This is a genomic window from Vibrio sp. JZG120 (genome assembly GCF_053890955.1).
This window is the reverse complement of sequence record NZ_JBSRRK010000001.1, coordinates 692055-922740: the sequence shown is the minus strand read 5'-3', so window position 1 is coordinate 922740 and position 230686 is coordinate 692055. Positions and strand designations below refer to the sequence as shown.

General features: G+C 44.1%; 204 protein-coding genes and 6 tRNA genes (2 of these 210 only partly in view). 107 read left to right on the top strand and 103 right to left on the bottom strand.

From position 1 onward, the window contains the following. From viaA to dld, 5 genes are all read left to right on the top strand, one after another. A protein-coding gene (gene viaA, locus ACWPOD_RS03975) for an ATPase RavA stimulator ViaA (protein WP_012842207.1) crosses the window boundary here: on the top strand, positions 1-181 show its final stretch. 1274 nt of this gene lie to the left of the window's left edge; the window shows 181 of its 1455 coding nt (coding positions 1275-1455); the start codon falls outside the window, past its left edge; its stop codon occupies positions 179-181. A 206-nt stretch (positions 182-387) separates the two neighbouring features. Then, positions 388-461: transfer RNA gene (locus tag ACWPOD_RS03970), tRNA-Cys, on the top strand. Between the two features lie 36 nt (positions 462-497). Then, positions 498-573, top strand: a tRNA-Gly gene (locus ACWPOD_RS03965). Between the two features lie 236 nt (positions 574-809). Beyond that, positions 810-1712, top strand: coding sequence for a LysR family transcriptional regulator (locus ACWPOD_RS03960; protein WP_167427548.1), 903 nt, complete (start codon positions 810-812; stop codon positions 1710-1712). 383 nt (positions 1713-2095) lie between these two features. After that, positions 2096-3802 carry a D-lactate dehydrogenase gene (gene dld / locus ACWPOD_RS03955; RefSeq protein WP_167427547.1) on the top strand — a complete coding sequence of 569 codons (1707 nt, stop codon included), beginning with the start codon at positions 2096-2098 and terminating at the stop codon, positions 3800-3802. 60 nt (positions 3803-3862) lie between these two features. On the opposite strand, the gene ACWPOD_RS03950 is transcribed toward dld, so the two are convergent. Genes ACWPOD_RS03950 through ACWPOD_RS03940 form a run of 3 tightly spaced genes read right to left on the bottom strand, consistent with a single transcriptional unit; the run spans position 3863 to position 6406 of the window. After that, the gene (locus ACWPOD_RS03950) at positions 3863-4336 is read right to left on the bottom strand and encodes a GNAT family N-acetyltransferase (RefSeq protein ID WP_167427546.1); all 474 of its coding nucleotides are present in this window, start codon (positions 4334-4336) and stop codon (positions 3863-3865) included. Then, positions 4329-5252, bottom strand: a complete 924-nt coding sequence (locus tag ACWPOD_RS03945; protein ID WP_167427545.1) for an ornithine cyclodeaminase family protein — start codon at positions 5250-5252, stop codon at positions 4329-4331. The genes ACWPOD_RS03950 and ACWPOD_RS03945 overlap by 8 nt, the downstream gene beginning before the upstream one ends. 2 nt (positions 5253-5254) lie before the next feature. Next, positions 5255-6406, bottom strand: coding sequence for an alanine racemase (locus ACWPOD_RS03940; protein ID WP_167427544.1), 1152 nt, complete (start codon positions 6404-6406; stop codon positions 5255-5257). A 112-nt stretch (positions 6407-6518) separates the two neighbouring features. Between ACWPOD_RS03940 and ACWPOD_RS03935 the strand changes: the two genes are divergently transcribed. Then, complete coding sequence (locus ACWPOD_RS03935; RefSeq protein WP_167427543.1) at positions 6519-7430, top strand: LysR family transcriptional regulator; 912 nt, start codon at positions 6519-6521, stop codon at positions 7428-7430. 87 nt (positions 7431-7517) lie between these two features. Here the strand turns inward: ACWPOD_RS03935 and ACWPOD_RS03930 are convergent, their stop codons facing one another. From ACWPOD_RS03930 to ACWPOD_RS03915, 4 genes are all read right to left on the bottom strand, one after another. Continuing rightward, the gene (locus tag ACWPOD_RS03930) at positions 7518-7826 is read right to left on the bottom strand and encodes an AzlD family protein (RefSeq protein WP_005396412.1); all 309 of its coding nucleotides are present in this window, start codon (positions 7824-7826) and stop codon (positions 7518-7520) included. Then, positions 7823-8554: an AzlC family ABC transporter permease gene (locus ACWPOD_RS03925; protein WP_167427542.1), complete on the bottom strand. Its 732-nt coding sequence runs from the start codon at positions 8552-8554 to the stop codon at positions 7823-7825. The genes ACWPOD_RS03930 and ACWPOD_RS03925 overlap by 4 nt, the downstream gene beginning before the upstream one ends. A gap of 316 nt (positions 8555-8870) precedes the next feature. Then, complete coding sequence (gene alr / locus ACWPOD_RS03920) at positions 8871-10100, bottom strand: alanine racemase (protein ID WP_167427541.1); 1230 nt, start codon at positions 10098-10100, stop codon at positions 8871-8873. A 199-nt stretch (positions 10101-10299) separates the two neighbouring features. Continuing rightward, positions 10300-11931: a methyl-accepting chemotaxis protein gene (locus ACWPOD_RS03915; protein WP_395207917.1), complete on the bottom strand. Its 1632-nt coding sequence runs from the start codon at positions 11929-11931 to the stop codon at positions 10300-10302. Between the two features lie 552 nt (positions 11932-12483). Between ACWPOD_RS03915 and ACWPOD_RS03910 the strand changes: the two genes are divergently transcribed. From ACWPOD_RS03910 to ACWPOD_RS03895, 4 genes are all read left to right on the top strand, one after another. Beyond that, a tRNA-Leu gene (locus ACWPOD_RS03910) sits at positions 12484-12570 on the top strand. Between the two features lie 36 nt (positions 12571-12606). Further along, positions 12607-12680, top strand: a tRNA-Cys gene (locus ACWPOD_RS03905). Positions 12681-12988: 308 nt separating this feature from the next. Continuing rightward, the gene (amyS, locus tag ACWPOD_RS03900) at positions 12989-14512 is read left to right on the top strand and encodes an alpha-amylase (RefSeq protein ID WP_053808368.1); all 1524 of its coding nucleotides are present in this window, start codon (positions 12989-12991) and stop codon (positions 14510-14512) included. A gap of 130 nt (positions 14513-14642) precedes the next feature. After that, a complete protein-coding gene (locus ACWPOD_RS03895) occupies positions 14643-14897 on the top strand; it encodes a nitrite reductase (RefSeq protein WP_456231576.1) in 255 nt (84 codons plus the stop codon). A 74-nt stretch (positions 14898-14971) separates the two neighbouring features. On the opposite strand, the gene ACWPOD_RS03890 is transcribed toward ACWPOD_RS03895, so the two are convergent. After that, positions 14972-15760, bottom strand: coding sequence for a lipase family protein (locus ACWPOD_RS03890; RefSeq protein WP_134645705.1), 789 nt, complete (start codon positions 15758-15760; stop codon positions 14972-14974). Positions 15761-15828: 68 nt separating this feature from the next. After that, on the bottom strand, positions 15829-16758 hold the full coding sequence (locus ACWPOD_RS03885; protein ID WP_167427539.1) for a CHAD domain-containing protein: 930 nt from the start codon (positions 16756-16758) through the stop codon (positions 15829-15831). 301 nt (positions 16759-17059) lie between these two features. Here ACWPOD_RS03885 and ACWPOD_RS03880 point away from each other — a divergent pair. The 3 genes from ACWPOD_RS03880 (at position 17060) to ACWPOD_RS03870 (ending at position 19921) form a co-directional block, all read left to right on the top strand. Then, positions 17060-17146 (top strand) — tRNA-Leu (locus tag ACWPOD_RS03880). A 36-nt stretch (positions 17147-17182) separates the two neighbouring features. Continuing rightward, positions 17183-17256 (top strand) — tRNA-Cys (locus ACWPOD_RS03875). A gap of 982 nt (positions 17257-18238) precedes the next feature. Further along, on the top strand, positions 18239-19921 hold the full coding sequence (locus ACWPOD_RS03870) for an Ig-like domain-containing protein (protein ID WP_167427868.1): 1683 nt from the start codon (positions 18239-18241) through the stop codon (positions 19919-19921). A gap of 72 nt (positions 19922-19993) precedes the next feature. Here the strand turns inward: ACWPOD_RS03870 and ACWPOD_RS03865 are convergent, their stop codons facing one another. Continuing rightward, entirely contained in the window at positions 19994-21280 is a 1287-nt protein-coding gene (locus tag ACWPOD_RS03865) for a DUF11 domain-containing protein (RefSeq protein ID WP_225461124.1), read from the bottom strand. Positions 21281-21960: 680 nt separating this feature from the next. Here ACWPOD_RS03865 and ACWPOD_RS03860 point away from each other — a divergent pair. Then, the gene (locus ACWPOD_RS03860; protein WP_167427538.1) at positions 21961-23556 is read left to right on the top strand and encodes a DUF11 domain-containing protein; all 1596 of its coding nucleotides are present in this window, start codon (positions 21961-21963) and stop codon (positions 23554-23556) included. A 64-nt stretch (positions 23557-23620) separates the two neighbouring features. Here ACWPOD_RS03860 and ACWPOD_RS03855 read toward each other — a convergent pair whose 3' ends face one another. The 3 genes from ACWPOD_RS03855 to rnk all read right to left on the bottom strand — a co-directional run bounded on the left by ACWPOD_RS03855 (position 23621) and on the right by rnk (position 27484). After that, positions 23621-25405 (bottom strand): Ig-like domain-containing protein, encoded by a 1785-nt coding sequence (locus ACWPOD_RS03855; protein ID WP_167427537.1) that lies wholly within the window; start codon positions 25403-25405, stop codon positions 23621-23623. Between the two features lie 479 nt (positions 25406-25884). Continuing rightward, entirely contained in the window at positions 25885-26838 is a 954-nt protein-coding gene (locus ACWPOD_RS03850; RefSeq protein ID WP_046875474.1) for a GGDEF domain-containing protein, read from the bottom strand. Between the two features lie 238 nt (positions 26839-27076). Beyond that, complete coding sequence (rnk, locus tag ACWPOD_RS03845) at positions 27077-27484, bottom strand: nucleoside diphosphate kinase regulator (RefSeq protein WP_005394604.1); 408 nt, start codon at positions 27482-27484, stop codon at positions 27077-27079. A 529-nt stretch (positions 27485-28013) separates the two neighbouring features. On the opposite strand from rnk, the gene nirB reads away from it, so the two are divergent. From nirB to cobA, 4 genes are all read left to right on the top strand, one after another. Beyond that, a complete protein-coding gene (gene nirB / locus ACWPOD_RS03840; RefSeq protein WP_167427536.1) occupies positions 28014-30578 on the top strand; it encodes a nitrite reductase large subunit NirB in 2565 nt (854 codons plus the stop codon). Between the two features lie 13 nt (positions 30579-30591). Further along, the gene (nirD, locus tag ACWPOD_RS03835) at positions 30592-30915 is read left to right on the top strand and encodes a nitrite reductase small subunit NirD (RefSeq protein WP_054867640.1); all 324 of its coding nucleotides are present in this window, start codon (positions 30592-30594) and stop codon (positions 30913-30915) included. 204 nt (positions 30916-31119) lie between these two features. Then, the gene (locus ACWPOD_RS03830) at positions 31120-31968 is read left to right on the top strand and encodes a formate/nitrite transporter family protein (protein WP_167427534.1); all 849 of its coding nucleotides are present in this window, start codon (positions 31120-31122) and stop codon (positions 31966-31968) included. 173 nt (positions 31969-32141) lie between these two features. Next, on the top strand, positions 32142-32900 hold the full coding sequence (gene cobA / locus ACWPOD_RS03825; RefSeq protein WP_167427533.1) for a uroporphyrinogen-III C-methyltransferase: 759 nt from the start codon (positions 32142-32144) through the stop codon (positions 32898-32900). Between the two features lie 13 nt (positions 32901-32913). Here the strand turns inward: cobA and ACWPOD_RS03820 are convergent, their stop codons facing one another. After that, positions 32914-33354 carry a DUF4174 domain-containing protein gene (locus tag ACWPOD_RS03820; RefSeq protein WP_012842228.1) on the bottom strand — a complete coding sequence of 147 codons (441 nt, stop codon included), beginning with the start codon at positions 33352-33354 and terminating at the stop codon, positions 32914-32916. Between the two features lie 118 nt (positions 33355-33472). Here ACWPOD_RS03820 and ACWPOD_RS03815 point away from each other — a divergent pair, with 118 nt between their 5' ends. Further along, complete coding sequence (locus tag ACWPOD_RS03815; protein ID WP_167427532.1) at positions 33473-33961, top strand: LabA-like NYN domain-containing protein; 489 nt, start codon at positions 33473-33475, stop codon at positions 33959-33961. Between the two features lie 88 nt (positions 33962-34049). On the opposite strand, the gene ACWPOD_RS03810 is transcribed toward ACWPOD_RS03815, so the two are convergent. Beyond that, positions 34050-35381, bottom strand: a complete 1332-nt coding sequence (locus ACWPOD_RS03810; RefSeq protein WP_005394592.1) for an anaerobic C4-dicarboxylate transporter — start codon at positions 35379-35381, stop codon at positions 34050-34052. Positions 35382-35801: 420 nt separating this feature from the next. Between ACWPOD_RS03810 and ACWPOD_RS03805 the strand changes: the two genes are divergently transcribed. Together ACWPOD_RS03805 and ACWPOD_RS03800 are read left to right on the top strand one after the other, a co-directional pair. Then, positions 35802-36539 carry a siderophore ferric iron reductase gene (locus ACWPOD_RS03805; RefSeq protein ID WP_167427531.1) on the top strand — a complete coding sequence of 246 codons (738 nt, stop codon included), beginning with the start codon at positions 35802-35804 and terminating at the stop codon, positions 36537-36539. Positions 36540-36628: 89 nt separating this feature from the next. Next, positions 36629-38800, top strand: a complete 2172-nt coding sequence (locus ACWPOD_RS03800) for a TonB-dependent receptor (RefSeq protein WP_048625083.1) — start codon at positions 36629-36631, stop codon at positions 38798-38800. Positions 38801-38854: 54 nt separating this feature from the next. Here the strand turns inward: ACWPOD_RS03800 and ACWPOD_RS03795 are convergent, their stop codons facing one another. Continuing rightward, complete coding sequence (locus ACWPOD_RS03795) at positions 38855-39046, bottom strand: DUF2986 domain-containing protein (protein WP_012842232.1); 192 nt, start codon at positions 39044-39046, stop codon at positions 38855-38857. A 136-nt stretch (positions 39047-39182) separates the two neighbouring features. Here ACWPOD_RS03795 and ACWPOD_RS03790 point away from each other — a divergent pair, with 136 nt between their 5' ends. Both ACWPOD_RS03790 and ACWPOD_RS03785 read left to right on the top strand, forming a co-directional pair. Next, the gene (locus tag ACWPOD_RS03790; RefSeq protein ID WP_053808379.1) at positions 39183-39692 is read left to right on the top strand and encodes a GNAT family N-acetyltransferase; all 510 of its coding nucleotides are present in this window, start codon (positions 39183-39185) and stop codon (positions 39690-39692) included. A gap of 13 nt (positions 39693-39705) precedes the next feature. Then, positions 39706-40095, top strand: coding sequence for a nitrous oxide-stimulated promoter family protein (locus tag ACWPOD_RS03785; RefSeq protein WP_048625082.1), 390 nt, complete (start codon positions 39706-39708; stop codon positions 40093-40095). 48 nt (positions 40096-40143) lie between these two features. On the opposite strand, the gene ACWPOD_RS03780 is transcribed toward ACWPOD_RS03785, so the two are convergent. Beyond that, entirely contained in the window at positions 40144-41304 is a 1161-nt protein-coding gene (locus ACWPOD_RS03780) for an MFS transporter (protein ID WP_167427529.1), read from the bottom strand. Between the two features lie 176 nt (positions 41305-41480). Then, positions 41481-41915, bottom strand: a complete 435-nt coding sequence (trxC, locus tag ACWPOD_RS03775; protein WP_005394579.1) for a thioredoxin TrxC — start codon at positions 41913-41915, stop codon at positions 41481-41483. A 162-nt stretch (positions 41916-42077) separates the two neighbouring features. On the opposite strand from trxC, the gene ACWPOD_RS03770 reads away from it, so the two are divergent. Beyond that, entirely contained in the window at positions 42078-43172 is a 1095-nt protein-coding gene (locus tag ACWPOD_RS03770) for a beta-ketoacyl-ACP synthase 3 (RefSeq protein ID WP_456231575.1), read from the top strand. Positions 43173-43258: 86 nt separating this feature from the next. Here ACWPOD_RS03770 and ACWPOD_RS03765 read toward each other — a convergent pair whose 3' ends face one another. From ACWPOD_RS03765 to ACWPOD_RS03720, 10 genes are all read right to left on the bottom strand, one after another. Further along, complete coding sequence (locus ACWPOD_RS03765; RefSeq protein WP_456231574.1) at positions 43259-44584, bottom strand: DUF1501 domain-containing protein; 1326 nt, start codon at positions 44582-44584, stop codon at positions 43259-43261. Between the two features lie 9 nt (positions 44585-44593). Further along, positions 44594-46162 carry a DUF1800 domain-containing protein gene (locus ACWPOD_RS03760; RefSeq protein ID WP_456231573.1) on the bottom strand — a complete coding sequence of 523 codons (1569 nt, stop codon included), beginning with the start codon at positions 46160-46162 and terminating at the stop codon, positions 44594-44596. Positions 46163-46568: 406 nt separating this feature from the next. Next, the gene (locus ACWPOD_RS03755) at positions 46569-47831 is read right to left on the bottom strand and encodes a hydroxymethylglutaryl-CoA reductase (RefSeq protein ID WP_167427527.1); all 1263 of its coding nucleotides are present in this window, start codon (positions 47829-47831) and stop codon (positions 46569-46571) included. 352 nt (positions 47832-48183) lie between these two features. Next, complete coding sequence (gene manA / locus ACWPOD_RS03750; RefSeq protein ID WP_167427526.1) at positions 48184-49419, bottom strand: mannose-6-phosphate isomerase, class I; 1236 nt, start codon at positions 49417-49419, stop codon at positions 48184-48186. Between the two features lie 124 nt (positions 49420-49543). Next, entirely contained in the window at positions 49544-50884 is a 1341-nt protein-coding gene (gene uhpC / locus ACWPOD_RS03745) for an MFS transporter (protein WP_005394568.1), read from the bottom strand. 6 nt (positions 50885-50890) lie between these two features. Continuing rightward, positions 50891-52393 carry a signal transduction histidine-protein kinase/phosphatase UhpB gene (uhpB, locus tag ACWPOD_RS03740; protein WP_167427525.1) on the bottom strand — a complete coding sequence of 501 codons (1503 nt, stop codon included), beginning with the start codon at positions 52391-52393 and terminating at the stop codon, positions 50891-50893. Beyond that, entirely contained in the window at positions 52393-53001 is a 609-nt protein-coding gene (gene uhpA, locus ACWPOD_RS03735) for a transcriptional regulator UhpA (protein WP_167427524.1), read from the bottom strand. The genes uhpB and uhpA overlap by 1 nt, the downstream gene beginning before the upstream one ends. A 138-nt stretch (positions 53002-53139) precedes the next feature. Continuing rightward, entirely contained in the window at positions 53140-54534 is a 1395-nt protein-coding gene (gene uhpT, locus ACWPOD_RS03730; RefSeq protein WP_167427523.1) for a hexose-6-phosphate:phosphate antiporter, read from the bottom strand. 406 nt (positions 54535-54940) lie between these two features. Beyond that, the gene (fdhD, locus tag ACWPOD_RS03725; RefSeq protein ID WP_017447522.1) at positions 54941-55771 is read right to left on the bottom strand and encodes a formate dehydrogenase accessory sulfurtransferase FdhD; all 831 of its coding nucleotides are present in this window, start codon (positions 55769-55771) and stop codon (positions 54941-54943) included. 53 nt (positions 55772-55824) lie between these two features. Then, positions 55825-56709 (bottom strand): LysR family transcriptional regulator, encoded by an 885-nt coding sequence (locus ACWPOD_RS03720; RefSeq protein ID WP_005460961.1) that lies wholly within the window; start codon positions 56707-56709, stop codon positions 55825-55827. 668 nt (positions 56710-57377) lie between these two features. On the opposite strand from ACWPOD_RS03720, the gene ACWPOD_RS03715 reads away from it, so the two are divergent. From ACWPOD_RS03715 to ACWPOD_RS03700, 4 genes are all read left to right on the top strand, one after another. Next, positions 57378-59702, top strand: coding sequence for an FdhF/YdeP family oxidoreductase (locus ACWPOD_RS03715; RefSeq protein WP_167427522.1), 2325 nt, complete (start codon positions 57378-57380; stop codon positions 59700-59702). Positions 59703-59999: 297 nt separating this feature from the next. Continuing rightward, entirely contained in the window at positions 60000-60476 is a 477-nt protein-coding gene (locus ACWPOD_RS03710) for a DM13 domain-containing protein (RefSeq protein ID WP_167427521.1), read from the top strand. A 141-nt stretch (positions 60477-60617) separates the two neighbouring features. Further along, the gene (locus ACWPOD_RS03705; protein ID WP_167427520.1) at positions 60618-61418 is read left to right on the top strand and encodes a PhzF family phenazine biosynthesis protein; all 801 of its coding nucleotides are present in this window, start codon (positions 60618-60620) and stop codon (positions 61416-61418) included. 144 nt (positions 61419-61562) lie between these two features. After that, a complete protein-coding gene (locus tag ACWPOD_RS03700; protein ID WP_012842248.1) occupies positions 61563-62258 on the top strand; it encodes an aspartate/glutamate racemase family protein in 696 nt (231 codons plus the stop codon). A gap of 76 nt (positions 62259-62334) precedes the next feature. Here ACWPOD_RS03700 and ACWPOD_RS03695 read toward each other — a convergent pair whose 3' ends face one another. Together ACWPOD_RS03695 and ACWPOD_RS03690 are read right to left on the bottom strand one after the other, a co-directional pair. Beyond that, a complete protein-coding gene (locus ACWPOD_RS03695) occupies positions 62335-64038 on the bottom strand; it encodes an FAD-dependent oxidoreductase (protein ID WP_167427519.1) in 1704 nt (567 codons plus the stop codon). A 71-nt stretch (positions 64039-64109) separates the two neighbouring features. Beyond that, positions 64110-64295: a YgaP family membrane protein gene (locus ACWPOD_RS03690; RefSeq protein WP_012842250.1), complete on the bottom strand. Its 186-nt coding sequence runs from the start codon at positions 64293-64295 to the stop codon at positions 64110-64112. Between the two features lie 178 nt (positions 64296-64473). On the opposite strand from ACWPOD_RS03690, the gene ACWPOD_RS03685 reads away from it, so the two are divergent. The 5 genes from ACWPOD_RS03685 to ACWPOD_RS03665 are packed head-to-tail and all read left to right on the top strand — an operon-like array spanning position 64474 to position 70088. Further along, positions 64474-64782, top strand: a complete 309-nt coding sequence (locus ACWPOD_RS03685; protein ID WP_012842251.1) for an ArsR/SmtB family transcription factor — start codon at positions 64474-64476, stop codon at positions 64780-64782. A gap of 28 nt (positions 64783-64810) precedes the next feature. After that, positions 64811-65230: a YeeE/YedE family protein gene (locus ACWPOD_RS03680; protein ID WP_046875442.1), complete on the top strand. Its 420-nt coding sequence runs from the start codon at positions 64811-64813 to the stop codon at positions 65228-65230. A 10-nt stretch (positions 65231-65240) separates the two neighbouring features. Next, entirely contained in the window at positions 65241-65699 is a 459-nt protein-coding gene (locus tag ACWPOD_RS03675) for a YeeE/YedE family protein (protein WP_046875443.1), read from the top strand. A 28-nt stretch (positions 65700-65727) separates the two neighbouring features. Beyond that, the gene (locus ACWPOD_RS03670) at positions 65728-69036 is read left to right on the top strand and encodes an efflux RND transporter permease subunit (RefSeq protein ID WP_456231572.1); all 3309 of its coding nucleotides are present in this window, start codon (positions 65728-65730) and stop codon (positions 69034-69036) included. Continuing rightward, positions 69033-70088, top strand: coding sequence for an efflux RND transporter periplasmic adaptor subunit (locus ACWPOD_RS03665; protein ID WP_005460933.1), 1056 nt, complete (start codon positions 69033-69035; stop codon positions 70086-70088). The genes ACWPOD_RS03670 and ACWPOD_RS03665 overlap by 4 nt, the downstream gene beginning before the upstream one ends. Before the next feature lie 88 nt (positions 70089-70176). Here the strand turns inward: ACWPOD_RS03665 and ACWPOD_RS03660 are convergent, their stop codons facing one another. After that, the gene (locus ACWPOD_RS03660) at positions 70177-71043 is read right to left on the bottom strand and encodes an endonuclease/exonuclease/phosphatase family protein (protein WP_167427517.1); all 867 of its coding nucleotides are present in this window, start codon (positions 71041-71043) and stop codon (positions 70177-70179) included. Positions 71044-71352: 309 nt separating this feature from the next. Here ACWPOD_RS03660 and nrdD point away from each other — a divergent pair, with 309 nt between their 5' ends. Further along, positions 71353-73473, top strand: coding sequence for an anaerobic ribonucleoside-triphosphate reductase (gene nrdD / locus ACWPOD_RS03655; protein WP_161442232.1), 2121 nt, complete (start codon positions 71353-71355; stop codon positions 73471-73473). A gap of 84 nt (positions 73474-73557) precedes the next feature. After that, positions 73558-74028: an anaerobic ribonucleoside-triphosphate reductase-activating protein gene (gene nrdG / locus ACWPOD_RS03650; protein ID WP_005394529.1), complete on the top strand. Its 471-nt coding sequence runs from the start codon at positions 73558-73560 to the stop codon at positions 74026-74028. Between the two features lie 84 nt (positions 74029-74112). Here nrdG and ACWPOD_RS03645 read toward each other — a convergent pair whose 3' ends face one another. Next, on the bottom strand, positions 74113-75498 hold the full coding sequence (locus ACWPOD_RS03645) for an MATE family efflux transporter (protein ID WP_167427516.1): 1386 nt from the start codon (positions 75496-75498) through the stop codon (positions 74113-74115). Positions 75499-75618: 120 nt separating this feature from the next. Here ACWPOD_RS03645 and ACWPOD_RS03640 point away from each other — a divergent pair, with 120 nt between their 5' ends. The 3 genes from ACWPOD_RS03640 (at position 75619) to ACWPOD_RS03630 (ending at position 78514) form a co-directional block, all read left to right on the top strand. Then, entirely contained in the window at positions 75619-76476 is an 858-nt protein-coding gene (locus ACWPOD_RS03640) for an AraC family transcriptional regulator (protein ID WP_053808398.1), read from the top strand. A gap of 155 nt (positions 76477-76631) precedes the next feature. Then, positions 76632-77819 (top strand): amino acid aminotransferase, encoded by a 1188-nt coding sequence (locus tag ACWPOD_RS03635; protein WP_191907357.1) that lies wholly within the window; start codon positions 76632-76634, stop codon positions 77817-77819. A gap of 11 nt (positions 77820-77830) precedes the next feature. Continuing rightward, positions 77831-78514 carry an ATP-dependent zinc protease family protein gene (locus ACWPOD_RS03630; protein WP_456231571.1) on the top strand — a complete coding sequence of 228 codons (684 nt, stop codon included), beginning with the start codon at positions 77831-77833 and terminating at the stop codon, positions 78512-78514. 113 nt (positions 78515-78627) lie between these two features. On the opposite strand, the gene ACWPOD_RS03625 is transcribed toward ACWPOD_RS03630, so the two are convergent. Beyond that, the gene (locus ACWPOD_RS03625; RefSeq protein WP_005394515.1) at positions 78628-79164 is read right to left on the bottom strand and encodes a hypothetical protein; all 537 of its coding nucleotides are present in this window, start codon (positions 79162-79164) and stop codon (positions 78628-78630) included. Positions 79165-79317: 153 nt separating this feature from the next. Next, complete coding sequence (locus ACWPOD_RS03620; protein WP_456231570.1) at positions 79318-79692, bottom strand: YgiW/YdeI family stress tolerance OB fold protein; 375 nt, start codon at positions 79690-79692, stop codon at positions 79318-79320. Positions 79693-79847: 155 nt separating this feature from the next. On the opposite strand from ACWPOD_RS03620, the gene ACWPOD_RS03615 reads away from it, so the two are divergent. From ACWPOD_RS03615 to modC, 4 genes are all read left to right on the top strand, one after another. Next, positions 79848-81299: a cobyric acid synthase gene (locus tag ACWPOD_RS03615; protein ID WP_343429093.1), complete on the top strand. Its 1452-nt coding sequence runs from the start codon at positions 79848-79850 to the stop codon at positions 81297-81299. A gap of 69 nt (positions 81300-81368) precedes the next feature. After that, entirely contained in the window at positions 81369-82124 is a 756-nt protein-coding gene (modA, locus tag ACWPOD_RS03610; RefSeq protein ID WP_258677037.1) for a molybdate ABC transporter substrate-binding protein, read from the top strand. Positions 82125-82151: 27 nt separating this feature from the next. Beyond that, a complete protein-coding gene (gene modB, locus ACWPOD_RS03605) occupies positions 82152-82838 on the top strand; it encodes a molybdate ABC transporter permease subunit (protein WP_005394498.1) in 687 nt (228 codons plus the stop codon). Further along, positions 82838-83944, top strand: coding sequence for a molybdenum ABC transporter ATP-binding protein ModC (modC, locus tag ACWPOD_RS03600; RefSeq protein WP_456231666.1), 1107 nt, complete (start codon positions 82838-82840; stop codon positions 83942-83944). The genes modB and modC overlap by 1 nt, the downstream gene beginning before the upstream one ends. Positions 83945-84015: 71 nt before the next feature. Here the strand turns inward: modC and ACWPOD_RS03595 are convergent, their stop codons facing one another. Beyond that, on the bottom strand, positions 84016-84453 hold the full coding sequence (locus ACWPOD_RS03595) for a DUF3069 domain-containing protein (RefSeq protein ID WP_005394495.1): 438 nt from the start codon (positions 84451-84453) through the stop codon (positions 84016-84018). Between the two features lie 273 nt (positions 84454-84726). On the opposite strand from ACWPOD_RS03595, the gene ACWPOD_RS03590 reads away from it, so the two are divergent. Continuing rightward, positions 84727-85686, top strand: a complete 960-nt coding sequence (locus ACWPOD_RS03590; RefSeq protein WP_012842266.1) for a GGDEF domain-containing response regulator — start codon at positions 84727-84729, stop codon at positions 85684-85686. After that, positions 85683-86675, top strand: a complete 993-nt coding sequence (locus ACWPOD_RS03585; protein WP_456231569.1) for a Solitary outer membrane autotransporter beta-barrel domain — start codon at positions 85683-85685, stop codon at positions 86673-86675. The genes ACWPOD_RS03590 and ACWPOD_RS03585 overlap by 4 nt, the downstream gene beginning before the upstream one ends. Positions 86676-86699: 24 nt before the next feature. On the opposite strand, the gene ACWPOD_RS03580 is transcribed toward ACWPOD_RS03585, so the two are convergent. Then, positions 86700-87938: a GGDEF domain-containing protein gene (locus ACWPOD_RS03580; RefSeq protein ID WP_053808401.1), complete on the bottom strand. Its 1239-nt coding sequence runs from the start codon at positions 87936-87938 to the stop codon at positions 86700-86702. A 254-nt stretch (positions 87939-88192) separates the two neighbouring features. Here ACWPOD_RS03580 and ACWPOD_RS03575 point away from each other — a divergent pair, with 254 nt between their 5' ends. The 10 genes from ACWPOD_RS03575 (at position 88193) to ACWPOD_RS03530 (ending at position 98102) form a co-directional block, all read left to right on the top strand. Then, the gene (locus ACWPOD_RS03575; protein ID WP_048625058.1) at positions 88193-88561 is read left to right on the top strand and encodes a late competence development ComFB family protein; all 369 of its coding nucleotides are present in this window, start codon (positions 88193-88195) and stop codon (positions 88559-88561) included. A gap of 41 nt (positions 88562-88602) precedes the next feature. Beyond that, complete coding sequence (locus ACWPOD_RS03570; RefSeq protein WP_104972608.1) at positions 88603-88884, top strand: HlyU family transcriptional regulator; 282 nt, start codon at positions 88603-88605, stop codon at positions 88882-88884. A gap of 435 nt (positions 88885-89319) precedes the next feature. After that, positions 89320-90876: a Re/Si-specific NAD(P)(+) transhydrogenase subunit alpha gene (locus tag ACWPOD_RS03565; RefSeq protein ID WP_005394487.1), complete on the top strand. Its 1557-nt coding sequence runs from the start codon at positions 89320-89322 to the stop codon at positions 90874-90876. An 8-nt stretch (positions 90877-90884) separates the two neighbouring features. Beyond that, entirely contained in the window at positions 90885-92261 is a 1377-nt protein-coding gene (gene pntB, locus ACWPOD_RS03560) for a Re/Si-specific NAD(P)(+) transhydrogenase subunit beta (RefSeq protein WP_005394484.1), read from the top strand. 155 nt (positions 92262-92416) lie between these two features. Further along, the gene (gene vxrA / locus ACWPOD_RS03555) at positions 92417-93871 is read left to right on the top strand and encodes a sensor histidine kinase VxrA (RefSeq protein ID WP_282150155.1); all 1455 of its coding nucleotides are present in this window, start codon (positions 92417-92419) and stop codon (positions 93869-93871) included. Beyond that, the gene (gene vxrB / locus ACWPOD_RS03550) at positions 93846-94508 is read left to right on the top strand and encodes a response regulator transcription factor VxrB (protein WP_456231568.1); all 663 of its coding nucleotides are present in this window, start codon (positions 93846-93848) and stop codon (positions 94506-94508) included. Before vxrA ends, vxrB begins: the two co-directional genes overlap by 26 nt. 6 nt (positions 94509-94514) lie before the next feature. Beyond that, the gene (locus ACWPOD_RS03545) at positions 94515-95396 is read left to right on the top strand and encodes a DUF2861 family protein (RefSeq protein WP_005394478.1); all 882 of its coding nucleotides are present in this window, start codon (positions 94515-94517) and stop codon (positions 95394-95396) included. A 60-nt stretch (positions 95397-95456) separates the two neighbouring features. After that, positions 95457-96578, top strand: coding sequence for a conjugal transfer protein TraF (locus tag ACWPOD_RS03540; protein ID WP_046875459.1), 1122 nt, complete (start codon positions 95457-95459; stop codon positions 96576-96578). A gap of 42 nt (positions 96579-96620) precedes the next feature. Next, on the top strand, positions 96621-96782 hold the full coding sequence (locus tag ACWPOD_RS03535; protein WP_005394474.1) for a YoaH family protein: 162 nt from the start codon (positions 96621-96623) through the stop codon (positions 96780-96782). Positions 96783-97712: 930 nt separating this feature from the next. Beyond that, positions 97713-98102: a universal stress protein gene (locus ACWPOD_RS03530; RefSeq protein WP_012842271.1), complete on the top strand. Its 390-nt coding sequence runs from the start codon at positions 97713-97715 to the stop codon at positions 98100-98102. Positions 98103-98204: 102 nt separating this feature from the next. On the opposite strand, the gene ACWPOD_RS03525 is transcribed toward ACWPOD_RS03530, so the two are convergent. Next, positions 98205-98417 (bottom strand): hypothetical protein, encoded by a 213-nt coding sequence (locus ACWPOD_RS03525; protein ID WP_012842272.1) that lies wholly within the window; start codon positions 98415-98417, stop codon positions 98205-98207. Between the two features lie 306 nt (positions 98418-98723). After that, entirely contained in the window at positions 98724-99563 is an 840-nt protein-coding gene (locus ACWPOD_RS03520; protein ID WP_456231567.1) for a LysR family transcriptional regulator, read from the bottom strand. An 81-nt stretch (positions 99564-99644) separates the two neighbouring features. Here ACWPOD_RS03520 and ACWPOD_RS03515 point away from each other — a divergent pair, with 81 nt between their 5' ends. Next, on the top strand, positions 99645-100001 hold the full coding sequence (locus ACWPOD_RS03515; RefSeq protein WP_203342491.1) for a hypothetical protein: 357 nt from the start codon (positions 99645-99647) through the stop codon (positions 99999-100001). A 452-nt stretch (positions 100002-100453) separates the two neighbouring features. Then, a complete protein-coding gene (locus tag ACWPOD_RS03510; protein WP_456231566.1) occupies positions 100454-100714 on the top strand; it encodes a hypothetical protein in 261 nt (86 codons plus the stop codon). A 261-nt stretch (positions 100715-100975) separates the two neighbouring features. On the opposite strand, the gene yciH is transcribed toward ACWPOD_RS03510, so the two are convergent. From yciH to ACWPOD_RS03490, 4 genes are all read right to left on the bottom strand, one after another. Beyond that, on the bottom strand, positions 100976-101287 hold the full coding sequence (gene yciH / locus ACWPOD_RS03505; RefSeq protein WP_167427499.1) for a stress response translation initiation inhibitor YciH: 312 nt from the start codon (positions 101285-101287) through the stop codon (positions 100976-100978). A 1-nt stretch (position 101288) separates the two neighbouring features. Further along, on the bottom strand, positions 101289-101675 hold the full coding sequence (locus ACWPOD_RS03500) for a DUF3319 domain-containing protein (RefSeq protein ID WP_005395460.1): 387 nt from the start codon (positions 101673-101675) through the stop codon (positions 101289-101291). Between the two features lie 128 nt (positions 101676-101803). After that, positions 101804-102793: a D-alanine--D-alanine ligase gene (locus tag ACWPOD_RS03495; protein ID WP_012842287.1), complete on the bottom strand. Its 990-nt coding sequence runs from the start codon at positions 102791-102793 to the stop codon at positions 101804-101806. 149 nt (positions 102794-102942) lie between these two features. Further along, a complete protein-coding gene (locus tag ACWPOD_RS03490; RefSeq protein WP_005390018.1) occupies positions 102943-103512 on the bottom strand; it encodes an SPOR domain-containing protein in 570 nt (189 codons plus the stop codon). Between the two features lie 236 nt (positions 103513-103748). Between ACWPOD_RS03490 and ACWPOD_RS03485 the strand changes: the two genes are divergently transcribed. Next, positions 103749-106382 (top strand): bifunctional acetate--CoA ligase family protein/GNAT family N-acetyltransferase, encoded by a 2634-nt coding sequence (locus ACWPOD_RS03485; RefSeq protein ID WP_167427498.1) that lies wholly within the window; start codon positions 103749-103751, stop codon positions 106380-106382. Positions 106383-106458: 76 nt separating this feature from the next. Here the strand turns inward: ACWPOD_RS03485 and ACWPOD_RS03480 are convergent, their stop codons facing one another. Then, the gene (locus ACWPOD_RS03480) at positions 106459-107346 is read right to left on the bottom strand and encodes a LysR family transcriptional regulator (protein WP_005395465.1); all 888 of its coding nucleotides are present in this window, start codon (positions 107344-107346) and stop codon (positions 106459-106461) included. A 232-nt stretch (positions 107347-107578) separates the two neighbouring features. Here ACWPOD_RS03480 and ACWPOD_RS03475 point away from each other — a divergent pair, with 232 nt between their 5' ends. Beyond that, positions 107579-109660, top strand: a complete 2082-nt coding sequence (locus tag ACWPOD_RS03475) for a TonB-dependent hemoglobin/transferrin/lactoferrin family receptor (RefSeq protein ID WP_167427497.1) — start codon at positions 107579-107581, stop codon at positions 109658-109660. Positions 109661-109996: 336 nt separating this feature from the next. On the opposite strand, the gene galE is transcribed toward ACWPOD_RS03475, so the two are convergent. Continuing rightward, on the bottom strand, positions 109997-111013 hold the full coding sequence (gene galE / locus ACWPOD_RS03470) for a UDP-glucose 4-epimerase GalE (protein WP_053808414.1): 1017 nt from the start codon (positions 111011-111013) through the stop codon (positions 109997-109999). A 54-nt stretch (positions 111014-111067) separates the two neighbouring features. Further along, positions 111068-113026 carry a diguanylate cyclase domain-containing protein gene (locus tag ACWPOD_RS03465; RefSeq protein WP_167427496.1) on the bottom strand — a complete coding sequence of 653 codons (1959 nt, stop codon included), beginning with the start codon at positions 113024-113026 and terminating at the stop codon, positions 111068-111070. A 319-nt stretch (positions 113027-113345) separates the two neighbouring features. Between ACWPOD_RS03465 and ACWPOD_RS03460 the strand changes: the two genes are divergently transcribed. The 3 genes from ACWPOD_RS03460 to ACWPOD_RS03450 are packed head-to-tail and all read left to right on the top strand — an operon-like array spanning position 113346 to position 115716. Continuing rightward, entirely contained in the window at positions 113346-114101 is a 756-nt protein-coding gene (locus tag ACWPOD_RS03460; RefSeq protein ID WP_167427495.1) for a 5-oxoprolinase subunit PxpA, read from the top strand. Beyond that, positions 114101-114784: a 5-oxoprolinase subunit B family protein gene (locus ACWPOD_RS03455; RefSeq protein ID WP_046876111.1), complete on the top strand. Its 684-nt coding sequence runs from the start codon at positions 114101-114103 to the stop codon at positions 114782-114784. Before ACWPOD_RS03460 ends, ACWPOD_RS03455 begins: the two co-directional genes overlap by 1 nt. Next, positions 114781-115716, top strand: a complete 936-nt coding sequence (locus ACWPOD_RS03450; protein ID WP_046876110.1) for a 5-oxoprolinase subunit C family protein — start codon at positions 114781-114783, stop codon at positions 115714-115716. Before ACWPOD_RS03455 ends, ACWPOD_RS03450 begins: the two co-directional genes overlap by 4 nt. 27 nt (positions 115717-115743) lie before the next feature. Here ACWPOD_RS03450 and ACWPOD_RS03445 read toward each other — a convergent pair whose 3' ends face one another. From ACWPOD_RS03445 to ACWPOD_RS03435, 3 genes are all read right to left on the bottom strand, one after another. Continuing rightward, positions 115744-117183 carry an FAD-dependent oxidoreductase gene (locus ACWPOD_RS03445; protein ID WP_152814685.1) on the bottom strand — a complete coding sequence of 480 codons (1440 nt, stop codon included), beginning with the start codon at positions 117181-117183 and terminating at the stop codon, positions 115744-115746. Between the two features lie 353 nt (positions 117184-117536). Beyond that, positions 117537-119993 (bottom strand): ABC transporter permease, encoded by a 2457-nt coding sequence (locus tag ACWPOD_RS03440; RefSeq protein WP_258657067.1) that lies wholly within the window; start codon positions 119991-119993, stop codon positions 117537-117539. After that, entirely contained in the window at positions 119993-120685 is a 693-nt protein-coding gene (locus ACWPOD_RS03435) for an ABC transporter ATP-binding protein (protein ID WP_005395482.1), read from the bottom strand. The genes ACWPOD_RS03440 and ACWPOD_RS03435 overlap by 1 nt, the downstream gene beginning before the upstream one ends. Between ACWPOD_RS03435 and tesA the strand changes: the two genes are divergently transcribed. From tesA to ACWPOD_RS03415, 4 genes are all read left to right on the top strand, one after another. Continuing rightward, positions 120684-121286, top strand: coding sequence for a multifunctional acyl-CoA thioesterase I/protease I/lysophospholipase L1 (gene tesA, locus ACWPOD_RS03430; protein WP_005395483.1), 603 nt, complete (start codon positions 120684-120686; stop codon positions 121284-121286). The genes ACWPOD_RS03435 and tesA overlap by 2 nt on opposite strands. 82 nt (positions 121287-121368) lie before the next feature. Next, a complete protein-coding gene (gene fabV / locus ACWPOD_RS03425; RefSeq protein ID WP_258657068.1) occupies positions 121369-122568 on the top strand; it encodes an enoyl-ACP reductase FabV in 1200 nt (399 codons plus the stop codon). Positions 122569-122748: 180 nt separating this feature from the next. Then, positions 122749-124659: a bifunctional diguanylate cyclase/phosphodiesterase gene (locus ACWPOD_RS03420; RefSeq protein ID WP_456231565.1), complete on the top strand. Its 1911-nt coding sequence runs from the start codon at positions 122749-122751 to the stop codon at positions 124657-124659. 71 nt (positions 124660-124730) lie between these two features. After that, on the top strand, positions 124731-126386 hold the full coding sequence (locus ACWPOD_RS03415) for a P-loop domain-containing protein (protein WP_456231564.1): 1656 nt from the start codon (positions 124731-124733) through the stop codon (positions 126384-126386). Positions 126387-126468: 82 nt separating this feature from the next. Here ACWPOD_RS03415 and ACWPOD_RS03410 read toward each other — a convergent pair whose 3' ends face one another. Both ACWPOD_RS03410 and ACWPOD_RS03405 read right to left on the bottom strand, forming a co-directional pair. Continuing rightward, a complete protein-coding gene (locus ACWPOD_RS03410) occupies positions 126469-127089 on the bottom strand; it encodes a DNA-J related domain-containing protein (RefSeq protein WP_012842300.1) in 621 nt (206 codons plus the stop codon). Positions 127090-127290: 201 nt separating this feature from the next. Further along, positions 127291-128130 (bottom strand): isopenicillin N synthase family dioxygenase, encoded by an 840-nt coding sequence (locus ACWPOD_RS03405; protein WP_005376329.1) that lies wholly within the window; start codon positions 128128-128130, stop codon positions 127291-127293. A gap of 242 nt (positions 128131-128372) precedes the next feature. On the opposite strand from ACWPOD_RS03405, the gene ACWPOD_RS03400 reads away from it, so the two are divergent. Continuing rightward, a complete protein-coding gene (locus ACWPOD_RS03400; protein WP_456231563.1) occupies positions 128373-128969 on the top strand; it encodes a DUF2238 domain-containing protein in 597 nt (198 codons plus the stop codon). Here ACWPOD_RS03400 and cutA read toward each other — a convergent pair. From cutA to ACWPOD_RS03375, 5 genes are all read right to left on the bottom strand, one after another. Then, positions 128931-129263 (bottom strand): divalent-cation tolerance protein CutA, encoded by a 333-nt coding sequence (gene cutA, locus ACWPOD_RS03395; protein WP_395192543.1) that lies wholly within the window; start codon positions 129261-129263, stop codon positions 128931-128933. The genes ACWPOD_RS03400 and cutA overlap by 39 nt on opposite strands. A 14-nt stretch (positions 129264-129277) precedes the next feature. After that, entirely contained in the window at positions 129278-129529 is a 252-nt protein-coding gene (locus ACWPOD_RS03390; protein WP_053349877.1) for a hypothetical protein, read from the bottom strand. Continuing rightward, complete coding sequence (locus ACWPOD_RS03385) at positions 129513-131222, bottom strand: SgrR family transcriptional regulator (protein WP_456231562.1); 1710 nt, start codon at positions 131220-131222, stop codon at positions 129513-129515. The genes ACWPOD_RS03390 and ACWPOD_RS03385 overlap by 17 nt, the downstream gene beginning before the upstream one ends. 79 nt (positions 131223-131301) lie before the next feature. Next, positions 131302-131535: a DUF3389 domain-containing protein gene (locus ACWPOD_RS03380; protein WP_005395503.1), complete on the bottom strand. Its 234-nt coding sequence runs from the start codon at positions 131533-131535 to the stop codon at positions 131302-131304. A gap of 6 nt (positions 131536-131541) precedes the next feature. Then, on the bottom strand, positions 131542-131976 hold the full coding sequence (locus tag ACWPOD_RS03375; RefSeq protein ID WP_012842307.1) for a hotdog fold thioesterase: 435 nt from the start codon (positions 131974-131976) through the stop codon (positions 131542-131544). Between the two features lie 203 nt (positions 131977-132179). Here ACWPOD_RS03375 and ACWPOD_RS03370 point away from each other — a divergent pair, with 203 nt between their 5' ends. Further along, positions 132180-132968, top strand: a complete 789-nt coding sequence (locus ACWPOD_RS03370) for a M48 family metallopeptidase (RefSeq protein WP_012842308.1) — start codon at positions 132180-132182, stop codon at positions 132966-132968. 73 nt (positions 132969-133041) lie between these two features. On the opposite strand, the gene ACWPOD_RS03365 is transcribed toward ACWPOD_RS03370, so the two are convergent. Next, positions 133042-134070, bottom strand: coding sequence for a site-2 protease family protein (locus tag ACWPOD_RS03365; protein ID WP_456231665.1), 1029 nt, complete (start codon positions 134068-134070; stop codon positions 133042-133044). A 423-nt stretch (positions 134071-134493) separates the two neighbouring features. Here ACWPOD_RS03365 and ACWPOD_RS03360 point away from each other — a divergent pair, with 423 nt between their 5' ends. The 4 genes from ACWPOD_RS03360 to ACWPOD_RS03345 all read left to right on the top strand — a co-directional run bounded on the left by ACWPOD_RS03360 (position 134494) and on the right by ACWPOD_RS03345 (position 139359). After that, a complete protein-coding gene (locus ACWPOD_RS03360) occupies positions 134494-135738 on the top strand; it encodes an outer membrane protein transport protein (protein WP_012842310.1) in 1245 nt (414 codons plus the stop codon). 20 nt (positions 135739-135758) lie between these two features. Continuing rightward, on the top strand, positions 135759-138167 hold the full coding sequence (locus ACWPOD_RS03355) for a VolA/Pla-1 family phospholipase (protein ID WP_167427489.1): 2409 nt from the start codon (positions 135759-135761) through the stop codon (positions 138165-138167). A 135-nt stretch (positions 138168-138302) separates the two neighbouring features. Then, positions 138303-138512 (top strand): YgdI/YgdR family lipoprotein, encoded by a 210-nt coding sequence (locus tag ACWPOD_RS03350; RefSeq protein WP_167427488.1) that lies wholly within the window; start codon positions 138303-138305, stop codon positions 138510-138512. 289 nt (positions 138513-138801) lie between these two features. Further along, entirely contained in the window at positions 138802-139359 is a 558-nt protein-coding gene (locus ACWPOD_RS03345; protein ID WP_005395511.1) for a PhnA domain-containing protein, read from the top strand. 191 nt (positions 139360-139550) lie between these two features. Here the strand turns inward: ACWPOD_RS03345 and ACWPOD_RS03340 are convergent, their stop codons facing one another. The 3 genes from ACWPOD_RS03340 to ACWPOD_RS03330 form a co-directional block, all read right to left on the bottom strand. After that, the gene (locus ACWPOD_RS03340; RefSeq protein ID WP_005376351.1) at positions 139551-139742 is read right to left on the bottom strand and encodes a hypothetical protein; all 192 of its coding nucleotides are present in this window, start codon (positions 139740-139742) and stop codon (positions 139551-139553) included. A 278-nt stretch (positions 139743-140020) separates the two neighbouring features. After that, positions 140021-141040, bottom strand: a complete 1020-nt coding sequence (locus ACWPOD_RS03335) for a TerC family protein (RefSeq protein WP_167427487.1) — start codon at positions 141038-141040, stop codon at positions 140021-140023. A gap of 626 nt (positions 141041-141666) precedes the next feature. Beyond that, complete coding sequence (locus ACWPOD_RS03330) at positions 141667-143409, bottom strand: bifunctional metallophosphatase/5'-nucleotidase (protein WP_167427486.1); 1743 nt, start codon at positions 143407-143409, stop codon at positions 141667-141669. A 271-nt stretch (positions 143410-143680) separates the two neighbouring features. Here ACWPOD_RS03330 and ACWPOD_RS03325 point away from each other — a divergent pair, with 271 nt between their 5' ends. Beyond that, a complete protein-coding gene (locus ACWPOD_RS03325; protein ID WP_012842315.1) occupies positions 143681-145315 on the top strand; it encodes an ATP-dependent endonuclease in 1635 nt (544 codons plus the stop codon). 151 nt (positions 145316-145466) lie between these two features. Here the strand turns inward: ACWPOD_RS03325 and ACWPOD_RS03320 are convergent, their stop codons facing one another. Both ACWPOD_RS03320 and ACWPOD_RS03315 read right to left on the bottom strand, forming a co-directional pair. Further along, positions 145467-145949, bottom strand: coding sequence for a DUF1097 domain-containing protein (locus tag ACWPOD_RS03320; protein WP_005395520.1), 483 nt, complete (start codon positions 145947-145949; stop codon positions 145467-145469). A gap of 442 nt (positions 145950-146391) precedes the next feature. Then, positions 146392-147297: a LysR substrate-binding domain-containing protein gene (locus tag ACWPOD_RS03315; RefSeq protein WP_456231561.1), complete on the bottom strand. Its 906-nt coding sequence runs from the start codon at positions 147295-147297 to the stop codon at positions 146392-146394. A 304-nt stretch (positions 147298-147601) separates the two neighbouring features. Between ACWPOD_RS03315 and focA the strand changes: the two genes are divergently transcribed. Continuing rightward, a complete protein-coding gene (gene focA / locus ACWPOD_RS03310; RefSeq protein WP_012842317.1) occupies positions 147602-149053 on the top strand; it encodes a formate transporter FocA in 1452 nt (483 codons plus the stop codon). Positions 149054-149191: 138 nt separating this feature from the next. Here the strand turns inward: focA and ACWPOD_RS03305 are convergent, their stop codons facing one another. The 3 genes from ACWPOD_RS03305 to ACWPOD_RS03295 all read right to left on the bottom strand — a co-directional run bounded on the left by ACWPOD_RS03305 (position 149192) and on the right by ACWPOD_RS03295 (position 150714). Continuing rightward, positions 149192-149761, bottom strand: a complete 570-nt coding sequence (locus ACWPOD_RS03305; RefSeq protein WP_005395526.1) for a YceI family protein — start codon at positions 149759-149761, stop codon at positions 149192-149194. Further along, positions 149758-150297: a cytochrome b gene (locus tag ACWPOD_RS03300; protein WP_012842319.1), complete on the bottom strand. Its 540-nt coding sequence runs from the start codon at positions 150295-150297 to the stop codon at positions 149758-149760. The genes ACWPOD_RS03305 and ACWPOD_RS03300 overlap by 4 nt, the downstream gene beginning before the upstream one ends. 174 nt (positions 150298-150471) lie before the next feature. Further along, positions 150472-150714: a DUF2164 domain-containing protein gene (locus tag ACWPOD_RS03295; protein ID WP_005395529.1), complete on the bottom strand. Its 243-nt coding sequence runs from the start codon at positions 150712-150714 to the stop codon at positions 150472-150474. 186 nt (positions 150715-150900) lie between these two features. Between ACWPOD_RS03295 and ACWPOD_RS03290 the strand changes: the two genes are divergently transcribed. Then, positions 150901-151533 carry a hypothetical protein gene (locus ACWPOD_RS03290; RefSeq protein ID WP_256951957.1) on the top strand — a complete coding sequence of 211 codons (633 nt, stop codon included), beginning with the start codon at positions 150901-150903 and terminating at the stop codon, positions 151531-151533. Between the two features lie 186 nt (positions 151534-151719). Continuing rightward, positions 151720-152508 (top strand): EAL domain-containing protein, encoded by a 789-nt coding sequence (locus ACWPOD_RS03285; RefSeq protein WP_456231560.1) that lies wholly within the window; start codon positions 151720-151722, stop codon positions 152506-152508. A 27-nt stretch (positions 152509-152535) separates the two neighbouring features. Here the strand turns inward: ACWPOD_RS03285 and ACWPOD_RS03280 are convergent, their stop codons facing one another. Both ACWPOD_RS03280 and ACWPOD_RS03275 read right to left on the bottom strand, forming a co-directional pair. Next, on the bottom strand, positions 152536-153795 hold the full coding sequence (locus ACWPOD_RS03280) for a DEAD/DEAH box helicase (protein WP_301645209.1): 1260 nt from the start codon (positions 153793-153795) through the stop codon (positions 152536-152538). A gap of 67 nt (positions 153796-153862) precedes the next feature. Next, complete coding sequence (locus tag ACWPOD_RS03275; RefSeq protein WP_170892703.1) at positions 153863-154465, bottom strand: acyl carrier protein phosphodiesterase; 603 nt, start codon at positions 154463-154465, stop codon at positions 153863-153865. A gap of 568 nt (positions 154466-155033) precedes the next feature. Between ACWPOD_RS03275 and ACWPOD_RS03270 the strand changes: the two genes are divergently transcribed. Continuing rightward, positions 155034-156464 (top strand): methyl-accepting chemotaxis protein, encoded by a 1431-nt coding sequence (locus tag ACWPOD_RS03270; RefSeq protein ID WP_456231559.1) that lies wholly within the window; start codon positions 155034-155036, stop codon positions 156462-156464. 429 nt (positions 156465-156893) lie between these two features. Here the strand turns inward: ACWPOD_RS03270 and ACWPOD_RS03265 are convergent, their stop codons facing one another. Then, positions 156894-157562 (bottom strand): HAD-IA family hydrolase, encoded by a 669-nt coding sequence (locus tag ACWPOD_RS03265; protein WP_046876077.1) that lies wholly within the window; start codon positions 157560-157562, stop codon positions 156894-156896. Positions 157563-157756: 194 nt separating this feature from the next. Beyond that, positions 157757-158266: a flavodoxin gene (locus ACWPOD_RS03260; RefSeq protein WP_167427482.1), complete on the bottom strand. Its 510-nt coding sequence runs from the start codon at positions 158264-158266 to the stop codon at positions 157757-157759. A 262-nt stretch (positions 158267-158528) separates the two neighbouring features. Between ACWPOD_RS03260 and ACWPOD_RS03255 the strand changes: the two genes are divergently transcribed. From ACWPOD_RS03255 to glgC, 4 genes are all read left to right on the top strand, one after another. After that, positions 158529-158999: a CreA family protein gene (locus tag ACWPOD_RS03255; protein ID WP_005397614.1), complete on the top strand. Its 471-nt coding sequence runs from the start codon at positions 158529-158531 to the stop codon at positions 158997-158999. Positions 159000-159231: 232 nt separating this feature from the next. Continuing rightward, entirely contained in the window at positions 159232-160536 is a 1305-nt protein-coding gene (locus tag ACWPOD_RS03250; protein ID WP_258660152.1) for an inosine/guanosine kinase, read from the top strand. 236 nt (positions 160537-160772) lie between these two features. Continuing rightward, positions 160773-162521: a formate--tetrahydrofolate ligase gene (locus ACWPOD_RS03245; RefSeq protein WP_446571459.1), complete on the top strand. Its 1749-nt coding sequence runs from the start codon at positions 160773-160775 to the stop codon at positions 162519-162521. 411 nt (positions 162522-162932) lie between these two features. After that, positions 162933-164150, top strand: a complete 1218-nt coding sequence (glgC, locus tag ACWPOD_RS03240; RefSeq protein ID WP_065646271.1) for a glucose-1-phosphate adenylyltransferase — start codon at positions 162933-162935, stop codon at positions 164148-164150. Positions 164151-164240: 90 nt separating this feature from the next. Here the strand turns inward: glgC and ACWPOD_RS03235 are convergent, their stop codons facing one another. Beyond that, complete coding sequence (locus ACWPOD_RS03235) at positions 164241-167405, bottom strand: chitinase C-terminal domain-containing protein (RefSeq protein ID WP_456231558.1); 3165 nt, start codon at positions 167403-167405, stop codon at positions 164241-164243. Between the two features lie 277 nt (positions 167406-167682). Continuing rightward, positions 167683-168564 (bottom strand): AraC family transcriptional regulator, encoded by an 882-nt coding sequence (locus ACWPOD_RS03230; RefSeq protein WP_164665609.1) that lies wholly within the window; start codon positions 168562-168564, stop codon positions 167683-167685. A gap of 206 nt (positions 168565-168770) precedes the next feature. On the opposite strand from ACWPOD_RS03230, the gene ACWPOD_RS03225 reads away from it, so the two are divergent. The 7 genes from ACWPOD_RS03225 to ACWPOD_RS03195 all read left to right on the top strand — a co-directional run bounded on the left by ACWPOD_RS03225 (position 168771) and on the right by ACWPOD_RS03195 (position 175307). Then, a complete protein-coding gene (locus ACWPOD_RS03225; protein ID WP_262656088.1) occupies positions 168771-169919 on the top strand; it encodes an iron-containing alcohol dehydrogenase in 1149 nt (382 codons plus the stop codon). 297 nt (positions 169920-170216) lie between these two features. Then, entirely contained in the window at positions 170217-170864 is a 648-nt protein-coding gene (locus tag ACWPOD_RS03220) for a lysoplasmalogenase (protein WP_048625012.1), read from the top strand. 170 nt (positions 170865-171034) lie between these two features. Beyond that, on the top strand, positions 171035-171769 hold the full coding sequence (locus tag ACWPOD_RS03215; RefSeq protein WP_020835258.1) for an amino acid ABC transporter ATP-binding protein: 735 nt from the start codon (positions 171035-171037) through the stop codon (positions 171767-171769). Further along, positions 171769-172566, top strand: a complete 798-nt coding sequence (locus ACWPOD_RS03210) for an amino acid ABC transporter permease (protein WP_046876071.1) — start codon at positions 171769-171771, stop codon at positions 172564-172566. The genes ACWPOD_RS03215 and ACWPOD_RS03210 overlap by 1 nt, the downstream gene beginning before the upstream one ends. Positions 172567-172575: 9 nt before the next feature. Beyond that, positions 172576-173394, top strand: a complete 819-nt coding sequence (locus ACWPOD_RS03205; protein ID WP_456231557.1) for a transporter substrate-binding domain-containing protein — start codon at positions 172576-172578, stop codon at positions 173392-173394. An 81-nt stretch (positions 173395-173475) separates the two neighbouring features. Then, positions 173476-174396, top strand: a complete 921-nt coding sequence (locus ACWPOD_RS03200; RefSeq protein WP_456231556.1) for an amino acid ABC transporter permease — start codon at positions 173476-173478, stop codon at positions 174394-174396. 92 nt (positions 174397-174488) lie between these two features. Next, positions 174489-175307, top strand: a complete 819-nt coding sequence (locus ACWPOD_RS03195; protein WP_005397994.1) for an EAL domain-containing protein — start codon at positions 174489-174491, stop codon at positions 175305-175307. Between the two features lie 103 nt (positions 175308-175410). On the opposite strand, the gene ACWPOD_RS03190 is transcribed toward ACWPOD_RS03195, so the two are convergent. Further along, positions 175411-175944, bottom strand: coding sequence for an RNA-binding S4 domain-containing protein (locus ACWPOD_RS03190; RefSeq protein WP_054867581.1), 534 nt, complete (start codon positions 175942-175944; stop codon positions 175411-175413). Positions 175945-176170: 226 nt separating this feature from the next. On the opposite strand from ACWPOD_RS03190, the gene ACWPOD_RS03185 reads away from it, so the two are divergent. Next, positions 176171-177124 (top strand): endonuclease/exonuclease/phosphatase family protein, encoded by a 954-nt coding sequence (locus ACWPOD_RS03185; RefSeq protein ID WP_456231555.1) that lies wholly within the window; start codon positions 176171-176173, stop codon positions 177122-177124. Between the two features lie 17 nt (positions 177125-177141). On the opposite strand, the gene cra is transcribed toward ACWPOD_RS03185, so the two are convergent. Further along, the gene (cra, locus tag ACWPOD_RS03180) at positions 177142-178122 is read right to left on the bottom strand and encodes a catabolite repressor/activator (protein WP_456231554.1); all 981 of its coding nucleotides are present in this window, start codon (positions 178120-178122) and stop codon (positions 177142-177144) included. A gap of 374 nt (positions 178123-178496) precedes the next feature. Between cra and fruB the strand changes: the two genes are divergently transcribed. From fruB to fruA, 3 genes are read left to right on the top strand one after another with little or no spacing between them, the layout of a single operon-like run. Continuing rightward, the gene (fruB, locus tag ACWPOD_RS03175; protein WP_006742266.1) at positions 178497-179630 is read left to right on the top strand and encodes a fused PTS fructose transporter subunit IIA/HPr protein; all 1134 of its coding nucleotides are present in this window, start codon (positions 178497-178499) and stop codon (positions 179628-179630) included. 9 nt (positions 179631-179639) lie between these two features. Continuing rightward, positions 179640-180611 (top strand): 1-phosphofructokinase, encoded by a 972-nt coding sequence (pfkB, locus tag ACWPOD_RS03170; RefSeq protein ID WP_456231553.1) that lies wholly within the window; start codon positions 179640-179642, stop codon positions 180609-180611. Between the two features lie 18 nt (positions 180612-180629). Continuing rightward, positions 180630-182369 carry a PTS fructose transporter subunit IIBC gene (fruA, locus tag ACWPOD_RS03165; protein ID WP_048625003.1) on the top strand — a complete coding sequence of 580 codons (1740 nt, stop codon included), beginning with the start codon at positions 180630-180632 and terminating at the stop codon, positions 182367-182369. Between the two features lie 82 nt (positions 182370-182451). On the opposite strand, the gene ACWPOD_RS03160 is transcribed toward fruA, so the two are convergent. From ACWPOD_RS03160 to ACWPOD_RS03145, 4 genes are all read right to left on the bottom strand, one after another. After that, the gene (locus ACWPOD_RS03160; protein ID WP_456231664.1) at positions 182452-183165 is read right to left on the bottom strand and encodes a hypothetical protein; all 714 of its coding nucleotides are present in this window, start codon (positions 183163-183165) and stop codon (positions 182452-182454) included. Positions 183166-183340: 175 nt separating this feature from the next. Next, positions 183341-186400: an efflux RND transporter permease subunit gene (locus ACWPOD_RS03155; RefSeq protein ID WP_167427469.1), complete on the bottom strand. Its 3060-nt coding sequence runs from the start codon at positions 186398-186400 to the stop codon at positions 183341-183343. Further along, positions 186400-187461 (bottom strand): efflux RND transporter periplasmic adaptor subunit, encoded by a 1062-nt coding sequence (locus ACWPOD_RS03150; RefSeq protein WP_167427468.1) that lies wholly within the window; start codon positions 187459-187461, stop codon positions 186400-186402. The genes ACWPOD_RS03155 and ACWPOD_RS03150 overlap by 1 nt, the downstream gene beginning before the upstream one ends. Continuing rightward, on the bottom strand, positions 187461-188534 hold the full coding sequence (locus ACWPOD_RS03145) for an efflux RND transporter periplasmic adaptor subunit (RefSeq protein WP_456231552.1): 1074 nt from the start codon (positions 188532-188534) through the stop codon (positions 187461-187463). The genes ACWPOD_RS03150 and ACWPOD_RS03145 overlap by 1 nt, the downstream gene beginning before the upstream one ends. A 161-nt stretch (positions 188535-188695) precedes the next feature. On the opposite strand from ACWPOD_RS03145, the gene vdeR reads away from it, so the two are divergent. Beyond that, on the top strand, positions 188696-189424 hold the full coding sequence (gene vdeR / locus ACWPOD_RS03140; RefSeq protein ID WP_006742273.1) for an efflux transporter transcriptional repressor VdeR: 729 nt from the start codon (positions 188696-188698) through the stop codon (positions 189422-189424). 133 nt (positions 189425-189557) lie between these two features. Here vdeR and gcvT read toward each other — a convergent pair whose 3' ends face one another. Both gcvT and ACWPOD_RS03130 read right to left on the bottom strand, forming a co-directional pair. Further along, entirely contained in the window at positions 189558-190676 is a 1119-nt protein-coding gene (gene gcvT, locus ACWPOD_RS03135) for a glycine cleavage system aminomethyltransferase GcvT (protein ID WP_395197453.1), read from the bottom strand. Positions 190677-190936: 260 nt separating this feature from the next. Next, a complete protein-coding gene (locus tag ACWPOD_RS03130; protein WP_005395176.1) occupies positions 190937-191560 on the bottom strand; it encodes a helix-turn-helix domain-containing protein in 624 nt (207 codons plus the stop codon). Between the two features lie 377 nt (positions 191561-191937). Here ACWPOD_RS03130 and ACWPOD_RS03125 point away from each other — a divergent pair, with 377 nt between their 5' ends. The 3 genes from ACWPOD_RS03125 (at position 191938) to gcvP (ending at position 196660) form a co-directional block, all read left to right on the top strand. After that, positions 191938-193233 (top strand): serine hydroxymethyltransferase, encoded by a 1296-nt coding sequence (locus tag ACWPOD_RS03125; RefSeq protein ID WP_456231551.1) that lies wholly within the window; start codon positions 191938-191940, stop codon positions 193231-193233. Positions 193234-193286: 53 nt separating this feature from the next. After that, positions 193287-193667: a glycine cleavage system protein GcvH gene (gene gcvH / locus ACWPOD_RS03120; RefSeq protein WP_046876056.1), complete on the top strand. Its 381-nt coding sequence runs from the start codon at positions 193287-193289 to the stop codon at positions 193665-193667. A 128-nt stretch (positions 193668-193795) separates the two neighbouring features. Then, a complete protein-coding gene (gene gcvP / locus ACWPOD_RS03115; protein ID WP_456231550.1) occupies positions 193796-196660 on the top strand; it encodes an aminomethyl-transferring glycine dehydrogenase in 2865 nt (954 codons plus the stop codon). Positions 196661-196903: 243 nt separating this feature from the next. On the opposite strand, the gene ACWPOD_RS03110 is transcribed toward gcvP, so the two are convergent. Continuing rightward, positions 196904-197305 carry a VOC family protein gene (locus tag ACWPOD_RS03110; RefSeq protein ID WP_139061003.1) on the bottom strand — a complete coding sequence of 134 codons (402 nt, stop codon included), beginning with the start codon at positions 197303-197305 and terminating at the stop codon, positions 196904-196906. A 243-nt stretch (positions 197306-197548) separates the two neighbouring features. Between ACWPOD_RS03110 and ACWPOD_RS03105 the strand changes: the two genes are divergently transcribed. Next, positions 197549-198010, top strand: coding sequence for a carboxymuconolactone decarboxylase family protein (locus ACWPOD_RS03105; RefSeq protein WP_167427463.1), 462 nt, complete (start codon positions 197549-197551; stop codon positions 198008-198010). Between the two features lie 104 nt (positions 198011-198114). Beyond that, positions 198115-198855: a helix-turn-helix domain-containing protein gene (locus ACWPOD_RS03100; protein ID WP_174856110.1), complete on the top strand. Its 741-nt coding sequence runs from the start codon at positions 198115-198117 to the stop codon at positions 198853-198855. A 119-nt stretch (positions 198856-198974) separates the two neighbouring features. On the opposite strand, the gene ACWPOD_RS03095 is transcribed toward ACWPOD_RS03100, so the two are convergent. The 3 genes from ACWPOD_RS03095 to ACWPOD_RS03085 form a co-directional block, all read right to left on the bottom strand. Beyond that, positions 198975-199469: a YcxB family protein gene (locus ACWPOD_RS03095; protein ID WP_167427461.1), complete on the bottom strand. Its 495-nt coding sequence runs from the start codon at positions 199467-199469 to the stop codon at positions 198975-198977. A gap of 223 nt (positions 199470-199692) precedes the next feature. After that, positions 199693-199953, bottom strand: coding sequence for a DUF5062 family protein (locus ACWPOD_RS03090; protein ID WP_005376453.1), 261 nt, complete (start codon positions 199951-199953; stop codon positions 199693-199695). Between the two features lie 196 nt (positions 199954-200149). Beyond that, positions 200150-201010 (bottom strand): immunity 49 family protein, encoded by an 861-nt coding sequence (locus ACWPOD_RS03085; RefSeq protein WP_167427460.1) that lies wholly within the window; start codon positions 201008-201010, stop codon positions 200150-200152. A 356-nt stretch (positions 201011-201366) separates the two neighbouring features. Between ACWPOD_RS03085 and ACWPOD_RS03080 the strand changes: the two genes are divergently transcribed. From ACWPOD_RS03080 to ACWPOD_RS03070, 3 genes are all read left to right on the top strand, one after another. Then, positions 201367-201981 (top strand): 3'-5' exonuclease, encoded by a 615-nt coding sequence (locus ACWPOD_RS03080; protein WP_167427459.1) that lies wholly within the window; start codon positions 201367-201369, stop codon positions 201979-201981. Positions 201982-202148: 167 nt separating this feature from the next. Then, positions 202149-203909 (top strand): ABC transporter ATP-binding protein/permease, encoded by a 1761-nt coding sequence (locus ACWPOD_RS03075; protein WP_167427458.1) that lies wholly within the window; start codon positions 202149-202151, stop codon positions 203907-203909. Between the two features lie 504 nt (positions 203910-204413). Next, complete coding sequence (locus tag ACWPOD_RS03070) at positions 204414-204806, top strand: hypothetical protein (protein WP_047008310.1); 393 nt, start codon at positions 204414-204416, stop codon at positions 204804-204806. Between the two features lie 41 nt (positions 204807-204847). Here the strand turns inward: ACWPOD_RS03070 and ACWPOD_RS03065 are convergent, their stop codons facing one another. The 4 genes from ACWPOD_RS03065 to ACWPOD_RS03050 form a co-directional block, all read right to left on the bottom strand. Further along, the gene (locus ACWPOD_RS03065) at positions 204848-205852 is read right to left on the bottom strand and encodes a metal-dependent hydrolase (protein WP_167427457.1); all 1005 of its coding nucleotides are present in this window, start codon (positions 205850-205852) and stop codon (positions 204848-204850) included. Positions 205853-206185: 333 nt separating this feature from the next. Next, entirely contained in the window at positions 206186-206644 is a 459-nt protein-coding gene (locus ACWPOD_RS03060; RefSeq protein WP_005395188.1) for a hypothetical protein, read from the bottom strand. A gap of 94 nt (positions 206645-206738) precedes the next feature. Then, a complete protein-coding gene (locus ACWPOD_RS03055) occupies positions 206739-207767 on the bottom strand; it encodes a phospholipase A (protein ID WP_006742284.1) in 1029 nt (342 codons plus the stop codon). Between the two features lie 232 nt (positions 207768-207999). Continuing rightward, positions 208000-208503: a DUF2938 domain-containing protein gene (locus ACWPOD_RS03050; RefSeq protein ID WP_456231549.1), complete on the bottom strand. Its 504-nt coding sequence runs from the start codon at positions 208501-208503 to the stop codon at positions 208000-208002. A gap of 84 nt (positions 208504-208587) precedes the next feature. Here ACWPOD_RS03050 and ACWPOD_RS03045 point away from each other — a divergent pair, with 84 nt between their 5' ends. After that, the gene (locus ACWPOD_RS03045; protein ID WP_167427455.1) at positions 208588-208986 is read left to right on the top strand and encodes a helix-turn-helix domain-containing protein; all 399 of its coding nucleotides are present in this window, start codon (positions 208588-208590) and stop codon (positions 208984-208986) included. Positions 208987-209050: 64 nt separating this feature from the next. On the opposite strand, the gene def is transcribed toward ACWPOD_RS03045, so the two are convergent. The 7 genes from def to ACWPOD_RS03010 form a co-directional block, all read right to left on the bottom strand. Next, positions 209051-209557 (bottom strand): peptide deformylase, encoded by a 507-nt coding sequence (gene def / locus ACWPOD_RS03040; protein ID WP_005388756.1) that lies wholly within the window; start codon positions 209555-209557, stop codon positions 209051-209053. A 220-nt stretch (positions 209558-209777) separates the two neighbouring features. Continuing rightward, positions 209778-210236 carry an ABZJ_00895 family protein gene (locus ACWPOD_RS03035; RefSeq protein WP_054867394.1) on the bottom strand — a complete coding sequence of 153 codons (459 nt, stop codon included), beginning with the start codon at positions 210234-210236 and terminating at the stop codon, positions 209778-209780. 31 nt (positions 210237-210267) lie between these two features. After that, positions 210268-210597 (bottom strand): YceK/YidQ family lipoprotein, encoded by a 330-nt coding sequence (locus ACWPOD_RS03030; protein WP_080253353.1) that lies wholly within the window; start codon positions 210595-210597, stop codon positions 210268-210270. Positions 210598-210913: 316 nt separating this feature from the next. Beyond that, positions 210914-211165 carry a DUF2999 family protein gene (locus ACWPOD_RS03025; protein ID WP_005395194.1) on the bottom strand — a complete coding sequence of 84 codons (252 nt, stop codon included), beginning with the start codon at positions 211163-211165 and terminating at the stop codon, positions 210914-210916. A gap of 100 nt (positions 211166-211265) precedes the next feature. Then, positions 211266-212711: an AGE family epimerase/isomerase gene (locus tag ACWPOD_RS03020; protein ID WP_167427454.1), complete on the bottom strand. Its 1446-nt coding sequence runs from the start codon at positions 212709-212711 to the stop codon at positions 211266-211268. 113 nt (positions 212712-212824) lie between these two features. Next, positions 212825-213361 (bottom strand): AAA family ATPase, encoded by a 537-nt coding sequence (locus ACWPOD_RS03015; RefSeq protein ID WP_167427453.1) that lies wholly within the window; start codon positions 213359-213361, stop codon positions 212825-212827. Positions 213362-213654: 293 nt separating this feature from the next. After that, a complete protein-coding gene (locus tag ACWPOD_RS03010; RefSeq protein ID WP_167427452.1) occupies positions 213655-215001 on the bottom strand; it encodes a magnesium transporter in 1347 nt (448 codons plus the stop codon). A 212-nt stretch (positions 215002-215213) separates the two neighbouring features. Between ACWPOD_RS03010 and ACWPOD_RS03005 the strand changes: the two genes are divergently transcribed. Further along, positions 215214-216089, top strand: coding sequence for a universal stress protein (locus ACWPOD_RS03005; protein ID WP_167427451.1), 876 nt, complete (start codon positions 215214-215216; stop codon positions 216087-216089). 45 nt (positions 216090-216134) lie between these two features. On the opposite strand, the gene ACWPOD_RS03000 is transcribed toward ACWPOD_RS03005, so the two are convergent. Further along, positions 216135-216524 (bottom strand): MazG nucleotide pyrophosphohydrolase domain-containing protein, encoded by a 390-nt coding sequence (locus ACWPOD_RS03000; RefSeq protein ID WP_167427450.1) that lies wholly within the window; start codon positions 216522-216524, stop codon positions 216135-216137. 26 nt (positions 216525-216550) lie between these two features. Further along, the gene (locus tag ACWPOD_RS02995) at positions 216551-216979 is read right to left on the bottom strand and encodes a PaaI family thioesterase (protein ID WP_045627353.1); all 429 of its coding nucleotides are present in this window, start codon (positions 216977-216979) and stop codon (positions 216551-216553) included. Positions 216980-217189: 210 nt separating this feature from the next. On the opposite strand from ACWPOD_RS02995, the gene gloA reads away from it, so the two are divergent. Together gloA and ACWPOD_RS02985 are read left to right on the top strand one after the other, a co-directional pair. Continuing rightward, entirely contained in the window at positions 217190-217576 is a 387-nt protein-coding gene (gloA, locus tag ACWPOD_RS02990) for a lactoylglutathione lyase (protein WP_167427449.1), read from the top strand. Between the two features lie 11 nt (positions 217577-217587). Continuing rightward, positions 217588-218688, top strand: coding sequence for an alkene reductase (locus ACWPOD_RS02985; protein ID WP_167427448.1), 1101 nt, complete (start codon positions 217588-217590; stop codon positions 218686-218688). A gap of 119 nt (positions 218689-218807) precedes the next feature. Here the strand turns inward: ACWPOD_RS02985 and ACWPOD_RS02980 are convergent, their stop codons facing one another. Then, the gene (locus tag ACWPOD_RS02980; RefSeq protein ID WP_005498697.1) at positions 218808-219083 is read right to left on the bottom strand and encodes a nitrogenase-stabilizing/protective protein NifW; all 276 of its coding nucleotides are present in this window, start codon (positions 219081-219083) and stop codon (positions 218808-218810) included. Between the two features lie 239 nt (positions 219084-219322). Here ACWPOD_RS02980 and ACWPOD_RS02975 point away from each other — a divergent pair, with 239 nt between their 5' ends. Further along, positions 219323-221173, top strand: coding sequence for an acyltransferase family protein (locus tag ACWPOD_RS02975; protein WP_167427447.1), 1851 nt, complete (start codon positions 219323-219325; stop codon positions 221171-221173). A gap of 80 nt (positions 221174-221253) precedes the next feature. Here ACWPOD_RS02975 and ACWPOD_RS02970 read toward each other — a convergent pair whose 3' ends face one another. The 4 genes from ACWPOD_RS02970 to ACWPOD_RS02955 all read right to left on the bottom strand — a co-directional run bounded on the left by ACWPOD_RS02970 (position 221254) and on the right by ACWPOD_RS02955 (position 226254). Further along, on the bottom strand, positions 221254-221724 hold the full coding sequence (locus ACWPOD_RS02970; RefSeq protein WP_005376497.1) for an RES family NAD+ phosphorylase: 471 nt from the start codon (positions 221722-221724) through the stop codon (positions 221254-221256). Position 221725: 1 nt separating this feature from the next. Beyond that, complete coding sequence (gene parS, locus ACWPOD_RS02965; protein ID WP_006742299.1) at positions 221726-222178, bottom strand: type II RES/Xre toxin-antitoxin system antitoxin; 453 nt, start codon at positions 222176-222178, stop codon at positions 221726-221728. A gap of 177 nt (positions 222179-222355) precedes the next feature. After that, a complete protein-coding gene (gene katG, locus ACWPOD_RS02960; RefSeq protein ID WP_456231548.1) occupies positions 222356-224527 on the bottom strand; it encodes a catalase/peroxidase HPI in 2172 nt (723 codons plus the stop codon). 185 nt (positions 224528-224712) lie between these two features. Further along, positions 224713-226254: a glutamate synthase-related protein gene (locus ACWPOD_RS02955; protein ID WP_167427445.1), complete on the bottom strand. Its 1542-nt coding sequence runs from the start codon at positions 226252-226254 to the stop codon at positions 224713-224715. Positions 226255-226411: 157 nt separating this feature from the next. On the opposite strand from ACWPOD_RS02955, the gene ACWPOD_RS02950 reads away from it, so the two are divergent. Further along, the gene (locus ACWPOD_RS02950) at positions 226412-226891 is read left to right on the top strand and encodes an aminoacyl-tRNA deacylase (RefSeq protein WP_006742302.1); all 480 of its coding nucleotides are present in this window, start codon (positions 226412-226414) and stop codon (positions 226889-226891) included. Positions 226892-227060: 169 nt separating this feature from the next. On the opposite strand, the gene ACWPOD_RS02945 is transcribed toward ACWPOD_RS02950, so the two are convergent. From ACWPOD_RS02945 to ACWPOD_RS02935, 3 genes are all read right to left on the bottom strand, one after another. Then, the gene (locus ACWPOD_RS02945) at positions 227061-228473 is read right to left on the bottom strand and encodes a coniferyl aldehyde dehydrogenase (RefSeq protein WP_124007837.1); all 1413 of its coding nucleotides are present in this window, start codon (positions 228471-228473) and stop codon (positions 227061-227063) included. A 125-nt stretch (positions 228474-228598) separates the two neighbouring features. Continuing rightward, on the bottom strand, positions 228599-229171 hold the full coding sequence (locus tag ACWPOD_RS02940) for a GNAT family N-acetyltransferase (RefSeq protein ID WP_167427444.1): 573 nt from the start codon (positions 229169-229171) through the stop codon (positions 228599-228601). 114 nt (positions 229172-229285) lie between these two features. Continuing rightward, positions 229286-229744 (bottom strand): NUDIX hydrolase, encoded by a 459-nt coding sequence (locus tag ACWPOD_RS02935; protein ID WP_167427443.1) that lies wholly within the window; start codon positions 229742-229744, stop codon positions 229286-229288. A gap of 184 nt (positions 229745-229928) precedes the next feature. Between ACWPOD_RS02935 and ACWPOD_RS02930 the strand changes: the two genes are divergently transcribed. Continuing rightward, positions 229929-230686, top strand: the 5' portion of a protein-coding gene (locus tag ACWPOD_RS02930) for a DMT family transporter (protein WP_167427442.1). The gene runs 148 nt beyond the window's last position; only the first 758 of its 906 coding nucleotides appear in the window; the start codon lies at positions 229929-229931; its stop codon lies off the right edge, out of view.

Here is a 230686-nt window from a genome sequence, read left to right as displayed (position 1 = left end):
GCCAAAACAACAAGACGAGTTGCTTGCCAAAGTGGATGCGCTTAAAGCGAAGAAAAACCGTTTTCACGCGATCAGCCTATCTAAATACGGAAACCCGGCATTGATGTCGATGTTTGATCACACGTGGTCTTATCATCCTAATGTTGTGGGCAGGTTGCTTAAACGGGTCGGTAATTACTAAGTGACATTGAAATTCTATTGAGTAAAACGTACAGAAAGCTAGATTTATATTGCTTCGTTTTAAGCCGATAAGATCGAACTTTGGTCTAATTGGCTTAAAAGAAATCAAACAAACAGAAAATGAAAGATTTTTGTTTGACTATCTTCTCTCAATCCGTAAAGTAGCCACCAACGCAACGGGGAAGAGCCCTGAAGCGAAGTAAAAAAGGCGCCTTGGCAGAGTGGCTATGCAGCGGATTGCAAATCCGTGGACCTCGGTTCGACTCCGGGAGGCGCCTCCATTATTCTTTGAGAGTGAATGGCTTTCGAGAATCAATGCGACACTAGCTCAGTTGGTAGAGCGCAACCTTGCCAAGGTTGAGGCCACGAGTTCGAACCTCGTGTGTCGCTCCAAATTATTCAGATATGGCAATTGCGGTATCTCGATGCCAAGTGCATCAACTTAAAACCAGCGAAAGCTGGTTTTTTTGTATCTGAATATTGATAAATTTACGCCATCCCAATTTCTTGAACTGTGGGTATAACACTTGTTTCTGTCACCAGTTATGCTGTTAAGTGTGACCCGATATTTCGCAGATTGACCAATATCAGTTTAAAATGTCGGTCTCCAAAGGATTTGACGAAGACGCATGAGAAATACCGACGATTACATCATTTTCTATCACCTGATCGAGCAAGGCTCATTCAGTGCTGCAGCAAGACACATGTCATTGACCAAATCGGTTGTCAGTAAACGCATCGCGAAGCTTGAGCAAGAGCTTGGTGTACAGCTTCTTTACCGAACAACGCGAACGTTAACGTTGACGGAGGCAGGGCGAGCGTTCTTTACTCATGCAAAAGCCGTTTATCAAGCGGTGGCAACGGCAGAAGAATCCATTGTGGGGTTAGGTAAGAATTTATCTGGAAACATTAAAGTTTCTGTACCCACTATCTCTGGTGAGTTAATTCTTCCTCAAGTGATCAGTGAGTTTAATCAGAAATACCCTGACATCAATATCGACATGGATCTTGATAATCGTTTTGTCGATATTGTGAATGAACGCTTTGATTTGGCCATTCGAACGGGAGTGTTGCCAGATTCTAGCCTGATCGCAAGAAAGCTGGTGGATGCCAATTGGATTGTTTGTGCGTCACCTCAATACCTTGCTAAACATGGCATTCCTAAGCAACCTCAAGCCTTGGATAAGCACAATTGTTTGGTTTATTCCTACCAAGAAACCGGGGCGCGTGAGTGGGCGTTTAAAGAGGGAGACGAGGTGTATCAAATTACAGTCGACGGTAACCTCTGTACCAACAACTCTTCGGTATTGAGAAACGTCGCACTGTTGGGGCAGGGAATCATCTATGTGCCACGTGTCTTAGTTTATGAAGACTTAAAGCAAGGCCGCCTGATTCAATTGTTCAAAGACGAAACCGCCAAATGTTTGGGTATTTATGCGGTGTATCCTTACACTCGTCAACAACCAGAAAAAATTAAGATCTTCATTGATCATCTATACACCAGCTTTCAAAGTCAAAATCATCGATTTTAAGACAATAACTCACACCAATCGTTATGTTGGTGTTGAGTTATTGTTTCCATCTTCATTTCTAATAATTCTTATAAATTTAGAAGCTTAAGCTTTCTCCTTGTTTTATCACTAATATTGATAACAAGATGCTGCGCACAACTGTTAACAAATGGTTTTGCTATTGTTTCTTTTAAGAAACGGTCTGTTTCTTGCGTTAAATTTTCCGAATGTGAAAGATAAGTGACAGAAAAATAAAAGAATTATTTTGTTTGTTGTCTATTGGTTAAGTGTTGCTCGCCTGCCTGACATAGACGCCGAGAAATGGACTGCTTATAGTGGCTCAAACGCCCATTACCGTCACTAAACGGTGATGTGAGCGAAGTACAATAACTAGAGATACGGATATGAAACAAAAGCAGCTGATTGACGAATTTAAAACTATCGTTGGGGAAGAAAATGTCCTAACCGACGAGGTTAAAACAAAATACTACCGCTCGGGTTTTCGCTCAGGTAGTGGCACTGCGCTTGCTATCGTGTTTCCTAATACTCTTGTAGAACAATGGAAGATCATTAAACAGTGCGTTGAAGCAAACTGCATTATTATTATGCAGGCTGCCAAAACAGGTTTAACAGAAGGCTCAGCTCCAAGTGGTAATGATTATGACCGTGATGTGGTTGTGATCAATATTACCAAAATCAAGAAGATTCACTTATTAGATGGCGGTAAGCAGGCGGTATGCTTGCCTGGTGCAAGTTTGCACTCATTGGAAAAAGAATTGAAGGCGGTGAACCGAGCGCCGCACTCTATCATCGGTTCTTCATCATTAGGTGCCACTGTGGTTGGTGGTATCGCCAATAACTCAGGCGGTGCGTTAGTCAAGCGTGGTCCTGCTTACACGGAGTTGGCGATTTATGCGCAGGTCGATAAGCAAGGCCAGTTACACCTGGTTAATCACCTTGGTATTGAAGGTTTAGGTGAAACGCCAGAAGAAATTCTGACAAACCTGCAAGAAGGAAACTTTGGCCCAGCGAAGATCATTCATGACGAGCGAATGGCATCAGACAAAGAATACGATGAACGTGTTCGAGACGTGACTTCTGACATTCCTTCTCGCTTTAATGCCGATGAACGTCGTTTATTTGAAGCCAGTGGCTGCGCTGGTAAATTGGGTGTTTTCGCCGTTCGAGTTGATAGCTACCCAGTACCCGAAAAAGAGCAGGTTTTTTACCTTGGCACCAATGATCCTGCGAAACTGACGAAGCTGCGAAAAGATTTCTTATCTACGTTTGAGAACTTGCCTGAGATGGGAGAATACTTGCATCGAGATATCTTCAACATGGCAGAGAAGTACGGCAAAGACGTCTTTTTATCCATCGACTTGCTAGGCACAGATAAGCTGCCAAAAATGTTTGCACTTAAAGCTAAAGTAGAAAATGTCTTAGAGCGCGTCCCGTTTGTTAGTAAATACCTGCCAGACACCATTTTGTACTACGCGAGTAAGTTGTTCCCACAACATTTACCAGAACGAATGCTGGATTTCCGCGACAAGTATGAGCATCACCTGGTATTAAAAATGAGTGATAGTGGTATTGCTGAGGCACAAAAATACCTCAAAGAAGTTTGGGCTGTTGAAGATGACTGTGATTTCTTCGAGTGTACGCCGGAAGAGGGTAAAAAAGCTTATTTACATCGCTTTGCAGCAGCAGGTGCAGCAATTCGTTACGAGACGATTCACCGAAAAGACGTAGAAGACATCGTTGCACTTGATATCGCTTTGCGACGTAATGATGAAGAGTGGCTAGAAACTTTACCGGAAGCGGTGAGTAAGAACCTTGTTCAAGCGCTCTATTATGGTCACTTTATGTGTTATGTATTCCATCAAGATTACATTTTCAAAAAAGGGACCGACACGAAGTTGATGAAAAAGCTGATGTTAGAACACCTCAATAGCCGTGGTGCTAAATACCCAGCAGAACATAATGTGGGTCACTTGTACGAAGCTGAAAATTCGCTGCAGAAGTTTTACCACGAGCTAGATCCAACCAACACCTTTAACCCTGGTATTGGCAAAATGGACAAATATAAGCGCAATTGTAACTGCTGTGCATAAGCATTGAATATTCATCAAGTCAACCTGGTGGAACACTATATGGCCGACCAGGTTGGCTTTTTACTCTTTGACGCTAAAAATCAACTCAATTTCATCATCAAGTCTTCTTCCTGTTGGGGTAAAACCAAGCTTTTGGTAAATATGGAGAGCATTCCCTTCCTCTTTATCCATTGTGGTCAGGGACACGCCTCGTAAACCGATAATGGAAGCGTATCGCTTACTAAAGCTAATCGCTTGATTTCCCAATCCCTTTCCTTGAAAACGATGGTCAATCATGACGCGCCACACGTACAAATGATCCTTTTGAAAGTGATCATCGAACTTGTCGAGTAGTCTTGGATCGATAAGAGAGATGAGCCCTGCTGGCTTGTCGTCTAAATAAATGCCGTAACTGACGCTATCGTCGTTGAAACTCGCCTCTGCAAGCCATTCTGCGTTATTAGCAATGAGGTGTTTTTGGGACACTTCCACGGAGAGGTCGATAATGTCATCGATGGTGTTACCGTTTATTTTTAAAAAGCTAACGTTATTCATGGTAATCTTCCTTGGATAGGTATTTATCTAAAACCATTTGCGCAACATAAAGATCTTGATAGGCAATTCCTGAGCTATCAAAAATAGTAATGTCGTTTTTGTTCCTTTCTTTTAATTGAAGCTTGTCACCGATCTGATAGATCTCTTTATCTGGCGCATGCTGGAACTCACCAATCGTTTTGGACTGAGATAAATAATCACAGTAGAGGGTGGTGTTCTCAAATAGCGATGGTGGAAGTTCCTGTTTTCCTATTTTATCTGCTCCCATTGCAGAAATATGAGTTCCAGGTTTTACCCATGAAGATTCAAACAAAGGAGCGGTGGACGCTGTAACGGTAACAATAATATCTGCGCTTTCACAGGCTTCTTGAGCGGATTTGATGTCTGTTGTTAACCCTTCTTTGCTTAGCTCTTGCGCTAGTTGGTTGGCGTTAGTCTGATTTCTACCAACAATCAGGACTTTAGATAGATTCCTAACTTTTGCAATGGCAAGCGCTTCGTATTTAGCTTGATGACCTGTGCCAAATAACGCAAGTACAGATGAATCTTGTCTCGCCAGTAGATCAACAGCGATGGCATCAGCTGCTGCAGTTCGGTAGGCATTGACCAAACTTGCTGACAAAATGGCTTTCATTTCCCCCGTATCCGGTGAAAGAAGAAAGATATGAGTGCCATGGTTTGGTCGCCCAAACTGGTTGTTGTTTGGCCAATAGCTTCCCATTTTCCAACCAAGTAATTGGTTTGTGCATGCTGATTTGAGTGAAAACATTGAGCCTTCGACCGGGCCTGATGCGTTAACGACCGGAAATATTGATGAGTGCTGATCTTGTACTGAAGAAAATGCAGCTTTGACCGCTTTGTATGCCAGTTCGTGAGAAATTAACGCTGCTGTCGTTTTTTCATCTAGATAAATCATGTTTACCACCCTGAAATACGTTGCCATTGCTCAATTTGACCCTCTACCAAGTCAAAGACATGGTATTTACTGTGCATCGCGCTTGTAGAGCATGCATGATTTGGGACGATGTGTACTCTAGAACCAATGGGAAAACATTCGAAGTCGATCTCGCTCCCAGAAGCCGCTTCGAGTATGCCGTGCTCTTGATTTACCTGCACGACTTTCAGTAGTTGATTCTCTTGGCCATTCGGTTGGAGAACCACGCCATAACATTGTTCGTCATGGCCTTTATCTAAAGAAAGAGCCATCCAACCAGCATCAACAAATATTTGCCCCCTCGATTTGTTGTGTCCAATAACACTACTTACTACTGAGATTGCGATATCGTTTAAGGTACACACTCCAAGTCGATGCATCACTAAGTCAAACAATGAATAGACGCCAGCTCTGACTTCTGTGATTCCACTTGTGTTTGTGTATGAACATGCCGTCGGGGTAGACCCCACGCTGACTATTTCGCAGTAAATCCCAACCGACTCGAGGCGTTTCGCTGCAAGTTGTGCAGTCGCTACTTCATTACTGGCGGATTGGTTTAATGCTTCTCGAGACTTACTGTGGTAAGACTCACCTGCGTGGAGCATCACCCCTTTAAAATCGGCCAAACCCTTATCTAAGCTCTTAGACATTGCGATTAGGGCTTCGGAATCTGCACTTACACCACCTCGGTGTCCGTCGCAATCAATCTCTATCAGGCAGCTAATGACACACCCACGTTCTTGACAGTAGGTGTTAACGAAATCGACTTGTTCCATGCTATCAAGTAAAACCACAATACTCATACCGCGTTTCAGTAGCAGTTCGACTCGCAATAGCTTTTCTTTTGATATGCCAACAGCATAGAGAATGTTTTTACAACCATAACTGGCAAGCTGTTCTGCTTCTTCAAGGGTGGATACAGTGATTGGGTCCTCTATAGAGTCAATTAAGTAAGGAAGCGCATCTAACGATTTTACTGTCTTAAAGTGGGGCCTTAGTGGTGTGCCTAGTTTCGACATATGGCTGCGCATTTGAGTAAGGTTGCTCAAAAATTTTTGTTTGTCCAAATAGAGAAATGGTGTGCCAATAGCATTGTATTGTTTTTCTAAATTAGGGTGTTCTGTATGCTTAATCATTTCTTTTACCTAAGCTTGCAAAGTGAAATTAACTATTGATGAAATGATTATGAAGTAGGAAGAAGTTGAATTATATTAACAAAAATCTACTTATACATTAGGTTGGAAGTTAATGTTAACGACAGAAGATATTCGATTTCTTGTGGTAGTTTCTAACCATAGAACATTGGCAGATGCGGCTCGTGCGCTCAATATAACGCCTCCATCAGTCACTCAGCGTATTCAACATATCGAAAAGAAGCTATCGCTTAAGTTACTTCAACGGCCTTCGCGCATAGTTAGCTTAACAGAAGAAGGGCGCGTTTTAGTCGATACAGGTAGTTCTATCCTTGAGGATTTGGATGAACTCACCGATAAACTCAATGAAAGCAGAGGGGATGTCAGTGGTCGTCTAAGAGTATTGGCGCCCCTTGGCTTTGGCAACGATGTGATAGCCCCTTTATTAGGTGAGTATAAAAAAGCTCATCCGCGCCTAGAAGTGGAGCTAGAGTTATCAGATAAGCCAAACTGGGCCAACCATCATAAATGGGACATTATCATCTACATTGGTCACCTGGCGGATTCCAGCCTTAAGATGGTGAGTTTAGCCCCAAACAAGCGCTTTGTTTGCGCTTCGCCGGAGTATTTATCACGTTATGGACAGCCTGAAACTCCGCAAGATCTTAAGAATCATCAATGTATTGCGTTGAGAGAAAATAATGAAGATGTCACGTTGTGGAGCTTTACTCATACAGTCTCAGGAGCCATAGAAAATGTTCGAATTCGTCCTTCACTTGCAAGTAATGAGGGCAGAGTGATTAAAGACTGGGCCTTAAGAGACTTAGGGATCATCATGCGATCTGAATGGGATATTCAGTCACAGGTTGATAGTGGTAAATTAGTGCGATTATTACCAGATTACGAGCTTCCAAATGCCGATATTGTTGCCCTCGTGAGTTCTGCTGCGCATGAGAGGTCAGCGCGAGTCACTGGCTTTTTATCTCTACTAAAAGAGCAATGCCAAAAAGCACCGTGGTTAAGTTGAGACTAAGTTGTTATGGTTAGTTTATAAGGCTCGGTTAAGCTCACAATCGAAGAATGTGAGCTTAAGTAATTATCTAGCTGAGGACGGTTAAATAGCGCGTACCGCGGCGGCTGCGATGATGCCAGCTGCAATTGCGGGCAGAGGCTTTTTCACGATGAACATGACGACAGCAGTAGAAAAAAGTGCTGCTCTAGCACCGTAATCACCTTCAACCGCTAGTGGGGCTAAAAGGGCAACTAATACGGAACCTGACATCGCAGTGATGAAACGTTGAACCCGTTCGCTAATTGGAATAAATGACATAACATACACTCCGCCCCAGCGGGTTATGAGCGTGACTAACGCCATAGCGATGATGATAAGCAGTGTGCCACCTACGCTCGTTTCGATGTTCATGCTTTTTTCTCCTTCCAACAAGCACCTAAGACTCCACCAGTAATGGCGCCAACCACTACGTGGCTATTCTCTGGTAAATACCAATACGCCAACATAGAAGAGGCTGCTGCTGTGGCCCAAATCGCAAAGATCCTTAAGTCTTTCGGCCCTGCCACCACCATAGACAGCAGGAAGCACCCCATAACCATATCGAGTCCGAGGCTCACCGGATCTTTGATTGCGTTACCAAAATAAATGCCGATCCAGGTGCCAACAATCCAAAACGACCACATCGCTAAGCCGCCACCAACAAGCAAACCAAAACCTGGTTCTTTTCTACCAAATGCATTGAGTGCCATTGCCCAGTTTGCGTCTGATGCTACCAGCATTACGCCGTAACGTTTTGTCGGTGGGAGTTGTCGTAACCATGGATAAAGCGTAGCGCCCATCAAGAGGTGACGAGCATTAATAGCAAATACAGTAATAAGCACTGGAATCAGAGGTACTTCTGCTCCCCACATTTCTAGCGTGGCAAATTGTGAAGCACCGGCGAAGACCAGTGTGCTCATCAACATAGTGGGAAATACATCTAGTCCAGTTTGTACGGCGGCAACACCGAATGCGAGGCCAAATATGACCACAAACATGGACAGAGGTAAAAGTTGGGTGAAACCGTTCCACACGTCGATCCGAGTAAATTCGTGCAACTCAGATGAGGAACGCTGAAGATGTTGAGTATTTTCTGTCATAGAGATACCTAGCCAGCAGGCAAAAAGGGCAGTGCCATATGAATGCGTTTGTTATTCTTTTGTAAACTTCATGTTTAACATCAATTGAAAGGGCTTTCAAACACTAAGTGCTATATAAAAAACAAGTATACCTGAACGATTTTAAGATGAAGGGTTTAGAGGGTTTGTCATTTGCTAGGGCTCAAGGAAAGTAACGCAACGCAAATAGCAAGCTCTGTTCAATTGAGAAGAGCACGGATTGTTACAGATTAGTATATGAGTAGGAAAGCGAGCACGAGGCTCGCTTTTTCGTTCTGTTACGAACAACTGAAAGGGTTTATTTTACGTAGACACGAGGGTTCGCAGCACCCCAAACCGTGTATAGTTCTGGGAAGATGACCTCTGCATGTTTTTCCATTTCTGCTGCCGAAATCGTTTTGCCTTGCTGAGAGCCAAACAGTACAACTTCAGAACCAGGCTCAACATCTTTGATACCTGTAATATCAACCATAGTGGTGTTCATTGAAGCAACACCTGCCACTTTTGCTCGTTGGCCATTGATCAGTACTTCTGCCGTATTGCCCATTTTTCGTGGGTAGCCATCAGAGTAACCAACAGGAATGTTCGCCATTAGGCTTTCTTTGCTCGTTTTGTAGCTGCTGTCGTAACCGACAGTGCTATTTTTTGGCAGATGGTGAACGGATGCCACGCGTGTTTTGAAAGACACGATAGAAGGGTACTCAGGGTTGGTTGGCAGATCACCGTATAAAACGCCACCAGGACGAACCATATCAAGCTGTGCTTCAGGGACATTAAGTGCAGTGTAAGAGTTGGCCACGTGCAGCAAAATATCTTCGCGTTTTAGGCCCGCTTCTTTAATCAGCCATGCAGAGCTGTCTTTGAACGAAGATAACTTTTGACGAACTTCGTCTGCATTGTAGTTAGGGAAATGAGTCATGATGCCAACAATATTAACGCCAGCTTGTTGAGCGATTTCTAGCGCTTCTTGCTTGCCCGCTTTTGTTGTCATATCAACGCCATTACGTCCCATACCACCGTCGTTAAGAGCAAGGTGAACTTTGATTTCTTTATCCGCTTTCTCTGCTAGCTTAGACAGTGCTTTGGCTTGCTCTGCAGTGCCAATCAGCTCTTCAATATTTAAGTCGATTGCGGCTTCGATCTCGCCAATATCCGCCGAGCGTACACGCATAAGTTGACCTTTAAAGCCACTGTCGCGAACGGTCTGTGCTTCGGCGTTACTTGCAACGGCAACGCAAGGGATTTGTTGTTCGATAATAGTTGGCATCAGGCCCGCGATGCCATTACCGTATGCGTCGGCTTTCATCACGGCGCAGATTTTCGTTTTGCCATCCATGTGCGACTTGAACTGCTCAATATTATCGCGGAATTGACCTAAGTTTATTTCCAGCCAAGCGTTAGCGCCTTGAACTTGCTCTGCTTTTACTACAGTGTTGCTAATTTGAAGGGGGGCAGCAGTAGCTTGCATCGCAGGAGCAACGGTTGCAGCAGCGATAGTCAGTGATAGTAAGGTTTTATTTAAGCGCATAAAGTCTCCGTACGCGTTTTTTGTATTGGTTATGTTATTGAGTACTTGGGGAAAGTACCTGACGAAGTAAAACGCTCCAAGTAGTGCTTTGGAGCGTTTTTGAAGATCATGATTCAATATACCTAAATATATCTCAGTGATTGCACTCAATTTGCGCAAATCGAGGTTGATTCAATATCAACTAAGGTATCCACTGAGTTTAACTCAGTTTAAAGCGGCTCATTACATCTTTAAGAGAAATTGACAGCTGGCTTAGCTCACGACAAGCCTGTGCGGTTTGCTCTGAGCCCTGTGATACTTCTTGAGATGCCAAGTGTATGTTTTCAATGCTGCGGTTAAGCTCTTCTGCAACAGAGTCTTGCTGGTTACAAGCCGTGGCGATTTGGGTGCCCATGTCTGAGATATCAGAAATCGAGTGTTCTATGTCGCTCATCAGCTGTTTTGATTGAATGCCTTGCTCTGCACATTCTGAGATACTGGTTCTAGAAAGTTCTGTTGCAGATTTCGCGTCTTTTGCAAGCGATTGTAGCTGCTCAATGATCGACGTAATTTCGCTGGTTGAATCTTGCGTACGGCCTGCAAGCGTTCGAACCTCGTCCGCAACCACGGCAAAACCGCGACCAGACTCACCAGCACGCGCAGCTTCAATGGCTGCATTAAGAGCAAGTAGGTTGGTTTGATCGGCAATGTCACGGATAACATCAACAATAACGTTAATTTTATTCGATTGCTGTTCAAGCTCTGCCACAGTATCGCCCGCAGCACCAATTACGTTTGAAACTTCATGAATCGCGTCAACCATGCCTTGCGTTTCACGAACACCGTGTTGTGTACGACGGTTTGCTTCGTTAGCTTGGTTCGCTGAATCTTCAGTATTACGTGCAACATCGGCTACTGCTGCTTTCATTTCTGTCATTGCCGTAGCAATGTGTGTAATTTGCAGTTGTTGATCTTTCATACCAGATGCAGAAATATCGGAGATTTGATTCATCTCTTCTACTGCACTGCTTAACTGTGTGACCGCAGCAATCACGTTGTCGATAACTTGGCGCAAGTCATCTTGCATCTTAGTGGTCGCATCTGCCAGCTCACCTAGCTCGTCATTGCCGATGGCTTTACGATCGATGTCGTTTGATAGGTCACCTGTTGCGATGGCATTTGCTTGCTCGACAACAAGTTTTAGTGGGCCACAAATAAGGCGTGTCAGCACGTACGTCATGCCTACCATGATAAGCAGAATAATCACGTTGCTTGCAATTGACGAGTTACTCAATCCATTTACAGAAGAAAGAATATGAGTTTTGTTACTGTCCATAGCATTTTTAAGTAGACGGATCAGTTCACCGAGCTCAGAGTCAACCGCTTCGAAAGCAGGTAAAGAGTTCGCCAAAATAGGGTGGGCTTTGCTTTTGTCGTTGGCTCGCATCGCTTCGTTGTACTGATCCATAGTAACCAAGTACTTTTTCCACTGACGCATAAGGCGCTGGTAAGTTTGTTGCTCTTCACCTGGCCAAATCGTTTCACCGTAAGAATCGAGCTCTTTGCTGATCTTTTCACGTTCGCGAATGTTGCTGGCAATTTTGTTTCTGATTTGGTCTGCGTCTTCATAAGTGTATGTCGCAAACTGAGCACGGCGCCAGCGAGACAAGTGATCTCGGATCGAATCTACTCTTTCCATAGCAGGAAGCGTATCATCGGTATAGTTTAAAAGCTCAGATTTAATGCTTTTGAGCTCTGTAGATAAAAACACGCCAAACGCAATGTTGACGATGGCAATGAGTAAAAACGATAGCGATATCTTTTTCGCTATAGAAAGATTCTTGATAGACATTAGTGATATACCTTGTTTTTCTTATGGTGTGTCGCCAAAGTAAACCACGTCCTTATATGTGATATATGTCCATTAAATTACTGCAACGAGTGTAAGCTATCATTATTTATTGATATTTTCGATAATGAATTGAGCTTTTTTTGAAAATAAAAAATGTCAATGATTTTATAAAGGTACGACCACATTCGATGAAAAGTTATCGGTAACAAAATATGATATTTCGTGTGAAACAGTGCCAAGAGTAGGGGCTCCAATTGTTACAGATGTTACAGAGCTGAAGAGAGTGGTGACTACGATCCGCGTTAGTCAGGCGTTTACAAGCTAAGCAGTTACGGGCATCAACATGTGTGTGACTTAGAGTTGATGAAAGCTAACGAGTGTTTCTTGGCCTAATTGAATGCCAATTGTACCGTCTGGATCGCTTTTTAAGCACTTAAATCAAAAAGATAAAATTTATTGTTGACCAGATAAATTAATCCGTTAAAGTACGCCTCGTTCTCACGGCAAAGGTCGCTGAGACAGATGGTGTCTAACCCATCGCATGATTGCGTTGCCCTGGTGGTGGAATTGGTAGACACAAGGGATTTAAAATCCCTCGGCGTTCGCGCTGTGCCGGTTCAAGTCCGGCCCGGGGCACCATCAAAATCTTTGGTAACAGAGATACAAAATCAGAAAGGCGCCTTGGCAGAGTGGCTATGCAGCGGATTGCAAATCCGTGGACCTCGGTTCGACTCCGGGAGGCGCCTCCACTATTTCGAAAGCCAGTCTTAAATGACTGGCTTTCTTCGTTTTAAATCCATCAATCTATACTCGTTCACGCTTCTCTAAATTCCTCCCATGTTTTGATCACCATTCAATATTTTCAATGCACTAGCCATTGATTTTATAAATGTTAAATAACTCAATAATTGTATAGGGTGATTGGTGCTAATTTCTCTTCGATTGTAATCCGAACTTTTTGTATCACAGGCAGCAACTTGGCTAGCGTGACCGTTGGCAATGCTTGGTGTGTATGAGCAGAAAGGAGGATTTTAGTCCTTAACGTGAGAGAAAAATAATGAAAACATTTAAATTAAAACGCACTATTTTACCTTTAACCTTGTTGCTAAGTTCATCTGCATTGGCTGCTGAGAATGGCACAATGATGCAGTATTTCCATTGGTATGTGCCTAACGATGGCACACTGTGGACTCAAGTGGAAAATAACGCTCCAACGCTAGCAGAAAACGGATTCACAGCGCTCTGGCTACCACCTGCATACAAAGGAGCGGGTGGCAGTAATGATGTCGGCTACGGCGTTTATGACATGTACGACTTGGGGGAGTTTGATCAAAAAGGATCAGTGCGCACCAAATACGGCACGAAAGATCAGTACCTTAGTGCTATCAATGCCGCTCACAATAACAATATCCAGGTTTATGGTGACGTGGTGTTTAACCACCGTGGTGGTGCGGATGGGAAATCTTGGGTTGATACTAAGCGGGTAGATTGGAACAACCGCAACATTGAACTTGGCGATAAATGGATTGAAGCGTGGGTGGAGTTTGATTTCCCTGGACGCAACGACAAGTACTCTAACTTCCATTGGACTTGGTACCATTTTGATGGCGTGGACTGGGACGATGCAGGTAAAGAAAAAGCCATTTTTAAATTCAAAGGTGAAGGTAAGGCATGGGATTGGGAAGTCAGTTCTGAAAAGGGGAATTACGACTACCTTATGTATGCTGACTTAGACATGGATCATCCTGAAGTTAAACAAGAACTGAAAGATTGGGGTGAGTGGTACATCAACATGACTGGTGTTGATGGCTTTAGAATGGATGCGGTGAAGCACATCAAATACCAATATCTTCAAGAATGGATTGATCACCTACGTTGGAAAACAGGGAAAGAGCTATTCACGGTCGGAGAGTACTGGAACTACGATGTGAATCAGCTGCATAACTTTATCACCAAAACTTCTGGCAGCATGTCTCTATTCGACGCACCGTTACATATGAACTTCTACAATGCGTCTAAATCGGGTGGTAGCTACGATATGCGTCAAATCATGGATGGTACGCTGATGAAGGACAATCCAGTCAAAGCGGTAACCTTAGTAGAAAACCATGATACTCAACCTTTGCAGGCGTTGGAGTCGACGGTTGATTGGTGGTTTAAGCCGCTCGCTTACGCGTTTATCTTATTGCGTGAAGAAGGTTATCCATCTGTGTTTTATGCAGATTACTACGGCGCGCAGTACAGTGATAAAGGGCATGACATCAATATGGTCAAAGTGCCTTACATCGAAGAGCTCGTAACACTGCGTAAAGACTATGCGTATGGTAAACAACATTCTTATCTCGACCATTGGGATGTAATTGGCTGGACTCGCGAGGGCGATGCAGAACATCCACATTCAATGGCAGTGATCATGAGCGATGGACCAGGTGGCTCGAAGTGGATGTATACGGGCAAGCCAAGTACACGCTATGTCGACAAGTTGGGCATCCGAACTGAAGACATTTGGACAGATGCGAACGGGTGGGCTGAGTTCCCTGTAAATGGTGGATCTGTCTCGGTTTGGGTTAGCGTTGAGTAAGTCATTCTTGTGATTTTGATACAGAACAGGCAAATTTTGATGAAACTTTGCAGTGAATCAATACGTTATTTGATATTCATATAACAAATGAGTAACTTATATTTGAGCATTATCTAGAGGAAGATGAAGAATGGAATCTATTGCTGATGTATTGGTTGTGGCTATTGTGTTCGGTGCCATATTTGGGGGCGGGATAATTAAGTTAATCTTGAATCATCGTAAAGAAGTAAGAGCTTTGGAGATATCTGAACGTAATACGATGAGCCAAGAAGAACAAGCTAACCTTAACAAGCAAATTGGTGATTTGAAGCGACGCGTTGAAGTGTTAGAGCGCATAGTCACAGATAGCAAATATCAACTTGAAAAAGAAATTGCCTCTCTGTAATTCACCACAAAAACGTAAAGCCGGCTGAGTCCGGCTTTTTAGTGCCTGTACATCATAGTTTTAGGGTACTTAGCTCAGCGTTCGTCAAAGAAGTCTTTATCGCGGATGTACTTACTCATAAAGTGATAAGAGAATGGTCGCATCAACCAACTAAATAGAGAACGTCCAAGTCGAATGAACGTTGGCGTATTCTCGTATATTTTCCCATTATACAACCATAGCATTTTGCCTACATGCCAATAGAGAAAAGGCACTGGCGGCATGAATGTCACGATGTCGATATCGCAACAAATCCGGTAAGTTTTGTGCCCCAAACGATAGCGTTTTTTGAAGGTCCAATCTCCAACTGCGGGCTGACCGAAAGTCACAACGCGTTTAATGCTCTTTGGGTATTTTTTCTCTATATAATCGGCAAAAACACTGCCAATCGCGCCACCTGAAGAGTGACCAGTAATGGTGATTCTTTTTCCCTTAAGAATGAGCGGTACAACGATACCTTCGAGGCGCTCGATCACGGTCAACCCCAACCGATCTTCATTTCGGCTCGGTAAACTTTCTTGAAACAGAAGATGATAGAAACCCGCGTGAATGCGGTAATTCAGTCCCAACCTTCGACAGCTTCTCGTCCACATCGCGAAGTTTAACAACCAATCACTGATACTGTGTGAGCCTTTAATCACTACGACCACTTCACTCTGTTTTTTACTCCAGAGCACACGAATCATAATCTTACCGTGTTCATTTCTAATGACTCGTTGCCCATTAGGATCGAATCCGTATTGAGTTTGTCTGAAGACGCGAGGATAGGCGAGATTACAGAGTACGGCATAGCGCTCATATTGGTATCGTTTTAATGGTTTCACGTTATCTTTCTTTATGGAGCCTAACGACTGACTGTAATTAATGAATATTAAAAATACGTGAACCTAGGTTAGTGCTGGTAGAGACTTTGTGTGTTGGTATCGTGGATGAAAGCCTCAAATTGGTCTAAGTGCGTTAAGATGGTCTGGCGCGAAGTATCGTGATGTTCATTAAGCACGTTAAGCAGCTTTTTCAGGGTCTTACGATCTTGTTTATTGAGGTTTACTGCCTCTTTGATCTGTGTGAAAAATTCAATTTGACTTGAAGTGTCGTTAAAATCACCGAGCTTGTCTTGCAATAATTTTAATTGTTTCACGTTGTTTTTGTGCTGTGGGGAAGGGTAGAGTGCGGAAAACCCTTCTAGCAAATAACGCAGCGCTTTGCACTTTATCCTCATCGAGTGAATCACGCTGTCACGACTTTTGTCCGAGATCTTGCGCCGTGCTTTGTCGACCTTTTTAAATTGTTCGGAGACTTTTTGGCTTGCGAAGAGTAACGCAGGTACGTTGTTATCCACTCGTGCGTGCTTTGTACTTCGCAGCAGACTATTCCTGACCAAAGTGCAGTGCATAGTGTATTCTTGTGTCGCTAGCCAACGCGCAACTTTTGCCTGTTCGTAAGCACGTTCGGATTCTATAAAGCCAAAAAGCTGCTCAAGAGAGGGTTTGTGGTTTGGGAGCATTTCAATGTATTGGCTTTTGTCCAAGATAAATACGTCCAAATCACGCAGCTTATTTGTTTTCTTCATCATTATTTTTAAATGAGGTTTCAAAATACGCTGTTCAAAAGGAGGTATCAGTTCGCGAAGTAGCACGCATAGTGAGCGTATGCGCCTCAGTGTGACGCGATACTGGTGTGTATATTCAGGGTCCAAGTCATGGACGATCCCCTGTTCCAGAGAGCGTGCATAATCAAATTCAGTAAGTAAGAAGTAGGGCACTACGAAGTCGAGTTCGGAATCAGTATGTAGCGGTAATTGAAATGATGACTTTCGAAACATGATGAGCACTTATTTGTCCCCTGCAGTACGAATTAAGTTTATACCCATACTGTCAATTTGTGCGACTTGTCGATTCCTCGTTGACATTAAGTGATGAAGCAAAGTAAACGAGAGCAAAACAAGCTGATGTTCTTGTGAGCAAAATGATCGCCCTTTGTTCGTTTGAGTTGGCTTTTTAACCATTTGAATAAAAAAGACTAATTTTTTGTTGACCAGATAAATTAATCCGTTAAAGTACGCCTCGTTCTCACGGCAAAGGCCGCTGAGACAGATGGTGTCTAACCCATCGCATGATTGCGTTGCCCTGGTGGTGGAATTGGTAGACACAAGGGATTTAAAATCCCTCGGCGTTCGCGCTGTGCCGGTTCAAGTCCGGCCCGGGGCACCATCAAAATCTTTGGTGACAGAGATACAAAATCAGAAAGGCGCCTTGGCAGAGTGGCTATGCAGCGGATTGCAAATCCGTGGACCTCGGTTCGACTCCGGGAGGCGCCTCCACTATTTCTAAAAACCGGCCTAGTGTCGGTTTTTTAGTATCTGGTATTGTCAAACTATTCTAATACACACTTTTTAATTGAATAATTAATTTTTGTACAAATACCAACCTCAATTATCAGTTAATCATTCTTTAACTAGTTTTCCCGAATTGCTATCTATAGCGTCATATTGTCACGTGATTTTAGTTCAATACTGAAAATAAAGTTGCACATATATCCTGCTTGTTTCTCTATATGTCTCTAGTTGATATTGCACTGTATCGCTCAGTCTGTCTTTTAATCGAGTATAAAACTAGGTGAGCAAAAAACTTTTCACTACTTTAATTTAACGTAAATTTAACAATTAAAGATGGATAATATTACTCAAGAGTTGTTGAGGTATATTATTCGAATGACTCGTTATTAAGTTAATGAATTTAAAGGTTATAATTTCATGCGATGAAATTGAGGTTGTTTTAGTTCAATTTCTACTTGTTTGATTTTTAATGATTTAAATTGGCTGTAGTGCAAGTGATTTATTAAAGTCATTGTTGAATACAAAGTTTGTTCATATAAAACAATCATAAGGTTATTTTAAGTAACTGACAAAAATGGACAAATTTATTATTACACAAACTTAACCTAAATTACTTATCGCTCTGGTTGAATTTTGACCGGTTGCTTTGCTATGATTCCGGCTCTTATATTTTTGGTGGTTATCCTTTTATAACCATGTTGATGTATATAGGAACATATTTGGCTTTATAGGCTAGGGCATTTTATTGCCTAAAATTTATATTATTTTACCCTACCATTTCTGCTTATATTGGCGGGAAGGTGAACTAGTTATTAATTTAAAATTAGGTGAAGCAGTGATAAAAAATATTAAAATAAATAGAACAATCCTAAATAAAGGGTTGTCATTTTTATTAGTAATATTCGCTTGTTTACAGAGCATCCATTACGCCAGTGCAGCAGGAAGTACGACGGGACAGCAAAATACATTGGTTATCCTGCTGAACTTCAAAGAAAACCCAAATGAGCAGCCATTAACTTTGTCAGAGGCAAATAATCTAATCTTTGGCACAGTAAATGACTTCTACCGTGAAAGCTCTTTTGAGCAAATGTGGCTATCTGGGAAAGTCGTGGGTTGGTTTAATTTGCCGTTGTCTAATCAGGTTTGTGATTTTACCGCTGTTCAAGATGCAGCGGATCAAGAAGCCATCGCAGCGGGAGTGAAGCTTGAAGAGTACGATCGTATTGTTTACTTGATGACAAAAACGGCATGTGGTGTCGCTGGATCGGCAACTATTGATGGCATGCCTTCACGCGCGCACATCAATGGTGATTTTTCTCCGATGAACATCGCTCATGAGCTTGGACATAACTTTGGTTTGCATCACTCTCGTGCTCTTGATTGTGGCGAGCATACGCTTTCAGACAACTGTACGTTGCGTGAGTACGGTGATACCTATGATGTAATGGGTGGTCCAGACATCGGCTATTTGAATACTTTCCAGCGCGAGCGACTAGGATGGCTAGAGGGAGAGCACGCTTCAAAGACACTGGAAGTTACTCAAAATGGTACTTACTCCATCGCGAATTACGAGACGACTAGTGATCAGCCAGTTACGATAAAAGTACCTCGTGGTACTGATCCTTCTACAGGTGCAAAAAAATGGTTTTACATTGAATACCGCCAGTCTATTGGGTTTGACGACTTTTTAGATGCTCGTTCTTACTCGTTCTATCGTGGGGACGTTACGGATGGCATCATCATTCGAAGCGCTGTAGAAGGCGATGGGCGCAGCAGTAATCTGCTTCACTTTAAAACTGATTCTGAATATCGTGCGGTTTTTGGCCGAAATGACTGGTTTGACCCATCTATGCCGGTCGGTGGTAGCTATACTGACCCAGACTCAGGTGTAACATTGAGTTTGGTGAGTGCAGCGAACGGCATCGCCGAAGTAAGCGTTGTCTTTGACGGCTCTGACAACGGTAATATCGGGACTTGTACTGTTAATGCTCCATCAGTAACTGCGAAAGCTGCAACAAACAACTCGGTTGCAGCCGGCGATGAGGTTCAATATCAGGTCACTATTACTAACAAAGATAGTGCAGATTGTTCTGCGAGCAGTTTTTCTGTAAACGCGTCAGTGCCAACTGGTTGGAAAGCAAGCAGCAATGCAATCACGCTAGCAGCAGGTGAAACCGGACAAGTAATGATATCAGTCGTATCTTCGGTGGACGCTAGTGATAAAGACTATGCTTTGAATATGATCGTGACGCACGGCGAGGACTCAAGTCTGCAAACCGCAGCATCCGTAAATTACTCTGTAACCACTGAAATCTCGCCATCACCAGAGCTCGTTGCTGTTGATGATCAGGTGACTATGTCTTCGAAACAGTCGGTGATTATCGATGTGATGGCAAACGATGTTGTTGGAGAGCAAAACTCTGCAAGCGTGGTTTCTTTTACTAGACCAAGTAAGGGGCGACTAGAGCTGTTATCAGATGGCACCCTGCGTTACACACCTGAGAAGAAATTCAAAAATAACGACAGCTTTACCTATACCATAGGTGATGGTCAAAGCAGCTCGACCGCTCAGGTCTCAGTGAAGTTAGAGTCCTCATCTGGTGGCGATTCTGGCAACTCTGGTAACAATGGGAAAGGTAAGAATAAATAGAACGATATAGTTCGAAAGAAAACGCCTGACGAGTTAACGTCAGGCGTTGTTTTATTAAGTTGTAAGTAGACCTTATTCAGGGCAGTTAACAGGCTCTGGACAAGTTGGACATAGCGTACATTCTGCAGACGCTGTTATCGCTTCTACGACAACATTACCGAAGATAGTTTCACCACTCGCATCCACAGTATCTGTAAACGCTCTGACTTCTTCACCCGGTAATGGAAGGCCTTCACCATCTCCTGGGATTGGCTCGTAGTTACCAGTAAAGTCGTAACACTCAGCAGGCGCAAGCATACCAACCTGGATTGGATTCGAGTCTTTGTTGTCGATTACGACAATGCCGTCAATGGTGACATTGGAGGTATTACATACACTACCACTGTAATTGACTTGAAGACCGTATTCATTAATACCAGTATCTTCAAATCGATTCACGACGACGACACTACAGTCTTTCTCTAGAGACAATGAACCAGGGATGTTTTGGCTTGGGCATTCCCAATCTGCGTTGTCAGAAACCGCAACACCACCACCAGTTTCAAGTGCTGCGCTTACTTCTGCGTAGTTAGTGATACCGTTTTGGTCAATAATAAACGAACCATTAAACTCTTGCGTTTGTCCAACGGCGAGCATCGCTAAATTGAACACATGGTCACCAGCAGCCATATCGTTGTCAACGGCTGTAGTGTCTGTTGCCACAACATCATACAATGCAAAGTCACCGGTGTTTTCTACAGTGAGTTTATAGTTGTATTTCAAAGTGTTACCATTGACAACATCACCAAATGTACAAGTTTTAGTGATTTTAATGTCTGGTACGCCTGGTGTGTAACAGAATGAAATATGACTTAAGCCATAGTATCTACCATTGTTACCCACAGGTGCATGTAGTAAGGCATCATCTTGATACAATAATCCATCTGTAAAGTAGTTATATAGGTTTCCGTCAGGACCACCTTTTACGAAGATAGCTTGCATAATCACAGGGCTATCACCTTGATCCCAACTGAAGGTTTTTGCCCCAGGTTGTTGATCAATAACCACTTCAAGCATGCCATCACCGAAAGTGCCGTCTGTAACTGGCTCAAGCTTGTATTCTATCAAACCATCGATCCCTGGAAGTAATTGTTGACAGGTGTTATTCCCTTCAACAAATATTGGTTGCACGCCTCGGCTTGAAGGGTCGCCAGCGGATGCGTAAACAATTTGAGAGCTCAGCACTAAGCTAACCGCTATGACCCAAGTAAACAGCTTAAACATGCTGCTGATATTGATCGCTGTAAGTATATTCTGGCTACATAAAGTGGAACAACGGTAACTCTTATTGCCCCACCAAGAGTTAAATATGGTTTTCATAAAACCTCCTTGTGTAAGTGGGCTCGCTACGTCCTTGAGCCCACATACGTGATAGTTTTCTCACAGAGTTAAACTGCGCCAGTTGACTAGCATAGAGTGTTCCATATTTAACCTTTTGTATTTGTTGATTATTTTTTATTTTTGTACAGAGGGGTGAACAGTTTGTTTATATTTTCATAAATGGTTGAGCTAAAACTTATTCGCTAAACGACTGAATATGTTTTAGTTAAATGAGTATTCAATTAGATGTGTAAAGGATGTAACACTATGCAAACAGGTGTTACACATCACCTTCACATTATTGGGAGTAGGTGAGTAAGCGTCTATTTCATATTCATAGTGGACAGTTTCAATACCGTCGCTTTTGCGCATCTGTCACAGGTGTAAACAATAAAGTGTCAATCTGTAACATTATCCTAGAACACGTATATATCTTTGTTATCGTAGGTTTTTTTGTCTCTTTTGTTTTCTTTCTCTTTCTTTAAAATTGAACACTCTGTTCATTCTCTTCGCTGTTGAAAATATTTAGTTTAATAAAATCATAACCTTAAGTAGTGGCATGCTCTATGCGTTATACGAGCTCGAAACGAAAGTTGTATCTCGCTTTCACTCTTTCTTAAAAGGCAATTAATGACATAGGGACCTTCGTCTAGCTTTAGAAGCGTTCTAAGGAGTAGGTTATGAATTCTTGTAAGTCAGGTATCTGGCATACGATGAAGAGCTTTCTTTATGCAATATTTACAAGTTTGCTAATAGGTAGCTCTGCATTTGCAACACCAACAGATGGCGTATTTGAGTTAGAAGCAAATGCTAATGCGATAGATGACTCTGGAGTAGGTGCTCCAGATGACTGGTCAACGCCGCCAAACAGTGGTGGAGCATTAGTATTTAGCTTTGAGAATGACACGGCAACACCGGATACAATATTTACTGGTGGTAATAAAGACATCAAAGACATACCGGAACTTGGTTGGAAGACTGGTACGGTACTTGATAAAGGGGACATTCTTCATGCGTATGCAGCGGCATACAACATTAATAATGACCTTGTACTCACCTTTGGTGCAGACCGTTTTGGTAACAGCGGTGATGCCTTCTTAGGTTTTTGGTTTTATCAAGACTCGGTCAGTACAAACCCAGACGGTACATTCACTGGTCAACATATTGCTGGCGACCTTTTGATTCAGGTGAATTATTTGCAAGGGGCAAATGAGGGGCCAGAAATTTTGGTTCTTGAATGGGACACAACTTGTGCGAAAGCTGATAACAATAATCCACAAGATGGTCAGTGTGCTGCGACAAACTTACGTTTGAAAGTTAAGACAAATGCACTGTGTTCACCAGGCGCGCAAGATGTGTGTGCTTCAACCAATACAACTGACTCACCTGCACCATGGGCGTATACGCCAAAAAGTGGTGTCGAAAATGTCTTCCCTCCAGAAACCTTCTTTGAAGGTGGTGTAAACCTTACTGAACTTCTACAAACAGACACCTGTTTTAGCTCATTTGCAGCCGAAACAAGAGCATCAAGCAGTATTACCGCTCAGTTGAAAGACTTCGTGGTTGGTGACTTTGAGTTGTGTAGTGTTGATATCACCAAAACATGTAATCAAGCGGTCGTGAATGATACAGAAGATGGTTACGTTTACTCATACAGCGGCGACGTGATTAATGATGGTGTTGGTACGCTATACGATGTTGTTGTAGAGGATTTAGAAGCAGGTACTACACATAGCTTAGGTGCCATTGCTTCAGGTGATAGTGCTTCATACAGCGGCAGTTTTGAAAGTACAAGCAATGGTCTAACTAATACGGTGAAAGTCACAGCAGCTGCGACTCCGGGTGGCCAAGCGACCATTACTGATACCGCAAGTGATCCATGTGAGTCATTGAGCTTGTCTCCAATGATTAGTGTAACGAAGTCATGTGAAAGCGGCTTCAAGCTTACTGAAAATGGTATCATTGCTGAAGTGAGCTTCTCGGGAATGGTATGTAACACAACGCCTGGACTTACTTTAGTGAATGTTTCTGTTGTGGATGACTCAGGTACGCCTGAGGATGCTTCTGATGACGTGACAGTAGTGGATAATATCGAACTCGCTTCGGATCAATGTCAGTCTTATACTGGTAGTTATATCCCAACGGCATTTAGCAATGCAGAAACACAATCTTTCCGTGATACTGTGACGGCGGTTGGTTTCTTGAAAATCGATAATACTCAAGCGACGAATACAGCTTCTGCAGACTGTGATATTTGTCCTGCACCAAGCAACTAATTGACGTCTTGTGAATAAAAAGCCTGGAGTATTCTCCAGGCTTTTTCATATTGAATTGCTTGATTTAGTTCGGTTTCCCTTTACCGTTTCCACCACCATTCCCACCAGAAGTCGATTGTAAGGTGATACTAATCGTCGCGGTTGAAGAAGATTGACCGTCACTGATCGTATAAGTAAATGAATCATTATTCTTAAACTTCTTCGAAGGTGTGTATTCAATGGAGCCATCACTCAGTACACGGGCGCTGCCTTTGTTTGGCTTAGCGACCGTAATCGCAAGAGAGGTCGATTGTTCAAACGAGTCATTATTTAACTGCTCGATGCGAACGACGGATTTATCACTGATCGTTACGCTATCATTCACCGCCTCAAGTGGTGACGTCGACTCAGACAACACTGTGTAAGATAGCTCGGTTTCGGCTGATTGTTCATTTTCAGCATCTATAACGTCAACGGTTATGCTGTAAGAGTTCGGCTGAGCATCGCTGTTTGACGTAACCATGACCGTCGTTTCTGCACTCATGCCGGAAGGAACCGTCAAGGCGCTTGCGTCATAATTCCATCCGTCAGGAACGCTTAAAGCCGTTGTATAGGTCGCGTCTGCACATTCTGTATTATTCTGGTTCGTCACTTTAAGATTATACGCTAACGTTTCTCCAGCATTTGCATCAGAACCTGATAGTGGGGTTAGAGAGAGTAGAGGCGATGTCGCAACGCATTGCCCGGATTCACCACCAAATATGACACTGACCTGTGCGTTTTGACCATTAGCACTTTCCAAAGTAATCGACACGCCTGTTTTTGGATCGGTGAACGTTCCACCAATTGGAAGAGCAGGGTCTTCCCAGTCATTACTCCCAAATAATTGTTTGAAAGTGGAGTCAGGCTTCATGTGTAGCAAGCGGCTACTTTTAAGATCACCGTCTGTCGCTAGGCGCACAACCACACCTTCTGTCACATCTTGGCGGTATACGATGTACGAACGGTCACGTAAAAAGCTGTCGTAGCCAAGAGCTTGTCGATATTCAACGTAAAACCATTGGCGCTGACCTGTAATTGGATCGGTACCTCTTGGGATTTTTAAAACTTTTGATGAAGTACTTTCAAAGTCTTCATAGGCATCAATAGAGTAAACACCATCACTAGAAATGATTTGAGCAGGGGAGGTCTGCCACCCTAAGTTTTCCAATTGGAAGGCGCTAAAGTAACCCATGTCGTAGTTACCCATTGTATCGTAGCTATCACCGTACTCTATGACACGGCAATCACCAGCTAACGTACCGTCTTTACAGTCGAGTGCGGAAGCGTGATGCAATCCAAAATTATGTCCTAATTCATGGGCGATAACTCGAGGCTCGAAAACCGCATTTATTGACGCTCTAGAGGGAGTTACTCCTTGGCTACCAGAGCCTTCTGATGCACATCCAGTTTTGGTTGTTAAGTAGATAAAACGGTCATAGTTTGATAGTTGATATCCCGCAGTTTCAGCCATTTTGTTGGCTTCCGCTGCTACAGCATCATCATCGCAAATTTGGTTTGATATCGGTAAGGTGAATGTTCCAGCAACATCACCAGATAGCCAAAGTTGCCCCTGGGACATTTGCGAATAGAAGTCGCTAACGGTATTAAAAACAACATGATGGGCGTCTTCTTTAGAGATCGGGATCTCTTGAGGGTTTTCTTGGAAATTGACGAGTACAACTAATGTTTTTTGTTCACCACTAGCCACTTGCTCAGCATAAGCCTCTGATGAAAAAGAATATGCTGACACGAGGGTTACAAAGCCAAGAGCTAGCAAGCGTAAATTTGACGCAACAAAGCCCAATTGAGGGAGGATGACCTTCTTCAATTTATATACCTACTTAATATTTTGATATTAAATGAAATTACAAATTCATAATGTTTTAAATAAAATAAATACCGAGCTCTACCCAAATAGAACCAGTAATTATCAAGTGTGCATTATGTTTTATAAAGTTTGTTTTATATTTGTGTGTGTTTATTACTTTTAAACACGAGGCGAGATATTAGCAGAAGGGGTGGTTAAAATTCAACCATGTATTTCGGTTTTTATAAGTTCATGAATTATAATGTTTAACTACTTTTTACTGGTGGTTTTTATAAAAATAATAAGAAATAATATTGTATGCAACAAAAGTAGTTACAAAGACAGTAGTAATATTACACCGTGTAGTATGCAACACTCTTAATTGTTTGTTATTTCTTTTGTTTCCTATATAAATTACTTATTAAAAATAAGACGCTATCAATCCCATGGAGAAAATTGTCAAATTAAAGAAATATTAATTTCAAAAAACAAGAGACTTATTATATCTGGATATAGGCAACGCCATTTTTGCCATTTTTCTTTATCTCATACATTGCATGATCGGCTTTTTGATAAACTTCATTAAACTGTTGTTTTCCTTTATCAAATAGACAAACACCGATGCTCATTCCAATCGTTACTTTATTTAAGTCCTGATTTATCGCAGGAATGATGGAACTTAAGAGTCGATCACAAAGTTGAGATATTTCTTCTTGATTTGAATAAGAGCTTAAAACGACAAACTCATCTCCTCCTATGCGTCCGACTTGAGACTTGCTTGGCGCAAGCTCTGTTAAGCTATTGGCGATATTAATGAGGAGAGTATCACCAGTATGATGGCCTAGCTGGTCGTTAACTGCTTTAAAATTATCTATATCAACAAACACTAAGGCAGACTGCTGAGACGGCTTGGTTTGAGGTTGATGATTAAAGTTTTCCTCAATTGCTTTTCTATTTAACAGTCCGGTCAATGGATCACTCGAAGCTAACTTAGCCAGTTGCTGCTCATATCGCTTTTCTTTTGTAATATCGATATGAGTGCCCATCATGCGTAGTGGTTCGCCATCAGAACCATACTCGACGATGCGCCCTCGATCGTAGACCCAACTATCACTGCCGTCTTTATGAATCATGCGATGAACTACCTCATAAAGGTCGGTTTTGCCAGCTAGGTGATCTTCAAATGCACCCACCGCAAGATCATAATCTTCAGGGTGGAGATTGTTTTTCCACGTTTCAACCGTCGCGGTTAACTCATGGGGCTGATAACCTAGCATTTTGCCCCACTGCATATTGAATATCGTCAAAGTACCTGAAGGAATATGCTGCTCCCACAAACACAGTCCATTACTGTCGAGTGCAGCATTCAACTTTTCTTGTAGTCGCGCATTCTTCCGCTTCAGCTCTTCATTTTCTTTTTCTAAGCAGGCAATTCGAGTTAGATATTCTTCCATTTTGCGCATAATTTACGTCGTTTTCGGAGCGACAATATACGAAAAATACTTTGCAATTTCTATGATTGAGCTTGGAGATATAAGTATTGAATATGCGGTAAATAATAAAGAATCGGTGATGTTACTTAAGAGCAGCAAAGTAAATGCTTGGAAAAACAAAGAAGGAAATAGGGGATAAGCGAGGGGCTCTCCTGGTGCAAAGTCATAAATGAGGCCTTTGCACCGGGACTACTGAGGGTTAGCGGTTTAGTGCACCACAACGCTCAGGCTGGTAGGTGATATCGACAATTTCAATTGTCTTCACTTGATTATTTGGCATTGGCCATTCAAGTTTTTGACCAACAGACAAACCGATCAGTGCGCTGCCTACGGGCGCAAAAATGGAAATATCATCACTGCTTTTCAGCTCAGATGGATAAACCAGTGTCTTTGTCATGGTTCTATCTTCACCTGCAAATTTAAACTCTACAGTTGAGTTCATCGTGACCACATTATCTGGCATTTGTTCTGGCTCAAGAACCGTCGCACGGTCTAGCTCTGCTTCTAGCTCAACAAGCTCCGCCGCGATGTTTGGCATTTTATCCAACAAAGCCGTGATTCGGTTCATATCTAAGCTTGAAATGTAGATAGAATTGTTTTCTGACATTTTATGACTCCCAAATAAAAGGCCGCCTCACAAACATGGGACGGCACTCTATATGTCAATTACGGTATCAATCATATGGATTTTATTCCATATGAACTAAATCAGATTCTAGTCTTTATAGTGCGACTTAGCTAGTAAAAGATTTTTGTTGTGAGACTTGATTTTTCTAAAACTTTCAGTCACTTCAGTTGTTCATCTTTAATAGCCTTGAAACGGCTAGGTTAAAACGAATGCTTTGTTTTTAAACAAAGCTGGGTTTATCGTTAGCGTGGTTTAACTCGACAATCATTGCCATTCTGTAAAAGCCAAAACTGTATAGCCCTTTGTGAGCATGACTGCGGTTATCTCATTTTGTAAAAACTACCAACATCCGTTAATAAATTACCTTTTATTCTTCAATATCAAGATAAAAACGTTCATCTACCCCTTTAGGGTAGTTTGAAATTGTAATTGATTTACATCATGTATTAATTTTCTTTCACAATTAACAATGAGCTCAGTGATAAGAACCTAACCCTTAGGAATTATAATGAGCAAGTTGAAGCTAGTAGTCATCGGTAACGGTATGGTAGGGCACCGTTATATTGAAGACTTAGTCGAGAAAGCTGATATCTCTAATATGGAGATTACCGTTTTCTGTGAAGAACCTCGTGTCGCATACGACCGTGTGCACCTTTCCTCTTACTTTTCTCACCATACTGCAGATGAACTTTCTTTAGTAAAAGAAGGCTTCTACGAGAAACACGGTATTAATATGCTGATCGGCGAACGCGCGATTAACATCAACCGTGAAAACCGCATTGTTTACTCAAGCACTGGCCGTGAAGTTCAATACGACAAGCTGATTCTTGCTACAGGCTCATTCCCATTTGTCCCGCCTATCAAAGGTCATGAAAGCAAAGACTGTTTTGTTTACCGCACGATCGAAGATCTAAAAGCGATTGAAGCGTGTGCGAAAAACAGCAAATCAGGCGTGGTTATCGGTGGTGGTCTTCTAGGTCTTGAAGCGGCAGGCGCACTAAAAGCATTGGGTGTAGAAACACACGTTGTTGAGTTCGCACCAAAGCTGATGGCTGAGCAACTTGACCTTGCTGGTGGTAACCAACTTCGTCAAAAGATCGAGCGTATGGGCGTGAACGTTCACACCAGCAAAAACACGCTTGAGATTGCGGCAGAAGGCACAAACGCACGCAATGTTATGCGTTTTGCTGACGGCACTGAGCTAGAAACAGACTTCATCGTATTCTCTGCAGGTATTCGTCCACAAGACAAACTAGCTCGTCAAATGGAGCTAGAAGTTGGCCCTCGTGGTGGTGTTGCCATCAACGACCACTGCCAGACTTCTGATGAGAACATCTACGCGATTGGTGAATGTGCGTCTTGGAACGACATGTTCTACGGCCTTGTTGCTCCTGGCTACAAGATGGCGACGGTTGCCGTTGATCACCTACTAGGTAACACAGAAAGCAAATTCGAAGGCGCTGACATGTCTGCGAAGCTGAAACTTCTTGGTGTAAAAGTAGGTTCAATCGGTGACGCGAATGGTCGTACTGAAGGCTGTAAGAGCTACGTTTATCAAAACGAAGAGCAAGAAGTTTACAAACGTCTTATCGTTTCTGAAGACAACAAGAAACTGCTCGGTGCGGTATTGGTGGGTGATACATCTGACTACGGCGATCTGCTTCAATTGATGTTGAACGAAATCGACCTACCAGAGCATCCAGATGCCTTGATCCTTCCTGCACACGCAGGTGCTGAGAAACCAGCACTCGGTGCGGATGCACTACCAGAAAGCGCAGTGATCTGTTCATGTTTCGACGTAACCAAAGGCAAGATCGCTCAAGCGGTTGCTGATGGTCACCATACATTGGGCGACATCAAAGCAGTGACTGGCGCAGGTACAGGCTGTGGTGGTTGTATTCCTCTAGTGACCTCTGTTCTAAATGCAGAGCTTGCTAAATCTGGCATCGAAGTGAAGAACGACGTGTGTGAACACTTTGCATACTCACGCCAAGAGTTGTTCCACCTAATCCGCATTGAAGAGATCAAAACGTTTGATGAGCTTCTAGAGAAATATGGTAAAGGTTACGGTTGTGAAGTTTGTAAACCATTGGCTGGTTCTATCTTAGCTTCTTGCTGGGGTGAGCACATCCTTAAGCCACAACTGGTTAAGCTTCACGACACGAACGATAACTTCCTAGGTAACATCCAAAAAGACGGTACTTACTCTGTTATCCCACGTATGGCGGGTGGTGAAGTTACACCTCAAGCACTGGGTGCACTAGCGAACGTTGCTGCAGAATACAACCTATACACCAAAGTAACCGGTGCTCAACGTATTGGTCTGTTCGGTGCTCAAAAAGACGATCTTCCAGAGATCTGGCGCAAGCTTATCGACGCTGGTTTCGAAACAGGTCAAGCGTACGCAAAAGCACTTCGTATGGCGAAGACATGTGTTGGCTCAACTTGGTGTCGTTACGGTGTTCAAGATTCTGTTGGTCTAGGTTCTTACATCGAGAACCGTTACAAAGGCATTCGTACGCCTCATAAGATGAAGTTCGGTGTTTCTGGCTGTACTCGTGAGTGTGCGGAAGCACAAGGTAAAGACCTTGGTATTATCGCGACTGACGCAGGTTGGAATATGTACGTTTGTGGTAACGGCGGCATGAAACCTCGTCACGCAGACCTACTAGCCAGCGACCTAGATAAAGAAACGCTAATCAAGTACATCGATCGCTTCATGATGTTCTACATCCGCACAGCTGCGCCATTACAACGCACATCCGTTTGGATAGAAAACATGGAAGGTGGCGTTGACTACCTACGCGAAGTGATTGTTGAAGACAAACTTGGCATTAACGCTCAACTAGAAGCAGACGTAGCGAAGCTTGTAGATGAGTACGAATGTGAGTGGACTGCAACCATCAATGACGAATCACAACTGACTCGTTTCGCACACTTCATCAACTCTGACAAGCGCGATGACAATGTTGTGTTTGTTCAAGAGCGCGAACAGCACCGCCCAGCAACCTTCACGGAAAAACACCCTGAAGCGAAAGGCGACATCCTACACGTAGCGATCACTGAAGCATAAGGGAAGGTTGATTATGTCATTTGAAAAGATTTGCCAAATCAGCGACATCGTACCGGGCACGGGTGTTTGTGCACTGGTTGATGGTCAGCAAGTTGCGGTATTCCGCCCAACACAAGCAGAAGAAGTGCTGGCGATCAGCAACACAGACCCGTTCTTCCAATCAAACGTGCTTTCTCGCGGTTTGATTTGTGAGCACCAAGGCGAACTTTGGGTAGCAAGCCCACTTAAAAAGCAACGCTTTAACCTGGCAACAGGTGCGTGCATGGAAGACGAGCGTTTTAACGTGAAAGCGTACAAAACGCGCGTAACCAACGGTGAAGTAGAAATTTCTGCATAAGCTTGGTTTGCATTCCCTCCTCCTTAAGGGGAGGGAATGCACCGAGTACTTAGATTCAATAGACAAAGGCTTTCCAAGCGTCATCTTGGGGGAACAGGGAAGCGAGATGATGTCGACAGCAGTGGGTGTCAACTGGAAGCCTTTCTCTATTCAATCTTTAACTTTTTAACTTTTTAACTTTCAATTTTGAATAAGGACACATTCATGTCTACAGACTTTAAACCTGCTGAATTCGTGCAAACCATGATCAACGTGGGTGAAGCGAAAATTAATACCAGCACTCGAGATCTTCTGCTTCGCGGCACGATGGCAGGCGTTATTCTGTCTCTTGCAGTGGTGGTTGCTATTACCGCGATTGTACAAACAGGCATTGGCCTTGTGGGGGCGCTTGTTTTCCCTGTGGGCTTTGTGATTCTCAGTGTGATGGGTTACGACCTTGTCACAGGTGTTTTTGGTCTTGCGCCTTTGGCTAAGTTTGCTAACCGTCCGGGTATCACTTGGGCTCGTATTTTCCGTTGCTGGGGATTGGTAGGTTTGGGTAACCTGATTGGTTCTCTAATAGTGGCTTACCTAGTGGCTATCTCTCTAACCGGTAACTTCTCTCTAGAATTGAACGCGGTAGCGAAGAAGTTTGTCGCTGTATCGACTGCCCGTAGCCTTGGTTTCGAAAACATGGGCATGGACGGATGGATCACGTGTTTTGTTCGCGCTATCTTTTGTAACCTAATGGTGTGCCTAGGCGTGATCGGCAACATGACGGCACGTTCAGTATCTGGTCGTGTAGCGATGATGTGGTTCCCAATCTTCATCTTCTTCGCACTCGTATTTGAGCACACTGTGGTAAACATGTTCCTATTCCCACTAGGTATGATTTTAGGTGCGGACTTTGGTATCGCGACTTGGTTGAACTTCAACTTAATCCCAACCATTCTAGGTAACATCATCGGTGGTCTTGTCATGACTTGTCTACCACTGTACCTAACTCATGCGAAAACAGCGCCTTCTCTAAGTGTTGAAGAGGACGTTATTGCAGAACCTGCAATCGCAAAATAAACCGCTTTATTTGGCCCTACCTTTGGTGGGTAGGGCTATTCAACTCATTTAACTTTCGATAGATATTGTATTGATTTAGCTATAAAAAATAATAACTCCTTGGGGTAGTTTGAACCCTAAGCCAATTAAGTGAGTGTTACTCTTTATATCCCAATTTTCCGATAGGCGTTGATATGACTACTGCGAACTCATCTTTAAACAGCGGCTTTGTTTCTCTTGTTGGTGCTGGGCCTGGCGATCCGGATTTACTGACGGTCAAAGGTTTGAAAGCGATTCAAGCGGCTGAAGTTGTGGTGTATGACCGTTTGGTATCGAAAGATATTCTTGAGTTGGCGCATGCATCAGCAGAGATGATTTATGTTGGGAAAAAGCTCGATTTTCACTGTGTGCCTCAAGATCAAATCAACCAAATCTTGGTGCAGAAAGCGCAAGAAGGTAAACGCGTTGTGCGCCTAAAAGGTGGGGACTCATTTATCTTTGGCCGTGGTGGTGAAGAGCTAGAAGAACTAGCCGAATTTGGCATCAAATACGAAGTGGTTCCGGGTATTACGGCGGCGGCGGGCGCGACGGCTTATGCTGGTATTCCATTAACACACCGCGACCATGCACAAAGCGTTCAATTTATCACTGGTCATGTACAAAAAGATGGTCGTGAGATTGAATGGCATTCACTAGCGCAATCCAACAACACACTTGTGTTCTATATGGGGTTGAAGCAAAGCGGCCATATTATGGATAAGCTGATCACTCATGGGTTAGATCCTGAGATGTCATGCGCCATTATTGAAAACGGTACGCGCCCAGAGCAGCGCGTGTTCCAAGGAAAACTGAACGAACTTTCTGAAATGGCTGAGAAGGCGATCAGTCCAGCGTTGATCGTCGTTGGCAGCGTGACTCAGTTGCACAACAAACTAGACTGGTTTAGAAAATAAGTTCGTCTAATGGTTAGATTTTGCAGGGGCTGTGACGTCTCTGCATTTCTTGCTTACGCATTGGCATTTGATCAATCAAATTGTTGATAAATGGCCAATCTGTTTCTGCGCCCCATCGGTATTTCTCTTGACCATCTTTACCAAGTAAAATTGCGGTATGTGAGCCTTTTTCAATTTCATACAGCTTGGCAAGCATTTTCAAATCAAACTCTTCTTTGAGCCAAGCTGGAGACGTATAGCCTTGTTCTGTAATGACTAATGTGACCACATCTCTGTCTTCCAACTCGCACTCATTCATGAGTGTTTCTAGTAAGAATTGTTTAACGTATTCATCGTTTTCTGGAGCGAAGTAAAGCACACTCCGATGCGGCCAGTACTTTGAATGTGCTGGATAACCGAATGCTGTCGATGACAAGATACAAGAAAGTAGTATCACTAGTAACTTTCCGCCCATGACAGTTCCCCTAGAAACCCAAATACCGTTTATACGTTAAGTTTAGTGGAATTGGCTCATTGTGCTTTTACCAAAACTGACTTAGGGTAGGCAGCAAATAAATCAAGCGTAGAAACAGATGAATTCGGAAAGAAAACAAAAGATCGCCATTTTGGTTGATGTACAGAATGTGTATTACACCTGTCGCGAAGCGTATCGCAGTAATTTTGATTACAACCAGTTTTGGTATGTTGCGACGCAAGGGAAAGAGGTGGTGAGTGCTCGTGCTTATGCCATCGCGAGTAACGATCCAAAACAGCGTCAGTTTCATCACATTTTACGCGGTGTTGGGTTCGAGGTAATGCTTAAACCCTATATTCAGCGTCGTGACGGCAGCTCGAAAGGCGACTGGGATGTCGGTATTACTCTTGATGCGATTGAAATTGCCCCTGAAGTTGAGGAAGTGATTCTCGTTTCTGGAGATGGGGACTTTAGTCTTCTGGTGGAACGAATTCAGCAGCGCTTCAATAAAACGGTGACTGTTTATGGTGTGCCTAAGCTAACATCCCAAACTCTGATTGATTGTGCCGATAACTTTGTCGCGGTTGATGATGACTTCTTATTGTAATCACTAACGTGACAAAGAAAAGGCGAGTCATTCAGGCTGTACGCTAACGTACAATGACTCGCCTCTAATTTATTGTTGATTTGGCTAATTATGAAGGAATGATCATTTGTCCTAACAAGTAGCCCAGACAGCAAGCACCAATCACACCAATCAAACCTACCGACATAAATGAGTGGTTGAAGTACCACTTACCAATCTTAGTGGTACCTGACGTATCGAAGTTCACTGTCGCGATATCTGAAGGGTAGTTCGGAATAAAGAAGTAACCGTATACCGCAGGCATTAGGCCGATAAGCAGTGCAGGATCCAGACCCAAGCCAAGACCAACAGGCAGCATCATACGAGCCGTTGCTGCTTGAGAGTTCACCACAACCGATACAATGAACAACGCAAGCGCGAACGTCCAAGGGTAGTTGGTTACCATCTCAACGATGCCAGATTTGAACTGAGGCATTGCGTATTGGAAGTAAGTATCTGACATCCAGGCGATACCGAAGATCGCAATGGCAGCCACCATACCTGATTTGAATACTACGCCGTTTGGTACGTCACGTGGGTCAGTTTTGGTTGCAAGCAAAATGATACCGCCGAAGCAGAGCATCATCATTTGAATCACAACGGCCATGCTGATTGGTTTCGCGCCATCCACGATGGTACGAATGTCCGGCCACATCGCGATAACGACGATAACCAAGATAGACGCGATGAACAGCAACACAGAGTTACGAGCACTTGTTGGTAGCACTTCATCAAGAGACGTTGCAGTGGTGTTGAGGATCTTTTCACGCCACACCGGATCTTTTAAACGCTCTTGGTATTCTTCATCGTCTTCCAGTTCTTTACCGCGTTTTAGGCTGTAAAGTGACATCAGCAACGTACCGAATAGCGTTGCAGGTACAGTAACGAGCAGAATAGAAAGCAGAGTGATCTCGTGCTGAATATCAGAGAGTTGTGCCAAGTAGTAAACGACTGCCGCTGAAATTGGAGAGGCCGTAATCGCGATTTGCGAAGCGACGGAAGCGGCTGCCATTGGACGTTCCGGACGAATGCCGTTTTTCAGTGCAACGTCGCCAATGATTGGCATGATGGAGTAAACCGCGTGACCTGTGCCGAGCAAGAAGGTCATAAAGTAAGTAACAAAAGGAGCGATGAGGGTGACGCGTTTTGGGTTTTTACGAAGCACACGTTCGGCAACTTGCAGCATGTATTTCAAACCACCAGCCGCTTCAAGAATGGATGCACATGTTACCACTGCCAAGATTATCAACATAACGGTGACAGGAGGGGAGGTTGGCGGCATCTTAAAGATGAAGACTTCAATCACCAAACCAATACCAGATACGACCCCAAGGCCTATACCACCATAACGTGAGCCGATATACAGCATCACGAGCAAAAATAGAAACTCAAGATACAACATGTGGATTTCCTTATTCAAAACAGGGGGCTATATAGCCAAATTACTTAATTACATTGTCCCGATATTCAGAAAGAAAATACTTCATGTTGTTCACACTCCTTTGGATAAGAAACAGCAATATTCAATTATTGGCAATAACTCACGCTAAACAGGGAAACTGTTAACACAGTTTTATCAGGGTGTTTTTATGCTGTGTATTTTTGCGATCATGTCAGCGCTAAATGCGAAGAGGTTTAAGAGTTTGTTGCTATTCATCGCATACGTAAGCAGACCTTACGGGCGCAAAGAGCTTGAAAATAGAGACAGAGACCACAGATGAGAATAGGCTTTTGTTATGTGAACACAAAAGATAATAGTTTGCATTGCGATTAGTGCTTGGGTATAAAGGTGTCAGAATGACTACACCAACAATAAACCATCATGTCTGAGCAATTTTTCCCGCAACTATTTCAAACTTCGAGTGAGATTACGCCTTACCTGCACGGTGATATTGGCGAAATAGGGCAAGAAGTTATTCATATCGAAAATGATATCAATCCGATCATTCAAGGCCTTTACCAACAGTTGTCTGAGGCTCATCCGGAAGCGGGAAAAGCGTATTGGTTGACGAGAACGTGGGATTTGTTGTGTTGGCAGCCTGTTTATGTTGCGTTCATTTCTATTTACGGTTTCCACACGTTGCCAAACATTCGTGAGATGGCGCAGCACCTCAAGCCTTGTTTTGTGTCTGGATATCGATTCGCTGACGAAACACATATACATGGTAAGCCAGAAGAATTAATAAAAGAGGCAGGACGTCAAATTCGAGAGTTGTTCGATTTCTACCAACAAGAAATGAGTCAATGGACGCGCATTCGCCCAGGTTTCACTCATCAATTGATGTCGGATGGGATCATGGCTTGTTTGATTCGTCTTCAACAGCGTTTTCCGCAAATGACCAACACGACATTGCGTGAGCATGCCATCTTGTGGTTACAGGCATTGGGTTTAGATGCCAACAGTAGTCATTCACTTTATGAGACGTCACTGGATCAGCCGCTAAAATTGGTCAGAAAAAGCTGTTGTTTAGTCTATAAGTGTGAAGGCAGAAAGCTTTGTGAAGATTGTCCTCGTTTAGAAAAAAATCGACAGCTTATGAGCAAGCGTAATTCTAATTAACATTTGGTTAACTTATGTAACAGTGCTCGATTTGAGAGTGAGAATAAGTATCATTGCATGCTCTTGTTGACAACAAAAAGATAAATACAATGATAAAAAGGACGTTTTCTCTTAATCTCATCGTACTTGCGATGAGCAGTGGATACGCAGTTAGCTCAATAGCTGCGGAAGAACTTCAACAAACATCAACACCAAGTGATGAACAAATGGTGGTCGTGGGCAGTGTGATGCCGAAATCGATCTCTGATATTCCAGGAACGGTTTGGTTTGTAGGGCAAGAGGAAATTGCTCAGCAATATCGCGCGGGCAAGACACTTGGTGACATTCTTTCTGCAACCATCCCTTCTCTAGACGTTGGTACGGGTGGTCGAACTAACTACGGCCAGAACCTGCGTGGCAGAGCGATGTTGGTGATGATTGATGGAGTCTCACTGCAGTCTTCTCGCCCAATTAGTCGTCAGCTTGATGCAATTGACCCATTCAACATCGAGCGAATTGAAGTACTATCTGGTGCAACCTCCATTTATGGGGCTGGCGCTACAGGTGGTGTTATCAACATTATCACCAAGAAAGCTTACTCCGATGACTTGTCGTTTGAATCCTACGTGAGTGGCACTACAGGTTTTAACAGCAGCGATGACTTTGATTACAAACTAGCGCAGTCTATTTCCGGTGGTAACGATCGAGTTGCCGCTAGAGGTTCGGTTGTGTACACCGAGACACAAGGTGCATTTGACGCAAATGGCGACATTGTCACGCCAGATATTTCCCAAGGTTCTCTGCAATACAACTCGACGCTTGATGTGATGGGATCGACAGAGATTCAAATCTCCGATGCCAGCAAGTTAAACCTTGTCGCACAATACTATGACAGCCAGCAAGATTCGCCATACGGCTTGTACATTGTTAACAATAAATTTGTTGATGTACGAGAGGGATTCGATTCCGATCGTGAACACGGTACAGAGCGAGTTCTCTTAAGTGCGAACTACGCTCACGACAGCGTATTCGGCCATCAACTGATTGGCGAGTTGTCTTACCGAAGTGAAGACCAAACGTTTACTCCTTATTACCAAGGTGCTTCTCAGCAAAAGACAGAGGTTTTTGCTGGACGTTTGGCACTGGCAAAAAACTGGGAATCATTCAACCTTGTTTATGGTGTTGATGCGTATTTAGACCGTTTTGAGAGCAATCAAGCTCTATTCGATCCAAGCATTGCAAACAACTCTGGAAACTTGATTAATAAAACGTACGCCGAAGTTGGTCGTTACCCAGGTGTAGATGTAACGTCTTACGCAATGTTTGTTCAAGGTGACTATCAAATTAATCAAGATTGGTCCGTTCAAGCAGGCTACCGCTATCAATACATGGACAACAAGATTGATGACTTTGTTGCCTATAGCGTACAAAAGAAGATTGCCTCGGGTAAGGGGGTGTCAGCGGATGCGGTACCAGGTGGTAGCACCGACTACTCTGTAAGTCTGTTTAATTTGGGCACCATTTATCAGCTTAATGATGAATCTCAACTTTGGGCAAATTTCTCCCAAGGTTTCGAACTTGCTGACCCTGCGAAGTACTATGGTCAAGGCAGCTATGACGCTGTGGATGCAAACGGGCACTATGCGTTGAACAACAGCATTAATGTATCTGACTCAAAAATGTCAGGTATTAAAACGGACAGCTATGAGATCGGTTACCGTCTTGATACCAACTCTCTTGCGCTTCAGGCGGCAGGCTACTACTCGCTTTCCGACAACTCCATCAAGTATGATAGAAAAACGTTGTTGATTACGAATGTTGACGACGAGCAGCGTGTTTACGGTGCAGAAGCAAACATCAATTACTGGGTGACCCGCGATATCCTGTTAGGGGCATCAGGACACTACGTAGTTTCTGAGCTGAAAACCGATGGTAAATGGGAAGATTTGAGCGCAGGTAAAGCCAGTACGTCTAAGGCTAATGCATGGGCTGCATACTACCAAGATTCGTACTCAATTCGTCTACAAAGTCAGACGATGTTTGATTACGAAGATGACGCCAACAATAAGTTGGAGGGCTACACCACGTTTGATCTTCTGGGTAATGTAACACTACCTGTTGGGCAGTTAGGCTTTGGTATTCAAAACCTATTTGACGAAGACTACACAACCGCTTGGGGTCAACGTGCGCAGATTCTTTATGCGGCACACTACGATGCAGCAGCTTACGACTACAAAGGAAGAGGTCGCACATTCACACTGAACTACAGTGTTGAATATTAAAGTCAATTCTCTCCGTACAATAAACAAAAAAAGCCGCATAAAGCGGCTTTTCTTTTAGGCTTGATCTGTCGGCACTGTGTCTACAACATTTTCCGTGCTTTCCGAGGCTTGGTTTTGCTCTTCAGCTTCCATTTTTGCACGTTCAGCTTTGGAGATATAACGCGGCTTATTGCTCTTATGTAGCTTAGCGTTGTGCTTCTTCTGCTTCGCTTTTAAGATCTGATTGATTTTCTTCTTGCGGTTCATGGTGGTGGTCCTTTAATTTAGCGGGGCAGGATAGTTATTTTTTTATCAAGTTACAACTAAATAAGCCATTACGTCGGTCGCAAGATTCAAGTACGTTTCTATGCCCAATCATCTCTCGCGTTTTAATGGAGTCAAAATGAAAACACTGATCACTGAACGTTTGATATTACGTCTTGTGAGTGTAGATGATGCACCATTCATATTAGAACTTTATAACCACCCAGACTTTTACCGTTTTGTCGGAGATAAACAAATTCGTACTGAATATGAAGCGGCGCGTTATATAAAAGAAAACATGCTACGCATGCAAAAAGTTAAAGGCGTGAGTTTACTCGTAGTAGAGAAAAAAGACGATGGACAACCGATCGGTATTTGTGGGCTAGTTAAACGTGACACATTGCAACACTACGATCTTGGGTATGGTTTTTTACCTTCTGCTTATGGTTGCGGCTACGGAGTCGAGTCGGCAACCGCGGTGCTGGAATATGCTCGAGGGGAAATGAAACTCGATAAGTTGGCTGCCATCACCAACAATGACAATATTCGTAGTATAAGTTTGCTCAAAAAACTGGGCTTTGAGTTTGAACGAGTTGAGCAGCAATACGATAATGGTCGAACGTTAGAACTTTACACAATGACGTTGTGATTTTTGGAAGCTCATGAGCGATATTTTACTTGGCAAGCTCGCCACTGAATTTAAGACGGTAAAAGCCATGGTAGAGGTTTACTGTCACGATCACCATGGAACAAAAAGTGACTTGTGCTCAGAATGTCGTGAGCTGCTTGAATACGCAGAAGTTCGTCTTGACCGCTGTCCTTATGGAGAGAATAAACCTACGTGTAACAAGTGTCCGATTCACTGTTATAAACCGGACCCGAAAGAGCAAATGCGTTTGGTGATGCGTTACTCTGGCCCCAGAATGCTACTGAAACATCCCATCTTGGCGGTTCGTCATTTACTTCATGAAAAGCGCACGGTACCGGAAAAACCTGCAGCGAACGCGTCAAACCGTCACAAACGTTTATCTAAACAAAAACGCGAAGAATAAAAAACGAGGGCGACATGCCCTCGTTTTCGTTGAGTAGAAGTTGCGTGGTTAGAGGCCAGCGGCCATACGCTGCTTAGTTTTGCTCGCTGCAAGTAGCATGTATACGCCAGTCGCAACTAAAGCGGCAAACAAGTAGCCTAGTAAGCCATGTTCTTGGCCCATAAATTTATCAGCCACAACCGGGCCAGCAACAGAGCCAATGCTGTAGCTGAACAGCATGACTTGTGTAGCAGAGACAATAAAGCGCTCATCAAGTCCTTCACAACCTAAGTTGATCGCAATTGGGTACAAGGCAAAAGTAGCTGCACCTAAAAAGAATAAAGCAGCAGCTAATACCACGGCTGACGATGAAATAAAGGTCAAACCGATCGAAAAAATACCCAAAATACAGAAGAACGCCATTAGCACTGTGCGGCTCATGTATTTGTTCAATGTGGTCACCATTGGTTGAACCAACATGCCACCTAGGATCACTAATGCCATCAATGTACCAATGTCTTGATGGTTGATTTTACGGTTAGTGAGCTCAACAGGCATTAATCCGTAGATCGCGCCTAAGGTCAAACCTGATACAACACAACCAATAATTGCAGCATGGTTTAGCTTGGCAATTTGCTTAAATGACAAAGCGGTTGATTCATGGCTCTTTGGTTGTTCACACTCAATAAACATCAGCACCAACATCGCCATTAGGATCAGCGTTGTGATTGCAATGAACGGAACACCGCCACTTACGCCAAGTACACCAATGCCAAATTGGCCTAATGCAGAACCGCCATAAAGCGATAGCATGTACAAGCTCAAACGTTTTGCACGTGATGCTTCGTCGCCAGACATTAGCCAAGATTCAACAATGACAAAAACGCCCGCAACGGCAATACCTGCGATAAAACGAGCAGCAAGCCACACTAACCCATTAGCAAAAACGGGTAGCGTGACAATCGTTAGCGAGAATGCCGCTAAGCAGCCAATAAACGCTTTACGGTGACCCACTTGACGCACGACACGTTCAATAAACATCGCGCCGACCAATAAGCCGCCATAAAAAACACTCGCCAACCAACTCGCATAATCTGCTGAGATGTTGTATTCACCGAGCATGAGAGGGATCAAGCTCATTAAATAGCCCGAAGCCACCGCATAAAGAGACAGTGCGACGACTGGAACTGTAACTCGTGGTGATGCTGCAGGAACGACTGTGTTTTCCACTGTTTTGCGCCTATAAGTTAAATGAAATCTATGGGTTATTCGGCGCGAATATGAGGCTAATAGTTAGGCAAGTAAAATGATTAATTTAAGTCGTTTCGACAAATAATATTTGTTAAATAGATAGGTCGATAAGTTGCATAAAAACGCCAACCTACCAGTGAGGTTGGCGTGGAGAATTACTTATTAAGTGCTTGATTTAACCATTGATCAAACTGACTTTTCGGTAGCGCACCATTGATCATATCAACGCGTTGACCGTTCTTGAAAACCATGATGGTAGGAATGCTTCGAATGCCAAATTGTGCAGCGAGCGCTTGTTGTGCTTCTGTATCAATCTTTACAAAACGAGCCGTTCCTGCTTGTTCATGAGCGACATCCGAGAAAACAGGGGCAAAACCGACGCACGGATTACACCAAGGGGCCCAAAAGTCGACGACAACAGGCGTATCACTTTGTAATAGGGCAGAAAAGTTATCTTGCGTTCCTTCGATAGGCGCGCCATCAAAAAGTGCACTTTTACATTTACCGCAAGTTGCAGACTCTGCAACACGCTCATTAGGGACACGATTCAGACCGCCGCATGAAGGGCAGCGAGTTTTAAACGATGACATGACTTCTTCCTTTATTACGTATTGATGAAAACATGACTTACCAGTCAGCCTCATTATTTGTATACTTATTTTTTAACCTGCCGAAATAACGCAGAGCAGGTTTGTATTTGAGCCTAAGGTTCTAAGAAATTTTATTAAAATACAACAATAAATAGGTCTGCGATGACAAATTACTACGCTGAAATTACAGGTTGGGGGAAATGTGTTCCTCCTGCCGTGCTCTCTAACGATGATCTTAGCACTTTCCTTGATACTTCAGATGAGTGGATTCGTACCCGCACCGGTATCGAAAACCGCCGTATTAGCCATGTAAATACTTCAGACATGGCAACCGTTGCTGCCAAACACGCATTGGCGCGCGCGGGCGTTGACGCCAGCGACGTTGATTTAATCATTGTGGCGACTTGTTCTCCGGATTCACTTATTCCAAACATCACATCTAAAATACAGCAGAACTTGGGCATTCGCTCTGCGGCGGCCTTTGATTTAAATGCCGCATGTACGGGATTTGTCTACGGCCTTGAAACGGGCACACGTTTGATTCAATCAGGTAACTATCGCAACGCGATCATTATTGGCGCGGAAAGATTGTCTTTCTACATCGATTGGGCCATGCGAGATACCGCTGTTCTATTTGGTGATGGCGCGGGCGCCGTTGTGTTATCAAGAACAGAAAAAGAAACGGGTCTACTGCAATCTCAAATTGGTTGTGACGCTAAAGGTCGCGATATTCTTTCCGTACCAAAGTTTGGTACTTGTATGGACCGTTTTGCGGAAGACAACGGTTACTGGGATTTCAACTTTGTAGGACAAGAAATTTTCAAACGTGCGGTAAAAGGCATGGGGCTAGCTGCGAAAACCGTGCTTAAAGCATCACAGTTAACTACCGATCAAATCGACGTTGTTATTCCTCATCAAGCGAATATTCGTATTATTCAAACCTTGTGTGACCTGTCTGGGATCCCACACGACAAAGCGTTTGTGAACATCCAAAACTACGGCAATACTTCTGCAGCGACGGTGCCAATTGCATTGTGTGAAGCGGTAGAGCAAGGCCGAGTTAACCCAGGTGATAACATGCTTCTTGCTGCATTTGGTGCAGGTTTGACATGGGGTGCGGCAGTATTGAAATGGGGTGACCGCGTAACGCCAATTGGTGAAAGTGATGCGGCTCTGCCTGAATGTGAGCAATCCGCGCTAGAATTGCTTGAGCGTGCCATTAAGCTGTGTAACGAGCGCCGTCGCGACGAGGCGTAACGGACACTCAGCGGAAATGATATTGAGAAGGGAGCGTAAATGCTCCCTTTTTCATGACATGTTAATTAAGAGCTTATTAAAGCAGCTTAAGACATAAAACCAAGGTTTGAATTAGCGAAGTTGCGGATATTCGGGAACACGTATTCCAGTGCCGCGTTATCACTCACGCCCATCCATTGCGCGAGGGTTGAGCCCACTTGATCCGCTGCAATTTGGGGTATGAGTCGACCTTGAGAATAGTCATCGTTTCCACCCAATACTAGTTCAGGCCATGTGCCGATAGGTCGCTGACCATTCACCGCGCCTCCAATCAATAGTTGATGACCACCCCAACCGTGATCGGTGCCGTTACCGTTGCTTGTCATCCGTCGACCAAAGTCAGACATTGTAAAAGAGGTGACTTGCTTGTTTAGCCCCAACCGCGCAATCGCACGATACATTGCTAAGAGGTTAGTTGCTAGATCTTCGAGTAGTACGGGGTGTCGAACTAATTGAGAATCGTGTAGGTCGTAGCCAGAGTGTTTAACGAAGAAGACTTGTCGTTGTTGCTTTAACACATCTTGGCTTGCGATCAATTTATAGACGGTTTGCATCTGCTTGCCGAGTGTTGATGAGGTGAACAGCGGCGCGTCATCAATATGATTGAGTTGCTCGCTTAGCACACGGCTCATCATCATCGACTCATCAACCATCAAATTAAAGTGACCACTAAACGGATTCTCTGTTTGATGAGAAAGCAGTTGGTCATAGATCCCCTTGTATAGCGGGTTATCAACCGCGGTAAGCTGAACCGCACGGTCTTTTTTCAGCACGGTTTGGCGGTGTTCCATCGCGCGTAACCAAAGCGAGTTCCCGTGCACACTGTATAGTGGGGTTATTTCTGATTCAGAAGTTAATACGTCCAACATTCTGCCCGCCCAACCCAAGTTGCTAGATTCTTGCATACCACCAAGTAACCAAGCGTCAGTTTGTGAATTGTGGGAAAACAGTTGCTCGGGAAGTGACGCTTCACCTAGCTCAATCGCTTGTTTTGTAACGGGATGGTTGAGAATGCCGCTATTGAGCACGATATTGGCATCGCCTTGTTCGAAAATTGAAGACAGCGCCTTTAGTTTGGGGTGTAAGCCAAGTTCTACCAGATTATCCGAGCTATCGGCGGTACGCAAATTGATAGGGAGTATGTCGTCTTTAGCGACAGAAAGAGCACCTCTGACTTTGGCATATTGGTTATAGTGCGCGTCAGACAACGGCAGTACAGTGTTGAACGCATCGTTTCCACCTGCTAAATAAACACATATCAATGCTCGAAAGTCATTGGATGGCGCCGCGAGAGAATAACCCGGTAGACCAAGCGAAGCTAAAGCGCCCATCGATGCAGTGCTTTTTATAAAATGTCGTCGTGAAATATCCATAATCCACTCCTAATCCTGAATATAGAATTCATCGCCGGAAATGGCGGTAAAAATCACCAAAGCGAGCTTTGTTGTTGGCACATAGTCCTCACGATATTCATCTAACACGGTGAGCATGAGTTTTTTTAATTCCGCCGAGGCCGTTCCAGCGAAGAAGCGTTCGTTAACCAGCTCGACTAAGGCATCGTGATCATCCAAAAGAAGATAGAACTCGCCGAGATCGAGTGTGTAGGAATCACCGCCGCCTCTGCGAGAGCTGGTCAACATATAGTTGACCAAATCGGTATAAACGGACCAGTTCAGTAGCTCATACTCCGGAGAGCTAATACCAGACTCCGTAAACTCGTTAGATGGTTGGTAGTCAGGAGAGTAAAAATTAAATACGGAAGGAGAACGAAGAGGTCCTTGATTGGCGATATTCATCATCGTAGTAGCGTCTTCGTAACGTGTAGATTTGATTGTAAAACCCGCTGCTCGATGAAAATTAGTTAGGACCAGTATTGGCTCTTTCACTTTTATTGGCGGGGTATCTGTCATGCCTAGAGCCTCAGAATCGAGCAAGATGGCATGAATGACCGCGTTTAAATCTCCTTTTTCTCCTTCGCCATTGTTATTGAATACCGAAGCAACACGTGCGATGTACTCCGGACTTGGATTCGAAGTTACAAAACGTTGGATAAGTAGCTTAGAAACAAACGGCGCCATGTTTGGATGAGACATCAAAATATCGATCACTTTTGAAAGCTCTTCTTGCGCAGTTAAACCAGCAGGAATTGTGTTACCAAGCAATCGTTTCTCGCCACCATCGTGTCGGTGGTTGATGACTCGCATCGGTTCGACAAACGCTAAATCGGCATTTTTCCACCCAGTTAATGCTCGAGCGAGCTCTTGAATATCCGTTTGGGTATATGTGGGGATAGGCTTACCCGTTGTACGATCAAGCTTTTTACTGCCATCAATATTCAGTTCATACAAGCCTAGGGTGAACAGCTGCATCAACTCTCGAGCGAAGTTCTCATCAGGTAATGCACCCGTCGTGTTGTTCTCTTTTGCGCTACCGAGCATGGACAAATAGCTGCCCATAACAGGATGAATGGAAACGTCATATAATAAATCTCGGTAGTTGCCAAAAGCGTTAGCAATCAATACATCATAGTAGTCGACTAGACCAGTGGGCTTACTGGAAAGAACACCGCCATAGCGAGAGACCACTAAGATCTGGCTTAATGCATACGCCATGCGCTGTCTGAGTTGATCATCAGCAGTAATAACAATTTGATACCAAGCGTTTTCTCGATTGGATTGTGCGCCTTTGGAAAAAGGTGTCCGATAGAGCGGTTGATGATAGGTGGCAGGAAGGTAGATTTGTTGAGATATCCAACTTTCCATCCCGACTTCTTCTACCTCATCAATTAATGTTGGTGTTGGCCCAAAAGTGCTCTGATAGAGGAAACGCGCAACGGTTTGATCGGAGGGCGTTAGTTCCATTTCTGCTAGTACTGAAGGGACGTAACTTAGTAATAAGATAATCAACCCTAGTACCCAACAAGAGATTTCATTTTGTTTCTGACGTCTCATAGTTAACTCGCTTACCCGAGGGAACGACTTAAATCCATTTAACGGGAGTGATTAAGCTCATTTGAGCTAAATAATAAATTTAGAAAAATCAAGCAGCTGCAGGAATGAGTATAGTCTCTATAAGTGACTAACAAAAAACTCAATCTATGAATTTGGTACTTTAGTGCTAGATGTTTTTGATATTTATTTAGGTAACGTACTGATATTTAATATCGCGTGAGAATAGGGTCAAACAGTGATATAGCGAGGAATGTGTGGTGATACTGCAATAATGCGGTCAACGTGAGAGTGATGCAATTATTAAGTCTGCCATATAACTTAAACCAATTTATGAGCTAATAAATAAAGAAACTTTATTGGCACAAGAGAAAACCGCATGGGTGTTCTCTTGTACAAAGTAAAAGGATTATTTTCTAGCAAGTTTATGGTGAGCACGGGAGAAGTGATCGGCACAAAATGCGCCAACAATCGAGAGTTCGCCAGCCAGACAAAGCGCAGCTGCGACTTCGGCTAAGGCTTTCGCTTTGCCGTTGCCGTGCAAACCTAAAATATCCAAACATGCTTTTTGCGTAGGAAGGCCAGTGCCCCCGCCAACCGTTCCCACCATGATGTTTGGCAAGGTTACGCACGCGTACAAGTTGCCTTGAGCGTCCACATCCATACGAGTGATACCAATGGCAGACTCTGCAACACAAGCGGCATCTTGACCGCAAGCAATGTACAGCGCGGCAAGAGCGTTTGCGTAATGCGCGTTGACGCCAATTGTCCCGCTGAGTAAACCGCCCACCGTGGTCATTTTGCCAAATTGAACCATAGACTCCGGCGTTGTATGTAGATATTTTTCCACCAACTCTGCTGGAATGGTCACTTCGGCGGATACTTTCTTACCGCGTACCGAGCGCAGCGTGTGCGCGTTTGGTTTTTTGTCGCCTGATAAGTTGCCATCCAAGAATGCTTGAGTTGGTTTGATTGGGCTGGTCGCCAAAATATGATGGAACACTTCGTTTGTTGCGATGGTCACCATGTTTTGTCCGGAAGCGTCACCGGTCACGTATTCAAAGACCAAATAAACGTGGTTTCCTTCGATATTTACATTGATGTCTTTGAGTTTGCCATGTGAGGTGGTGGATTCCGCAATTTGACGAAATACTTCAAACTGGGTAACAACCCAACTGACGAACTGGCCAGCGCTTGCAAGGTTATTAAAGGCGAACACTGGTGTTCGGCTCACCCCTTCACTCAGCAACAATGCGCTCGCGCCACCAGCGGCGGTAATAAGACTTGCGCCACGGTTGTAGGAAGCGACTAACGCGGCTTCTGTCGTTGCGAGCGGAACCAAAAAGTCATCGTTCGCATACAATCCATTGACGCGCAAAGGGCCTGCGATGCCGACCGGCACATTGACAGTACCAATGAAGTGCTCGATGTTGTTGGAGTAAGCGTCGCAATGTGACTGCGTGAAAGGATCAAGAAGATGATCTTTATTGGTCACGTGTTCCAATACTTGCCAACGGCGCGCCAAATGCTTATCCGATAGACCAGGGCTTAAGCAGAGACGTTTCTCTGGCTTGTGAAACTTCGGTTCTAATGCCGATTGAATCTTACTGCTGGTTTCGATATCGGAAAGGGCGGAGCTTTGAACAGGGTTATCTTGGTTTAACTTCGGCATACAAACGTTAACTGAAAAATCGAACCAGAGATTGTAGTGATTGAGGCTTTGATTACAACGTTGATTATACGTTTTGCAACAAATACCACTGTGTGAGCGCCTTTGTTATCCAAGTAATTTGATATTGGAGCGGAGGATTTACCAGAAATAAATTGGTTTTGACAATGAGTGCTGTAGTGACAGAAGAATCGGGGGGGTTAGAGAACTTAGATGGTTTAGGCCGCTGCGGATTTGAGTCGAAAAAATGTAAGCATGAGTGCCTTAAAAGCGGACTGGCTCAATCTATGAAAGGAATCAATTGTCTAACCCAGTCCCTTGGGTCAGACGCTAGTTTGAATCAGTTGTTCAAAAACTAGTTGAAGGCGCGAGCCACACGTCCCGCACTTTGAATGCGATAATGGCCAACGTAAGCAGGAACAAATACAGATTGTCCTTTCGCGGCGGTTAACGTCTCACCGTTATCACTGATGAGTGTCAGTTCGGCATCAATCGCCATCAAAATCTCTGCGCTGTTTGCCTCAACCACGTCGTGATTCGGTTGGTTAAGAATGCTGAAACTAAAGTCTGCGACTGGAACGGGGTAAAGGCTCTGGCAACCATTGGCATTGGGTTCTAAAACAAGGCTGTCAAAAGGCTTAGGCACAAAATCTGTGCATTTAACCAGTTCTTCAACATCCATATGTTTCGGCGTGAGTCCTGCACGCAAAACGTTATCTGAGTTCGCCATGATCTCTAATCCCGTACCTTTAATGTAAGCGTGTGGCGTTCTTGCGCTCAGGAACATCGCTTCGCCAGGCTGCAGCGTGATGACATTCAACAGTAATGGCGCAAACAAGCCGACATCGCCGGGATATTGAGTGGATAGATCCAAGATGAGCTGGAAAACGTTGCTGTCAGTGCCTTGCTCCGAGTCAGTGCCTTGTTCCGATTGACGTGAAGCGTGGGCAAGAAGCTGTTTCAGTGCTCGCTCTTTTGTTTCTCCCTCCATGGTCAGAATGTGCACAAAGAAATCTCGTAAACCTTGTGAGTTGATTTCGCGTTTGAATGTGTCAAGAGGCGCGCGTAGCTCATCGATATCGCAAAGGCTAAATGCCTCAATAATCTCGGCATACGAGCGAAAACCGTTCATGGCTTGGTAACTTGTCAGCGCGTACACCAACTCAGGTTTGTGGTTTGGATCTTTGTAGTTACGATGGCTCGCGTTTAGTGGGATGCCAGCACTTTGCTCTTTTTCGAAACCTACCTCGGCATCTTGTTTGCTCGGGTGAACTTGAATCGACAGCGCGTGTTCGGCCGCTAAGATCTTAAACAGAAAGGGCAGGTCGCCAAATTTCGCTGCGGTTTCTGCTGATAAGTAAGCGGGTTGGTTTTGTTTGATCAGTTCAGACAAAGGCAGCGTGTTTTGCTCAATCTGAACTTCAGAGCAGCCGTTTGGGTGAGTACCCATCCATACTTCTGCTTGAGGCTCATTCGTTTCGTTAGAAAAGCCAAACAAATCGTGAATAGAAGAGGTGCTTCCCCAAGCGTAGTTTTGGATTTTGTTGTTCATTTGAAAGAAGCTATGCGATGAAATAGTGTTCAAATTCATGAATTTTTCCCATAGTTAACCCTCCGAACTGAATCGGAAGAAAAATTGAGCAGAGATACGTTAAATAAGGATGGCGAGCTCGGTTAGGTCACTCGCCAATTTGCCCGAAGGGCGATAAGTCGATTTACAATCGAGGTTTTGGTTCGAGTGGTTTTCGTGATGGTTGCGCTTGCAAAAATGGCAACAACAAAAGGCCAATGACGGCTGCACAAACTGAAATGGTGATGAAGAAACCCGTCCAATGATATTCTTCAAGAATTAACGCCAGTGGATAGCCAGACAATGCTGCGCCCATGTAGGCGAACAAGCCCACGAATCCTGTTGCCGCGCCGGCAGAATCTTTGTGAGAGCACTCCGCCGCCGCCATACCGATCAGCATTTGTGGCCCAAAGACAAAGAAACCGATGGAGAACAATCCCGCCGCTTGGAATGCAAAGTTGGTCAGAGGCATCAGCCAAAGCGCAGAGACAGATAAGAAAATCCCAATCGCGAACAGCAAGTTCATTGGCCCACGGTTACCGCCAAAGAGTTTGTCTGAGCCCCAACCCGCAACCAATGAACCAACAAAACCGCCGATTTCAAACATCGACAGAGCAGCGTTGGCGTTAATCAGGCTATAGTGATGCTGCTCGGTTAAGTACAGGTTTCCCCAGTCATTGATTGCGGTTCGGACGATGTAAACCAACACATAACTGAACGCGAGCAGCCAGATGTATTTGTTGTTAAATACGTACGATTTCAGAATTTCGCGGTAGGTGAGGCCACGTCCGTAATTTTCTTGCGCAAGTTCTAGTGCGTCGTTGCGCCATTGTCCGACACTTGGTAAGCCCATTGTTGTGGGTTTGTCGCGTAACCGCCAACAAACGAATAGACCGAGCAATACCCCGATGATGCCGGGTAGAATAAAGCCTTCACGCCAGCTGTAGTGCAACGTTAAATAGCCCACCCAAATAGGGATCAGCGCGCCACCAACGTTGTGTGCGGTGTTCCAAATCGCCCATAAGAAGCCACGCTCGGAGCGTGAATACCAAGTGGTTAACAGCTTGGAGCATGAAGGCCAGCCCCAGCCTTGGAACCAGGCGTTTAAGATCCACAGAGTAATGAAAGCCGCGAGTGAGCTAGAAAAACCGAACGCGATATTGACCAGACCTGTCGCAATCAATCCTAATCCCATGAAATAACGAGGGTTAGAGCGATCTGAGATCGTACCGGAAATAAACTTCGAGCAGCCGTAGGTAATGTAGAAAAGCGTGCCTATAAGACCCAAATCGCCTTTATCTAAGCCAAGATCGGTAATCATAGCTGGTGCGGCGTAGTTAAAGGTCTTACGGGTAAAGTAGAAACCTGCGTAGCCGATGTACATCCCCAACATAATGTGCAAACGCCAATGGCGGTAACGCTGGTCGATTTGCTCGTTGCTTAGACTCGGTTGAGTAAATTTAGGTGAACGTAAAAATCCAAACATCTTGAGTTACACCTTAGGTAAAGTAATGCTGATTTGAGTGCCGATCACTTGATCGCTGGTGGAGTAGATAACCATTTTCCCACCCAATGCGTGCACACGCTCTTGCATGCCGCGAACGCCCATGCCTTTCATGCTGTCCTGAACTTTGAAACCGACACCATCATCGTGAACCCTCAGTGACACCGCCGTTTCTCCAATTGTCAGTTCAATATTGATCAACTGCGCTTCTGCGTACTTGGCTGCGTTATTTAATGACTCTTGGCATAAACGGAATAGGGTGACTTTGAGTGTGTCACTCAGGCTGGTGTAATCGCCCTGCCAGTTCAGTTGAACGTTGGTTCCGTGATTGGCGAACTCCATTTCTCGCGTTAGTTGCTCGACGGATTCTTTTAAGTCCAAATCATCCAGCATTTTTGGTCTTAGCTTGCTTAACAGTCGCTTAGTGGTGTCGTACACGTTGAGGGAAAGCCCTTCGATCATGTCGGCGCAACCCACGCTTGTTTCTGCGTTATTTACCCGCTTAATGATGTTGGCTTGTGTGCGGATCGCCGTGATGTTCTGGCCGATTTCGTCATGTAGCTCGCGCGCAATATCGCGTCTTACGGATTCTTCCGCTTTGATAAGCTGGCGAGACAAATTCTGATTGCGTGCAAGTTCGCCGCGCAGTTTGTGATTGAGGTCTTTTTGTTTCTGAACCCCTAAGCCGAGCATAATGCCAGTGATGGTTTGCGCTGAGAGAGATAATAACAAATCGGTTATTTCTAGATTCGATACGCCGCTACGAGCCGCAATCAGCGCAATGCTGTTGAGCATGGTGGCGAGCAGGGCACCTTGCCAGCCGTAACGCAGAGCAAGCACGATGATTGGAATCGCCATACAAAATGGCGCAAATCGTTTTAGCTCTTCAGGCAAACTGGTTTGCACCAAAATACTGCCGATCAAAAGCAGCGCATAAAGCACGATATGACGCACCTGAAATACAACGGTATTACTAAGTAGGAGAGAGCTAAGCGGAGACCAACGACTTTGGAACAAATAACTCCATAACAAGTAGCACATAGGCACCACGAGCAAGCCTCCAGAAATGCTAGCCAGCCATACCATGTAAACCGAAGGAACGTGAAAACCAACGGCCATCACATTAATAAACGCGCTAATGATAATGACTGCGCTCATCACGGCTAAATGGCGGTTTTGGTCTCCGTAGTAGTATTTTTTCGCAATCAGAGTGACCGGGATACTGGCAATGCTCGCAATCAGCACGGTAAGCCACTGCGGTTGACCCAGTAACATCGCAAGTGCGATGGAAAGCCCCCACTCTGAAAGATAAATCGTTGGCCAATAAGCGGTGCGAGTGTGTAGGGCGACACCTAATCGTAAAGCGAAAGGAAACAATAAGATCGCCAGCTCGGGATCATTGACAAAGTAATAGGCAATCACCCACAAGCAAAACCAAGCGCAAGCCATAACAAATAGTCCGCAAATGGTAGTAACAGCGTAAGCTCGCATTAAAAGGACTCTTGAGAAAATAGTTTGGCGAGCTCAACGTTGTTTTTCACGCCGAGTTTGTCGATGGCATTCGCACGATGCACATGCACAGTCTTGTGGCTCAAGCCAAGCTCTGCCGCGACAGACTTTACATCCAACCCGGTCGCAAGTAGCTGACATACCTCGTTTTCACGTTTTGTCAGTTGGCATAGAGAGGTGGTGTTGTCGCTAGGCGTTGCAAGTTTAAGTGCAATATCTGATGTGAGGTAACAGCCACCAGAAGCACTGGTTCTCACGGCTTGAATAAGTTCGTCTGGGCTACAGCGTTTACTAAGATAGCCTTTTGCACCTAGCTTTAGTGATTTTTCCACCATCGCAGGGGAGTCATGCACGCTAAGCATCACGCAGGCAATGCCAGTTGGTATTTCGCTAAGAAAGTTTAAGCCGCTTTCATCTGGCATGGAAATATCTAGGATGACGACGTGTGGGTGTACCGCAGGCAACCCTGTGCGTGCTTCTGAGACAGAGCCGAATTCACCAACAACGGTAATATCACTTTCTAAATTTAATAATTGTGCGAAACCCGAACGCACGATGACGTGATCATCAACTAGAGCAACATGAATCATTATTACAACCAAATAGAGCAGACGACTAACAACAATAAGCTCCAACAGGAGCCAATAGAAAAATCTTTAATGATACTGAATTGAACCATGCTTTTTAATGATCTTGCGCGCTTTACCGAAGTAAAGCGCGCAGAGAAGTTAGGCTTGGTTTTGTGCAAGTTGAAGCTTCTTCGCGTGTCGAATCTTCTTCTCTTCCGCGATAGCGACGAAAGCAAGCAAAACAATACAAATCATGGCGGAGGTATCTAGGGCTGCGAAGGTACCTTTCCAACCTGTTAAGCCGAAGATAGGTGTACCGTCTGCAATCATACCCAAGCCTAGTTTTGCAAAGCTATCGCCGATTAGGTAAGCGAAAGTACCTTTTACGCCGTCAGCCACACTGATTGCTTTTTTAGGGACAAAACCAACCGCGGCAACACCGATAAGAAGTTGCGGACCAAACACCAAGAAGCCCAATACAAATAGTGAGGCCAAGTACATGAACTCGCTAGTGGCGTGCTGGTAGAACTCAAGCGATACGATGATCAAGCTAAGAGATACACAAGCAACCAATGCGCGGCGACCGTTTGCTAGGTCAGAGAGGTAACCCCACATCAAAGTACCCACAAGCGCACCGACTTCGAACAGAGTAAAGCCAGAGATTGCCGTTTCTTTTGACAGACCAAGCTCTTGGTACGCGTATACCGTTGACCATTGGTCGATACCGATACGAACGATGTAAAGGAAGATGTTAGCAAAGCAAAGTAGCCAGATAACTTTGTTTTTAAGAACGTATTCAACAAAGATTTCTTTTTTGGTCATCTGGTTTTCTTCAGCGGCGGTGTCTTCTTCACTCACTGCTTCATCGAAAAGTTCTTCTACTTTACCTAGACCGTAAGCTTCTGGAGAGTCGCTACCAAAGCGCATACCGATAAAGCCAACGATGATCGCGATGATAGAAGGGAACACGAACATACCGATTACGTGGCCGTCGAATAGGTAGTTAGCACCGAAAAGAGCAACACCCGCTGCGCCTGCACCACCAACGTTGTGTGACATGTTCCACAAGCCTAAGTAAGAGCCGCGTTTGTTACGAGGTGTCCATTTTGTAATGGTTGAATAACTAGAAGGGCCACCAGTACTTTGGAAGAAACCACTCAGAGCGTAGAAAGCCACCATCAAGAACAGGCTTGCACTACCGCCGCCCATGCTGAAGCTGAAACCAAGCATTGCAAGACCAGAAAGGATCAGCATAAAAGGGAGGAATTGCTTGGTGTTCTTACCGTCAGCGTAGTAAGACACAACGGTTTTACCGATACCGTATGTGATGGAGAAGCCAAGGCCAATAAGACCTAGGTCTGTCATGCTCAAACCGTAAGTTGAGATCATGTCGTTTTGCGCGACATTGAAGTTCTTACGAATCAAGTACATGGTTAGGTAGCCGATGAATACGACCAAGTAAGATTGGATGAACGGTTTAAACCACATCTTTCTTCTAACTTCGACAGGAAGATCGAGGGTCGGCTTCCGCACCTGTTCGAGGAATTTTAACATGATGAACTCTCTTGTAATTGTTTTAGAAACACAACGGCGACCGTTGTGCACTCTTGTTACCTTTGACTGAGCGGAATTCTAGAGAGTGGTTTTGTGAGGCACATGAGATGGTTGCCTAGATCGGCTAGGAAGAATTCCTAGAAATGCCTAGGAAGGCGGAAAAGCGTGAAAAGAGTCACACAAAATCCTTACTAATTTATGGGTTTTTGACTGGGTTCTTATCGGATTGGAAAGCGTTCAAATGCAAGCGGATTAATATGCGTAAGCTTAGTGGTGACAAGGGGTGAGCACGTTTGGTTGGAGAGAATAGTGGCTTGTCGCTAAGTATCAATTAGGAATGAGAAGCAAACAACAGAAACCCGGAGGTCTCTGTTAGAAATATTAGGAATTCGGCTAGGTTGACGTGTTAAGGCGCAGGGCTGTATAGACGCGGCGAGCCGTGTTTTGGCAAGTGAATTAGGTTCAAATGGTTTCTTCTTGCCCATTCGACGGTTAACGCTGTAGGTGCAGATAAGCAAACCAGAGTGGGGATACGCGCTCGAACGGCTTTGTGGATCAACTCTAAGCTGCAACGGCTTGTCATGATAGCGAAGCCACTTTGAGGCTCGATGTGATTGTTGGCCAATGCACCAATCAACTTATCTAGCGCGTTGTGACGGCCGATGTCCTCTCGGCACAACTTGATGTTGCCTTGTAAATCTGCAAATAAAGCGGCGTGTAACGCGCCAGATTCACGTGCGGCTTCTTGATGCAGTGCGACTTTGTCTCGCAGTCCTTCGAATACATCGGAGCGCGGAGGAAGAGACGGTGTCAGCGGTGCTAAATCAGGCAAAGCTTGTTCCAGAGCCTCGACACCACAAATGCCGCATCCGGTTGTGCCGGCAAGATTTCGGCGCTGTGTTTTTAACGCCCAGAAAGCGCGGTTGCTGATTTCCACTTCCGCATAGTGAGATTCGTGATCGCCACCAATTTCAATGTCTTTGATCTCTTTGAAGTCGTGGACGATGCCTGTGCTTAAGCTAAACCCTTTCACGAAGTCTTCCAGATGGCCTGGCGTCACCATCATGACCGCTTGGCTAATGCCGTTGTAGCTGATAGCTAAAGCGGACTCGCTCGCCAACGACATTTGTTGCACTGGGCGGCCATCAATCAATTCTCGGTAATTGAACGCACTTGGTTGAGGTGGTGCTTGATTGAAATCGGACAGTTCAAAATAAGATTGAGTAGTACATCTCATGAAATCACCTCATAAGCCGTTGTGTATGCCAAACATTGACGTGTGGATTCTTGTTATCGATTGAATATGTTTTTTGCTTCTGCGAAGCACTGATCGGTGAGCGCGGAGAAGGGTTCTTGTTTTCGCTTTAACAAACCTAGTGGGGCGTGAACGGCGGCTTCTTCGATAGGGATAATGCGAAGCGTATCGTTCAGCTCTTCTAATCCACAATTCAGCGGCATAATGGCGCAACAAAGGCCACTGGTTACTGCTTGGATCAAGTGAAAGGTGGAGTTACTTTCAATGACGGTTTGCGGAACTAGCCCTTTACTCACAAAGCTAAGATCAATCGAGTGGCGATAGTGCATGCCCTTCGAAAGTAGCCCTAGCGGAATGTTATTGAGAGACTCCCACAACACTTCAGATTCGGCAAAATCAAAATGACGCTCATCGAATAAAACGCCAAGTTTGGTCGAATCTAGCTCGATAACATCGAAGTACGCGGTGTTGACTTGATCGACATAACACATCCCCAAATCAAGTTGATTGCGATTGAGTTGGTCTATGATCTGTTCGGTCGTCATGGAGAGTATTTGAAAGCGTAACTCAGGGAACTGTTGAGCTAATGGTTTGAGCAATTGCATCGGGTTTTGGCTGGCGAGTGGCACCATTCCAAGCCGAAGTGAACCGACCAACTGACCACGGCAGTTGGCGGCTTCGGCTTGCAATCCATCATGAGCGGCTAAGACGGTTTTTGCCCAAGCTAAAATGCGTTCTCCGGCTTCAGTAAATCCTTCAAATCGTTGACTTCTCTGGATTAGTTCGAGGTCGAGTTCTTCCTCTAAGCTTCGGATTCTCATGGACAAGGTAGGCTGCGTAATGTGGCACAATGCGGCGGCTTGACCAAAGTGTTTGGTCTGTTCAAGTGCGATGAGATATTTCAGTTGTTTGATATCCATAATGGATTGTTCACCTTGCGTTGTGAGTCACATATACGGGGAAACTCCCTAAAAAAGGGGCACAGCACTACCGTACTTTTTAAGCGCTGGAGCGTTTTAACTGGGGAATGGAAAACCAAAACCAAGTCAAGAATAAAACCACACTCAAAATTGATCTGAATCAAGGCTATTCCTGATATTAATTAGGGTCAAATTTAAAGTATCTATAGTGTGATAGATACTATCTATTATCAAGAATGCCGATTTTATTGAGTTCGTTAAGCGAACTAGGTGGAATCGAATGGGAAAACGATTAACCTCATAAACTGTATTGATTAAAAATGTGATGACCGTCAGTGGAAAAATTCGTCATAGATTTTGTTTATCACTCGGTCAGGATTATCAATTGGACGCATATTGAATAACGACTTAATCTTTGATTTAGATCAAGGCGCAACAATGCAAATTGAATCTAACAGTCTTAGAAACAGTAGGCGGGTATCCGATATCAAGAATCTGGATAAGTAAACGCTCGGACAAGCGAGAGCATGTTGAGTGGTTACTTATTTGGATTAAAAAATACATGGATTAGAAACTAAGCCCTTCAATACTTCCGCATTATCTCAATAAATAACGCGCTTGTTTTCACGGGCACCCTGCTTGCTGGTATATCTGCGAGGAGTAAAGTCGTGAGCCAAAAAGAACAAATAAAAGCATACAAAGGTCCAGCTGGTGGTTGGGGGGCATTGAAAGCCGTAACCAGAAGTTGGTGGGGCAGTGAAAATGCAGTGAAGAACATTCGCACTATGCTCAAAACCAACCAAAATGGCGGTTTCGACTGCCCGGGATGTGCATGGGGTGAGTCGCCAGATAGTGGTAAAGTCAATTTCTGTGAGAATGGCGCGAAAGCAGTAAACTGGGAAGCGACCAATCGTCTGGTTGATCCTGAGTTTTTTGCCAATCACAGCGTTTCATCTCTCTCAACTCAAACCGATTACTGGTTGGAATACCAAGGCCGTATCACGCACCCAATGCGATACGATGCCGAGTCCGACCACTATGTACCTGTCTCTTGGGATGAGGCTTTTTCTCTTGTGGCTAAACATCTCAACCAATTGGATTCACCACACCAAGCTGAGTTTTATACCTCTGGCCGTGCAAGCAACGAAGCGGCGTTTTTATATCAGCTATTTGTCCGCGCATTCGGTACCAACAACTTCCCAGATTGTTCCAACATGTGTCACGAAGCCAGTGCAATAGGGATGAAAGACACCATTGGCGTTGGTAAAGGCACAGTGATCTTTGATGATTTTGAAGAAGCAGATGCGATTTTCGTGATTGGTCAAAACCCGGGCACGAACCACCCACGAATGCTTGAACCTTTGCGCGAAGCGGTAAAACGTGGTGCACAGGTTATCTGTCTAAACCCGCTGAAAGAGCGCGGATTAGAGCGTTTCCAAAACCCACAAATGCCGATTGAGATGTTGAGTAACGGCTCAGAGCCTACCAACACCGCGTACCTGCGTCCTGCTTTAGGTGGAGACATGGCAGTGTTTCGTGGCATCGCGAAGTTCTTGCTGCAATGGGAACGCGAGGCATTGCAAAACGGTGGCAAAGCGGTATTTGACCGTGAGTTCATCAAGCAACACACGATAGGTATTGATGAGTATTTGGCTGAAGTGGACGCAACCTCTTGGGAACACATCGCGGAACAATCGGGTCTTGATTTAAGTGAAATCGAAATGGTGGCGAGCATGTATCGACGTGCAGAACGTGTGATCATGTGTTGGGCGATGGGGTTGACTCAGCATCGTCACTCTGTGCCAACCATTAAAGAAGTCGCAAACGTGCAAATGTTACGAGGTAACGTTGGTAAGCCGGGCGCGGGTCTTTCACCAGTGCGTGGTCATAGTAACGTTCAGGGCGACCGTACGATGGGCATTGATGAAAAACCTTCAGATCTGTTGTTGGATCGCATTGAAAGTCGATTTAACTTTGCCGTCCCACGTGGTGAAGGCCACAACACTGTGCAAGCCATTAAAGCGATGGAAGAAGGGCAAGCGAAAGTATTTATCGGTTTGGGCGGTAACTTTGCACAAGCAACGCCAGATACAGAACGTACGCACAACGCGATGCGAAACTGTAATTTAACCGTACACATTTCGACGAAGTTAAATCGTTCTCACCTTGTCACAGGTAAAGATGCGCTTATTCTTCCATGCTTAGGTCGTACTGAGATTGATCAGCAAGCGACTGGCCCACAAGGCGTGACGGTTGAAGATACCTTCAGCATGGTGCATATCTCATTTGGTCAGCTAAAACCGCGTTCGGAGCATTTGCGTTCAGAACCAGCGATTATTGCCGGTATTGCCAATGCTACACTTGGGGCAAAACCAATTGATTGGCTGTGGGCAATTGAAGATTACGACCGTATTCGCGATTTGATTGCCGATACCATTCCGGGCTTTACCGACTTTAACCATAAGCTTAAACACCCGGGTGGATTCCACTTGGTAAACCCAGCAGCCGAGCGTCGATGGAATACACCAAGCGGCAAAGCACAGTTCAGCTCTAGCGAGTTGCCGAAGCAGTTGATCAGCGAAGCGATACTCGAAAAAGGCCAAAAGCCAGATTTGATTTTGCAAACCATGCGCTCACACGACCAATACAATACGACACTTTACGGCTTGAATGACCGTTATCGTGGAGTATTTGGCATGCGCGAAGTGCTGTTTATCAATGAAGCGGATATTCGTAAACTCGGATTTGAACCGGGCGATAAAGTGGACATGGTGTCATTGTGGGAAGATGGCGTTGAGCGCCGTGTGAGCGGATTTACGCTTGTTGCCTATGACGTACCAGCAGGTCAGGCGGCGGCTTACTATCCAGAAACGAACCCATTGGTTCCTTTAGATAGTTATGGGGATAGAACGTTTACGCCAACCTCTAAGTTTATTGCGATCAAATTGGAAAAATCGACATCCGATAAGATCGCTTTGGTGGAAGCAGAATAGTTCCCAAACCAGCACAACGACATTCCCGATAAGCAGACGGCTGATATCAATTATCAGCCGTTTTTAATTGCTCACTTTGCATTTAGATCATTTCGTCGAAGGCGTGTAGGGGGCTGAATTAAAATAGTTATTTTCGTTAATAACGGGGTTATTGGATAGCACTCTAAAAGGCAGCAATTAAGGCGCATTGGTCCAGCTTGTGTATAATATTAATGAAATTAGGCTATTAGACGTATAACCTGATGGATGTCTGTATTTGATCCGAAATCTAAGCTGATGAAACTAACAAGAAGATAGATGACCTTGAAAAGTATAATTAAATTAACGTTAAGCCACTTAGTGGCTGTTGCGATTGGTATTGCGATAGGTATCTATACTTTACCGATTCTTATTGCACCGCCTGCGCCGACCGATGAGCAAGTTTCTGAGCGCATGCAAGGTGCAGAATACAGTGCAGTTGTCACGAGGGACCTCAAAGATAGCGACGCTTTTCATTGGGGAGAAGGTGAAATTCATTTGAGTTCCCAAGCTATTACGCTGGTAGGAAAACTCGCTCCCGGGCCTGACTATAAACTCTATTTATCTCCTAAATTTGTCGAGACTGAACAAGCGTTTAATGACCTTAAATCTGAGATGAGCTTGGTTGGTGATGTCAAAACGTTCAATAACTTCGTTGTTGAGATTCCTCAAGGGATTTCCATTTCTGAATACAATACTGTTGTTGTTTGGTGTGAAACATTCGGTGAGTTCATTACTTCGGCAAAATACCAATAAATCCCATCAGGAGAAAAAGTGGTTTCTTCTTAGTTAATAAAGGTTTACTGCTCAAATAGCTGGTGCAATACATTACGTGGTACAAATGCACTAAGTGCTGCTAATGGTTCTACAGTGGTTGATAGAACTTAAGGATATTTTGTGGAAGTTAAAATTTTTCAGGTCGACTCGTTTACATCAGATGTGTTCAAAGGCAATCCTGCAGGTGTGTGTATCACAGAATCAAGCCTTGATGAGGAAATGATGTTGGCCATAGCGGCAGAGATGTCACTATCTGAAACCGCGTTTCTGTCATTAAACACAATGCAACTTCGTTGGTTTACACCTGAAACGGAAGTCGCTTTGTGTGGACATGGCACATTGGCCACGGCGCACGTGCTGAGAGAGCAAGGGTTATATAATACTGGTGATACCATTGAGTTTGCTACGCTATCCGGCGTTTTAACTGCACAACTTGATCATGACGACATTCATTTGGTGTTTCCTGCTCCTATTTTAGATATGCGAGCAAGTATTAACACAGATTTGCTTCACGGCTTAGGGCTCGATGTGGCTGATGTAATTGCTTATGGTCAGTTTGATAATAAGCAGTTGATCGTCATCAATGATGAGTCTTTGATAGAGCAACTCGAACCTGATTTTAGTGCGTTACTTAAACAAAAAGGTCGTGGAGTTGTTATCACTGCTCAATCAAGCACTGACGCTGATTTTGTCTCTCGCTATTTTGCCCCTTGGGTGGGTGTTGATGAGGATCCAGTGACAGGTTCTGCTCATTGCGCTTTATGTGTTTACTGGGCTAAAGAGCTCGGTAAAGCGCAATTAAAAGGCTTTCAAGCATCCAAGAGAAGTGGAGTTGTTTATACAGAATTATTGAATCCGGAATGCGTTAAGCTTTCTGGAAGTGCGGTAACAATGTTGCGAGGAGATATGAGAATTGCGTAGTCGTCCTTTTTGGTTCTCGTTTTTCTGATTGCAGGTTTATCCAGTTCTCACTAGTGACAAAGCTAGAAGGCTGTCTATTCACGTGGTTGATTTTGTTTGTAAAAACACCCCTGCCATGGTGGTGTATAACGATTGGAGAGTTATATGAAAACTATCGGTCTTCTAGGCGGCATGAGTTGGGAGTCGACGCTTAGTTATTACAAATTGATCAACGAAGGAGTCAAAGAGGCGTTAGGCGGCCTAAATTCCGCAAAAATTTGTATGTATAGCGTGAATTTTTCAGAGATAGAGAAACTTCAACACCAAGGTAAATGGGAAGAAACGGCAAGTATTCTATCTGATGCTGCATCTTCAATAGAAAAAGGGGGCGCTGATTTTATTCTTATTTGTACGAACACAATGCACAAAGTTGCTCCTCAAATTGAAGCCAGCATTAATATCCCCATACTACATATCGCAGATGCGACTGCTGAGTTACTTCGTGAGAAAGGGGTTCAAAAGGTCGGACTCCTTGGTACTCAATTCACAATGGAGCAAGACTTTTACAAAGGACGGCTTTCCGACCTCTATGGGCTGGATGTCATAACTCCTGCTCAAGATGATCGCTCTATAGTGCATAACATTATTTATAAAGAGTTATGCCAAGGTGAAATCAAAGAGGAATCGAGAACGATATACCTGCAAATTATTGAAAAACTAAAAGAGCAGGGAGCTGAAGCTGTGATTCTCGGGTGCACTGAAATTGCCTTACTTGTAAACCAAAGTCACACAGATGTTACGCTACTTGATACCACTTCTATCCATGCTCAAGCAGCAGTCCGTTTGGCGATAGAAGGTTAATGAGTTAGATTTGAGTCCATGTAAATAAACAAAAGAGAAAACCAATTCCTCGGTTTTCTCTGTTTTTATTATCCCGTTATAAGCGCGAGAATTTGAGTGTTCTGTATCCACCAATCAAGTTACGAGCTTTGTAACCATTGTTGACCAGTTGACGGTATGCCACGTTACCGCGCAAGCCTACTTGACAGTAAATCACAATCTCTTTGTCTTTTGGTAGTTCACCCATACGATGGCGTAACTGGTCAACCGGAATGTTGATTGCCCCTTCAAGATAACCAACAGACTCCAATTCACCCGGGTTACGGACGTCGAGGAGAATTTGATCTTCAGTCAGGTTGTCGATTTCATCGTAATGAATCGCCGCTGCGTCACCTTTGATGATGTTATTTGCCACAAACGCCGCTTGGTTGATCACATCTTTTGCACTGCCGTAAGGTGGCGCGTAAGTCAGTTCAAGATGCTGCAGTTGTTCAACCGTCATGCCAGCACGTTGTGCAACAGCCATAACGTCAATACGTTTGTCGATACCGTCTTTACCAACTGCTTGAGCACCTAAAATCTTGCCTGATTTTGGATCGAACAACATTTTGAACGACACCACTTCTGCACCAGGGTAGTAGCTCGCGTGGCTTGCGGTATGCACGTACACTTTGTCGTATTCGATACCAGCGCGTTTTAGTTGCTTCTCGTTTTTACCGGTTGAAGCCACAGCAAGGTCGAAGATCTTACAAATCGCTGTCCCTTGTGTGCCTTGGTAGGTTTCTTTGCGGCCAAGCATGTTGTCTGCTGCCATACGACCTTGACGGTTTGCCGGGCCTGCAAGTGGCACTATAGTTTGCTCGCCTGTCACGAAGTCTTTCTCTTCTATCGCGTCGCCGACAGCGTAGATAGATGGGTCGCTGGTTTGCATGTATTCGTTCGTGTAAATACCGCCTAGCGCGCCAATTTGAAGACCGGCTTCTTGCGCCAGTTTTGTCTCAGGACGTACACCGATTGCCATGATCAGAATATCGGTAGTGAGTTTTTCACCGTTGTTCAGTGTTAACTCCAATTCACCTTCTAGGTGTTGGTGTTTCTCACTCTCACCAGAGTCGAAACTTGCAACGTGCTCGTTAGGTAGGAATTTCACAGATTCAAGCGCGACGCCAAGTTTGAGGTCGACACCTTTGTCACGAATTTCTGCATGAGCAAAGCCTGCCATTTCACGGTCTACTGGCGTCATGACTTGGTCTGCCATTTCGATCAGAGAGGTTTTAATGCCAAGTTGGTGGAAGGCTTCCATCATTTCTAAACCGATGAAACCGCCGCCAACAACCGTCGCATGCTCTGGCTTGTTCATTTGGATCGTTTCGATGATGCGATCCATATCTGGAATGTTACGTAGCGAGTGGGTGAGCGGGTTATCGAGACCTGGAATTGGCGGAACAATAGGGCCGGCACCTGGGCTAAGCAGTAGGAAGTCGTATGATTCTACGTATTCAGACTCATCCAACAGGTTTTTGATCGTAACGGTTTTGTCCTGTCGGTTAATAGAAACTACTTCATTCATCACGCGAACATCAACGTTAAAACGTGCTAAAAAGCTTTCTGGCGTTTGTAGTAGTAACTTACTGCGTTCTTGGATATCGCCGCCGATGTGATAAGGCAAGCCACAGTTGGCAAATGAAACGAATGGGCCACGTTCAAACATGATGATTTCGGCATCTTCGCTCAGACGACGAGCACGCGCCGCCGCAGATGCACCACCTGCAACACCACCGACGATTAAGATCTTAGTCATTTTTAACTCCAAGTTTTAGGGCGAACTGACCTTTCACGAATAGCCAGTGTGAAAGGTCACTACGCTCTAGATTATCTAAAACCAAATTTCTTTAAAAAATAAGCAGCAGGGCAGATTCCCGTGTAAGCACTTTGAATAAGATTAACGCCGATAAACACGGTGAACCAAATGAAGTTACTGTGAACGAACACGGTTAGTATGACCGAGATCAATACCATCGTGCCTGCAAAAATTCGTACTGCATTTTCTAACGTCATAACTCTTCTCCTTCGTACTCTCAAACTGAGAACGCCATCCTTTGATATTCATCACTATAATTATCTAAATTAGAAATGTCTAATGTTAATTTATCTAAATTCACCATTGCTAATTTAGTGTTGACTAAATATATTGCTTTAGTAATATCTAATTTAGTTTTTAATATAGAGGTGAGTCATGAGCTATACAGATATGGATGTAGCAGCAATGAAAGGCAATGCCAATGAAGCTGCTGATCTCCTAAAAGTAATGGCACATCCGGAAAGGCTAATGGTGTTGTGCCAACTGACCCAAGGTGAGGTTGGTGTTGGGGAGCTGCAAAAGAACTCGTTCCTTAGCCAATCCGCCTTTTCACAGCACTTGACGGTGCTTCGCAAACACAAATTGATCAAGGCTCGTAAGGCATCACAGCAAGTGTTTTATTCGTTGTCAGAACCGAGAGTTGAGTCATTAATCAAGGCGCTTCATAGCGTTTTCTGTAACTAATTCGTAGCTAAGATTTTAGAGGTAAATAATGTTAAACGTTATTCCATGGGAATCGTTGTTTGGTGGCATTTTGTTAGGGTTCTCCGCCACTATATTGTTGTTGGTTAACGGGAAAATTGCCGGAATCAGTGGAATTATGAATGGCATTATGTCACCGAAAAAAGGCGATTATTCGTGGCGATTGCTTTTTGCGGTTGGAATGATAGCTGGTGGCTTGATTAGCGTTCTGATGTTGGGCGTTGCGGTTCCTAGTACCGCGAACCTTTCTTTAGGGATGGTGATTGCCGCTGGTTTATTGGTAGGAATCGGAACCAGACTGGGTAACGGATGTACTAGTGGGCACGGCATTTGTGGCATGGGCCGTTTGTCTAAGCGCTCTATTGTGGCGACCTGTGTATTTATGGCTGTCGCTGGCCTAACGGTATTCGTTCGACTTCACCTAGTTTAAGAGAGATTCCATGAACAAGACTATTTTTCGTTTTTCTGCTCTTTTGAGCGGTGTGTTATTCGGTATGGGCATGGCGGTGTCTGGTATGATCGACCCAGCTAAAGTCATTGGATTTTTAGATATTTCTGGCAGTTGGGATCCAAGTTTGGCTTTTGTGATGGGCGGCGCACTCGCGGTATTCATGCCAAGCTATTTTTTAATCATCAAGCCGAGAAAACAATCAGTTAGCGGTGAAGCGTTTTGCACACCAACCAATAAGAACATCGACGGACGTTTGTTATCTGGTGCGGCCATCTTTGGTTTAGGTTGGGGTTTGGCAGGTATTTGCCCTGGCCCTGCGGTTGCGAGTCTGGCATTAGGCAACGTGAGCATTGTGGTGTTCTTCCTTGCGATGTTAGTTGGATCTCTGTTCGCGAAGGCGATCATTACTTACCGTAACGCGAAGAAGATGAAAACCGCGAACGCGTAAACAATCAATCTGATATGGAGGGGAAAGGATGCCCGACAAACTAAAGCGAAGTTTTGTTCAGTCCGTGATGAACAGCTTTTTCCCTCCGATCATGATTTTACTCGCGCTTATGGTCGGTGCCGCGGCTTTGTGGCTGACCCCGAAAGAGGAAGACCCGCAAATCGTTGTGCCGATGGCGGATGTATTGGTTTCGGCTCCCGGACTAAGCGCTTCTCAAGTCGAAAATCAAATCACTGAACCATTAGAAAAGCTTGTTAGCCAAATTGACGGTGTGGAATACGTTTATTCTTCGTCAATGGAAGGTGCTGCGCAAGTCATCGTTCGTTTCTATGTCGGCGAAAACCGCGAAGATGCTCTGGTTAAGCTTTACAACAAACTCTACTCCAACCAAGACAAAGTTCCTCCTTCTGTCACTAACTGGCTTGTAAAGCCTGTTGAAATCGATGATGTACCCATTGTTCTTGCCGCAATTTATTCCACCGATCCAGACATTCTCGATCGCCATCAGTTGAGACGTATTGCAGACCAAGCCACGTTAGGCATTAAATCATTGGATGCCACCAACAAGGTGGAAGTGATTGGCGGTGAGCCGAGAAAAATCCAGATAGAGCTTGATTCCGTTGCGATGGCAAACTTCAAAGTAACCATCGATGACCTCGAACAGGCCATTCAGCTCAGTAATAGCAAAACCCAAGGCAAGAACGTTCGCGTAAACGGGCAAAATTACACATTGGAGTCGGGACGGTTTCTGACTAACGCCGAAGAGGTTGGCGATCTTGTTATCGCGGTGCTCAATGGCAAACCCGTTTATTTGAAAGATGTCGCGCGTATTTACGACGGTGAAGGTGAGGCAACATCCGATACTTGGTATCGCGATAAAAACCACGATGAAGCATACCCATCGGTGTTCATTTCTGTCGCTAAACAAAAAGGCTCGAACGCGGTTAACGTCGCTCAGTCTGTTCGGGATAAACTGGCGGCGCTTCAATCCGAGCAGTTTCCTCCACAAGTTCAAGTTGCAGTCATTCGTGACTATGGCGAAACGGCGAATGCGAAAGTAAACAACTTGGTATCAAGCCTTGGCATCTCTATTCTAACGGTCGTGGTGTTTGTCGGTTTGTTTTTGAACTGGCGAAGCGCATTGGTGGTTGGTATCGCGATTCCGATTAGCTATGGTGCCGCGCTCGGGATGGACTTGGCATTTGGCTATTCCATCAACCGAGTCACGCTCTTTGCATTGATTTTGGCGCTAGGTTTGATCGTGGACGATCCGATCGCGAGTATCGACAACATTGAACGCTACCTCAAACGCAAAAATCTAACACGAACCAACGCGATTGTTCTCGCCATGGCAGAAATTCGTAGCGCCTTGTTAATGTCGACGGTCGCAATCGTGATCGTGTTTACGCCGATGTTTTTTATCACTGGGATGATGGGGCCTTACATGGCGCCACTGGCGTTCAACGTTCCGATCAGCGTTATCTTTAGTACCGTTGTCGCGTTTATGATCACGCCTTGGCTTGCCAAGAAGCTACTCAAAGGTGCTGAGAAAAACGGCCACTATGACATCCAATCGTCGCCGATGTATCGTTTGTATCGTGGTGTGTTGATTCCGCTACTTGAAAGCCGCAAGAAAGCATGGCTTTTCCTTGGTTTGGTTGCCTTGTTGTTCGTCTTGGCAGCATTGTTGCCAGCACTTCGCTTAGTTCCACTCAAGTTGCTGCCTTATGACAATAAAAATGAGTTCCAATTGGTATTAAACATGCCAGAGTCTTCAAGCTTTGTGGATACCTCCAACGCGCTGTCGAACTTTACGGACTATTTAATGACGGTGCCGGAAGTGACAAGTGTGTCGGGCTTTGCAGGTACCGCTTCCCCAATGGATTTCAACGGCATGGTGCGCCACTACTTTATGCGTAGCGAACCATACCAAGGCGAGCTTCGAGTCGTTCTTGCAGAGAAGAATCGCCGCGCAATGCAATCACACGAACTGGTGACACGACTCAGGGCGGATTTAGAGCAGATTGCAGATAAGTTTGACGCTGACGTGCAGCTAGTCGAAGTGCCACCAGGCCCGCCTGTTATCGCCACCATTACGGCAGAAGTTTACGGTGATGAAGCGACATCTTATGAAGATCTGATGATCCAAGCAGAGAAAGTCGCGGATAGGCTTCGCAAAGAACAGTTGGTTTCTGAGGTGGATACCAGCATCCAAGGTGATTTAGAAACGTGGCAATTCATCGTTGATCAAGAAAAAGCGGCGCTGTCCGGTGTTTCTGTTGCTGATATCAATAACACGCTTATTACCGCCGCGAACGCCAAAGTGCTCGGTTATATCGCCGATCCAAGAGAAGTGGATCCACTACCTATCGAAGTGCAGCTCCGACGCGAAGACAGAGATAACCTGAATCAACTAGAGCAGCTTTATGTGCGAGGCCGTCCGGGGATTGCAAAAGTAGAATCCAATGGGGCTGTTGTGGATGCTCCTCAGCCTATCGTGCAGTTGTCTGAAGTCGGTCATTTTGTGAAACGCGCAGCGGACAAACCGATTTTCCATAAAAACCTCAAGCCTGTTGTGTATGTTTACGCCGAGGTCGTTGGGCGTGTTCCGGGTGAAGTGATTGCCGATGTGATGGCTGACCAAGATACAACTCACGCGGAAGATGTGCATCGTCACTGGCAAGATCGCACGTACTTGAGCAATGGCGCTGGTGTCACTTGGAGCGTGCCAGGCAACATCGAAGTGGTTTGGAGTGGTGAGGGGGAATGGAAAATCACAGTGGACGTATTCCGCGATTTAGGCATTGCTTATGGCGCTGCGCTGCTTGGCGTATTTGTAGTGATGTTGATTCAAACTGGTTTACCTGCGGTATCGGGCATCATCATGCTGGCGATACCTCTGACCGTGATTGGGATTATGCCGGGGTTCTGGATTTTGAATGTGTTAAGCAGTGACATCGGTAATTACCCCAACCCAGCTCTGTTCACGGCGACCGCGATGATCGGCATGATTGCGCTGGCAGGGATTGTGGTGCGTAACTCACTCGTTTTGATTGAATTTGTTCAGCAATCGCTGGCTGAAGGTCGTAGTTTACATGATGCGTTGATTGAATCTGGTGTTGTTCGTATGCGGCCAATATTACTGACCGCGGGTACAACGTTACTGGGTAATGTCGTGATTACGTTAGACCCAATTTTTAACGGTTTGGCTTGGGCAATCATATTCGGAATTACCGCCTCGACCATCTTTACGTTGCTTGTGGTTCCGGTGGTTTACAACCTTGCATACCAAAACACTAAAGGACATGGATTACCTCAGATGGAGGAAGAGCAATGAAATTAGATACCAAATGGTTAGGCGTGATTCTGTTTGCCATACTCGCGCTTCTTTTTCTCTATATGGCTGGATTTTTTACAGAAAAGTTGCCGACCGAACATGACGCGAAAACCAATCAGATTGATGTAAATAACGCAGAGACACATCAACTGATGTTAACCAGCGAACCGGTTGTTCGAGAATTTCCGGGCGTCGTCGTTGCAGAGCAGCACGCCGATATCGCGGCACGGTTAACGGCATCGGTGATGGAGGTATTGGTGAAGGTTGGCGATAGAGTGAAGCAAGGAGACGTGTTGGCGCGGCTAGAAAGCGATGATCTCGACGCGCGAGTTCGTCAAAGTGAGCAGGCTTTATCCTCTGCACAAGCGCAGCTCAATGCGGCGAGAAAGGAGTTTTCTCGTGTCAGAGCGCTTTTAAACAAAAAGCTGATCCCTCAATCGCAATTTGACCAAGCGGAAAGTGCGTTGCAAACCGCACAAGCCAACTTTAATAAAGCGCAGGCGGCGGTCTCTGAGGCGGAAACGACCTTTGGCTACAGCATTATTACTGCGCCGTTTGATGGCTTGATCACGCAAAAGCCCATCAACAAAGGTGATACCGCGACGCCGGGGGCTTTGCTTTTATCAATGTACAATCCAAACTCGTTGGAAATAGAGGTGAACTTCGCTGAGTCTGTCATGCCTTATGTGACTTACGATAAAGAAGTGGACGTTGTTTTCCCGTCTTACAACCTCAATGCGCAAGCGGCTGTAAAAGAAGTGACGCCGTCGGCAGATGCCAACTCGCGCAGTTATACCGTAAAGCTTCAATTTGAGCCGCCAACGGCTATCTATCCAGGTACATACGCCAAAGTCGCGTTGACCTTGACCGACGATGTTGTACTTCGCGTGCCAAAAGAGGCAGTTTACCAAGTTGGCCAATTGGACTACGTAAAAGTGGTGCAAGACAGCGGTGAGGTAGAAACTCGGCTTATTCAGCTTGGAGAGTTGGGGAGAGTGCGAACGGGGTTGAAGCAGGGTGACGTCGTGCTGCTGAATCCAAGAGCGCTTTGATAGAACGGTTTCTTTTGTTAACTAGTTAAACGTCTATCTAACAAACAACATAAAACAGCCCAGCATGATGCTGGGCTGTTTTGTTCGTTCAGTTAAGCGTTAACGTTGCGTTTACAGGACAATGGTCACTCAGTTTGTAATCTAAAACATCTTGTGAGCTAAACAGCGTTTGATGCGCGTTTTTCGCTTTTATTTGCGGGCTAACAATAATGTGATCAATCAAAGAGCGGAATTGGTGTGTTTTTCTTGGGTTCTTATTTGAGCGAACCTTGCAATCCGCTTTGGTATCTCGCGTTACCAATTGTGCATCGTTACCAAGCGTCATGATCGCCCACAGCCAATCACGTTGATACGACAAGTTGTGATTGAAATCGCCCATTACGGCGTACTGCTGCTTTTTCTTTTCTCTCTCGCTCATCCATTTCGCAAGTGCTTCTCCTTGTTGGCTCAGTGTTTGGCAATTGCGGTTGTTTTTGTATGCTCCGCTGCATCCTGCTTTTAGATGCACAGAGAGCAGGTGAAGCTCGTCCTTTTGGTTTGGGTTAACGACGATGTAGCTGGCAAAGCGCAACTTGCTATTACCACGCGTGATTGAGAAGTCTGCTGGGTCAGACACTTCAATGTCTTTACGCACAGCAAAACCGGTGTACTGGTTGGTATCAGAAAACTGAAGGTGCTTATTGTTTGATTGAGCTCGATCAGAGAGGTAAATCGCGTAGCCATTTCCTACGGCTTTTTGAACGGCGGCTTTGGAGTCGACCTCTTGAAAGGCGATGATGTCGGCTTGAGTTTTATCCACATATTGGTTGAGTTTGACGAAATCGTCACTGGTTCTCGAAATCTTACCTCCATTTATAGACAGCCATTCTATATTCCAACTGGTTAAGTTGATGGAGTTTTGAGCAAGTGACGTTGAACTAAAAATTAATAAGGCAGTAACAAATAGTGATCGCATATTGGCTTGTTTCACTCCTGGATTTTAGCGTATTCCTTTCCAACCTTTATTCTATAAGACATCCCAAAAAAGCAAGTAGATTTAGTTCCAATTTTGCAATTTTCACGGTTTTCTTCGCAACTGAGATCAGTACCAATAAGATCGATTTGTTCTTGTCCGCTAGCCGATCTTTATTGATCAAAATCAATGTTTTCAAGTGGTGCTTTTCGTTAAATACGCCACAATATATTGTGTTAGCAGAATAAAAAATAACCCCATATAGTGTGTTTGTGGATAACTCTGTGAGTATGCTGGGGTAAGGAGAAGAAAGTGAAACCAATCGTAATCAAGCGTGACGGCTCAAGAGCTCCGTTCAACAGGGATCGTATCCAAGCAGCAGTTGAAGCAGCAGCGGAAAACAAAGATAAAGATGTCGCCATTTATGCTCTTAATGTCGCTCTTGCTGTCGAGTTACAGCTAAAAGATCACGATGAAGTTCACATCCATGAGATTCAAGACTTAGTCGAGAATGAGCTCATGCAAGGCCCTTACAAAGCCCTAGCACGTTCTTACATTGAATACCGCCATGACCGCGACATCGCTCGTGAAAAGCAAAGTGCACTAACTCGTGAAATCGAGGGTTTGATTGAAGAAAGTAACCTTGATTTGATCAACGAAAACGCGAACAAAGACGGCAAAGTTATCCCAACTCAGCGTGACTTGTTGGCTGGGATTGTGGCGAAGCACTACGCGAAAACGCACATCCTGCCTCGTGATGTGGTTCAAGCACACGAAGTGGGTGACATTCACTACCACGATCTGGATTACGCCCCATTCTTCCCGATGTTTAACTGTATGCTTATCGATTTGAAAGGCATGCTAACGCACGGCTTCAAAATGGGTAATGCAGAAATCGATACGCCTAAATCGATTTCAACTGCGACTGCCGTAACGGCGCAAATTATTGCTCAAGTGGCTAGCCATATTTATGGCGGTACAACTATCAACCGTATTGACGAAGTGTTAGAACCTTACGTCATCACGAGCTATGAAAAGCATTTAGAAATCGCGAAAGAGTGGAACATTGCTGAGCCAGAAGAGTTTGCTAAAGCGCGCACAGAGAAAGAGTGTTACGACGCATTCCAATCTCTGGAATACGAAGTAAACACATTGCACACGGCGAACGGGCAAACCCCATTCGTAACGTTTGGTTTTGGTCTTGGTACAAGCTGGGCGTCTCGTCTTATTCAGCAATCGATTTTGAAAAACCGTATCGCTGGTCTTGGCAAAAACCGTAAAACCGCCGTATTCCCTAAATTGGTGTTCGGTATTAAAGACGGTCTAAACCACAAATCAGAAGATCCAAACTACGACATCAAGCAACTTGCGCTTGAGTGCGCGTCTAAGCGTATGTACCCAGACATTCTTAACTACGACAAAGTAGTGGAAGTAACTGGTTCATTCAAAACACCGATGGGTTGTCGTAGCTTCCTAGGTACTTACGAAGAGAATGGTGAACTTATCCATGAAGGTCGTAACAACCTTGGTGTAGTTAGCTTGAACTTGCCACGTATCGCGCTTCGCGCAAAAGGCAGCGAAGCGAAGTTCTATGAACTGCTTGATGATCGTCTACGTCTTGCTCGTAAAGCACTAGAAACACGTATTTCTCGTCTAGAGAACGTAAAAGCGCGCGTTGCACCAATTCTATATATGGAAGGTGCATGTGGTGTGCGCTTGAAAGCGGACGATTCGATTGCAGAAATCTTCAAAAACGGCCGTGCATCAATTTCTCTAGGTTACATTGGCGTGCATGAAACTATCAACGCGTTGTTTGGTACTGAAGCGCACGTTTACGATGATGCCGTATTGCGTGAAAAAGCGGTCGCGATCATCAAACATCTAAAAGATGCGGTGAATCAATGGGCTGACGAAACTGGCTATGGCTTTAGCTTGTACGCAACACCAAGTGAAAACCTATGTAGTCGTTTCTGCCGCATCGACACCAAAGAGTTTGGTTTGATTGAAGGCGTAACAGACAAAGGTTACTACACCAACAGCTTCCACTTGGATGTTGAGAAGAAGGTTAACCCTTACGACAAGATCGACTTCGAGATGCCTTACCCAGAAATCTCAAGCGGTGGCTTCATCTGTTACGGTGAATTCCCGAACATGCAACGTAACGTAGAAGCGCTAGAAAACGTGTGGGACTACAGTTACACCCGCGTTCCTTACTACGGAACCAACACTCCGATTGATGAGTGTTACGAATGTGGTTACACCGGCGAGTTTGAATGTACAAGCAAAGGCTTTACTTGCCCAAGTTGTGGCAACCACGATTCAACCAAAGTATCGGTGACACGTCGCGTATGTGGCTACTTGGGCAGCCCAGATGCACGTCCGTTTAACTTCGGCAAACAAGAAGAAGTTAAACGTCGAGTGAAACACCTATAAGGTTAATTACCACTCGATTCAACACTTTGAAAATCAACCTGCTTTAGGTTGATTTTCTTTTTCGCGATAACAAAGAGACGCATTATGAACTACCACCAATATTATCCAATTGACGTTGTTAACGGACCGGGTACGCGCTGCACATTGTTTGTGTCGGGCTGTGTACATCAGTGTCGTGGCTGTTATAACCAGTCGACGCAACGCTTGGATTCGGGAGTGTTGTTCACGCAAGAAGCGGAAGACAAGATCATCAATGACTTGAATGACACGCGCATTAAGCGTCGCGGTTTGTCGTTGTCGGGCGGAGATCCGCTTCATCCTGCTAATGTACCTCATATTTTAAAGATCGTGAAAAGGGTGAGAGAAGAGTGTCCCGGTAAAGACATCTGGGTTTGGACAGGCTACACACTGGCTGAACTGGATGACGCGCAAAGAGAAGTGGTGCAATACATCGATGTTTTGATTGATGGTAAGTTTGAACAAGACAAGAAAGATCTCAATCTCGAATGGCGTGGCAGTTCAAACCAAATCATTCATCGCTTTACGGATATTTAATCAAGTATTCTCCAAACATAAAAAGGGCTCACACGTGCATAACGTGTGAGCCCTTTTGGTGTGAGTTCGTTAGTGTATTTCCAGTTACGCTGTCACCGCTTGGTCATCCTCGACTATATTATTTATCCAACGTTTAGATTGGATACGATAAGTCGTAAGTACGCCTTTCACAAATTCTTCAGCTAGCAGAGACATCAAGACAAAATGCAAAGGCAACCCGAGTACCATACCAGTGTAATAGGTAAGGGGAATACCAATAGCCCACTGACCAAACGTATCAATGAAAATACTGTAGCGAATATCTGCGCCGCTCTTTAGTACGCCGCCAATCCCTACCATGTTAAAAACTCTCAAAATCATACCCAGCGCCATGACTAAGCATACGTTGAGTGCCATTTCTGCATCGGTTAATGGGCTCAGTACCAATAGATGATGAATCAGAGGCGAGCTCAACCACACTAGGAAAAACAATAAGGTGGCTAAGATTGCGCTGGTTAACACATACCACCACGCCGTTTTCTCGACCCGATCATAATGTTTTGCGCCAATATCATTCCCAAGAAGAACGGATGCAGCGACCGCAAATCCCATAAAGGTTGAAATCAGTACGCCTTCAATCGGGGATAAGAATGAGATGATCGCAAGTTCTGAAACGCCCAATTGACCATAGATGATGCTGTAAACGATCAGCCCACCAGTCCAGAGCGCATCGTGGACCAACATGGGTAGAGAAACCTTAAAGTATTTTTGACGATACTGCTTTAAACGGCCTTTCGCCCAATCGAACTTGGTCGGAATAAGGTATGCGTAGCGTTTACAGAAAAAGTAAATCAACACTGCCGTTTGGAAAAATCGAGAAACAAAGCTGCCAACGGCTGCACCAAATACGCCCCATTGAGGGAAGCCGAATAAACCGAAAATCAAAACATAATTAAGCACGACGTTCACGACAATCGCGGAGACACTGACGTTGGTTGCCAGTTTGGTTTGGCCTACGGCGCGCAATACCGCTTCTATTGGCACCACTATCGCGGTTGCAATGAGGCTAAAGCCCGTAATCACAAGATAATCACGCGCATAAGCGACGTATTCAGGAGCGTCTGACATGAAAGAGACGATCTCTTTATCAAAAATCGCGTAGAGAATAATAAACGGCAGCGTCACTAAAATGGAAATACACCAAGATTGCGCCAATGTTCTGCGGATTCCTGCCAGGTTCCCTGAACCGTAATATTGAGAAGCCAGCACTGTTACTGCACCGCAAAGACCGAAAATGACTGCAAGGTTAAAGAAAAAAATGCGATTTCCGACTCCAACGGCTGCAGTGGCGGATTCGCCGAGTTGGCTCACCATGAAAATATCCACGACGCCGAGTAACGCAAAAAGCATGGATTGAAGTGAAACAGGAAGGCCAATCGAAATCAGCTTTTGCCAAAATGCTTTATCGATGTATTCGCGTGTTAAGAGCATCGCATTTCTCCTTAAAGATTAATGCGAGTAGTTTATCCCTATGATTTGGCGGTGTATTTTTCAAAGGCATCCAAAACCTTTGTAAAACTCTCCACTAGTGTATATGTGAGCCAATAAATCATGGAAGATAAACAAGAACGCTACGCGATTTCAGAAAAAACCTATCAAGAGTTTATTGATCACAGTCGAGTACTGGCATTGGAGGAGAGAGGCATTGTGCAGTGCGGAATTGCAACCTGTCGTGACTTCTTCTCTGTTTATCGTAAAAACCAAAAAAAACACATGCTGCTTTACACCGTGCGCGGTAAAGGTTGGTTAGAAAGTGGGGCGTGTCGATATGATTTGGAGCCTGGCTCGTTGATCACGGTGCCTGCAGGTGTTGAAAACGGTTTTGGTATGGAAGAGGAACCCTGGCAGATCGCATGGCTTTTTCTTACTCCTGATAGAGCATGGCCAATGATAGAGAGTAATATTAGTTACCAGCTCACATCTGCACCTGAGGTGATGTATGCGTGTATCCAAACGTTGTTACGCAGTATTAATCTTCCTATTGATTATGGTGGTGCGGTTGGTGCACATAGCGTGGCTCAGTTAGAGCTGATGTTAAACATGCCGCCCTCAGAGTCGATATCACGCAGCCAATTGAGGCTTCGGCGCGTATTCGATCTTGTCCAGCGTCAGCTCCATAAGGATTGGAGTGTCGAGCAAGTGGCAGCTTTATATCCATGTTCGGAGCCACATTTGCACCGTCTGACTCAAAAGCAGTTTGGTCGAAGCCCGATGGCACATTTAACACGTATGCGCATGGAATACGCTGCTAGGTTACTTCGTTCAACAGAATGGCCGATTCAACATATTGGAGAGATAGTCGGATATCCAACTAGTGCCAACTTTAGTACACGTTTTAAAGCGTGGTCGAGCATGACGCCAAGAGAATTTAGGAAAAACGGAAGAGTGGATTGGTATATTGAGGAGTGAATCGTTCTTTTTATAACCGATAGAGCGCACAAAACTTATCGTAACCCAGAATTTTGTTCTCTAATTGATGAAATAAGTGAAAAATCATTTCGCCATTTTTTGCGATGGTGTTAACGTGAGGTTCGGTACTTGAATTTCAAAGGGTTATGACTTTCATGTTTTCTAATCTCCCAACTCCCGTATTAGATCCTATTTTATCTCTATCCGTTGCATACCGTAACGATGACCGTCCAAACAAGGTTGACCTTGGTATTGGCGTCTATAAGAACAGCGCAGGCGAAACGCCGATCATGAAAGCCATTCAAATGGCGCAGGATGTCGTTGTTGAAACTCAAAAAACCAAATCTTATGTTGGTCTTGCGGGTTGCGAAGAATTTAATAAAAGCATGATCGATTTGCTACTGACGGGAACGTCAGCAATGGATCGTGTTGCTGCCATTCAAACACCAGGTGCAAGTGGTGCGCTGCGTATGTTAGGTGACCTAATGAAGGTCGCACAGCCAGATACGACGGTTTGGATTTCAAACCCTAGCTACGTAAACCATAAACCAGTGATGGAAGCGGCAGGTCTTAAAGTTAAGTTCTACCATTACTTTTCTCCAGAAACGAAACAAGTAGACACAGCAAAAATGATGGATGATCTTGCGAAGGCAGGGCCTTCCGATGTTGTATTGCTGCATGGTTGCTGTCACAACCCAACAGGCGCAGATATCGATTTTTCTGCTTGGCAAGCCATTACGGAATTGTCACAGAAGAACGGTTTCACCCCATTTGTTGATATTGCCTACCAAGGCTTTGGTGATGGCCTAGAGGAAGACGCAAAAGGGCTTCGCTTCATGGCAGATAACGTTGAAGAGATGTTAATAACGACGTCATGTTCGAAGAACTTTGGCCTATATCGCGAGCGCACAGGTGCGGCGATTGTCGTTGGTAAGAACATGCAAGACGTGACGAATGCAAAAGGCAAGTTACTGACGTTAGCGCGTTCTACTTACACGATGCCACCCGATCATGGAGCGGCTTTGGTTAAGACGATTCTTCAAGATGACAACCTGACTTCCGTTTGGAAGCAAGAGTTGAGTGAAATGCAACATCGTTTGGTTAGTCTTCGTCAAAGTTTGTGTAACGAATTGAGAAACAACCATAATACCGATCAATTTGACTTCATTGAGGGTCACAAAGGCATGTTTACTGTGCTAGGCTTTAGTGAAAACCAAATGGCGCAACTGCGTGAAGATTATGGCATTTATGGTGTTGGCGATGGTCGAATTAACATCGCTGGACTTACCGAAACTCATATTCCATACGTAGCGGACGCAATTAAGAAAGTATCTCAAGCTTAATTGGAGTGTGGATGAAAAACTGGAAACTGATTCTGCCGCTTATGATGAGCGGCAGTTTAATTGCTTGTACGTCAACTCAAACGACGCCGGAACCTGCTGAGCCTGAGTCGCCGAAGGTCGAAGAACCTGTCAAAGTAGAGCCAGAAGTGAAACCAGAGGTTGATCCAACGCCTGAGGTGGAGCCTAAGCCTGAAGTAAAACCTGAGAAAAAGCCCGAGCCAAAACCGACAAAACCAGCCAAAGTGACAAAGACACCAGACGGCATGTTGATTCTTGGTTCTGAAGAGTGGGTTTACGTTCCTGAAATTGATCAAACCTTCAAAGCTAGGGTTGATACAGGGGCGACAACATCATCAATTAGCGCGACAGACATTGTTCCGTTTGAGCGTGATGGTAAAGATTGGGTTCAGTTTAAGATCGACTTGGGCGATAAAGAAACTAAAGAGTTTAAAGTACCTGTAGAGCGCTGGGCTAAAATCAAGCAGTCATCATCAGAAGAGGTGGATAAACGAGCGGTAGTAAAAGCGTATATTACCGTCGGTGACCACAAAGAAAAGACTGAGTTTACGTTAGCTGAGCGTGGGCATATGAAGTTTCCAATTTTACTTGGTCGAAGCTTTTTTAGAGATATCGCCGTTGTGGATGTATCGAAAAAGTATGTCCAAGATAAACCTAAACAATCCGGCAAAAATTAATGCCTTATTACTAGTTCCGGCTAACAATCGGTACTTAACAAAAATGGCCTCCGAAACCGGAGGCCATTTTTATTGAATCACACACTTATTAATGCAACTGCTTAGTTACTTAATTAAAATGCAAAACGAGCAGACATCACAATTTGTTGGCCATAGACACCATTATTTTTGAAATCCGCGCCAAGTGATAGTTGCTGAGTAGAGTGGAATCTTGCGCCAAAATTATAAACGGTATTGGAATCGTCGTTATCCATTATTTGACCGATACGGGCATGTAGCTCAACATTTTGCATGAACCAAATACGAGTACCAATATTCACCTCAGTGCGCCACTCGTCACCCACTTTATCACTGCCGTTTTCTTTAATGTTGTGTACCAACATTTGGCCATAAATATCCGCAAATTGACCCGCAGGGCCATTAAAGCCAATACCACCAGCAATGTCCCAGTCTCCGCTGAATTCACTGTCTGCGCGAGCAATGAAGTGGGTGTTTTCCGTAAAGTAGGTATTGAACTCGCCACCAAATGTACCAGGGCTAGTGCCCATGCGAAATTCCATCGTGTTGTAGTTGAAATTATTTGCATGTGCGGAAAGTGGCAAAACAGCGCACAAACCAAAGGCTGCAACCTTTAGAGCTTTACCTAGCATGGTGTCTCCGGGCAAGATGATTAAAATGAACAAAAAAATGGTCTGCAAAAAGCAGACCAAGATTGATAAAGCTATCATTTTAAGTGCTTGCCGTCACCATTTAGCTATAATGCTCACCACATCATGCTGATATCCAAAGCAATCGGGGGTGTTTTACATGATCACCAGTTGCTCGACTTCAATTTCTGGCTTATTTCCGCCTTCAAATTCGCCAAACAGACGGACTTTAGTCGTGTGATCAATCGGAGAGTTTAGTCGGATATCGTCATCCAGTTCGACCATGACTTCACCGGAACCATCGCTAAAGACAAACTTATCCGCGCGAACTTGACGTAATAAGTTACCTTCAACGACTACATCTTTTTCAGTAAACATATTGGAGTCGTTTAGCAAGGCGTCCAATTTTTCCACAGTGACAGGACCATTAAACTGCAAGTTTGATTGGTTTTGAGCGTGATCTTTCGCGAACGCGATAGAAGGAGAAATAACTAAGGCGGCGATTGTTGCGATAATTGTATTCTTTTTCATGTTACATCCTCATCGGTTTGTTTTGATGGGTTCATTAAAACAGAGCTTGTTTGAACCAATGATGATTTCAACATTCATATTCTATTCATTTGCTTGAGTAAGTGGGGACGATGACGTTATGATTGTTCATCTTCCTCTATTCCTTACAAATGTTCATGAAATCAGCGATCCCATCTTTAATGGTTCAAGGCACCACTTCGGATGCCGGAAAAAGTGTCCTTGTGGCAGGTTTATGCCGTGTATTAGCGAGAAGAGGGATAAATGTTGCCCCATTTAAGCCACAAAACATGGCACTAAATAGTGCGGTAACCAGAGATGGCGGTGAAATAGGTCGAGCTCAGGCAGTTCAGGCACAGGCGTGTAATATTGAGCCAACCGTGCATATGAATCCGGTTTTGATTAAACCTAACAGTGATACAGGTGCTCAGATCATTTTGCAGGGCAAGGCGCTTTCCAATATGGATGCGGCTGGCTTTCATGATTACAAGAAAGTTGCGATGGATACGGTGTTAGATTCCTTCTCCCGTCTGACTCAAGAATTTGATTCGATCATGATCGAGGGCGCAGGGAGTCCTGCTGAAATCAATTTAAGAGAAGGCGATATTGCGAACATGGGTTTTGCGGAGGCCGCTGATGTTCCGGTGATCATTGTTGCTGATATTGATCGTGGTGGTGTGTTTGCACATTTGTACGGAACACTCGCGTTACTTTCTGAATCTGAACAAGCGCGAGTAAAAGGATTTGTTATCAACCGTTTTCGAGGTGATATTCGTTTATTGCAATCGGGCCTCGACTGGCTAGAAGAAAAAACAGGCAAACCTGTACTCGGCGTGCTTCCTTTTCTTCATGGTTTGAATTTAGAAGCAGAAGACGCGATCACCGCGCAGCAAGAGTTGCACTCTGAGGTAAAACTGAATGTCGTTGTGCCTGTTTTAACCCGGATTAGTAATCATACTGATTTTGATGTGTTGCGATTGAATCCCGACATCAATCTACGTTATGTAGGCAAAGGCGAGAAAATAGATAAAGCCGATCTTGTTATTTTACCTGGGACCAAATCAGTTAGAGACGACTTAGAGTATCTAAGAAGCCAAGGGTGGGATAAAGATATCTTACGTCATATTCGTCTTGGTGGAAAAGTGATTGGTATCTGCGGTGGCTACCAGATGCTTGGAAACTTGATTGATGACCCAAATGGCGTCGAAGGCCAGCCGGGTCAAAGCGAAGGGCTTGGCTTACTAGACATCACCACGACGCTAACTAACAGCAAACAGCTTACAAATACACAAGCACAGCTTTCTCTTAATGGCAAAACAGCCAATGTAAAGGGTTATGAAATCCACGTAGGACAAAGTGAAGTGCAGGGCGTTCAACCTCTTACATTGAGTTCCGGTGAAGCTGAGGGGGCTATCAGCAAGTGTGGCCAAATCATGGGTACCTACCTTCACGGGTTCTTTGATGAGGCAGATGTCTTAAGCCTGGTGTCAGAGTGGGTAAACGGCACTCAAATCAAACAACAAGACTTTGAAGAGTTAAAGGAGCAAGGAATTAATCGTATTGCAGATGCGATAGAACAACATATGAACCTTGATTTTTTGTTTAAATAGCACATTAACTGATTGAACTTTATACCCAAATAACCAGTTCTTTCGCTTGCCTTGTATTGGAGTTTCTCTATGAAAGCATGGAAAACGCATGCTTGCCTCGCGGCAATATTAAGCATTTCATTTTCAGCTAACGCAGCTACGAACCTCAAAGTGTATGCGGCGTCTTCGATGACGAATGCGATCGACGAAATCACACAAAACTTTGAAGAAAAGTATGACGTTTCTATCACTCCCGTTTATGGTGGTTCTTCTTCTATCGCTCGACAAATTATCAACGGCGCACCAGCGGATATATTTATTTCTGCGAATACAAAATGGATGGATTATTTGGTCGATAAAGACGTTATTTCTCGTGACAATGTCACAAGCTTGGTGCGCAATAGCTTAGTGTTGATTGCGCCTCAGTCTTCAGAATTAACCTCATTTAACTTCTCTGATGCAACAGCATGGGAAAAGGCATTGCATGGAAATCGCCTTGCGTTAGGCAATCCGACGTCAGTGCCTGCTGGTATGTACGCGAAAGAATCACTGACTACACTGGGTGTATGGAAAGAGATTCAAAATCAAATCGCACCAGCAAAGAATGTGCGCCTAGCTTTGGCGTTGGTTGAACGTGGGGAAGCACCTTTAGGCGTGGTCTACAAAACCGATGCGCAGTTAACCGACAAAGTCAAAATTGTCGGTGAATTTACGAGTGATACGCATGCGGCTATTGTTTATCCGGCTGCGGTTGTGAATGATTCTACTGAGTCTGAGCAGTTCTTCCAGTACCTAAAATCGGACGAAGCCGCACGCGTTTTTGCTCAATATGGCTTTCAGCAATAAACCGGCTTTCAATCATAGGGACGAAGCGTGACAGAACTGGAATACCAAGCCTTAATGTTAAGCCTCAAAGTGGGCGCGTACGCAGTACTTTGGCTCATTCCTCTCGGCGTTTTTCTTGCTTGGCTACTTTCTCGAAAAACGTTCTTCGGTAAATCGATTCTAGATAGCTTAATTCATTTACCACTGGTATTGCCGCCGGTGGTTATCGGCTATTTGTTGTTGATTTCTCTTGGGCGGCAAGGGTTTCTTGGCAAGTGGCTCTATGAACATGTAGGGCTAGTCTTTAGCTTTAATTGGAAAGGAGCAGTAGTCGCTTGTATTGTGGTGGCCTTGCCTTTGATGGTTCGGTCTGTGCGGTTAAGTTTAGAGAACGTTGACCCTAAACTGGAACATGCCGCGTCAACGTTAGGCGCTTCTCCTTTAAAAGTTTTTCTCACCATTACGTTACCACTGACCATTCCCGGAATTATTACTGGGACGATGCTGTCCTTTGCTCGTAGTCTTGGTGAATTCGGGGCGACGATCAGTTTCGTCTCTAACATTCCGGGAGAAACCCAAACGATTCCACTGGCAATGTACAACTTTATTGAAACGCCAGGCGCGGAAATGCAGGCGGCTCGCCTATGTATCATTTCTATCGCGCTAGCTTTGTCTACATTAATGATCTCTGAATGGCTAAATCGCAAAGCGGCAAGTCGGTTGGGTGCAAAGTAATGACGATTAAAGTTCAATTTAAACAAATGCTTGGTGATACTGATTTCGATATCAAACTTGAGTTACCTTGTAACGGAATTAGCGCTTTGTTTGGGCGATCTGGTGCGGGAAAAACCACGTTAATTAATATTATCAGCGGATTAGTTGCACCAAAGCAGGGACATGTTGCGATTGGCGATCACGTTTTGTTTGATAGTGAACAGGGGATCAACTTACCAACACATAAGCGCGGTATTGGTTACGTGTTTCAGGATTCGCGTTTATTTCCTCACTATTCGGTTCAAGGCAACTTATTGTATGGTGTCAAAGAAAAAGATGACGAGTACTTTGATGCAGTCACCGAACTCTTGTCTATCAAACCGTTACTAAAGCGCTTCCCGATCTCACTGTCTGGTGGTGAAAAGCAACGTGTTGCGATTGCACGAGCATTACTATCAAAACCCAACTTGCTTTTGATGGATGAACCACTTGCGTCGCTTGATATGCCGAGAAAACGTGAGGTGATGCCATTTCTGGAGGAATTATCGGAGAAGGTAAATATTCCGATTATCTATGTCACGCACAGTCTCCAGGAAATTATAAGGCTTGCTCAGCACCTTACAATTATTGACCAAGGTAAAATTACGAGTTCAGGTAAGCTTGAAGACGTGTGGGCTTCTCATGCGATGCGTCCATGGCAGTCTTTCTCGGAGCAAAGCAGCTTATTTGAAGGCCGAATTGCTGAACATCATGAGCGTTATGCGCTGACTTGTGTCAGCCTTGCACCTAATGCATCACTATGGGTGCAAAAGATTGATGGTGAGCCAGAGACGCCAATTCGCTTACAAGTGCGTGCCAACGACGTTTCTATTACGCTAGAGCAACCTAAGGCGACTTCTATTCGAAATATCCTGCCTGCGACGGTCGATTCAATCGAGGTGTTTAACGCGGCTGATGATAAACAGAGTATTAATGTATCGCTAAAGCTAGATGAGGGATGTTATTTGTGGGCAACGATAACACCTTGGGCGCTTGATGATCTCGACTTAAAGGCCGGTGATAGTGTATTCGCACAAATTAAAGGTGTCAGTGTCACGCAAAAAGACGTGGCATTAGCGCCGCATTAATCATTTATAGCTACGCACGCTTAATGATCAAAAAAGGCCGCAAACGCGGCCTTTATTTTGTCGGAAAAACGTTATTTTGCGAACACTTCTTTGAATTCGCGTTTAAGAAGTGGGTCGCGACGTGCTTTCTTAAGTTGCTTAACCATGTCTTTCACGCAGTTGTGAAGCACATTATCAAGTAATTGAGCGCGGTATTCTTCTTTATCTTCATCTGTCATGTTTTCTGGCAGATTAAGAGTAGGGAATTCTTCCATCACGTTGATACCAGCAAATGCTTGGCCAACAGAAACTAGAGCATGAAATTGCTCGAAGTTATCTAGAATGTTCTGAGCACTTGCAGGCATTTCGTCCCAAGACTCACGCACTGCTTCTTCAGACACTTCATGGATAGAGGTAACCATTTCGAACATTTGCTCTGGAACTTCGTCAAACTCAATAACTTTACGTAGTTCAGGAGAAATGGTTGCTAGATCGATTTTTTTGCTTTCGCTGTTAGTTGCTTCTGACATGGTGTGTCTCTCATTACAAAAAGGCGGGAATATTAATACCAAATGCATCAAATAGCTATACCCATGTGTCCGCAAGATGACCAGAACACGTGAGTTTGTTGAACTAACGTTCGTTGGTCATGTTTTGGTAGGGCAATCCTCAGTGTAATCGTTATAGACAATTGATTCCGTGATATTTAAACAAAAATATAGCACTTAATTATGAGTCGAATGCAACAACTCTATGAGTATGGTATATGTTTAATAAAGACAAAATAAGAAATGGAACGCGTTATGCAACCGACAGGGACATCAATGCGAATCCTCCTGGTTGACGATGTTCAGCTAGATAGGATGCAGTTGGCTATTCGTCTTAAGCAACTTGGACATATTGTAAAAGCGGTGGGTAGTGGGCTAGAAGCACTAAACACCTACGAGAGTTTTGATCCTGAACTGGTATTACTCGATATATCGATGCCAGATATGAACGGTTTTGAAGTCTCTCTTCATATCAGAGAAACCTTTCCCGACTGGATCCCAATAATTTTCCTGAGCAGTCACGAAGAGCCAGAAATGATTGCAAAAGCCATAGAGGCCGGCGGTGATGATTATTTAATTAAACCCGTAGATAAACTCGTACTGAACTCTAAGCTTATCGCAATGCAGCGTATTGCCCATATGAGACGAGAGCTTAAACAAGCGACAGCTCAATTGGAGAAAGTGAATCAACTTTTGACCCAGCAAGCGAATGAAGATGGCTTAACCAAACTCTATAACCGTCGTTATATCGATCATAAGTTAGAATCGATGGTTGCATGGCATGGCCGTCACAACATGCCAATGGCTTTGATTTTATTGGACGTCGATTTTTTCAAACCCTTTAATGATAATTACGGTCATATAGAAGGAGATCGTTGCTTGCAAGCCATTGCGAACCAACTTAAAGCAACATTTTGTCGCTCTGGCGAATACGTAGGGCGTTATGGTGGAGAAGAGTTTGTGGTGTTACTGGGTTGCACAGACGCCCAAACCGCAGAGAGAGAAGCAGAACGTATACAAGAGGCCATGTATTTTCTGGATTACCCACATGAGTATTCTAGCGTGTCCAATAGGGTGACAGTGTCACAGGGTGTTTTTGTTTTTCAACCAACGGGAAAAGAGCAGCAGTCTGATTTGTATGCGACGGTGGATAGAGCGTTGTATACCTCAAAATCTTTAGGAAGAAATACGCATACGGTGGTAAATGCAAGTTGAAACAAGCTGTTATCAATAGTTATGCCTTGGCTACACTGTCACTTTTTTCATTATGTTCTAAGGCTAATTCGATTCAAGATCAGATACAAAAAGAGTATGAAAGGAACTTTGCTATTGGGATCGTTCTGTCAGATAGCGATGTCTTTACGGTAGGATTTCATGATTTCGATCCGAACGAATACTTCAACATAGATAACGAAGACATTGGTACTCAAGATTCGGTTGATCTCAGAAAGAAGATCGCAGTATCAACGCTACCATTTAGTTTTGATTTGTTTGAACAAGAGGGAATACAAACTCACTACCTATTAAATGGCCGAGTTTATGCCTTAAGTACAGAGCAAGATGTGTATGTAGACCAAAAAGGACAGATTCCAGATAAAAGTAAAGAGTTAGTCATGGGCGGATATATTGAGTTTGCTGGAGAAAAACACCTCACTGATAAGCTAACGCTTAGTGGCGCAATCGGCTCACACTTAATGTACTATCAAAACGATTATAGTTATCGTAGTAATGCACTGAATGACCTAAAACCATTTCTAGAAGGTGTATACCTAAACACCAGTGCTTGGGCCGTTGTCGGAGAAGTCAATACAAAGCTTAAATACCTAGAGCATGAATCGTGGGGGAAATGGTACCTCTGGTCGGCTCCTCACTATTTTTATGGCACTGGCTGGGGTAAAGCAAATAATGGTGATATTGGCAATCCGGAAGGCTGGTATTGGGTCAATGGAATAAAGGTGTTTTATGATTTTACCCCCATTGGAGATACTGTGCAGTCAGTGTATTCGAGCTTCAATCGAGTTGATATTGGTGGTGATACAAGAAAACCCATGAATACTGTGCACTACTACGAAGCCAGTGTTGGATGGTTAATGACACCACCATTTGACTCCGATTGGATAGATAATATCGGGATCGGATTAACGATCAATTATGGCAGTGCGTTAAAAGGAGGAAGCTTAGTCTTGTTCTTTAATCAAGATTAGTCAGCTAACTTTCGCTCTGGGGGATTAATGAAGCCTCACGCAATTGCGTCCAGCTTTTTTCGCTTTGTAAAGCGCTTCGTCCGCTAACTTAATCACGTCCTGAGGTGCTTGCCCGTTTTTACTGTCGGCCGCTCCGAAACTTGCGGTAACAAAGACCGACTTTCTCCTCGAACTGTCGTTACCACGCTTTTTTTGACCTTGTTTATGGTTATCTGGGCGGGATTCTTCATCACGTAAAATCATCTCATACTCTGCAATGGATTTACGTGCTTCTTCTAAAAACTCTTTACACTCATCTGCGTACTTGCCTTTAAAGACGATGGTAAATTCTTCTCCGCCAAACCGGTATACTTTTGCGCCACCGGGAGTTTTAGTTAGACGCGAAGCGACCATTTTTAATACGTCATCACCCGTATCGTGACCGTAGGTATCGTTAAACTTTTTAAAGTGGTCAACATCAAGCATTGCGATCGTGAACTTTTTGCCCATGTGTTTTAAGTCAAGGTCGAGTGCGCGTCTACTCGGGATCCGCGTTAAGCTATCTGTGAAAGCCAACTGATGGCTGGCAGAGGCTGCATAAATAATGATAAGCAACCCCGTTAGCGTAAACATGGTGCTAGATATGTATTGCACATCAAAGAAAATGAACGTCGCGGACGCCAGCACCATTGCAGAGTAGGTCATCGCATGGATGATTTCATTCTTCTTTAAAACAAGAATTCCGAGGAAGCAGACAATACCCACACAATATAAAACTAGAATAAAAGGTAGTTTAGAAACCGTAGGTACGATAAATAAAATGCCGCTTGTCCATTGTTCAAACCCACCTTCAACGTAATACGCTAACGTAAGGTAAGACCAAAGAACGAACATCGTTAACATCAAGAGGTAAGTAAACATGGCTCTTGAGTCGAAACCGTCTTTACTAAACAAAAATACCGCAAGAAAAGAAACAGGAAGTAGCGTGGCTAAAATGGTCAGCTCAAGTAAGGCTGTACCACTTTGAAGTGGAACTTGTAGCCTGTGCTGTATCACGAAATAGGCCAGTAACGTCGCTAAACACACCATTGACTCCCGACCTTGCTTAAATGAATAGCAAAGGAGCAGTGCACAGCCTAACAGTATGTACGGCAAATTTGCGGCAATACCCCAGTTTGACTGAGTCATCTGAATGATGTTGTTCATGCTCGAACTCACTAATCCCAACAACATAAATGGGAAAAGGAATCGAAAGCCTGATGAAGTCATTGATGATGAGGACATCTATTACAAATTGCCTGAAAATAGTTGATTATATAATTGGTTAGGTTAAGCGTTTCATCAATATAGATATTAATCTGCTATCGATTTTCATGCTTCGAGAACTAGCAAGAATACGTCTATTTGCTCATTTTCCCAAGTATTTTGGGAGACATTACGACAAAAAGAGAGAGATTGATTAAATTAAGAGCAATCAATAAGTTGTTATAAACAAGTCGTTGCTATACTTGTTTTCATAGAACAAGGGAGATTTGCCAATGCAGATAAGTTCAGATGTGCATAACTACATGGAAACACTTGTTGGACAAGTGCTCAGTTTGCCTCAGTTTGTAGAGCAGTATAACAACGAGCAGCTCGCAGATATTGCGTGCCTTGCACTTATTCAGCTTAAACCTGTCTATATTCGTCATGATATTGATTTTCTATCTTCGCTTCCGGAACAAAAGCTCACCCAATTTAAGCAAAGTGCAGATATCGCGGTGAAAAACGCGGCAGAAATGGTGAAAGAAGACCGGCGTAAAAACCGAGATCATGATGTACCTGTAATTTTTACCCATACCAGTTATGATGAAGACAAAGAATTGGACTGGTATGAAAAACCAATCCTCAATGTCAATATTAAGTGATACAAGCTTAATCTATCGATGAGCTTACCCAAGGAGGAACCGTGGGATTTTTTTCGCGTTTGTTTGGTGGTAGTGAAAAGACTGCTGAAGTAAAAACTGTGGAACCAGTTGAGTACAAAGGTTTCTTTATTTATCAAGAGAGCCTTTCAGAGGGTGGGCAATACCGCATTGCTGGTCGAATAGAAAAGCAATACGACGATGAAGTGAAAACGCATCGATTTATTCGTTCAGATTTGCTCGGCTCGGAACAAGATGCCAATGAACTTATGTTGAAGAAATCTCAAATGTTTATCGATCAAATGGGCGATAAAATCTTCGACTAACAATTCACCGCAACTTGATTCCAATCATCTTAAAAAGAGCCATTAGTGTATATGCTGATGGCTCTTTCTTTTTTAGAGCTTAAATGTTTGTTAAGTCAGCATTTAATTATGATCTGGTTAGACCTCAGTCTAGTAAGGCATGGCGTTGTTATTTTTCGTGCTCAGAGCGACAATCATTCATTACTTAGCGTTATATGTAATGAAATTTAGTATTTAAATTACAAAACACTTGAAGTAATGAGACGCGTTCGATACAAACAGAATAATAACAGGGCTGTTAGTCAAGGTGTTATTGTGCAAATGGGTGGCCCCAAACACCATCTTTCGTTTGCAATTGTCTTGCGTGGTAAACAGATAGAAATAAAAAAGAGTTAGAGTAGAGCGACGCTCTGTTTTGGGACTAATTTATTGATATGTATACAAGGAGTATGCGTTTTGCAAATCGGTGTACCTAAAGAGATACTTGCGGGTGAATCGCGAGTAGCTGCATCGCCGAAGTCGGTTGAGCAGTTGATAAAGTTGGGATTCGATATCGCGATTGAATCCCAAGCGGGGGTGCTTGCGAGTTTCGATGATGCTGCTTATGAAGCTGCTGGTGCGAAAATCGTTTCTAGTGAAGAAGTTTGGGCATCTGGTCTTATTCTAAAAGTTAATGCGCCAATCGTAGATGAAGAACAAGGCATTGACGAAATCGCACTACTACAAGATGGTGCAACGCTTGTTAGCTTTATTTGGCCTGCTCAAAACGCAGAGTTGATGGAACAACTTTCAAGTAAGAACATTAACGTTCTTGCCATGGATTCCGTTCCTCGTATCTCTCGTGCACAAGCCTTAGACGCGCTCTCTTCGATGGCTAACATCGCTGGGTATCGTGCGGTTGTTGAAGCAGCTCATGAGTTTGGTCGTTTCTTTACAGGTCAAATCACGGCTGCCGGTAAAGTACCACCAGCGAAAGTATTGGTCGCTGGTGCGGGTGTGGCTGGTTTGGCTGCAATCGGTGCTGCGGGTAGCTTAGGAGCTATTGTTCGTGCATTTGACGTTCGCCCAGAAGTAAAAGAACAAGTTGAGTCCATGGGAGCAGAGTTCCTGACCGTGGATTTCCAAGAAGACTCTGGTTCTGGTGACGGCTACGCAAAAGAAATGTCCGATGACTTCAACAAAAAAGCGGCAGAGTTATACGCAGAGCAAGCTAAAGATGTTGATATCATCATTACAACGGCACTAATCCCTGGCAAACCTGCTCCGAAGCTGATCACCAAGGAAATGGTCGACAGTATGAAAGCGGGCAGTGTTATTGTTGACTTGGCAGCTGCTAATGGCGGTAACTGTGAATACACAGTGAAAGACCAAGTTATCATGACAGATAATGGCGTAAAAATTGTTGGTTACACTGACATGGTCGGCCGTTTGCCAACGCAATCTTCTCAACTTTACGCGACAAACCTTGTTAACCTTCTAAAACTGCTGTGTAAAGAAAAAGACGGTAACATCAATATTGATTTCGAAGATGTTGTTATCCGTGGTGTCACCGTGGTTAAAGAAGGTGAAATTACATGGCCTGCACCACCAATTCAGGTTTCCGCTCAGCCGCAAGTGAAACAAGAGCAACCTGCGAAACCAGAGCCTAAAGTAGAAGAACCTACCTCTCCAACTAAGAAAATTATTGGTGTAGCCGCGGCAGTAGGTGCTTTTGCTTGGATTGCATCGGTTGCGCCGGCAGCGTTCCTTTCTCACTTTACTGTATTTGTTTTAGCTTGTGTTGTCGGCTACTACGTGGTTTGGAATGTTACCCATGCACTTCATACTCCGCTTATGTCGGTAACGAATGCTATCTCCGGCATTATTGTGGTTGGTGCATTACTGCAAATTGGGCAAGGTAATGGGGTCGTTTCATTCCTATCCTTTATTGCTGTATTGATCGCCAGCATCAATATCTTCGGTGGTTTCACCGTCACCAAGCGTATGCTTGAAATGTTCCGCAAAGATAAATAGGAGTTACAATGTCTGCAGGATTAGTACAAGCAGCTTACATTGTTGCTGCATTATTTTTCATCATGAGTTTGGCGGGGCTTTCAAAGCAAGAGTCCGCTCGTAATGGTAACTACTATGGTATCGCAGGTATGACGATCGCGCTGATCGCGACGATCTTCAGCCCTGATGCTCAAGGCTTTGGGTGGATCATTATTGCGATGGCGATAGGTGGGGCGATCGGTATTTTCTATGCGAAGAAAGTAGAAATGACCGAAATGCCAGAACTGGTTGCGATACTGCACAGCTTTGTAGGTTTAGCTGCGGTTTTAGTTGGTTACAACAGTTACCTTGATGCGCCAGAAGCAGCAACTCATGCTGAACATGTTATCCACCTTGTAGAAGTATTTTTGGGTGTCTTCATTGGTGCCGTAACATTCACGGGTTCAATTGTTGCATTTGGTAAGTTACGTGGTGTGATTTCTTCTTCGCCGCTTAACCTTCCCCACAAGCACAAAATGAACCTTGCAGCGGTTGTGATTTCTACGCTTCTTATGATCTACTTCGTAAAAGCAGATGGCAGCATGTTCGCTCTGATTGTGATGACACTGATTGCGTTCGCGTTCGGTTACCACTTAGTTGCTTCAATTGGTGGTGCTGATATGCCAGTTGTCGTTTCAATGCTGAACTCATATTCAGGTTGGGCAGCAGCAGCAGCAGGTTTCATGCTCGCAAATGATCTATTAATCGTAACAGGTGCGTTGGTTGGTTCTTCAGGTGCGATTCTTTCTTACATCATGTGTAAAGCCATGAACCGTTCGTTTATCAGTGTTATTGCTGGTGGCTTTGGTCAAGAGATTGTAATTTCAGGTGACGAAGAGCAGGGCGAACATCGCGAAACAACGGCAGAAGAAGTCGCTGAAATGCTGAAGAACTCAAAATCAGTAATCATCACTCCAGGATACGGTATGGCTGTAGCGCAAGCGCAGTATCCAGTGCATGAAATTACTGACGTACTTCGTTCAAAAGGTATTGAGGTTCGCTTTGGTATTCACCCAGTAGCAGGTCGTCTTCCGGGACATATGAACGTGTTACTTGCTGAAGCGAAAGTACCGTATGATATCGTTCTTGAAATGGATGAAATCAATGATGACTTCGCTGAAACCGATACCGTACTGGTTATCGGCGCTAACGATACGGTAAACCCAGCAGCTCTTGAAGATCCGAACAGCCCGATTGCTGGTATGCCTGTACTGGAGGTTTGGAACGCGAAAAATGTAGTGGTATTCAAGCGTTCAATGAATACTGGTTACGCAGGTGTACAGAACCCACTGTTCTTCAAAGAAAATACATCAATGCTATTTGGTGATGCGAAGGAAAGTGTTGAGTCTATTTTTAAAGCACTCTAACCATTCTTGATTTAAAACTATACAGGGTCAGCAATCGCTGGCCCTTTTTTGTTCCGTTTCAATGTTATAGTAATGCAAATCCTTCTGTTAGCAGATGTCAATTGCTTGTAGATTGATGTATAGTTTTGGCTAATGTAACAAGTGACGGTAACAGTTTGATTAAAAAGTTTTTGCTCGGTTTTGCAACTGTATTGCCGCTTTTTTCGGCACCTGCATTTTCCGATTCACTACCAGAAAGAATAGATACGTTTACAGAGCTATTTAATTATGAAGTAGCTCTTAAATCGTATGATATTCGTATTCTGCAATCAAATTATCCTACCAAGTTACTTGCGCCAGATTCGCTTCTGCCGCAAACGTCTGACTATCCGTTAAAAGATATACAACAGCTTTACAGCTTAGCGAATACTTGTCGTGGTAAATTGCCACTAAGTCCTTTAATTACTGAGCCGTTAGTATTTACAAGAGCTATCTGTAAAGGGACGCAATTGACACCACGTTGGTTCTCGCGTAGTGGCCTCATTCACCCTGGTGGTGGGACTTATGCTGCACGCTATGTGGATAAGTATCCAGAACTCAAACCCAAGCTTGCTCAATACATGCATATTAAAGAGCGTGACAATGAGGAAGGGGATGAGTTGTTAGAAAGCTTGAAAAACATGGACGACGACGCCATTAATGCTTTGATTGCAGGCGCGAGCATGTTTATCGAAGGTAACGAACTTTGGTTACGACGTGGTGACCGTTACTTTGTTTTCGAGAAAGATATCTGGGAAGAAAACGTCGCTAATGCGGGTTTGTCGTACGCTCTAGCGTCTCAAAGCAAAAGTTGCTTTGTTAAACGAGGCAATATTTGTTGGGATGTAGAAGATCACTCACAAGTTTTGCGGATCAGTATGATCATACTGGTAATCGCAAATATTCTTCTAGTGATTGGTTGGGCTGTATACCGCTGGAATAGTAAGCGAGAAGAGCTCCGTAGTAGAATGCTTGTGTTGCAAATTTTAACGCATGAGCTCAGAACACCGATTGCATCTCTATCACTGACGGTTGAGGGCTTTCGCCGAGAGTTCGAGCATCTACCTGAAAGCGTGTATGACGAGTTTCGCAGATTGTGTGAAGATACACGTCGTTTGCGTCAATTGGCAGAAGCGAGTAAAGATTATTTGCAATCTGATAACCAAATGCTTGCAACAGACTGGGTTCCGTCTGTCGCAGACTGGTTAGAATTTAAGATCGAAGAAGAATTTGATAGTGCCGTGCTTTTCAACATCAATGAAGATGTGGCTGCTAAAGTTAATGTGTACTGGTTAGGAACTTGTATCGATAACTTGCTTCGTAATGCACTTAAGTACGGTATTACACCAGTTGAATTGGATGTTTCAACTAGTGAAGAAAAAATAGTATTCCAAGTCCGAGATGCTGGTGGCCTAACGGCTAAAGATTGGGCAAATTTGAAGAAACCGTTCGTCAGTAAGAGCGGGTTAGGACTTGGGTTAACAATCGTTGAATCTATGGTAGGCCGCATGGGCGGAAAAATGTCCCTGATGGGACCACCTACAACCTTTATATTGGAGATACCTTGTGAAACAGACACTGCTTCTCGTTGAGGACGATAAAAACTTGGCTGATGGCCTGTTAGTAAGCCTGGAACAAGCAGGATATGAGTGTTTACATGTGGAACGTATTGCAGACGTAGAACCACAATGGAAAAAAGCTGACTTGGTTATTCTCGATCGCCAACTCCCAGATGGTGACTCTGTACAATGTCTCCCAGAATGGAAACAGGTTAAAGACGTACCAGTTATCTTGCTAACGGCACTTGTTACCGTAAAAGATAAAGTTGCAGGCCTTGATTCCGGCGCGAACGACTACTTAACGAAGCCTTTTGCTGAAGCGGAACTCTTTGCGAGAATCCGTGCACAGCTACGAGCACCGGATTCAGCAGAGCAAAGCAGCGCTGATAAAGTGATCACAAAAGACTTAGAAATTGATCGTTCAACTCGTGAAGTTACCTATAAAGATGAGCTAATTACGTTAACTCGTACAGAGTTTGATCTACTGCTATTTTTAGCGTCGAACTTAGGTCGCGTGTTTACTCGTGATGAGCTACTTGACCACGTTTGGGGTTACAATCACTTCCCAACGACACGTACTGTGGATACGCACGTATTGCAGCTTCGTCAAAAACTGCCAGGACTGGAAATTGAAACACTTCGCGGTGTTGGCTACAAGATGAAAGCATAAGTCATAATGAAAACACTACTCCCCGTAGTTCTCTCATTAGCGTTAGTGAAACCAGTCCATGCAATGGACTGGTTTCAAACCAACACGCCTTTAACGCAGGCACATCAACACTTACTTGAAGATGATCTTGCCGGTATGTTCAACTCTCTTGTTGAACTGTGGCAAACGGAACCAAGTAAAGATTTGACTCCTCATCTCAATGACCTTCTTGGTCAGTCTCTATCTAAAAACTGTGGCAAGTCTCTCACTGGTGTAACGCTGCCTGAATGGATAAGTGGCGTGAACGTTATTCGTCAGACCATCCAAAGCCCTGGGCGAGATACATTTAGATTAGTGATCAAGCTAAGAGCTACAACTGACATCGAAAATATTTCATTTAATCGATGGGTGGATGATTCTATATCCGCAGACAGTTCATTCAGTTATGAAGAACAGCCGAGCGGTACGGAATTAGCCAATGAGCGTAGTTATTCGAAACGCTATAACCTCACGGGTAAGCTTGAAGCTGGCTTGTATCACTTAACTATTGTTTCTAAAGATAAACAAGAGTATCGAACTTGGGTAATATTAGGAGATTCCAATTCTTCGCAATATGTTCGTTGGACATCTAAAGAGAATTGGAAAGTAGAAAAGAGCGCACTTCGTAATCCCCATTGTCCATTACCGCAACTTGAAGTTGGTTTATATGACTACATTGATGGTCAATACGAGCAAATGTGGAAAAAGACTTACGAGTCTAACTATCCCAATTCACTAGAGCTTGCGGGTGTCCCAAATGATAGATACGTGCTAGCAGTGAGTATCAACAGTCGTCGTTGGCAGGGCGATATAATTGTTGAGCAAGCTCAAACTATTAGCCGAACCTATGATCTTTCCCAAGAAGAATAGTTAAAGAAATACCATTTGTGCCGATAAAGGTTCAGGAAGAACCAAAATCACAAGTGTAGTATGAAAACCAAATATAAAATTCTAGCCACCTCTGTTGCCACCACACTTTTCGCAAACGTTGCTTCGGCTGCCACTTATGCGATAGAAGCTCGTAGCGATGCGATGGGTGGCGTTGGTACGGTATCAGCAACTTATCTGACTGCTCCTTTTTTCAACCCCGCACTTACTGCAATTTATCGCCGAAACGATGATGCAGGAATGATCGTGCCAAGTTTTGGTGGTAACTACGATGATCAATATGATCTTGTCGATGAAATCGAACGCATCAGCAAATTGACTGATGTCGATGAAATCAAAAAATCGATGAATGCCATAGATGGAAAAAAAACTGACTTTGATCTTGGTGGCGTTGTCGCTATAGGTATTCCTAATAAATTTTTATCTGCAACTGCATACGGTAAGTTATACACTGAATCATTCGTGCAACCAAAAGTAGATACGTCAGGTACTAATCCGTTAGACGATAGCTACGTACAAGGTGTTTCTATTGGTGTTGCTGAAGCAGGTGTATCACTTGCTAAATACACCAACTTTATGAATCAACACCTTTCATTTGGTGTTACGCCTAAACTTCAGCGTATTTATACGTACTCTTACGCCACGAGTTTTCAGAATTTCGATACCAAAGACTTACGTGAACATGAGACAGCGGAAACGATGTTTAACTTGGATGCGGGCGCGCTTTGGTTCTTTGGCCCATATCGTGTCGGTATTTCAGCAAAAAACTTGATCGGAAGAGACGTTAAAACAAAATCGTTCATGTATGGCAGTGATACGATAAAATCATACGAATACAGCATGCGTCCCGTATATACGGTCGGGGCAGGGGTTGTTGCCGATTACTTTACTATGAGTGTCGACTACGATCTTAATGAAGAAAAACGTTTTTCATCCTTCGATGATAATACGCAAATGATTCGAGCTGGTATTGAATTTGATATCTTGCGTCAAATGGCGTTGCGAGCGGGTTATATGAAAAACTTAGCTCGAAGTAGCGACGAAGGTACCATTACTGCGGGTATTGGACTGTCTCCACTTAAGTTGATCGAATTAGATATTGCTGCTCAGTACACGAACGAGAACGCAATGGGGGCATCCATTAATTTCCTTGCGACCTATTAATTGAATCGTTATAGTCTGCTCCTCAAAATGAGGAGCTTTTTTATGTTTGACGATTTACCCCCTCTATCTCACCAAGAGCAACAACAAGCTGTAGAGAAAATTCAAGAATTGATGGCGAAGGGCACAAGTACAGCAGAAGCCATCAAAATTGTTGCCGAACAGATTCGATCCGAGTACGCAGAAAAACAACAGCAACAAAACTAATTAATTCATATCAGGGCTTTGGCCCTGTTTTTTTGGTCCTCATATTTATCCTCAAATATTTTCATACCTTAACGTAGTTACGTCGTAACGTTATTTCTATACTTTTCAATTTATTCAACTTCCTCTATTCTGTACTAAGCAGTTAGTAAAATTTTACTTGTTTAAGTTAACCTTGATGCGTTCTGGCTTGAACGAATATGGGGTGAAATGCTATTTTTTTAAATTAAAATTAATAAAATCAGTAACTTGTGGTGGTTTTTTTGTCTTGTAGTTATGTTTCGATCATCTTTTTGTGTAATTAAATTACAAGATGATGATTGGGTATGCTTTCAAGTAGAGGATTATGCTGTGAAGATAAAAAAGACACGTTGTAACAGAAAAATAAAATCTGAATATAGTTATATAGTTGACGTTATATAGACAGTAAGTGCTCGCAGACGTATGTCGGTTTTAGGTTGAACATAGGAGTGTTGGACTCTGTTTTAACTCTAAATCTTGTCTTTAATTCAGTGTTGTCTATGAAATAACTCTTAATCTTGATCGATGGATTACACGAAAAAATTACTTATTGCCAAGTGGTTTTACTAAACTAGGCGACGTTGTAATTAGGAATATAAAACAAGCTGCAATAGAAATTGACAGGGTTTAGAAGCGTAGTAACAGCGTAACGTGGGTTTGTTTGCGTTAGTTACATAGTTATGTACATCTTAAGGAGGGAGAACAAAATGGGCCACATATCAATAACTGGTTCCTAAGTCACTAGTTGACTTCACGAGCCTTCAATGGCTATTAGATAGCTGCTCGCTCGGCTGTTTCCACATTCTTATATCAAACTCCCATATTTTCATGAAATATGAGTTTAGACATTGCATTCGCTCTTAGTGAACTAGACTTACTATAAGCACATGAAAACTAACTAGGAGAGAAAGAATGAGTTACAAGCACGTTTTAGTCGCTGTTGATTTATCTCAATCTAGCCAAGTCGTTATCGAAAAAGCAATAACTCAAGCAAAGAACTCGAACGCCAAACTTTCATTCGTTTATGTGGATGTTGATCGTGTGATCATGGAGCCGAAAGAAGAACAAAAGTTGCAAAAGGAGCTACAAGAACTCGCTGATAAATGCCTATATCCAGTACACGAGACGATGGCAGTTATCGGTGACCTTCATATCAAATTGTCGGGAATCGTAAAAAAAGAGGGAATAGACCTAGTAGTCTGCGGTCATCATCATAATTTATTGAGCCGTTTCTTTTCATCGGTACCAAGGGTAGCGAATGAGGTTGAAGCAGATTTATTGATTGTTTACTTGGATGAGTGACAGTAACGCAGGTTTGTGCCACATCTTTTGTAATCCCGTTTTTCGCATATTAAAAAGCCGAACGTTTGCGTTCGGCTTTGCGTATGATTGACAACAAAATAACTAACCAGGAATGGCAGATGCCTCTTGGGATAAAATAGATGCAGACTCTGCGTTTGACTGCAAATCAAAATGCACGTTAACTTGCACACCTTCTCGCTCAAAAGTGACATCATCAAAATCGGTCATAGCAATTTTGAATCCATTTCTAGCAAAAAAGCCAGTCACCATAGTTCGCTGCTTAATTTCTAGTGCAGACGCGAGTAGCTTATCCATGGCATTCTCCTTGGTTATTGTGGGGATATGGGTAGAAGATACACGCAGAACGGTATGAAATCAATTTAATATAAAGCTGCTTTCGATTAAATTTTTAATGTAAGTCAATCTATCGTTTCACCCACGTGATTTATTCCACGCAAAGCCTTGATAATGAAACGGTATAGCATCTCATGTTGTGATAACAAGCATAAAGATGGGGATTTTCATAAATGCCTAACGAGGCTCTTTGAAACAATACGTTACAAAGCTTCTCGCTAGACCTCATGAGTTATCAAAGGAAAATTATAAACCTGAAAAGCCATCCTAAAGTGATTCATTTTTCAATATTTTTGATAACTCAGACCTAATAAAAGTAGATATTTCAGCTAGCTTTCTTGGTAAAGGGTTTTGATAAGGGTAGGCGATATACATGGAGCGTTCTATATCAAAATTTTGTGAAATTTGGATATTTTTGTCTATATGGTTACCTTTTACAAGGTAATTTGGAATGACGCCAACCCCAACCCCCTCAGAGACAAAGTTTATTAAAATAGAGGTGTTATCAACTTCGATAACGTCAGTGTACTGCTTTTTAATTGATTCCTTATTCGAGTGATTATTGTAGATTAATAGCGTGTTGTTATTGGCATTGTTAACTGTAGATATTAAAACATCGTTATAATCACCGATTTTATGTGCAATCAGAGTGTCATCAATAATATTATTAAGCCTAATCGCTAAATCTACGTTGCTTTCTAATAAATTCTCAACATTGTTACTTGATGATATTTCAAAGTTCACTGCTGGATATCGCTCTTGTAAGCCTTTAAGAACAGAGCCAAAAATAGAAGAGGCTATAGAGTTGGGCATTGTAATTTTAAACTTTCCATTAATGCATTCACTCAACGAGCTAGCTCTGTAATTTAACTCCTGCAAGCTCTCTAACGTTTTGATGGCAAGCTCTCTAATGCTTTCACCATGATCAGTTAAAACGAGTTTTCTTGTTGTCCTGTGGACGAGTGTTACACCAAGTTGTTTTTCTAATGCCGCTAACTGCCTGCTGACTTGAGCTTTCGACTTTCCAAGTTCTTTTGATGCCTCTGTAAGAGAGAGGTGTTTACAAATGGCTGCAAAGCAGACCAGCTCATTGTTCATCAATTCCATGATTGTTACCTTTTTGCAACTCTGAGTCACGTTGTCTTTTAACGGGAGGGAAAGTATAACTTGCATCAACGGAGGGGGACAATGATATTTAAAAGCCGTCATGAAATAATGGCAGACTACTATCTTAATAAAACCATATTGGATATTAAGTTAAACAAATATCCTGAAGAAATTAACTCAATCGACTTAAATAACGAAACGGAAAATTTAAAAATAAAAATTCTCTCTCGTGAAATTACTAAGTTAGATTCAGGTGATTTAATTGTCGATTGCGCATCATTGATAATGACTCATTCAAAATCGACAAAAGCAATAATAAAGATCGAACTTGAAAATAATTCTTTAAATTATAAAGTTAAAAATGTGAGAATATTTAAATATGAAGACTGCAATACAAAATTCGAAAAGATCTGTTTATCAGAAAGGTACATTGTATAGAATAATAAATAATATTAGTGCTTTGTATACAAAATCGTTAGTAAAATTATTTGGTGAAGAGTTGAGAATCCATCATTGCAAACATAAAATTAATGTAAGAACCACTAGCGAGTTGAGTGAACATATGAAGAAAGATCTAGGTATAGATTGAAAAGTAGAGAGTTTACATCTAATGGATGCCTTGTTCCTGTAAAGCTAATGTAATACTTACACTTTTGGGATGAACAATATGTGGCCATAAGTGAGAACATTGAATTTTCTCGTCCTTTCGATAACTTAAAACATAAGTTATCGAAAGGATATAATTAGATTTGAAGACAAAGGCTTTAAGCAATCGTTAGGTTGCTTATCTGATATAACTTAAACACTAGCTCATGACCAGCAGAGTTAGTATCAGAACTTCAAGAACGCCAGCAAAAGATCTTGTTAACTCAGAAAGTTGCAGAGAAATAATGGAATATCCAATCCAACTGTTCGTCTACTTGAATGAGCTAGATACAGAACAAACGCGTATAGTGTCGAACGTAACCCAAGATACAGTGCAGGAACTTAATCTGCTAAACGGTTTTAAAGTTGATGACTGGTTCTTATCAAGTGGCCGCTGCGGTGAAATCGAAGTTCATGGCCCATACAATACAGCCGATGAAGCTTGCAAGGCCGCAAAAGCCAAATTCGGTGTAACTAAGCTGACATCGCCACTGCTAATCTTCTAACTCTAAAGTGCGTATTATGTATATTATGTTAAATTAGATGTGCTCGTACGCCAAATGTCGCCAATGAGCACTCCTATTCCCCTGTGGATTTGAAATTTAAGGTCTCCATCATAACCATTAAACATAATGACTATTTACCATAAAATAGCTAATATCGATCTATCAATCTGCGATTGCTTGTTCTTCAATTAGCGTATTACTTACTAAAATAAAAAATGGCGTCTATTTTTAGACACCATTCTGAGTTTTCCTGAATGCAAATTAGCCACCGGCTAATTTGACTGTCATGCCTTTCTTTTCAAGATGCGTTTTGATCTTGTCTCTAGCATCACCTTGAATTTCGATATTGCCATCTTTTACCGAGCCACCACAGCCGCAGACTTTTTTGAGTTCTGCAGCTAATAATTTTAAAGGTGCATCATCCAAGTCTAAACCTGTAACGATGCATACACCTTTACCTTTACGTCCTTTCGTTTGGCGCTGAATTCGTACAATACCGTCGCCTTTGGGGCGAGATGTTTTCTCTTCTTCCGGCTTAATTCGACCGGTTTCTGTTGAATATACCAGAGTCATTCTATTGTTTCTTTTGTTGTTGAGCTTGCATCGCTTTTTGCTTTGCAACTAAATAAGCTTCGATATGACGTTGAATAGCAGTTTTACTACCCTTAATCAGTTTACCATTAAACATACAGTACCAAGAGTTGGGCTGACCTGTATCATTTTGAATAGTATAACCGTTAAAGACTTCTGATTTTGCACCACCAACTTGCTGCGCTCTTTGTCCAAGCGCAGCAAACTCTTTGGGATCAATAATTGATGCTGTATCGCACCACCAATCAATGCTTTTCTTTACCGCCGTCAAACTACCTTGTAAGACGTGGTTTTTGATTTTAACCTTCCAAATACTGCCATCTGGTCCGCCTGACTGCAGGTTAAAACCTCTATAGTTTGAAATCGCCATACCACTGAGTCATCTGTTTAATGCGTTGATATAATCATAATTGCTACTGAGCAATATTCAAATACGGCTTGAATAAACCTTGCTCTAGAAAACAATTTCTATCATAAAACGCGCCTCGATAACGTTAATCACTTGGCACTGTTTATACAATCTTCCAAGAACTCATGGAATTTGTGCCCGTTATTTTGAAGCATTTTAGGGAACATCGAGATCGGAGTCATACCTGGGAATGTGTTTACTTCGTTTAAGTAAATCTCATCATCTTCCGTTAAGAAAAAGTCGATACGAGACAAATGGCGAAGATTCATTTGCTTAAATACCCTCTCAGATGCGTGCTGAATTGCATCTAATTGCGCTTGGGTTAGATTCTTCGCTTCAACTTCGGTGAGCGAGTGACTTGAACTGCTGTACTTTTCATCGTACGAGTAAAAAGCACCGTCAGGTGCAATAACCTCGCCTGGCTTCGTTATGTGCAGCTGGCCATTCATCTCATATGCAGCAACTTCAAGCTCTCGTGGTTTTACTGATTTTTCAACCAACACTTGGTCAGAAAACCCAAACGCATCATTTACTGCATTGGAAAGTTTATCTTTTTCTGTGACGCTGTAACATCCAACAGATGACCCTTGACGAGCGGCTTTGACAAAGACTTTTCCCCATTTTTCAAATGCTTTATGAGCTTGAGTATGAGCTTCTTCATCGTTGCGCGTTAAGAATAAGTATGGCGTATTGGGAATGCCGATAGCGTCGTACCAAAGCTTAGATGTGATTTTATTGAAGCTATTGCTACTTGCTTCTGGCCCGCAACCCAGGTAAGGAATGCCTGCGATTTCAAACAGAGATTGAATATCACCTGTCTCGCCTGGAAAACCATGTATACAAGGCACAATGAAATCGATGGTTTGATTGGATTCACTTGAGCACAACTGCTTGGTATTGAGATCCAAGTAAACCAACTCACCTTGGTTGGTCATCCAACCTTCGTTTTTAATTTCTACGCGTGTAACGTGAACGTCTTCAATAAGATTTAATTGTTGTTCGACAAAGTTTGCAGACAATAATGAAATCTCGTGCTCAGAAGAGCCGCCGCCGCATAGTAGAAGAATATTTTTAATCATGAATCAATCTTTCCGTGACCTACAAAAGATACTATTTATTATGATAAACCTTTGAAGTGTGACGTACAGTAATTTTAGTGTGAGGAATTTTGTTCGAGTAGGATTTGAACAAATAAATAAGGGAGCTATTCGCTCCCTTATTTGATGTGTTAGTTTAATTTGTTAAGCGTCGGATAAGCTGAGTTTTTAATGGCGTCAATGCTTTTAACAAATGGTCTTAACTGCTGAAATTGAGCAGGCAAAGTCGAAATCGCTTGCTTGGCTTCCGCGCTTGTTGCGTAGTCTCCGTATAAAACTGAGAACCACTTAGTACCGTTGACGACTTTGTAGTTTTCCCAAATTGGCTGACCGTTCTGTGGCAGCTTATTTGCAAACTGATCGACTTTCGCTTGGCTACCCACAGCCGCGACTTGAATGGTATAGCCGAATCGTTGAATACCTGCTTGCTTTTTACTCGGTGGTACGATCTTAACTGGCTTCGCCTGCTCTTTTGGCGTTAGCTTGACTACTTTTTTCTCTTCAGGCTTTGCCGTCATTTTCACAACAGTTGGTTGTACGTCTTTTTCTACTACAGCGTTTTCAGACGCCATAATTGGCTTAGAGATACGATCTGATTTGTAGTCCTCTCGATAACTTTCAGAAGTTACGTCTGTGATGTAAGTTTCAGATGCACAAGCAGAAAGCAGGACTGACAAGCCGATGATTGCGATTTTTTTCATGAAGTAACAAATGCTCTGGATAAATATTACGATAAATCATGCCGATAGCAGGGCCGTTTATCAAGCATCAAATACAATAATCTGTGATTTTGATGTGATGAATAACACAAACTCCATAAGCATCGCCCACATTTTATGCAATGTCTGGTCTGAAGGCGTTTTATCAATAAATTATTCGTTTATGATTGATATGAAACCGATAGGCAAACGTTACTTGCAAACGGCTAGGAGTCAGCATGAATAAACTACATAAACTCTTTAAACCCAACTCTGTGGCCGTTATTGGTGCATCTCAAAAAGCATTGCGAGCAGGGCATGTCGTTATGCGTAACCTTCTACAAAGTGGATTTGGTGGCGCGATTATGCCAGTAACGCCGCGATACAAAGCGGTATCCGGAGTTATAGCCTACCCGGATGTGGCTTCCCTACCCTATACGCCAGATATTGCGATTTTATGTACGAACGTTTCACGCAACGAGCAACTGCTTAAAGAGTTAGATGAGAGAGGCACGCCGTTTGCGATTGTTATCTCTGATGACGCTCAGCCTTTAAATATTTCATCATTGAATATTCGAGTTTTAGGACCGAACAGCTTAGGTATTATCTTGCCTTGGCACAAATTTAACTGCACGTTTTCTCCTGTTGCGGCTAAGCCCGGAAAAATTGCGTTCATCTCACAATCTGCGGCGGTTTGTACCACAGTGTTAGACTGGGCAAATGATAAGAATATTGGCTTTTCTTCGTTCATTTCGATTGGACGCGGACAGGATATCGATTTTGCAGATTTGCTTGATTACTTAAGTATGGATGGGAATACGGAAGCTATTCTGCTTTATGTGGATAACATCCAGGATGCTCGACGATTTATGTCTGCTGCGCGAGCTGCTTCACGTAACCGCCGTATATTGGTATTAAAAGCGGGTCGCTCTAAAGAGATGAATACTTTCGAACAGCAAGATGGTGATACGCTTGATGTAATTTACGATTCTGCCATCCGTCGAACTGGTATGTTACGAGTCAGCAATACGCATGAGCTCTTTGCTGCGGTAGAAACACTCACGCATTCTGTGCCACTTCGTGGGGAGCGTTTAGCGATCATCACCAATGGCGGCGGCCCTGCAGTTATGTCCGTTGATACTTTGATTGAACGTGGTGGCCAGCTCGCAACACTTGATGACGCTGCCATTGAACAATTACAAACAGTACTCCCGTCCAACTGGCGCACTCGAAATCCGATTGATCTGTCTGGTGACGCAACAAAAAAACGCTACATTGATACCATTAACGCACTGATGAATAACGACTGTGCAGATGCGATCTTGATAATGCATAGTCCTTCTGCGGTTTCCGACCCTCTTGAAACTGCTCAAGCTGTTATTGAGGCGATCAAGGCTCACCCTCGGCATAAGCATTTTAATATCTTGACCAACTGGTCAGGTGAACAAACGTCGAGAGAGGCACGACTGGCATTTACTCAAGCTGGCATTCCAACCTATCGAACGCCGGAAAGTGCGGTCGTTGCATACATGCACTTGGTTGAGTATCGACGAAACCAGAAGCAATTAATGGAAACGCCAACGACGGCTGAGCCATTGCACTCTGGAAGTGTGAGTTCTGCAAAAGAATGGGTAAATGAACGACTACTGGATAAAAATACAGTCACCTTGGATACGCATCAAACCAGCCCATTATTTAAGCTGTTCGGGTTTAATGTTCTGCCAACATGGATTGCATCTGACGAAATTGAAGCCGTGCATATGGCAGAAAATATCGGATACCCTGTTGCGGTTAAGTTGCGATCTCCAGACATTCCTCATAAATCGGATGTACACGGTGTCGCCCTGAATTTAAGAAACAGTCGAGAAGTTTCCAACGCAGCGCTATCCATTCTAGATACCGTAAAGCTCAGTTACCCTTCTGCCAATGTACACGGTCTGTTGGTACAAGGTATGGCAAAGCTCGGCAGCGCTGAAGAGCTACGGATTAGTATTGCAGTAGATAAGGTCTTTGGACCTGTGATCTTGCTTGGTCAAGGCGGCTCGGAGTGGAATATCGCCCAAGATGCCGTCGCTGCACTTCCTCCTTTGAACATGACGCTTGCACGCTACCTTGTCGTTGTTGCTTTAAAGTCTGGAAAGATTCGCCTGCAGAAACACAAAGATGCGCTCGATATTAGTGAGTTGTCGAAATTCTTAGTTCGTATCTCCCAAATGGCGGTTGAGTTGCCAGAAATACAAAGACTGGATATACATCCAGTATTAGTGTCGGGAAGCGATTTAACTATCCTCGATGCGGACATCACACTGTGTAAATACGAGGGAGATGCGCAAAAACGTCTGGCGATTCGCCCTTTCCCGGCAGAGTTTGTCGAAACTGTAACGCTTCGAGATGGCCAACCTATCCTGCTTCGCCCTATCCTGCCTGAAGATGAGCCGCTGCATGCTCAATTCATTAATAGCGTATCGAAAGAAGATCTCTATAAGCGTTTCTTTTCTGAGGTTGGTGAGTTCAACCATGAGGCTTTGGCAAACTTCACTCAAATCGACTATGACCGCGAAATGGCGTTTGTTGCGGTAGCGTTTAATACCGACGGACCGTCTATCATAGGCGTAGCCCGCGCATTGATTACCCCAGATAATAGTGATGCTGAGTTTGCTATTTTGGTTCGTTCAGATTTGAAAGGAAAAGGCTTAGGTAAAGTGCTGATGCAGAAAATTATCAGCTATTGCAAGATTAAAGGCACAAAGCAAATGTCTGGAATGACCATGCCTACAAACAGAGGGATGTTGATGTTAGCTCAAAATCTGGGATTTGAAGTCGATGTTCAGTTTGCCGATGGTACGGCAGATATGGTGCTCCCTTTAAATTGAAAAATAAAGCATTAGCGATAACTTTACTTCTTAGATTCGATAAGCAATGGGAACCTAAGAAGTAAAAGTTACGTTGTTACTTTAGTTTCCAATTCTTTTTCAAGTATTGAATACACCAGGATTTCGCCTCACCCATGGTATTTCGGCGCCATGCTAAGATAATATCCATCGGCTGCTCTTCTGTACCTTCGATTCGCTTCAATACGCCACTATCAATCAAAGGTTGTGCAATTTGGCTTGGTAACGTACCAATGCCTAAACCTGCAGTGAGCGCATCTACTTTTGCCGTAAAGTTGGTGACGGTCAAGCGAGGCTGTTTTTGAATGATATTAATTGAGAGCGCAGGTTGTTCACGTGCAGTGTCTGCAATGGCAATGATTCGGTACTTTTCTCGCGCCGCCTCATCAAACTTACCACTACGCTTGTGAACATAGTGATCAGCAGCCGCTACCCAAAACATGCTCATTTTACCAATTTTTTCTGATTTGACTTCTTGAGGAAGTGTATCCAGTGATGGGCAAATCAGTAAATCCGCTCTACCTGTATTCAGCGATTCCCAGCTACCAGCCAAGATCTCTTCTTGCAGTCTGACTCGTGTTGAGCTTACTTCAGCCAATGCATCAACCATAGGGAAGAAATTGGATATAGGAATAATGCCATCAAAGGCAATGGTAATATCCAGTTCCCAGCCATTCGCCAATAACGTTGCATCATTCACTAACTTTTCACTGGCTTGTAAAATGGCTCGTCCTCTTTCAAGGATGAGCTTTCCTGCTTCAGTAAAATGGGCTTTGTGACCAGAGCGATCGAAGATAATGATGTCTAAGTCTTGCTCGAGTTTCTGGATCTGATAACTCAGTGATGACGGGGCTCTATCTAACTCATTCGCAGCAGCTGCAAAACTCCCTCTTCGGTCAATGGCATCCAGAATATGGAGCGCTTCTAACGTAATTGGACTCTGCACATGGCCTCTCTTAATGTGACTTTTGTCACATTGATTGTATTTGGATGATCTTACCAAGAACTAACGTTAAACAATATAACACACTGATAACTAAAGACTAGAAATGCTCATAACCTAAGAGTTCTACTCAAGATAAAACTACAAATGACAATGGTAATGATAGTAATTATTATTTAGATCCATTAATATCCCGTTTGTTGTTACCTATTATGGATCTAAGGTATTGAAGCCAATGTATAAAAAAACAATTTTGTCAGCCTCTATTCTGATTGCACTATCCCAAGGTGCCTACGCTGAAGATCATTCAACCTTCAATGAAGTGGTCGTGACTGCGACTCGTACTAATAGCCAAATCGAAGACACTGCTGCTTCTGTTGCGGTCGTTACTGATAAGAACATCGAAGAAAGCATGGTCACTGGCTTAGATGACCTCTTTGAGTACACGCCAGGAGTCACGGTTAAGACAAACTCTCGCCAAGGTGTCCAGAGTATCAATATCCGTGGTATCGAAGGCAATCGAATTAAAGTTCTTGTGGACGGCGTATCTCAAGGTAACCAGTTCGAATCAGGGAATACGTTCATTAACTCTGCTCGCGTTAACGTGGATACCGACCTAATAAAAGCGGTTGAAATTGTAAAAGGTGCAGCATCGTCTCTACATGGTTCTGACGCAATTGGTGGCATTGTTGCATTTGAAACTAAAGATCCGGCTGATTTCCTTAAGGGTCGTAACTTTGGTGGCCATGCGAAGTTCAACTACTCTTCCGAAGACAATACATTCAGTGAATCTGTGGCATTAGCGCACAAAATTGGTGATTTGGAATCTTTACTTGCTTATACGCGTCGTGACGGCAATGAACTGGATAACTTTGGAGATCTAGCAGATGCAGATACAGAAGCGAACAACTTACTGGTTAAACTTCAGTACCAACTCAATGATGCACATCGTATTGAGTTCAATGGGAATTATATTCGCAACAAAGGCAACGGAAAGCAGTCTTACAACGGTTATACTAATGCAACAAGTGAGGATGTAACAGAACAATATCAAGTTGGTATAAAACATATCTGGGAGATGCAAACGGCCGTAGCGGACTCCCTTACCTGGCAACTAGATTGGCTTAGCAAAGAAGAAAACGGCATTACTGATCGTGTTAAAGGTCAGAATAACCAACGTAAAGACTACATATACGAGGATGAAGGTTACCAGTTTGATTCTCAGTTCGACAAATATCTCATGCTTGGTAGTACAGAGCATTACTTTGTGTACGGTGCATCCTTTAGTGATAAAGACATTAAGAACGTCAACAAAGAGTACAACAGTGCAAGCGCAAACAAAGAAATTTTCTATATCCCTTCTGCGAGCGAGCGTCGTTACGGGCTCTTTTTACAAGACGAAATTACGGTAGGTAACTTTACGATTACCCCAGGCGTACGGTGGGATGCATTTGAAACCGATCCAGGTGACACAAGCAGCAACCCAAGTGGTAACGCGGCTAGCGACTACAAAAAGTTTTCTGATTCTGCATTTACAGGCCGCTTAGGTTCTGTTTATAAGCTTAATGAACAACATCGTTTATTCGCGCAAATCAGCCAAGGTTTCCGTGCTCCAGATTTCCAAGAGTTGTACTACTCCTTCGGCAACCCAATGCATGGCTACATTTTTAAGCCAAATCCTGATTTAAAAGCAGAAGACAGCATTTCGTACGAATTTGGTTGGCGACATAATAATGACATTTCTAGCAGTGAAGTGTCAGTTTTCTACAGCGATTACGACAACTTCATCGAGAGTAAAACCGTCTCTGGCACTTGGACACCAGTGACTGACCCTGCGATTCTGCAGTACGTAAATATTGGCAAAGCGACAATTAAAGGTATTGAGTTTTCAAACCAACTTTCGTGGAACAAGTTCATGCCAATCGAAGGCTTTAGCTCTCGTGTAGCAGCGGCATATACGGAAGGTGAAGATGGAAACAATAATCCACTAAACAGTGTTAACCCTTGGAACCTTGTTGCTGGTTTAAATTACGATTCAGAACAAAACTGGGGAACCAAGTTAACCATTAACTACACCGCTTCTAAAGATAAAAGCGACATAAATGACGATAAAGTATTGCCTATCTCCGCAGCTACGGTCGTAGATGTCACCGCGTACTACAAACCTATTAAAGACCTTACGTTGCGAGCAGGTCTGTTCAACGTGACAGATGAAGAGTACTACAATTGGAATGATGTGCGTGACCTTCAGACAGAAAACAAAGATCTGACTCAAGCTGGGCGGAACTGGTCAATTACAGCTAAATACGAGTTCTAAAGCCTCCGAAAACACAAAAGCCAGCTTAATGCTGGCTTTTTTTATGGCTTTCATTTCAAAAATGTAAAGAAAAGTATGAAAAATGAAAGTTTACTGTTTTGCCATCTCTTTTTTCACCATTACTGCTGCTGCAATGATAAAAGTGATGATCAGACCGAGTTCCATGAACTACCCCAATAGCTATGAGAAAATTTATAACCCAAATTAAGAGTCGGACATAGTTTAACAGCTCTATATAGACTTGCTACCTTTTAACCAGTAATTTACGATTTTTTCCGATTTGGATCAAAAAAGACGCAATTATGCGTCTTTTTGTTATTATTGTGTAAATCAAAATTAGACGTCTGGGTAACCTTGAGGGTTGTTAGATTGCCAACGCCATGTATCACCAGTCATTTCTTCTAGAGTGCGAGACGCTTTCCAACCTAACTCATTCATTGCTTTTGATGGATCAGCCCAACACTCCGCAATATCGCCTGGACGACGTTCAACAAGTTGGTATGGAACATCTTTACCACTTGCGGCTTCAAATGCTTTCACCATTTCAAGCACACTGTAGCCATTGCCAGTGCCAAGGTTATAGACATGAAGGCCAGCTTTGTTGCCTACTTTTTCCAAAGCAGCGACGTGACCATCGGATAAGTCCATCACATGAATGTAGTCACGCACGCCGGTGCCATCTTTCGTTGGGTAGTCGCTACCGAATACAGAGAGGAACTCTCGGCGGCCCACTGCAACTTGAGAAACAAACGGCATTAGGTTATTTGGAATACCTTGAGGATCTTCACCTAACTCACCAGTTGGATGTGAACCTACAGGGTTAAAGTAACGAAGAAGTGTGATGCTCCAATCTGGATTCGCTTTTTGGAAGTCCGTTAAACATTCTTCCACCATTAATTTACTGCGTCCATAAGGGTTAGTTGCGCTAGTTGGAAAGTCTTCTGTGATTGGAACAGATGCAGGATCGCCATAGACAGTTGCTGAGGAGCTAAATACCAACGATTTAACTCCAGCTTCGCGCATTGCATCAACCAATACCAAAGTGCCATTCACATTGTTGTCATAATACTCTAGGGGTTTTGCTACGGACTCACCGACGGCCTTTAAACCTGCAAAATGGATAACCGCTTCGATATCGTGCGATTTTAGAACCTCTACCATTGTCGATTTATCTCTGATATCGGCTTGAATGAAGGTTGGCTTTACGCCACATACCTTTTCAATGCGATCTAAGACCGTAGACTTACTGTTGTACAGGTTATCTAGAATCACTGGCGTCATACCAGCTTCGATCATTTGAATACATGTATGGCTACCAATATAGCCCATACCACCCGTAACAAGTACTTTCATTTTATCATTCCTTCTGACGCGAATGGGTTTAGTTTAAAGCTTTGACGTTACGATTTAAACTGTCTCCTGCAATTCGCATCCCATTAATATTGCTTGGCCTTTTCCGGCTTTTTTAGCTTGATACATTGCAGTATCTGCACTTTTTAACACTCGAGTGGCATCTCGCTCATTAACACCGACCAATTTTACGCCGATGCTAACGCCAACCTTGAGCGAGTTACCTTTGTACTCGATTGGTGTGCATACGCTTTCGAGCAGTTGTTCTGCAATTCGGGTGACGACTTTTTGGTTGGCAGGATTAACCAACATGACAAATTCATCACCCGAAAGTCTTGCGATTAAATCACTATGTCGAGTCGCAGATGTTAGACGCTCGGCTACTTTTTTCAGAACTTCATCACCTGCGTCATGGCCATAGGTATCATTAACCTCTTTAAAACCATCGAGATCGAGGTAAAGCACCGCAAATTCGTCACGTAAGTATCCCGACCGTTGTACTAATTCTTCCAACTCTAAATGGAACTTGGAGCGATTCGCTAACCCCGTTAGTGCATCGTGATGAGCTAAGTACTCAAGTCGTTCCATCTCTTTTGCACCAGAAAGATCGGTAAGAACAATGACTAGGTCGTAGAACCCATTGTCTTCACACTTAACGATACGATTAACCCTTGCAAACATCGGCACAAACTGGCCAAGATGGTTCTGTTCAATAACTTCCCCTTGCCATACCCCGTAGTTTTCTATCGATTCAATGATGCTAGGCATCATTTCCTGCAACTTGCGCCACTTAAGTGTTTGGATAAATGACCTCCCAATAAGCTGATCCATCTCTAGTCCAACTAACTTAGTGACCGCAGGGTTAGCCATTGTGATAACACCTCGATGATTAAGAACGATGAGGCCATCTTGGCTGCTCTCAAAAACACGCCCCGCAACACGCTGCCTGCTCATGGCCTCTTCAATTTCGGTGATATCTTGAATCGAAAACAATAAGTGTCCATGTGTGGACAAACGACGACTGGTTAAACTCAACTGCTGTTCTTTGTCTGCATTTTTGAGGTGAATGTCATCGCATTCTAGCCCCCTACTTAGGATTTGGCTCAGCTCATTCGGTGTTTTCGTTTTAATTAGATCACGGATATTGGCATGCTCAAGTTCCTCTGACTTTTTTTGAAATATCTGCCGAGTCGCAGTATTACAGTAAATAACACGCCCGAAGTTGTCGGTAATAACTAATGCGTGTTGAACAGATTCAATGACTTCTTCTGAAAACGCCCGCTTTTGTTCTAACATTTCTAATGAGTGTTGCCGCTGTTTCTCGCGTGTTGTTAACTTGTTCATCATTTGATTGAAGGAATGTGCGAGTTCTCCAATTTCATCCTTGGAGTAATAGCGAACTTGAGTATCCGTATTTTGTCCGTGTGTCACGCTCTCTATCGTATGTCTCAGCTCTATAACAGGTTTGAGAACAAGCCTATCGATACTTATGTAAAAGATAGTGCCACCAGCGAACAGCAACAGAAGAAGTACAGCACCATCTCGAAGTAAAGATTGTTGGGCTTCTATGATTGGACGATGGGAAAGCGTAACCCTCATACTGCCAATGACACGACCATCGTGAATAATTGGCTCTAGAACATAAAGAAATTTGGCTGATAAGGCATAACCTAGCGCGTGTAACTTGCTTCTTTCAGTTTGATTAGGGACGGGAGCTGATACCCCACTTCCTTCAAGAACAACGAAAGGCTGATCATCTTGGTCGTAAAGTTTAACCCGCGTAACATTCGGCTGGTTTAAAAAGTTGATGAGAGTAGTTTGAGCTTTTTGCTTGTTCTTTGTCGTTAGCGCATCTTTAATTGAGAAAGAAACATTGTTAATCAACTTTCTCGTTTGTTCGACCAACTCATGCTTAGACGATTGGTATGCAGTATACGAGGTATAACCTTTTGAGATAACAAAGATAGCCGTTATAAAGACCAAAATTGGCCAAATAAGCTTTGCTCGTAATGACATATGTATTCCTGTCGCAGACAACCACTAAAAATGACAGAAGCGTTGTTATGCAATCTATTACCCATTAAGGGCGACAAGATTAACACGATGCCAATGCAAAATAACCTTAAACTCTCAATAATTGGATGGAAAAGGAACGAAATACCTTAAAATTCGGATCAACTCAAATAACGGCAACATCTTTATGGACTAAAGTGATCTTTTTCGTCAGCCATCAGATCATAAACCTCGCTTTCATGATAGAAGAATGAAGTGAGTCACTGAACCTAGATGCATTTTCCTGCATCGTGAACCCATTGCTTGTGTAGAAATAAAACGTATGACATTGAATAAACAGCAACTTACATTGAACTGTGACATGGGTGAGAGCTTTGGCTCTTGGATTATGGGGGCAGACGAAGATGTTATGCCTCATGTTGATATGGCAAACATCGCGTGCGGTTTTCATGCTTCCGATCCTAATGTCATGCACGACACTATCACTCTCGCCAACGACAACGATGTTGATATTGGAGCACACCCGGGCTACGCCGACCTCCAAGGCTTCGGCAGGCGCAGTATAAACATGACGGGTGATGAAATTACTAACATGGTTATATACCAAGTAGGCGCTTTACAGGCACTTTGTCGGGCTCAATACACAGATATCAGCTATATAAAGCCTCATGGCGCGTTATACAACGACATGATGAAAAGTGATGCGATACTTAGAGCAGTCGTAAAGGCGGCAGCTTTGTTCAAAGTACCGTTAATGATTTTAGCGTCACAGGAAAACGAAAAATACTTAGAAATCGCAGATGATTATGACGTTCCCTTGCTGTTTGAAGCATTTGCAGACCGTTTGTATCAAGATGACGGATTACTTACACCTAGGACACAGCCTAATGCCGTGTTAAAGAATGAGCATGCGATACTTGAGCAAGTCCGTACGTTAGCAGACTCTGGGCGTGTCAAAACCGCTTCTGGCGGCTACATTTTACTGGAAGCCGATACGATTTGTGTTCATGGTGACAATGAAGAGTCGATCGCGCTGATCCAAAAGATCCGTCAAAGCCTATACGCGGGAGGAAATTAATGCATAAAGAGAAATTTAGTATCTCTTTGATCTCTGAGTGCAGTATTTTCATTAAGTTTGACGAGAATATCTCTGAAAATGCGGTCGGAGAACTTGCTCGAAACATCAAAGACACTCTAGCGTCAATCATTATGAACGTAGTCCCCTCCTATCAGACCATCCTGATTGATTACTTGCCTTTTCGAATCAATGAAAAAGATTTAGTGCATAAACTGCATCAAATGATCCGTCAGTTTGATACTCAATCGCTCAGCCTTGTTCAACCTAACCACATCACTATTCCCGTATACTACTCCGAAGAAACCGCGCTAGATTTGCCCCGCTTTCAAGATCGTGGACTATCATTAGACGCGCTCATTTCTTTACATACTCAGGCCGAGTATGCGGTTTCAGCGATTGGTTTTGCTCCAGGTTTTGCATTCCTCTCCGATGTCGATACTCAATTACATATGCCAAGGTTAGCTACACCAAGAACGCGAGTACCAGCCGGAAGCGTGGGAATCGCAGACTCTAAAACGGCCGTCTATCCATCAGATAGTCCTGGCGGATGGAACATTATCGGTAGAAGCCCGCTTCCCCTTTTCTCTGATACGCCACCTTTTATACCGTTTGAAGTAGGTGACAAGGTCACGTTTAATGCCATTTCCAAACAAAAGTTTATCGAGTTAGGAGGTGTTCTATGAGTTACGCTGGATTGCTGGTGGAAAAGTCAGGGCCACTTTCTTTGATTCAAGACTTTGGCCGTTTTGGCTTAGCGCATATTGGCGTGACTCAAGGTGGCCCCGTAGATGATTACGCCTACAGTTGGGCAAACCATTTACTTGGTAACGTAGTCAATTGTGCTGCGATTGAAATTACTTTGGGTAACGCTTGCTTTGTCGCACTACATAACTGCCATCTTGCAATATGTGGTGGTGATTTGAATGCAAAAGTAGATGGTGAGCCTATCTCAAATTGGTCTGACTTTACATTGAAGAAGGGGCAGAAGCTGCAGTTCGGAGTCGCAAAAAATGGACTTCGATCCTATCTTGCGGTTAAAGGTGGGTTCGATATTGCTCAGCACTTAGGAAGTGCCTCTACCGTCACGAGAGAATCTCTTGGTGGTTATGACTCAAATGGTGGCGCTTTAAAAGCAGGCGATATTCTTCCCTTTTTTCCTCATAACTTACCGAAACACAAACCAAGGCTGATGACGTTTCGCTTTAAGCCGGATTACAACTTACCTATCAAGCTGAGAGTGATTGAAGGCTATCAAAATGAGGACTTTGATGAAGACGCTCGCCAAGCCTTTTATAGCAACGCATTCACCATATCCCCTGATTCAAATCGTATGGGCTATCGTCTTGAGGGAAACAAAATCAAACCGCCCTACGAAGGCGTACTGTCGGAAGGAATTGCGCTAGGATCGATTCAAGTTCCTAACGATGGTAATCCCATTGTGTTGCTCAACGATCATCAAACCATCGGTGGCTATCCTAAGTTTGGCTGTGTAGCACGTATTGACCTGCCAAGGCTGGCACAGGCGAAACCCGGGCAAAAAGTGAATTTTGTGAAAGGAGATAGACAAGGCTTGCAAGAAGTATGGTGCCAATGGGCTCAGTTTTTTGGATATTAATACAACCTCTGAGCCCATACGTAACTATTATGCCGGCATCCCATAACGCTCTGCTAACGCTTGCGGATAGTCTCGCTCTTGCGTGAGTTTAATCGCGTACTGCTCAATTTCTTGCTCAGACCAATGCACAGCGACTGGATGTTGTGATTCCACGTTTTGGTTAGGTTCGATATCAAACCAGAACTGAAGCATTTTTTGCGCTGCGAGTAGTGTTGATGACGCTTTTACCACTTCTATTCGTGCGTAATGGTTGTCTTCAAAGGTCACATCGGCTGCCCTGAGTACCGGATCCGTTCCAGGAATTTGCTGGGCACCAAACAGGGCTTTTCCCCCTTTGATAGCAGAATGATAGTCGGGAATGAACTGCGCCATGTGTTTAATAGCATTATTGGTTCGTTCTTCTAAGACTTCTTCTCGCCAACCGTTACGTATCTTTGAGAGTAAAGGTACTGGCAGTTCAGGCTGAGCAGAAGACGGCGTACTCTCAACTAAGCCATCTTCAAATAGCGTAATTCCTTTCGTCATGCCGTGAAGCTGAAAATAACCATTACCATAGGGGGTCAGTTGAGCCATTCCTTTATCAGTTCCACGCGGTCCATGGAAAATAACTTCTGGCCACAGTTGTTGACAGTCTGCCCACTTGGTTACGTAAGCGGCTTTAAACTCAACTAACCTATCACGCTTGGCACCGATGGTATTGTCAATGGATCCTGTTTCAAAACCACATGCATTGACCAAGTAGTCACATGTCATAAGATAATCAATGCCATCTCGTTCGTAACCAAGTTGCCAGTGATTACCCATCCAGTCCGCTTGTTTGAGCGTTGCTTGTGTGCATACTGAGGCGTTTGGCAGAGCGTTCAACGTTAAGTTGGCAATTGCGGCAAGGCGAAAAACACTCCAGCCATATTCCTGAACCGCCACAACTGGGTACTTTAGCGCTTCTAGATCAGCATGTTGAGCAAAAGGAATACACCACTCATCAAAGGTTGCAGGGTGACTTGGTTGAGTGCGTTGTGCGAGTGCTTCTAGATCCTCTTTTGAATACAATTTGTAGTATTCACTTGGTTCACCAAGCACTTTGTTGCTTTGATCTTTATCAACGAGCGTTTTATACGCATTTTTCACCACCTCTAGTCGAGGAATAAGTGCGGATGGGTCTCCACCATCAGAATAAGGAACTGCAATGATCGTCGGGCGAATATTCAGTGAAAGCGGATATAGGCGAACGGTATCAATGGATTGTGCTAACAAATCTAAACATTGTTGCTCAGAAATCTCTCGATATAAGTTGCCACCTGCATGTAAATGGCAAATGGGCGGACCATTTACCAGTGATACGCCCTTCTCTATTACGGAAACTTTAAAACCCAGCTCCGCAAAATGAATTGCTGCTGTTGCACCTGCGACACCGCCACCAACAACAGCGATGTGCTTATCTTTGTAATTTGGAAACTCAGACTTCATTGCTTCACTAAAAATTTTATAAGGAAAATTCTTTACTAACGGTGGATTCTACTCGTGTTTGGGCTTGATTAAAATCACAAAAAGTTCATGGGTTTGCGAAATATCCAACTGCGCCTTTATGGTGCGTTAAAGTAGAAAAAAATTGCAAAAAAAGTACTTGACGACATGGTTAGGAAGACACTTTTTTATACCTATGTGAATAACAATTTCACTGTAAGACCCATGGCGCAAAGCCTGCAGAAACACCCCACTTTTTACCCCATTTAGTTATCCCAAAAGTTATCCACTGTTTTTGTGGATAACTAAAATAAAAGTGTCATGGAGTGTTCCACATTTAATAACATTTGCAGTGATTAAGTGTTTACTGGCGTTAACAATCTTTTCAACAAACTCATTACGACAAGTGCCAACGTAACAAATGTTGCCAGTGGTAAAGCTATCCACAATTCGGGGTGAATTTGTGCGTTCAGATCGAAGCCATATGTCATTACCGCGGCCACACAAACTTCCGCAGCGAATACCGCAACACCGCTAGCTATCAACGCCATAATGCCGTATTCGGCCCACAGAGTCGTATTGATCCGTTTTTTACTTGAGCCTAATGTGCGATACAAACGAATCTCCTGCTGACGTTGGGATAAGCTTAATCTCAATAGCGTGAAGATAAGTAGCAATCCCGCAACCACGCCTAAAAGAGCAAGAATAGTGATTGCCGATACGATTTGTTGAATCAAATCCTGGATTTTTTCGCCCATGGTACGAATGTCTAAAACAGATACCGTTGGGTGAGATCGAGACATAGACGTTAATAGTGCTTCGTTCCCTTCATCAATTCTATAACTGATGAGGTAAGAACCCGGTAGATTAGCCATAACGTCGGATGAGAAAATAAAGTAAAAGTTAGGCTTCATATCACGCCATTCAACATAACGAATGGTATCTACTACCGCATCGTAGTTCTGGCTATTAATAACAAAGCGCAGTTTGTCACCAAGTTCGATGTCCAAGTCATTTGCTACATCGGCTTCTACGGAGACACTCCCCTTATTTGTCCATTCACCCGCAAGCACATCATTATACTCTGGCAGGCTGTCTCCCCACGTAAGGTTCAATTCACGACGTATTGCGTCAGAGCCTTCTCCTTCGTATTCAATCTCTTTGACGTTTTGACCATTAATCTCTGTCAATCGACCACGAATAATTGGATAAGCTTGTGACCGTGTAACCCCATTTTTATCTAAGGTTTCTAGGTAGCTATCGAGTTCGTAATCACCAATATTTAATGCGAAGACATTTGGCGCGTCTGCAGGCAAGGTTCTCTCCCAATCCGCGAGAATATCGCTGCGCACAAGCCAGATAATAGATAGCAGCATCAAAGACAACGCCAAAGCACCAAACTGCAGGCCACTGGTTACTGGCGTGCGGTTGATACGACTCAACGCAAGCTTCATGGCAGGTTGTGTTGAAATACGCGCAAACAATTTTGTGAGTGCGACGCTCACTGCAGCAAGCACAACAAAAAGTACTGCAATACCAATAAGAACAATCCAAACTAAGGTATTATCAGCATAAAGCAAAAGTAATGGAACAACGGGGACTAGAACGAGCAACATTCGCTTCCAAGAACGTTGTGCTTTGCCCTGCTGTAGCACTTCTAAGGCTGGAGTTTTAATCAAGCCTAACAATGGTATGCCAAGGGCAGGAACGGTGATCAGGACCGCTGAGATAAACGACACTAGATATGGGGTGACACCGTAACTAGGTAGAGGCTCGGGTAATAAGTCTTTGAGTGGAATGCGCAATAAGTACTCCAGCCCACTCCCCAACAATAACCCAACGACACTGGCGCTAATGAGCAGGATTGTGACTTGAATAAACAGCCATTTTTCAATCCATCGTCGACTTGCGCCAAGGCTTTTTAGCATCGCAATGGTTTGTGTTCGACTATTCACATAGTTTTGGCAAGTAAGAACCAATGTTGTCGCTGCCATAATGATGACAATCGCAACCGTTAGAGACAAATACTGCGTCGTTCGTTCAAAGACCTCATTGCTACGACTGGCAGTATCTTGCGTGCGCCAGCGATCACTAGGAGAAAGAACAGTATCTTCTTGCAGGCCTTTTAGCGTTTTATCATCGGCTTGTAGAAACAGACGGTATTGAACTCGACTCCCGACTTGAATCGCTCCTGTTTTCTCAACGTCTTTTTGATGAATGTATGCAGAAGGCATTTGTTGAAATGGGTTAAAGCTTAACCCAGGTTCCATCAGCACTGCACCTGAAACCGTAAAATCGGCATCGCCTATAGTGACGCTGTCACCCGACTTGACGTCTAGTTGAGCCATAATCCGCTCATCAAGCCAGAGTTGGTTCTCTTTAACGCTACCGGATGGGTTGTTGTCTAGTACCAATTCTCCCATTAAAGGGTAATTGTCGTCCACTGCCCTTACGGAAATCAACTGCATACCATTGTCGCTAAATGCCATCGTGGCAAATCGTGTCATCGTCGAACGCTCTAGGTTTTCAGTCGAGGATAACAACGTGTCAGGTATAGGATTAGCAGACACAAACACCGCATCCGCTGTCAATGCATCCTTCCCCTGTTTGACGATCACCTGCTCCATTCGCTCCGCTAATGCAGAAAGCGCAAAGATGCTCGCAATCACAAGAATAAGAGCAACGCTAATAGGCCAAAGGTTCCCCTGTCTTATTTCGCCGAAACTCCAACGTATTAGGCTTTTGTTTGACGAGTGTTTTATTGTACTGCTTCTTTCTGTCGATGTTGCTTCGCTTGATGATACTGCAGACATTACACCTCCTCCTTAAGCTCACCCGCCTCCATACGATAAATACGGTCACATCGACTTGCTAGATGACCATCGTGTGTAACTAATATCAGCGTTGTTCCATGCTGCTCATTAAGATCGAATAAAAGCTCAATCACTTTGTCTGCGGTTTGATGGTCAAGATTGCCGGTAGGCTCGTCTGCGAACAACAGTTCAGGCTGTGTCATAAAGGCACGTGCTAGCGCGACACGTTGTTGTTCACCACCAGATAATTGACTTGGAAGATGATCGACACGTTTTTCCAATCCAACAGCGGTTAATAATTCGGCTGCTCTTGCTTCATCTTCGGCTTCACCACGTAAAAGACAAGGAAGCGTGACATTGCGTAATGCACTCAAGCTCGGGATTAATAAGAAACTTTGGAAAACAAAACCTAGAGAGTCAGCTCGAATTTTTGCGCGAGCTTCATCGTCAAGTTTTGATAACTCATGACCTAACAAGGTAATTTCACCTGATGTTGGTGTATCAAGGCCAGCTAACAACGTCATCAACGTTGACTTACCCGCACCGGAAGTACCGACGATGGCGATTTTTTCTCCTTTCCTGATGTCAACATTTACATCTTTGAGGATTGTTAATTGCTCTTGATTAGTAGAGACTTGTTTAGAAACCAAATTGGCTTGAACAATAGGTGCATTAAGTACAGGTGTTTGCATGATTCGTATACTTTCCTTAGTTCTATTTTTTTGTTTTTCCGCTACTGCACATGCGAGCGAAAAGCTACTTGTCTTAGGTGATAGCCTGAGCGCGGGCTATCAGATGCCGATCGAAAAGAGTTGGCCTAGCTTACTCCCTGATGCGTTGTCAGAACATGGTCAAGATGTAACAGTTATTAATGCCAGCATTTCTGGCGATACCACAGGCAACGGCTTAGCTCGATTACCACAGCTGCTAACCCAACACAGCCCTGATATGGTGCTCATCGAGTTAGGTGCCAACGATGGCCTAAGAGGTTTCCCTCCTAAACTTATTACGTCGAATCTCTCAAAAATGATTACCATGATAAAAGATTCAGGTGCGGACGTTGTCATGATGCAAATTCGAGTGCCACCTAATTATGGTAAGCGCTATAGCGATATGTTTTACGATATCTACCCTAAGCTTGCACAACATCAACAAGTTACCTTGATGCCATTCTTCTTGGAGCATGTGGTCATCAAACCCGAGTGGATGATGGATGATGGCCTTCACCCAAAGCCTGATGCACAGCCTTGGATTGCTGACTTTGTTGCTCAAGAATTAATTAAACATCTCTAATTTTAATGGTCTAGCTCAATAAGTTTTACTTAACTTTACGTTAATCTATTTTCAATTCCACTCATCGAGGATAGATAACAACATGCGAATAGACCCTTTAATTCAAGGTGTTGTTGCTCGCTCTGCTCACCCATACGGGTGTCATGCATCCATTAAAGAGCAAATTGAATACGTAAAACACGCCCCGCAGATCAAAAGCGGTCCAAAACGGGTTTTGATTATTGGTGCTTCCTCTGGTTTCGGGTTAGCGGCTCGTATTGCCCTCACCTTCGGAGGTGCTAAAGCTGATACCATTGGTGTCTCCTTCGAGCGCGGGCCTTCAGACAAAGGCGTTGGAAGTGCGGGTTGGTATAACAACATCTTTTTTAAACAAGAAGCAAATCATGCGGGGCGTACCGCCATCAATATTGTTGGTGACGCATTCTCTGACTCTGTCCGCAATCAAGTGATTGAAGCCATTGAAACGTACTTTGAAGGTGAAGTTGATTTAGTCATCTATAGCTTAGCGACGGGTGTTCGACCTAAACCAGAGTCTGATGAGTTTTGGCGCAGCGTCATTAAGCCTATTGGTGAGCCTGTCACTGGCGCTTCAATTATGCTGGAGAACGATCAGTGGGTAGAAACCACTTTAACTCCAGCAACAGAGCAAGAGGCCGAAGCCACTATCAAAGTGATGGGCGGTGAAGACTGGGAAAGCTGGATTGATACACTGATTAATAATGACTCGATTGCACAAGGCTGCAAAACCATCGCGTTTTCTTACATGGGACCAGACGTTACGCACCCTATCTATCTCGATGGTACGTTAGGTCGAGCGAAAATCGACTTACACCAAACAAGTCACTCGTTGAATCTAAAACTTGCCAACTTTGACGGCGGTGCTTACGCAACAGTGTGTAAGGCGTTGGTGACGAAAGCCAGTGTGTTCATTCCTGCGCTAAGTCCCTACCTTTTAGCACTGTATCGAGTGATGAAGGAAAAAGGTACTCACGAACGTTGTATTGAACAAATGCAGCGACTGTTTACGACTAAATTGTACGATCAAGATAAAGTGCCTGTTGACGGCGAACGCTTAATCCGAATAGACGAATTAGAGCTTGACCCGCAAGTACAACAAGAAGTCCATGCTCTTTTAGAGCAAATGAACGCGAATAACTTTAAAGAGGTTGGTGATTACCAAGGCTTTAAAGATGAGTTTATGAAGCTAAATGGCTTTAACTTTGAAGACGTCGACTATTCGCAAGACATTTCTATTGAGTCGCTAAAATCGCTTAAACCTTAATGCTTGTTATCTGTTTCAAGTATGAGATATGTGATAACTATTCCTAGTCCTGAACCCTTTTCAGGACTTTTTTTTGTTTCAAGCCCCAGCCACCCTATACTTAATTAAAAACCGAGAACAAGATAGAGCAGTCTACATTTTAAATTCACAGGAAGTGAAACCACGTAAAGGATGACCTATATGGGGAGATTGCAAACATTAGATTATGAAATCCCTGAGTCTATGCAAAAAAGTTGGCAGGAAATCGTCAACTTACTGGCTCAAATAACGCACGTACCCACCACATTAATCATGCGTATCCATCCAGATCGTATTGAAGTCAACACATCCAGTGAAACTCAAGGTAACCCCTATCGTACCGGCGATGCTGAACTACTCGGGAACGGTTTGTATTGTGAGCATGTCATTGAGCATAAGAGCGAACTCATGGTTCCTAATGCGCTCGAGGATGAAGAATGGTGCAACAACCCTGACATCAAACTAGGCATGATATCTTATTGTGGTTTACCGTTATTCTGGCCAAACGGAGAGACGTTTGGAACCATCTGCATGCTTGATTCCAAGAAGAATGAATACAGCGACACTTACCGCCAATTGCTCGGAACTTTCAAAGACTCAATCGAAGCGCAGCTCTCCGTCGTGTATCAGCAACACAAGCTCCAGCGTCTTAATAATGAACTCAAAAATCGAGTTGAGAACCGTACTACGGACTTAGCGCAGTTGAGTTACTCCCTAACAAAAGAGATTGATCGTCGTAAGGCCGCAGAAAAACAAGTGAGCTACCAAAAAACACACGATCAGGGAACCGGATTCTTAAACCGCGCAGCACTGGAAAGTGTTGTCGGAGAAACGCTCGGAACGTTGGATCATAGCCAGCAATCACTGCTCGTGATAAACATTGGCTTTAGTAATGCTCGCAGTATCCAAACCCGGTATGGCTTTGAGGCCTTTGACGAGATATTAAAGGAATTTCGGTATCGCCTTGGTAAACGAGAATCGAGTTATTTTGTTACCGGGAGGCCGAGCTCGAATGACCTTGTATTACTCATTTGGGGCAACGATATTGATATGAAATTGCGTAAGCTACTGGATGATATCACCAATATTGGCTTAGGAAGCTTTTATATAAAAGACACAGAGGTTCACCTCAACTCTTATATTGGTGTTGTACAAGCCCACCAAACCAGCAATGCCAAACAACTTCTTCAAAATGCATGCTATGCCATGCTGCTGTGTAAAGAGTCTGGCGAAGCGTATAGTTATTTTTGTGAAAGTCATTCGAATGAGCTAAACAACCACAATCAATTAGAAAGCTACTTATTGCAAGCGGTAAGAAATGACGACCTGATGCTGAACTTTCAGCCCAAAGTTCATCCCCATACCCACAAATGGATTGGCGCAGAAGCATTGCTGCGCTGGAGACACCCAATACTGGGAGACGTCTCTAACGAAGCATTAATACATATGGCTGAACAAAACGGACTTATTTTTGAAGTTGGCTCTTTTGTTCTTCGTACCGCGATAGACAAAGCTAAACAGTGGTCGGAGTTAATTGATAATTTCAAAATTGCCGTTAACGTCTCTCCAATTCAATTACAAAACGTGAACTTTGCGGAGCAAGTGCAACACCTACTCGAATCCTTCCATTTACCAGCACATTTTCTCGAACTCGAGGTGACCGAGAGCGCTTTAATTGCCGATGAAATAGTAGCACGCACAACGCTAAACAAATTGCATGAACTAGGTGTGACATTGTCACTTGATGACTTTGGTACAGGGTACGCCTCTTTCAGCTATTTGAAGAAATACCCATTTGATGCCATAAAGATTGATAAGAGCTTTGTCCAGCAAATGGAAAAGTCGGACGATGATCGTGCGATCATTTGCTCTATCATACACATAGCTAAAAAACTGGACCTCCAAGTGGTTATTGAGGGCATTGAATCACCCCAACAAGAGCAGTTTCTTATTGGTGAGGGTTGTGATATTGGGCAAGGCTTTCTCTATGGTAAACCGATGCCTTGTAATGAATTTGAGCAAAGTTTGTTTAATCAGCGTCTTTCAGGCGGACAATACGCCTACTCTTCCTAAGCATTCTCTTTACTAAGGTGGCGGTGGTTTCTATAATCGCCGCCCGCTTCTATTAAAAGGCCAATATCTTCATGGATCAGTTGACTGCCACGCTTAAGAAAATTGAAAAGCAGAACTACCGCGCTTATCAGCAAATCAAAGGTCAATACGACTTCACTGATTTCACTTTGTTCATCGATCACGTACAAGGAGATCCGTATGCTTCCGCGTCACGTTTTCGTGCAACTCGCGCCTGGTCCTTGACTGGTCTGGAATGGTTAAAAGACGAGTCCCCTGCTTTTCAACGAGCAGCACGTGATTTTATTGCGCGCAGTTTTGAGCTGTTTGCTAAACAAGAAAACTCCGTATCCATTTCATTGAATGGCCAAACTGTGTTGGATAGCACCGCAGTATTGTTTACCGAGGAAGGTATTGAACTGCGTTTTCGAGTTAACTTGCCTGCTGAAGGTCGTTCAGTGTTGGGGAAAAAAGCCAACAACATACTGACTTTCCATTTGCCTAAGTTTATCCGTCGAGCGACCTTAGAACGTGAACTCGACAAAGCAGCATTGATTGAGCATTGCCAAGTTGTTGAAGACCAAGATGCCCTGCGTGCACAGTTGGAAGCCAATAACCTAGTTGCGTTTGTCGCAAATGGCAGCATTCTCCCTCGAATTGCCGGTAACTGTGATCTCCCAATGAAAGAGGCGGTTGAATTCAAAGCCCCTGAATCGTTGCAAGTGACTTTACATGCGCCAAACAAAGGCCATGTCACGGGATTAGGGATTCCAAAGGGCATTACACTTATCGTAGGTGGCGGTTTCCACGGTAAATCTACCTTACTGAATGCTATTGAGCGTTCGATTTACGATCATATTCCAGGAGATGGTCGTGAATACATCGTAGCTGATGACAAGGCAATGAAGATCCGCGCCGAAGATGGTCGATGCGTGCATCATTTGAACCTGTCGAATTACATCAACCATTTGCCAATGGGTAAAGATACAGGGGACTTTTCGACTCAAGATGCATCAGGCTCAACATCACAAGCCGCTTGGCTTCAAGAGTCTATTGAAGCGGGTGCGAGCACGTTATTGATTGATGAAGACACCTCTGCGACGAACTTCATGATTCGAGATGAACGTATGCAGGCATTGGTGGCAAAAGGTGATGAACCAATTACCCCTCTTGTCGATCGCATTGGTCAATTGCGAGATGATCTCGATATCTCTACCATTATCGTTATGGGTGGTTCAGGCGACTACTTAGACGTTGCCGACACAGTCATTCAGATGCACGACTACCAAGCGGTTGATGTGACAGAAAAAGCGAAAGAAGTGATCGCTCAGCACCCTACTCAACGTCATAACGAATCGGAAGAACGTTTACAAACCTTCCTGCCTCGCGCCCTGAATCGCGTTGCTTTGATGAATATTCTCACTGACGGTAAATTCCGTGTGAATGCGAAAGGCAAAGAGTCACTTCGATTTGGCAAAGAGTTTACTGACCTTAGCGCTTTGGAACAGATTGAGTCCGCTGATGAAGTCAACACGATTGGCTGGTTATGGTTCCAAATCGCTCAGCTTCCAGGCTGGTGTAATCATCCAGCGAAAGAAATTGAAGAAATGCTGTCTGGTGAGTGGCATGCATCGCTTCCTAAGCAAGGGGACTTAGCCAAACCACGTACACTAGACGTAATGGCTGCGCTTAATCGCATGAGAAAATCTCAGTTTAAGCCTTCATGCTAGTTTTGATACGCTGATTGAGACAATCCAATGAAAAAAGGCAGCTAATAGTTAGCTGCCTTCCTTTATCTTTATTCATACCGAATCATTCGTTTCTCAGTACATTCCACGCTTCACAAAGAATTCTAAACCTTTCTGCATCACCATTCTCTCTATCTGGGTGCCAACGAAGCGCGAGTTTTCGCCACTGCTTTCTAATTTCTGCGGGTGTTGCATCAGGGTTAAGCTCAAACAGTGAGAGTGCTTTTGTTTTATCCACACTGACTGTAGACGAACCACCAATGAATTTTTGATAAGTGGTCCAAAATTCATTCAACAATCGACGCACTTCATCTTCGTCCGCTTCGTAGTTGCGCCAATCCAGATAATATTCACGTAAAGGGTCGTTAATATCAACGATATGCCTCGAAGCTTCTAACGAAGACATCAGCTGGATATTCATCGCTTCAACTTGCAGCCAGGCATCTGGGTAAAGCGTTTCTTGCAGTTGGTATAGCGCGTTCATGATTAAGAAATTTCGTTTGAATAAATCCTTATCAGGAGAATCATCCAATTTCGAAATGTAGCCCTGTTCACTCAACTTGCTTGCTAAGGTGTGAACTTTCCAATCGGAAGGCTGCTTTCTAAGAATTTCTAGCATTGGCCAAAGCAACGGGTTTTCTATTGCGTGAGTCTCAATACTACTGACCGTGCGTTGTCCTTCCATTCATCCTCTCTGTTTAATATTGAAGCATCACACTAATCTCAGAGAAAGCTGCTCATCTGTACTGGTAAAAATGCTTGCTGACGCGTGTTTCAGGCCTAATTTCTGTGGCACCGAATGAAGCGTGGGTATCATTTTGTACCATAAACAACAAAAGGCCGATAGTCATCAACCATCGGCCTTTGTAAGGAGATCACGTAAAGGTTAAATAACCCCTAGTTCACGTAAACGTTCCATAAGGTAGCTATGTGCGGTGTAGCGCTCTGACAAAACCACTTCTGGCTTTGGATGCAAGAACAACGGCAATGAAATACGCGACTTTTCTTGACGGCCACCCGTTGGGTTGATTACACGGTGAGTCGTTGAAGGAAAGTAACCGCCCGACGCTTCTTGAAGCATATCACCAATGTTGATAATTAAGTTACCAAAGTCACAGGGTACATCAATCCAATCACCTTCTTTGCTCTTTACTTGCAGTCCAGGCTCATTAGCGGCTGGCAGAACCGTTAGCAGGTTAATGTCTTCATGCGCGGCAGCACGTATAGCGCCTGGCTCCTCTTCCCCTGTCATTGGCGGGTAGTGAAGAACGCGTAGTAATGTTTTGTCGCTGTTATTGATCATTTCTGACAACGCGATAGAAAACTTCTCTTGAACGTCTTTAGGTGCGTACGCTTCAACCCAGCCTAATAGCTCCTGAGCAAATGCATTCGCCCGCTCATAGTACTCTAAGATTTCAGCTTTAAGTTGCTCTGGGATCTGACCCCAAGGGTAAACATGAAAGTACTCTTTGATGTCTTTCACTTTGTGCCCTTTCGCTACTTCAGACACAGAAGGTGGAAAGTAGCCATCTTGGGTGTCTACGTTAAAGTGAAAATCATTCTTTTGATCTGAACAGAAAAACTCATGCCAGTTTTTGTAAATTGACTCTACAAGCTCTTGTGGAATCGGGTGGTTTTTCAACACACCGAACCCTGTTTCGCGCAGAGAGGTAACGAACTGTTGAGCAGCATCGTCAGCAAGATAATCGACAGTTTCCAGTTTCATGGCTTTACTTCTTTTTTATTAGACTGAATCACGGATTCTATGGATGGCCATGTTGTAAATCAAACTTTAATGAAAGGTGCACGCGCAAACGTTTTAATGTTGAGCAGTTTGGCAATAAATCAACATTTTCAGTGATCAAAAACACCATCAAAATAACAATTGCACACCGTTCAATTAAGTGTAATCATTACCCAAGTCTATGGAGTCCCACTGTAAGATAAATTGAAGGATCAAGTAACTCTATGAAAAGTACCTCGACACTCTTAGGATTGACGATTTTTTATGCCATCGTGTTTTTATTTTCTGCGTTAGAACCTAACTCACGTGCCGTTTGGTTTGCGGAGATTATCCCAGCAATTGGTATTCTTGTTGCTATTTGGGCAATCTCGATTCGCTATCAATTCAGTAATACGGCTTACTTTTTAATGTTCATCTGGCTCTGTTTGCACACTATCGGAGCGAAATATACGTTTTCCGAAGTACCATTTGACTGGTTTAACGACATGATTGGTTCAGATAGAAACAACTTTGATCGCGTTGCGCACTTTTCGATTGGCCTTTATGCGTATCCGATAGCTGAATACTTGATACACAAGAATAAGTTCAACAAAACGTTCTCTTGCTGGTTTGCTTTGTTTGCGATCATGTCGCTTGCAGCAGGCTATGAGATTATCGAGTGGTGGTATGCAGAATTGGCTGGCGGCGATGAAGGAATCGCCTTTCTGGGCTCGCAAGGTGACATATGGGACGCCCAGAAATATATGTTGTGCGACACCGTTGGGGCAGCGTTGTCGCTGTTTTTAATGTCGGCTCAGCGTCGATTCTCTCAGCCACTCTAAATAAGGGTTAAACCCATCAACAATTGGAACCTGTACGATCTGTGCTACTTCATATTCGTGCAGGTTTTCTATTTTCTCTTCCACCAATTCATAGAGCTCTCGGCGAGTTTTGATCACCAGCAACCATTCGTTGTCAGTACAAATCTCCCCTTTCCACACATAGTGACTTTCAATAGGCATCGTTTGAATACACGCGGCTAATTGGGCACCTAGCAAACCTTTAATGATCTGATCTCGATTTTTTTCGTTGCTGGTTGTGCTTAACACCATGCAGTAGTCATGTTTTATACTCATTTTCTAGCCCTTCATTATTTCATTGTCACTTTGCCGCCAATCATTTTGTAAGCGGGCGTTCCTCTCACTAGGGTATCTCTTGCAAACTCTTGCCCGCAACTGGGACAGATGCATGGGGTTTGTGTGAAATCGTCAACAATGCGCTCTTTGAAGCATTTGACCAGTGCGCCTTTTCCGCCTTTACGGTACTTGAATAGTTGAGTTTTACACTTTGAGCAATAGATATCGACGGTTTTCGTCGGCTGTTTCTTATTCGGTTTCGCCATGATTATTTTCTATATCAGGTTTTACCCATACGTTATTAAAGTCAAACCAACCTAAGGCATTACACTTTGCATTTTGTAAGGCACCGCTGTGGTCTTTATTGACACCCAACCAGCAGTGAAACATCGGAATCACCTGACAACTTTTTACCAACTGACGTCCTAGCTCACGTGCAGGGAAGTCTGGATAAACACCAGCACGCCACTGATCAACGAGCTTCGCCCATTCGCTAAAATCGTAACCAGAACTGAATTTCTCAATATCACTGTAATCCAGAAGCCAGCCAGCCAACGCGTCATTTCGATTCGTTGCAATGCCCATGGCTTTCACCCAAATATCCACTTCCTCCGGTGCGGGCGGTTGAGAATCATAACGAATAAACTCGACCTCTATACCGTGCGGTTTTAAGAGTGTCTTGATGGCCTTGGCAACTACTGGAAACATCGGATGCTTTTTCTGATACGCTACGGAAATCACCTTATCAGCCTGCGGCACGCTGCCCGCCTCTGCTGGCCTAAGATCAATCCAACCTGGCTTAAGGCCAAAGGCTTGCAATACTCCCAGTTCCATCACTTTATCCTGAGGAACATGAGCATAAATCTGGTGACTGTTGAGAGTTTGTGATAGAAATTCTGCCCAGCGTGGGTCTTTTGCAATCCCGGTGTTTTTGTTTAGTAATAGAAATGTACAGCCAGGATCAAGCTCGACCTCATCAGATGAACCTTGTTTATCCATCTTTGGCTTAGACAAGCTTGGATAGACCATTGAAGAGTACGCTTCATCAATTACCCACACCTCAACTTGGTCCAGCAAGGGGCGAAAGCCAAAGTAGCCATCAAAAGCAGTCAAAATGAGACGCTTATCATCATTCATTTTAACTTGGAACGGCCCTGTCCCAATCGGTTGTCTATCGAAGTTTTCTGAACGCAAAGCGCTTGGTAGCAAAATTTTTGCTTGCGACTCACTCAGCGCCAAAGGCAGGTAGCGATCAGGACGGACGAGCTCAATATCAACGGTCCATTCCTGTGGTGAAGATACCTTTTTTATATGAGAAAACAGGTTCAGGCTACTTAGTGCAAGCACACTTTCAAGTACACAACTGGTTGATAAGGGTTCACCATTATGAAAACGCACCCCACGACGAAGATAAAAACGCCAGTGCGTATCAGAAATGGCTTCCCATGTGTGGGCTAAATCTGGCTGAAGTTGTTCATTTTCATCAAGGCGAGTTAGCCCGCTAAAAATTTGTCTGGCGATGTGTTGCTCAGAACGCCGCATCGGTTTCTGTGGGTTTAACATCGCCAATGGTCGGTAATATGGCAAACGTACCACCTGTTCGCCCTGCCGATGCTGAAGCCCTAAATAACCCTGAATAACCTGCGTTAATCGAGCCGCGTCGTTATCAAGCGCATCTAGAGCCTGGCCAATTTTCCCTTCGTCGAGATAACGTCTGGCGAGGTTTTCACTGACATCGCTACGGTTACGTTTGAAAACGAGTTTTGAGAGTTTTCCTCGACCCGCCGCTGGATGCCATTCAATCCAGTCCTCCTCTTCTAATTTATTGAGAACAATACGGGCATTGCGACGTGTACAAAACAGCGCTTCGGTAATGTCTTCTAGCTGAACGTCCGTATCGTGACCGGCGAATTTTTCAAACAGTGTTTCGAACTGAACACGTAAACGAGGGCTACTCATAAAGAGGAAATTCTTATCTTATTGTTGATAAGCTAAGTTTCCTCATTTTTATCAAAAAGTGCAAACGTCACGCAGTAAATTATTGAATATCGATGCCAATTTCTCGTGCAAGATCGGCCAGTTGTTCCTCATTATCCAGCTTGATAGACCATTTACACTCTGCACCATGAGATAAAACAACGTTCGCTCCTCTACCCAGTAACTGGATAGAATCGGTTTGCGCTTGTAAGGTCACCATTGCACTGCCGGAGAGCTTAATCACGATTTCACGCTGGGTAGCAATGATTTTTCCTAATGAAAACTCAATCACCATCTTGCTTTATACCGACTTCGTTTTATGTTGCTTCACTGCGATAGTTAAGCGACTGGTACACACTAATCGGCCTCGTTCATCAGTTATGTCGATTTGCCACACTTGTGTTGAAACGCCAAGGTGTACGGGTTTTGCCGTACCAATCACATGACCACTTCGCATTGCACGTACATGGTTCGCGTTGATATCCAAACCGACACAGTAACTCCCCTCATCGACAGAGAAATTTGCAGCTAAAGAGCCTAATGTTTCTGCGAGCACAACAGAAGCGCCACCATGAAGCATTCCTAAAGGTTGATGAGTAAAACTACATACAGGCATGGTTGCTGTAAGGGAGTCATCCGTGAAATCTGTGTATTCAATTTGTAGGTGCTCGATCAGGGTATTTTTTGACGTAGCATTCAGAATCTCTATGCTAACGGGCTTTTTCCATATACTCATTGTTTTACTCTTAATTTCACAAACTGGTTTGTCGGATTGTAACGATTTATTAGAGAGCTAGCATAGACTTTACTTAGGTCTAACTTCAAGGTGTAACATCTTGGCCTCCTTGCCAGTTGATGAATAATTTGATCCATGCATCGTGTTACTATTTGGGTATATACTATTGCTTCAAAACAAAAATAATTTAGATGGAGCCTATTATGAAGGTATGGATGAAAGCCTCTGCTCTTTTAACTATCGCGGGCTTAACGGCATGTAGCGCATCACCGACTGGCCGTAACCAGATCCTGATGTTTTCAGATCAAGAAATGTCATCGCTTGGCGCCAAATCTTTCGAACAAATGAAGAAAGATATCCCAATCAGCAAAGATCGCAAAACGAATGCCTACGTACAATGCGTTGCCAAACACATCACTGACACCATCCCTGCGCAAGCTGGGTTTAAAGATTGGGAGGTGGTTGTTTTTGATAGTGAACAAGTCAATGCGTTTGCTCTACCTGGTGGGAAGATCGGCGTTTACACCGGGCTTTTAGGTGTCGCGAAAAACCAAGATCAGTTGGCAACAGTCATTGGTCACGAAGTGGCTCACGTCCTTGCTGACCACAGTAATGAACGCCTTTCACAAAGCCAGTTAGCAAATGCGGGATTGTCTCTGGCAAACGTTGCTATAGGAGCTTCCGAGTACAAACAGTATCAGCAAATGACGATGGCGGCACTTGGTGTCGGTGTCCAATACGGTGTTATTTTGCCATACGGTCGTACACAGGAATCCGAGGCTGATATTGTCGGGCTTGAGTTTATGGCAAAAGCAGGCTTCGACCCACGTCAAAGTGTCGATTTATGGAAAAATATGAGTGCTGCATCCGGCGGTTCTCAACCGCCTGAATTCTTCTCAACTCACCCATCGCACAGTACGCGTATTAAAGATTTACAAGCAACCATAAATAAGTTGCCTGCGTATAACGCGAAAGCGCCAAAATGTGGCTAAACTTCTGCTACCAGTGTCTATTTTTCGCAAAAAAGCTCCCTAGGGAGCTTTTTTAATGGGTATAAGGAATAGTTTAAGTACCCAGTATCTGTAGTGGCAAGCTCAACAGGCTATCTCCAAGGGTAGCAAAATACCAAATGATAGCGACAAAACCACCGACAGAAACCAAGTACCAAGCAAGTGAGAAGAGTTGTCCGTAACGGGTTAACGGCAATAAATGACTATGATGTCGACCTCTCCATTCCATGACCACTTCTAGCATCCCCATTAACAATAAAAACCCTAGCAACGTCAGCCCGAAAGAATAGCTGATAAAAATACCCAACAAGGCAGCAGCTATACTGCCGACTAATCCAACCCAAGTGTTCATCGAGAAGGTAATGCTTTTGAGTACATGACCACCATCTAGTGGCAGAATAGGCAACAGATTAAACAGGTTTAGTAACGCGTTAAACACTGCTAGGCCAGCGAAGAGCACCTCTCCAGTCATCCAATAAAGCAAAGTAAACGCGATGCTAAGAACTAAACCAAAAAATGGTCCCACAATCGAGATAACCACATCTTGCCAGCGTGTGTTGATCTTTTCATCACTCAGCGCTAAACCGCCAAGAAATGGAATCAAATAGATGCCCTTGGTCTTCATTCCAAAGTACTTCATCGCTCTAATATGGCCATACTCATGGAAAACTAAACAGGCGATCAAAGCTAACGCGAACTCGATAGAAAATAGCCAAGAATATGCAGCAAGACTTGCAGATGCTAGCGCCACTTTGATTACTTTCGCACTCTTGAGTGCTTTCATTCCAAGCGATACTAGCCCTATCACACTTAAACGCTTTTCCGTTGACGGCTCAACTTCTGGTACTTGGCGTTCGATGTCTTTTTCATTTCGGCAACCTTCGCTAATAAGCTCATCGTTAATTGTGACCTTGTAACTCAATTCAAACGGTTGCCATGTTAATGAACACTCCAAATCGCATACCAGGACTTCCTCCCCTGCAGAGAGTCTAAACTGGTGAAGACAAGTGTCTGCAACATTATCACTGGCATCTATTTGGGACACCAAGGTGTTATCCCAATATAACTGCTGCCAACCAGCCATCGATCCTTCGAGCCTTAACGAACGACCTAAAAATTCAACATTCAGTAATTCCAACACGATTCCTATTGCGTCTATTGAATAACAACAAAGCGAGGCGCGAATTATGCCTGCTAAGTACAGAAACGGCAAAGCCCGCTATCTCTTGGTTTGAATGCCATTTAACCATAAAGCCCGTAAAACAATTCTGGTCGTACCATTCTCTTAAAAAATATAACGATAATACATGCCCTTACGAATCACCGTTTGACCTATGCATCATATTTAAAACGCAAAATACGCTCAAACTTTGACAAGTTATTAAACATACAATTAACATTACATTTACATCACGGTTGTATTTCACGTATTAACAACTGGTGTAAGTATCACACAACAATTACAAGGACTTCGGTCCAACACTATGACACCCTAGGAGGGTCAAGGATGAACAAGAAGCACTGCTCTCTGCTTACAATTTCAATATTGTTTGCGTGTAATGCCCATTCAGCGGGCTTCCAGGTAGCTGAGCATTCAGCATCTGGTCTTGGTCGAGCATTTTCAGGTGAAGGAGCGGTCGCAGACAATGCCAGCGTTCTTGCACGAAACCCAGCAGCGATGACGCTTTTCAAAGAAGCTCAATTCTCGGGCGCGTTATCTATCATCGATCCTGAAGTCGATGTGTATGACACGGTTAACAAAGAACATGCGAAAGATGTTGCCCCTTTACAAGTCGTGCCAGCGGGTTATTACATCAGCCCTATCAACGATAACTGGGCTTGGGGGATCGGTATGTTCACAACATACGGTGTTGCTACTGATTATCCAGATGATATTTCTGCGGGTGACATGGCGGGTGACACTTCCCTACTTTCAGTAAACATTAATCCTAATGTCGCTTACCGTATTAACGAGTCTTTCAGTGTCGGTGGCGGTATCAACCTAGTGTACGCGGAAGCGGAGCTGACTCGTCACAAAGGCGCACTCGCCCGTATTTTAGGTGGTAATAAGTCCGATAACCTTGTCGGCATGGAAGGCGAAACTTTTGCTTGGGGTTGGAATATTGGCGCTTTGTACGAGCTAAATGAAAACAACCGTTTTGGCTTTGGTTACCGTTCTAAAGTTGATCTAGATTTTGACGACGGTGAGTTTAGTAGTTACGACTCAGGCCGAGCTCCATCACCAAAAGTGGATGGCCGTTTAAAAATCTCTCTCCCTTCAATTATCGAATTATCGGCTTTCCATCAACTGAATGAACAATGGGCAGTACATTACGGCTGGCAACAGACCGATTGGAGCACATTTAAAGAACTGAAAGCGACGAGTCCTCAATGTAATGATGGAACTGCTGGTCAATGTTTCTACAAACCAGAGAAATACGAAGACAACAATCGTTATTCTATTGGTGCCACTTACACCCTCAATGCGGATTGGACATTCCGTGCGGGCTTTGCATACGACGAACAAGCAGGTGAAGCCACATTGAGCATCCCTGACAGTGACCGTTTTTGGTACAGCGCGGGCCTAACTTACGCAATGAATGAGAATTTAACTTTCGATGCAGGCTTTGCACTTGTTAAGAGTAAATCAGGCTCTTTCACCGAGACAAATGCTCAGGATGAAGAGATCAAGTTCGACTCTGAAGGTACTGCTTACATCAGCGCGGTACAGATGAACTACACCTTCAAATAATGGGATTACGGAGTAAACCAATGAAACACACGTTTAAATTATCAATGCTTTGTTCTGCAATCCTTCTTGCTGGTTGTGGTGATAATACATCAAGCTCTGGTACTTCCGACAAAGTTCAATTTGAAGATGAAGTCCAAGCACTGCTCGACCGTGAAACATCTATCAGCTTTACGCTTCAAGGGGCGAATGCGGATGTACCTGCGCCCTCTTACTTATTAATGGACACAACAGATGGCACGCTTGGTCTGCCAACTGACGGTGATGATGCCTTAACCAACCCTAGAGCCTCGATGAATACGATGGATGGATGGTCAACGTCTATGCCAATCGTTCTGAACTTTAAAGGCGATGGTTTTGCAACGGGTATGCTGCCGTCTGGTATTAAAGTCATCAAGATTAATCAACGTTTGACCGAGTGGGATGGTAAGTCTAACCCAATCGAAGAAGTTCTCGTTCAGAACCAAGACTACGTTGTTCAAGCAAAAGGCAACTCTCTATATATCCAGTTCATGGATGCGCTTGATGAGTCAAGCGAGTACATTTTTGCAGTAACACAAGATGTTACGGACGTGAATGGTGAGCCAATCGGTACATCAGCCAGTTACGCGACAGGTAAATCGAAAGAAATCGTTTATGAAACTGGTGCTCTTGCTTCTATTCAAGCGGTGACACAAGCGGTGGAAGGCATTTTTGGTCTAGCTCAAGTTAACCCTGACGACATCGTTTACTCCTCCTGGTTCAGCACTCAGTCTGTAGGTGACACTTTGGCGGCGGTTAAAGGTGTAACCGCAACCGGTTTCTCAACGGGTGCAAATACACTAAACGCCGTTTACAAAAACGATGCGAACGAAGGTTCAGTAGATTTATCAACAGCCTACACAATGACACTTGGTGCAACCCAAGACTTTAGCACTGCGCTAGACTCTGACGATGACTTTAGTAAGTACGTTAGTGACCTAGACGCGGCAAAAACGGCAATTAAAGGCCTTTATTCGAAGTCAGGTGCCGATGTAAATGTGACTCAAGGTGTGGTCAGACTGCCTCATTATCTAGAAAAAGGGGCAAACTGGAACATGCAGCCAATGGTATCTGCGATGCCAAGCCTAGCGAAGCTAAGTACAGCACTGGCGGATCCGAACGAGCAAGCGAACATGGTCCAGCAGCTATCAACCGGCGTTTTCGCAAATAACCCTGTTGACGTGACAAAGCTTGCAACCGATCCTACAGAGCAGCTAAAACTGGTGGGTGCTAAACTCACATTAAGCGATGGTACCCAACTCGACAGTGAACGTATTGTGACTCGCTACTCCCCAGTTCCAGTCGTTAAATCGGTAGAAGATGTCGAAGTACTTGTCTTCACACCTAAATCTGGTGTCGCGACCGACGTTGTGATTTATCAACACGGCATCACTTCTGCAAAAGAGGATTCATATGCCTTCGCGTTTAATATGGTGAAAGCAGGTGTGGCTGTTATTGCTATCGACTTACCTATTCACGGCACACGTAGCTTAGATGAGCAACGTTCAGCTAATTCTAATATCTTGGCGTATCTAAATCTTTCTAACTTGGCAATCGCTCGTGATAACCTACGCCAAAGTGTACTGGATGTATTGGGTTTACGCGCGAGCTTAGTGGTATCGGCGCAAGGTGGTCTGTTGGCAGAAGGGCCTCTGCAAGGCTTTAACCCAATGACGGGTTCTAAAGTCAAAATGTTAGGTCATTCACTTGGCGGTATTGTGGCTACATCTGCCGTGGCAGCAGCAAATAACACGCTAGGTAGCCCCAACGCAGATGCACTTTACACATTTAGCTCTGCTTCTGTACAGAACTCTGGTGGCCAAATCGGCAATTTGTTACTAGGTTCAGAAGCCTATGGCGCTCAGATCAGGCATAACTTAGCATATGCTGCGTCTGCAGACTACGCGAGTTATGCAGATGCGTCATGTACACAATTGGAAGATAAAACGTGTTACGAAGCTTTTGAGGCCGCAGCAACAGAAACTCAGTTAGCAACACTAGAAGCTGGCTTCTCCCAGTTTATCTACGCGGCACAAACCACGCTAGATACCGTAGACCCGTTCACAAACGCGTCAGATTTAGTTGCTTCTGGTTCACTAACAACACCATTCCTGATGACCGAGGTTGATGGCGATGGCAATGTACCAAACAGCGTTCCAAATGCACCGTTTGCCGGGACTGAGCCTCTAGCAGCTAAACTAGGTTTAACGACCGTAAACAGTGCTAATACAGCCGTGTCTCCAATGGCAAGCTTTGTGCAATATAACGCTACTGCATCGCACATTACGTTTGTTTCTCCAAATGGCACACTTTCTGATATTGACCATCACGTTGAGATGCAAATGGAAAACACAGACTTCTTAATGGATGACACTTTAACGGGTGTGACTAATACTTCCGTTCTGAAGTAATCGTATCACCTCTCTTACCAAAGCCCAGTTTCGACTGGGCTTTTTCGTTCTCTATCATAAAAAACCGTCCCGTATATCCTTTGCTATAGTTAAATCGGTGTCGTACCTAACTTACTTGTTTGAAAGGAAAACTCTATGCGCATATTCACTATAATGGCCACTGCTTTACTTCTTGCTGCATGCGGAAGTAGCCAATATCTTATGTCGACAAATGAAGGGAAAATTATTACTTCTTACGGAAAACCAGACCTTAACGAAGAAACGGGTATGTACGAGTATGAAGACGTGGATGGGAAAGAAATGAGCATTTCAAAAGATCAAATTGTGCAGATTATTGAACGCTAGCAACATGCCCTCTATGTATTTAGAGGGCTCTCCCCATACTTCTGAGCGCAGTTAATACTCCCAACGAACCTCTAACTTCCTCAAGAAATGAAGCAACCAATTCATCATTCAAAACAATCAATGCATTTTCTTATATACAGGTATTATTTGTTTATCGAATATTTTACATCTTTACCCTAATCAGGTTGGAATATTGTAAAATCTCGGCTTTAATTCGCTAACACCCTTTTATTTCTCAGGATAAAGTGGATAATACCGCCACAAAATAACATTACTAAGGTGAGTCCTTATGTCTATTGAAGCTACTCTGCTTGCGCGCTGCGAGTCAAAATGTGAACTGTGTTCTTCTGAATCTCAACTAACAGCATACGCTGTCCCACCTCACGGTAACGTGACCGTTGATACTGCTATCATGGTTTGTGATAAGTGTCTGGGTGAGATCGATGAGCCAAAAGACATTAACCATTGGCGTTGTCTAAACGAAAGCATGTGGAGCCAGGTTCCTGCAGTACAAGTGACAGCATGGCGCCAACTCACTCGCCTAAACTCTGAAAGCTGGGCTCAAGATGCTCTTGACATGATGTACATGGAAGAAGAGCAAATGAACTGGGCGATGAAGGGTATGTCTGATGATGACAAAACGCTGGATTGCAACGGCACTGAACTTAAGAAAGGTGACGATGTAACGGTAATCAAAGACCTACCAGTTAAAGGCACTAACCAAGTAATCAAACAAGGCACAGTGATCCGTGGTATCAGCCTTGGTGATGATCCGAAACTAGTTTCGGGCAAGGCAAATGGCGGTCAGTCAATGTACGTGATCGCAGAATACTGCCGTAAGAAGTAATATCGCATTACTCTACAAGTCAAAACGGGGCACTATTAGTGCCCCGTTTTCATTTCTAATGAACACCAATTTGGAATAAGCTCCTCTACTCCGGTATTGACTCCGTATAGAGTTCTAGCTCCGTTATTCGCGTTTGAGCAGCTAAAAAAATACCGGCTTATAGGCCGGTATTTTCATTCATTATTTCAAGATTAACGGTACATACCGATATCTTTTTGAATGTGAGCTGACAAATCTTCCGCATAGTAACTGCGTGGTGCAGTATTATCTACGAATAGAATGTCTAGTAAGTGAGCAATCAGTCCTTTGAAGTTAACCGCGTAGGTTTTCTTATCCATAGAGGTTGGTAAAGCTACATTTGTCATTTGCATTGCTTGTGCCATGATTGCCTCTCTTTAAAGCAGTAGTCTGTTTTGTTGGTTGTATATTAGTCAGTTTCTTATTGTTTAAGAAATGACAAATTTTACCCATTCGAATTAGATTATCTAATAAAACAATCCCATTACAAATATCAAAAATACAAATGAATAATAACAGCATAAATAGTCAGAAACTGTTTAATTATGTTGAATAACTTAACGTTACCTGCATAAGCTTACCTCAAATTACAACATATTTTTAACATTAAGTTTCGTTGTTTATTTTATTTTTAGCGCTTTACTTATATTTTTTGATTAGTAATTTTAACGCTAGAGCGACGGTTCGACTTATTTTTGAGGAGCGATGCCACAACCGCTGATGTCATCACAACGATTAAGAATGTGAGTGACCACGTTGTCGGAATCTCATACTCTGTTCCCACCAATAACATCTTTACACCGATAAACATCATGATCACCGATAATGCTGGTTTTAAGTACACAAACTTGTCTAACATCGCTTGCAGAACAAAGTACAAAGATCGCAAACCCAACAGTGCAAACACGTTCGCGGCTAAGACTAAAAATGGGTCTCGTGTTACCGCGAATATGGCAGGTATAGAATCCAGTGCAAACATTACATCCATCACTGCAATTACACCGACTACGATCAGCATTGGTGTTGCCACCCACTTACCAGCTTGCTTTAAGATTAAGTGATTTCCTTGGTAATCATCCGTAACTGGCAATATTTTGCGAATAAACTGCTCAGGATATGGGTTAACCTCTTCTGCTTCACCTTTGTCGCGAGCAAGCTTAATACCTGTCCAAATAAGGAATGCGGCAAAGAGGTACAATACCCAGTGGTACTGCGCAAGTAACTGAGCACCAACCGCAATCATGATAGCCCGTAGAACTAACGCACCAATCACGCCCCAAAGCAGCGCTCGCGGACGCAAATGCTCCGGCACACTGTATTGTGCAAAGATGATGGCAAACACAAACAAGTTATCCACGCTTAGCGACTTCTCTAGTAAGTAGCCTGTTAAGAATGAAACCGTTGCTTTATCGTTCGTATAAGTGCTGTGCGGTGCGTAAAAGTCCCAGAATAAATAGATAGAACCTGCAAAAACAAAGGCAAGTAAGAACCAAAAAACACTCCAAAGGATGGCTTTTTTCATCGTTATTACGCCACCACGCGTTTGATAGATATCAAGCGCAACAAGAACAAGCGTAAAAAGACCAAAAGCGCCATACATCGCTAATGACTCTTGAAGTGGTGCCGATTGGCTCAATTGGGTGGTACTTTCGATAAGAGACATGCTTCCTCCCATGGCGGAAGGGCATGAGTTTGGTGACCTTCCGCAGACAATAACAACAAGCAGTCACATAGTAATCATGTGCTGCCAGTCAATGAATGCGTTGGTCTCGTTGAAGTGTCGGCGTGGATGAATCACGCAACACCTTTACTTACCGGATAAGCTGATGCTTAACGAGATGACGATAAGTAAACTTGCGCTAACTACTCCCCAAACGCCGCAATAATAACGCCGAATGTAACGCTTTCCAACAAAAAAACTTTGTCCAATCGAAATAAAATTCTTATTAAAAATCAGAAAGAAATATAAAAACAAAGGAATTGGTTCAACCGCGTGAACTTTTGTTATTAGATGTAAAGATCAGCAAGTGACTCAAGGTGATACATTTAAGAGTCAGAGCGATGTCTCTGAGAACATAGACACAAAAAAGGAGCATAACTGCTCCTTTCCTAACTTCCGTGTTATTAGCAATTCAAAAACCGCTCAAAGGTACAAAGTAAACTAACGTTGACCAAATTGCGACCCAAGCAACCACCACTGCCGTATCTGTCCAATCTTTATTCCACATACTGCCACCCTCATCATCGCATGTAGCAATTGAAAGACAGCAAAATCGATACCAATATCTACTACCTGTGTTGCTGTGTATAAAGTTTGTGACTTTGATTCAAGCAGTTTGGCTCATCGGTCAGAAGTTCAATAAAACAGTCTGCCATGGATAAGTTGGTTACACGCCCCTCGCCTTTCATCTCCAGTAGCGCATCGTAACCTTCTTTCCCTTTCATGGTATAAGCGGAGGAAGTGCCTCGATACCAGGTGTCGTCTTGAACGTCGACCCATTGTTGACCATCAAAAATTGCTAATGACTGAATTCTTTCACCTTTAGGGGCATCAGCTCGGTACTCAAAGTTTAAATTGTAAGTGTATGGATAACTGCCAGAGCCAGTACCTTCCACATCATTGTTGAGTGCATTGTTTATGGCGCCTTCAAGTGCTCGGCGAATAGCACTGCCTTTTACGTCGTAAAAGCCGATCGGAACGGCAAAAGGCAACAATCGTCCGGCAATATCTGCCACTGTGATGTTGCCAGGATTCAATGATGTTCGCACGCCACCCGCATTATGAATCGCAAATTGAACCTCATGCCCGCGTTTATTTAGGCTGTACAAAAATGAACGAGCAACAGAAGAAGCCAGCTCGCTCTCACCAAACTCATCTGGGATTCGCACATGACGCTTTTTGGTGTCAATACTGGCAATGACTTGTGACTGTAACTGCCTTACCCGAGGGATGTATTTATCACTTAGGATTGCTTGAGTCTCCGGGTGTTTCTTACAGACCACCACATTAGGTTGACCATGGATAAAGTCACACGCGGTTTCGAATACGCCTTGGTCAAGCTGTTGATTTAGTGTCGAGTCCCAAAAAATACGTCGGCCAAGTAACAGTTCATTTTGACCACTCAGCATGGTTGCTTTGCCGTTTTCATCAAATTCAATGACGCAGTGCCCCATGGTCAAAGCATGAAAGCCCGCTTGCACAACGTAGGTATCTTTTACTTTGACACCATAAGGGTCATCTTGCCCTAAACCTATTGATGAGAAATCGCCTTGCAGTCGGTGGCTATGTCCACCAACAATAATACCAATCCCCTCAACTTGTTCAGCCAACTCTAAATCGCCTTCATAACCTAAGTGGCTCAGAAGAATGATATTTTTAATACCAGAGTAGTGAATTTGTTTTACGGTCGCCTTAGCGGTTTCAATTGCAGACTTAAATGGCGTATCTGCATCTGGGTTCGCGATATCGCTCATTTTATCAATGGATAATCCGAAAATCGCAACCTGCTCACCATGAAACTCTTTGACGATGTATTGTGCGCTTTGGGTCTCCGTTTGATAGCTATACACATTGTTGCTATCACTGACTCGGTGAGGCTTTTGAAGCGATTCATTTGATAGATCCCAGTTACCAGCAAGCAATGGAAACTGAGTGCGTTGACAGAATAAGGCAACAGGTTCATTACCCATATCCAATTCATGGTTGCCTAACGCCATCGCATCAATCTTTAACGCATTCAACAAATCGGCGTTGGCTTTACCTTTAAATAATGAGAAATAAAGTGTGCCTTGGAAACAGTCTCCAGCATGGAGAAATAACATCCCATGCCCTTGACGTTGCGCGTCGTCTCGTAGCTGCTCTACTCGGGTTGCGATGCGAGAAAACCCGCCAGCACTCACGTATGGCTCTAGCGTGAGTTCTTTGTTGATCTTAAGCTTTAACTGTAATGACGTTGGCTCAAAGTAGGAATGTGTGTCATTGATGTGTGCCAGTTTGATTCTCACTGGCTTATGATTGTTATTCATCTTCATCTTCTCTCTTTTCATTCCTTATAATAATAAGAAGTGAATCATGACAGAATCATGAATTTTATGAAACTGTGATTTTTTGATTTCATGTTTAAGTGATCACGATGCTATCTACACTACTTTTGAAAGCAAGCGTCGCTTGTTGCGGTCTCTATTCAGTAAGGGGCTCTCGTAATTTTGTGAACTGAGCTTAACTCCAATATTTCGAATTAATATATGCTTAGGAGTAGCAAAATAACTCTCTATAATTCAAATAATTGCAAGGAGGATTGAGATGAGACTAGAACGCATCGAAATCTCCGGGTTTAGAGGCATCAAACGCCTTTCACTCTCTTTTGACGAACTCACTACGCTCATCGGTGAGAACACGTGGGGCAAATCATCATTGCTCGATGCCCTTTCTATCGCGCTACCTGCTAATGGCTCATTATATCAATTCGAACTAAAAGATTTTCACGTTGATTACTCAATTTCTCATCCACAAACCCAACACTTGCAGATCATTGTTTGCTTTAAAGCACAAGACAAGAACGAAGTAAAAGCTGGGCGTTATCGACGGATAAAACCTGCATGGTGCACAAACGAGGATGGTGAGCAGGTCATTTACTATCGAATTAGTGCGTCTCGCGACGAGTATGATATTAAAACTGAATACGCGTTTTTGGATCATAACGGCAAGCCGAAGAAACTGCACCACTCTGAGAAACTCGCTGTAGAGTTGATGACTCTTCACCCTGTTATCCGCCTACGAGACTCCCGACGCTTCCCAGATTTAAACCACGTCAACGGCGACAGCAAAAATGCTCGGATTGAAAAACGAATCAACAACACCTGCCGACGGCTATTGGCGATGCCTGGGCACGTAAACAAGGGTGAGATTCGCAGTAGTCTCGATTCAATGCAAACACTTGTCGAACACTATTTTGCGTTCCGCAGCGTCAGCAAAGGTAACCCACGAAAACCTCGTGATGGTCTTTTTTATACGAGCCCTTCCTCTGATAAAGGATTAAGTCAATTCCTTAAGGAAACAAATGACAAACAAAGCCGCTTGCTTTTAATGGGGCTTCTCAATGCTTACCTTCAAGCAAAAGGCCCTACCGATTTAAGACGCTGCGCAAGACCGATACTGATCATCGAAGACCCGGAAGGCCGACTACATCCGACTCATCTCGCTAGAGCGTGGTCATTATTGCAGTTGTTGCCAATGCAAAAGATTTTAACTACCAACAGCGGTACGTTACTTGGCTCGGTTCCACTTTATTCAATCCGACGTTTGATTCGCTTGTCAGACCGAACCATTGCCAAGAGCTTAAACTCTGCCAAGTTTGGTAGAGATGAGTTACGCCGAATTGGTTTCCACATTCGTTTTCATCGCTCAGGGGCGTTGTTTGCGCGGTGTTGGTTGCTCGTAGAAGGCGAAACTGAAGTTTGGTTATTTCATGAATTGGCTCGTCAATGCGGATATGATTTAGCTGCGGAAGGAGTTCAAATCGTTGAATTTGCACAGTCAGGACTAAAGTCACTGATCAAAGTGGCAAAAGAGTTCGGTATCGACTGGCATGTTGTTACCGATGGTGACCCGGCAGGTAAAAAGTACGCGCATGCCGTGAGAGCGCAACTCGATCATGATCAGGAAAGGCATAGACTTACAGAGTTACCTGATCGAGATATCGAACATTTTCTATATAATCATGGGTTTGAACTTTTCTTTAAGGACATCATCAAAGTTCCTCATGATCACCCTATCCCAGCTAAAAAAGTCGTCAACCGTGTTTTGAAAAAGCATGCAAAACCGGACTTAGCTTTGGCCATTGTATCTCACTGTGAAGAGAGAGGTATGGAATGCATTCCTGTACTTCTGCGTTGGACACTTAAGCGCGTTGTCACCATGGCAAACGGCAATACATGAGTTAGAGTATTTCACACTCACACCTTGCCTTGTAATACAAAAAAAGCACACCAAATTGGTGTGCTTGTATCAAACATCATTAATTTTGATTAACGGTATTGAGAGGGATAAAACTCAATACACAGTGGATACAAATAAGATCGGGGGTTCACTACTGTGCTTGCTCAGCAAGCGTAGAAGAAGTAGTGCTTGATTTCGTATGCAACCAAAGTCCAGTCGCTTTCATTAGATAACCAAACACACCACCTAGCAGCAAAGATGGAATGACAAGTTGCCAGTTTCCATCAGCGGCAAATGTTGCGCAGGAACCAATAAAAGTGCCTGGAATGTACGCGAGCCAAGCCTGTTTCGCTTGAATACACATGAAAAATGCCACAATAGCGGTAATCACATAACCGATAATTTCCAAACCAACGTAAGTTGAACCGTGGATAATTACCATTGCCCAGAATACACCCGTCATATTAGTGATTAAGCTGATACCAAGTCCTTTCAATCCACTAGTTGGCGCAGCAAAGTAGCTCGTGCAACCTAAAAAACCAGCCCAAGAAAGCAAACCTAAAGAAATGGCGATCCAACCCCATACGCCAGATAAAATTCCAGTAGTGATAGAGATAGCTAAAAGTGTCGTCATGGTAGTCGTACCTGCTTGGCTATTATCGTACCCATATGGCTCAATAACTGCCTTCATACATTGAAATCAAGGACACATGTTAGATACATCAGTCTTGTTTATCGGTGATAATGATCACAATAAGGTTATAACAATTTCATGACTTGCACTAAAAGTTTGACGCAACCGATAAATCAACAGATTTAGGGAGTGAGTATTTCTAGTGCTAGGTAAAAAGGATGTGTGTTGGATAGCTCCAATAGGTCACTCCAGCAAGCTTTAACGAGACTGGGAAGCTAATATCGGCGTGCAGAATCATGGGTCACCAAGTGAGTGCATAAAAGCTCCTGAATCACACTTGTTCTTCGAAGTTCAGTATACTGTACATAGAAATATGCCACTCCCAATTAAGCGAGTGGCATTGCTGTGCTTCTAGAGTTTATTGCGTGTATTGAGTAGTAACTTACAATACCGAAGGCTTACCTTTCATCATGCGCATACCTTCTCGTTTAATGCAGTCGACTAGTGGGTTTTCTGCCATATCAGCTCGCCATATAAATGAAAGTGTCCTTTCCATTTTTAGCTCGGGCACATTTAACGCAACAAGATGACCCGCTTCTATATATCGCTCTACATCTAAATACGGTAAACAAGTAAGGTACTGGCCGTTAGCAACTAAGCTGCGTAACACCGGAACGTGCTCGTACTCTCGCCACACATCCAAATCTTCAATTAGATGATGAATAGAGCTATCAAATGTTTTTCGTGTGCCAGAGCCATGCTCTCTCAACACCCACTTCGCTTGTTCTAACTGCGCGAGGCTTACAGATTGATTGCGAGCAAAAGGATGATGAGATGCAGCGACAACAGTAAGATGGTCTCGGCACCAGACTTCTTGGTGCAAACGGTTATCGTCACAACGCCCCTCGATGATCCCTAAATCATATTTATAATCTAATACGCCATCAATAACCCCTTTTGTACTCTGCACACCAAGGGAAATACGCATTTCTGGAAAGTCATTATCAATGATACTGATAAGGTCTGGAACCAGATGCTCTGCCGGAGTTTGACTCGCGCCCATGCGAATCTCACCGCTTAACAAATGTTGCTCATAAAAGCCCATTTCAATCTGCAGTGCGTCTTGTAATAAGCGTTTTGCTTTTGGTCGTAACCACATACCCCAATGGGTTAACGCCATTTGCTTGCCCTGCCTCTCAAATAAAGGCCTGCCAAGCATTTTTTCTAATTGCGCAAGCGACATACTTGTCGCTGATTGTGTCAAAGCCAGTTTCTCTGCGGCCTGGCTTACACTGCCGGTATCTGCAACTGCGTCAAAAACCGCTAATTGCTTAAGTGAGTAGCGCAAAGTGTCCTCCATTATTGGTGAGTATTTTTCATACCCTCACAATCGTTAAAAACATGCCCCAATAAGCAATAGAGTTCATTTTACCTAGCCGCATAAAGTTATCAATTAATTTGATGAGGTTTCTAAATATTATCAATTTTACCTACCAAACCCTTCTCCTTATTCTGACTGTGCGGTTCGGGAACACCGCAAGCCTCAATGACTTTGAGACTGAAGTCATTGAGGCTTCTAAATAAAAACAACAATTTCATTTTTGAGTTAATAACCAAGGAATTTTTATGCGATTACAAATTAAGGAGTCAATATGGCGGTGACCAGCTCTCAAAATCACCAGTACTTTTCTCCAAAAGAAATGATGGCTGAAGCGGAAAAATTTGCGTTAAGTAAAGCAAACAAAACCAGCAGTATGACACTGAGTCTTGCCATCATGGCGGGCGCGTTCATTGGATTGGCGTTCTTGTTTTACATCACGGTGACTACTGGCAGCGCTGGCGCTGGTTGGGGCTTAAGCCGTCTTGCTGGCGGATTAGCATTTAGTATGGGCTTGATCCTCATCGTGATCTGCGGCGGTGAACTATTTACCAGCTCAGTTCTTTCCAGTATCTCATGGGCCAATAAGCAAATCTCGTTCGGAAAAATGCTTTCTATTTGGGGCAAGGTTTACGTTGGCAACTTCATTGGTGCGATGTTCCTACTTGCGCTAGTTACTGCAGCTGGTCTTTATCAAATGGATAGCGGTCAATGGGGGTTAAATGCGCTTAACATCGCGCAGCACAAGCTTCATCACACTCTCATTCAGGCGTTTGCGCTCGGCATCCTTTGTAACCTATTGGTCTGCCTCGCGATTTGGTTAACGTTTAGCTCTGCAAATGCAATGACAAAAGCAGCAATGACAATCATGCCTGTGGCCATGTTTGTCAGCAGTGGCTTTGAACACTGTGTCGCGAACATGTTTATGGTTCCACTTGGCATTGTTATCGCGAATTTTGCACCTGAGTCTTTTTGGGCCTCCGTCGGTGTGCCCGCTTCACAGTACGCAGACTTAAATATTGGCCACTTTATTACCGCTAACTTAATTCCTGTCACGCTTGGCAACATCGTCGGCGGAGCGGTTTTGGTTGGTCTTGCAAACTGGTGTATTTTTCGCCGACCAGAACTAAAAGCAGCGAATATATCTTCTATCACAACGACTACAACACTCTCGTCAGTTAAGGATTTCACCATGAAAAACGCATCTTTTGTTAAAGACATTATGAACCCAAAACCAGTTACCATCAGTGCAGAAACACCGATAGCAATCGCACTGGATGTGCTACTTGATAACAACGTAACTAGCGCACCTGTTGTAGACGTACAAAATCGATTGGTTGGCTTCTTCTCTGCTCACGATGTGATGGTAGAACTATGGTGTGAGGACTACATTCCGGTGAAAGACCAAAAAGTCGTCGACATCATGAGCCGCGATGTGGTCGCAATTGATGCTGGTGATCGTCTCGTTGATGTTGTCGAATTCCTATGTATCGATAAAGAGCAGTTGTACCCAACGAGCAGCATGGGCATCGCCACTCGCATGACGTCTTTATCTTTAGAAGAACGCGCAAAAAGCATCAAAGTGAGCAAGCCACAAGTACTTCCTGTACTTGAAAATGGCCAGATGGTCGGTGTTGTTACTCGTACTGAAGTATTAAAAGCACTACGCCCGATTTTTGGTGAGCGTTTAAACCTAGTAGAAAAAAACGAGTTAGAAACAGCGTAATTCATTAAACGCTTGCAACGTCTGTTGGCTTTCAATCGCTGTCACTGACTGGCTTGCCAATGTTGTCGATTGTGATTGAGGTAATAAAAAAGCGCTCTTTCGTTGAAGAGCGCTTTTACTGTATCTAAAAGAAGTTCGTTACTTCTTAACGCCTTCGATATGAAGTTCCATATCAACATAGCTTGAAGCACCCATTACTGGGATATCAAAGTCAGCAAGCTCAAGGCGAGTGTTACCAACGAAGCCAGCGCGCTCACCACCCCATGGGTCACTACCTGCGCCAACAAATTCAGCTTCGATAGTAATAGGCTTAGTAACACCGTGTAGCGTTAGATCACCAGTTACATCTAGCTTGCCATTGCCTTTATCAACCACTTTTGTGCTTTTAAAGGTCGCTTCGCTGTATTTACCAGCATCAATGAAGTCACCACTACGAATGTGCTTGTCACGTTCAGCGTGGTTGGAGTCTAAGCTAGTTGTATCAACAACAACATTCACTTTTGAATCAGCAATGTTGTTCTCATCAAAAGAAAAGTCACCAGAAAATGTATTGAAACGACCTTTGATGAAGCTGTAACCCAAGTGGCTAACTTTAAAGTTAATTGAAGCGTGAGCACCTTTGGTATCGATGACATAATCTGCAGCTTGCGCACCAAATGGTAGTGCCATAGCGATAGCTAATCCTGTAGCGAAGAGTGACTTTTTCATTTTGAAGCTCCTAACATTTTTCTTAATGTGTTGTCTTTATCGATAAAGTGGTGTTTTAGCGCAGCAATAGCGTGCAAACCTGCTATCAGGATGACGGCCCAAGCTGCGTAGAAGTGAATTTCACCCGCTATGTCTGATTGTCCTGGGAATAACTCTCCCGCTCCTGGCACGGTAAACCAATTAAACACTTCGATACCGCGTCCATCAGACGTTGAAATGAGGTAACCTGAAACAAAGATGGTGACCAATAGTAGGTACATAACACCATGCGCTGCTTTAGCAGCAAGCACTTCGTAAGGTTTGCCTTCTACCTTTGGTGACGCCGTAACATGTTTCCATACAATGCGTGCCAAAGTTAAAATAGCGAGTAAAATACCGACAGAGCGATGGTAATGTGGCGCAGTTCGATACCATTCGCTGTAATAGCTAAGGTCGACCATCCACAAACCCACTGCAAATAGACCAATAATGCACAGCGCAGATAACCAGTGCATCACGCGTGCAGTAAGGTTGTAATTCTTTACCAGTGTATCCATCTCAAGTTCCTAGATATATTCCTAAGTTAATGTTGAGCAAGAAACACTACATTAACCTATTTACGTCATATGAAACAGATTATTTACCATCATTTACATCCAGCCAATGGCACCGTATCTATCAAGTTGTTCGAATTTTTTGAAGGAACTTTAAATCGTTTATAAAACTAAAACTTACAGCTTAACTTCTTGTTCTATCTCATACAGCTCTTCGGACACTTCTAACATTCTACGTTCAACCAGTGATTTTGCATCTTCCACCCCCTTGTTGTAATAAATTGGCCCTAGTTTTTCTGTAATGAAGTCAATAAGAAATTCACTATCGAACTGGCCAATCTCAACATCTAGTTCGTCCTGCATATAATCTTGAATGGCGGTTGCCAGCGTTTCTTTTTGTGCACGTTCTAACTTTATCATTTTTGCCCTTTTTCAGAATTTTGTTCTATGTGTGCTTCTATCGTCTTGCTCTCTTAAAGAGTAGGCGCGATCATTTGTGAGAAATTTGGTGTTTAGATCAAGAAGTTGCCGAAGTAAATTAGTCTATTCTCAAAAGACTATGCTAACCTTTTGCAGTTCGTTTTGTTAATTATTAAGGGATATTCTTTGCTACTCGACCTAGTGATTCAAAGTGTTAATGATTTTCAAGACGACTGTCTTAAGCTGTGTGAAAAGCATTACCCTGCGGTACATAACCAAGGCATGAGTGAGCATCATCTTGGTCTCGCGTTTTCAAGACGAATGGAACACACTTTCCGTCACTTCGGATACAACAGCGTGGTAAAACCAATTGAAGTTTTAAATACGCCGGATCTGCCTCATCACTATCGTATTTCATCCGAAATAGGTACGGTTTGGGTCCTGAGCCACCATATGGTCAGTGCGGGAAACTCTTGTCGAGAGAACTTACTCTCATCAATTACGGAATGGCAAAGCGAATATGGTTATGCGCTGCAACCGAATGATCTACTCTTTTTAGTTTGTGATCATTGGATCAGTCGCAGCAAAACGAGCCGAGAGTTGCTTCATTGGTGGATGGGTGAACTGCCCGATCAGATCAACGAATACACGGAGCAAGGCATCACGCTGTACACCAGCGAATCGCAGCTCACGCAATCGTTAGACACTCGATTTGGCATCAGTCCTTGTTACATTAAGTTTGGTCATCCTTTACGTCGCTCGAACAAACAACAGTTGGTCAGAAAATACTTACAACTGTATGCAGTACTACAATGGTAACATCAAATTGCAATAGGAAGATTGTCAGTCATTTCATCAATTTGTTTGATATCACTCGACAAATCTAATCATCTCTTACCATCATTCTTGCTTGAGTTCATGAGCCCACTTAGATTCAGTGCCAATGAAATAAAAAGTTAGCGCGATAGCGCTGATGTAGAAGCATTGATTTAGGTTGTTGTAACAATGATGAGCACCTCGCAACTCCTTAGTTGCATCCGCAAACAAGCCGACGGGCAATATATTGCGAAATACGCAAAGCTCACTCCTCGAAGTGTCTTTCAACCTATATATAAAAAAGATATTTCTATCGTTGGCTTTGAGGCACTAGTAAGAATTACCAATGCTAATGGCACCATGATCAGGCCAGATCAGTTTTTCCAATCAAAAACCATTGCCGCTCAAGACCTACTCAATGTCGAACGCTTAAGTCGCCTAATTCATATCAAAAACTTTGCCCAATCTCACTTTCACAATAAACAACTGTTTCTTAATGTATTACCAGAAGCAGCAAAAATACTAGCCAGAGACATCACGTACAATAGGCTGCTAAAACAAACCATTTATCAATCTCATTTAGTAAATGAACAAATCGTCATGGAGTTGCTTGAGTTGAACGTAGAAGACGAGTCCTCGTTGTCGCAAGCAGCTCGTGAATTAAGCCAAGGCGGGTTTAAATTGGCGATCGACGATTATGGCGTCAATGCCTCAACAATTGAACGAGTGAAAGGCGTTCGTCCAGACATAATAAAGATGGATCGCTCGTTAATGCTGAGATACGAAAATGGTGACTGGAAAGCTCTAGTCGATGCATTATCACTAGCAAGAACGTTGCGCTCTAAAACCGTTATCGAAGGAATTGAAACCGAGCATCAACTTAACTTAATGAAAAAACTCGGTTTCGATATGTATCAAGGATACCTACTCGCTATCCCGCAAACGTTAGACGTTTATGAAGAGGCAAAAACAGCCTGACTATGTAAGAACAAAAGTTTGTGCGGTTTAGCGAGAGTTACGTGATTTACCACGGCTCTTATGAATCGCTAATTTTGCTTTTAGCTTACGCTTCTCTGATGAGCGGCTTCGACGGCGTCCACTACCATTTTTCTCAGGCTCGACTTCTTCTATAAGGCTTGGCTCGAAGCCTGCCAACCATTCTTGCGGTAGGCGTTGATCAAGCAAATTCTCGATAGCATGCAATAAATATTCTTCATCCCGACTCATTAGAGACACAGCTAACCCCGACTTTCCTGCACGGCCAGTACGGCCTATACGGTGGACATAATCTTCGGCTTTAAATGGCATATCAAAGTTCACCACTTGCTCTAACTCTTGAATATCCAGTCCTCGTGCTGCTACATCTGTCGCAATCAACGCACGCACCTTACCTTGTTTGAACTCATCCAACGCTCTTTGACGCGCACCCTGTGACTTATCCCCGTTAATTGAAACCGCTTTTATGCCATCTAACTTAAGCTCTTTTGCTAGCTCATCGCTACCTTGCTTAGTTTTTGTAAATACAAGCACTTGCTGCCAATTGCGCGAGCCAATCAAGTACGCCAATAATTCACGTTTACGCTTTTTGTCTACCGGATAAACCATCTGTTTTACCGTTTCAGCCGTCGTGTTTGCTGGTGACACTTCAACTTCAACCGGCGATTCCATGAGTTTGTACGCAATAGTCTTGATTCGCTTTTCAAATGTCGCAGAGAACAACAGGATCTGTTTTTCTGCGGGTAAACGTCGGAAGATGCGTTGCAAGTCAGGCCAGAATCCCATATCTAACATACGGTCGGCTTCGTCTAGAACGAGCATACTGGTTTTGGAGATGTTTACGTTGCCATTAAACAGATGATCCAAAAGGCGGCCTGGTGTTGCAATCAAAATATCAGCGCCCTCTTCTAACTTCCTCTTTTGTACGCCAATGCTTGTACCACCATAAACACACACAATGCGAAGTTCGGTTTGTGCAGAGTACTGATTCAAATTATCAAATACCTGCTGCGCAAGCTCGCGTGTTGGAACCAAAACCAATGCTTGAGGCGTACCGTTGAGTTTCTTTTGCTGAACGGTTTGTATAATAGGTAAACCAAACGCAGCTGTTTTCCCCGTACCAGTTTGTGCAGCAGCAAGTAAGTTCTTTCCTTCAAGGACATGTGGAATAGACTTTTCTTGCACTGGTGTTGGCGTCACGATATTTAGATTGCTTAGCGTCTCGATTAGCTTTTGTTCAATGCCTAAGTCAGCAAAATTAACAGACATGTGTAACCTCATTATTTTTGGAGCGCAGAGTTTACCAGAGCCCCAATAGCCATACTACTTTTCTATCTCATTGGGCTGAATCAATAAGATGTTGCTGAAAATCATACGACTGGCGTAAAACGTCTCGATAGAGTGTCGAGAACTTCTCTTCCAATTCTGTGTAATCACTCTCAATCACTTTAAATGTTGTAGTAAGGTCAGCCATTCTCGGGCTTCTTTGCGACATTCGATGTAATGCAAATTCGATATTATCCAGGTCTTGGTATGACTGAAGCCATCGACCGTGCCACATCCGGCTGTGGAGCACCAAAAAACGCGATGGCAAATGTTCATCAACGTCACGGTTTACTCGCTCGTATGCCGAGTCGACAAAGTGTTCGAGAGATACGGCATAAAAGTCGTTCCAGTGTTTTGCGAGACAATGGTCCCAGAACATATCGAGAGCGATAGGGGCAAAGCGCCGCGCAGTACCTTTGAAGTGAGGTTTGCATTCGTTAACAATAGGATGGTGATCGGTAATGCGGTCAACAAATCTATGTAATTTAATGCCGTTCGAGATATCACGTTCATACAGCTTGCTTGGATCTCCTTTTACGAAGTCTCCAAGCAAGTTTCCCAATAAATGGCTGTTACAGTGGTCTGCGATATGCAGGTGGGCTAGAAAGTTCATCCGACGCCAGTTTTGGCCTTTAAGGCTTGGTGTGACATGAACCTAGTATAACGTCAATTACGACGAGATGAGAGTGTTCCGCTATTCGGCTTCGTTGTCTGAGCCAACGTATTCCGACAAGATAATGCCAATTTCAAGCGCATCTAGCAGCTCTAGGCTCTCATCGTTTTGGTATTGGTCGCTCATTGTGACCTCCTTTATTTTAAGCTCTCTTGCTTGTACTTGCTGACGGCTTGGCCTTGCCATATCCACGTCAACAACTCCTTTTTATAGTCTTTATATGACACATTCATGACAGCGAGAAGTAAAGATTTAAAAACCTATGAGCAGAATCAAAAGTAAACGTTTGCAACCAGATTTCATATCTACTTAGCACTACAGAGAAATTGCTCTTTTATCAATATTTATGTCAATTTAAAGATATAACATACCGTTATAGGCGTCCTTAGATCTCATTTCTTAAACTAAATTTAGTTTTCGTTACATATTTTGCTGATTAACTTCGCATATTTTGTTTCGATATAGCAATAGATTTGGTCAATATCTTTTATCTCTAATGGAGCTTTAAATGAGAGAAGTTGAGTTTAGAACGATAGACAGGCTGTTTATCAAGATGTCTATCAACGACAAAATGTGGGTTATATTCCTGCTGTTTTTAGTAGCCCTCACTTCTGTGGCTGGAAGCCGCTACTTCAATGAAATACAACAATTTAAACAACAAGCGATTTCTGCTAGCGAAGCGAAACTTTCTGGTATTGTTGACGCTCAACCAGGTCTTGTTCCACAAATTGACGGCGTATCGAAATCAAGTCGCGTAAGCGAGAGCTCTTTTGTTGATGGCTCTGTCACCGCTTATGCAAAGTTGCATTCTGGCGAAGTGATTAAGTTGACTCAAAACGTATCCGCGCAATACGAATCTGCAAAGTCGTCAGCCTTAACCTCTCTGTTACTCAGCTTTTTATGGGTTGTTCCTTTTGCCCTTTTCTCTTACTGGGTTGCGACCTTTATAGGAGGCGCCCTGTGGGTTTTATATACGACAACCGAAAAAATTGGTGAAGGTGATTTAACCTCTCGCCTTGGTTTTCATCCTGGCCGAGACGAGTTTGGCACCATTGGTTGCGCGTTAGATAAATCGATGGACACCTTAAGTGAAATAGTTAACAGTGTGAAAAATAATGCGGCTACATTGAGTGAGACATCTTCTGCATTCGAAAAAGATATGCAGTTGAGCGAAACGCAGATATCTCATCAATATCAAACACTCGATTCCGTCGCGACAGCAATGGAAGAAATGACAGCCTCTGCAAAAGAAGTATCCAGCATTTCCCAACAAGCGACGATGCAATCCGATCAGGATGCTCAAAAGATCGAGCTAAGCAGAAATCGCGTGCAAAATGTGATTGGAGAAATTGAGACGTTATCCAGCTATATTGAACAGGCTTCCACGTCAGTAAACAACTTAAATGAGAACACGACACAGATCAATGACGTTATTACAACGATCAATGCCATTTCAGAACAAACCAACCTATTGGCTCTGAATGCGGCAATTGAAGCAGCACGCGCTGGTGAACAAGGTCGTGGATTTGCTGTGGTTGCTGATGAAGTGCGTACATTGGCAAGCCGAACTCAACAGGCAACAGTAGAAATTCAAGCCATGATTGAGAAACTACAAACCGAGAGCCAAAACATTGCTTCAATCACTGATCGAACCGTTCAACAAGCGCAAACCAGTAGCCAGCTTATTGATGAAATTGGTCATGATGTGACGTCTATTGCTGAATCCGCACGCTCATTGATGGACATGAGTATCCAAATTTCCACCTCAGCAGAAGAACAAAGCGCAGTCGCCAACGATATTGCATCTGAGCTTTCAGAAATTCGCAGCCAGTCGAGCACAATCAGAGAAGTTGCAGAGCAATCTACCGTAGGGGTAGCTAATCTCACTCAGGCGTCAGTGTCTCTTGGTGAGGTATTACAACGCTACCGCACCGCATAACTTTGCAGCATTTATGATCAACAAGGGCTCCTCAGGAGCCCTTTTCTTTAAACCGTTTTCAGCCGTTATCGTCGATATTTTCTACTACACACAAGTGGATATTTGAAGTGAATCTCAAGTTCTCGCTGTACCTGATGAAATAATGTTCATAAACAAAGCGTTCCGCTATGCTTAATCCTGCCAATTCCAATTTGCTGCTGGAAAACAATATGAATAATTACAAAGATACAAAAGACATCGAAAACCTAAGTTGCCCTCTCTGCCAGGGGGATGAATATCTCATTTCATCGGATGGAGAGAAATTCACATGCGCTGCTTGCGGATTTCATACAAAAAGCTTCTCATCCATCCAATGCCTACATCAAACCCCTTACCTACAGTCCAAACTTAAACATATCCATAGCTTAAGTACGGTGTGCCATTAAGAGATTAAACAGAGCAGCTAAATAGCTGCTCTTTTAATTCATCTAAATGTTGAATGCGAATTACGCGTTCATCATCAACACGATTGATTGCCTCACCATTAAATAGCTGTACGGTTTTAATGCCAGCGTTTAGTCCCGCTTCTACGCCTTTAGGTGTGTCATCAATATAAAGACAGTCGCTTGGTAAAAAGCCCATGCTCATTGCACTGTACATAATTAAGTCAGGTTCAGGCTTCCAACTATTCGCATCGAATGCAGAGAACACTTTCCCCTGGAAAGCATCGAGCAATCCTGTTAACTCCAATGCGTATTCTATTTTATCTTTCGGCCCATTGGACGCGACACAATATTCGATATTATGCGAATCTAAAAACTGAATTAATCGCTTTGCGCCATCCATCGCCTGTAAGTGGCGAACAAAAAGAGACTGGACTTCTTCACGGTATTGCGGCTCTAAGACATCAATAGGGACTTTGATATCTTTCAGCTCTTTAGTATCTAAAAGGATGTCAGCGAGCTTTCCTCCTTTAAAATGAGAAACGCACTCTTCCATCGTTAATTCTGCGCCATGCAGGTTAAATACATTGACGAGAGCTTGGCAACACAATCGTTCACTATCGACCAACGTACCATCACAATCAAATATCACGCACTTAATATTGGTAATTGCCATAGCCATCTCCAGACATCTTAAAGGCTAATGCCCTAGCTGATTTTAAAAATGTTGGCTTAATCTTATTTAAGTTTGGGATTGTTGAAACGACGAGCTTGGCATTTCATGGAAATAGAGGGGAGCAATTACATTTTTTCTAAGCAAGATCACCTATCGTCATCTTGCTTTGCTTTTTATGCATTTGAGTGCGCAAATTAGCTTTCAATAATCACCGAATCTAAAAGCTTGTGTTCGATACTTAGTCTTTTAGCAAGATCCGCCACAAACGAACTCTTGTATTTTGATTCAGAAACCGCGACATCAGAGATAAGCGTGTTTCCTTCAAGGTGGCTAATAATAGCGGCACCAATTGGAGCTCCAGATTTAAAACCAACATATAATTCAAAATCTGGCGTTAGAATTATCTGAGTGAGATATTCCACAATCATATCTTTATCGTACTGTTGATCCCAACGCTGAGACTGCAGGACAGAAAACATGATAGTAAGTCGGTGAAAATCGACCAGAAAAATATCGTCAGAGCTAAATTCAGAATTACTTTCAAGTAGCGTGTCTTTGTCGACCACTTGATAGGTTGCTTGTTCTAGTGCTTTGAAATAGACATCACGCCCTTTCAGACTCTCTGGTGTTGGAAATTCAACTTCAACCAGATCATACAGCCATGTATTTTTACGCTCGATACTGGCTAACTGTTGTTCATTCATTTTGATACCTTAGTTGCAAAACGAAATGTGCAAAGTGTTTCATTCTCACATAGAGTGAAGCTTAGACAGAGCGACAAGCGATATAAAGTCATATTGGGAGAAAGTATGGTCACTCTAACTCATCATTTCGTTTAGAGCAGTACATTAGCATGAAGCCCACAACAAACCTAGCGTACGTAGACCTTTCCTTGGCTAAATTTTGTTTTAGTTGCAAACCTCTGATAGATTTCATCAATATCTTTCCTAGTTAAGGACAAAAATAATGAAAAAGATGCTGTTAAGTGCATTGCTTGCTACTACGCTGGTTGGTTGTTCAGATAACGATGTTGCTGATGTAGGACTCGGTTGGTTTACTTTGAAAGACATCAAAGTCGGTGAATTAAAAGACGAGGTAGTCACGGGGGTTACGTGTCACATCGCTTCTATCGAAGCCGATTTTAGCTTGGCGGATCCAAGTGATAGCTCAATATCATGTCGTCAGACTGGCGAAATCACACCGGAAATGATTGCAAAAATAGATAAAAGCAAGTCTGGCGAAATTGTATTTAAGAAGTCAAAAAGTATTTTCTTCAAAACAATGAAGGTTCGCCGAATTTATGATGCAGACAACCAAACCTTACTCTACCTGTCTTACACAACAAAAGAGACAGACGGTAGCTTTAAGCACAGCCTATCGACAGTTCCACTTTGGGGTACCAAGGCTTACGTTGAGCCAACTGAAGTGAAAAAGTAACGCGGCTAAATTTGGATAGCTCCAAGCTCGTTGTTAAAGAGAATAACCGCTCAACAATCTGAAAAGAGACCAATTGTAGTAATATAAGCATCAGCAATTTAGGCTATCTTGGTCGCAATTTCTCCAGCTCGCTGATTTTTTCAGCGGGCAAACTTCTTTGTAATAAAACGCCACGATTTTCATTTTTTTGTGATACAATCCCGCCTCTTTTTTTTCTCACTCAAGAACAAGCATGAAGTTTCCTGGTCAGCGTAAATCTAAACACTACTTCCCAACTCACGCTCGAGATCCATTAGTAAACCAAATCCGACAAGCGCCTAAGCTATATCGCCCAACTATTGTTGGTGTCGGTCAAACCATCGTAGATATCGAAGCGCGTGTAGATGATGCGTTTTTAGAAAAATACAACCTAAGTAAAGGACATTCACTCGTTCTTGAAGAAAGCAAAGCAGATGCACTTTACGAAGAACTGGTTGAGCAAGGCCTGATCACACACCAATACCCAGGTGACACGATTGGCAACACGCTCCACAATTACTCAGTATTGGCGGATAGCAAATCCGTTTTGCTCGGCGTGATGTCCAAGAACATTCAAGTTGGTTCTTTTGCTTACCGTTACCTTTGCCGCACGTCTTCACGCATGAACCTCAACCACCTACAAACGGTAGATGGTCCTATTGGTCGTTGTTATACCCTGATTTCTCAAGATGGCGAACGCACATTTGCTATCAATGAAGGTCACATGAACCAACTACTTCCGGAAAGCATTCCTGAAGAGATCTTTGAGAAAGCATCAGCTCTGGTTGTTTCTTCTTACCTAATGCGCGGTAAAGAAGAGGATCCAATGCCGAAAGCGGTACAAAAAGCGATCGACTTTGCCAAGAAGCACGATGTCCCTGTTGTACTGACTTTAGGCACAAAGTACGTTATCGAAGGTAACGCGCAATGGTGGCAAGAGTACATTCGCGAGAACATATCTGTTGTTGCAATGAATGAAGAAGAAGGCGCCGCATTAACAGGCGAGACAGAACCGCTAGCGGCTGCTGATAAAGCACTTGAGTGGGTTGATCTTGTTCTATGTACTGCTGGCCCAAATGGCCTATACATGGCAGGTTACACCGACGAAAAAGTAAAACGAGAAACCACACACGACATTCTTGAAGGTTCAATTGAAGCCTTTAACCAATACGAATTTAGTCGTGCGATGCGTCAAGGAGATTGTGAGAAGCCAATGAAGGTATACTCTTACATTGGTCCTTACCTGGGTGGTCCACTAGAGATTAAGAACACCAACGGCGCAGGTGATGCGGCGCTTTCTGCTTTACTGCATGATATGGCTGCAAACTCTTTCCATCAAAAAGAAGTGCCTAACTCAGAAAAGCACGAAGTACGCTGTTTGACTTACTCATCACTTTCTCAGATCTGTAAATATGCAAACCGAGTAAGCTATGAAGTGTTGACACAACACTCTCCTCGCCTATCGCGAGCACTTCCTGAACGAGAAGATAGCTTAGAAGAAACTTACTGGGATCGTTAAGATCACAGCTTTAAAGCTAAAAATACATCAAGGTCACCATTTGGTGGCCTTTTTGTTTTGATCTGGCGCAGTAATTAGTAGATTTTGTTAGTATGTAGCACAGTATAGAGCAGTAAACTCTTTACATACCGAATCGAAACAGTACCATCACCGAGCAAACGTTTGCCCAGCAATAATACTTGCTCCAACTCAGATTGTTTTTCAACACTACCTGCGAGTCACTTTAGGGATTATCCATGCAGTCAGATATTGAAATTTGCCGAAACACACCACTTTATTCTATTGATGTTATTGCGGAAAAAGTAGGGTTACTACCCGAAGAATATGACACTCACGGGAAGCACAAAGCCAAAGTCCATCCAAAATGTTTGGAGCGGCTAAAAGAGAATGATAACGGTAAGCTTGTGCTTGTTACTGCGATCACTCCTACCCCACTTGGCGAAGGAAAAACCGTTACAACTGTCGGACTGGCGCAAGGTTTAGCTAAGCTTAGACAATCCGTTATCGCATGTATTAGACAACCTTCTATGGGGCCTGTATTCGGTATTAAAGGCGGTGCTGCTGGCGGTGGTTATTCCCAAGTTGCTCCAATGGAAGAACTGAACTTACACCTTACTGGTGACATCCATGCGGTGACGGCGGCGCATAATCTAGCTTCAGCCGCGCTTGATGCTCGCTTGTATCATGAACAACGCGAAGGCTATGATGCCTTTGAAGCACGTACTGGATTAAAGGCACTTAAAATCGATACGGCAAGCATTACTTGGAAACGAGTAATGGACCATAATGATCGTGCACTACGTAAAGTCAAAATTGGGCTAAATGAGCCAGGAAAAGTCATCAATGGATACGAACGCGACGAAGGGTTCGATATTTCTGCCGCGTCTGAGTTAATGGCTATCATTGCACTGGCTAAAGATTTGAAAGATTTACGTCAGCGTATTGGGAAAATTGTCGTAGCGTACGATTTGAACGGAAACCCGGTAACCACTGAGGATCTGCAAGTTGCAGGAGCAATGGCAGTGACATTAAAAGAGGCCATAGCACCGACACTGATGCAAACTCTGGAAGGTGTTCCTACGTTGATTCACGCAGGCCCGTTTGCAAACATCGCCCATGGAAATTCATCCATTATTGCCGACGATATCGCGCTAAAGCTATCAAGTTACACCGTAACAGAGGCGGGGTTTGGTTCGGACATGGGATTTGAGAAAGCGTGTAACATTAAAGCTGCCGCCGCCAGCAAGGCGCCAGATTGTGTAGTGATAGTAGCGACATTACGCGGCCTCAAAGCAAATTCTGGACACTACGATTTACGACCAGGTATGGCCATTCCAGATTCCATTTTTAATCCAGACCAAGCAGCATTGGAAGCGGGATTTGAAAACTTAAAATGGCACATTAATAACGTCCATAAATATGGCATTCCAGCTGTTGTCGCTATTAACCAGTTTCCCCAAGATTGTGAGAAAGAGCTTAAAATACTTAAAGAGCTGGTTCAGAAATTTAATCCGGAAGTTAAAGTCGCTATCAGCACCGCTTTTGCGCAAGGCGGGCAAGGCGCAACTCAGTTAGCTCAACATGTTATTGACGCTTGTGCCCAGCCTACAGAGTTTCGTCCTTTATACAGTAAAGAACAATCGTTACACGAAAAACTTATGGCTGTGTGTGAAGCTGGCTATGGTGCCGCCAATATAGAAATGAGTTCCCTTGCTACTGAACAGCTCAACCATTTTGAAAATCTAGGTTTTAACAACTTAGCGGTTTGCATAGCGAAAACTCCACTATCGATAACAACAGATTCCGCTGTCAAAGGCGCGCCGACAGGTTTTACCGTCCCTATCCGCGAGTTACGTCTGTGTGCTGGCGCTGGGTTTGTGTATGCGTTATCAGGCACGGTGATGACGATGCCAGGTTTGCCTGATAAACCTGCATTTATGAATTTAGACCTTGATGATGAAGGAAATATCGTCGGTCTCTCTTAGTGTAGCAACAACGTATAGTTGACTATAAAGGAAGCACGTTTAAAGAGTGAGTGGTTTACTTCTATATCCACTCACTTTGAACAGACGAAGAGACATGCTTGATTATCTTTATCTCACTGTTTTATCCTCACTTTACATTGTAAATCCATACTTATTTTCTCCCCCTTCCCTATAATCTTGCGCCAATTTGATGCGCGGCCTACTTAGCACTTCACTAATATGGTGCAATTACCTTGCGATGAACTTTTAACCCCTTTGATTTTTAAAGAGATATTCTATGGCTCGAATCTTGTACTAAAGTTTGCAGTAGTAAACACATCAGCACATGCACTTTCAAAACCTCTGCGCTGTACACCACTTCCTCCTGGTTAGCACCGTTTTGATGCATGCAAAAAAGGGAAAGGGAATAATATGGAAGACGCACTCGCCGTAATTTTAGCTGGAGGGATGGGGTCTAGACTCAGCCCACTCACCGATGACAGAACCAAGCCAGCAGTACCTTTTGGCGGAAAGTATAGAATTATAGATTTCACACTAACCAACTGTTTACACTCAGGTTTACGTAAAATCCTTGTTTTGACCCAATACAAATCTCATTCACTTCAAAAACACTTGCGAGATGGTTGGTCAATATTCAACCCAGAGCTTGGCGAGTACATTACTGCGGTTCCACCCCAAATGCGCAAAGGTGGTGCATGGTATGAAGGAACTGCTGATGCGATTTATCACAACATGTGGTTACTATCGCGCAATGATGCGAAGTATGTGGTTGTGTTATCCGGCGATCATATCTATCGAATGGACTACGCCGCAATGCTTGAAGAGCATAAAGAGAAAGGTGCTAAGCTCACCGTTGCCTGTATGGATGTTCCCGTAGAGGATGCTTCAGCATTCGGGGTAATGGGCACCGCAGAAAACGGGCTAGTTACTTCATTTATAGAAAAACCAGAATGCCCACCCACCCTTCCTGGAAGCAAAACTAGAAGCCTCGTTTCTATGGGGATCTATATCTTTGATATGGATGTTTTAAAAGAAGCACTCGAAGACGACTCAAAACTCGATTCATCAAGTCATGACTTTGGAAAAGACATCATACCTAAGCTGATTGATACGGAATCCGTTTACGCTTATCAATTCTGTGGCAGTAAAGGGCGCGTCGATAAAGATTGCTATTGGCGCGACGTGGGTACCATTGATTCCTTCTATGAAGCGAATATGGATCTACTAGAACCTATGCCGCCAATGAACCTTTATCAGTCCAATTGGGCGATTCGTACTTACGAGCCGCAGTTTCCACCAGCTCGTACTGTATCGTCAGCTACGGGCAATGAAGGTATTTTTATTAACTCCATCATTGCTACCGGTGTCATCAATTCTGGAGGCTCAGTACAGCATTCCATCATTTCCTCTAACGTACGCATTCAAGACAGTGCCACGGTAGTCGATTCCATCATTTTTGATGACGTAGAGGTCGGTGAAGGAAGTCAGTTGGTCAACTGCATAGTTGATAAACATGTTCGTATTCCGCCACATACTCAAATTGGCATCAACAAACTAGAAGATGCGAAGCGATTTAAAATCTCAGACAAAGGTATTGTCGTCATACCCGAAAGTTACCAATTCGACTAAACGACAAACCATCGCAACAAAAAAGCGCACGATCATCATCGTGCGCTTTTGTTTAAGTGCCTATTAACGTTAGGCTATAACAAATAATAATTAGATGTTACATACCGTTGACCAGCTACCATCTGTGCCCGGCTCAGCCGCTGTCCACCAGTTCGCTTGGTAAACCACACCGTTGTGGATGATCTTATCACCTTGGTTAGCGTGGCTTGGGTTACCAGCCCAATCCGTTTGTGGTAGAGCTGGGTATGTCACTAAACCTGTCGTATCACACGTACCTGGTTCAGTAGTACCACCATCACCCGAGCCTGCATTTAGGTCGCCAATTGGTAGTTCTGGCTGTTCAAACTTGAACGCAAACTCTTTACCACCAGAAATCACTGAGTAGTTAGCCGGACCAGAGATTGGTAGGTAGTAAACCATATCAAGCTCGTAAGTACCGCCCGCTGGTAAATCTTTCCAAGCAGGTAGAGAGAACGATACGCGGTGCATTACGCCATCTAAGCCACCGATGTTGTTTGCACGAGTATGTCCAGAAGCAATGACTTTCAAACCGCCACCAGATTGATCTTTCGCATTATCAGGAGCTGATACTGGGATATCAAACTGGAATTCAGTACCACCAGGGATCGCTTGACCAGTGTTGTTCGTAAACGTGATCTTCGGATTAATTGGGTAGTTTTGGTCGCCAACCTTAAAGCCGCCAACGCTGACTGTAATGTCTACCGCTTCTGTTGGTGTCGGGCCCGTCGCGACTTTATTACCGTAAGGTGTTGCAGACTTAAACTTGTCGTAGATAGCTTTGGTCATAGTGTTACCCATGTGGTACTCACCATTACCAGCTGCACAAGCTTGTTCAGTTGCATCTACTGCCGTACGATTACCATTTGCATCCAGTACGTAACAGTTGTAGTCGCCTGCCAGTTCCCAGAACATAATACCGCCGATTTCTTTATCGATAACGTAATCAGCTTTCACTTCGATAGAAGCTTTATCTTCCGTAGATAGGAACACGCTCTTCTCTGCGTTCCACAACCAAGGCGCTACAGCAACGCTATCGTAATGACGTGTATATGTACCAACAAACTTATCCGAAGGATCGTTAACTGGATCAAGACCGTAAGCGGCTGCGTAAGAGCCCCAGATACCATTTTCTAGGTTCTTCGCATGCCACATTGGGTTAGAGCCAGCGCCCATTTCGTTGCCTTTAGGGTCTGTATCGTGCCACATGTTGTCGATACCAATAGCACCGTGACCACAGTTGTTCTTCTCACCTTCACCGGTACCAGGTTGACACTCAGCTTGGTTTGGCAGTGCTGCTCGGCCCCACAGACCATTTTCACCACCAGTAACACCTTGCCAACCACGGGTGTAGTAAGGAACACCAATGTTGATACGACCTGCAGGCATAGAACCACGGAAGTAATGGTAAGCCCAGTCTGTGTTCAAGTAACCGATACCACCGTATGCAGCAGTGCCGTATACGTTCCACTGCGCTAGCTCCGAGTCTTTACCTGTATCGAATAATGCTGCGTTGTGACCAACGTGATCATTCCAAGCCCCATGCAAGTCGTAAGACATGATGTTTACGTAGTCTAGGTACTTAGTTACATCGAAGGTTTCCATACCACGCAGTAGGTAACCTGAAGATGGTGCTGCGATAGTCAGCATATAATGAATGCCATCTTGCGCGGATGCCGCGTCAAGTTTCTCACGCAATACTTTCATCAGCTCTTGGTAAGACGCCCATAGATACTGACGACGTGGTTCCATGAAGTCTTTGTCGTAAGGGTTACCAGCACCAGCCATTGATGTTGGGTATTCATAGTCAATATCCAGACCGTCGAACTTGTACTGACGCATCATTTCAACGGCTGAAGTTGCGAACTTCTCGATGCCAGCATGGTTAATAGAACCGTCTGCATTCGTCGTCATGGTGTAGAAACCACCGTCAGCCACACGATCGCCATTCGTATCGAAGTGACCGCCCGTTTCAGCCCAACCACCGATAGAGATTAGCGTTTTAACATCATGTTTTTGCTTGTAAGTCGCTAGCGCACCAAAGTGACCTTTAAAGCCAAGAGCAGGATCTACCTCAACGCCAGGCCAAGTTTTACCCGTAGCAGGGTTGTTAGGGTCATTAACGTCACCAACGTTTACTTTACCATCAGAACCAATGCTCACAAACGCGTAGTTAATGTGAGTAAGTTGCTCCCAAGGAATATCTTTAACAAGGTAAGTAGATTGAGGGTCCTCACCTGCGCGCCAGCTAGTAAAGTAACCAATCACACGACGTGGGTGATCGGTGCCCATTTTCTCGCGACCTTCTTCGTCATAAATAGAACAGTAAGGAACGTCTACACCCGTTGTTTGATACAAGCCATCAGGGCGACAGTTCGATGTCACCGCGCCACCGTTTACCGTTAACGTCGCGAGTGCAGAATCTGCAGTTGCTCCGGCATCATCGGTTGCTCTCGCATAAACACTTAGCGAACCAGCTTGTGAAGGCATTACATCAAGCGTGTATGGTGCAGTTATTGCGGTGCCAGCAAGGACGCCCGCCACATAGAAATCAACTTTAGCAACGGTGCCATCCGCATCTGCGGCATTCGCAGTCAGTGTGACGGAGCCACCCAAGTCAATAGAAGTCGCAGAAAGCGCAACATCCACTGTCGGCGCTTCGTTACCAGGTTGTGCTGGTGCCACAGTTAACGTCACAGCACTTGCTGTGCTCACTGCACCTGCATCATCATACGCCTTAGTAGAGAATTCGTGCTGGCCTTCAGTCGCTGTCCATGACGCAGCATAAGGCGCAGACGTTGCCTGACCAACTAATACGCCATCAACAAAGAATTCTACTTTACTAACAGTACCATCGGTATCAGCTGCATCTGCAGCTAGGTTAACAACTTCCCCCGCAGTCACAGAAGCCGACGCAGAAGGCGATGTCAGAGTAACAGTCGGGACTTCATTCTGAGGTGGATCAACCGGCCCAGTGCCATCACATGCGCCAAGTGTTTCCCACTCGCCCCACTCACCAGATTGCGCTGGGTTACTGTTTTGCGTCCAGTAACGTGCTTTGTAAGCATTACCTTCATGTTGAACTTGGTCACCACCGTTATAAACTTTTGATGATTGCCAAGTTTCTAGAGGGGCACAGTCAACCGCTGCGTAGCTATTGAAGGCCATAAGACAAGAAGCGGTGAGAGTGCTTAGTGTGAACACGCTTTTCACTGCGTTGCCGTTTTTAAGGTGCATAATCGCTCTTCCTTAAGTTATTGTTAAAACAATACTAAATGCGCTAAACAAAGCGCACTTATACTTTTATTTCGACGTAAAATAACTTAAGTACAAGTTGGTGATTTCACACTATCTATTTACGAGTTTTCCACACCGCCTCGCAACAATCCACTAAATGCTTGCAACAACGTACCTATTATTTGGCACCAGTAACTAATTTTATAAATCAAATAAATATGTCACTCGCAAATTAATAAAAAAGGCAAAAAAAGTCGTTATTTTGAAATAAAGATCACTAAGCCTTTGTTGACCTTGGCGTTTCATTAAAATGTCGCTTGTACTCGCGACTAAACTGTGATGGGCTCGTGTACCCGACCAGTCTCGCGGCATCATTAACACGTCGCCCCTCCAACTGGATTAACTCGCGCGCTTTATTAAGTCGAACTTTCTTAATGTATTGCAACGGAGATTCAAGCGTGACATTGCGAAAAGCTTGATGGAAAGCAGACACACTCATATTGGCTTCTTCTGCCAATGTTTGTACGCTCAACTGTTCATGGTACGCTTGATGAACACGATTCAGTGCTTTAGCGACCCTCGCGTAAGAGCCTTCTTGGTGTGCTAAGTCAAATAAAACATACCCTTCTTTGCTTACCAAAGTGCGATAAACAATTTCCTCAAGAAGTAGATCACCGAGCATGACAACATCCAGCTCATTACACAACGCGCTCATTAGTCGCTTGCATGCATCCAGCATACCTTCGCTCATGTGTACCGATTTAAGGCCGCAACGGGTAGTGTCCAGGCACTTATTACTGAATTTCTCAGCCTCAAGTTTTTTAACGAGCTTATGAAGAAGCGTTGGCGAAATATCTATCGAGATGCCAAGTAAAGGCTCATTGTTTGTCGCAAACGCTTCGCACTCCAGGGGCATGGGAACTCCTACGACAAGGTAATCATCGGGCCCATATTGGACAGGTGTATCACCGATATGAATGTTCTTATGTCCTTGACCTAAAACAATAATGCCAGACTGATAGACAAACGGCTGGCGATGATTTCCTTTGCTACTGCGATAAAACCATACGCCATCTATTGCGGTTTTCTTCATACCTTCTAAGTCATGCAGTCCCTGCTTTTCAACATATTGCTGCATGATATCTGCGAGAGTGTGCATTAGAGCGCTCCATCAATGACCAACGAGTTTGGTCTCTATTATCATTTCGTGCACTATACTTCCTCTCGACTTTAACTTTCTAGCTCAAAAGCATCAATTTTGTAGAAATAGGCAAGATATTTGCAGAAATCGACCTGTTAACGAACATTGATCAGGACTAATATGCACGTATTCAATCTCCTTTACTGGAAGCAAGAGGGCTAATAATGAACTTTTCTTATGTAAACCCAACCAAGATTTTCTTTGGTCAAAAACAAATCGCTGCAATCAAAGAAGCTATCCCACCCGACCAAAAAGTTTTAGTGGTATACGGCGGTGGCTCAATTAAAAAAAATGGCGTGTACGACCAAGTCTCAGAAGCACTAGAGGGACATGAATGGCTAGAGTTTTCTGGTGTTGAACCCAACCCAACCAAAGAAACGCTCGATAAAGCGGTCGCAATGGTAAAAGAACATGGTGTTGACTTTATTCTTGCTGTAGGTGGTGGTTCAGTCATTGATGGCTCTAAATACGTAGCAGCAGCATCTAAGTATGATGGTGATGGCTGGGATATCATGATTGGTAAACACCAAGTCACTGAAGCGACGCCTCTAGCTGCAATTTTGACACTGCCAGCAACAGGCTCAGAGTCAAACATGGGCGCAGTTATCACTAAAAAAGAAACTCAAGACAAACTTCCGTTCATGTCTCCAGCAGTACAGCCTAAATTTGCTGTGTTAGACCCGGATGTAATGAAAACACTTCCAGAACGCCAGCTTATCAACGGCATTGTTGACGCATGGGTGCACGTATGTGAGCAATACTTGACGCTTCCTACCGGCGCAATGGTTCAAGATGGCTATGCAGAAACACTGCTGAAAACCTTAAAAACACTCGGAGAACAGTTTGCCGAGCGAGACGACGATATGTGGCGCGCAAACTTAATGTGGTCTGCTAACCAAGCATTGAACGGGTTAATTGGTAGTGGCGTTCCACAAGACTGGGCGACGCATATGATCGGCCATGAATTAACGGCTCTATGGGGCGTCGATCACGCACGTTCTCTTGCAATCGTCCAACCATCGCTACTTCGCAACCAAATGCAATTTAAACGTCCTAAGCTAGAGCAAATGGGTCGCAACGTATTTGGACTTGAAGCTGGAGACGATCTTGCTGAACGTACCATCGAAGCGATCGAAGCGTTTTATCATCAACTTGATGTCGCAACTAAGCTAGAAAACTATGGTGAAAGTCGTGAACAAGCGATCGATGCCATCATCGAACAACTCAATAAACACGGAATGACCGTTCTCGGTGAAAACCAAGCGATTACTCTTGAACGTAGTCGTGAAATTTTAGAACTCGCTGTTGCCTAACAGCAAAAACAGTTCACTGCCCTTTCTAGGGTTTAACGGTATTGTGACTTAACGGTCACAATACCGTTTTTTTATGCTATTTTGTAAGCTTCATCACGTTCAAATTCGGGAACTCCTCAAAATAACGATTAATCCCTACAAACTCATTGATCGTGTAGGTCAGTAAAGAGACAACTGTCCAGCTTTACACAAACAAAAAATAAAATTGAATTCAAAGGTCTAACTTACTCATTTAATGGACCTTTTATTTGTTGTAGTTATCCACTACATTAGCTTGTCTGTTCGAGAATCCATTTTATGTGGCTAGTTGTTGTCGTATTAGCATTCATACATATCATCAGTATCCGTAAAGGTCCTAAGTGGGTCTTCTACGTATCCAAACCATTACCAGTGCTCTGTATGTTAGGAATTTTAATCCAGTCTCCTGCCTATCATATGCCATATACGCATTGGATTTTGATTGGCTTATCGCTCTCGCTGCTTGGTGATCTACTATTAATGCTCCCTAGAGATAAGTTTATTACCGGATTAGTGCTCTTCTGCTCTGCCCATCTTTCCTATAGCTACGGTTTTACCATCATGTCCGCTTGGCATTTTACGCCTTGGCTCCCTATTGCTTTATTTGGACTCGGTGTATGTTTCTATTGGTTGTTTCGACCGGACCTTGGTCAAGAAAAGCTCCCGGTTGCCAGCTACATATTGGTATTGATGACCATGTGTTGGGCTGCTATCGAGTATTATTTGAGTGGAAAAACTCAATCGTCCTCATTTGCAGTGCTCGGAAGCTTTATCTTCATCGTTTCTGGTACCGTCTTAGCTTTTGAACGCTTCGGGGGACGATCCGTATTTTCGCGACAAGTCGTCATGGTGACCTACTATTCCGCACAAACATTGATGGTAATGTCCGTTGTTGCCATCGTTGTTCGTTATCCGTATCTCAGTTGAACTGACTTATTAGTAATAGCTTTTGTACCTAATTCTTAAAACATTACTTTATCAAACACTAAAGTGAGCAGGTTCTTAATCTTAGAACCTGAATATAAGCTTGTTCTTAATGAAATAATGCGCACAACTTGCTATTGTAGAAGGATATTTTTCCTTTATAGCGTGCCCCTTTGAAAGAGAACACTCCTGTTGTTGAATTTAGCAACGTAAACAAGTGGTATGGCGATTACCACGCTCTAAAAGATATCAACTTCTCCGTACATTCTGGCGAGATCGTCGTGGTGTGTGGCCCTTCTGGTTCAGGAAAATCAACGCTCATTCGTTGCATCAACCATCTTGAATCGATTCAAGAAGGCCAACTTCATGTGTTCGACCAGCCTTCTCATGCAAAATCTCTCAAGCCCGGTAAAATCGGCATGGTGTTCCAGCACTTCCACCTTTTTCCTCATTTGACTGTACTGGAAAACCTCACCTTAGCGCCGATTCGCACACTCAAATTGTCAAAACAAGAAGCTGAAAAACGCGCACGACATTACCTAAAGCGAGTCAACATTGAAGAGCAAGCGAGTAAATACCCTATCCAGCTTTCTGGCGGTCAGCAGCAACGCGTCGCGATTGCCCGCTCCTTATGCATGGAACCGGACTTACTCCTCTTTGACGAACCAACTTCGGCGCTTGACCCGGAAATGATCAACGAAGTGTTGGATGTCATGGTTGAGCTGGCACAAAGCGGAATGACGATGATTTGCGTCACGCACGAAATGGGATTTGCCAAAAAAGTAGCGAACCGCGTGGTATTTATGGATGAAGGCCAAATCGTGGAAATGAACTCACCGATCGCCTTATTTGAGACACCACAGCATCCACGAACCCAAGCATTTTTGAACCAAATTTTAAGTTACTGATGATAGTTCGCGTAATCAAACCTGTGCTTCAAGCTTTACTACAAATGACGCTCCTCTTCATCGCGATTGTGTGGGTGTTAGACTCTGGTGCCGATGCTATGGGCTATCAATGGCAATGGGAACGCGTACCTGATTACATCGCTTTTTATGAAGATGGCGAATGGTGGCCCGCCGAACTTATCGATGGGCTATTGGTCACGCTTAACATCTCGGCCATTAGTCTATTCTTCACCTTAGTGTTGGGGTTGGTCACCGCATTACTAAGGCTTAGCGATTCGAAAGTCGGCAATGTTATTGGCACCACTTATGTCGAGGTAATACGTAACACGCCGTTGTTGGTGCAAATCTATTTGCTCTACTTCGTGTTTGGCCCCGTGATTGGTTTGGACCGATTCAGCACCGCCGTTTTGGCTTTATCCCTTTTCCAAGGTGCTTACACTGCAGAAATACTCCGTGCAGGTTTAAACAGTATTCCTAAAGGGCAATTCGAAGCAGCACAAACTCTCGGGCTGTCGCCGTTTTACACCTACAAAGACGTGATTTTGCCTCAGGTTTTACAGCGCACATTACCGCCATTAACCAATGAAGTGGTTTCTTTGATCAAAAACTCTTCCATTGTAAGCGTGATGGCGATTTTTGATTTAACAACACAGGCACGCAACATCGTCTCTGAGACGGCGATGCCGTTTGAAATTTGGTTTACCGTGGCAGCAATTTATCTTGCTCTCACTCTATCACTTTCTGGCTTGTCTGCATGGCTAGAACACAAACTCGGAGCCAGTTGGCGCAAATTATAAGGAGATAACATGAAGTTATTCAAAGCGACCATTACTGCATTATTAGGGCTAGCCATCGCTATGCCTACAATCGCGAAAGAAGATGTTGCCACACCCAATGTAGATCAAATCAAAGAACGAGGCACTTTGCGCGTTGGTATGTCAACATTTGTCCCTTGGGCAATGCGCAACAAGCAAGGTGAGTTAATCGGTTTTGAAATCGATGTTGCCAAACGCTTAGCAGAAGATTCAGGTTTGAAAGTGGAATTTGTACCGACCGCGTGGGATGGCATTATTCCCGCACTACTGGCGAAAAAGTTCGACGTGATCATCGGTGGCATGTCGGTCACGCCCGAGCGTTCCAAAAGCGTGTTGTTTACTGAACCCTATTCACACTCAGGTGTTCAAGTAGCAGCAAATAAAAAACTGGCTTCTGGTTTTAGCGAGTTTTCGGACTTTGACTCACGACGCGTAAAAATAGCGGCCCGTCGCGGCGCATTCACCGTTCAAGTCGCCAGAGAAACCTTCCCGACAGCGAAGATTCTGCAATTTGATGATGACGCTCAAGCGTTCCAAGAGGTGCTGAATGGTAACGCCCATGCGGTCATTGCTTCTAGCCCAAAACCAGAGCATGAGGCAGTGAAACACAGCGACAAACTATTCCTTCCATTCTCTGAGCGATTATCAAAAGGTAACGAAGCCTTTGCAGTTCGTTTGGGGGAAGAAGATAAAAAAGCCTTTTTCAATAAATGGATTGAAGCAAGAACCCAAGATGGATGGTTAAAACAACGTTATGAATACTGGTTCTCGACATTAGATTGGCAAGATCAAGTCGCGCGAGGCCAGTAATCTAAATGGCTCGTGGTCTTCGCGAGCCTATACTTTCCAATCATCCATTTTACTTTTTCATCATCTATCGGAGTCAAATTTTTGGGCGAACAAACCACCACTCGCACAGTACCCACTAATTCCAACACAGGTTCCTTTCTATCGCGGTTAAACACGCTAGATTGGGTACTGCTTATTATCTGTGGTATTGGTGGCGTTTGGCTGTACCATCGCTCCACTGTTGGTGTACATTATTTGTGGCAGTGGAAAGAGGCGTTTGAACTACTTTTTACGCCCAGAGCCGATGGTGGTTTGCCCTACTTCTTCCAAGGTTTGATTTCGACGTTAAGGCTCAGTATTTGGGGCATCAGCTTCGCGTTAGTGCTTGGCACGTTGCTAGGCTTAGCACGCTTCTCTCGCTCCGTTTGGTTGCGCACACCTGCAAACACATTTATCCAGTTGGTAAGAAACATCCCACCGTTGGTTTTTGTTTTTATTTTCTACTTTTTCATTTCTAACCAGTTGATCCCGTTACTCGGTTTGGAAGATATTCTACGAAACTATAACGGCGAACCAAATGCGCTACAGAGCTTTCTTTTTGGGCCTTATAACCTTTGGGAAAACCTTGCCTCTGGCGTGTTATGCGTCGGCCTACTCTCTTCTGCCTACGTTGCAGAAGTGGTGCGTGCCGGTTTACAAAGTATCGACCAAGGACAGTGGGAAGCGGCAGATTCATTGGGCTTGTCTCGATGGGTGAAGTACCGATTAGTTATCGCGCCACAGGTGCTTAAAGCAATAACACCTGCACTTGCCGGTCAAACCATCTCTTTGGTGAAAGACACCTCCATCGTTTCGCTAATTTCTATACAAGAAATGACTTTCGTTGGGACAGAGATGGCAAACTCATCAGGATATATCTTTGAAATTTGGCTGATTGTCGGCCTTGCTTACTTTTTGATTTGTTTCGGGTTGTCACTTATTTTTCGCTACATTGAAGCAAAATCGGAATCCATTTCAAATTAACTCAACCGTATATGTAATTAGACACATTTGAATCTTCAAATCAGAATTGCATCCTGTTACATTGAAAAGATGCTAAATTTTCGGCGTTTTTCATGGAGTTAAAGAATCAATCGGACTACGAGCGATACATTAAGCAAGATAATCTTGGTGAATATTACGTAGTTCTCAATCAATTCACTTTTCACAGTGTTTATCAGCCGATTTTTGATAAGCACCAGCGTATTATTGGAATGGAAGCTCTACTGCGAATTCGTGGCATTGATGGTTCGTTAATTCGTCCTGATGTATTTCTGGCCAACAATGGCCTCGATCCCTACTTTCGATTGTGTGTTGAGTTTTTATCCAGAGCAATGCACATTCGAAATTTTGCACGCTGTTTCGCAGGAACGCCTATCAAACTGTTTCTCAATGTAATGCCTCAAACCCTACTCACCCTAACCAAAGACATGGGCTTTAAAGACAACGGCCTGCTTTACAAGCGCCTTTCCGACCTTGGTATGAGCCCATCAGACGTGGTGTTTGAAGTAGTCGAAGAGTCATGCGGTGATACTGATTTACTGATCAAAGCCGTGCAGTTAATGAGAGCGAATGGCTTTATCTTTGCTATCGATGATTTTGGCGCTCAACATTCTGATATCGCACGTGTTCAGCAGCTCTGCCCTGACATCATAAAAATCGATCGCTCCTATCTACTTGATTACTGCGCCGGAGAAACCTTTTCCATACATAGCGCCGTTGAGCTCGCGGCTCATATGGGAGCAAAAGTGATCATAGAAGGGGTAGAAGAAGACGTGCAGCTGCAAGCGATGTATCAACTTGATTTGGATTATTACCAAGGCTTTTACTTAGGTAAGCCTTGCGCCATTCATCACTGGACCGATAGCCTAAACATTGAGACGACAGTGCATTGACACTACCCCCTTACGATACAGTAAAACCAAAAAAGCGCCGATGTATACTCGGCGCTTTTGGGTTTTGCTTGGCGATGACATGCCTAGCTAGGTATTAATTTGCTTAGAAAAAGTCAATAGAGTTACGTCCGCTCTTCGGATCACGAGTCGCTTGCGGCTTTTCAGCTTTCTTACCTTTCTTCGCTGATTGCGACAGCGCGTTTTGTTGTGCTTTCCGCTCTTTATGCGCTGCTTTTCGGCCTGTTGACTTAGGTCCAGATCCTTTAGCTGGCTTGCTTTGGCGAGATTTCTCTTTACGTGCAGATTGCGCTTCTTTCTTCGCTTTCTTTTCCGCTTTTTGCTCTGCCGTTTCAGGTTCAGTTACTGGCGCATCGCAAACCACAACATAATATTCCTGGTTAAACTCAAAAAAGTCACCATCATACATCTTGCGGCGCTTACGTGTTTCTAGCTCACCATTCACCGCGACGTAACCTTCTTCGATGATATGCTTTGCTTCGCCGCCACCGCTGACCAAGTTCGCGATTTTAAAAAGCTTGTACAGTTCGATCGGATGCGCATCAACGTCGATGCCAATCGCTTCGATCTCAATCTCTTCGCCTTCTAAATACTCTTCGTGGTCGTAATCTTGGGTCATGTTACTTACTCTTACTATTTGATGCCCTGAAGTTTAAACGCAATGCTTAAAAATAGAAACCTCTGCCGATGCTCAATCACTGATTAGCCTTGGCATTTGAGCACCTCTTAACCCATTTAACTTGCTGCTCGTTAGCTTGTATGTCGAGGCTTGGTTCAAACGAAGCTGCAATTACGCAGTCTGAAGGTATATACTCTTCAAGTTATTGTTGAAAAGAGCGAATACTTTGTCTCAACCAAGCAGAATTACCTTTGTCACGGCTAACTTGTTTAATTTTGTCGCACCTCCTGATGCCTACTATGATTTCGAAAACATCTACTCGTTAGAGCAATGGCAAGACAAACTTGCTTGGACGCAACGTCAAGTTGAAAAACTGGAAGGTGACGTGATTGGCGTACAAGAAGTATTCAGTATCGAGAAGACCCAGGCATTCTTTTCAACCATCGGCTACCCCTACTTTGCGACCGTTGACACCCCACATGTTGAGGATGAGTACATTTACTCAAGCCCTGTTGTGGCAATCGCATCTCGGTTTCCAATAGAAAAAGTACAAGCGGTAGAGTTTGACTTAGCAACGCTTGAGCCTTTTGGAGTAAGTGTTGCTCCAGAGTTCAGTCGCAAACCTATCTATGCCCAAGTCATACATCCTGTACTCGGTCATATCGCCGTTTACGTGACGCACCTAAAATCTCAACGCCCAGCCGACTCAGAACAACCAGAAACGTCTAGCACGATTATGGGGCGCTGGTTATCCACCCAGCAAAGAGGTTGGGAAGCTGCGATGTTAAGAGACGCGATGCAAAAAAGGTATAGAAAGGAGCCAATGCCAACGGTGTTAATGGGCGATATGAATCAACCTATCACTCCAACCAGTGTTAATAGCGCATTGGTAGCCAATACTGGTGACAGCGTCACTGAGTTGCAACTCAAAGATGGATGGTCATTACAAAGTGACGCTCTGAAGGATGAACGCCCCGCTACGCATTATCATTTTTCCACTGGGAATGTACTCGACTATATCTTGCTCTCTCAAGAGTTTGACACCTTATCAGATATATCAGTTGCCGAGGTTGTTGATTATCAGGTGTCTAACCAACATCTGATCAACCCGATTTATGACAGAGATAAAAACGCCAGCGACCACGCATTTGTGGCGCTGACGGTTGAAGTAAAGCTTTGAGTAACCTATTTAGTAACTTAGTGGCGTTTAACGATTTTACGTGGGATAAGTTCTACGCCAGGCTTGTAACGCTTGGCGGAAGCATTGAGTGCTAACTCCATTGCACTGTCCGCGATCAACTCAAATTGTTGAGGTAAAGAGTTGATTTTCACTGGCAAGAAGTCCAGCAGTCGATTATCACCAAACGTCGCTAGGCGAACTTTGCTCATGAGTTCTGGCTTTTCGAGCATCACATCCAACACACCTTCTAACAGTGTGTATGACGTTGTGACAATGGCATCTGGCAGCTCGTTCTCTGCTAGCCATCTCTCTAAGACTTTCTTGCCTTCTTCTCGGGAGAAGTGTTGTCCATAACCCACTGTTGCCGTTTTGCCACCTTGTTGAGAAGCGGATAGAAAACCGAGCTCACGCTCTTTTGAAACTTGAAGGTCTTGCAACGCTCCAATCAAGCCTATGGACTTTATATCCTCGGACAGCACTGACTGAGTGAGTTCAAGTGCGGCGTCAAAATCTTCGCTGATGACACAACAAAAGTGCTCATCATCCATTGGACGGTCCAGCGCAATAACTGGCGTACCCGAGTTTTGCAACTTAAGATAATACTCGTTTGCAGTGGGCATACCACTTGCCACAAATAACGCATCAATGCGACGACTGACTAACGCTTCCGCCACCTTTTGCTCTGTATCAGGATCATCATCAGAGCAGCCAATTAAAATTTGGTACCCTGCTTTACGCGAGTTTTGTTCGATCAGTTTTGCAAGACGCGCATAACTGGTGTTTTCTAAGTCTGGGATGATAAGCCCAAGTGAGCGTGAATTACCTGCTCGCAAAGAAGACGCCGCATGATCTGGCTTATAATTGTATTCTTCTACAACGGCCATCACTTTCTTCTGAGTCTTCTCGCTGATGCGGTATTTCTGCGCTTTTCCGTTAATCACATAGCTTGCAGTTGTCTTAGAAACGCCTGCTAATTTGGCTATTTCATCCAGTGTCATATTCTAAACCTTATTCTGTGCGCGCGATCATATTAATACATCAGCGATCTTTCGATAAGTTGAATTATAAGCTGAACCGATTCAGTATAAAAGCTGAAAGGATTCAGCAAAACTTAAAAATTGACGTAAATCACCTGAATACACAACAAACCAATTTGTAGGCTAGGCTATAGGACAGCGGCAAAGGCTCGTTTGTTAACGTCAGTTTTTAAAATGGTTTTTCTGAGTCTTTTAAAAAATTTACCAACAAGCTGAATCGATTTAGCTTGGAAGATAGAAAGGTTTGAGGAGTGATAAGCGCTCAGCAGAAGCAGCGTTCAACTTCTCACACAGAATACATTTTTAAATTGATACCTTAAGGCTGGAGAAGCACCATGCTTAAGCTAAATAAGAACGACATTACCCTCTCGCAATCAGCGACAGATAAGTTTGCAGCAATCAAGAATATTGCGCAAAGCCTGACAGACAAAGGCCTTGTTGAACAAGGTTATGTGGAAGGCATGCTAAACCGTGAAAACCAAAACTCTACGTTTTTGGGGAACGGTATTGCCATCCCGCACGGCACGACTGACACTCGCTCAATGGTGAAAACAACGGGTGTTGCTGTGCACCACTTTCCACAAGGTGTCGACTGGGGTGATGGTAACACGGTATTCGTCGCTATCGGCATTGCAGCTAAATCTGATGAGCACCTTGGCATTCTTAAACAGCTAACGAAAGTGCTAGGCGCTGACGGCGTAGAAGAACGCCTACGTAATGCAAAAAATGAAGACGAGATTATTGCCCTGCTCCACGGTGATGTTCAGCTTGAAGCAGACTTTGACGCTTCTTTAATTCAACTTATGTTCCCTGCGAGCGATATGCTACAAATGAGTGCTGTTGCTGGTGGTCTTTTGAAAAACACGGGCTGTGCTGATAACGAGTTCGTCGCAGATCTCGTTACCAAAACACCAACTCACTTAGGTAATGGCCTTTGGTTAATTGGCAGTGACAAACATGTAACTCGCACAGGCGTGTCATTTGTCTCGACGGCAAACGACTGCGAATATGAAGGTCAAAAAGTGCGTGCACTTGTCGCGTTTGCGGCATGTAACAATGCTCACCAGCCTATCCTAAAAACGCTTTCTCATATTGTGTTTAACAATGAGCACGGCAAGCTTTTAGATGCATCAGTAGAACAGATTCTTGCTTTGTTTAAAGGTGAAGAAGTCACAGCCGCATCTTCAGAAGAAGGCAATACCGCTGTATTTAAAATCAAAAACTCTCATGGTTTACATGCTCGTCCGGGTGCAATGTTAGTGGCGGAAGCGAAAAAATTTGAATCCACCATTCGCGTTGCCAACCTAGACGGTGATGGCAAAACAGTAAACGCGAAGAGCCTAATGAAAGTCATTGCGCTTGGCGTTAAGCACGGTCATCAACTTCAATTTACTGCGGAAGGCCCTGATGCACCGCAAGCCTTGGAGTCTATCGGGAATGCTATCGCTTCTGGCCTTGGTGAAGGTTAAGGAGCCGATATGACGAACAAAACAAGTAAAGTTGTCACTATTACGCTCAACCCGGCATTGGATTTAACAGGTTCAGTAAATGAGCTAAACGTTGGTTCCGTGAGCCTAGTGCAGCAAAGCAATCTCCATGCTGCAGGTAAAGGTGTAAACGTAGCAAAAGTGTTGAGCGATTTAGGCGCAGATGTCACGGTTACCGGCTTTCTTGGTAAAGATAACCCTGAGCTATTCCATCAGCTTTTCAATGACATCGGCGTTAAGAATGAGTTTGTAGAAGCACAAGGTGCCACTCGAATCAACGTCAAGCTCGTTGAGGCTAGTGGCAACGTTAGTGACATTAACTTCCCTGGTGTTCAAGTAACGGCTGACGAAATTGCTCGCTTCGAGGAGACGCTATTCCGTCTCGCAGAGACTCATGATTACTTTGTGCTTGCGGGTAGCTTACCTGGAGGCGTAACCGCCGAACAATGTGCTGCGTGGATAAAAGCACTGCATCAACAAGGCAAAAAGGTGTTGTTCGACAGCAGTAAAGCTGCATTGAAATCAGGTATTGAGGCTCACCCATGGTTGATTAAGCCTAACGATGAAGAACTTGGTGATTTTGTTGGCGAACACCTAGAAACACCAGAACAATGCCAAGCCGCCGCGCAAACACTGAGTGACAAAGGCATCGAGAACATTGTTGTGTCGATGGGTGCTGACGGTGTGATGTGGCTAAACCAAGGCGAATGGCTTCGTGCACAACCCCCTCGAATGAATGTGGTAAGCACCGTTGGCGCAGGCGATACGCTAGTTGCTGGCTTGTGTTGGGGTCACATGCAACTGATGCCGAAAAACGATTTATTGCGCTTCGCTACAGCACTTTCTGCCTTGGCAGTTAGTCAAGTCGGCGTAGGGCTAACCAGTCAGGAAGAACTGGAGAACATCAAGCAGCAAACTGAAGTTAGCGAGCTTTACCCTATTACAAACTTAGAACAAAACTAAGGAACAGAAGGTTATCGTATGAATATTGCCATTATTACTGCCTGTCCGAGCGGTGTTGCAAATAGCATCCTTGCGGCAGGGTTACTAGAACAAGCAGCCGCAAAATTAACCTGGAATGCAAAAATCGAATGTCAATCAAGTGTGGTTGAACCTACATTGCTGACGGAAGCTGACGTTGAGCAAGCAGAAGTCATTATCATTGCGGCAAATACTTGCGTGGATACTTCTCGTTTCGTAGGGAAAAAGGTTTACCAAGCGGAAATCCGCGAAGTAGCAAAAGACGCAACTGCGTTTCTCCAGCAAGCGGTTGAAAACGCCACTTTACTTGAAAAAGCAACCACACTTGCAGCCCCTATCACTCCTGAAGCAACATCAGCAGCGAAGAAAATTGTCGCAATCACCGCTTGTCCTACTGGCGTTGCGCATACCTTTATGGCAGCAGAAGCGCTAGAAGAAGAAGGCAAACGCCGTGGCCATCAAATCAAGGTGGAAACTCGTGGTTCAGTTGGTGCGAAAAACCAACTGACAGATCAAGACATCGCAGACGCTGATCTAGTGATCATTGCTGCAGATATCGAAGTGCCACTTGATCGCTTCAACGGCAAAAAGATGTACCGCACGAAAACAGGCCCAGCTCTGAAGAAAACAGCCGAAGAGATGGACAAAGCATTCGAGCAAGCCACGATTTACCAACATTCAGGTTCTGCAAATTCTGCTTCGGCAGCAGACGAGAAGAAAGGCGCTTACAAACACTTGATGACAGGGGTATCGCACATGCTGCCTGTGGTTGTCGCTGGTGGTTTGATCATCGCCCTATCGTTCGTGTTTGGCATTGAAGCATTTAAAGAAGAAGGCACGCTAGCTGCAGCATTGATGAACATTGGTGGTGGCTCTGCATTCGCATTGATGATTCCTGTTCTTGCGGGTTACATCGCGTTCTCAATTGCTGACCGTCCGGGTCTGGCTCCTGGTCTTGTTGGCGGTATGCTAGCAAGTTCAACGGGTGCTGGTTTCCTAGGAGGTATCGCAGCTGGCTTCATTGCCGGTTATGCAGCGAAGCTCCTTGCGGACAAAGTAAAACTCCCACAATCGATGGAAGCGCTTAAACCAATTCTGATCATTCCATTTGTGGCCACACTGTTCACAGGCCTTGTGATGATCTACATAGTAGGTGGCCCAGTTTCAGGCATCATGAACGGCCTGACTGACTTCCTAAACAACATGGGATCTGACAGTGCAGTTCTGCTAGGTATTATCCTTGGTGCGATGATGTGTTTCGACCTAGGTGGCCCAGTAAACAAAGCCGCTTACGCATTTGGCGTCGGTCTATTGGCTTCGCAAACTTACGCGCCAATGGCAGCAATCATGGCAGCTGGTATGGTTCCTGCGCTAGGTATGGGTTTAGCGACCTTCATTGCGAAGAACAAATTTGAACAAAATGAACGTGAGGCAGGTAAAGCATCTTTTGTATTGGGCCTGTGTTTCATCTCTGAAGGCGCAATTCCATTTGCCGCCAAAGATCCAATGCGTGTGATTCCATCTTGTATGGCAGGTGGCGCGCTTACTGGTGCCCTATCTATGCTGTTCGGTGCAAAATTAATGGCACCACACGGCGGTCTGTTCGTACTGTTAATCCCTAACGCCATTTCACCAGTGTTAATGTACTTAGTGGCTATCGCAGCTGGTACAGCAGTAACTGGCTTTACTTACGCTTTCTTAAAAAGCAAAGCAGAAGCCAAACAAGAAGTCGCGGCTTAAACAGAATTACTCCGCTTAACAATGCCACCCTCGAATTTGGCATTCAGCACCTCCCTTTAATTCCGGTTAAGGGAGGTGTTTTTTATTCCGCAGCCGGAACGGCAACAATGTCTACTTCCCCACTGTTCATATCCACGGTAGCTTTATAAGTACTATGCGGATCACCGTAATGTTTAAAGGTGAAGTGGTATACATTGGCCGGCGTCCACAAAGTTTTCGAATCAGCGGGCATAATGTCATAGCCATCTTGCTGATAAAGCTCTGTCGCCATTACATTCGCAATTGCCGCCTGCTGGTTTGAGTCACGATCCACCTTTGGCTCCAAAGAAGGGTTACTCGGGTAAGATTCACCGTTGTAACTCATGAGTCGATATGAGCCATTACTCCAAACGATGAAATCTTGCCAGCCATTGCTGTAACTATCTGCAAGTACAATAGGCATGCGAGTGACAGACATTCGATTGATAACGTTCCCCTCGTTATCAAACATATAAGCTGCACAACCACCGCTGCCACAGAAATAACGGTCTTGTAGCAATACAATGTGTTCTGCATTGCCATCGCTGTTTAAGTCGGCGCTACCCGATATATAACGTAGATTGTCTTGTTCGAGTGAAAGCCCTTCAGGCGCTAAAACCTTGTTATCAATCCAGTTGGAGATGACTTCAGTGCTAACGCTGTTGATTTTAGGAACGGCTTGCTTAGCCTCTTCTGTAGTCATACTGTCTGTCGTAGTACAGCCGACCAAGGTGAAAGAACCGACGAAGAAGAGTCCGTGTAATACGCGCTTGTTCATGTTATCTCGCTCTTTGATGTATCGTTCCATCAGTATACGCATGATTTGCATTGCATTCGTAAGAAAATCATTAGAATCAAGTAAATGAATGGGTTGGTGTACATTGGTAAGATCAAAAAAGCCCTGAAGAAAACCTTCAGGGCTAGGCAGGAAGCTGGCAAATAGCCAGGAGTCCCTATGCAGTGGTCGGTTTTACCCTAAACAGAATCGCAAACATTACTGGCACTACAATCAGTGTCAGTACTGTAGCAAAACCAAGACCTGCCATAATCGTTATTGCCATCGATCCAAAGAAGGCATCGAAGACGAGTGGAATCATCCCCAAGATGGTCGTCAGAGCAGCCATACTTACCGGACGAACACGACTGATCGCACTATCGACAATCGCGAGGTAAGGCTCTTTCCCTGACTCCAACTCAAGGTTAATTTGATCAAGCAACACAATACCGTTTTTCAAAATCATGCCACTTAGGCTCAGCAAACCAAGGAATGCTGTAAAGCTGAACGGCATATTAGTGGTAAGCAAACCAAAGGCAACACCAATGATCGCCAACGGCACGGTGAACCAAATGACCAACGGCTTTTTAATTGAGTTAAACAGCAAAATAGTAATGATGAACATCAACAAGTAACCCATCGGCAACGAACCAAACAGACCTTCTTGCGCATCTTTCGATGATTCATACTCACCACCCCATGTGATTTCGTAACCTTCTGGAATATGCAGTGCCATCACTTTAGGCTGCACACGCGCAAACAAGCTTGCCGCCGTGTCGTCGCTCAACACATCGTGGTCAGCGAGCACAGTTAACGTGCGCTTGCGGTCACGACGCTGAATTAGCGGCTCGCTCCAATCCAATTTAACGCCATCAATCACTTGGTCGACCGGAATATACGTTTGCAGTGATGGGCTCCAAATGGTCACGTTTTGTAGTGATTCAAAGTCCACGCGTTCTTCTTCAGGAAGGCGCGTCATAATTGGCAACGTGTGTGTACCATCACGTAAGTAACCCAACGTGCTACCACCAAACGCCATTTGCAGTGTGCTTGAAAGATCTTCTTTCGAAATGCCCAAGCGACGAGCTTTAGACTCATTGAAAACAGGCACAAGCTCCTTAGTACGCTCTCGCCAATCGTGACGAATGTTTCGGGCACCAGGGTCGGTATGAAGGATGTCTTCAACTTGCACCGCTAAATCACGTAAAACTTGCGGATCGGGACCAGTAATACGCGCTTCGATCTTAGACGCTGGTGAAGGGCCAAATTCCATCAATTTAAATTGAAATGTCGGTGCATCAAACGTCTTCGCAAGGTTAGCGTCTAACTTGTGCAACAAACCGAACATGCTCTCACGATCAGTGGCGCGAACTTGGAACTGGGCGTACGCTTCGTAGCTTTTCTCTGGCTGGTAAGTCAGAGCGAAACGCTGCAAACCCTGCCCAATTGAAGCAGAAACAAAGTCAATATCATCTTGCTGACGAATGTAGCTTTCTACCTCTTCAGCTTTTTTGATCGTTTCGCGGATGTCCGTACCTTCTGGCATCCACATATCAACGTAAAACATCGGCGTGTTCGATGGTGGGAAGAACTGCTGTTTTACATTACCAAATGCCACGACAGCACCCACTAATAGCGCGACCATGCCAGCAACCGTGAGCCAACGGAATCGCAGTGCGAATTTCAGCGATGCGCCAAATACAACAAACAGCCAACCTTTATAGGGATCTTCTTCGTTGGTATCTTGGCCCTTGTCCTCTTCTTTCAACAATAGATCTGCGAGGAATGGCGTCAGCGTAATAGCGGTAATCCAGCTCAAAAATAGTGAGAAACACAGCACCCAGAATAGAGAGCCCATGAACTCACCCGTTGCATCTTGCGACAAACCGATAGGTGCAAAAGCCGTAATCGCAATGATGGTTGCGCCAAGCAAAGGCCACTGTGTTTGCTTTACAATATCGACGGCCGCTTGAACTTTAGTGCGCCCTTTTTTTAGGCCAACCAAGATGCCTTCCACGACCACAATCGCGTTATCAACCAGCATACCCAGAGCAATAATTAACGCGCCAAGAGAAATACGGTGCAGCTCGATATTGTTGTAATTCATCAAGATGAAGGTACCGAACACCGTCAATAACAGCACGACGCCAATGATGACACCACTGCGTAAGCCCATCGTAAAAAGCAGAACGATGATAACGATCGCCACAGCCTCTGCTAGGCTAATCACAAACGCTTTAACGGACTCATCCACTTCATTGGCTTGGTTGTAAAAGTAGTTCATATCGATGCCAGCAGGCTTGATCGACTCAAGGCTCGCAAGCTCCACATCCAAACGTTCGCCAACCTCAACCACGTTCACACCTGACGCAAACGAGATACCGATATTAATTGCTTTTTGACCGTTAAAGAGTACGACGTTGCTTGGCTTCTCTTGGATACCACGAGAAATCGTTGCTACGTCTTTTAGACGAATTAGGTTCCCAGTGTCACGACCATGAATGATCAAGTTTTCTAGCGCTTCTACGGTGTTTAAGGTACCACTTGGACGAATGACAAGGCTTTCGCCATTGACCATCACTTCCCCTGCTGAAACCACATTGTTTTGTTGGTTCAACAAGCTCGCAACCACATTCATGTCTAAGTTCAGCGCGGCAAGGCGATCAAGTGAGATCTCAACGAATAGCATTTCTTGCTGATCGCCCGTGATATCCACCTTTCCTACGCCATCAACCAGCTCGATTTCACGAGTCAGGTAATCAGCATAGCGTTTTAGCTCGACATAATCGTAGTCATCGCCAGTGAGCATCAGCATCACGCCATAAACGTCACCGAAATCATCAATGATCTGCAAAGATTGTACGCCCTGAGGCAAAGTTGGTCGCAAGTCATTAATTTTACGGCGCATTTCATCCCAAATTTGCGGCAGTTCATCAGGACCATAGTCCATTTCCATACTGACCGTGATTTGAGACATACCATCAGAAGACGTAGAGGTAATTTTGTCTATATAAGGGAGTTTTCGAATCTCTTTTTCTAAAGGGTACGTCAGCTCTTCTTCAACCTCTTTCGACGTCGCGCCAGGGTATGTTGAAATGATCATGGCATCTTTAATCGTAAATGCCGGGTCTTCTAGTCGCCCAAGCTCCAAAAACGACGTTAGACCACCAACAGCAAGGATAATAATGAACAACCAGCTGATGACTTTATTTTTTATTGAGTACTCAGCAATGTTCATTATTGTTTATTCTCCACAACATCCACATGTTTACCTTCACGTAATTTACGTAGGTTTGAATTAATCAGAACGTCGCCTTGCTTAACTCCTGACGACACAATGGCTCCGTTGCCATTCACTTGGGAAATCATCACAGGCACCCGAGTGACAACGTCACCCTCTTTTTTCCATACAAAGAACTCATTCTCTTCGCTGCCCGCTTGAAGCGCCGTTACTGGAATACTGTAACCATCGATGGAGGTAATCCCCGCCTTAACCATATCGACCAGAACACTGACGCTGGTTCCCGGTAGAATCTCTGCTTTTGGCTGTGGCATCGTCAAATACATTTCGTAAGTTTGAGTTTCGGAGTTAGGCTCACTTGTGTGCTCTAAATAGTCCAAAGCAAATGTGTCACTAATGCCGGAGAAGGTTGCTCTAGGCTTGTAACTCATGTTGTCTGAATTTGGGTCCACCATAGCGAGAACATTGTCGGAAAGCTCAATACGCACGTACACCAAATCGTTTTGATATAGGTTCAACACCGGCTCCCCAACTGCCACACGTTCAAAACGCTCTTTAAAAACGCCCGACACTTTACCGGCAAACGGGGCGAATAAACGGGTGTAGTTCAATTGATTGGTGGCGTTATAGAAATTAGCCTCTGCCAACTCTTTATTAGCTGTTAGCTCATCAAGCTCGGCTTTTGAGATCATCTGACGAGCGTGTAGGTCTTCGCCGCGTTTGAGCTGACGAATCGCCAGTGTATATTGCGCTTCTGCGTCATTTACGGCTTGCTTTTCTTTGCTGTCATCCAGCTTTGCAATCATTTGGCCTTGCTTAACAACGTCGCCCGCTTTCACCAACACGTGTTGAATTTCTCCCGCGCGGCGGAATGCCATAGGCGTTTGCTCTGCTGGTACAACTATTCCTTTAAAAGCTCGATATTGGCTTTGTACCGGCGCATCCACAGAGATAGTCGACACAAAAAGCGGCTGCTCGACGACAGCTTGGTTTTCATTTTTGCAACCCGTTAAAACTGCAAGCGCAATTGCAGAGATCGTAAGTAGAGATCGTTTCATTAAATGCCTCCCTCACGAACCCAAGCTTTCACGACTTGTCCTTCGACCAGTCGTTCAACGCCAGCAACAACAACGTAATCATTGTTATCAAGCCCTGCTTTCACACCTCCAGAGGCATCAAAAGACACAGTGACTTTATTAACTTGCTGTGTGTTTCTGTCCATTACCCACACTTCGCCTTGCGTCTCTTTTTTGTTTACCCAAGCAGATTGAGGCAACGTCATCGCGTCCGATAGATGTTGTTTAGCTATGTGCACCTGCCCTGTCATACCTGTTAGCAAATTGCGATCTTCTGGTCGAGTGATGGTTACGATCGCCTCATAACTGTTGGTATCGATATTTGGCTGAGTCGAAATTTCTTTAAATTTTCCAGGGATACGTTTTCCTGGCTCGCTATCCATCGTCACCCACATATCGGAGTTTTGCAGTGACTCAAGTGATACGGATTCCGCATAACTGACTGGCAGTGTGAACGACACATCTAAGGTCGTGTTATCGATAAGATTCAGGATCTCTTGCTTCTCTGCGACCACTTGAAACGGGTTGACATAGGTGTATGACACGATGCCATCAAAAGGTGCGTGAATCTTGGTATAACTCAAATCTGTTTTGGCTTGTTCGTAGTTTGCCAATGCCGCTTTATATTGAGTTTCTTTCTGGTCGTACTCATCTGTACTAATCAGCTTTTTTCCATAAAGGTTTTTCGCGCGCTCCCATTGCGTTTTTGCTAACGCGAACTGGGCTTGAGAGGCGTCTAACGCAAGCTGAAGATCTTTAGGGTCTAACGTTGCAAGCACTTCACCTTTTTTTACCTCTTGGCCCATGCGAACAAGTAATTCATCGACCTCACCACCAACCTGAAAAGAAAGCTGTGCGCGATGTGTCGCATCAATACGCGCTAAAAAGGCATGCGAGTCTTCAACTTCTAGATCTTTCACCGCCAGTAATTTTACAGGTTTGATTAAAGGTTCAGACGGCTCGGAAATGGCTTTGTTACACCCAGTTAGCATGCCAGAGAGACTTAATGTCACCACAGCAGCAACTAAAGTGCGCTTTAAATATTGTTTTCGCACCCGCTTTCTCCGTAGGTTTTATATATTACACAGTCGTGCAGTATATTCAGAATTTGAAATTGATCAACATATTTTCCAGGTGGAAAGCAAATTAATTAGTCAAAGCGTCCGGTTTCTGGTAAAAGTAAGCGCGTTGATTAATATTCGGGAAAATTCGAACTATGAATGAAAGAAAGCAGGGGCGTAGAAGTGCTGAAGCCGCAGAACAAACTAAGTGTCTGATCCTTAAGGTGGCAGCAGATATGTTTTGTGAACTTGGTTACGAGCGTGTCTCGCTGCGCAATATCAGTGAAAAGGCTGGTGTTTCACATAGTTTGATCCGTCACCACTTCGGCAGCAAAGAGAAGATTTGGCAAGCGGTTAGTGACGCGATGGATGAATTCATGCAGTGCTATATGGCTGAATTAATCAATGAGATGCCTGAGAACACACCTTCGAATAGAAAAATTTATCTGTTCATGGTTCGCATGCTGGCATTTGCGCTCGTTAATCCTCACCCAGTACAGATGATCGCTGATGCTATTCGCCAAGGCGATGATGGTGCCCTGCTGCAGTATTTCTTAAAGTCAAAAGATGAGTTTGCTGCGATATTTACCGGAATTTTTGAGCAGTACAACAGTGAAAACCCTAACGCCCAATTTGATCAGTGGGAATCAAAGTGGCAGATGTTGATTTTTGCACATGGTGCAATCAGTCTTACTCCGATGATGCAAGAGACATGGCCTGACATCGCTGATAATCGCGAAAAAATGCTGATCAAACATTGGGAGTTGTTCAATACGATCATGGCGTCTCAGTTTGGGATTGCAAAAGAAGACATGATTCATCCGGAAAAACTTGAAGATATCGTTATCGACATGTGTTGTACAATCGACAAAGCGGTCGGATAAGGCTGCAGAAACTACGATAACTTCCAAGCGTATAAATAAAACCGATATACATAAAAATGCCGAGCTAGAAAGCTCGGCATTTTTGCTTGTTTCTTGCCTCGCGAATACGCGAAGAATGACAATAATGAGTAACCTAACCGCGGTAGTAACGTTGCGGTACAAACGGCATTTTCTCAACCGTCATTGGTAGCATTTTACCGCGTACTTCAGCGAACAATTCGGTACCAATCGCAGCAAGATCAGCACGCACATAACCCATTGAGACAGGCTTACCTGCATTTGGACCCGCAGTGCCGCTGGTTACAACGCCAATTTTAACGCCATCAGCATCAAACAATTCCGCGCCTTCACGGACTGGTGCTTTAGTTTGGCCAACCAAACCGACACGCTTGCGCGCCACATCTTTGGTCTCGATCTGCTTAAGAACAATATCCGCACCTGGGAAGCCACCTTCACGTTCACCGCCGATACGACGAACCTTTTGGATGCCCCATAACAAGCTTGCTTCTACAGGCGTAGTTGTTGTGTCTAGGTCATGACCGTATAGGCAAAGACCACACTCAAGACGAAGTGAATCACGAGCACCAAGGCCAATCCATTCAACTTCCTCTTCCGCGGTCAGTTTACGTGCGAGTTCTTCTGCCTTGTCAGCAGGAACCGAGATCTCGTAACCATCTTCGCCAGTGTAGCCACTACGAGAAACAATGCATTCGGCGCCTAAAATATCGACTTTACGAATATCCATGAACAGCATGTCAGAAACTTCTGGGGCAAAACGCGCCAATACAGCTGCCGCTTTAGGGCCTTGGATCGCAAGCAGAGCACGGTCTTCGATAATTTCTAGCTCAACACCAGATGGCAAATGCGCTTGTAGGTGTGCAATGTCTTGTTCTTTGCATGCCGCGTTCACAACCACAAAAAGATGATCGCCTAGATTAGCTACCATCAAGTCATCCATGATGCCGCCCTCTTCATTAGTGAAGAACGCATAACGCTGTTTACCAGACTCAAGATCCACAATATCCACTGGCACTAATGTTTCTAGGAACGCAGCTGCACCGTCACCAATTAGGCGAAGTTGTCCCATATGAGAAACATCAAACAGACCTGCGGCATCACGAGTGTGTAAGTGTTCCTTTTTTACGCCTAGAGGATACTGAACAGGCATATCGTAACCCGCGAACGGGACCATTTTGGCACCAACTTCAACGTGAAGTGCGTGTAGTGGTGTTTTCAGTAGTTCTTGAGTCATTTTCGTCTCCATTTAGATAGACCCGAGAATGCTATCGGCATTCGATGTGTTTCCAATAATAAACACGGCTCATTCTATTTTGCACGAACAAGACGTAGATCGACTTGCAAAAGTGTGACTCTTAACATTTTAATCACAACAAATCGTACAAAAAAAGCGCTTTAATGAGTGTATTCTCATCAAAAAAGCGCCTTTTCATCATAACGACCACCAACAGCAATCGTTTGCTTTCACTATAGGAAATTTACAACTATTTATCACTATTTGGCTGTCACCCACAAAATGTGCGCATCTTCCTCGCTAACACTGGTCAACATATGTCCCATGTTCGCATCGTAATAGACGCTGTCGCCCTCGCTTAGAACGACAGGTTCGTAGAACTCAGAATAGAACATGACCTCACCAGATAGGATAAGCAAAAATTCTTCGCCATCATGACGAACCCAGTCTTTGTATTCATCAAAACTACGAGCACGAATTTGGCTCTTAAACGGCATCATTTTCTTATTGGAAAGTTGAGTAGCGAGCAGCTCATGTTCATAAGTTTGCGTTGGGTGTGGTTTGCCTTCATTCTTCTTGGTAACATCCCTACGCCCTGTCGCAACCTTTTTTCTAGGTGGCTCAAAGAGTTGTGGCATATCAATTTGTAAGCCAAGCGCCAATTTTTGCATTGCTTGAAATGTCGGAGAAATCTGCTCATTTTCTATTTTACTCAGTGTAGAACGAGCAAGCCCTGTTCGCTGACTGGCTTCTTCTAGTGTAATACCAAGTTTTGAGCGGATATCCTTGATACGCTGACCCAGCTTTAATGGCTCGATATTTTGATCATTTTGCTCTTTCGCTAACGTCATCGATGGGTATTCATCGTAAATACTTTCTGCCATAAATCCCTCTATAGATATCCTTATTTTTGTCCTACTAGCATTGTGCATGAAGCACATAGTGGATAAAAGTCCACCAAGTGAATTAAACCGTGCTCTTGTTAACAATTTTTGAAATCTTGTTTCCTATAGGAAATTTTTGGTTGATTGTTCCCGCCGCAGGCGCTATGTTACCAACTTGTTAGATGTAGAGATGCATATTTCCGTAAGAGATTGGTAAAGGAAACACGCAATCCGACGGAGTTTTTGCCCACATTTAGGGCCGGATGTTCACTCTGTTCTGCTATGCAGTTCAGCTGTTTTGAGGACAAATGAACCACAACCGCAAATCATAATTCATCTATTGCGGGTTCATTTTAAGATTTGGAAGGTCAACTACCATGAATAAGAGTTACCCTAACCACAGCTTGGAAAACTTTTTCTCTACCAACCTCTCTGCGACAGATGATGCTGTCTTTGCTGGAATTCAGGCGGAATCCGCTCGCCAAAACGAACAAATCGAACTTATCGCTTCTGAGAACATTGTTTCTAAAGCGGTAATGCAAGCTCAAGGCACATGCCTAACAAACAAATACGCTGAAGGTTATCCAGGTCGTCGTTACTACGGTGGTTGTGAGCACGTAGATACAGTGGAAGCCATTGCCATCGAACGTGCGAAAAAACTTTTTAATTGCGAATACGCAAACGTTCAACCTCACTCAGGCGCTCAAGCAAATGGTGCGGTGAAACTGGCTCTTCTTCAACCAGGCGACACCATTCTTGGCATGTCTTTGGACGCTGGTGGCCACCTAACGCACGGTGCACGCCCAGCACTTTCTGGTAAATGGTTTAACGCAGTTCAATACGGCGTTGATCGCGAAACACTGGAAATCAACTACGACGACGTTCGTACACTTGCAGTAGAACACAGACCAAAGATGATCATCGCAGGTGGCAGTGCTATTCCACGCGTTATCGATTTTGCTAAGTTCCGTGAAATCGCTGACGAAGTTGGCGCAATCCTTATGGTCGATATGGCGCACATTGCTGGCCTTATCGCAACAGGTGCACACCCTAGCCCATTGCCACATGCGCATGTTGTGACAACCACAACACACAAAACATTGCGTGGCCCTCGCGGCGGTATGATTCTTACTAACCACGAAGACATCATTAAGAAAATCAACTCCGCCGTATTCCCTGGCCTACAAGGCGGCCCACTGATGCACGTTATCGCAGCAAAAGCGGTTGCATTTGGAGAAGCGCTTGGCCCTGAATTTAAAACTTATATTGATTCGGTGATCAATAACGCAAAAGTCCTAGCGGAAGTATTGCAAACTCGCGGTTGCGACATCGTAACTGGTGGCACAGACACGCACCTAATGCTCGTTGACCTTCGCCCTAAAGGCTTGAAAGGCAACAAAGCAGAAGAAGCTCTAGAACGTGCTGGGATCACATGTAACAAAAATGGCATCCCATTCGATACAGAGAAGCCTATGATTACATCGGGCATCCGTTTAGGAACGCCTGCGGGTACAAGCCGCGGCTTTGGCGCTGAAGAATTCAAACTCATCGGTAATTGGATTGGTGACGTACTGGATGGTTTGGTGAACAACCCAGAAGGTGACGCAGACGTTGAAAAACGCGTTCGCAAAGAAGTAAAAGAACTTTGCAGTCGCTTCCCTCTTTACCAATAAACGATTTTTTAAAAATCACAATAATTCCTGACAAGTTATTTGGAGATTAAGCAATGGACAAAACACTGAAGTTTACAGATAGCCACGAGTGGGTACGTGACAACGGTGACGGCACAGTAACACTTGGTATTTCTGAGCATGCGCAAGAAATGTTGGGTGACGTAGTATTCGTTGACCTACCAGACGTAGAAGACGAAGTAGAAGCAGGTGAAAGCTTCTCTTTGGTTGAGTCTGTAAAAGCAGCGTCAGATATCTACTCTCCTGTTACCGGCGAAATCGTAGAAATCAACGAAGAACTAGAAGACAGCCCAGAGCTAATCAACGAAGAACCGTACGAAGGTGGCTGGATTGTGAAAGTGAAGCTTTCAAACCCATCTGAGTTGGATGACTTAAAAGACGCGGAAGAATACCTAAACTCTATCGAAGAAGAGTAATTAGGATGTGACGAAAGCTGTTCCCTAGCCTGTTTAGAGAGCAGCTTTTTTTCTAGGTTCGGACGTATAATTAAATGTGTCACTAACGACCATTTCCGTTACCCGAGCCAAGGAGTAGGTAAAGGACAATGACTGAATTACTTCAAAGCCTCAGCACACAAAATGAGTTCGTTGGACGCCACAACGGACCAAGCAAATCAGACCAACAAAAAATGTTGGATGCCATCAACGCGGTAAGCCTTGACGCCCTCATCGAAGAAACCGTGCCTGCACAAATTCGCCTAGAACAACCAATGAGGTTGGCAGAAGCGAAAAGCGAAGCAGACATGCTAGTGACGATGAAGCAGTTTGCTAAACAAAACCAGATTAAACGTACATTCATTGGCCAGGGCTACTACAACACGTTTACTCCAAACGTCATTCTACGTAACGTGCTAGAAAACCCTGGCTGGTATACCGCTTACACACCTTACCAACCTGAAATTTCTCAAGGTCGCTTGGAAGCACTTTTGAACTTCCAACAAATGATCATCGACCTAACTGGTATGGAAATCGCGAACGCCTCATTGCTAGACGAAGCAACAGCGGCAGCAGAAGCAATGACTCTGTGTAAGCGCGCAGGTAAGAGCAAGAGCAACGTATTCTTTGTGGCTGACGATGTTCACCCACAAACGCTAGAAGTAGTAAAAACTCGTGCAAAATTCATCGGCTTTGAAGTTCTGGTTGGTTCGCTAGAATCCCTACCAGAGCAAGACGTGTTCGGCGCATTAGTTCAATACCCAAGCACAACAGGTGAAGTTCGTGACCTAACGGACATCATCGCAAAAGCGCAAGCAAACAAAACGCTTGTCACTGTTGCGACTGACCTGCTTGCTTCTACCCTATTGAAACCTGCTGGTGAAATGGGCGCAGACGTAGCAATCGGTTCTGCACAACGTTTTGGCGTTCCTATGGGTTACGGCGGTCCACACGCGGCATTCATGGCAACGCGTGACAAACACAAGCGTACCATGCCAGGTCGTGTGATCGGTGTTTCTATCGATACTAACGGTAACCAAGCTCTGCGCATGGCAATGCAAACTCGTGAGCAGCATATCCGCCGCGAAAAAGCGACATCGAACATCTGTACCGCTCAAGCATTGCTAGCGAACATGGCGTCTTTCTACGCGGTTTACCACGGCGCAGAAGGTCTACGCACTATTGCTCGCCGTACACACCATATGACTGCGATTATCGCCGCTGGCCTAACCAAAGGCGGCTTTGAACTTGCTCATAACAGCTTCTTCGATACCATCACGATCAACACAGGTTCAAAAACAGAAGAGCTTTACGCAAAAGCACTTTCAGCAGACATTAACCTACGTCTACTACCTGGCAAGCTAGGTATTAGCTGTGACGAAACAACCACGGTCGCTGATGTAGAAGCACTATTTGCAGTCTTTGGTGTAAAAGAAGACGTAGCAGCACTATCGACGGAAATCGCAGGCAACGAGTTTGCGGCAATTCCAGAAGCGCTACGCCGCACAACAGAATACCTTACTCACCCTGTATTCAATACGCACCATAGCGAAACGCAAATGATGCGTTACCTGAAACAGCTAGAGAACAAAGACTTCTCGCTAACGCACGGCATGATCCCACTAGGCAGCTGTACGATGAAGCTGAACGCAGCAGCAGAGATGATCCCAATCACTTGGCCTGAGTTTGGTTCTATCCACCCATTCGCGCCAGCAGAACAAGCGGCGGGCTATGCAGCACTAGCGAAAGATCTAAAAGAGAAGCTTTGTGAGATCACAGGCTACGACGCATTCTCACTTCAGCCAAACTCTGGTGCATCTGGTGAGTATGCAGGTCTTATCGCGATTCAGCGCTACCACGAAAGCCGTGGCGAAGGTCACCGCAACGTATGTTTGATCCCAAGCTCTGCACACGGTACTAACCCTGCGACAGCATCTATGGTGTCAATGAAAGTTGTCGTGGTTAAGTGTGATGAAGAAGGCAACATCGACATCGACGACCTAGCAGCGAAAATCGAGAAGCACAAAGACAACCTATCAAGCATTATGATCACTTACCCTTCTACGCACGGCGTTTACGAAGAGAAAGTGAAAGAAGTGTGTGAAATGGTTCATGCCGCTGGCGGTCAGGTTTACCTAGACGGCGCTAATATGAACGCACAGGTTGGTCTAACATCACCAGGCTTCATCGGTTCAGACGTTTCTCACCTAAACCTACACAAAACCTTCTGTATCCCACATGGTGGTGGCGGTCCGGGTATGGGTCCTATCGGTGTGAAATCTCACCTAGCGCCTTTCCTACCAGGCCATATTGAAGACGGCGTAGAAGGCGAAGATTTTGCAGTATCAGCAGCAGATATGGGTAGCGCTTCTATCCTACCTATCTCTTGGGCTTACATCGCAATGATGGGCGAAGCAGGCCTAACAGATGCAACAAAAGTAGCAATTCTGAACGCAAACTACGTGATGGAAACACTTCGCCAACACTACCCTGTTCTTTACCGTGGCAAAAATGGTCGTGTAGCGCACGAATGTATTATCGACATTCGTCCACTGAAAGAAGAAACAGGCATCAGCGAAGAAGACATTGCGAAGCGTCTAATGGACTACGGTTTCCACGCACCAACTATGTCGTTCCCTGTGGCGGGCACGCTAATGGTTGAGCCAACGGAATCGGAGGATCTAGAAGAGCTAGACCGCTTCTGTGATGCGATGATCGCTATCCGCGAAGAAATGGAAAAAGTGAAAAACGATGAATGGCCACTAGAGAACAACCCTCTCGTTAATGCGCCACACACGCAAGTTGACCTTTCTGCTGAAGAGTGGGACCGTCCTTACTCTCGCGAGCTTGGCTGCTTCCCTTCTAAAGCGACCAAATCTTGGAAGTACTGGCCAACAGTAAACCGCGTAGATAACGTATACGGCGACCGTAACCTAATCTGCTCGTGCCCAAGCATCGATAACTACGAAGATTAATTTTTGGCAGCATCTAAATAGACAAAGGCGAACCGTTTGGTTCGCCTTTTTGTTTTTGGTGTGCCGCCCTAACATTTGTTGATACATCAAGAAGGAATGATGGCTAGTTATTGTTTGCACAAAAGTGATTTAGAAATATTGTGACTTCTGAGAACCTTTGAATTAGCACTAATATCTCAGAACCTTAAAAGCTTGTTGGAAACTCCTCATGAACACTATGTTATGCAGGTGCTGTGTAGTTTCTCAGTTCAGTTGCAGTAAGTCCCATTTATTACCATAGAGATCTTGGAACACTACCACTGTCCCGTATTCTTCCACACGAGGCTCTTCATTAAATACAACACCATTTTTCTTCATCAACTCATAGTCACGCCAGAAATCATTAGTTTGCAGGAACAAGAAAACACGACCACCTGTTTGATTTCCTACTGCGTGCGTTTGCTCCGGTGTACTCGCTTGAGCCAAAAGAAGGTTTGTACCATTGGAGTTTGGAGGAGAAACTTGAACCCAGCGTTTACCACCACCGAGGCTGGTATCTTCAACCAGGGTGAATTGAAGTTTTTGAGTATAAAATTCGATAGCATCGTCGTAATTTTCAACGACTAGAGCAATGTTTCCGATTTGCTGCTGAACAGTTTTGGACATGATGTGATTTCCGCTGTGTCAAAACGCTAATTGTACGCTATTTTGAGACTTTTCTAGAAAGCACGTAACGCCTTGCAAATGTGTAAGGCACACAATACAAATGTTTACGCATAGCATCAAATAGACATCCTTTTTCGCTTTCTTCGTTCACTCCTTTATCTAACTTTATTGAGTGCATGTCGAAAATCTTCAATCTTTTGCTAAGAGCGTTTTTTATTATGTGAAAAACAGAGGAGAATGACCATGAAAAAACGACTCAACTATATTGAAGTAGCGCCAAAGGCAATAGAAATCCTATACGCTCAGGAAGCTTACTTCCATCAACAATTTAGCCAATCAGAAACCATGAACATGATCATATGGGAACTGGTTAAGTTACGCATATCGCAAATCAATCAATGTGCATTTTGTATCGACATGCATAGTAAAGATGCGCTTAAGTTAGGTGAAAAGCCGGAACGCATATGGGGGCTTAGTGCATGGAAAGATATGCCATTCTACAGCGATGCAGAACACGTTGCACTAGGCTGGGCTGAATTACTAACTGCTGGCCGACCAGTAGATGATGATACCTATCAGCTGACCTTGAATACCTTCGGAGAAGAAGCTATGGTCAGCCTAACAATTGCGATCAACGCGATCAACAGTTGGAACCGAATAGTTAAGGCATTTAAGCCAAAGGTTGGAGTCTATAAACCTAGATAATTCTATCTGACAGTTTTTACATATAAGTCACTGCTTATTCCTCAACTTAATATGATGAAAAGTACATGTGTATCACTTTCTCATTTAAGTTGAGGTTAAATAGGATGATTCATTTGAACTTAGAATTTGATATTTTAAAACCTCAAAGGGCTTTAGCTGGCTATGTTCAAGCCATTTGGTCAGCATCCGTCAAACCTGATACGACGCAAACCGTACGTAAACAATTACTCAGTGATGCTGGTACAGGTGTGGTATTCATTTTACAGAATGAAGTACAAATGGATGGTGAGTGGCAAACGCCAGGGGTTGTCCTACTACCTGTAAGCATTCTGGCACATCAAGTCTGCCTACCGCCAGGCGCGGTGATGACTGGCGTACGCTTTCATCCTGCTGTTGGTTATCAACTATTTGGTAAACGCCTAGAACAGCTATTGCGGATTCAAGATGACCACCCTTTGGCTTCTTCTGCGCTAGCAACATTTGAGTCTCTGCAAACAGCGCGTTCGCCGTCTGCAAGGATTTCTACTTTGTATCGCTGGGTTCAAGCACTGATTGAGGAATATGAACCACAATACGTCCGCCACATCATTGACCAGCCTACAGGGACGCTCAGTCAGCGCCAGAGAGAGCGCAATTTTCAGAAATGGTTGGGGATTACTCCTAAACATTACCAACGTATTAAACGAGTGAAGCACACTTTAGAACTACTCCGAGCGCAACCCGATCTTACTTTATCGGAGTTGGCGCTGGAGCAAGGTTTTTCTGATCAAGCACACATGACTAGAGAATGTAAGCAGATTGCGCGCATGACACCGAAGCAGTTTCTCCGAAAGAGAAATCTCTAAACCTTTTTAGCTTTGTACATCAAACCCAGTTGATTCAGAATCAACCAAGCACTTGTTATGATGTTCGATCATATATCACCTACTTTTTAGATCGCTCATTCCAGCTTGATGTAAATTTGTTAGCTCGCTTTTGATGCCGCGTGCTGTTCTACCATAAACGCGGTCACTTCTTCGTTTAAGCAAGATTTGCTGATGTATTGGCGTTGTTTACCAAGGTGAAGGATAAATCCCAAATCAGTTTGTTCCAGTTGGTCGATATCATTCCAAGCGAGGCTGCGGTCAACTTTACCACTTTTGTAGCGCACGCCATCTGCATTCACTTCAAAAGCCACTTTACTGCCGCGACTTGAGCTGATGGTTTGACGCCACAGCCACCAAGTTCTTTTGAAGTAAACGCTACACGCTTCAATCACACTCAATACGATAAAGAACCAACCGACATAACCGTTAGGTAGCAGTTCAAACTCTAATAAGACCACACCAAAGATAAGAAACAGTATCCCTTTTAAGTACGCTTGTGGGAACTTCGTTGGCTGGCTAGTTTGATCATAACACTCAGCAAAGAAAGGTTTGTCGAGTATGTATTCTGTAGTGAATTCGAAATCTTTAGACATGTATGGTTACTTCAAGGCTTCTGTAAATGAGTAATCTTGGTTGCACTCTCGCAACGCCTGCATTGTAGCGCTTATCGGGATTTATCTTTAGTCCTTTTGATTCTGTTTTGTAAATCAATGATACCGCCACGCAAAAAGACCTCGGTGCACTCGCCAAGATCAAACAAGGCGAACCATTTGGCTCGCCTTGTTAATTAATGACCTATATGACTTATAAGGTTTTCTACTTTAGAGGGTCGTTGTCTGGCAATGCACTGTGTATCCAGACTGCCAGTCGGTGTTTGATGCTTGCGCCGTCTAGCTTGCTTTCCGGTAGTGGCGTGATCTGTTTGGCATCGACCAAGAATAGGTAAATCGCTTTTACTCTCAGAGGTTGTGGTGACTGTGGAAGGTCAAAACCTTGTAGTTTCGCCATCTTCCCACCAATCTCTAGTGCCTTCTTGACCAGTTTGTCTTCATTGTGAAGCTTGGAGCTTTTTGACATTGATAAATCCTCTTCTTCGCTTCGGCTAAGAATACATGAAGTGTCACGTATGGCGTGTTAGTAAGCTCGCATATTGATAAGTTTATGCCTTACTACCGAGTGGTCGATTAAAAAACGACCTTTTTCGAGGCGTATTTTCTGTGTATGCCTCCGAGCTGCAACTCCGAGTGGGCTTGAGGGCCAGCCTCCGAATGATTTATTTAGAACAGAGATCATGTTCACCGTAAACGAGCCATTTCGGTAAATATGCGGTTTCTGGAATCGTCCAGCCATACTTATCGTATGCTAATGCAGCAAGACCAGTCAGTTTCAGAGAAACATTTCCTTTTGGCAAATAGCGAACATCTTCATTCATGTAGAACTGGTAATGCGCCTCTAACGCATCTCTCAGTGCTTCTTGATAATGTGACTCATCGCCATCGATAATGGCAACAAACACATTCACAAAAGGAATAAACAAAGAATGTACATAGGGCACCCTGGTTGATTCTAAATATTGCGGGGAGGATTTCTCCATCACAGTTTGCAATAACGCAGGTAGCGCTGATGAATTACTAAATACACCTTTAACGAACTCGACCAGTGCAACATTAAACGGTGTCTTTATAGACACTAATGATTCATCCATGATGGTCATCAGCTCTACACAGCGCCAATCTCTCGCTGCCATCGCTAAACAGATTTCATCCAACCAAGCATCCATCGTTCCCCCTGCAACAGAACGGTCACCTACTTCCGAAAAATGTCGGTGCCCAACGGAGAATTCAACAACTTGGTCTGAATGATTGGCCAGTAAGTATACGTTATTCAGTAACTCAAGCGCTCTTTTTATATAAGCTGGCGAGGCCTGATGTTGTCCATATTTTGAAGCAGTAAAAAATGCCTGAAGCGAATCCCAAGCATCGCCTTTCATTCTTTTAAGAGGTTGCTGATAAAAAGATTGTTTTTCATCAAGCATTCTTTCCCAGAAGCTGTAGAAATCTTCATCTTCTTCACGAAAAATACGCAATTTTCTTTCTTCAGGTATCTCTAAATAGTGATTTTTCATTTGTTCCATCGTTCCCTAGCCTCGCATTATAAGTTGTTCTAATTTTTTGCCGTGATGATATTCATCTTCAAAATCAAGCCGCGAATGATGCCGAAGTTGATTTATAAAATCAATTTATAATCAGTATTTTATATCGAAAGTTAATGCTTAATTGAAATGAATCGAAAAGCCGAAAAACATTTGAAATATAAGGCTACCGCACAAGCCGCGATGGGTAAGCCAGAACGTACCTGTCCATAAACAGTGGACGACGAACACTGACTTTGTGGAGTAAAGATAGACAGATATTCACCATTGTGTTCGCCTTTCTTTTTCTGTCGCTTTCAATAATACTCTTGCGCAATATTACTCAGCTGGAAAATTTTATGCCTCAAGCAAACTCTGTGGTCGTACTCGACTTTGAAACCACAGGTCTCTCTCCTACTTTAGGTGATCGCGCAATAGAAATTGGTGCAGTAAAGTTAGTCAATGGCGAGGTTGTCGATAGTTTTCAGCAACTCATGAATCCCGGTTTCAGAGTGAGTTCTTTCATTGAGAACTACACCGGCATTACCAACAATATGTTGCGATCGGCACCAAGCTGCGAAGAGGTAATGGCGTCATTTAGTGAGTTCATTGCTGGCGAGAACCTTATCGCTCATAACGCTTCATTCGATAAACGATTTTTAGATGCAGAGCTTGAACGAATCAACTGTAGTTATTCGGGGGAGTTTGCTTGCTCCTTACTGGTAGCAAGACGGCTCATTCAAGATGCCCCATCACACAAGCTAGGTGAACTTGTTCGCTATAAAAATATCGACAACGACGGTGTTTTCCACCGTGCACTATCCGATGCGCAAATGACAGCCAAGCTTTGGCTCTTAATGGTCGAAGGGATAGAAAACTCAGGTATCGTTAAGCCAAGTTTTCAGTTGATGCAAACGGTTAGTAAAACAGCAAAAGGAAAAGTCGACCAGCTACTCGCCAAAAGCCGTGCTTAACCCCCTCCTAGCTAAAAGCTGATTCTCGTCTCTTACACGTTTAAGTGATTTTCGATGCAATATTGGCTATCCCAGTGAACTTCCTAATCTGAATGCGGCAGTTCGCTGGTCTCACCAACCAAACTGGCTTACTATGCCAGGTACCTAAAACGCTTTGTGAGTCACTCATGAGCCGAAAAAATAACAAAAATCTCAGCATTCTTCTTAAACTCAACACCTTTATTGCACCTTATAAATGGCGGGTTGCGGCGGCTTTGGTTGCCCTTGTCGCGACGGCAAGTTTGACGTTATCCGTTGGCTATGGAGTACGTATTCTTATCGACCAAGGCTTTGCTCAGCAATCATTGCAAGAGCTTACCAATGCGATTCAGTTTATTGTCGGTGTCACATTGTGTATTGCCATTGGGACCTTCTTTCGCTTTTACCTTGTCTCTTCGGTGGGTGAGCGCGTCAGTGCGGATATTCGCCTTTCAGTGTTTAACCATGTGATTACGCTGCATCCGAGCTATTTTGAGACCAACAGTAGCGGCGATATTATGTCGCGCCTGACTACCGATACCACGTTGCTGCAAAGCATTATTGGTTCATCGTTCTCGATGGCGATGCGTAGCGCTTTGATGTGCTTTGGGGCCATCATAATGTTGTTTGCCACCAACGTTAAGCTCACGCTGATTGTGCTTGCTTCTGTGCCTTTGGTTTTGGTTCCGATTTTGTTTTATGGACGACGCGTGCGTGCGCTCTCTCGCCAAAGTCAAGACTCAATGGCCGATGTCGGCAGCTACGCAGGTGAAGCGATAGAACATATTAAAACCGTGCAAAGTTTTAGCTCAGAGCCGTACGAACGAGCGGCTTTCGCTGTCGAGGTGGAAAAAGCGTATGAAGTGGGCAGACAGAGAGTAAAACAACGCGCAATCCTGATATCAGGCGTTATTGTGATTGTGTTCAGCGCAATTGCAGGCATGCTTTGGGTTGGCGGCAGCGATGTGATTCACGGAAAGATGTCTGCGGGAGACCTAGCAGCGTTTGTGTTTTACGCCATTATGGTTGCCTCATCGACTGCAACCATTTCCGAAGTCATGGGTGAACTGCAAAGAGCCGCAGGTGCTACCGAGCGACTGATTGAGATTCTTCAAGTAGACAGCGATATTAAAGCGCCAAGCAACCATTTGCCTGTCCGTCCGGATATGCCTGCTGAGGTTAACTTTAATTCGGTGAGTTTCAACTACCCTTCTCGCCCAAATCAACCAGCTATCAAAGAATTAAATCTAACCGCAGAACAAGGCAAAGTATTGGCGTTGGTTGGCCCTTCTGGTGCAGGTAAAACAACACTATTCGAATTGCTGCAACGCTTTTATGACCCACAACAGGGGCAAGTGTTGTTTGGTGGCGAAGATATTCGACAGTTCGACCCAAAAGAGCTTCGACGCCAAATGGCACTCGTACCACAACAGCCAGCGCTGTTTAGCCATGATGTGTTCCACAATATTCGCTACGGCAATCCAGAAGCCACGGATGAACAAGTCATCGAAGCCGCCAAAAAAGCTCATGCCCATGAGTTTATTGAGAAGCTTCCCGAAGGCTATCACAGCTTTTTAGGCGAGCGCGGCGTTAGACTATCAGGTGGTCAAAAGCAGCGCATTGCGATTGCCCGCGCGATTCTAAAAGACCCAAAAATCTTACTACTAGACGAAGCTACCAGCGCCCTTGATAGTGAAAGTGAACATCACGTTCAGCAAGCACTTGAAGCACTGATGAAAGGACGCACAACACTTATCATTGCTCATCGCCTTTCGACTATCCAACATGCGGATAAAATAGCGGTGCTGGACAATGGTGAGTTAGTCGATGTTGGTAACCACCAATCATTAATGCAAAGCTGTGAGTTGTATCAGCGACTCGTGGCGTTACAATTTAAGCACTTAGAGTAACGCCTAGTTAAGCCCTCAAGAATAAGCAAAAACGGACCAAGTGATTTAATGCCAATAGCTTAACGATGTTTTTGTGTCATTCCAGCGAGCCTTGGCGAGACTAGGAATCTAATAGCAACGTGCTGAGGAGTGGTTAAAGAGACAATTTTGACCATAAAGAGCTAGGATAGAAGATCCTATATCACGCACCTTCGCCGCTGTACAAGATAACGAAATACAAAAAGATGCCACTCGTAGTTAAACGAGCGGCATTAAACCAAGTGGTTCTCGTTTTAATACAGGAACTCCGGTAAGAATCCAGTAACCAGCGTACTCTCCCTTCAACTAGAAACACTCATCCCCAAGTACCATATAAAATCCAATCAACTTCATTTGTAACAAGTTAGGTTTCAAAAATAGGAAATTACCACTGTAAAAATTCACCGCGTTTTGTCTTGCTGCCTATGGTTACAATGTTCGTGAAATCAATGCCTTTAAACCAAGTTACAAGTAAGTGGCACCGAGATGAACAGTGAAGCGAAACAACTTTTTTATCATTTATGTCAGCAATACGATGCGCTTTCTCAAGAATTAGAGTCTCGCGCGTTTCCTGAGTTTTCCGAGACCATCACTCATCCGCTTGGACACTGCTTTGTCCGTTGCCCTGTTGGCAGTCAGCGCTTTTCCATTGTTGCAGTCAACTTTGCGCCCTCCGTTCGCGGGCAAGGTGTGCTTACTGCATTTATCGACTACATTAAAAGCCATCCATATCATTACCAAGGCGTTGAGGTCGCTATCATTGAAAACAAAAGCTTAGCAAAACGACTGTTGTCTCTTGGCTGGAAGTACAAGTCTCTGTTTGGCAAAGTTTTCTTCGCCAGCAAGCCTACCCTAGTGAAGGACTTTCAGTCAGCGTGATGGTTATTACGACACCGCATCGGTACCCAAAGTAAAAACCATCACTCAAAATCCGTAAGCATATTGAGAAAAGTTTGGCGGTCTTCCGTTGTACTACCTTGATGAGCAGTGTATTCGACGTGTTCATCCGCGCTGGCTTTTGGGGATAGATTGATGCCCCACAGCGCGTTAATTTGGTTTGGAACGATGGAGTAACGCACGTCAACAATTCGCATTTCGTTATTCGGGTCTTGCGCTACAAAACCATTTGAAAACCAACGGAAACGTTCGATGTCTTTCGCTTGCTGCGATTGCGGATCGAGCCATGGAAATTGAGTCTTCACATTGAGCTTTGGTGTGGATTCGCCTGGGTAGATTTTTATTGAACGCCCCACTCTTACCGCATCCACATAGTAGTTATCTTCCGTTTCATAAATCACTTTCCAGACCAAAAGATTCCCGAAGGTTGGTTTTGCTTTTAGCTGCAAAGCGCTGTGCTGTCTCTCTTGGACGATTTTCCACCCGGCCGCTTCTGCTCTATCTCGTTGAATAACCCCAAGAGTCAGATAAGCCAGAGACCATAGAAATGCGACACGCGCGTAATTTCGATTTCGCTTCAGTGCGGCAAAGAAAAGCAGGATCAAAATCGGAAGTGAGAAAGCGGGATCGATAACAGAGATCGTATTCCAGGCATAGCGTGTGTTGCTTATCGGCCAAAAAAGCTGAGTCCCATAGCTGGTGCAAGCATCTAACAGCGCATGGGTGCTATAACCAAGGGCACAATAAAACCAACTCTGCCGGAAGCTTAGTCCTCGCTTTTTTGCTAACAACGGATACAACACTAAAGCACAGAGAAAGCTGCCAAAAGGGATAAACAACAATGAATGGGTAAAGTGTCGGTGATATTCCAAAAACAGCAATGGGTCAGTTGATGAACGGATAAGTACATCCAAATCCGGTGCCATCCCTGAAACCACGCCTAACACGCCAGCAGCCACAATGTGCCGCTTGTTACTTGCAGACTGTGGCAAAGCAGCGCCAAGTAAACCTTGCGTTAACGGGTCCATTATTTACGCCCGCAACGAAAATGTAGCCGAGATAGAAGGCATATACGCTTCAAAATAGGCTCAAATTTAAAAACCAGAACGTTCTCCGACATAAATTATCCGTATTTAAGTGGATTGGAAGACACACCTTAATGACGCATTAAAGTGTTCGAAAACAAACACTTTGATTTTAGTGTAAGAAGGAATCGCCCTATTCTCTAGTGAGAAGCGAACCTAAAGCGAGGCTTGTGGTGTACGTCAAAAGTACAAAACTGCGGATTTTACAGATGCAAAAATAAAACAAGGCGAACCGGATGGCTCGCCTTGTTTACTGAAGGATTAACGACAAAAACCTTAGTCTTGAGGGTTTTCTTTCGCGTTGATTTCAGCGTAAGTGTGCAGAAGTTCCGTCAATGTTTTTACCCAATCAAAAACATCCGAAGGTGTATTTTCGAGTAGCTTTTCCACTAGTGCACAGTGTGTTTCTAACGTGATCGCCTCTTCCAAATGGAATGAAATCGCATAGAAATGCCAAAGAACCAGTCGCGTCATTCGCTCGCTATTTTGCTTAGCATTGTCTGAGTCATCAAACGCTTGTTGAATTTCACTCAGTGCGATTGCTGTCATGCGTAACATGGCATCAAGACGTGCAGACAACATACGGTCTTCGCTATCCACTTCTTCTTGATCGAAAGTAAATAGCTCATTCATCACGTCTTCAGGCACCATTTTACTGATCATGCGAGCACTAAACTCTTCCAGTTCATGACGAGGCATGGTTACAAGACAATCGAAGGTGTAATCACGAAGCATAAAATCACTCTAGGTTGGAAATCAATTTCAGCCACGCATTCTAAATACTGAAATCTCAATTGCCAGCGTTTATTTCTATTGAGCTACCGAAAAACTACAGAACACCGTTGATCGCGATACCAACACCAATACGCTGCTGATTATGATCATAGTCAATCAAGCTCTTACCATACCCCGTCGAGTACTGTGCGTATCCCTGAAGTTTGCCCCAGATCGGAAATGACACCCCTAATTCGGCAAAGCCTTTATGCGTTTGGAAGTTCTGGCGGCCCAAGAAGGTAAACTCATAACCATTCCATTTGTACGCACTCGATAGCTCAAAGTGCCCCATGTAATCTTCGATATCCGGGTTATCATCACCTTTAGGATCATTCGGAGATGTTTTTTCATCCTCAGGTATACGCCACCACGGTTGAAGAGAAACCGCAAAATTGTCTTTCGCAAAGGTTAAGTTGGCGTAAACACGATTCCAACTGCGCGATAACTCTTGTCTCTGCCCATTCGACTCATGTTCAATACCAAAACCTAACCAAGTCGAGCCATCAAGTGGCTTCCAGTCTGTCGGGGTATAATAAAAAAGCTCAGGACGATAATTGGTTTCACGAAATGGACGCGATGCTGCTCCTGTATACACCTGCCAAAATGACTTTAGCGTCATACCAAAGAACAAACCATCCCCATCAAACAACAAATCGTCGTAGTTCATTGGCACTTTAAAACTAATTTGGAACTCCGCTTCTTCCTTACGCAGCTCATCTCCGTACTTAGTGTCCGCATAAGCACGCTTATTTACGCGATCACTGTAAGTGAACGGCAAGATGTAGTTAACACGATGCGCCACCAAACTAAATGGTTCAAAGGCGTTTTCTCGTTCTGATTCCAAACGTTTGTCGACCAAGCTTTCCTGAAGCTCCTCAGGTTCTTCAATTTCTGGATCAGCGGGCACTGTACTTGTTACTGCATCGAGCTCACACTGCGCGCGAATGCTCTTTATGGTTTCCTCACCTTTGCTTTGCTTAATTTTGTCTAGCAAACATAAATCATAAGCACTGGCTGTTTCTCCCATCGCAACTGGCGCTGCCAATAAGCTCAGTATTGATATCCCTGCCACTTTTGAAGCCATCTGAAACCCTTAATATTCTTTATGTCAAACCAGATAATTTTAATTTTTCTTGGTAAACCGCTTGCCATTCTGGCGTTAAGGTAATGTTAAATGTTCGCCGACTTTACGTCTTGGATAAATACGACAGACCTCAAACATATCGGCCCACTATGAGCAACGCGCCAAAAAAGTCCAAGAGTTGAGCATCATAAATAAAAACAAAAAAGACTCGTTTGCATGATGCTCATATTCCCTATGCAAAATACTGGCTCGCCACTTTGATTGCAAACCCGGCTATGAATAAACCCAAGCCGTAAGCCAAATGCGCCAATGTGCTAAGAAAACGGGCTTTCCAAGGTGTTGGGGTTTTACTGGCAGCAAAACCAAATCCTAGACAAGGTTGAATGACAAAAAATGGGAACACCAACGTGACCACACCAGTGGCTAAGCCGGGCACTAGACTAGGCTCTACCAACCAATGATGCCCAAAAGCAGCAATGTGAGCCAAAGCGAAAACAACACCAATGGCATAGTGCAAAAACCAACCGAGTGCTTTTTCTCCCGACATCGCGTCTGTTGCCATAATTGGCGCATGCATAAGCTTTCCTTTGGGCATATATAAAACCCAGCGCGCAACCAATGCATAGTTTAGTGAGTGAATACCAAACACTCTCCTTTGTAGCCAAGCCCATAAATCCATTATCAAAGTCGCACCAATCCCTATTAGCGCCGCTTGTAATCCTATTAAAAACAGCATTTTTCGCTCCTCAAGTTTTTGATTTGTTAAGGTCTTAGTTGCATGCTACAACTTAAAGCCAACTTGAAGTCAATGAGGAATAATATGGATATTGCAGAAGTGGTTAAAAAATCAGGATTGCCGACCTCAACGCTCAGATACTACGAACAGTTAGGGTTAATTCGCTCGATAGGAAGGAATGGATTGAGACGTCAATATACACCAGAGGTACTCAATAAACTCAACTTAATTAGTTTAGGGCGTATCGCTGGAATATCACTTAACGAAATGGCGGAAATGTTGAATCACTCAGAAGCATACATTGATCGTGACTTACTGGCGAAAAAGGCGCTTGAAATTGATGAGCAAATAAAACGTTTGAAAGCGGTTCGAGACAGCCTAAACCATGTTGCTTCCTGTCCTCATGAGTCACATATGGACTGTTCTTCATTTCAGAAGCTTATGAAGGTCGTAAAGCGTTATGTCCCTAAAAAACCGAGATAAAGCACTCTACTTATTCTTGATTTAAAAGGAAGTAACTCGCGGTTGTGAGTTACTCCCTTTCATATTACTTAGCTTGCGATTTTACGTACTTCTTCACTTTTTTCATCGCCATTTTTTGCTTTAACGGTGAAAGGTAATCAATGAACAAGTTACCAGATAGGTGATCAATTTCGTGCTGCATCACAATCGCCAAGAACTCATCGCTCTCGATTGTAATCGGGTTGCCATCACGGTCCAATGCAGACACAACAACTGATGTGTAACGCTCTACATCGGCGTAGTATTCGGGAACAGATAGGCACCCTTCTTGACCAAGTGCTTTGTTTTCTCCGCTCACCACTTCTGGGTTAACTAAGATTAAAGGATCATTACGTTCGTCAGAGATATCGATGACAACAACCGCTTCTTTTCTGCCCACTTGGGTTGAAGCTAAACCGATGCCATTGCCCGTTGCGTAAAGTGTTTCTAGCATATCGTCGATCAACGTTTGTACTGTCGATACATCAGTGACTTTTTCTGCTTTTACTTTAAGCCTTGGGTCTGGAATGGAGAGAATTTCGAGGACTGCCATACTTACCTTTCGTTATCTGTAAATCGTAATTTCCGGCGAATTATACACACGTTTCGGCAGACATAAACATGTTGAGTTTTCGTGGAAAGACCGTTTCGTCTAAAACATTCGATTTTGCTAGAGACCAAAGAGGCACAAAGAAAGAGAAAACAATAACGCCAGCGCGATATGGCTGGCGTCTTTTTTACGTATCTATCTTTAAGCGTTCGTTATATGTGAGTTACGCACTCTTTTGCGCTTTTAGCAAAACCTTAATCGCCATTTTTTCACCACTCTTGAAAATAAAGTACCCGAGACAAACGGTTATTAACGTTAATACAACGATAATAATACTGAACCAGCCTAGTTCCGCTATCACTTCAAATATAGAGATGCCCAAAAACATTAAGATGAGAGAAAACACCACTAAGCTCGATAAATTCCAAAGCAGCACTGAATACCATCTCGTTGTCGAAGGCATTATATTCCCTGTTTTATAGCCAAAATAATATCCTACACTCATCGCTGGTATTAACGTCCCAAGAAAGCCGACACCGTTCATTTCCATGCCAGAAATGTACTCAATAATAAATAGCAGTATGGCCAAACAAACTGATGCCAGACACAAAAGCGACGTTACAAAGAGCACCGAGGGAGCGTTGTTTTCTGTTGAGTAATTATTTTTCGATTCCACTTTCATTTCCTTCCATTTATTTCAATAAAATCAGACTTTAGATCATGCTGCCGCTTGGACAACCTAGAGAAACAACGCCGCCATAACTAGTTGTGGGTGTAGCTACCATGACTAAATCAACAGGAAGAAACACAACGTCCGTTGCTAACGACAAAGGAATGTCAATCAATGAAAGTGGATATAACGCGATGGAAGTAATATCAGATCTTAAATAGCAAGGTTGTCGTGCGACTGATAACGCTGTGCCTGAAAACGGCTTTCCGTATCCGCCACCAGCATGCGCATCTATAGATGAACACCCCACCATTAAAGATGCTGACACCACAAGAAATACAACTTGTAGCTTTTTAAATATATTTATTTTCATTTAACCTAGATTCCAACTAACTATTATTTTTTAAAACTAAACCCTCTCTCTCAAATTGTATATTCAATGAATTTACTCATATGGGCCTAGTGCAACCATGTTAATACGTTCTATGTATTAGAAACAATTCATTTATTTCCAATAGCACCCGTGAGTTCATGCGACGTGACTAGAATCGCACTTAATTTTTTATGCAAGCACCAAGTTAAGCTCAACCTATTCGCTTTCCCGTTGGAGTCGCGTACCTTTCATCTGATGTAAAAAAGCCGCCAGAACCATTTGGCTCTGGCGGCTTTTGTTTTTATCGAAAACTCGATTACTGCTGTAGCTTCGCTTTGGCTTCTACTACTTTGGAGAAGTCTAGGCCCAGCTCTTCCACTGCTTCTTTAATCAATACAGGGTTTTGCATTACCTGCGCCATTAACGCTTGAAGCTGATCTTGTGGCAGACCTAGTTGGCTGATAGTTGCCATTGCAGCCAGAGGGTTTTGAGTTAACGCCTGAAATAGCTCGTTGATTTGCTCGTCGCTAATATTGTTTTCTTTCAACATCGCAAGAATCGGGTTCATCAAATTACCTTTAAATACTATGTAAAACAGACCCGCAGTTTACCATTGGGTTTTGTTAGTTTGCACGCAGACTTTAACCACCACACCACCATCGACCAAGTTATGGTCGAATATTGGTGAACGTTGCGGTAGTGACTCCATCACTTTGCGATGAAAGCGCTTTTATATCCGCGTTAAAGTAATATGGATTAAGTGGCATTTTACTCTCGGCTGGTCGCGCGTAGTAAAGCTTGGCGGGCTGTTTTGCCATTTGTTGCGCGTACAAATATCCGACCAACGCATGTTCAAACTGGTGGTAACCATTTCCCCAATGGAACGCTTTGGTTGATTTAGGATTCAGACCAACACCTCCGTACTGATGATCCACCCACACGTCCATAAAGGTGGGTAATGTATATTGCAACGTTTCTTTCATCGAATCATCGACAAGAGAAACCGTCATCGCCGCTTGATCGAGTTCTGCCCATTCCCAAGACGAGCTATAGTGTTTGTGCGGTCTTGATTGCCAAGCAGGAATGCTCTCTTGCGTCCATTTAGTCTGCCATTCTGGCGAGAAGAACGCTTTGACTTGCTCAAAGTTTTGCTGGTATTGCGCCTGTTTAAGCGTGTGTTTCATTCCTTTGAAACCAAACTCTGTCCAATTGGATTTCCCCAACAACTGACCAGTGAGATACGTCATCCAATACGCTTTGATGGTGTGTCCAAAATCATTGTGTTTCGCATCTGACATCATTACCGCTTTGTGGTGTATCGCGCCATAAAAACGCTGCTCTTTGACGGAATGGTAGTTATCTAGCATCACTTGCGTCAGCCACTCCAGATCTTGTTTCCACTTGGCTTGCGCTGGTTCTGGTAAAAGTGGCGCCGTTAACAACAGGTAGCCATTGATTTGGTCAAGTTGAGCGACTAACTCTTGCTGCTTCTCACTTTCTCCATCACCATCTTTCAAAACCCACGCCAGACCGCGATCATCGCTTCGTCGGTATTGTTTAAATATAAACGCTTGCTGGTCGATAAGTGCTTGTTCAACCTTTGGATCTTGCGTCAAGTAGTAGTACATCGCTAAACCCACCAAGGCGTAAGCTTGGTCTTGAGAAGTTCGCTGTTGCCACTCCATCCCCGGTTTTCCACTACGCGTAAAGCTCACAAAGCCGCCGTTTTTCTCATCTTGTAGATGATCAATCAGGTAATAAGCCCCTTTCTTTGCCAGCTCTAATGCTTGTTTGTCACCCGTAAGATGAAAAAGCACGCCATAAGCGTAAGTTTGGCGCGATTTCATGCGTGTGTATTCGCGATCGAAGTGCGGGATAATCCACCCTTTGTTTAATTCTTCACACGGCTTTTGTGGGTCGAGAATGACACCGTTATCACAACGAAATGTCGGAAAATTCCCCGCAGGTTGCCCATGCGCACTTTCCATCATCCAATATGGGGCTAGGCCATTCGTCACATGGTTTAACCAATCATCCCCCGAAGGCAGCTCCACATCAGCAAAGCTGTTCATGCTCGTCGTTGCGAGCAATAAGGTAAGATATTTAAAAGACATAATGCTCAATTAAGTTATTGAATTTTATCCAGTATAAATAACTCCCTTTACGCATATTGTCGTCGTTGTCACAATCGCCTTACGCATTTGTTTGCATTGTTCATCTGTCTGCCTTATTCGATGACTGAGTCGAGAATAAACGCCACTCTGTCTTCGACTGACATTTTGGGCACTTCGAACAATTGATAACCGAACTTGTGGTATGCATCGACCATCTGTTTATGCGTGGCGACCGCTTCAGAAAAATCTTGCTTTCGCTCTTCATCGTTGCTGAATATCGACGACCACGGTGGAAAAATGAACACTTGAGAATGATAACGAAGCGTCTGGCAATGCGTGATGAGCTCATGCGAGATTGGCAATTGTTCCAACTTGCTGTAGCCATATACGTCCACAATACTGCGATCAAAAAACACGTCCCCCTGGCGGACATTGAAAGCTCGGTAATTGCTCACTTCTGCCTTCATCATTTCGTCTCGAAAGGCTTGTTTGTCATTCCAAGGTAATGCTGAACCGTGATTCGTAACCTGCCTTTGTATTACGTGACGACCTGTTTCTGGCGAGCAGATAAAGCCTTGTGTTTTTAGTTGTTCGATTACCGAGGTTTTTCCTGCACCGGGACCACCAGTGAATACGATGAGTTTATTCAAAATTGTTTCCTTATTTTTTTTGTTTGAGTGAAGTAATGCGGGTACAGCCAAGATAATTGGCATGATCTGGCGTTTGAAATTGGCATTTGGCACGCCAGCGTTAAGCGAGATCGGCAGTGGAATGTTTTGGGATAGAAATGAGCAGTGAAAAAAATATTGATGAAATGAAAGCTTAAACGGCGTGTTCAGCGTTTATGAAAAACGGAGGAATTTTGAGCGAACCAAGCTTGCCCAAAAAATTGGGTTGGAAAATGGAGAGATTGGTTCAGCGGGTTAGCGCGTCAATTGGCTTTCTATATCAAGAAAATGGCACCTAAGCCTAAGAATGCAAAGAAACCGACGACATCAGTAACGGTCGTCAATACTACCGAGCCAGCCACGGCGGGGTCAATGTTAAACTTCTTCAACGTGAATGGTATCAGCGTACCCGATGCCGCAGCCGCCAGACTATTGAGAAAAATTGCGCAGCAGATAATAAGCGCCAATGGCCAAGAGTCAAACACCATGTAGACGACACCCGCGATGACTAATCCCATGATCAAGCCATTAATGGTGGCGATTTTTAATTCCTTATTCACCAATAGCTTCAAGTTACTTTGGTGCAAATGGTTGAGTGCGATACCCCGAATGGCCACCGCTAAGGTTTGGCTACCTGCGATGCCGCCCATACTCGCCACAACGGGCATTAAGATCGCAAGCGCAACGACTTGCTCGACCACATTATCAAAAATACCAATGATGGCAGAGGCAACAAAGGCAGTCAGCAAATTAATCACCAACCAAAGTGCTCTTAGCCTTGTCGCCACAGTTAATGGTGTGAACAAATCTTCTTCGCTTCGTACGTTTTCTGCCACTACAGCTTGTAGGCTGAGTTCACGCAAGGTAATCGCGATGGTCGCCATCGACAAAACGCCCATAATTTTGCCACCAGCCATGATAGGAAACCAATGCGCGCCACCATCAATCGAGACCTGTTTACTGACGCTTTGAATCGTTTGGATATCTTCCAGAATTGGCGTGACTGCGGTCAAGTCTGTGAGTTTGGTATGGTTCTCATGCAGCAACAGGGTTTGAGGTTCTATCGTCCCAATAACGCCTCCGACATCGCGCACAATGATCAATCGCACCGGGCTTTGTCCACGTTTTAACAACTCGTTTTTGATGCCTCCTACGCTGTTTTTAGGATTCGCGACCAAAAAATACGGCTCGGCATATCGTCCTACTTTGTTGTCTTCATACGACAATGCTTGTTGAATGTGCGCGACCGACTCTTCACTTTGGTCGATAAGGTACTCATCCACAAATTCGGTCGGTAGAAAGTCTGCAAAGATGATCAGTTCCGAATCCGTGATGTACGCTAAGCGTTCATGTTGCAGCTCTTTGTTGAGTGATTGATGAATGTGCTTGGCGGTGTCGTATCGCAGCAAATTTAATACCGTCCAGTACTTCTCTGGCGGCACCGCTTCTATCACGCGTTTACGATAAGCAATGTTGACCGACTCCAAAATGTTCGCGATTTGCGCTTCCTGATAGTCTTTCAAAAAACTGAGGTCTTCGGTCGACTCTATCGCTTTAATGATCTCGGCAAGCAAATGAGGCACTTTGCGATTAATTTGTAATTGGCTGGAATCTATCATCATTGTCACCGATTTCCTTGGACATCACGTTAGTGTCAACACGATATCTATTATCTAAAGGCATGAGATCCTGATGTTAAAATTCTAGGCAATGGCGCGCACAATTGCGGAATTTATATTTTGCTCGCAGAAACAGAACGTCTTTGTATAAGGGGATGGTATAAACTTTTAGTGTGCATTAGGCGCATTTGCCTCGTTTGATAATGGAGTAATCAATGGCACCAGTATTTTTTCTGACTCAGCAAGCTGCCTTACCAAGTCGTAAGGTGCTTCGTAAAGTGATTCAGTTTACGACAGCGCTGGCTCAACCCATCGTGGTATTGGTGGAAGACCACCGCCGGAGTGAAGATCACGCGTTCGCGCATTTCCTTAGTTTCAACTCTGACCATATAGAAAAGAGACAAGCTGAGTTTGAAGCTTGGACATCAAAATTTAAAGACTTCGTTATCGAACTTTGTGAAGAAGAGGAAGTTGAAACGCCAACACTCTCTTACGAGCATTTCAAAGGGAGTCATTGGATTGCTCAAGTCGCGAAACGGCTTGTCGACCACACAGATTTACTGCTCGTGGGGCATTTTAACAAGCACGAAATTCAAACCTTACTCACCGAGCTAGCAAAAAACGATTGTGATTTATTACTATTAAGTGAGCGTTCATGGCCTTCTCACGCCAACATGCTTTGCGCGATAGATCCGCTTCATCGCGGAGATGCAAAATCAGTCGTAGATAGAGCCATCGTATCGCGAGGCTCAAAGCTAGAAAAAACCTTGAGCGGAAAAATGACGTTAGTTTACTGCCGCTACGTTGCGCCTTATCTATCTCGCTATCGTGCAGAGATTTTGAGCAATCAAAAAGCAGGCATTACGGACTTTATTACTGCGCAAAAGTTAACACGAGTACCACTACTGCTGCCAGAAGGAAACCCTGAAACGGCGTTACCAAAAGCAGTTAAGCAATCACAAGCGGCAATTCTGATTATGGGCGCATGTAAACGAAGCATGTCATCCCAATTTTGGTCTGGCAGCACTGTAGACACGTTACTTGATCAACCGCCTTGTGACCTGCTGCTCGTCAATAGCACGAAGGATTGATCAGGCTTCCCCATCCCGCCGCATCTTAAATAATATCACGCGCAGTTATTGGCTCTTCATGGTCTCTAACTGCGCGGCTTCATGTTCCGCGTTCAAGGCTTGTTTCTGCTGCTGTTTAACCTCATCCCAACTGCGTCCCGATTCAATCGCAGATACACGCTGCTCGTATTTAGTGCAGGCTCTTTCGAGTACTTTCTCAGGATCTATGCCCTTTTCTCTTTCCAACACTTTTAATACGTTAAGATAGTTCCACAACACATCGCCTAACTCGTCTTCCAAATGACAAAGGCGGTCCTCACGAATCTCTTCACGGACTTCATCGACTTCTTTGCTAATGGCCTCCAGATAAGTCTCTACGCCTTTAAACCAAGTGTTGGTTTGGTCATATTGAGATTTTCTCGTCGCAATTGCGTACAACTCATCAAATTTCTTCATTATCTCTCCGTAGAACGAGTTTTTATTTACGCCTCTTTAGGGCGAATAAACTTCCCTTTTGCCGTCACTCTAACTTCATTATTGACCAGTAATTGAGCCACCAGTTGATATATACCGCGGCGTTCACCTTCACAGTGTGCAGTAATCGTGACGTGCTCATCTAACTCAATAGGTGCATGGTAGCGCACATCCAACTGCGCGGTAAGGGCTTGAATGTCTTTAAATAACAAACAGTGTGTCATTGCACCATCGAGCAGCGAACTCGCAATGCCACCATGCAACAGGTCGGTGTAACCTTGATGACGCGGTAAAACGTGAAACTCTCCGACAACAGAACCATCGGCTAGGCACTGGTAGTTCACAGCCAAAGAGTTCGGATTCGCATCGATTGAAGAACAAACCGCACATTGATAATGAGATTCGTGAGTGGAATGAAAGTGACTGTTTGCGGACATGTTAAGTACTCAGCTTGTAAAAAGAGTAATTAGCATATGCCAATTATTAAAAAGAAACGGCGAGTAATCTTTGTTTGCACGTTGTAGGGCCAACAACCTCATTATCCATAACGTTAAATAATCATTTTCATAATTAACGATAATTTCCAGTTTATTTAGAGTGGCGATAAGGTTTGCATCGTGATTACGCAACGTTATGAAAGGCGACTTATGAAGTTTCTCCACACGATGATCCGTGTTGTTGACCTAGACAAATCTATCGAATTTTATACAAAAGTTCTGGGTATGAGCGTTTTGGATCGTTTTGAAAACCAAGAATACCGTTACTCACTGGTGTTTGTTGGTAGCCCTGATCAACCAGATGGCGCGACCATCGAGCTAACTTATAACTGGGATACCGGCAGTTACGACTTAGGTAACGCATTCGGACACATGGCGCTTGGGTGTGAAGACATTTACGCAGCTTGCGAACAAATCAAAGCGCTTGGTGGCAACGTCACTCGCGAACCCGGTCCAATGAAAGGAGGAGAAACGCACATCGCCTTCATTAAAGATCCCGACGGCTACCCAATCGAACTGATTCAAACTAAACAATAACGAGGTTTCCTATGACAGACGCATTATTTCAACCGATTCAACTTGGCTCTCTCTCATTAAAAAACCGCATCGTTATGCCTCCGATGACGCGCTCTCGAGCCTCTCAACCGGGTAATGTTGCCAACGACATGATGGCCACCTACTACGCTCAACGCGCCGAAGCGGGATTAATCGTTGCAGAAGGCACGCAAATTTCACCAATGGGTCAAGGCTACGCGTGGACACCGGGCATTTATAGCCCAGAGCAAATTGCTGGCTGGAAAAAAGTAACTGATGCAGTGCACGAGAAACGCGGCGTTATCTTCGCGCAATTATGGCATGTTGGTCGTGTGACTCATCCTGACAACATCGGCGGCGAGCAACCTATTTCTTCTTCTGCGCTTAAAGCGGAAAACGTGAAAGTATTTATCGACAATGGCACTGACGAACCTGGCTTTGTCGACGTGGTTGAGCCGCGTGAAATGACCAAACAAGACATCAAGAATGTTATTGAAGAATACCGCCAAGCCGCATTAAACGCGATAAAAGCTGGGTTTGATGGTGTCGAACTTCACGCAGCAAATGGCTACTTGGTTAACCAGTTTATCGATTCTGAAGCGAACAACCGCACCGATGAATACGGCGGCTCAATTGAAAACCGTCTGCGTTTTCTTGGTGAAGTGGTCGAAGCGATGACGCAAGCCATTGGCGCAGATCGTGTTGGTGTTCGCCTTGCACCATTCACTTCGTTAAACGGCACCGTTGATAGCACACCTGTCGACACCTACACCGCTGCTGCTGCGCTGCTTGATAAACTCAATGTTGTTTACATTCACATTGCAGAAGTGGATTGGGACGACGCGCCAGACACTCCACTCGCCTTTAAAACCGCAGTTCGTGAGGCGTATAAAGGCACACTGATCTATGCCGGTCGTTACAACGCAGAAAAGGCGCAATACGCGATTGAAAGTGGCTTAGCCGACATGATCGGTTTTGGTCGTCCGTTTGTTGCAAACCCAGACTTACCAAGCCGCATCAAGCATGGCTACCCACTGGCAGAACATGACTCTGCCACATTGTTCGGCGGCGGTGAAAAAGGCTTAGTGGACTACCCTGCGTATCATGCGGGTTAATTCATCTGCGTAAAGCTGATTCGCAACTCACGACAAACCAATAGCTAACCCAAAAGAACCTTGCTCTTCCCCCTGTGACGCCAAGATGCAGGGTTCTTTTTTAGGCAAGCCACCAAGGGTTAACGTCTTTGACAAGATGTACAACCTCGGCACGCAGAGCGCGTCGTTTTACTTAGTAAACTGCGTTGTACTTTACAGTAGGCGTTTTTGAGTGCGCGGCGGCCTGAAAACCAATCATCCGGTTTAGTGAGGATTAAGTAGCCGTTAAACCTCTTAACCAACTCGGTTCGATTGTTTTCGATAAATCGGCTATCAAACTCGATTTCGAAGTAATCCAACGCTTCTTCGATACAAGTAAAGCTGGCAATTTTTTCCTGAATCGTATTCTCTGTCATCGTTTCTTTAGCGTTATCGTTTTCAATGAAGTTTATGTGTCTCGCGCTTTACGTTCTTTGATTTAGCGCTTCTAACATCACTCTTTCTGGAATTTCCATATTGAAATTCAATTTGGGAATTCGTTATTTCCCCAACCTTTTTATTTTAATAATCACCTTAAGACACTGATTTAAATAAACATTATTTTTGGTTCATATTTTGCTCTACTTCGTTAAACGGAATGTTGGAGGGACACGATATGACTTACAGAGCGGAAGTAGACGGATTAAGGGCGATTGCTGTCACGTTGGTGATTTTGTTTCATGCAGGAGTTGAGCAGTTCGCTGGTGGCTTTATTGGCGTCGACGTATTTTTTGTTATCAGCGGCTATTTGATCACCACCATCGTGATTAACGATTTGGAAAACCAGAAGTTCAGCCTCGGTGATTTTTATGAGCGACGCATTCGCCGCATACTTCCCCTGCTACTGGTGGTGATTGCCGTCAGCTACTTGATGTCTTGGTGGCTGTTTTTGCCACAAGCACACAAAGACGTTGGTCAGTTCGTAGTCTCTTCTATTCTTTCTTCATCCAACATTCTTCTGTATTTAAAAGGCCACAATTACTTCGGTTTAGAAGATCAAGCCAATCCGCTGTTTCACACTTGGAGCTTGGGCGTTGAAGAACAATACTACATTGTCATTCCTTTGCTACTCATGCTACTCGCTCGTGGCAAAAACGCGTTTTTCCTGACTTTTTTTGTCGCGGTATTTGCGCTGAGTTTGATGACTATTGTCTATGCGAGCAACGATCCTGATTTCGCCTTCTACATGATCTTCTCTCGTGCTTGGGAGCTGGCAACCGGTTCATTACTCGCATTAGTGATGAGAAAAGTCCAAGTTCAATCTAATGATACTCTAGCAACCATTGGCATCGTTTTGATATTGGCTTCCGCGCTTTTGTTTGAAAAATCGCAAGATGGCGCGGGTATCACTTTGCTGGTGCCGGTCATCGGTAGCGCGTTGGTGATTTTGTTTGCCTCTAAAGACAATGTCTGCGGTAAATTGCTGAGCCTAAAATGGGTCGTGTTCGTCGGCTTAATCAGCTACAGCTTGTACTTGTGGCATATTCCGCTATTTGTGTTTTACCGCTACATGCTGGATGCAACTCAAGACGTCAATATCCCGATTTACATTGCCGCTCTTTTTATACTGTCTTACTTCACTTGGCGCTTTGTTGAAAAGCCGTTCCGCAGCCGAAAAGCCATGAGCATGCGCACTGTGTCTGCGGTTATTGCGGTTTTGACGTTACCCTTGCTGACGTTCGGCGTTATTGGTCATCAAAACGGTGGTTTTCCAGAAAGAAGTGCATTTTTCGAGGCCATGCGCGTGAACAACGGTTACGGTTTAGATTGCAACGGCAACACCGACGTTAACGATGTGTGCTCGTCTGCGCCGCAGCCCACCATCGCTGTGTTAGGCAATAGTCACAGCATGGTTTACGTGAAGCGTCTGTCCGAAGTAACACCAACTGGCGTGGTGCAACTTACTCAAGATTCCTGTGCGGTCGGTTATATCGACATCATCAAAGATGCTGGCTCAATTTCTTGCCGACAGTTCTTCAAACAGGCAGTCGATACCATTTTGCGTACCCCTTCTATTCGTCGCGTCGTTATCTCTTCCAACTTCAATAAAGAGCTTTCACAAGCCGATTATGAGACATCATTAACTAGATTGTTGAATGAACTGGAAGGGAAAGAAGTGGTCGTTTTCGGACCAACGCCTTCTGCACCTTTTGCGGTAGGAGAATGCCTTTGGAAAGCGCGTTTGTTTGGCGAGACAAAAGAGTCCGCATGCGATTTTTCTCCCAAGCGACATCACCCTCAAAACGTGGCGAAGTTAGTGAACTACTTTGAGCAATTTGAGCACATTGAGTTTGTCGACTTGACCGATGCCATTTGCAGAAATGGAGTATGTCGAATGAAAGTTGGTGCGAACAACGCGATGTATACGGATGACAGCCATTTATCTTACAAAGGTGCGGAGTTGGTGCTTGGGCATTACCACAATAGTGCAAATGAAGCGCAACAGTTCACTTACGACCGACAATAACCAAGAGAGTAAGCTTTTATGCTTCAGCGCTTATCTCAGGTAAGCGCTGAATATTTTAAAGCGAGAGAAAGCCAGCGCGTTTATTTGAAAATGCGTGGGTCAAACGCGAAATCGAGCTTTTCGGCTTTCTTAATGATCTCTTTCATTTTGGGATGATTTGGATTCACCACGTAGTTTTTATCACGAGGTGAAATCGTTGAAGGCACTTGCAGTGCGGCAAACTCGGGATGAGGGTCATTGAGAAACTGGTCACCAATGTACTGTGTAGACTCGCTCGCCGGTATTGCTCGCCACGTCACAGGGAGATCTTCTTCATCTAAGGTGGCGATGAGATATTCGGGCATTTCAATACGATATAAATCGTACAGTTTGGTGATAGCTGGATCGTTATTTACGTGAACAAACACTTCCAACGAGCAAAGGGATTCCGATTCAGAGAAGTAGAGGGCTTCGGTTCCTTTTGAGTTCCATCGCCCTCCAAACAACTTTGCGCCAACGGGGCTGAATGGCGTGTCAGCAAATTTCTTTTGTGTGAGACGATAGAGCTTCATATTACGAGAACACCCCGTGCTCTAAACGGCCGATCAAATCTTTGACGATTTCAAAATCCACCGTGGTCGAGACCATGTCTAGCGGCCTTTTTCCACCTAAGCCGTACACATTCTCTCTCATCCATTTTAACGCGCGCTCTTCGTCGTCAAACAACTCTGTCGCGAGTTTCAATAACATCGCTAATCGATAGATTGCATCACTCTCTTGAGTATTAAAACGCTCATCATTTTTAAGACGACGCTTAATTGTACTAACAGGAATCAGTGTCACATGTTGGAATTCACTTTGAGAAAGCTTTACTCGATCAACAATGTTCCGGTATACCTTGGGCTCAAAGCCTTTGTGAACCGCATCAATACGACCCGTTTCAGCATCTTCAATACCTAGCATAAGCCAGAAATTGGCTTTATGAGATTGTTTCGGCTTAAAGCTTTTTAATGCTGCAGTTGCCATATCAAGCTCCTATGGTTCATATGGTCTAGTCATTATGGTTCAAATGAGCTCAATTATCAATCAAAGTAACAATCAAAGTAAAAAGACAGGTAAAGAAAAAGGCGAGCTTTGCGCCCGCCTCTCTTACTTATTCATCAACTTTGTTTACGCATCTACCGATTTGCATCGTTTGACTTATTACAAGTCAAAACGGTCGGCGTTCATGACTTTCGTCCATGCAGCGATGAAGTCGTGGATGAATTTTTCCTGATTATCATCTTGCGCATACACTTCCGCGTACGAACGTAGAATCGAGTTTGAGCCAAAGACAAGATCCACTCGAGTTGCCGTCCATTTCACTTGGTCTGTTTTACGATCACGTATTTCGTACTGATTAGCACTTACCGGTTGCCACGTATATGACATGTCAGTAAGGTTCACGAAGAAATCATTCGACAAAGTGCCTACTCGGTCAGTAAATACGCCCTCTTTTCCACCACCGTAGTTACTGCCTAGAACGCGCATACCACCGATGAGTACCGTCATTTCTGGTGCTGTCAAACCCATAAGCTGCGCTCGGTCGAGCAACAACTCTTCCGGCTTAACCGCGTAGTCTTTCTTCAACCAATTTCGGAAACCGTCAGCAACAGGCTCAAGAACTTCGAACGATTCAACATCCGTCATCTCTTGGGTGGCATCACCTCGGCCTGGCGCGAATGGTACGGAAACATCATGACCTGCGGCACGCGCAGCCAGTTCAATACCTACGTTACCAGCAAGCACGATAGCGTCAGCAACACTACAGCCCTCTTCTGCTGCTATTTTTTCTAGCACAGCAAGAACACGACTTAGACGCTCTGGCTCGTTTCCTTGCCAATCTTTTTGCGGAGCCAAACGAATTCTCGCACCATTTGCGCCACCTCGGCGGTCAGAGCCACGGTAAGTACGCGCACTATCCCACGCCGTACTTACTAGCTCACTAATGGATAGGCCACTTGCTTCGATTTTTGTTTTCACTAAATCGACATCGTAGTCTGTCTTACCTGCAGGCGTTGGATCTTGCCAAATAAGATCTTCGCTTGGCACATCAGGTCCGAAATAACATGATTTTGGTCCTAGATCGCGGTGTGTCAACTTAAACCAGGCACGAGCAAAAACGTCATCAAAGTACGCTGGGTCATTTTGGAACTTTTCTGCAATCTTGCGATATTCAGGGTCCATTTTGAGCGCCATATCGGCGTCAGTCATGATTGGATTGTAGCGCTTAGAACCGTCTTCAACATCGACAGGCTTGTCTTCTTCTTCAATGTCGATTGGCTCCCACTGCCACGCACCTGCTGGGCTCTTCTTCAGTTCCCAATCGTACTTAAATAGTAGGTGGAAGTATCCGTAGTCCCATTGTGTAGGGTGTGTCGTCCAAGCACCTTCAATGCCGCTCGTTACCGTGTCACGGCCAATGCCACGCGTTTTGTGGTTAATCCAGCCAAGACCTTGTTCATGCACGTCTGCGGCTTCGGGCTCTGGACCAAGGTTTGCGGCATCACCATTACCATGACACTTACCGACCGTGTGACCACCAGCTGTGAGCGCGACGGTTTCTTCATCGTTCATTGCCATTCGCGCAAAGGTCACTCGCATGTCATGTGCTGTTTTGAGAGGATCTGGGTTACCGTCTACCCCTTCAGGGTTCACATAGATAAGACCCATCATTACCGCAGCAAGCGGGTTTTCTAAATCTCGCTCACCAGAGTAGCGGCTGTTATCAGCGTCACTTGTGGCTAACCATTCTTGCTCAGAGCCCCAGTAAGTGTCTTTTTCTGGGTGCCAAATGTCCTCTCGTCCAAACGCAAAGCCAAAGGTCTTAAAACCCATGGATTCGTACGCCATGTTACCGGCAAGGACAATCAGGTCTGCCCAACTTGATTTGTTGCCATATTTTTTCTTGATGGGCCATAAAAGGCGGCGAGCCTTATCGAGGTTGGCGTTATCTGGCCAAGAGTTGAGAGGAGCAAAGCGTTGGTTGCCTGTAGCAGCACCGCCACGGCCATCCGCGATACGATAACTACCCGCTGCATGCCATGCCATTCGGATCATTAAACCACCGTAGTGTCCCCAGTCGGCAGGCCACCAGTCTTGGCTATCAGTCATTAAATCTTTTAAATCTTTTTTAAGTGCTTCGACATCTAGCTTTTCCAGTTCTTCTTTGTAATTAAAGTCCTGGCCAAATGGGTTGGTTTTGGAGTCGTGTTGATGCAGGATGTCTAAGTTCAAGGCATTCGGCCACCAATCCATCACCGACTTATCTGTAGATGTTTGCCCACCATGCATAACTGGACATTTACCTACCGAACCGCCGTTTGTGTTGCTCATATAATGCTCCTTCGTATCGTGGTTGTGGCAACCACTCTTTGTTATTCAATAAATCGAATATCCACCTCAAACAGCGTAGTTCATACACTGAATTTTTAGTTAACGCCAAGTCAAAATTTCCATATCTCGGCTAATAAATAATTGTTATCAAACATGTACCTATATGCAGAAAATATGGATAGAGATCAGTTTAACTCCATACCTGAATACTTGATCCCAGACAGCCTCGCCATGTTGTGATCCCAGGTCGCTAAATCATGGCGACTAAATTCATTCAGAGCGTGGTGACCACATGCCCTTGCCATAACTTGCATGAGCTCGACCGAGGATTCGAAGAAATTTTTCAGTTGCTGAGATGATTTTTCGATATCGAGACGCTGCCTCAAATCGGCATTTTGCGTTGCGATCCCCGCAGGGCAATTATTGGTGTTACAAATCCGGGCCGCGACGCAACCGATCGATTGCATCGCACTGTTTGCTATCGCCACTCCGTCTGCCCCAAGTGCCAACGCTTTGACAAAATCCATAGGAACTCGCAACCCACCAGTGATGATTAATGTGACGCGGTCACTTGCGCCTTTTTCATCTAAGTACTTACGCGCACGAGCTAACGCAGGAATGGTTGGCACGCTAATATGATCACGGAACATAGTTGGCGCCGCGCCCGTGCCACCACCGCGACCATCTAAGATTATGTAATCGGCACCCGCATCGAGCGCAAATTGTATGTCTTGCTCAATATGGTTTGCACTGAGTTTAAAGCCAATTGGAATGCCGCCCGTGATGCCACGGACTCTGTCGGCAAACTTTCTGAAATCGTGAGTAGTATGAAGATCTTTAAATGTTGGCGGTGAGATTGCTGGTTGGCCTTCGGGGATACCTCTCACCTGAGAGATCTTACCTACATTTTTATTTGCTGGAAGATGACCACCCGTGCCTGTTTTGGCGCCCTGCCCACCTTTAAAATGAAAAGCCTGAACATTAAGAAGCTTGGATTCATCGTAGCCAAACTGAGCACTGGCAAGCTCATAGAAATACCGCGAATTTGCAGCTTGTTCTTCAGGTAACATCCCCCCTTCACCGGAACAAATACCAGTCCCTGCCAACTCAGCACCTTTTGCTAGCGCAATTTTCGCCTCTTCCGAAAGTGCGCCAAAACTCATGTCCGATACCAATAAAGGGATAGCAAGTTTGAGCGGCTTACGTGCGTTTGGCCCCACAATCAACTCAGTTGATACGGGAACGTCTTCCAACAACGGTTGTGTCGCCATTTGCGCCACCATGATTTGTATAGCGTCCCAATGTGGTAGCAAATGCCTAGGAACCCCCATTGCAGCCATCGGACCATGATGACCGAGTTTAGAGAGCCCTTCTCTCGCTAACTGGTGGATAAACTCTAGGGTTGGTTCTTCTTGAGTAGCGGACGCAGTCGGTTTGTCACTTTTCTCTCGTTTTTTCTCAGGGCCTTCTTTGCCGACTTGCTCAGAAGAAAAACGCTTATGTGTTCCATCACAAAATGGGGCATTAGAGGTATGCTTGCACTGGCAGAGATACGCCTCTTCATCTTTTTCCGCAGTAAAGCTCATTGGCTTTAAGCCTGTTCCCGAATGCGACCCATCGCAATAAGGTTGATTTTTAGAACGTCCACATCGGCAAAAGTAATATTCTTGCCCTTCGGTTAGATTCACTTTAATCGGCTTATTATCGGCGATGATTGGCTTGCTCATGTTGCCCCCTGTTTATTATTGTTAACCACGCTTTCTCGCTGGCTTGCAATAAGCGTAGAACAGGAGCGGAAAGAGCGTCAGCGAAACCAGAGTAAAATACGCGATTGTCGCTTGCCTCACCTATACTCTTTATGGGTCTCATACACGTGGAGGCTATATGACGATTGCAACCCGATTAGATGAATATTTGACTGAGCACAACATTCACTTTCAAACCGTGAATCACAGCCACAGTCATAGCTCGCTACAAAGTGGTGTTGCCGCAGGTGTGCCTTTAATGAATATCGCAAAAGGCGTCATTCTTGAGGATCATGAAGGGCATCATATGATGGCGGTCTTACCTGCCAACAACAAAATCAGTTTGTCGAGATTAAACGATGAATTTAACGCTACTTTCCACTTGGTGAAAGAACGTATGGTTTACCGACTCTTCACTGATTGTGAGCACGGCGCGATTCCACCGATTGGTAGTCCTTACCACATGTCGACCGTTTGTGATGAAAGATTAGCAAACTTGGAACATGTCTATCTTGAAGCCGGCGATCATGAAACTCTGATTAAGCTAGATAGAAAGGCATTTAAAGAGCTAATGAACGACTGCAAATACTTAAGATTCAGCAGTGAAGTTCTGCATTAAACTTCCAAAAACCTGTCGACATTTCGTGAAAAAGGCTCTTTCAAAAAGAGCCTTTCTTTCTCTATTGGCAGCGCATGGTGGAAACTTCTCGGCTTTTGGTAATCCGCAATTTATAGCGCATAGAAACCAAAAAAGCCGCCCGTTTGGGCGGTTTTTATCAATCCAACCACTATCGAACAAATATCTTTTGAATCGCTTTTATCGCCATAGCTCTGCGACGCATTAATGCCCCCGTCCTTGGTAGCCATTTCGGCGTGTGGAGTACGGTTTTCGCGTGGCTAAAGGTTCTGAATCCTTCCACTCCATGATAATGACCAATGCCTGATTCACCAACGCCACCGAAAGGCGCATCTTCAGCGCCAACGTGTAATACCGTGTCGTTAATGCCGACGCCGCCACTGTGTGTGTTGCGTACAATATGTCTGATGGTCGATTTGTTGTCCGACATAACATACAGCGCAAGTGGTCGCTGGTGCTGATTAATGTAGTCAATCGCTTCATCTACCGCTTTGTAAGGCTTGATGGGTAGAAATGGCCCAAATATTTCCTCTTGCATGATGCGCATATCTCTCGACACGTCAGTGATCAAATGAGGATACAAAAGCCTTTCCTGTTGAGGTGACGCTTCAACAGTATGGATGCTTGCGCCCTGAGCTTTGGCATCCTCAAGTAGCGCAGTCAAACGATCATACTGTCGTTGATTGATAATATGGGTCAGCTTTTGATTCTTGTTGGATTTCAAATAGAGTTTTTCAAAACGTTTTAAGAACAGCGTGATGAACTCTTCGACGCGTTCTTGTGGTACAAACGCGTAATCAGGCGCCACACAAATCTGGCCAGCATTGATGCATTTACCAAACAAAATCGCATCAACGGTTTTCTTCATGTCTGCATCTTCTGCAATGATCACCGGAGATTTCCCGCCCAGCTCTAACGTCACTGGAGTCAGGTTATCTGCCGCTGCTTTTGCCACAGCGCGACCAACATTTGTCGAGCCAGTAAACAAAAGATGATCGAATGGCAGTTGACTGAAGGATTGTGCAACGTCCGCTTCTCCTTCAAAGACTTCGACATATTCAGACAACTCGCGACAAATATTGACGATGACTTTATTGGTTTTGGGCGTAAATTCGCTGAGCTTCATCATCACACGGTTACCTGCGGCCAAAGCAGTAACTAAAGGCGCAAGGCTCAAAATGACAGGAAAATTCCACGGCGAAATGATCCCGACCACGCCGAGTGGCTGATACTGAACAGTCACTTTCGACGGAGCAAGCAACAGACCGGATTCACGCTTACTTGGTTTGCACCACTTTTTTAGCTGCTTGATGGTGTAATTGATGTGCGAGACCGTCGGCAAAACGTCGGTCATGGCGGTATCAAATTCGGAACGATAACCAAAATCGTCACTCAGCGCTTCCACCAATGCTTGTTTATTCGCAATCAGAGCTTGTTTTAGCAAGACAAGGCGCTGCTTACGCTCATCCAAACTAGGATAAGGTTCGGCGGCATACGCCGCTTTTAAGCGATCAAGGCTTTGTTGTAACAGGTTGTCCACTTCAACCTCTGCGATTGCGTTCATGATGCTTCTCCTAACCTAGTTTCAACCAATGACGCTCCAAATTAACACGAGCGCAACAATGTTACTATTGTAGCGCTCGCGAAATTAGAGTTCGAACTCTGATTAAAATATCAGTGGGTTTGGAGCTAAGTCAGACGCAACTCATAAATGCCGAGCCGTTGAGAGCGGTCAAGCGTCTCGAACTCGTGATCAACGTATTCTTTTAATGTAGCACCAGCACGCTCAGCAATATTGATGCTGGCAATGTTGTCTTCCATACAGTGGAATTGGATGAATTGCGCGTGCCCTTTCTGCTTCAAAAAAGGAATCAACACCGCGAGTACTTGGTCGATCACTCGGTGTCCTCGCCCATTGTTGGCAAGCCAATAGCCAATCTCAGTGACGCGTGTGTGCGAATCCACACCTTTAATGCCAATAACACCCGTAAACTGCCCATCAAAATAAATAGCGCACCAGTGGGCATCTAACGCTTTGCTGTTCACGCGCTGAGAGATGTAGTTCACCGCTTCTCTGCGGTTGGTCACAAAGTCCGTCCAAGGCAAATAGCCAGAGAGGCTGTTTCGATACGTGTTCACCACTTCCAGTAAAACGGTCGCGTGTTTGGTGGTAAGAGGCTCAATTGAGACCCTGTCTGAAACAGAAAAACTGGCCTGCATGCTATTTCCTTGATACGCCTTTTGGCACATGACCTCATCCATCCACATTATCCCTTTTTCAGTAAACACTACTCACAAATCCTACCGCCTCATTGCGTTGAGAACAAACTTCCATATTCGTTATTTCAAACGTGCTTAAAAGGATGGTTATCTCGTCTAGTCTGTTTGTTCAATCAACGTAAATGGCGTCAACGACTCCACATCCACGTAATGCCTCCACACATGTTCGTAAAGGTGGTGTTGATTTGCAAACGGCGCTAGTCGTTTTGCTTCTTCAAGCGTACACCAACAATACTCTGTGTGTTCTTCGTTAAGTACAACCGATTGGTTAGGTGGACAAAACATTACGAAGCATGGAATAACCATGATGCGGTTATTTTTTGCTTCGTAGAACTGTTCTAGAAAGTCTGCAGTATGTAACTCAACATCGTCAATTTGCGTCTCCTCTTTCAGTTCTCTGAGAATAGTTTGCCATCCGGTTTCACCGGCCTCTACACCACCAGCAACATGGCACCAATAACCACCTCTAACACGTTTGAGCAACAGCATTTTATCGACGCCATCAATTTTAGAAATGACAACGCCAGAAGTATGCGTCGCTTGTACTGGGATCATGTATGCTCCTTAAATATCTAGATATTTCCTAGATGCGCTCCATGCGCGAATCAAAGATAGGGTTGCTTGAGACTCCATAGTCTACTGCTTATTCTCACTCTCGGCAGATGTGTTTGAATATCACGGATCATTTTGTGAGCTGAGTATGCTAAAGTGCGATCTGTCGCAACAAATGAGCAGTAAAATGTCTAATTCATTCAACACTCTGGTTCCCATTGGTGTGCGCTTTATGGTGCTCTCCGCATTCGGTTTCGCGCTAATGTCTGCCACAGTAAAGCATGTCAGTCTTCATGGTATTCCTGTATTTGAGATTGTTGCAGCGAGGGCACTCGTCTCACTTGTTATTAGCTATTTAGATGTTAAGCGAAAACGAATTTCTGTATGGGGCAATAATAAGCCATTACTGTTTGCGCGTGGCGCAGTGGGCACCATGGCATTGATGTGCGTATATTATTCGGTGACTACCTTACCTTTGGCAGAAGCGACCATCTTCCAATACATTCACCCAGTATTTACTGCGCTCCTAGCCGTCTTTTTCTTGAAGGAACGCATTCAACCATCGACGTTCCTTTGCATTGCCTTGTGCTTACTCGGCATCTATATAATGGTAAGTCCAGAAACAGGACAAGAAGCAGAGCGCACTTTACCTATGTTTAGCGTAATGATTGCAATCTTGGGCGCATTTGGTAGCTCAATTGCTTATGTCATTGTTAGAAAACTTAGCCAAACTGAAGATAGTTCAGTGATCATTTTCTATTTCCCTCTGGTTGCTCTGCCCGCTTCACTCTTACTGATTGGCGATGATTTTGTTATGCCCGACCTGTATCTGACTTTCATGTTGGTTTTGATTGGTGTATTCACCCAAGTTGGGCAATTGGGATTAACCAAAGCAATGCAAACTCAGCAAGCGGGCAAAGCGTCTGCTTACTCGTATATTCAGAT

What these genes read in the sequence shown, in the direction of transcription:
- ACWPOD_RS03960 (WP_167427548.1), top strand. Translation starts at nt 810, where the DNA reads ATGAGAAATACCGACGATTACATCATTTTCTATCACCTGATCGAGCAA.
- dld (WP_167427547.1), top strand. Translation starts at nt 2,096, where the DNA reads ATGAAACAAAAGCAGCTGATTGACGAATTTAAAACTATCGTTGGGGAA.
- ACWPOD_RS03950 (WP_167427546.1), bottom strand. Translation starts at nt 4,336, where the DNA reads ATGAATAACGTTAGCTTTTTAAAAATAAACGGTAACACCATCGATGAC.
- ACWPOD_RS03945 (WP_167427545.1), bottom strand. Translation starts at nt 5,252, where the DNA reads ATGATTTATCTAGATGAAAAAACGACAGCAGCGTTAATTTCTCACGAA.
- ACWPOD_RS03940 (WP_167427544.1), bottom strand. Translation starts at nt 6,406, where the DNA reads ATGATTAAGCATACAGAACACCCTAATTTAGAAAAACAATACAATGCT.
- ACWPOD_RS03935 (WP_167427543.1), top strand. Translation starts at nt 6,519, where the DNA reads ATGTTAACGACAGAAGATATTCGATTTCTTGTGGTAGTTTCTAACCAT.
- ACWPOD_RS03930 (WP_005396412.1), bottom strand. Translation starts at nt 7,826, where the DNA reads ATGAACATCGAAACGAGCGTAGGTGGCACACTGCTTATCATCATCGCT.
- ACWPOD_RS03925 (WP_167427542.1), bottom strand. Translation starts at nt 8,554, where the DNA reads ATGACAGAAAATACTCAACATCTTCAGCGTTCCTCATCTGAGTTGCAC.
- alr (WP_167427541.1), bottom strand. Translation starts at nt 10,100, where the DNA reads ATGCGCTTAAATAAAACCTTACTATCACTGACTATCGCTGCTGCAACC.
- ACWPOD_RS03915 (WP_395207917.1), bottom strand. Translation starts at nt 11,931, where the DNA reads ATGTCTATCAAGAATCTTTCTATAGCGAAAAAGATATCGCTATCGTTT.
- amyS (WP_053808368.1), top strand. Translation starts at nt 12,989, where the DNA reads ATGAAAACATTTAAATTAAAACGCACTATTTTACCTTTAACCTTGTTG.
- ACWPOD_RS03895 (WP_456231576.1), top strand. Translation starts at nt 14,643, where the DNA reads ATGGAATCTATTGCTGATGTATTGGTTGTGGCTATTGTGTTCGGTGCC.
- ACWPOD_RS03885 (WP_167427539.1), bottom strand. Translation starts at nt 16,758, where the DNA reads ATGTTTCGAAAGTCATCATTTCAATTACCGCTACATACTGATTCCGAA.
- ACWPOD_RS03865 (WP_225461124.1), bottom strand. Translation starts at nt 21,280, where the DNA reads ATGAAAACCATATTTAACTCTTGGTGGGGCAATAAGAGTTACCGTTGT.
- ACWPOD_RS03860 (WP_167427538.1), top strand. Translation starts at nt 21,961, where the DNA reads ATGAATTCTTGTAAGTCAGGTATCTGGCATACGATGAAGAGCTTTCTT.
- ACWPOD_RS03850 (WP_046875474.1), bottom strand. Translation starts at nt 26,838, where the DNA reads ATGGAAGAATATCTAACTCGAATTGCCTGCTTAGAAAAAGAAAATGAA.
- rnk (WP_005394604.1), bottom strand. Translation starts at nt 27,484, where the DNA reads ATGTCAGAAAACAATTCTATCTACATTTCAAGCTTAGATATGAACCGA.
- nirB (WP_167427536.1), top strand. Translation starts at nt 28,014, where the DNA reads ATGAGCAAGTTGAAGCTAGTAGTCATCGGTAACGGTATGGTAGGGCAC.
- nirD (WP_054867640.1), top strand. Translation starts at nt 30,592, where the DNA reads ATGTCATTTGAAAAGATTTGCCAAATCAGCGACATCGTACCGGGCACG.
- ACWPOD_RS03830 (WP_167427534.1), top strand. Translation starts at nt 31,120, where the DNA reads ATGTCTACAGACTTTAAACCTGCTGAATTCGTGCAAACCATGATCAAC.
- cobA (WP_167427533.1), top strand. Translation starts at nt 32,142, where the DNA reads ATGACTACTGCGAACTCATCTTTAAACAGCGGCTTTGTTTCTCTTGTT.
- ACWPOD_RS03820 (WP_012842228.1), bottom strand. Translation starts at nt 33,354, where the DNA reads ATGGGCGGAAAGTTACTAGTGATACTACTTTCTTGTATCTTGTCATCG.
- ACWPOD_RS03815 (WP_167427532.1), top strand. Translation starts at nt 33,473, where the DNA reads ATGAATTCGGAAAGAAAACAAAAGATCGCCATTTTGGTTGATGTACAG.
- ACWPOD_RS03810 (WP_005394592.1), bottom strand. Translation starts at nt 35,381, where the DNA reads ATGTTGTATCTTGAGTTTCTATTTTTGCTCGTGATGCTGTATATCGGC.
- ACWPOD_RS03805 (WP_167427531.1), top strand. Translation starts at nt 35,802, where the DNA reads ATGTCTGAGCAATTTTTCCCGCAACTATTTCAAACTTCGAGTGAGATT.
- ACWPOD_RS03800 (WP_048625083.1), top strand. Translation starts at nt 36,629, where the DNA reads ATGATAAAAAGGACGTTTTCTCTTAATCTCATCGTACTTGCGATGAGC.
- ACWPOD_RS03795 (WP_012842232.1), bottom strand. Translation starts at nt 39,046, where the DNA reads ATGAACCGCAAGAAGAAAATCAATCAGATCTTAAAAGCGAAGCAGAAG.
- ACWPOD_RS03790 (WP_053808379.1), top strand. Translation starts at nt 39,183, where the DNA reads ATGAAAACACTGATCACTGAACGTTTGATATTACGTCTTGTGAGTGTA.
- ACWPOD_RS03785 (WP_048625082.1), top strand. Translation starts at nt 39,706, where the DNA reads ATGAGCGATATTTTACTTGGCAAGCTCGCCACTGAATTTAAGACGGTA.
- trxC (WP_005394579.1), bottom strand. Translation starts at nt 41,915, where the DNA reads ATGTCATCGTTTAAAACTCGCTGCCCTTCATGCGGCGGTCTGAATCGT.
- ACWPOD_RS03770 (WP_456231575.1), top strand. Translation starts at nt 42,078, where the DNA reads ATGACAAATTACTACGCTGAAATTACAGGTTGGGGGAAATGTGTTCCT.
- ACWPOD_RS03765 (WP_456231574.1), bottom strand. Translation starts at nt 44,584, where the DNA reads ATGGATATTTCACGACGACATTTTATAAAAAGCACTGCATCGATGGGC.
- ACWPOD_RS03760 (WP_456231573.1), bottom strand. Translation starts at nt 46,162, where the DNA reads ATGAGACGTCAGAAACAAAATGAAATCTCTTGTTGGGTACTAGGGTTG.
- ACWPOD_RS03755 (WP_167427527.1), bottom strand. Translation starts at nt 47,831, where the DNA reads ATGCCGAAGTTAAACCAAGATAACCCTGTTCAAAGCTCCGCCCTTTCC.
- manA (WP_167427526.1), bottom strand. Translation starts at nt 49,419, where the DNA reads ATGAATTTGAACACTATTTCATCGCATAGCTTCTTTCAAATGAACAAC.
- uhpC (WP_005394568.1), bottom strand. Translation starts at nt 50,884, where the DNA reads ATGTTTGGATTTTTACGTTCACCTAAATTTACTCAACCGAGTCTAAGC.
- uhpB (WP_167427525.1), bottom strand. Translation starts at nt 52,393, where the DNA reads ATGCGAGCTTACGCTGTTACTACCATTTGCGGACTATTTGTTATGGCT.
- uhpA (WP_167427524.1), bottom strand. Translation starts at nt 53,001, where the DNA reads ATGATTCATGTTGCTCTAGTTGATGATCACGTCATCGTGCGTTCGGGT.
- uhpT (WP_167427523.1), bottom strand. Translation starts at nt 54,534, where the DNA reads ATGTTAAAATTCCTCGAACAGGTGCGGAAGCCGACCCTCGATCTTCCT.
- fdhD (WP_017447522.1), bottom strand. Translation starts at nt 55,771, where the DNA reads ATGAGATGTACTACTCAATCTTATTTTGAACTGTCCGATTTCAATCAA.
- ACWPOD_RS03720 (WP_005460961.1), bottom strand. Translation starts at nt 56,709, where the DNA reads ATGGATATCAAACAACTGAAATATCTCATCGCACTTGAACAGACCAAA.
- ACWPOD_RS03710 (WP_167427521.1), top strand. Translation starts at nt 60,000, where the DNA reads ATGACCTTGAAAAGTATAATTAAATTAACGTTAAGCCACTTAGTGGCT.
- ACWPOD_RS03700 (WP_012842248.1), top strand. Translation starts at nt 61,563, where the DNA reads ATGAAAACTATCGGTCTTCTAGGCGGCATGAGTTGGGAGTCGACGCTT.
- ACWPOD_RS03695 (WP_167427519.1), bottom strand. Translation starts at nt 64,038, where the DNA reads ATGACTAAGATCTTAATCGTCGGTGGTGTTGCAGGTGGTGCATCTGCG.
- ACWPOD_RS03690 (WP_012842250.1), bottom strand. Translation starts at nt 64,295, where the DNA reads ATGACGTTAGAAAATGCAGTACGAATTTTTGCAGGCACGATGGTATTG.
- ACWPOD_RS03685 (WP_012842251.1), top strand. Translation starts at nt 64,474, where the DNA reads ATGAGCTATACAGATATGGATGTAGCAGCAATGAAAGGCAATGCCAAT.
- ACWPOD_RS03680 (WP_046875442.1), top strand. Translation starts at nt 64,811, where the DNA reads ATGTTAAACGTTATTCCATGGGAATCGTTGTTTGGTGGCATTTTGTTA.
- ACWPOD_RS03675 (WP_046875443.1), top strand. Translation starts at nt 65,241, where the DNA reads ATGAACAAGACTATTTTTCGTTTTTCTGCTCTTTTGAGCGGTGTGTTA.
- ACWPOD_RS03670 (WP_456231572.1), top strand. Translation starts at nt 65,728, where the DNA reads ATGCCCGACAAACTAAAGCGAAGTTTTGTTCAGTCCGTGATGAACAGC.
- ACWPOD_RS03665 (WP_005460933.1), top strand. Translation starts at nt 69,033, where the DNA reads ATGAAATTAGATACCAAATGGTTAGGCGTGATTCTGTTTGCCATACTC.
- ACWPOD_RS03660 (WP_167427517.1), bottom strand. Translation starts at nt 71,043, where the DNA reads ATGCGATCACTATTTGTTACTGCCTTATTAATTTTTAGTTCAACGTCA.
- nrdG (WP_005394529.1), top strand. Translation starts at nt 73,558, where the DNA reads ATGAACTACCACCAATATTATCCAATTGACGTTGTTAACGGACCGGGT.
- ACWPOD_RS03645 (WP_167427516.1), bottom strand. Translation starts at nt 75,498, where the DNA reads ATGCTCTTAACACGCGAATACATCGATAAAGCATTTTGGCAAAAGCTG.
- ACWPOD_RS03640 (WP_053808398.1), top strand. Translation starts at nt 75,619, where the DNA reads ATGGAAGATAAACAAGAACGCTACGCGATTTCAGAAAAAACCTATCAA.
- ACWPOD_RS03635 (WP_191907357.1), top strand. Translation starts at nt 76,632, where the DNA reads ATGTTTTCTAATCTCCCAACTCCCGTATTAGATCCTATTTTATCTCTA.
- ACWPOD_RS03630 (WP_456231571.1), top strand. Translation starts at nt 77,831, where the DNA reads ATGAAAAACTGGAAACTGATTCTGCCGCTTATGATGAGCGGCAGTTTA.
- ACWPOD_RS03625 (WP_005394515.1), bottom strand. Translation starts at nt 79,164, where the DNA reads ATGCTAGGTAAAGCTCTAAAGGTTGCAGCCTTTGGTTTGTGCGCTGTT.
- ACWPOD_RS03620 (WP_456231570.1), bottom strand. Translation starts at nt 79,692, where the DNA reads ATGAAAAAGAATACAATTATCGCAACAATCGCCGCCTTAGTTATTTCT.
- ACWPOD_RS03615 (WP_343429093.1), top strand. Translation starts at nt 79,848, where the DNA reads ATGAAATCAGCGATCCCATCTTTAATGGTTCAAGGCACCACTTCGGAT.
- modA (WP_258677037.1), top strand. Translation starts at nt 81,369, where the DNA reads ATGAAAGCATGGAAAACGCATGCTTGCCTCGCGGCAATATTAAGCATT.
- modC (WP_456231666.1), top strand. Translation starts at nt 82,838, where the DNA reads ATGACGATTAAAGTTCAATTTAAACAAATGCTTGGTGATACTGATTTC.
- ACWPOD_RS03595 (WP_005394495.1), bottom strand. Translation starts at nt 84,453, where the DNA reads ATGTCAGAAGCAACTAACAGCGAAAGCAAAAAAATCGATCTAGCAACC.
- ACWPOD_RS03590 (WP_012842266.1), top strand. Translation starts at nt 84,727, where the DNA reads ATGCAACCGACAGGGACATCAATGCGAATCCTCCTGGTTGACGATGTT.
- ACWPOD_RS03580 (WP_053808401.1), bottom strand. Translation starts at nt 87,938, where the DNA reads ATGTCCTCATCATCAATGACTTCATCAGGCTTTCGATTCCTTTTCCCA.
- ACWPOD_RS03575 (WP_048625058.1), top strand. Translation starts at nt 88,193, where the DNA reads ATGCAGATAAGTTCAGATGTGCATAACTACATGGAAACACTTGTTGGA.
- pntB (WP_005394484.1), top strand. Translation starts at nt 90,885, where the DNA reads ATGTCTGCAGGATTAGTACAAGCAGCTTACATTGTTGCTGCATTATTT.
- ACWPOD_RS03545 (WP_005394478.1), top strand. Translation starts at nt 94,515, where the DNA reads ATGAAAACACTACTCCCCGTAGTTCTCTCATTAGCGTTAGTGAAACCA.
- ACWPOD_RS03540 (WP_046875459.1), top strand. Translation starts at nt 95,457, where the DNA reads ATGAAAACCAAATATAAAATTCTAGCCACCTCTGTTGCCACCACACTT.
- ACWPOD_RS03535 (WP_005394474.1), top strand. Translation starts at nt 96,621, where the DNA reads ATGTTTGACGATTTACCCCCTCTATCTCACCAAGAGCAACAACAAGCT.
- ACWPOD_RS03530 (WP_012842271.1), top strand. Translation starts at nt 97,713, where the DNA reads ATGAGTTACAAGCACGTTTTAGTCGCTGTTGATTTATCTCAATCTAGC.
- ACWPOD_RS03525 (WP_012842272.1), bottom strand. Translation starts at nt 98,417, where the DNA reads ATGGATAAGCTACTCGCGTCTGCACTAGAAATTAAGCAGCGAACTATG.
- ACWPOD_RS03520 (WP_456231567.1), bottom strand. Translation starts at nt 99,563, where the DNA reads ATGGAATTGATGAACAATGAGCTGGTCTGCTTTGCAGCCATTTGTAAA.
- ACWPOD_RS03515 (WP_203342491.1), top strand. Translation starts at nt 99,645, where the DNA reads ATGATATTTAAAAGCCGTCATGAAATAATGGCAGACTACTATCTTAAT.
- ACWPOD_RS03510 (WP_456231566.1), top strand. Translation starts at nt 100,454, where the DNA reads ATGGAATATCCAATCCAACTGTTCGTCTACTTGAATGAGCTAGATACA.
- yciH (WP_167427499.1), bottom strand. Translation starts at nt 101,287, where the DNA reads ATGACTCTGGTATATTCAACAGAAACCGGTCGAATTAAGCCGGAAGAA.
- ACWPOD_RS03500 (WP_005395460.1), bottom strand. Translation starts at nt 101,675, where the DNA reads ATGGCGATTTCAAACTATAGAGGTTTTAACCTGCAGTCAGGCGGACCA.
- ACWPOD_RS03495 (WP_012842287.1), bottom strand. Translation starts at nt 102,793, where the DNA reads ATGATTAAAAATATTCTTCTACTATGCGGCGGCGGCTCTTCTGAGCAC.
- ACWPOD_RS03490 (WP_005390018.1), bottom strand. Translation starts at nt 103,512, where the DNA reads ATGAAAAAAATCGCAATCATCGGCTTGTCAGTCCTGCTTTCTGCTTGT.
- ACWPOD_RS03485 (WP_167427498.1), top strand. Translation starts at nt 103,749, where the DNA reads ATGAATAAACTACATAAACTCTTTAAACCCAACTCTGTGGCCGTTATT.
- ACWPOD_RS03475 (WP_167427497.1), top strand. Translation starts at nt 107,579, where the DNA reads ATGTATAAAAAAACAATTTTGTCAGCCTCTATTCTGATTGCACTATCC.
- galE (WP_053808414.1), bottom strand. Translation starts at nt 111,013, where the DNA reads ATGAAAGTACTTGTTACGGGTGGTATGGGCTATATTGGTAGCCATACA.
- ACWPOD_RS03465 (WP_167427496.1), bottom strand. Translation starts at nt 113,026, where the DNA reads ATGTCATTACGAGCAAAGCTTATTTGGCCAATTTTGGTCTTTATAACG.
- ACWPOD_RS03460 (WP_167427495.1), top strand. Translation starts at nt 113,346, where the DNA reads ATGACATTGAATAAACAGCAACTTACATTGAACTGTGACATGGGTGAG.
- ACWPOD_RS03455 (WP_046876111.1), top strand. Translation starts at nt 114,101, where the DNA reads ATGCATAAAGAGAAATTTAGTATCTCTTTGATCTCTGAGTGCAGTATT.
- ACWPOD_RS03450 (WP_046876110.1), top strand. Translation starts at nt 114,781, where the DNA reads ATGAGTTACGCTGGATTGCTGGTGGAAAAGTCAGGGCCACTTTCTTTG.
- ACWPOD_RS03445 (WP_152814685.1), bottom strand. Translation starts at nt 117,183, where the DNA reads ATGAAGTCTGAGTTTCCAAATTACAAAGATAAGCACATCGCTGTTGTT.
- ACWPOD_RS03440 (WP_258657067.1), bottom strand. Translation starts at nt 119,993, where the DNA reads ATGTCTGCAGTATCATCAAGCGAAGCAACATCGACAGAAAGAAGCAGT.
- tesA (WP_005395483.1), top strand. Translation starts at nt 120,684, where the DNA reads ATGATTCGTATACTTTCCTTAGTTCTATTTTTTTGTTTTTCCGCTACT.
- ACWPOD_RS03435 (WP_005395482.1), bottom strand. Translation starts at nt 120,685, where the DNA reads ATGCAAACACCTGTACTTAATGCACCTATTGTTCAAGCCAATTTGGTT.
- fabV (WP_258657068.1), top strand. Translation starts at nt 121,369, where the DNA reads ATGCGAATAGACCCTTTAATTCAAGGTGTTGTTGCTCGCTCTGCTCAC.
- ACWPOD_RS03420 (WP_456231565.1), top strand. Translation starts at nt 122,749, where the DNA reads ATGGGGAGATTGCAAACATTAGATTATGAAATCCCTGAGTCTATGCAA.
- ACWPOD_RS03415 (WP_456231564.1), top strand. Translation starts at nt 124,731, where the DNA reads ATGGATCAGTTGACTGCCACGCTTAAGAAAATTGAAAAGCAGAACTAC.
- ACWPOD_RS03410 (WP_012842300.1), bottom strand. Translation starts at nt 127,089, where the DNA reads ATGGAAGGACAACGCACGGTCAGTAGTATTGAGACTCACGCAATAGAA.
- ACWPOD_RS03405 (WP_005376329.1), bottom strand. Translation starts at nt 128,130, where the DNA reads ATGAAACTGGAAACTGTCGATTATCTTGCTGACGATGCTGCTCAACAG.
- ACWPOD_RS03400 (WP_456231563.1), top strand. Translation starts at nt 128,373, where the DNA reads ATGAAAAGTACCTCGACACTCTTAGGATTGACGATTTTTTATGCCATC.
- cutA (WP_395192543.1), bottom strand. Translation starts at nt 129,263, where the DNA reads ATGAGTATAAAACATGACTACTGCATGGTGTTAAGCACAACCAGCAAC.
- ACWPOD_RS03390 (WP_053349877.1), bottom strand. Translation starts at nt 129,529, where the DNA reads ATGGCGAAACCGAATAAGAAACAGCCGACGAAAACCGTCGATATCTAT.
- ACWPOD_RS03385 (WP_456231562.1), bottom strand. Translation starts at nt 131,222, where the DNA reads ATGAGTAGCCCTCGTTTACGTGTTCAGTTCGAAACACTGTTTGAAAAA.
- ACWPOD_RS03380 (WP_005395503.1), bottom strand. Translation starts at nt 131,535, where the DNA reads ATGGTGATTGAGTTTTCATTAGGAAAAATCATTGCTACCCAGCGTGAA.
- ACWPOD_RS03375 (WP_012842307.1), bottom strand. Translation starts at nt 131,976, where the DNA reads ATGAGTATATGGAAAAAGCCCGTTAGCATAGAGATTCTGAATGCTACG.
- ACWPOD_RS03370 (WP_012842308.1), top strand. Translation starts at nt 132,180, where the DNA reads ATGAAGGTATGGATGAAAGCCTCTGCTCTTTTAACTATCGCGGGCTTA.
- ACWPOD_RS03365 (WP_456231665.1), bottom strand. Translation starts at nt 134,070, where the DNA reads ATGGCTGGTTGGCAGCAGTTATATTGGGATAACACCTTGGTGTCCCAA.
- ACWPOD_RS03360 (WP_012842310.1), top strand. Translation starts at nt 134,494, where the DNA reads ATGAACAAGAAGCACTGCTCTCTGCTTACAATTTCAATATTGTTTGCG.
- ACWPOD_RS03355 (WP_167427489.1), top strand. Translation starts at nt 135,759, where the DNA reads ATGAAACACACGTTTAAATTATCAATGCTTTGTTCTGCAATCCTTCTT.
- ACWPOD_RS03350 (WP_167427488.1), top strand. Translation starts at nt 138,303, where the DNA reads ATGCGCATATTCACTATAATGGCCACTGCTTTACTTCTTGCTGCATGC.
- ACWPOD_RS03345 (WP_005395511.1), top strand. Translation starts at nt 138,802, where the DNA reads ATGTCTATTGAAGCTACTCTGCTTGCGCGCTGCGAGTCAAAATGTGAA.
- ACWPOD_RS03340 (WP_005376351.1), bottom strand. Translation starts at nt 139,742, where the DNA reads ATGGCACAAGCAATGCAAATGACAAATGTAGCTTTACCAACCTCTATG.
- ACWPOD_RS03335 (WP_167427487.1), bottom strand. Translation starts at nt 141,040, where the DNA reads ATGTCTCTTATCGAAAGTACCACCCAATTGAGCCAATCGGCACCACTT.
- ACWPOD_RS03330 (WP_167427486.1), bottom strand. Translation starts at nt 143,409, where the DNA reads ATGAAGATGAATAACAATCATAAGCCAGTGAGAATCAAACTGGCACAC.
- ACWPOD_RS03325 (WP_012842315.1), top strand. Translation starts at nt 143,681, where the DNA reads ATGAGACTAGAACGCATCGAAATCTCCGGGTTTAGAGGCATCAAACGC.
- ACWPOD_RS03320 (WP_005395520.1), bottom strand. Translation starts at nt 145,949, where the DNA reads ATGACGACACTTTTAGCTATCTCTATCACTACTGGAATTTTATCTGGC.
- focA (WP_012842317.1), top strand. Translation starts at nt 147,602, where the DNA reads ATGGCGGTGACCAGCTCTCAAAATCACCAGTACTTTTCTCCAAAAGAA.
- ACWPOD_RS03305 (WP_005395526.1), bottom strand. Translation starts at nt 149,761, where the DNA reads ATGAAAAAGTCACTCTTCGCTACAGGATTAGCTATCGCTATGGCACTA.
- ACWPOD_RS03300 (WP_012842319.1), bottom strand. Translation starts at nt 150,297, where the DNA reads ATGGATACACTGGTAAAGAATTACAACCTTACTGCACGCGTGATGCAC.
- ACWPOD_RS03295 (WP_005395529.1), bottom strand. Translation starts at nt 150,714, where the DNA reads ATGATAAAGTTAGAACGTGCACAAAAAGAAACGCTGGCAACCGCCATT.
- ACWPOD_RS03285 (WP_456231560.1), top strand. Translation starts at nt 151,720, where the DNA reads ATGATGAGCACCTCGCAACTCCTTAGTTGCATCCGCAAACAAGCCGAC.
- ACWPOD_RS03280 (WP_301645209.1), bottom strand. Translation starts at nt 153,795, where the DNA reads ATGTCTGTTAATTTTGCTGACTTAGGCATTGAACAAAAGCTAATCGAG.
- ACWPOD_RS03275 (WP_170892703.1), bottom strand. Translation starts at nt 154,465, where the DNA reads ATGAACTTTCTAGCCCACCTGCATATCGCAGACCACTGTAACAGCCAT.
- ACWPOD_RS03270 (WP_456231559.1), top strand. Translation starts at nt 155,034, where the DNA reads ATGAGAGAAGTTGAGTTTAGAACGATAGACAGGCTGTTTATCAAGATG.
- ACWPOD_RS03265 (WP_046876077.1), bottom strand. Translation starts at nt 157,562, where the DNA reads ATGGCAATTACCAATATTAAGTGCGTGATATTTGATTGTGATGGTACG.
- ACWPOD_RS03260 (WP_167427482.1), bottom strand. Translation starts at nt 158,266, where the DNA reads ATGAATGAACAACAGTTAGCCAGTATCGAGCGTAAAAATACATGGCTG.
- ACWPOD_RS03255 (WP_005397614.1), top strand. Translation starts at nt 158,529, where the DNA reads ATGAAAAAGATGCTGTTAAGTGCATTGCTTGCTACTACGCTGGTTGGT.
- ACWPOD_RS03250 (WP_258660152.1), top strand. Translation starts at nt 159,232, where the DNA reads ATGAAGTTTCCTGGTCAGCGTAAATCTAAACACTACTTCCCAACTCAC.
- ACWPOD_RS03245 (WP_446571459.1), top strand. Translation starts at nt 160,773, where the DNA reads ATGCAGTCAGATATTGAAATTTGCCGAAACACACCACTTTATTCTATT.
- glgC (WP_065646271.1), top strand. Translation starts at nt 162,933, where the DNA reads ATGGAAGACGCACTCGCCGTAATTTTAGCTGGAGGGATGGGGTCTAGA.
- ACWPOD_RS03235 (WP_456231558.1), bottom strand. Translation starts at nt 167,405, where the DNA reads ATGCACCTTAAAAACGGCAACGCAGTGAAAAGCGTGTTCACACTAAGC.
- ACWPOD_RS03230 (WP_164665609.1), bottom strand. Translation starts at nt 168,564, where the DNA reads ATGCACACTCTCGCAGATATCATGCAGCAATATGTTGAAAAGCAGGGA.
- ACWPOD_RS03225 (WP_262656088.1), top strand. Translation starts at nt 168,771, where the DNA reads ATGAACTTTTCTTATGTAAACCCAACCAAGATTTTCTTTGGTCAAAAA.
- ACWPOD_RS03220 (WP_048625012.1), top strand. Translation starts at nt 170,217, where the DNA reads ATGTGGCTAGTTGTTGTCGTATTAGCATTCATACATATCATCAGTATC.
- ACWPOD_RS03210 (WP_046876071.1), top strand. Translation starts at nt 171,769, where the DNA reads ATGATAGTTCGCGTAATCAAACCTGTGCTTCAAGCTTTACTACAAATG.
- ACWPOD_RS03205 (WP_456231557.1), top strand. Translation starts at nt 172,576, where the DNA reads ATGAAGTTATTCAAAGCGACCATTACTGCATTATTAGGGCTAGCCATC.
- ACWPOD_RS03195 (WP_005397994.1), top strand. Translation starts at nt 174,489, where the DNA reads ATGGAGTTAAAGAATCAATCGGACTACGAGCGATACATTAAGCAAGAT.
- ACWPOD_RS03190 (WP_054867581.1), bottom strand. Translation starts at nt 175,944, where the DNA reads ATGACCCAAGATTACGACCACGAAGAGTATTTAGAAGGCGAAGAGATT.
- cra (WP_456231554.1), bottom strand. Translation starts at nt 178,122, where the DNA reads ATGACACTGGATGAAATAGCCAAATTAGCAGGCGTTTCTAAGACAACT.
- fruB (WP_006742266.1), top strand. Translation starts at nt 178,497, where the DNA reads ATGCTTAAGCTAAATAAGAACGACATTACCCTCTCGCAATCAGCGACA.
- pfkB (WP_456231553.1), top strand. Translation starts at nt 179,640, where the DNA reads ATGACGAACAAAACAAGTAAAGTTGTCACTATTACGCTCAACCCGGCA.
- fruA (WP_048625003.1), top strand. Translation starts at nt 180,630, where the DNA reads ATGAATATTGCCATTATTACTGCCTGTCCGAGCGGTGTTGCAAATAGC.
- ACWPOD_RS03160 (WP_456231664.1), bottom strand. Translation starts at nt 183,165, where the DNA reads ATGAACAAGCGCGTATTACACGGACTCTTCTTCGTCGGTTCTTTCACC.
- ACWPOD_RS03155 (WP_167427469.1), bottom strand. Translation starts at nt 186,400, where the DNA reads ATGAACATTGCTGAGTACTCAATAAAAAATAAAGTCATCAGCTGGTTG.
- ACWPOD_RS03150 (WP_167427468.1), bottom strand. Translation starts at nt 187,461, where the DNA reads ATGAAACGATCTCTACTTACGATCTCTGCAATTGCGCTTGCAGTTTTA.
- vdeR (WP_006742273.1), top strand. Translation starts at nt 188,696, where the DNA reads ATGAATGAAAGAAAGCAGGGGCGTAGAAGTGCTGAAGCCGCAGAACAA.
- gcvT (WP_395197453.1), bottom strand. Translation starts at nt 190,676, where the DNA reads ATGACTCAAGAACTACTGAAAACACCACTACACGCACTTCACGTTGAA.
- ACWPOD_RS03130 (WP_005395176.1), bottom strand. Translation starts at nt 191,560, where the DNA reads ATGGCAGAAAGTATTTACGATGAATACCCATCGATGACGTTAGCGAAA.
- ACWPOD_RS03125 (WP_456231551.1), top strand. Translation starts at nt 191,938, where the DNA reads ATGAATAAGAGTTACCCTAACCACAGCTTGGAAAACTTTTTCTCTACC.
- gcvH (WP_046876056.1), top strand. Translation starts at nt 193,287, where the DNA reads ATGGACAAAACACTGAAGTTTACAGATAGCCACGAGTGGGTACGTGAC.
- gcvP (WP_456231550.1), top strand. Translation starts at nt 193,796, where the DNA reads ATGACTGAATTACTTCAAAGCCTCAGCACACAAAATGAGTTCGTTGGA.
- ACWPOD_RS03110 (WP_139061003.1), bottom strand. Translation starts at nt 197,305, where the DNA reads ATGTCCAAAACTGTTCAGCAGCAAATCGGAAACATTGCTCTAGTCGTT.
- ACWPOD_RS03105 (WP_167427463.1), top strand. Translation starts at nt 197,549, where the DNA reads ATGAAAAAACGACTCAACTATATTGAAGTAGCGCCAAAGGCAATAGAA.
- ACWPOD_RS03100 (WP_174856110.1), top strand. Translation starts at nt 198,115, where the DNA reads ATGATTCATTTGAACTTAGAATTTGATATTTTAAAACCTCAAAGGGCT.
- ACWPOD_RS03095 (WP_167427461.1), bottom strand. Translation starts at nt 199,469, where the DNA reads ATGTCTAAAGATTTCGAATTCACTACAGAATACATACTCGACAAACCT.
- ACWPOD_RS03090 (WP_005376453.1), bottom strand. Translation starts at nt 199,953, where the DNA reads ATGTCAAAAAGCTCCAAGCTTCACAATGAAGACAAACTGGTCAAGAAG.
- ACWPOD_RS03085 (WP_167427460.1), bottom strand. Translation starts at nt 201,010, where the DNA reads ATGGAACAAATGAAAAATCACTATTTAGAGATACCTGAAGAAAGAAAA.
- ACWPOD_RS03080 (WP_167427459.1), top strand. Translation starts at nt 201,367, where the DNA reads ATGCCTCAAGCAAACTCTGTGGTCGTACTCGACTTTGAAACCACAGGT.
- ACWPOD_RS03075 (WP_167427458.1), top strand. Translation starts at nt 202,149, where the DNA reads ATGAGCCGAAAAAATAACAAAAATCTCAGCATTCTTCTTAAACTCAAC.
- ACWPOD_RS03070 (WP_047008310.1), top strand. Translation starts at nt 204,414, where the DNA reads ATGAACAGTGAAGCGAAACAACTTTTTTATCATTTATGTCAGCAATAC.
- ACWPOD_RS03065 (WP_167427457.1), bottom strand. Translation starts at nt 205,852, where the DNA reads ATGGACCCGTTAACGCAAGGTTTACTTGGCGCTGCTTTGCCACAGTCT.
- ACWPOD_RS03060 (WP_005395188.1), bottom strand. Translation starts at nt 206,644, where the DNA reads ATGCTTCGTGATTACACCTTCGATTGTCTTGTAACCATGCCTCGTCAT.
- ACWPOD_RS03055 (WP_006742284.1), bottom strand. Translation starts at nt 207,767, where the DNA reads ATGGCTTCAAAAGTGGCAGGGATATCAATACTGAGCTTATTGGCAGCG.
- ACWPOD_RS03050 (WP_456231549.1), bottom strand. Translation starts at nt 208,503, where the DNA reads ATGCTGTTTTTAATAGGATTACAAGCGGCGCTAATAGGGATTGGTGCG.
- ACWPOD_RS03045 (WP_167427455.1), top strand. Translation starts at nt 208,588, where the DNA reads ATGGATATTGCAGAAGTGGTTAAAAAATCAGGATTGCCGACCTCAACG.
- def (WP_005388756.1), bottom strand. Translation starts at nt 209,557, where the DNA reads ATGGCAGTCCTCGAAATTCTCTCCATTCCAGACCCAAGGCTTAAAGTA.
- ACWPOD_RS03035 (WP_054867394.1), bottom strand. Translation starts at nt 210,236, where the DNA reads ATGAAAGTGGAATCGAAAAATAATTACTCAACAGAAAACAACGCTCCC.
- ACWPOD_RS03030 (WP_080253353.1), bottom strand. Translation starts at nt 210,597, where the DNA reads ATGAAAATAAATATATTTAAAAAGCTACAAGTTGTATTTCTTGTGGTG.
- ACWPOD_RS03025 (WP_005395194.1), bottom strand. Translation starts at nt 211,165, where the DNA reads ATGAACCCGATTCTTGCGATGTTGAAAGAAAACAATATTAGCGACGAG.
- ACWPOD_RS03020 (WP_167427454.1), bottom strand. Translation starts at nt 212,711, where the DNA reads ATGTCTTTTAAATATCTTACCTTATTGCTCGCAACGACGAGCATGAAC.
- ACWPOD_RS03010 (WP_167427452.1), bottom strand. Translation starts at nt 215,001, where the DNA reads ATGATGATAGATTCCAGCCAATTACAAATTAATCGCAAAGTGCCTCAT.
- ACWPOD_RS03005 (WP_167427451.1), top strand. Translation starts at nt 215,214, where the DNA reads ATGGCACCAGTATTTTTTCTGACTCAGCAAGCTGCCTTACCAAGTCGT.
- ACWPOD_RS03000 (WP_167427450.1), bottom strand. Translation starts at nt 216,524, where the DNA reads ATGAAGAAATTTGATGAGTTGTACGCAATTGCGACGAGAAAATCTCAA.
- ACWPOD_RS02995 (WP_045627353.1), bottom strand. Translation starts at nt 216,979, where the DNA reads ATGTCCGCAAACAGTCACTTTCATTCCACTCACGAATCTCATTATCAA.
- gloA (WP_167427449.1), top strand. Translation starts at nt 217,190, where the DNA reads ATGAAGTTTCTCCACACGATGATCCGTGTTGTTGACCTAGACAAATCT.
- ACWPOD_RS02985 (WP_167427448.1), top strand. Translation starts at nt 217,588, where the DNA reads ATGACAGACGCATTATTTCAACCGATTCAACTTGGCTCTCTCTCATTA.
- ACWPOD_RS02980 (WP_005498697.1), bottom strand. Translation starts at nt 219,083, where the DNA reads ATGACAGAGAATACGATTCAGGAAAAAATTGCCAGCTTTACTTGTATC.
- ACWPOD_RS02975 (WP_167427447.1), top strand. Translation starts at nt 219,323, where the DNA reads ATGACTTACAGAGCGGAAGTAGACGGATTAAGGGCGATTGCTGTCACG.
- ACWPOD_RS02970 (WP_005376497.1), bottom strand. Translation starts at nt 221,724, where the DNA reads ATGAAGCTCTATCGTCTCACACAAAAGAAATTTGCTGACACGCCATTC.
- parS (WP_006742299.1), bottom strand. Translation starts at nt 222,178, where the DNA reads ATGGCAACTGCAGCATTAAAAAGCTTTAAGCCGAAACAATCTCATAAA.
- katG (WP_456231548.1), bottom strand. Translation starts at nt 224,527, where the DNA reads ATGAGCAACACAAACGGCGGTTCGGTAGGTAAATGTCCAGTTATGCAT.
- ACWPOD_RS02955 (WP_167427445.1), bottom strand. Translation starts at nt 226,254, where the DNA reads ATGAGCAAGCCAATCATCGCCGATAATAAGCCGATTAAAGTGAATCTA.
- ACWPOD_RS02950 (WP_006742302.1), top strand. Translation starts at nt 226,412, where the DNA reads ATGACGATTGCAACCCGATTAGATGAATATTTGACTGAGCACAACATT.
- ACWPOD_RS02945 (WP_124007837.1), bottom strand. Translation starts at nt 228,473, where the DNA reads ATGAACGCAATCGCAGAGGTTGAAGTGGACAACCTGTTACAACAAAGC.
- ACWPOD_RS02940 (WP_167427444.1), bottom strand. Translation starts at nt 229,171, where the DNA reads ATGGATGAGGTCATGTGCCAAAAGGCGTATCAAGGAAATAGCATGCAG.
- ACWPOD_RS02935 (WP_167427443.1), bottom strand. Translation starts at nt 229,744, where the DNA reads ATGATCCCAGTACAAGCGACGCATACTTCTGGCGTTGTCATTTCTAAA.